Genomic DNA, 227,954 nt, shown 5'->3' with positions numbered 1-227,954 from the left:
GTCGTGCAGCGTCACGAAGCCGAACTCGCGGGTCGACCAGAGGATGACCTCCTCGGCGATCCGGCTGACGTCGACGCCCACCTGCGCGGCGACGTAGGCGAGCTCCGCGACGAAGTCGCGCGACGCCGTGCCGTCGATGGAGTTGGGCGACGAGCCGGCGAAGCCGAGCTCCGACGCCACCAGCTCGGGATCGAGACCCAGGCTCGAGCCCGCCAGCGCTCCCCCGCCGTACGGCGACTCCGCGCCGGTACGGCGACGCCAGTCGGCGAGCCGGTCGACGTCGCGCAGCAGCGCCCAGGCGTGGGCGAGCAGGTGGTGGGACAACAGCACCGGCTGGGCGTGCTGGAGGTGGGTACGGCCGGGCATGACGGTCTCCCGGCCCGGGGCCAGGTGGTCGCGCGCCTGCGTGGTGAGCGCGTCGACCAGGTCGAGCACCCGGCTCGCGACGGTGACCGAGTGGTCGAGCAGGAACGACCGGAACAGCGTGGCGATCTGGTCGTTGCGGCTGCGCCCGGCGCGCAGCCGGCCGCCGATGTCGGCGCCGACCTCCTCGACGAGCAGTCGTTCGAGCGCGCCGTGCACGTCCTCGTCGCCCGGGTCGGGCAGCAAGGTGCCGTCGGTGTAGCGCTGGGCGAGCGCGTCCAGGCCACGGTGCAGCTCGGCCTCGTCCGCCGGGGTCAGGTAGCCCGCGGCGCCGAGCGCCTTGGCATGGGCGTGCGACCCGGCGATGTCGTACAGCGCGAGCCGCCAGTCGAAGTGCGTCGACCGCGAGAGCGCGTCGAGCTCGGGCGAGGGGCCGCCGGCGAAGCGGCCGCCCCACAGCTTGCCGGTGTTCGTGGTGCTCACTGCTGTCCTCTCACCGCGGCGATCGCGCTGGTCATGATGTCAGGGAGGTCCGCCGGGCGGGACAGGACGCCCGCCAGCGACGTCGGCAGCCACCAGCCCGCCCCGAGGACCGTGCCGACCTCCTCGGGCTCGAGCCCGTCGAAGCTGATCTCGACGCCGCGCTCGAGTGGCAGGGCGAAGTAGGTGTGCTCGCCGACGTAGTCGACCCCGTCCCAGGAGTAGGCCTGCCGGTCGCGGAAGACCGGCCCGATCAGCCGGCCCCCGTCGGTGTGGATCCCGGCCTCCTCCCGCAGCTCACGCGCCGCGGCCGTCCGCAGCGACTCGTGGAGATCGGGCGCACCGCCGATGCTCGACCAGTAGCGCTCGCCGGGGCGTGCCGGGTCCCGCTCCTCGAGGAGCAGGACGGCGCCGTCCTGGCTCACCGGGAGCACCCGGGCGGTGGCGCGGTGGACGGGATCCATCAGTCGGTGCCGAACTCCATGGCTGCGTGGTCCAGCGCGGCCTCGTCCGGCTCGGCCTGGACCGCGGGGTTGGCCGCGATCCGGTCCGCTCCCCCGGCCTCGAGCTCGCCGTACAGCGTCCCGTGCTCGACGAGCACCTGGCCCTGGTCGAGCGGCTGGGCGGCGTACTGCTCGAGCTTGGCGCGGGAGTCGGCGATGTCCAGGTTGCGCATGGTCAGCTGGCCGATCCGGTCGAGGGGGCCGAAGGCGGCGTTCTCGGTGCGCTCCATCGAGAGCTTGTCCGGGTGGTAGGAGAACGCCGGGCCGTCGGTGCGCAGGATCGTGTAGTCCTCGCCGCGGCGCAGGCGCAGTGTGACCTCGCCGGTGACGAGCGAGGCGATCCAGCGCTGGATCGACTCCCGCAGCATCAGCGCCTGCGGGTCCAGCCAGCGCCCCTGGTAGAGCAGGACGCCGAGCCGGCGGCCCTCGCCGTGGTAGCTCGCGATGGTGTCCTCGTTGTGGATCGCGTTGAGCAGCCGCTCGAAGGCGATCCACAGCAGCGCCATGCCCGGAGCCTCGTAGATGCCGCGGGACTTGGCCTCGATGATCCGGTTCTCGATTTGGTCGGACATGCCGAGACCGTGCCGGCCGCCGATCGTGTTGGCCTCGTGGACGAGCGCGACCGGGTCGTCGTACGACTGCCCGTTGATCGCCACCGGGCGGCCCTCCCGGAACGCGATCGTGACGTCCTCGGCCGCGATCTCGACACCCGGGTCCCAGAACTTCACGCCCATGATCGGCTCGACGGTCTCGAGCGAGACGTCGAGGTGCTCGAGGGTCTTCGCCTCGTGGGTGGCCCCCCAGATGTTGGCGTCGGTCGAGTACGCCTTCTCCTGCGAGTCGCGGTAGGGCAGGTCGTGCTCGGTCAGCCACTGGCTCATCTCGGCCCGGCCGCCGAGCTCGGTGACGAACTCGGCGTCCAGCCACGGCTTGTAGATGCGCAGGTCGGGGTTCGCCAGCAGGCCGTAGCGGTAGAAGCGCTCGATGTCGTTGCCCTTGAACGTCGAGCCGTCGCCCCAGATGTCGACACCGTCGTCGTGCATCGCCCGGACCAGCATCGTGCCGGTCACCGCACGGCCGAGTGGGGTGGTGTTGAAGTACGCCCGGCCGCCCGAGCGGATGTGGAACGCACCGCACGCCATCGCGGCGAGCCCCTCCTCGACCAGCTGGCGCCGGCAGTCGACGGCGCGGGCGATCTCGGCGCCGTACCGGACGGCGCGGTCGGGTACGCCGGAGATGTCCGGCTCGTCGTACTGCCCTATGTCGGCGGTGTACGTGCACGGGATCGCGCCCTTGGCGCGCATCCACGCGACCGCGACGGAGGTGTCCAGCCCGCCCGAGAAGGCGATGCCGACGCGCTCGCCGGCCGGGAGGGACGTGAGGACCTTGCTCAAGGTTGGGTTTCCTTACTGGCTCTGGGTGTGGGTGTCGGCGAGGGCGAGGAAGCGGCGGGCGAGGTCGTCGCCGCCCTTGGGCTCGCGGCCGATCACGAGGACGGTGTCGTCCCCGGCGATGGTGCCGAGCACCTCGGGGAACTCGGCCTTGTCGAACGCCGAGGCGAGGAACTGGGCGGCGCCCGGCGGCGTGCGCAGCACGACCAGGTTGGCGCTGGCGTCGGCGCTCACCAGGAGCTCACCGCACAGCCTGGCCAGCCGGTTCGCGGCGGCGGCCGTCTCGACGGGCGCCGCGGGCCGGCGGTCACCGCCCTCGGCGGGCACGGCGTAGACGAGGGCGCCCGACGGAGCACGCACCTTGATCGCGTCCAGCTCGACCAGGTCCCGCGAGAGCGTCGCCTGGGTGACCCGGATGCCGCTTTCGGTGAGCAGGTCGGCGAGCTCGCCCTGCGAGCGGACCTCGTGCTGGGTCACGAGCTCGACGATCAGCTGGTGGCGGGCGTTCTTGGTGCCCGGTCGGAGGGCGGTATTCACGTCGCCCCCTGGACCAGGAACGTGAGGATCGCCTTCTGGGCGTGCCGCCGGTTCTCGGCCTCGTCCCAGACCACGCTCTGCGGGCCGTCCAGCACCTCGGCGTCGATCTCCTTGCCGCGGTACGCCGGGAGGCAGTGCATGGCGATCGCGTCGGGCTCGGCGTGCTCGAACAGGGCGGTGGTGAGGGAGTACGGCGCGAACACCTCGGCCCGCGCGGCCGCCTCCTCCTCCTTGCCCATCGAGATCCAGGTGTCGGTGACGACCACGTCGGCGCCGGTGACGGCGGCGAGCGGGTCCGACCCGACGGTGGCCGACCCACCGGTGGTCGTGGCGATCGCTGCCGCGCGCTCGACCATCGCGGCGTCGGGCAGGTAGCCCTCCGGCGAGGCGATCCGCACGTGCATGCCGGCGGTGGTGCCGGCGAGCAGCCAGGAGTTGCCCATGTTGCAGGCGCCGTCGCCGACGAAGGCCACGGTGACGCCCGCGAGCTGCTGCCTGTGCTCGCGCACGGTGAGCAGGTCGGCGAGCAGCTGGCAGGGGTGGAAGTCGTCGGTGAGGGCGTTCACGACCGGGACGCCGGCGTGCTCTGCCATCTCCTCCAGCCGCGCCTGGGCGTAGGTGCGCCAGACGATCATCGACGCCTGGCGGCCGAGCACGCGGGCGACGTCGTGGACGGACTCGCGCACGCCGATGCCCGCGAGCGCGCCGTCGACCAACATCGGGAAGCCACCCAGCTCGGCGATGCCGGCCGCGAAGGACGCCTGGGTGCGCAGCGTCTGCTTGTCGAAGATCATGGCGACGGTGCGCGGGCCCGCGAGCGGCTTCGCGTCGTACGGCGCCTGCTTGAGCTCGAACGCGAGGTCCAGGACCCGCGCCTGCTCCTCGGGCGTGAGGTCGTCGTCGGCGAGGAAGTGTCGGACCGGGTGGGCGCTCATCCCATGGCTCCATCCAGGATGCCCGGCCAGGCGGCCAGGAACGCGTTGACGTCGTCCTCGGTGAGGACGAGCGGTGGCGCGAGCCGGATGCGGCTGGGGGTCGGGTTGTTGACGATGAACCCGGCCGCCAGCGCGGCGGCCGCCACGTCTGCCGACGCGTCGACAGACAGGTCGAGGCCGATCAGCAGCCCCTCCCCCCGCACCTCGGTGACGCGCGGGTCGGCGGCCAGTCCGTCGCGGAGCTTCTGGCCGAGCACGGTGACGTGCTCGAGCAGGTCCTCGTCCTCGATGGTGCGGATGACCGCGAGCGCGGCAGCACACGCGACCGGGTTGCCGCCGAACGTCGTGCCGTGGTTGCCGGGCTCGAGCAGCTCCCCCGCGGCGCCGACACCGATGCAGGCCCCCACCGGGAAGCCGCCGCCGAGGCCCTTGGCGACGGTGACCACGTCGGGGGTGACCCCGATGTGCGCGAACCAGCGGCCGGTGCGCCCCATGCCGGTCTGCACCTCGTCCAGCCAGAGCAGCGCACCGTGGCGGTCGGCGACCGCGCGGGCGGCGGCGAGGTAACCCTCCGGCGGTACGACGACGCCGGCCTCGCCCTGGATCGGCTCCAGCAGCACGGCCGCCGTCTGGTCGGTCACCGCGGCGGCCAGCGCGTCGGCGTCGCCGTACGGGACGAACGTGACGTCGCCGGGCAGCGGCGCGAACGGCGTCCGGTACGCCGCCTTGGCGGTGAGTGCGAGCGCGCCCATGGTGCGGCCGTGGAAGGAGCCCTCGGCGGCGACGACGTGGGTGCGGCCGGTGCGCCGGGTCAGCTTGAAGGCGGCCTCGTTGGCCTCGGTCCCGGAGTTGGTGAGGAACACCTTGCCGCCGCCGGCGCCGACGCCGAGCAGGTCGAGCAACCGCTCCGCGAGCTCGACCTGTGGCGCCGAGGTGAAGAAGTTCGAGATGTGGCCGAGCGTCTGGAGCTGGGTCGTGATCGCCTCCACCAGCGCCGGGTGCCCGTGCCCGAGCGCGTTGACCGCGATGCCGCCGAGCAGGTCGACGTACTCCTTGCCGTCGGTGTCCCACACGTGCGCGCCCTCGCCCCGGGCGAGCACCAGCTTCGGGGGGCCGAAGGTGTTCATCAGGCTGGCGGCGTACCGCTCCTGGTAGCTGGTCACTGGGCGTCCCTCGCCTTCCGGGTCTTGGTCGCGGCGCCCGGCAGCACCTGGGTGCCGACGCCCTCCTTGGTGAAGAGCTCGAGCAGCACGGCGTGCTCCTCGCGCCCGTCCACGACGGTGGCTCGTGGGACGCCGCCCTGGACGGCCTGCAGGCAGGCGCTCATCTTGGGGATCATCCCCGAGGCCAGCGTCGGGATGATCTCCGCGAGCGCCTCCGGGCCGATCTCTCCGATCACGTCGTCGGAGTCCGGCCAGTCCAGGTAGAGGCCCTCGACGTCGGTGAGGACGAGCAGCTTCTCGGCGTCCAGGGCCACGGCGAGCGCGGCAGCGGCCGAGTCGGCGTTCACGTTGTGCACCCGGCCGGCCGCGTCCGGAGCGACGCTGGAGACGACCGGGATCCGGCCGGCCTCGATCAGGTCGAGGACCGACTCGGGGCGGACCTTCGTGACCTCGCCGACCAGGCCGAGGTCGACCTCCTCCCCGTCGACGACGGTGCCGGTGGTGGTGGCCGTGAACAGGCCGGCGTCCTCGCCCGAGCAGCCGACCGCGAGCGGGCCGTGCTCGTTGATCAGGCCGACCAGCTCGCGCTGGACCTGGCCGACCAGCACCATGCGCACCACGTCCATCGCCTCGGGCGTGGTCACCCGCAGGCCGCCCCGGAACTCGGACTCGATGCCGAGCCGGTCGAGCATCTGGGAGATCTGCGGACCGCCGCCGTGCACGACGACCGGCTTGAAGCCGGCGAACCGGAGGAACGCGATGTCCTCGGCGAAGGCCCGCTTCAGGGTGTCGTCGGTCATCGCGTTGCCGCCGTACTTCACCACGACGATCTTGCCGTGGTAACGCTTCAGCCAGGGCAGCGCTGCCGCGAGCGTGCGCGCCTTGGCCGGGTCCGGCTTGCTCGGGTCGTGGGGGGTGTGCGAGATGGTCCTCATGAGGAGTACGCGCTGTTCTCGTGGACGTAGGCGTGCGTGAGGTCGTTGGTCCAGACCGTGGCCCGGTCGGACCCGGCCTTGAGGTCGATGGTGACGCTGACCTCGCGCGGCTTCAGGTCGACGGTCGCGGGGTCGGCGTGCGGGGTCGACCGCCGGCACACCCAGACGCCGTTCATGGCGACGTCGAGGTCGGCCGGGTCGAAGCGGGCACTCGTCGTGCCGATGCTGGCCAGCACACGGCCCCAGTTCGGGTCGTTGCCGAACACCGCGGCCTTGAAGAGGTTCGAGCGTGCGACGCTGCGGCACACCTCGACCGCCTCGTCCTCGCTCGCGGCGTTGACGACGGTGATCGCGATCTCGTGCTCGGCGCCCTCGGCGTCCTCGAGGAGCTGCATGGTGAGGTCGGTGCAGGCCTGGGTGAGCGCGGCGGTGAAGTCGTCGAGGCTCGGGGTGATGCCGCTCGCGCCGCTGGCCAGGACGGTCACGGTGTCGTTGGTGGACATGCAGCCGTCGGAGTCGAGCCGGTCGAAGCTGACCCGGGTCGCCGCGCGCAGCGCGGTGTCGAGGTCGACCGCCGGTACGACGGCGTCGGTGGTGAGCACGACCAGCATCGTGGCGAGCTGCGGCGCCAGCATGCCGGCGCCCTTGGCCATGCCGCCGATCGACCAGCCCGCGCCCTCGACCACGACCTGCTTGCTGACCGAGTCGGTCGTCATGATCGCGTGGGCGGCGTCGTCTCCCCCGTCGGCACTGAGGGCGTCGTACGCCGCCCGGGCGCCGGCGAGGACCTGGCCGCGGTCGTTGGTGAGGCCGATCAGGCCCGTCGAGCAGACGACGACGTCGCCCGCGCCGATGCCGAGGCTGCCGGCGACCGCCTCGGCCACCGCATGGGTGGTCTGGAATCCCTCGGGACCCGTGTAGCAGTTGGCGCCGCCGGAGTTCAGGAACACCGCCCTGACCGTGCCGTCCTTCACGACCTCCTGGCTCCAGAGCACCGGGTTCGCCTTGCAGCGGTTGGTCGTGAAGACGCTGGCCGAGTCGTGGGCCGGGCCGTCGTTCACGACGAGCGCGACGTCCTTGGCGCCCGTCGACTTGAGGCCAGCGGCGACGCCGGCGGCCCGGAATCCCTTGGGCGACGTGATCACGGTGCCACTCCCACGGTCGACAGGCCCAGGCACTCGTCGAGCCCGAGCGCGAGGTTCATGCACTGCACAGCCGCGCCGGCGGTGCCCTTGGCCAGGTTGTCGACGGCGCCGACGGCCACCAGCCGTCGCGCGTCCTGGTCGACCGTCACCTGGAGGTGGACCGCGTTGGAGCCGGTGACCGACTTGGTCTGCGGCCACTGGCCGGCCGGGAGCAGGTGCACGAACGGCTCGTCGGCGTAGGCCTTCGCGTACACGTCGTAGGCCTCGTCCGCGGTCAGGTCACCGGTGAGCGGAGCGCTGCACGTCGCGAGGATCCCGCGCGGCATCGGGACCAGCAGCGGCGTGAAGCTGACCCGCACGGCACCGTCGACGAGCGTGGACAGGTTCTGGGTGATCTCGGGGGTGTGCCGGTGGACCCCGCCGACGCCGTACGCGCCGGCGTTGCCCATCACCTCGCTGCCGAGCAGGTGAGGCTTCGCGGCCTTGCCCGCGCCGCTGGTGCCGGAGGCGGCCACCACGACGACGTCGGGCTCGACGATGCCGGCCGCGACCGCCGGGGCGAGGGTGAGAGTGGACACCGTCGGGTAGCAGCCGGGCACCGCGATCCGGGTGGCCTTGCGGAGCAGGTCGCGCTGGCCCGGCAGCTCCGGGAGTCCGTAGGGCCAGGTGCCGGCGTGCTCGCCGCCGTAGAACCTCTCCCAGGCGGCGGCGTCCGCGAGCCGGAAATCCGCGCCGCAGTCGATGACGACCGTGTCGTCGCCGAGCTGCGCCGCGAGCGCCCCGGACTCTCCGTGCGGGAGCGCGAGGAAGACCACATCGTGGCCGCGGAGGGTTTCGAGCGAGGTCGCGTCGAGCACCCTCTCGGCGAGGGGCACCAGGTGCGGCTGCAGGGCGCCGAGTGGCTGGCCGGCGTTGGAGGCGCCGGTGAGGGCGCCGATCTCGACGCCGGGGTGACCGAGGAGCAGGCGCAGCAGCTCGCCCCCGGCGTACCCACTGGCTCCGGCGACGGCGATCCTGGTCGACATATGCATGACTATACAGATGGGCGCATCTGTATGTATCTCGGGTGCGGCGTGTCGGTCCGCGCCCCTAGGTTCACGACCATGGCGAGACTCTCCGACGACGACTACCTCCACCACATCCGAGCCGAGTCCGCGCGGTTCCGCGCGGTCCTGGCGGACTGCGACCCCGGCGCGCGAGTGCCGAGCTGCCCGGAGTGGGACGCAGGCGACCTGCTCTGGCACCTCGGGGAGGTGCAGCACTTCTGGGGCACCATGCTGCGGCAGCGACCGACCGGGCCCGACGACTACAGCCACGAGCCGAGGCCCGAGACCTACGAGGGCCTCCTCGACTACTTCGACCGCGGCTCCGAGCTCCTGTACGCCGAGCTGGACGGCGTCGACCCGGCCGCCGAGACCTGGACCTGGTCCCAGGACCACACCGCCGGCTTCATCTACCGGCGGCAGGCCCACGAGGCGCTGATCCACCGGCTGGACGCCGAGCTGACCGCCGGCACGGCCACGCCGCTCGACGCGGCGCTCGCCGCCGACGGGGTCGACGAGACCCTGGACGTGATGTTCGGCGGCAAGCCCCCGTGGGGCACGTTCACGCCGTACGACCGGTTCGTGCGTGTCGACGTCACCGACACCGGGGACAGGGTCTGGGTGCAGCTGGGGCACTTCAGCGGCACCGACCCCGAGGGCGCCACCCACGACGCGGAGGACATCGGCGTGGTCGCCGACCCCGGGGTCGAGCCGGGCGCCGTGGTCAGCGGCCCGGCCGGGCCACTCGACGCGTGGCTGTGGCGACGCGGCGACGACAGCGAGGTGACGGTCACCGGCGACCGGGAGGTCTACGACCACTTCCGCGCGTGCGTGAGCCACCCGATCAACTGACGAAAGGCAGTGAAACCCGGGTGAAGGCGGACTGAAACCGGGCGCGTCCATCCTGAGGACATGACACGAGCTCCTGACACCGACCTGGCCGTCGCGGCCGCCGGCCTCGTCAAGACCTTCGGTGACTTCCGCGCGGTCGACGGGATCGACCTCGAGGTACGTCGCGGCGAGGTGTTCGGCGTGCTGGGCCCGAACGGCGCAGGCAAGACCACCACCCTGAAGATGCTGGCCACCCTGCTGCCCATGGACGGCGGGGAGGCCAGCATCTTCGGCGTCGACGTCCGCCGGAACCCCCACATGATCCGGCAGCTCGTCGGCGTCACCGGGCAGTACGCCTCCGTGGACGAGAACCTCACCGGCTACGAGAACCTCTGGCTCTTCGGCCGTCTCCAGGGACTCTCCTCGGCCAGGTCGACGGCCACCGCCGGCGACCTGCTCGAGCGGTTCGGCCTGACCGAGGCACGCGACAAGCAGATCAAGGAGTTCTCGGGCGGGATGCGGCGACGTCTCGACCTCGCCGCGAGCCTGATCTCGCAGCCGCCGCTGATCTTCCTCGACGAGCCGACCACCGGTCTCGACCCGCGCACCCGCGGGCAGATGTGGGACACGATCCGCGACCTGATCCGCGAGGGCAGCACGGTGCTGCTCACGACGCAGTACCTCGACGAGGCCGACCAGCTGGCCGGACGGATCGCGGTCATCGACCGCGGCATCAAGGTCGCCGAGGGAACGCCGGACGAGCTGAAGACCTCGGTCGGCAGCTCGACCCTCCAGCTGCGGATGTCCGAGCCGTCCGACACGGCCGAGGCCGTCGCCGTCGTACGTCGCGTCCTCGGCGAGGAGCCGGTGCTCACGCCCGAGTCGGGCGGCCTGAACGCCGCCCTCACCGACGCCAACCGGGCGGCCGACGTCCTGATCGCGTTGCGGCAGTCCGGCCTCTCGATCGCGTCCGCGACCGTCCAGAAGCCCACTCTCGACGAGGTGTTCATGGCCATCACGGGCCACGGTGCCGACGACGAGGTCAACCCCGAGATGGAGGTCGCCAGATGAGCACCACCCTGCTCCCCGACCACGACACGACCGAGGTGCTGAACCGCACCCTCGTCACCCGCCCGTCGTTGCGCGACACCGTCGACCAGAGCCTCGCGATGGCCTGGCGCGCCCTGAAGAAGATGCGCCGCAACCCCGAGCAGTGGTTCGACGTCACCCTCCAGCCGCTGCTCTTCACGGCGATGTTCGCCTACATCTTCGGCGGCGCGATCTCCGGCAGCGTCGAGGACTACCTGCCGATCGTCATCACCGGCATCCTCGCCCAGACCGCGCTGACCGCCTGCATGGCGACCGGCATCCAGCTCCGCGAGGACATGGACAAGGGCGTGTTCGACCGGTTCAAGGCACTGCCCATCGCCCGGATCGCACCGCTCGTCGGGCCGGCGATGGCCGACCTGATCCGGTACGCCACCGCGGCGACGCTGACGATCCTCACCGGCATCCTGATGGGCTACCGGCCAGGCGGCGGCGTGCCCGGCGTCCTGGCCGGCTGGCTGCTGACGATCGTCGCGGGCTGGTCGCTGGCCTGGATCTTCACCTACTTCGGCACCCGGGCGCGCAGCGCCCAGGCGGTCCAGGGCATCTCGATGATGGTGATGTTCCCGCTCACCTTCCTGTCCAACGCGTTCGTCCCGGCCGACACGCTGCCGGGCTGGCTCGAGGCGTTCGTCAACGTCAACCCGGTGTCGCTGGTGATCTCGGCGCTGCGCGACCTGATGAACGACGGCGTCGTCACCGCGAACGTCGGCTGGGCGCTGCTCGGCTGCGGGATCGTGGTCGCGATCTTCCTGCCGCTCTCGGTCCGGAGCTACAACAAGAAGATGTGATGATCAGCCTTCCGCAGGCCGTCGCGCCCGACGTGGGCTCGGCCGGGTCGAGCAAGCCCCGCGGGTGAGCGGAGCGAGCTCGCGACGGGCGCGTCGAAACCCGGTGAGCCGGGAAGCAGCAACGAGCGGGGCGACCGGGTCTCGATACGCCGTCGCTCGTCCCTCGCGACGGCTACTCGACCACCGAGGGGACCGGGCCTACTCGGCAACCGCGGACAGCTGCGTCACGAGGTCGAGCACCTCGGGGCGGAGCTCGGTCGGCTTGCGGTCGTCGAGCTCGGCGCGGACCCGCGCCTGCTCGCCCGGCAGCACGGCCTCCGCCAGTGCCAGGGCGGGCGCCCAGGCCAGGCTGGGCAGCTGGCGGTTGTAGCCGAACCGGTCGGCGAGGACCAGGAGACGGACCGCGAACGCAGCGCGCTCGGGATCCGGCTCGCCGGCCAGCTCCCAGAGCGCGAGCGCGAACAGCACCGACCCGAACACCGGGTAGTCGAGGAACACGACGGATCCCTCCAGGATCACGGGCGCCTTGCGGATCAGGCCCTCTCGCATGCCCGCCACCTCGGCGCGAGCACCGTGTCGGACGTGCGCGGCCAGCGCCGCCGACTCGGCGTACAGGATCCAGGGCTCGTAGCCGAGCAGCGTCTCCATCCCGGGGAAGCTGCGCGCGGAGAGCTCCCGGACGGCGTCGCGGTAGCCGCGCAGACCGCTCTCGACCTCGCCCGTGGCGAGGTCGACCTCGGGCCGCCCGCAGAGCAGGATGATCGACGCGCCGAAGATGCCGCCGCCGGCGTCCTCGACCTCGATCTCGTCGAAGATCCGGCGGGCCTCCTCGGTCCGGCCGTCCGCCATGGCGCCCAGGGCCAGGACCGCCCGGAGCTGCGCCACGTCCTCCTGGGCGCCCAGGTCGTCGAGGACCGGGATCGCGGCGTGAGCGAATCCGAGGGCCTCCTGGAGGTCGCCGACCTGCATGGTGAGTCCGGCGAGCTGGGCACGGACCAGCGCGGCGGACCACGGGCCGTCGGCGACGTCGTCGGCAAGGGCGAGGGCATCCAGGCCGCTCTGCTTCGCGAGCGCCAGCTCGCCCTGGTTCTCGTGGAGCTGGCAGGACCACTGGAGCGCGACCTGGGCGATCCGGCGGTTCTCGTCGGTCGTGAGTGCCACGAGCGCGTCGAGACGATCCTCGACGATGCTGCGGCGAGCCGCGAGCAGCACCGTCGCGGTGATCTCCGCCCGGGTCCTGCCGGTGCCGGGCCCGAGCTCCTCGAGGCGGTCGAAGGACCGGCCCGCGACCGAGTCGGAGAAGATCAGCGAGTTGAAGGCGATCGCGACCAGCGTGGTGCGCAGCGTGTCCTCGTAGCCCTGGCTCACGCGTCCCTCGACCACCAGGTCCTCGACCTCGGGCGCGATGTTGACGACCTTCAGGTGGCTGCCCTCGATGGTCCAGAAGTCCGAGAGGCAGGCCATCAGGACGACGACCGCGTCCGCGTCCCGCTCGCGCAGTCGGCGCCGGAGGAGGTCGACCAGGTTGCCCTCCTCGCTGCGGATCTCCGTCATGGCCTCCACCTGGTGAGGCCCGAACAGCCGCTCCCCGGTGCGGAGCCCGAAGGCGAGGCCCCAGTCCCGGAACCGCGCCGCGGTGTCGACGTCGTCGCCGGCGTCGACGAGCTGCATCTGCCCGAACTCCCGGACCGTCTCGAGCAGCCGGTAGCGCAGCCCGCCGTTGCCCTCGACGACGGTCACCAGCGACTGGTCGACGAGGCTGGAGAGCGCGGCCAGGGCGTCGTCCCCGACCACGGCGTCGGCGCCGGAGAGCGAGAACCCGTCGCGGAAGATCGCGAGCCGGCGCAGCGCGGTGCGCTGGCTCTCGTCGAGCAGGTTCCAGCTCCAGTCGATGACCGCGAGCAGGGTCTGGTGCCGCTCCGGGGCGTCCCGGCTGCCCCCGCGCAGCAGCGCGAAGCGGTTCTCCAGCCGGCGCGAGATCTCCGCGACCGACATGACCCGCACCTTGGCGGCGGCGAGCTCGACCGCGAGCGGCAGCCCGTCGAGCCGCTCGACGAGGCCGCGCACCTCGGTGGGGTCGAGCCGGGCGCCGGGCCGGGCGGCCGACGCACGCTCGTCGAAGAGCTCGACGGCGTCGTCGAGCCCGAGCTGCGGCAGCGGGTAGACCCGTTCCGCGGCGATGCCCAGCGGCGCCCGGGTGGTGGTGAGCACCCGCAGCGCGGGGGTGCGCACGACCAGCACCGACACCAGGTCGGCGACGGCCTCGACCAGGTGCTCGCAGTTGTCGAGGATCAACAGGGCCGGGGCGCTCCCGACCTGGTCGACGATCCGGCCGAGCAGGTCGGTACGCCGGGCGGCGGAGCTGGTGAGCCGGTCGGTGAGCGACTCGCGCACCCCGAGCACGTCGCCGACCTCCACGGCCACGCCCTCGGGGGAGGTGACACCGGCCAGCTCGACGAAGTGCACGACCGGCTGCTCGGCCAGCCGGCCCATCAGGTGCGCCAGCCGGGTCTTGCCCAGCCCGCCCGCCCCGACGATCGAGGTGACCCGGGAGGTGCGGATCGTCTCGGCGAGCGCGACCACGTCCTCGTCACGACCGATCAGCCGGGAGGCCTCGTAGAGCAGTCCCTCCCGGACCGGATGGTCGCGGGCGAGCAGCTCGGCGTGCAGCGCCTGCAGGACCGGGCTCGGGTCGACGCCGAGCCGGTCGGCCAGCCCGGCCCGGTAGGACTCGAACCGCTCCAGGGCCGCCGGGACACCGCGCACCGCCGCGATCGCACGCAGGAGCGCGGCCACCACGTCGTCGTCGGGCGCGGCGCGCTCCAGCAGCGGCAGCGCGGCGGCGTACTCCCCGGCGGCGGCGAGCCGCAGCCCCTCGGGGCGCAGCGCCCAGGCATCGACCTCGGCGGGCGCCAGGGTGAGGCGGTAGCCGCGGGCGGTCCGCTCGATCACCTCGGGACCGGTCGCGGACCTGGCCCGGGAGACCACGACCTGCAGCGCCCTCCCAGGGTTGGCCGGGACCTCGTCTCCCCAGATCTCCTCGACGAGCGTGGCCTCGGAGAGACCGCGGGACCCCGCCTCGGCGAGGCCCCGCAGCAGCGCGTGCGTGCGCTCACCGGGGACCGGCTGACCGTCCCAGGTGACGTCGTCGAGGACCGAGAGCCGGTGGCCGGCCGGTCGGTCAGCTGCGCTGGACGGCACCGGTCCGCTCGGCGGCGAGGGCCACCGCGGCGTCGCGTGCGGCCGCCGTCTCCTCCTCTGTCAGGGTGCGGTCGGGCGCCCGGAACCGGAGCGCGAACGCGAGCGAGGTGCGTCCCTCCCCCACCTGCTCACCGGTGTAGACGTCGAAGAGCCGGACCGACTCCAGCAGCGGTCCGGCGCCCTCGCGGAGCGCGGCCTCGACGGCTGCGGCGGTGACGCCGTCGGCGACGACCAGCGCCACGTCCTCCTTCGCCAGCGGGTACGTCGAGAACTCCGGCCCCGGCGTGACGTCGCGGGCGTGCCGCATCAGGAGGTCGAGGTCGATCTCGACCGCTGCACTGCGCGCCGGCAGCCCGAACGCCTGGCAGACCTTCGGGTGCAGCTCGCCCGCGTGGCCGAGCTCGACTCCGTTCACCCGGACCTGCGCGCAGCGCCCCGGGTGCCAGGGCGCGCGGGTGGCGGACTCGACCTCGAGCCCGACGCCCAGCTCCGCAGCGAGCCGCCGGACCAGGCCGATGGCGTCGGACCAGCCGGCGTCGCGGCCACTGCCCCACCAGCCCGCCCGCTCCCTCTCACCGGCGAGCACGACGGCCAGGTGCAGCGGCTGCTCGGGAAGCGCCTCGAAGAGCTTCGCGAGCTCGTCGTCGCTGGGCCGCCAGTCGACACCGTAGATCGGCGCCGGGCCGCGGTCGGTGGGGAACGCCACCGTGCCGGTCTCGAACAGCGCGACCCCGGTCGCGCCGCGACCGATGTTGCGCGCGCCGGCCTTGAGCAGGCCGGGCAGCAGGGTCGTCGTGTACGAGGGCTCCTCGCTGGAGAGCGGGTTCGCCAGCCGGACGGTCCGCCGGCGTACGTCGTCGGCCGGGAGCCCGAGCGCGTCGAACGCGGCGTCGCCGACGAACGGGAAGCTGATCACCTCCACGCAGCCGGCACCGGCCAGGGTGCGGCCGACCCGCCGGCGCAGCCGCTGCTCACGGCTCAGTCCCCGGCCGGCGGCCTCGCGCGGCAGCACGGACGGGACGCGGTCGTAGCCCACGATCCGGGCGACCTCCTCGACCAGGTCGAACGGGTCGTTGAGGTCCGGACGCCAGGGCGGCGGGGTGGCGGTGAGGGTGCTGTCGGCCTTGTCGAGCGTGCAGCCGACGGCCTCGAGGTTCGCGACGGTGGCGGCCGCGTCGATGTCGATCCCCGTCACCCGGGCGGGCAGGTCGTAGGAGATCGTGATCTGCGGTGGTGTCGGAGGAGTCCCGACCACCGTGACACCGGGGTCGGCCGTCCCGCCGCCGTACGTCGTCAGCAGCTCGACGACGCGGTCGGCCGCGGCCGGCGTGATGACCGGGTCGACGCCGCGCTCGTTGCGCTTGCCGGCCTCGGAGCCGATCTTGTGCCGCTTGCCGGTGCGGAACATCGAGACCGCGTCCCAGTGGGCCGCCTCGACCAGGATGTTCGTGGTCGAGGCCGACATCTCGGTGGTCTCGCCGCCCATGACGCCGCCGAGGCCGATGATCCCGGAGTCGTCGGTGACGACCAGGTCCTCGGGCGAGAGCGCGCGGTCGACGCCGTCGAGCGTGGTGAGCCGCTCGCCCTCGCGGGCACGGCGCACCCGGATGGGCCCGGTGAGCTTGTCGGCGTCGTACCCGTGGATCGGCCGGCCCGTCTCGAGCATCACGTAGTTGGTGACGTCGACCGCCAGCGAGATCGGGCGCATGCCGGCCTGCTGGAGGCGCAGCGCCATCCAGTCCGGGGTCGGCGCTGCCGGGTCGAACCCGGTCACCTTGCGGGCCACGAAGACCGGGCAGCCGGCCGGGTCGTCGATCTCGACCGGGTGGCCGAGGTCGTTCGGCTCGGGGACGGTGCGCGCCGCGGGGTCGCGGTACGGCGCACCGAACGCCAGGGCCGCCTCGCGGGCGATGCCGCGCAGCGACAGGGCGTAGGCGCGGTCCGGGTTGATCTCGAACTCGATGACCTCCTCGCGGAGGCCCAGCACGTCGAACGCGTCGTCGCCCGGCTGACCGGCGTCGGCGGGCAGCACGATGATCCCGTCGTGGTCCTCGCCGAGGCCGAGCTCGCGGGCCGAGCAGATCATCCCGGCGGACAGGTGCCCGTAGGTCTTGCGCGCGGAGATCTGGAAGTTGCCGGGCAGGACGCCGCCCGGGAGGATCACGACGACCAGGTCGCCGGGCGCGAAGTTGTGGGCGCCGCACACGATGCCCTGGGGCTCGCCGGTGCCGTTGGCGGCGCCGACGTCGACCGAGCACCAGTTGATGGTCTTGCCGTTCTTCTGCGGCTCCGGCTCGACGGTCAGCACGCGGCCGACCACCAGCGGGCCGGTGATGTCGGCGCCGGCGCTGTGGATGCCCTCGAGCTTGAGCCCGAGCGCGGTGAGCCGCGCGGTGAGCTCGTCGGTGGTGACGCCGGCCGGCAGGTCGACGTACTCCCGGATCCAGGAGACAGGGGCCTTCACGCTCTACAGCTCCGTTCCGAAGGCGGTGGTGAAACGGGTGTCGCCCTCGAACAGCGCCCGCAGGTCCTCGATGCCGTGCCGGAACATCAGCGTCCGGTCGATGCCCATGCCGAAGGCGAACCCCGTGTAGCGCTCGGGGTCCACTCCGCAGGCCCTGAGCACCCGCGGGTTGACCACGCCGCAGCCGCCCCACTCGATCCAGCCCTCGCCGCGGCAGGTACGGCACGGCGCGCCGTCCACCTCGCCGGAGCCGCGGCACACGAAGCAGACCAGGTCGACCTCGGCGCTGGGCTCGGTGAACGGGAAGTACGACGGGCGGAAGCGCGTGTTGATCCCGTCGCCGAACATCCGCGCAGCGAAGTGGTCCAGCGTGCCCTTGAGATGGGCCATGGTGATGCCCTCGTCGATCGCCAGGCCCTCGACCTGGTGGAACACCGGGCTGTGCGTGGCGTCGTACTCGTCGGTGCGGAACACGCGGCCCGGGCAGACGACGTAGATCGGCGGCTGGCGCGACAGCATCGTGCGCGCCTGGACGGGCGAGGTGTGGGTGCGCAGCACGAGGTGGTTCTCGGCGGGCTCGGTCCAGAACGTGTCCTGCATGGTCCGGGCCGGGTGGTCCGGCCCGAGGTTGAGCGCGTCGAAGTTGAGCCACTCGGCCTCGATGACCGGGCCCTCGGCGACCTCCCAGCCCATGGCGACGAAGATGTCGGAGATCAGCTCGGCACCGGTCGTCAGCGGGTGGCGGGCACCGGTCGGCACCCGGTCGGTCGGCAGGGTGACGTCGACGGTCTCCTCGACCAGCATCCGCTCCTCGTGCTCGGCCTCCAGCACCTCCTGCCGGGCCGCGAGCGCCTGGTTCACGGCGCCGCGCGCCTGGCCGATGCGCTGCCCGGCCTCCTTGCGCGCCTGCGGCGGCAGCGCCCCGATCTCCCGGTTGGCCAGGGCCAGCGGCGAGCGGTCGCCGGTGTGCTCGATGCGCACCTGCTTGAGCTCGGCGAGGTCGGCAGCGGCCGCGATCGCGGCCAGCGCCGCGTCGCGCGCGGCCTCGACCTCTTCGGGCTTCAAGGGCGTGACCTCCACGGGGTCGTAGTCGGTGTTCGGGCCTGACACGGGGTCGAGTCTAGGAAGCCGGGCACGTGCGACGCGAACCGGTTCACGATCCGTGGTGAACCTGCGACGCGGGGGGCCGGAACCGTCAGGGCACAGGAGGGGCGTCCGTAGCACTCGCTCGCCCGGGCTCGGATGCGGGCAGCGTCACCGTCAGCCGCGCTCCGCCCGGGCCGGCGTCGTCGATCGTGACGGTGCCGCCGTGCGCCTCGACCAGGCCGTGCACCAGGTAGAGGCCCAGCCCCGACCCACCGCTGGCGCCGGACTTCCAGAACTTCGTGAACACCCGGCGGCGGAGATCGGGTGCGATCCCCTCGCCCTCGTCCTCGACCACCAGCTGCAGGCCGGCGCGGACCGGCGACAGCCTGACGGTGACGGTCCCGGACCCGTGGCGGACGGCGTTCTCGAGGAGGTTGGTCACGACCTGCACGAACTTGTCGGGGTCGACCGTGATCTCGGGGACCCCGGGCTCGACGTGCACGACGACCGGACGGCTGGTGCTGGCGCCGACGGAGTCGACCACGCGGCGGACCAGCGCCTCGGCGTCACTCGGCCGGGGGTACAGCTGGAGCCGGCCGGTGTCGATGCGGGCGACGTCGAGCAGCTCGGCGATCAACCGGCTGAGCCGGTCGGCGTCAGCGCTGACGGTGGTCAGCATCAGCTTCTTCTGGTCGTCGTTGAGCTTGTCCCACCGGTTCAGCAGGGCCTGCACGAAGCCCTTGACGCCGGTCAGCGGCGAGCGGAGCTCGTGCGCGACCGTGGCGACCAGGTCCGAGCGCTCACGGTCCAGCCGGGCTCGGCCGCGGCCGGAGCGGATGCTGACCGCGACGCCGTCGACCGGCTCGTGCAGCGCCGCCCGGTGCAGCCGGGCGACCACGAGCACCTCGGTGCCGTCGGGGAGCAGCCAGGACTGCTCCGGGACCGCGGTGCGGGTCGGGAGGCCGTCATAGGGCCGGTTGGTCGAGTACCAGTCGCGGCCGTCCTGGTCCTGGAGGGCCAGCACCTCGGCGAGCGGGCGGCCGACGGGGTCCTCGGCGCCGAGCAGGCGCAGGGCGACGGAGTTGACGGCCGTCACCCGGCCGTCGGGCCCGGCCAGCAGCGCGCCGTCGGCGAGCGCGTCCAGGTCCACGCGGTCACCCTACTGGCGGCGCTGGACCTTGGCGGAGGCGTAGAGGCACAGCGCGGCGGCCGTCGAGAGGTTCAGGCTCTCCGCGCGCCCGTGGATCGGGATCCGGACCCGGTGGTCCGCGAGGTCGGTGAGCACGGCGGGGAGTCCCCAGGCCTCGTTGCCGAACAGCCAGGCGGTCGGCGCCGCCAGCAGGTCGTCGGCGTGGTCGAGGTCGAGCTCACCGGCGCCGTCCGCCGCGAGCACCTGGAGACCGGCGTCCCGGGCGGCACGTACGGCGGCCGCCGGGTCCGGCTCGGTCGCGATCGGGAGGTGGAAGAGGCTGCCGACGCTGGCCCGGACGGTCTTGGGGTTGTACGGGTCGACGGAGTGGCCGGCGAGGACCACGGCGTCGGCGCCGGCGGCGTCCGCGCAGCGGATGACGGTGCCGGCGTTGCCGGGGTCGCGGACGTCGGCGCAGAGCGCGACCAGCCTGGCCTCGTCGACGACGTGGTCGACGGGTCGGTCGAGGAACCGGCACACGGCCACCAGGCCGGCCGGGGTGACGCTGTCGCTCAGCCCGTCCATGGCCCCGTCGTCGACCAGGGTCCACGCGGGGGCGGCGGCCGCGAGGTCGGCGTACTGCGCGGTCGCGGCGGGGGTCGCGAACACCTCGACCACACAGCCTGGCACCTCGAGGGCGCCCTGGACGGCCTTCGGGCCGTCGGCAAGGAAGAGCCGCCGCTCGGAGCGTTCCGAGCGGCGGCTGAGCTTCCGGCTCTCCTTGACGCGGCCGTTCCCCCGGGTCAGGGGGGTGCCCGCGGTCAACGGAGTGTTCAGGCCGAGACCTTGGGCGCGTTGACGTCCTCGGGCAGCGCGGCCTTGGCGGTCTCGACGAGCGCGTTGAACGCGGCGATGTCGTTGACGGCCAGGTCGGCGAGGATCTTGCGGTCGACCTCGACACCGGCCAGGCTCAGGCCCTGGATGAACCGGTTGTAGGTCATGCCCTGGGCGCGGGCCGCGGCGTTGATCCGCTGGATCCAGAGCTTGCGGAAGTTGCCCTTGTTCTTGCGGCGGTCGTTGTAGCTGTAGACGAGGGAGTGGGTGACCTGCTCCTTGGCCTTGCGGTAGAGCCGCGAGCGCTGGCCGCGGTAACCGCTGGCGCGCTCCAGGACGACCCGGCGCTTCTTCTGGGCGTTCACTGCCCGCTTGACGCGTGCCACTGTCTTACTCCTTGTTGCAGAAAATCGGGGTCCGGGGTCGAGACGGGCTCGACGACCGGGTGGTCGGGGCGGGGGGTCAGAGACCCAGCATCTTCTTCGCGCGCGGGACGTCGGCCTTGGCGACCTCGACGGTGCCGGTCATGCGACGGGTCACCTTGGAGGGCTTCTTCTCCAGGTTGTGGCGCTTGCCAGCCTTCTCGCGCAGGATCTTGCCCGACCCCGTCACGCGGAAGCGCTTGCTCGCACCCGAGTGCGTCTTGTTCTTCGGCATCTCACTATCTCTCTTGTCGTCCTGCGGTGGCTCGGGCAGGCGCGTCTCCGGGACGCGCCCCCCGTCCGGTGTGGTCTCAGGCCTCGATCTCAGGATCGAGGTTCTCGGAGCGGCCACGCTCCTTCTTCTGGGCGACCGGTCCGGCGGCGTGGGCTGCGTCGCGCTCGGCGCGCTCCTCCGCCACGACAGCCGCGCGCTCGGCGGCGCGGGACTCCTTGTCGGCTGCCAGGTCGACCTTGGCGTCGGCCTTCTTCTTGTGCGGGCCGAGCACCATGACCATGTTGCGGCCGTCCTGCTTCGGGGACGACTCGACGAAGCCCAGCTCGGTCACGTCCTCGGCGAGGCGCTGCAGCAGCCGGAAGCCCAGCTCGGGCCGGTGCTGCTCGCGACCGCGGAACATGATCGTGATCTTCACCTTGTCGCCGGCGCGGAGGAACCGGACCACGTGACCCTTCTTGGTCTCGTAGTCGTGCGCGTCGATCTTCGGACGAAGCTTCATCTCCTTGATGACGACGTTCGTCTGGTTACGGCGTGCCTCGCGGGCCTTCTGCGCGTTCTCGTACTTGAACTTGCCGTAGTCCATGAGCTTGCAGACGGGCGGCTTGCCCTGAGGTGCGATCTCGACGAGGTCGAGGTCCGCCTCCTGGGCGAGCTTGAGCGCCTGGTCCGTGGGGACGATGCCCACGGTCTCCCCGTTGGGTCCAACGAGACGGACCTCGGGAACCCGGATCCGGTCGTTGATACGAAGCTCGGTGCTGATGTGTCCTCCTGGTGGCAATGTGGCCGGTCGTCCCTGCGCTCCGCCGCCCCCGAGGGCCCTGCGAAATCGACAAAGGCTTCCGCTGTCATCAAGCGGAAGCCAGTCCGATGCCACCCACACGGGGTACACCACCTACGAGGCCGGAGCCTCCAGGACCGGACCCGACGACCTGTGGAGCAGGGCGGTCGATGCGGGTGGGAGGCGATCGTGCGAGCCTCCGCTTGTGGATCCGCTCCGTCACGGGTGTGGCGGAACAGATCGGTCAACGCTTGATGGTAACCGAAGATTCCCCGTCGGGCCGAATCCAGACGACGTGCTCCCCCGCGCGCGCGAGCGCCCAGCCGTCGGCGATCCGCTCGAGGTCCTCGCCCTCGACGACGAAGCGCACCGGCCCGGCGACGTCCACGACCAGCGCGGCGGCCCCGTCCTGCACGGCGGACCGGGCCGCGAGCGTGGTCGCGACCGGCACCGGGCGGCCCTGCGGGTTCCAGGCGGCGAGGGCCTCGGTGCCGGTGAACGCGAGCAGCGCGAGCCGCCCGTCCGCTCCCCGGAGCAGCACCGTCGCCATGTCGCTGCTCTTGTCGTGGGCCAGCCCCGCCTCGTCGTGCTCGACCTCGCCGAGCACGGCCACGACCGGCACCAGGACCCGCTCGGCGGCGAGCGCGGCCAGCGCCTCGGCGTACGATGACCGGCCGGCGGCCCAGGCGGTCAGCGCGGCCGTCAGCGCCGCGGGGGCGGCACCGTCGTCGCCGGCGAACCCGGGGTCCGGGATCACGCGGTGCTGCCCGGGCTCGGTCACGCGGCCATTCTCCCGGTCCTCCGGGCCGTCTCCAACTTCGCCCGTGTGGGATTCTGGACACGTGGACGACGCAGCCTGGGCAGCACTCACGCTCAGCCTCACGGTGCTCGGCGGCATCTGGACCTGGATGGCGTTCCGGCGGCACGGGGCGGTGGCCGCGATGCGCGCGCTCGGCTTCACCCTGCTGCCGCTCGCCGCGTACCTGACCAAGACCCTCCAGATGTTCACGCACATCGCGAACGCGGTGACCGACTGGGTGGCACACCTCGTGCTGAGTCCGGTGGTGTGGTTCGGATTCCTGCTGGGCGGGGCGGGGATCGTGCTGATCGTGGTGTCCGGCATGATGCGCTCGCGCCGGCTCGGGACGGCACAGGACGGCTCGGCGAAGGAGCTGCCCGCGGGACGCGGGCCGCGATCGGCGCCCGTCGTCACCGACACCGACCCCGAGATGGCCGAGATCGAGGCCATCCTGCGCAAGCGAGGCATCAGTTGAGCTCCAGCCCCGTCGACCGCAACCGCCTGTGGTCCCGACTGGACGACGCCGTCGCCAAGCAGGGCGTACCGCTGCCGACACCGGTGTTCGTCGTCGATCTCGATGCGTTCGACCGCAACGCCGACGACCTGGTCCGACGTGCGGGTGGCAAGCCGGTCCGGGTGGCCTCGAAGTCGCTGCGGGTGCCGGTGCTGATCGAGCGGGCGCTCGCCCAGGAGGGCATGCACGGCGTGCTCGGGTACACGCTGCGCGAGGCGCTCTGGCTGCAGCAGCAGGGCATCTGCGACGACATCGTGGTCGCCTACCCGACCGTCGACCGCGGCGCCCTGGCCGAGCTTCTCGCGTCCCCGGCCGCGCTCGCGGCGATCACGCTGATGGTCGACGACCCCGCCCACCTCGACGTGGTCGACTCGGTCCGGATCAGCTCCTCGGAGCAGGTGCGGGTCGCGGTGGACGTGGACGCCGGCCTGCGCGTCGCCCGCCAGCACGTCGGCCCGAAGCGGTCGCCGCTCGGCGACGTCGCCGCGGTGCTGCGGCTCACCCGCGAGATCAGCTCTCGTCCCGGATTCCGGCTCGTGGGCGCGATGACCTACGAGGGCCAGGTCGCGGGCGTCCAGGACGCGGTCCCGACCTCACGTGCCCGGTCGGCGATCGTGCGGCGGGTGAAGTCGCTGTCGATCAACCAGCTCGCCGTACGCCGTCGTGAGGTCGCCGCGGCCCTCGCGGACGTCGCAGACCTGGAGTTCTGGAACGGCGGCGGCTCCGGCTCCGTCGAGGAGACCGCGGCCGACCCGGTCGTGACCGAGATCGCGGCCGGCTCCGGGCTGCTCGTGCCGACGCTGTTCGACCACTACCGCTCGTTCGCGCCGCGCCCGGCGTCGTACTTCGGCCTGCCGGTGACCCGCAAGCCGACCGCCGAGATGGCGACGGTGCACGGTGGTGGGCTGATCGCGTCCGGCCCGATCGGCGCCGACCGGCTGCCGACGCCGTGGGCGCCGGCCGGGCTGGAGCTCACCGGCCTGGAGGGCGCCGGCGAGGTGCAGACCCCGCTGACCGGTCCGTCCGCGGCGCGGCTCGAGATCGGGGACCTGGTGTGGTTCCGTCACGGGAAGTCCGGCGAGGTCTTCGAGCACGCGACGACCGTGCACCTGCTCGCGGGCGACGAGTTCGTCGACTCGGTGCCGAGCTACCGCGGGTGTGGACAGTCCTTCTGAGCGGGTCCTCGACCTCGCCCGGAAGCGACCGGCGACGCTCGGGCCGGCTCGGCTGATCTGCATCGACGGGCCGTCCGGGTCGGGCAAGACGACGCTCGCGCTCTCGCTCGTCGGACCGGGCGTGCGCGTCGTGCACATGGACCACCTGTACGACGGCTGGGGCGGGCTGCCGACCGTCGACTCGCAGCTCGCGTCGCTCCTGGTGCCGCTGGCGTCGCGGAGCGCCGGGACCTACCGGCGCTACGACTGGGACGCGGGCGCGTACGCCGAGACGGTGGTCGTGCCGCCGACCCCCCTCCTCGTGGTCGAGGGCGTGGGGTCCTACTCCCCCGCGTTCGACGAGCTGGTGACCGTGCTGGTGTGGGTGGAGGCCCCCGCGTCCGAGCGGCTGGGGCGAGCGCTCGCGCGCGACGGTGCGGCGCACGAGCCCGAGCTGCGGCAGTGGGCGATCGACGAGCACGAGCACTTCGCCCGCTCCGGCGCGCGGGAGCGGGCCGACCTCGTCGTACGCGCCTAGGGTGAGGCGCATGCTCGCGCCCAGTGGTGACCAGTTCGAGATCAGCGGCGACGGCTATCGCGCCGTCGTCACGGAGAGCGGTGGCGCGCTGCGGGAGCTGTCGTACGACGGGCCGGGCGCTGATCGACGGCTTCGGTGAGGACGAGATGGCGCCGGGTGGCCGCGGCCAGCTGCTGGTGCCATGGCCGAACCGGATCGGCGACGGCGCGTACTCGTTCGGTGGGCGGGACCTCCAGCTCCCGCTGACGGAGCCCTCCCTGCACAACGCCTCGCACGGGTTGGCGCGCTGGGTCGCCTGGTCGCTGGAGGAGCACACCCCCCGGTCGGTCTCGCTGGCGTACCGGCTGATGGCGCAGACCGGCTATCCCTGGACCCTCGACCTCCGCGTGGTCTACGACCTGTCAGCGGACGGGCTGACGGTGACGCAGTCGGCGACCAACATGTCCGCCTCGGCCGCGCCGTACGCGAGCGGGGCGCACCCGTACCTCTCGGTCGGACCGGGTCCGGTCGACGGCTGGGAGCTCACGCTCCCGGCCTCGACGCGGTCCCTGGTCGACGACCGGCTCCTGCCCGTGGGGCGGTCCGACGTGTCCGGCACGGACCACGACTTCCGGGTTGCCCGGCCGATCCGGCACGTGGGGTTCAACGACGCGTTCACCGACCTGTCGCGGGACGGCTCCGGGATCGCGACGGCGGTCGTGCGCGATCCGTCCTCGGGTGCCGGCGTCGCGCTGTGGGTCGACGGGTCGCACCGCTGGCTGCAGGTGTTCAGCGCGGACGACGTGCCGCGGACGGCGCGGCGGTCACTGGCGGTCGAGCCGATGACCGCGCAGGCCGACGCGTTCCGCTCCGGCGAGGACCTCGTCGTGCTGGAGCCGGGCGCCGACTTCTCGGCGTCCTGGGGGATCCGGGCGGTCTGAGCGCCCCTCCCGCCGGTCTCTCAGCGCGCACCCGTCTGCCGCTCGACGACCGCGCGCAGCTCGCGGACGGCGCTACGGGCCCGGTCGCCGTCGGATCCCTGGATGCCCATCGCGGCGACGGTGGTGCCGTCGGCGAGGTCCAGCGTGACCCACGGAGCGCCGGGCGGGAGGCGGACGGCGACGACCTGCGGCCACTCGAACTCGCGCCGGCGGTAGCCGTTCACGACCACCAGCCGCTGCTGCTCGGCGACGACGCGGGAGCGCACGAGCGCGAACCACAGGGCGAACGCGAGCAGCCCGAAGAACGCCAGCGTGCCGCGCTCGAACGCGGTGAACTTCGCCTGGGTCTCCTCGTCGAAGCCGATCCAGGCGAGCGCGCACACGACCACGAGGCCGCCGCCGAGGACGGCGCCGGCGAGGCGGACGCCGAACGGCCGCCAGGTGTGCGGGAGCGCCACCGCGCCCGGTGACTCAGAGCCGGCAGGCATGGATGTCCGTGAGCAGGATGCCGCGGGCGCCGATGTCGAACAGCTCGTCCATCAGCCGCTGGGCGCCGTCGCGCGGGACCATCGCGCGCACCGCCGACCAGCCCTCGCGATGGAGGGGGGCGACGGTGGGGCTCTCGATGCCCGGCGTGAGGCGCACGGCGTCGGCGACCCGGTCGGTCGGGATGTCGTAGTCCATCATCACGTAGCTGCGCGCCACAAGGACGCCCTCGACCCGGCGCCGGAAGACCTCGAAGCCCTCCGGGACCGCGCCGGTGTGCGTGATCAGCACGGCCTCGGAGTCCAGGATCGTCTCGCCGAAGACCTCGAGCCCGGCCTGGCGGAGCGTGCTCCCGGTCTCGACGACATCGGCGATCACGTCGGCGACGCCGAGCTGGACGCTGGTCTCGACGGCGCCGTCCAGCCGCGTCACGGTCGCGTCGATGCCACGCTCCTCGAGGAACGACCGCACGACGCCGACGTACGACGTCGCGATCCGCGCGCCCGCGAGCTGCGCCAGGTCGTCGTACCTCCCGGCGGGTCCGGCGAACCGGAACCGGCTGCGACCGAAGCCCAGGCCCAGCACCTCCTCGGCCTTGGCGCCGGAGTCCCGGAGCAGGTCACGGCCCGTGATGCCGACGTCGAGGGTGCCCTCGCCGACGTACAGGGCGATGTCGCGCGGGCGCAGGTAGAAGAACTCGACGCCGTTCTCGGTGTCGGTGAGCGTCAGCTGCCTGGCGTCGTCGCGCTGCCGGTAGCCGGCCTCGCGCAGGATCTCGGACGCCGACTGGGAGAGCGATCCCTTGTTCGGGACCGCGATGCGGAGCAGTGCCATGAGTGGATCCTCAGAGGTGTGCGTAGACGTCGTCGAGCTCGATGCCGGCGGCCAGCATCAGCACCTGGGCGTGGTAGAGCAGCTGGCTGATCTCCTCGGCGGCACGGTCGCGGCCCTCGTGCTCGGCGGCCATCCAGGACTCCGCGGCCTCCTCGACCAGCTTCTTCCCGCAGGCATGGACGCCGCCGTCGAGCTGGCGGACGGTGCCGGATCCCTCGGGGCGGGACCGCGCCTTCTCGCTCAGCTCGGCCCAGAGCTCGTCGAACGTCTTCACGGTCGACCAGCGTACGGCGTGTGGTTCGCCAGCTCCTTCAGGGTCCGGGCGGTGAGCAGGGCCGCGGCGGTGGCCTCGTAGCCCTTGTCCTCGCGAGACCCTTCGAGCCCCGCTCGGTCCAGCGCCTGCTGCTCGTTGTCGCAGGTGAGGACGCCGAAGCCGACCGCGACCGTGTGGTCCAGCGCCACCCGGGTGAGCCCGTCGGTGGCGGCGTTGCAGACGTAGTCGAAGTGCGGCGTGCCGCCGCGCACGACCACCCCGAGGGCGACGACGGCGTCGTACCCCTCCCGGGCGAGCGCGCTCGCGACGACGGGCAGCTCGAAGGTGCCGGGCACCCGGACGGTCAGCGCGGAGGCGCCGAAGTCCGCCAGTGCCCGCGCCGCGCCGGCGAGCAGCCCGTCCATCACCTCGGTGTGCCAGCTCGCGGCGACCACGGCGACCCGCAGGCCGCCGGCGTCGAAGGTCTCGGCGTCGGGCGCGCCGTGTCCGGCCATGTCAGGCTCCGTCCTGGGTGAGGTCCTGGGTGAGGTTGGGCAGGTCGTGGCCCATCCGGTCCCGCTTGGTCAGCAGGTAGGCGATGTTGTGGTCGTTGGGGTGCGGGGTCAGCGGCACCCGGGCGGCCACGTGGACGCCGAAGTCCTCGAGGTTCTCGACCTTGTCCGGGTTGTTGGTCATCAGCCGCACGCTGGCGACGCCGAGATCCCGCAGCACCTGCGTGGCGGTGCCGTAGTGGCGGGCGTCGGCCGGCAGCCCGAGGTCCAGGTTGGCGTCGACGGTGTCCCGGCCGCCGTCCTGGAGCTGGTAGGCCTGCAGCTTGGCGACCAGGCCGATCCCCCGGCCCTCGTGGCCGCGGAGGTACACGATGACGCCGCGGCCCTCCGCGACGACCCGCTCCAGCGCCTCCTCGAGCTGCGGGCCGCAGTCGCACCGGTCGCTGGCGAAGACGTCCCCGGTCAGGCACTCGGAGTGAACCCGGGTGAGCACCGGGTCGTCGCCCGACACGTCGCCGTACACGAGCGCGATGTGCTCGGAGTCGTCCACGGTGATCCGGTAGCCGTACGCCGTGAACTCACCGTGCCGGGTCGGCAGCCGGGTCTCGGCGACCCGCTCGACGAGGTTCTCGTGCCGGCGCCGGTAGCGGACCAGGTCGTCGATCGAGATCATCGCCAGGCCGTGCTCGTCGGCGAACTCGCGCAGCTGGGGGCCGCGCTTCATGGTGCCGTCGTCGTTCACGACCTCGACCAGCACGCCGGCAGGGGTCAGGCCGGCGAGCGTGGCCAGGTCGACCGCCGCCTCGGTGTGGCCGCGGCGCACCAGCACGCCGCCCTCCCGGTAGCGGAGCGGGAACACGTGCCCCGGCCGGGTGACCTCCCACGGCTCCGTCGCCGAGTCGGCCAGCACGCGCACGGTGTGCGCCCGGTCGGCGGCGGAGATGCCGGTGGTCACGCCGTCGCGGGCGTCGACCGAGATCGTGTACGCCGTGCGCAGTCGGTCCTTGTTGTGCGGCGTCATCAGCGGGATCTCGAGCCGGTCCAGCATGTCGGCCGGCATCGGCACGCAGATCACGCCGCTGCTGTAGCGGATCGTGAACGCCATCAGCTCCGGTGTCGCCTTGCTGGCGGCGAAGATGATGTCGCCCTCGTTCTCGCGGTCCTCGTCGTCGACGACCACGACCGCCTTGCCGGCGGCGATGTCGGCGATCGCCCGCTCGACGGTGTCGAGCTGGATCTTCTCGTGCTGGCTCATGCCGGCACCTCCTCGGGGACGGGTCCGGGCGTGGCCGGCGAGCGGGTGGCGCGCCACCAGGTGACGAACCCGACGACGCACAGGCCGCCGTAGAAGACGTAGAGGATCGCCGACGGGTAGTAGCCGGAGTGCCACAGCAGCGGTACGCCGACGAGGTCGACGGCGATCCAGGCCAGCCAGAAGTCGTTCCACCCGCAGGCCATCGCGTAGGTCGCGAGCATCGAGCCCACGAAGATCCACGCGTCGCACCAGTAGTACCAGCGCGGTGCCGGCCAGCCCGCGCCGACGACGCTGAACACCCATTGGCACACGAGGACGCCGGCCGCCGCGGCGACCAGGTAGGCGACCCGCTCGCGCGCGGTGGCCCAGCGCGGGTCGATCGCCGGCGCGTCTCCCCCGGCACCCAGCTCCTGGTGCAGCCGCTTCTGCTCGTTCCATCGGTACCAGCCGTAGATGCTGGTGATGACGAAGAAGACCTGTCGCCCGGCCTGCCCGAACAACGGCTGCTGCGCCTGGGCGTCGAAGGTCGCGGCGACGAACACCGTGAACAGCAGGACGTTGCCGACGATGCCCACCGGCCACGCCCACACCCGTCGGCGCAGGCCCCCGACGGCGGACGCGAAGCCGAACGCGTTGCCGACGATCTCGCGCCAGGTGATCTGGTGACCCGAGATGGTCAGGTGCGCGTCGTACAGGGTCGAGAGGCTCATCGGCTCTCTCCGCTCGGGACGGACCCGGTGAACGGGAGCAGGCGCTCGACGTACTTGGCGATCACGTCGACCTCGAGGTTGACGCGGTCGCCGGGCTGCCGGGTGCCGAGCGTGGTGCGGGCGAGGGTCTCCGGGATCAGGCTCACGGTGAACCGGTCGTCGCCGGCCTCGACGACCGTGAGGCTGACGCCGTCGACGGTGATCGAGCCCTTGTCGACGAGGTAGCGCGACAGCGCGGCCGGCATGGCGATCTCGACGACCTCCCAGTGCTCGCTGGGCGTCCGGCTCACGACCTCCCCGACCCCGTCGACGTGGCCCTGGACGATGTGGCCGCCGAGGCGCTTGTCGGCGGTGACCGCGCGCTCGAGGTTGACGGTGTCGCCGGGGCGTACGCCGTACAGGCTCGTCTTGTCGAGCGTCTCCTGCATCACGTCGGCGGTCCAGATGTCGCCGTCGACGGTCGTGACCGTCAGGCAGCAGCCGTTGACCGCGATCGAGTCGCCGAGACCGGCGTCCGCGAGCACGGTGGTCGCGCGGATGCTGAGACGGATCGCGTCGCCCTGGTCCTCGACCGCGGCGACGGTGCCGAGCTCCTCGACGATTCCGGTGAACATGTCAGGCTCCTTCTGGTGCGAGCGTGAGGCGCACGTTGGGCGGGTCGCCCTGCAGCACCGTGATGTCGGTGACGCGGGGACGGAACGCATCCGCGATGGTGGTGATTCCGAGGTCGGCGACGGCCGAGCGGCCGGCGCCGAGCAGCATCGGCGCGACGTACGCGACGATCTCGTCGACGAGGCCGTTGCGGAGGAACGCCGCGGCGAGGGTCGGCCCGCCCTCCAGGAAGACGTGCTGGCGGCCGAGGTCGTGCAGCTCGGCGAGCGCGGTCTTCGGGTCGCGGGTGCGCAGGTGCACCGACTCCGCGTCGGCGTTGAACACCCGCCGCCCGGGGTCCAGGTCGCGCTCCCCCATCACCGCACGCAGCGGCTGGTGTGCCAGCGGCCGGTCGTGCTCGTCGCGGACGGTGAGCAGCGGGTCGTCGACCGCGACGGTGTTGGCGCCGACCAGCATCACGTCGCACTGCGCGCGGAGCCGGTGGGTGTCCACCCGCGCGGCGGGCGAGCTCACCCAGCGGCTGGTGCCGTCGGCCGCGGCGCTGCGCCCGTCGAGGGTGGTCGCGAACTTCCAGGTGACGAACGGCCGCCCGTGACGCACGCCGAAGGCCCAGAACCTGTTCAGAAGTCCCGATTCAACCGTCAGAAGTCCCGACTCGACGTCGACGCTGGCCGCGCGCAGCGTGTCGGCGCCGCCGGCGGCGGCCGGGTTGGGGTCGTCCTGCGCGAAGACCACGCGGCGTACGCCGGCCTCGACCAGCGCCTGCGCGCACGGGCCGGTGCGGCCGTGGTGGTTGCAGGGCTCGAGGGTCACGACGGCGGTGGTGCCGCGGGCCCGGTCGCCGGCTCGGGCGAGCGCGTCGACCTCGGCGTGAGGGGTGCCGGCGCCGCGGTGGAAGCCCTCGGCGACGGTCGCGCCGGTGTCGTCGAGCAGCACGCACCCGACGCGCGGGTTCGGCCCGAGCGGGACGCCTGGGGTCGCGGCCAGCTCGAGGGCGCGCCGCATCGCGGCCTGCTCGGCCGGGCTGAACGCCATCTGGTGCCCCTCGTGTCCGGTCGCGGACTCCGGGGCTGACGGGTCCCACGCGTACGACGTACGCGTGACGACACCTGCGTGCGCTTCCCATCCGGACTTTGACCGTCGGTCCAGGAATCCCACCTGGTCAACCGGCCACTGGCTGTGACCGGGTCGCGGACTGTTACCGCCGGCTCGGAATTTCACCGACCCCAGAGCACGCGAGCTGCTAGCTCGTCGGGACGAGTCTGCCACAGCGCGGCGAACCCGGCTCCGTGGGTCGCGTCACAGCCGGGGGTCCACCGGCTCGGACTCCAGGGCCAGGACGCCGAACACCGCCTCGTGCACCCGCCACAGCGGCTCGGCCCCGACGAACCGGCGCAGCGCCTCGATCCCGAGCCCGTGCTCACGCTCCGCGAGGCTCCGCTTGCGGCCGAGGTTGCGGTTGCGGAGCTCCTCGACGGAGTCGAGGTAGTCGGGACCGTAGATGATCCGCAGGTACTCCGGCCCGCGCACCTTGAGGCCGGGCTGGACGCCGCGGCCGACCGGGTGCGCGGGCTTCACGACCATGCCCTCGCCGCCGGTGGACGTGAGCTCGGTCCACCACCGGACGCCGGCCTCCCGCTCGGCCGCGGACGACAGGTCCACCAGGATGCTGCGGGTCGGCGTGAGCAGCGGCGAGGACAGCGCGCCGAGGCGCTCTAGGTGCCACGGGTGGGGCTCGTCGACGGCGAGCAGCCGGCCCTCGGCGGCGAGCACGTGGAAGGGCGCGAGCGTGATGCCGTCGAGCCCGTCGGAGGGGCGCACGTAGGCGGCGTACGCGTCCCGGAACGCCTGCGCGTTGGCGAGCCGTCTCCCGGTACGCCGGGCCAGCGCGTCGACGTCCAGCCCGCGCCGGGACGCGGTGGAGAGCACGTCCGCGAGGGCGGGCAGGGCGTGGAGTGCCGCGGTACCGACGGAGGCGTACTGCTCCTCGATGAGGCCGCGGGCCTTCGCCGACCACGGCAGCAGCTCGCAGTCGAGGACCAGCCAGTCGCTCCCCACCCGGTCGAACAGTGGCTCGACCGCCTCGCGCAGGAGGTCGACGAGAGTGGCCTGGAGCGTCCGGTCGGGGAAGAACGCGCGGCCCGTGCGGGTGTACACGGCACCGGTGGAGCCGTCGGCCACCCCGAACCGCCGCTCGGCGGTGTCGGCGTCGCGGGCGAGGACGGCGATCGCCCGGGAGCCCATGTGCTTCTCCTCGCACACGACGGCGGTGACGCCGGCTTTCGCATAGTCGGCGAAGGCTCGCTCCGGGTGCTCGAGCAGGTCGCCCTCGGTCGCGGTCGGGGCCGGCGCCATGGTCGGCGGGAGGTAGACCAGCCACCGCGGGTCGACGGCGAACCGGCTCATCACCTCCAGCGCGGCCGCGGAGTTCTCGGCCGGGACCTTCACCCGGCCCGCGAGCTCCGTGTCGTGCCAGTGGTCGCCGGCGACGTCGCGGATGTCGAGCGCCGTGGCCTCGCGCTCGGTCGTCGGGGCGACCAGCGGCCGGACCGGCTCGAACCAGGTCCGCTCCGCGGGCACCCGCACCAGCTCGCGGGACGGGTAGCGCAGCGCGGTCAGGTGGCCGCCGAACACCACGCCGGTGTCGAGGCAGATCGTGTTGTTGACCCACTCCGCCGCCGGGACCGGCGTGTGCCCGTAGACGACCATCGCCGTACCGCGGTACTCCTGCGCCCACGGGTAGCGCACCGGCAGCCCGAACTCGTCGGTCTCGCCGGTGGTGTCGCCGTACAGCGCGAACGAGCGGACCCGGGCCGACGAGCGGCCGTGGTAGGCCTCCTTGAGGCCGGCGTGCGCGACGACCAGGCGACCCTCGTCGAGCACGTAGTGGCTGATCAGGCCGTCCATGAACCGCAGCGCCGCCTGCCGGAACTCGTCGGTCTCGCCGGCGAGCTGGTCGAGCGACTCGGCCAGGCCGTGGGTGGTGCGCACGTCGGCGCCCCGCAGCGCGCGCACGAGCTTGGCCTCGTGGTTGCCGGAGACGCAGAGCGCGGTGCCGGCGGCGACCATGCCCATCACCAACCGCAGCACGCCCGGGGTGTCCGGGCCGCGATCGACCAGGTCCCCGACGAACACCGCCGTACGGCCCTCGGGGTGATGGGCACCCCCCGGCTCCACCACCCACCCGAGCTCGCCCAGCAGCGTGCGCAGCTCGGAGGCGCAGCCGTGCACGTCACCGATGACGTCGAATGGTCCGGCGAGGTCGCGACGGTCGTTCCACGACCGCTCGCGGCCGATCGTGACGTCGTCGACCTCGTCCGGCCCGAGCACGTGGACCTTGCGGAAGCCCTCCTTGCGAAGCCCCTTGAGGGACCGCTGCAGGTCGCGCTGCTGGCGGCGCACCACGTGGCCGCCGAAGTCGCGGTCCGGGCGCTCGCGGTTGCGGTCGACCGCGACCGCTTCGGGTACGTCGAGCACGATCGCGTCCACCAGGACGTCGTGGTCCTTCGCGAGCCGCACCAGGGCCGCGCGGGCGTTGCGCTGGACGTTGGTGGCGTCGACGACGGTGAGCAGGCCGCGGCGCAGGCGGGTCCCGACGATGTAGTGCAGGACGTCGAAGGCGTCGGGCGTGGCGTCCTGGTCGTTCTCGTCGTCGGCGACCAGGCCTCGGCAGAAGTCGCTCGAGATCACCTGGGTCGGGCGGAAGTGCCGGGCGGCGAACGTGGACTTGCCACTCCCGGACACCCCGACCAGCAGGACCAGGCCGAGGGCGGGCACGGTGATCTCACGCACGGCGGAACACCCCCAGCTGGGTCGGTGCGCCGCGGTCCGGGTCCACGTCGCCGATCCCCCGGATCTCGACCGTGTAGCCGTGCTCGGCGCAGACCCGCTCGCACCAGGTCGCGAACTCCGCCCGGGACCACTCGAACCGGTGGTCGGGATGGCGGAAGCCGGCGAGGCCGTCGTACCGGTCGTTGTACTCGCTGTTCGGCGTGGTCAGCACGACCGCAGCCGGCCGGGCCTGGCCGAACACGACCCGCTCGATCGCCGGCAGCCGCTCCGGGTCGACGTGCTCGACGACCTCCATCAGCACCGCCGCGTCGTACCCCGCGAAGCGCTCGTCGGTGTAGGTGAGCGCGCCCTGGAACAGCGTGATCCGCTCGGCCTGCCGCTCCGCCATCCGCTCCAGCCCGAGCCGGCGGCCGGCGACCCTCAGCGACGTCGACGAGACGTCGACCCCGGTGATCCGGTCGAGCCCCGGCCGCTCGACGAGACGCTGGAGCAGGCGGCCGCCGCCGCAGCCGAGATCGATGACCGACCGGGCGCCGAGCTCCTCGAGGACGGCGAGGACCGCGTCGTGGCGCTGGACGTTCAGCGCCACGCGGCGCCCGGACGGCTCGGGCTCGAGGGCCTCCTCGACGTCGTCCCCGAGCTCGGCGAGCCGCACGAGCGCGTCGGCGGTGAGGCGGTGGCTGCGGGCGAGGTAGCGCCGGGTGATCAGCTCGCGCTCGGGGTGCTCGAGCAGCCAGGAGCCGCCCGAGCGCAGCAGCTTGTCCACCTCGTCGGCGCCCTGCCAGTAGTGCTTGGACTCGTCGAGCACGGGCAGCAGGACGTGCAGCTGGTTGAGTGCGTCCGCGAGCCGGACGGTGCCGGAGAGCGTGAGCCGGACGTAGCGGGAGTCACCCCAGTCGAGGTCGTCGTCGAGCGGGATCGGTACGGCGTCGACGGTCCAGCCGAGCGGCTCGAAGAGGCGGTGCGCGACGTCGGACCCGCCGCGACATGGCAGCACGGGGATGCCGAGCTCCAGCGGGATCGCTGTGTCGGCGAGGTCCTGGCGGCTCTTGCAGATGCCCGCGCGGGCCGTGCTGAAGACGTCCGCGAGCGCGACGCCGAGCAGAGAGGAGGCGGCGTACGGGCGGTCGTTGACGTACTGCGCGAGGCTGAAGTCGGCCGACTTCGTGCGCGACCGGGCCATCCGGACGGGGTCGACGTCGAGCACCAGGGCCGCCGTGCAGCGCCGGTCGTCGGCCTCGGGGTAGAAGACGGTGGCGGTCCCGAAGGACTGGCGGAACTCCTGGACCCGGTCGGGGTGCTTGTGCAGGAGGTGGCCGAGGTCGGTTGCCGGGACGTGCGTCGTCGTGATGGTCAGGAGCACCGGCTCAGTCTGCCGCGCGGGTGGTCGCGGGTCTCATCGATTTCCGTACGGCAACCCGACCGGGACCAGGAGCGTCACAGCCGCGTGAAGACCACCGCCGGGCTCGCGGCCGCCGCCCTCGCCCTCCTGGCCGGCGGGTGCAGCGACGACCCCCGCGAGCCGGCCGCCCGATCCGGGGCTCCGGCCGTCGTCGCCACGACCTCCGACCGGCCGACGCTGGAGCAAGTGGTCGCCGACCCCGGTGCCACGCTCTCGGACGTCACGGTCCGCCCGGGACCGGACGGCCTGGTCGTCCATGCCTGGTGGGTGCTGCGCCGGCACGGCCACACGTTCGGCGCGATCGTGACCAGCGACGACCGGATGGAGACGGCGTCGTACGCCCCGGGGACGTACCGCGCATGGTCCGCGCACGAGCCGCGCGTCACCAGGCCCTCCCCCGCTCCCGGCACGGGCGGGCTGCTGACCAGCGACATCCTCTCCCTCCAGGACGGCACCCGCGCGCAGCAGGGCGGCCACGACGGCGCGACCCTGGCGCCGTTCGAGCGCCTGGTGCGCTCGGTCGGCGGCGGCCCGTGGGAGCGGTTCGACGTCCCGATGACCCACGGCCAGCAGGCGTACACCGGCGGCCAGGTGGTGCTCCCCGACGGCCGGCTGCTCGCCCTCCTCGACGCCTGGAGCGGCGACCGGCGGGGGCGGGAGAACCCGGTGTGGCACGGTCTCTGGATCAGTGCCGGCGACGACTGGGCGTCGTACCGGCCGTGGCGCCCGGCGTTCACGCCGGCGCTGCCGGCGCCGCAGCGACCCTGGGGGCCGCTCCTGGCGCTCGGCGCGTCCCTCGACCGGAGGCAGACCACGGGCCCGGTCGTCTGGGTGAGCACCCTCGACCGGCTCTACGTCTCCACCGACGGGGCGCAGACCTTCCGGGAGGTCGCGGCCCGGCCGGCCACCGGCTAGCCTCGCGCGGCCTCGGCCCGGGCCCGCAGCTCGGCCACCATCCGGTCGGGGTCGTCGGCGGAGTAGACGGCCGACCCGGCCACGAACACGTCGGCGCCCGCCTCGGCGCAGCGCCCGATCGTGTCGAGCGAGACGCCGCCGTCGACCTGGAGCCAGGTCTCGACGCCGTGCTTGTCCATCAGCTCGCGGGCGCGCCGGATCTTGGGCAGGCACAGGTCCAGGAACTGCTGGCCGCCGAAGCCCGGCTCCACGGTCATCACCAGGACCATGTCGAGCTCGGCGAGCAGGTCCTCGTAGGGGTCGATCGGCGTCGCGGGCTTCAGTGCCATCGCCGCGCGGGCGCCGTGCGCCCGGATCTCGCGGGCCAGCCGGACCGGCGCCTTCGCCGCCTCCACGTGGAACGTGACCGAGCCGCAGCCGGCCTCGACGTACGCCAGCGCGTTGTCGTCGGCGTCCTCGATCATCAGGTGCGCGTCGAGGGGTACATCGGTGCTGCGGGCCAGCGCCTCGACCATCGTCGGACCGAAGGTCAGGTTCGGGACGAAGTGGTTGTCCATCACGTCCACGTGGACCCAGTCGGCGCTGCCGATCCGTCCGACCTCCGCGCCGAGGCGCGCGAAGTCGGCGTTGAGGATGCTCGGCGTGATCTGGATGTGCCCCACGGACGATCAGTCTAGGGCGTGGAGCAGGTCGTCCTCGACGATCTCGAGCGCCAGGGTGCGGTAGCCCACCTCGTCGAACAGCACGGTGAGCCGGTCCTCCTCGACGTCGGTGACCACGCCGGGACCGAATGCCTCGTGCCGCACCCGGTCCTGCACGGAGTACGCCGCGTCGCCGGGCTCGACCGGGTCCGGCGCAGTGCCGGCCCGGCAGCTGTCGCACACCCCGCACCGGCGGGCGAGCCGCTCACCGAAGTAGCCGACGAGGAACTCGGCGCGGCAGCGGTCGGTCTCGGCGTACGCACGCACCATCTCGACGCGGGAGCGCTCCAGCCTCCGGTGGGACTCGGCGAGCTCGATCGCCCGGGCGACCGGGTCCGCGTCGGGGTCGGACTGCCGGGCCAGCTCGAGAAGGTTGAGGATGCGTCCGACCCTGCGGGGACCGGCGCCGGACCGCTCGGCGACCGCGCGCGGCTCGGTGCCGACCTCGGCGGCAGCGGCGGAGACGGCCTCGACGTCCGCGCGCTTCGGCACCCCGGCGCTGAAGAACCGTCCCAGCGCGAGGTCCTCGGGGCGGTAGTGCAGCGTGCAGGTCGCCGGCTCGCCGTCGCGGCCCGCCCGGCCCGCCCCCTGGTAGTAGCTGTCCAGTGACTCGGGTGCCTGCGCGTGCAGGACCCAGCGGATGTCGGGCTTGTCGATGCCCATGCCGAAGGCGGACGTCGCCACCACGACGTCCTGCCCGCCGGCCATGAACGCCTCCTGCGCCTCCGAGCGACGGCGATGGCCGAGACCGGCGTGGTAGGCCGTGGCCCGGCGGCCGCGCTCGACGAGCGCGGCGGCGTACTCCTCCGCTGCGGGGCGGGTGCGGCAGTAGACGATGCCAGGCCCCTCCGCCTCCGCCGCGGCGTCCAGCACGGCCGCACGCTGGTCGTCGGCGTCGACGTGCCGGATCACTGCCAGCGCGAGGTTGTCGCGCTCGAAGCCGGTCACCACGGTCTCGGGGGCGTCGAGGCAGAGCCGCTCCAGCACCTCCTCGCGCACGGGCGGCGCGGCGGTCGCCGTCATCGCCACGACCCGCGGGCGGCCGAGCTCCCTGAGGAGGTCGCCCAGGCGGAAGTAGTCGGGCCGAAAGTCGTGCCCCCAGGCCGAGACGCAGTGCGCCTCGTCGACCGCCACCAGGCTCGGGCGGAGGGCGGCCACGCGCTCACGCACGTCGGAGTTGGCGAGCTGCTCCGGTGCCAGGAACAGGAACTCGAGCGACCCGGCGGCCGCCGCCTCGAGCGCCTCACGGCGGGCCGCCTCGGACTCCGCCGAGCTGATCCGGCCGGCGCGCACCCGCGCGCCCGCCGCCTCGAGCTTGGCGATCTGGTCCTGCTGCAGCGCGAGCAGCGGCGAGATCACGATCGTGGGACCGTCGATGAGCAGGCCGGCGAGCTGGTAGACCAGCGACTTGCCCGAGCCGGTCGGCGCGATCAGCAGCACGTCGTGGCCGTCGAGCAGCGCCGCGGTCGCCTCGGCCTGCCCCGGGAGCAGGGTCTCGTGGCCGAAGGCATCCCGGGCGGTGTCACGGACGGTGCGGAGCAGCTCGGCGCGGGCGGTCACGCGCGTGGGAGTTCCCCTGGGCCGGCATGCTCAGGCTCGCCCGACGGGGTGAGGTCGGGTCGTCCGCCCCAGGGTGGCGTATTCACGCGCCAGAGGCGGACGACCCGTCAGGCCTCGGGGTCGGGCCACTCCAGCAGGGGCGCGATGTCGAAGACGTGGTCGTCGATGTCGGCGTGCAGGTCGCCGATCTCGGCGAACCGTGCAGGCACGGTGAAGATCGTGAGGTCGCGGGGCTCGACGTCGTCGACCTCGTCCCAGCGGATCGGCGTGGAGACCCGCGCGTCGGGGAGGCCGCGGACGGAGTACGCCGCGGCGATGGTGTGGTCGCGGGCGTTCTGGTTGTAGTCCACGAACAGCTGGTGCGGGTCCCGGTCCTTGGTCCACCACGTCGTGGTGACGTCCTCGGGTGCCCGGCGCTCGACCTCCCGGGCGAACGCGAGCGCCGCCCGGCGTACCTCCTTGAAGCCGTGCTCGGGCTTGATCCGGACGTAGACGTGCATGCCCTTGCTGCCGCTCGTCTTCGGGAAGCCGACCGCGCCCAGCTCGTCGAGCACCTCGTGCGCCACGTGCGCGACCCGGCGGACGGTGTCGAAGTCGCAGAGCGGCCCGGGATCGAGGTCGATGCGCCACTCGTCGGGCTTCTCGGTGTCCGCGCGGCGGCTGTTCCACGGGTGGAACTCGACCGTGGACATCTGCACCGCCCAGATCACCGCACCGAGCTCGGTGACGCACAGCTCGTCGGCGGTGCGGTTCCAGCGGGGGAAGTGCAGCTCGACGGTCTCCACCCAGGGCGGGGCACCGGCGGGCAGCCGCTTCTGGTGCACCTTGTCGCCGGCCAGCCCCTTCGGGAACCGGTGCAGCATGCAGGGCCGCTCGAACAGCGCGTTCACGATCCCGGGCCCGACGGCGAGGTAGTACTCGACGAGGTCGAGCTTCGTCGCACCGCTGTCCGGGAAGTACACCCGATCCGGGTTGGAGACCCGGACGACGCGGTCGTCGACCTCGATCTCCACCGACGGCGACTTCGAGGGCATGGCCCCAATCTAGGGGGTGGCTGTGCCTACGGTGCTCGCATGGACTTCGACCAGCCGCCGGTGGTGCGGGCGTGGGTGGACCCGGAGCTGGCCCTGCCGGGCGGGCAGTGGCCGATGACCATCCCGGCGGTCGCCCAGCTCGCGGACGACGGGCTCGAGCTCTCGCCGTTCGTGACCTTCCTGGTCGGCGATAACGGCTCGGGCAAGTCCACGATCGTGGAGGCGGTCGCGAGTGCCTACGGCCTCGGCGCCGAGGGCGGGTCGACCGGCAGCCGGCACGCCACGCGCGCCTCGGAGTCTCCCCTCGGCCGGGCGCTGCGGCTCCAGCGCGGCCTCGGCGCCGGCCGGTGGGGCTTCTTCCTGCGTGCCGAGACGATGCACGGCTACTACTCCTACCTCGAGGACAACCCCGGACCCCAGGACGCTGCCCGGCGCGACCCGGTCTTCCACGAGATGAGCCACGGGGAGTCGTTCCTCGAGGTGCTGCGCACGCGCTTCGACTCCCCCGGCTTCTACTGCCTCGACGAGCCCGAGGCTGCCCTCTCGTTCTCCTCCACCCTCGCGCTGATCGGCGCGCTGGGCCGGATCGTCGAGTCCGGCGGACAGGTCCTCTGCGCCACGCACTCCCCCGTCCTCGCCGCGATGCCGGGCGCCACGATCCTCGAGGTGGGCGACTGGGGCGTCCGGCGTACGACCTGGGAGGAGCTGGAGCTCGTGCAGCACTGGCGCCGCTACCTGGAGGCGCCTGGGCGCTACCTGCGCCACGTCCTCGACTGATCCACCTCCGCCTGCAGCGCGATCGCGGCCCGGGAGTCTGAAGGTGTGACGAGGAACGATGCGGAGGACTTCTCGGACTTCGTGCGGGCGACCCGGCCCCGGCTGCACCGCGCAGCGCTGCTGCTCATCGGTGACCACCACCTTGGTCTGGGTCGACTGACGGGGTGGCCGTCGCTCCGAGCACGAGGACCGGACGCGACGGCGGCGGGCCCCCACAGGTGCCCGCCGCCGTGTTCGGGTCGATCAGTGCGCGATGAGCTGTGACACGTATCCGGCCGCCTTGGGCGAGCCCCAGCCGGTGGTCAGGTCGTACCCCGGTGTGGTCGGCATGCCCGCGACAGGGCCCGGGTGGACCGTGCCGTCCGCGGCGTACTCCCACATCTGGTTGTCATCCAGGACACCGCTGGCCGCGGTGCCGTAGACCCGCGGGACGATGTCGGTGAAGGCCGTGGACTTGGCGAACCCCGACGCGTAGATCACCGAGTTCAGGTCACCGATCCCGGGCTTCCCCAGCGCGGTCCGGCCCTGGTTGGCGATCGCGGTCAGTGCCGCCACCTGCGGCGAGGAGGCCGACGTTCCCCCGAAGACACCCCACAGCGGCGGCCCGGCTGCCTTCGGGAAGTAGCTGTGGAAGACGAGCACGCCGCCGTTGACCGCCGCGTTCCACGCCAGGTCGGGGACGCCGCGGTGGTTGCCCACCACGCCGGCGACGCCGTTCTGGAAGGACGGGCGGGCGTAGACGCTGGAGAGACCGCCGCCGGTGCTGATCGGGCCCCAGGTCTCGTTCCAGACGGCTTCGCTGCTACCGGCCGGGGTCCACGCCCAGTACGCCGGGTTGCGGGACCCGTCGTCGTTGAACGGCTTGTCCGAGGTGGGGTTCCACGTCCAGCCGGACTGGACCTGCGTGCCGCCGACCGACGTCACGTAGGGAGATGAGTTCGGGTAGCTCGTGGAGGGGTGGTCCAGCGTCTGCCCCTGGTGGTGCGCCCGGCCCACACCCAGGGACCCGTCGTCACCGGAGGAGGCGAAGAAGGTGTCGTGGCGGGCCTGGCCGCGCTGGAACGTCGCGTCGAACCTGGCGAAGGCCGACCTGGCCGCGGCGGGAGAGGCGAACGCCTCCTCGCTGGTCCCGAACGACATCGAGAAGACCGTGCCGGCCGGGTAGGCCCCGACGGCCCAGTCCATCGCCTTCATGAGGTTCGGCAGACCCTGCACACCCTGGGTCTCGGCGGGCGGCGTGGCGAGGAGGACGATGTGCGCCTTCGGCGCGATCGCGTACGCCCACTGCACGTCGAGGTTGGCCTCACCGGCCCAGCCGATAGCGGCTGCAGGTCCGGAGGTCCCAGATCCGTTGCCCGGCGGGTCCTTGTAGCCCGGCTTGCCGATCGGGAAGACCGCCTCGAAGTCAGGCGTCGGACCGCTGAAGGTCTCGGCGAAGAAGGCGAGATCCTCGGCCGCGGTCGGGCTGCCGTAGGAGTCCACCAGCACGATGGTCTGGCCCGCACCGTCGTTCGTCGAGGGAGTCAGCGGAGAGAGGCCGTAGAACGCCCGGATCTGGTCGGGCGTGTAGCAGTGGATGGTGGTGGAGACGCGGTTGTCCGGCGCCGGCCGCTGGCAGGCGACCGGGTCGGCGGCAGCCGCGGCGTCGGTGAAGGCCGACTCCGGGGCCTGCGCTGCGAGCGGCACCAGGGGCGCCACCGTCGTGGCGGGCGCTGCCGTGGCGGTGAACGTGGCGAGCAACGCTGCGGACCCCGCAGCGGCCGCCAACGTGAGTTGACGCATGGGATCGTCCCTTCTGAGGGGTCTTTCACGGGACGGGCGGGAGCGGACCCACCCGAGCTGGTCCGTCGTCAACGTATTCCTGGCGATGGCCGGTGGGCGCCCTCGATATGAGGGATGTTGCCGCACCGACACGAGGATCGGACCTCGGCCTGGGCTCTACCCGGTCCGCCGCAGCAGCGCCATGAACATGGCGTCGGTGCCGTGCCGGTGCGGCCACAGCTGGATCGTGCCGGGCACCGGGCCCGCGCAGCGCGGGACCCCGGGCAGCAGCGGGACGGCGTCCTCGAGCCGCACGTCGGGATGCGTCTCCAGCACCGAGCCGACCACGCCGCGCGTCTCGGAGAGGACCGGCGAGCAGGTGGCGTAGAGCACCACGCCGCCCGGCCGGACCAGCCCGATCGCCGCGGAGACCAGGCGCCGCTGCAGCAGCACGAGCCCCAGCAGGTCGTCCGCGCGGCGGCGCCAGCGGGCCTCCGGCCGGCGGCGCAGCGCACCCAGACCGGTGCAGGGGGCGTCGACGAGCACCCGGTCGAAGGAGGCAGCCCGGTACGGCGGCACCGTGCCGTCCGCGGTCACGATCCCGGTCACGCCGTCGGCGCCGCGCAGCGAGCGCCGAACCAGGCCGGCCCGGTGCTCCTGGCGCTCGGAGGCGACCAGCCCGGCGCCGCGCTGGGCGGCGAGCGCGGCCAGCAGCGCCGCCTTGCCACCCGGGCCGGCACACAGGTCGAGCCAGCGCTCGTCGCGGCCCTCGACCGTGGCCGCGGCCATCACGACCGCGACCAGCTGCGATCCCTCGTCCTGCACCCCCGCGCGTCCCCCGGCAACGGCGGCGACCTCGCCCGGGTCTCCGCCCGCGAGCACGCTGCCGAACGGCGAGTACGGCGTCGGCTCGCCGGGCAGCTCGTCGCGGGTGCTCCGGCCGGGACGGGCGACCAGGGTCACCCGGGGCGGCTCGTTGTCGGCGGCGAGCAGGTCGAAGAGCTCCTCGGCCCCCACCGCCGAGCGCAGCTCATCGACCACCCAGCGCGGGTGGCTGTAGGCGATCGAGGCGTAGCGGGTCGGCGCGACGCGCGGGTCGGGCGCGACCTGTCCCAGCCAGGCCGCCAGATCCTGCTGGGCGACCCGGCGGAGGACGGCGTTCGCGAATCCGCCGGCGCCGGAGCTGCCCTTGGCCCGGACCAGGTCCACGGTGGTGCTGATGGCTGCATGGGCGGGCACCCGCATGGACAGCAGCTGGTGGCACCCGAGCCGCATCGCGTCGAGCACCTTCGCCTCGACCTTGCTCACCGGCCGGTCGATGCAGGCGGCCAGGATCGCGTCGTAGGTGCCGCGGCGGCGGATGGTGCCGGAGACGAGCTCCGTCGCGAACGCCGCGTCCCGGCCGGAGAGGCCGAAGTCACGCAGCACCGACGGCAGCACCAGGTTGGTGTAGGCGTCGTCGACGCGCACGGACTTGAGGACCTCGAGGGCGGCGAGCCGGACGGGATCGACGCCCGGGCGGGCCGGCCTGCGGGCCTGGACGTCAGCCATCCGTGGCTGGCTTCCCCGGTTCCCGAGAGTTCGTCCACCCGCTCATGGCGACGACCGTATCGGCGCTGGCGTCAGCTTTCACCGCTGTCCCCCAGACTGGACCCCGTTTCGAGACGGGCGCCACGCGCCCAGTCGGCTGCCGACATCTGCTTGCGGCCGTTGGGCCGGACCTCGCCGAGGCGTACGGCGGAGCTGCCGGTGCCGACCAGCACCTCGTTCTTCGCGACCGCCAGCTCGCCGGCGGGGAGCACCGCCTCGACCGGCCGGACGGGCCCGACCTTGAGCCGCTCACCGGCGTACGTCGTCCAGGCACCGGGCACCGGCGTGCACGCGCGGACCTGACGGTCCACGGCGACCGCGGGCCGCGTCCAGTCGATCCGGGCGTCGTCGACCTCGATCTTCGGGGCGTACGAGACGCCCTCGGCCTGCTGGGGACGAGCCTCGACCGAGCCGTCGGCGATGCCGTCGAGCGTGGCGACCAGGAGGCTCGCCCCGCCCTCGGCCAGCCGGGCGAGGAGGTCACCCGCGGTGTCGGTGGTCCGGATCCGCTCGGTCATCACGCCGTACGTCGGCCCGGCGTCCAGCTCCTTGACGATCCGGAAGGTGGTCGCACCGGTGACCTCGTCGCCGGCCCAGATCGAGTGCTGCACCGGGGCCGCGCCCCGCCAGTGCGGGAGCGCCGAGAAGTGCAGGTTCACCCAGCCGTGGACCGGGATGTCGAGTGCGGACTGCGGCAGCAGCGCGCCGTACGCCACGACCGGGCAGCAGTCCGGGGCCAGCGCGCGCAGGGCCTCCTGGAAGTCCGGTTCGCGCGGGTGGGCCGGCCTGAGGACGGGTACGCCGAGCTGCTCGGCGCGCTGCGCGACGGGGCTCGCGACCAGCGTTCGGCCCCGGCCGGCAGGGGCGTCCGGGCGGGTGACGACACCGACCAGCTCGTGGTCGGAGGCCGCGATGGCGTCGAGCGACGGGAGGGCCACCTCGGGGGTGCCCGCGAAGACGAGCCGCATCGCCTAGAGGCCCAGGCCGTTGGTGGCGTGCGGGGACACCTTCACGGTCGGTCGCTCGAGGCCGAACCACTCCGACTCGCGGATCGCCCGCATCGCGGCCTTGCGGGCGTCGGTGTCGAGGCGGTCGACGAACAGCACCCCGTCGAGGTGGTCGGTCTCGTGCTGGATCGCGCGAGCCAGCAGCTCGGAGCCCTGCACCACCACGGGCTCGCCGTACATGGAGAAGCCGTGCGCGACCACCGACAGCGCGCGCTTGCAGTCGAACGTGAGGTCCGGGATCGAGAGGCAGCCCTCGGGGCCGTCCTGGAGCTCGGTCGAGAGCTCGAGTCGCGGGTTGACGAGGTGGCCGACCTCGCCGTCGACGTGCCAGGTGAACGCGCGCAGGCCGACGCCGATCTGGGGCGCGGCCAGGCCTGCACCGGGGGCGGCGAGCATGGTCTCGGTGAGGTCCTCGACGAGCCGGCGCAGCTCCTTGTCGAAGTCGACGACCTCGACGGCTGGCTTGCGCAGGATCGGGTCCCCGAACAGGCGAATCGGCTGGATGGCCACGGGACCATCCTAGGGACGGCCCGAGACGGTCAGAGGGTCGGTGGGTCGACCTGGATCCGGACCGCGTCCAGCTTGCGGCTCGAGCGGAGCCGCTGGAGCTCGAGCAGCGCGGCGGACAGCTCGGTGCCCTGGGCGCGTGGGACCCGGACTACGACCCGGCTCTGCCCGTCCGCGACGTCGACCGGCCCGAGCACCTCGGCACTGGCGGGCGCGGCGAGCAGGGTCAGCGCATCGTCGACCGCGCCCGGCTCGCCCGTGATCGTCGCCAGCCGGCTGGCCGGCGCCAGGTGCGCCTCGACCCGCTGCGTGGTCTCCCGGTCCGCGAAGCCGGCGGGGTCCCAGCGCACCAGCGCCTGGAGCGCGGGGTGGGCCGGGTCCCCGACCGCAGCGATCCGGCCGCCCGGCCTGGCCAGGGCCGCGGCGTTCGCCCAGCGGCGCAGCGCCTCCTCCTCCGCGCGCAGGTCGATCCGCGAGAGCAGCAGCCAGGTGTCGAGGAGGACGACCGCGGCGTACCCGCCCGCGGCGACCGGCTCCGCCCCGGGCGTGGCGACCACGAGCTGGGGCTCGTCCCCGACCGTGGCGACGACCCGCTCACCCGAGCTGGTCCGGACGGTCGTGCCCGGGAACGCCCGGCCGAGCTCCTCCGCCGTCCGTGCGTCGCCCAGCACCGGGGCCCGCAGCCCGCGGTGACCGCACTCGGGACACGCCCACGGGTCGGCGGCCGTCCCGCACCACCGGCAGGCCGGCGGCGTCGTGGGACCGGTGAGCGCGAGCGGTCCGGTGCAGGCCGGGCAGCGCGCCGGCGTACGACAGCGCTCGCAGGCAAGGGCAGTGACGTAGCCGAGCCGCGGCGTCTGCACGAGCACCGGCCCGCTCTCGAGGGCCTCGCGGACCAGCAGGTGCACCTCGCGCGGCACCCGGCCCCCGCGCGCCCGTGCGTCGCTCTCTCCGACGATCGAGACGGTGACCGCCCGGCGGGCGGCCCGGTCCGCGGCGAGCTCCCGCGCCCAGCCGGTGCGGAGGAGGTACTCGCCCTCGACGGTCCGCACGTAGCCGCCCACCAGCGCCGCCGCGCCCTCCCGCTCGGCGCGCAGCAGCAGCGTCTCGCGGGTGTGGGGGTACGGCGCGCGGGGCTCGGCGTGCAGGTCGTCACCGTCGTCCCACACCGCCACCAGTCCCAGGTCGTGCACGGGCGCGAACGCCGCGGCGCGGGTCCCGACGACGACGCGCCGGGCCCCACGGCTGATGGCGAGGAAGTCGGCGTACCGACGGGCGGGGCCGACGTCCGCGGTGAGGGCGACATGCCGGTCCGGACCCAGCACCGCGGTGAGTGCCGCGTCCAGGCGCGCCACGTCCTTGCCGTCGGGCACGCACACCAGCGCGCCGCGGCCGGACGCCTGCGTCGCCGCGACCGCGTGCGCGACCAGCAGCGTCCAGTCCGTGGCCGGCGCGGCGGTCCACACGGCCCGCGGGCTGCCGCCGTCGGCCAGGTGGCGCAGGTACGCCGTCGCGGGCTCGTGCCCGGCCCAGGCGGACTCGGCTGCCCGGGCGTCGTACGGACGGCCGTCCGGCGCGGCCGGTGTGGGCTGTTTCTCGGTCGTGGCGTGGCGAGGCGGGACGGCGAGGCGCAGCACGTCCGAGCGGGTGCCGGCGTACCGCGTCGCGAGCTCGCCCGCGAGCGCCGCCACGGGGGGTGTGAGCACCGGCTCGGGGCTGACGGCGCGGCGCAGCGGGGCCAGGCGTCCGGCGTGGTCGGAGGCCGCGGCCCGCTCGAGCACGAACCCGTCCGCGTCCTGCCCCGCGAACCGGACCTTGACTCGGGCACCCGGCACGGCCGCGTCGGACATCGCGGCGGGCACGGCGTAGTCGAAGGTGCGGTCCAGGTGCGCCAGCGGCACGTCGACCAGCACCCGCGCGACCGGATCGACCGCCGCCGGTTCGGCCTCGGCGGCCTTGCGCGCCCGGGTCTCCCGCGCCTTCGCCCGGGAGGCCGTCACCTGCGCCCGCACGAGTCCGGGCAGGAGCTCGGGCTGGGCGTCGGTCATGGGCGAAGTTCTACCAGCGTCCGCCGACGCGGCGGGGCGCGTCAGAGGCCGACGGCTGCGCGGAGCTCCTCGGCGCGGTCGGTGCGCTCCCAGGTGAACTCGGGCAGCTCCCGGCCGAAGTGACCGTACGCCGCGGTCTTGGCGTAGATCGGGCGGAGCAGGTCCAGGTCCGCGATGATCGCGGCCGGCCGCAGGTCGAACACGTCGAGGACGGCCTGCTGGATCTGCTCGTCGCTCACCACGCCGGTGCCGAAGGTCTCGATGAAGACGCCGACGGGTTGGGCCTTGCCGATCGCGTAGGCGACCTGCGCCTCGCAACGGGTGGCGAGCCCCGCGGCCACGACGTTCTTGGCCACCCAGCGCATGGCGTACGCGGCCGAGCGGTCGACCTTCGAGGGGTCCTTGCCGGAGAACGCGCCGCCGCCGTGCCGGGCCATGCCGCCGTAGGTGTCGACGATGATCTTGCGGCCGGTGAGGCCGGCGTCGCCCATCGGGCCGCCGACCACGAAGCGCCCGGTGGGGTTCACGAGCAGCCGGTAGCCCTCGGACGGGATGTCGAAGGTGGCGAGCACCGGGTCGATGACGTGCTTCTTGACGTCGGCCTCGAGCGTGTCGAGCTCGGTGTCCTCGTCGTGCTGCGAGGAGAGGACCACGGTGTCCACGCGGACCGGCCGGTTCGCCTCGTCGTACTCGATGGTGACCTGGGTCTTCCCGTCCGGCCGCAGGTAGGGCAGCGTGCCGTCCTTGCGGACCGCGCTGAGCTGCTCGGCGAGCCGTTGCGCGATCACGATCGGCAGCGGCATCAGCACGTCGGTGTCGTCGCAGGCGTAGCCGAACATCAGCCCCTGGTCGCCGGCGCCCTGCTTGTCCATGGCGTCCACGGAGCCGGTGCGGCTCTCGTGGCCGGTGTCGACGCCCTGCGCGATGTCGCCGGACTGGCCGCCGATCGCGACCATCACGCCGCACGAGGCGCCGTCGAAGCCCTTGAGTGACGAGTCGTAGCCGATCGCCAGGATCCGGTCCCGGACCTTCTGCTTGATGTCCACGTAGCCGGTCGTGGTCACCTCGCCCGCGACGACCACCAGGCCGGTGGTGAGCAGCGTCTCCACCGCGACCCGGCTGTACGGGTCCTGCTCGAGCATCGCGTCGAGCACGGAGTCGCTGATCTGGTCGGCGATCTTGTCGGGGTGGCCCTCGGTCACAGACTCTGAGGTGAAGAGACGTCCGGTCATGCGCACACCCTAACGAGAGGCAAGTCGTCGGGTGACTTCGTCCCAGACGACATGGGCAAGGGCTGCCTTCGACCCGCGCGGGACCTCGACGGCCGCGCCGTCGGCAGCCAGGATCACGGCCTCGTTCTCGGGGCTGCCGAACACCGCTCCCCCGCTGACGTCGTTGACGACGAGGAGGTCGCAGCCCTTCCGGGCGAGCTTGGCGCGGGCCAGGTCGAGCACGCTGCCGGTGTCGTCGCCGGTCTCCGCCGCGAACCCGACGATCACCTGGCCGGGACGGGCGCGCTCGGTGCTGAGCTCGTGGAGGATGTCGGGGTTCTGCGTCAGGTCGATCGACGGCGCGGAGCCGTCGGCGGCCTTCTTGATCTTGGTGCCGCTCGGGTCGACCGGCCGGAAGTCGGCCGGCGCCGCGGCCATCACGACGGCATCGGCCGAGGCGGCCGCGCTGACGACCTCGTCCCGCAGCTGGCCGGTGGTCTCCACCCGGACCACCTTCACCCCCGCCGGGTCGGGCAGGGACGTGTTCGCGGCCACCAACGTGACCTCGGCGCCCCGCGCGGCGGCGGCGCGGGCCAGCGCGTAGCCCTGGAGACCCGACGAGCGGTTGCCGAGGAAGCGGACCGGGTCGAGGTACTCGCGGGTGCCGCCGGCCGAGACCACCACCCGGCGACCCGCCAGGTCCGGGGTGGTCGTACCGCGCGCCAGGCGGACCTCGCGACAGGTGTCGAAGATCTCGGGCGGCTCGGGCAGCCGGCCCTTGCCGGTGTCCTTGCCGGTGAGCCGGCCCTCGGCGGGCTCGATCACCAGGCAACCGCGCTCGCGGAGGGTGGCGACGTTGGCGCGGGTCGCGGGGTGCTCCCACATCTCGGTGTGCATCGCCGGGGCGAAGACGACCGGGCAGCGGGCGGTCAGCAGCGTGTTGGTGAGGAGGTCGTCGGCGAGGCCGTGCGCCGCCTTCGCGAGCACGTCGGCGGTCGCCGGCGCGACGACGACCAGGTCGGCCGACTGGCCGATCCGGACGTGCGGCACCTGGTGGACGTTGCTCCAGACGTCGGTCGAGACGGGCTTGCCGGACAGCGCCGACCAAGTGGGCGCGCCGACGAACTCCAGCGCGGCCGCGGTCGGCACGACGGTCACGTCGTGGCCGGACTCGGTGAACAGCCGGAGCAGCTCGCAGGCCTTGTACGCCGCGATGCCGCCGGAGACGCCCAGAACCACCCTCAGAACCGAGCCGGGCCGTGCCCCCGTCGGGGGCACGGCCTCGATGGACGTGGTGGTGGTCAGTGGACCACTCGTCGTCAGTTGCCGGCGTCCGCGGCGGCAGCCGCGGCGGCGGCCTCCTCGGCGGCGAGCTCGGCGGGATCGATGTCCTCGCAGGTCAGGAGGTCGTCGTTGATCTCGCGGAGCGCGATCGAGAGCGGCTTCTCCTGCACGTGGGTGTCGACCAGCGGGCCGACGTACTCCAGCAGGCCCTCGCCGAGCTGGGAGTAGTACGCGTTGATCTGCCGGGCGCGCTTGGCGCTGTAGAGGACCAGCTTGTACTTGCTGTCGGTCTTCGTCAGCAGGTCGTCGATCGAGGGATTGGTGACGCCCTCGGCGGCGATGGTGGGTCCGGACACGCTAAAGCCTCACAGATCAGTCGGGGATGGCTTCATCAAGGCTACCAACTCCTCGGCTGCAGCGTGAATCTCGTGGTTGACGATCGTCACGTCGAACTCGGTCTCGGCGGCCATCTCCTCCCGCGCCGTCTCCAGCCGGCGGGTGCGTTCCTCCGCACTCTCGGTGCCCCGGCCGACCAGCCGGCGTACCAGCTCCTCCCACGAGGGCGGCTTGAGGAACACGAACAGGGCGTCGGGCATGGTGCGGCGCACCTGGCGGGCGCCCTGCAGGTCGATCTCCAGCATCGCGGGGCGCCCGGAGGCCAGCGCGAGGTCGACCGGCTGCCGCGGGGTGCCGTACCGCGCCGCCTTGTGGACGACCGCCCACTCGAGCAGGTCACCGTCGGCGACCATCCGGTCGAACTCGTCGTCGGAGACGAACCAGTAGTGGACGCCGTTCTCCTCCCCCGGCCGGGGCTGACGGGTGGTCGCGGAGACGGAGATCCACACCTCGGGGTGGGTGGCGCGCACCTCGGCGGCGACGGTGCCCTTGCCGACCGCGGTGGGCCCGGCGAGGACGACGAGACGGGAACGACGCGCTGCCGCTGACGGGTCCTGCGCGTCAGTCACGCGCGGCGAACTCCTTCTGGAGCGCGGCGACCTGCTTGGCGCCCAGGCCGCGGACCCGGCGGCTCTCGGCGATGCCGAGCCGCTCCATCAGCTGACGAGCGCGCACCTTGCCCAGCCCGGGCATCGACTGCAGCAGGTCGACGACCCGCATCTTGCCGATCACCTCGTTGCGCTGGCCCTCCTCGAGCACGTCGACGATCGACGCGCCGGAGTTCTTGAGCCGGTTCTTCACCTCGGCCCGCTCCCGCCGGGAGGCGGCGGCCTTCTCCAGGGCCGCTTGGCGCTGTTCAGGGGTGAGCGGGGGCAGAGCCACGGGAGGGTCCTTCGAGAGGTGGGTGGGCCTCGGGCGATCTCGCCCGGTCGGGTGCGAGGTCAATCTAGTCAGAACACTCGTGGGCCAGCAATCGAGGGTTCGTTGTCGGCAGTGCGCCGGTATGGGTGGGGGCGGGTCGGCCGGGTGGTCGCGGGTCGATGCGGGGTCGGCGCGGGTGGGCGGTGCGTGAGCCACCCTTTCGCCCATGCAGAAGGTGGCTGCTCCACCGCCGGCCCGGACCGGAGCTGGTCGGCGCGGGTGGGCGGTGCGTGAGCCACCCTTTCGGCCGCGCAGAAGGTGGCTGGTCCACCGCCGGCCCGGGCTCGTGGGGGCTGGCGCGGGTCAGCGGTGCCCCAGCCACCCTTTCGACCCGGCAAACGGTGGCTGACTCACCGCCGACCCGGATCGGCCCGCGTCGGTCCGCATCGGCGGGCACAGGCCGGCCCGGGCGACCGCCCGCCGCTACAACGTCAACGGCGTCTTGCAGACGTCGCGCGCCTGCTGGTCGAGGTCCTGGAGGGCGCGGAGCGTGGTGCCGCTGCCGAGCGCCTTCGCGGCGGCATCGACGCGCGCCTTGTCGTCGGCGCTCAGACCGGACGGCGGGTGGTCGCGGTCGTACGTCGCCGGGTCGACCCCGGCGTCCTCGAGTGCCTTCTGCAGGCCCTGGATGCTGGTGACGAGCTGCTGCCACTCGTCGGTGATGTCGCCGGGGGCCTTGTCCTGGAGGTCCTCGAAGATGTCCAGCGCGTCGAGGAGCGCGTCCGGGCCGCCGCTGCCGACGAGGTCGCTGAGCTCCTGCTGGTGGTCCTTCACCGCGCTGCAGTAGGTGTCCTGGTCCGAGCCGCACCCGGTCAGCAGCAGCGGGAGCAGCAGCGCGGCCACGAGGAGCCTCCTCATCCGCGCAGCTCGTCGTTGGTCCGCAGCACGGCGTCCCGCATGGCCGAGCGGTCCGGCCCGAGTCGCAGCACCTCGCGCGAGGAGCTCGGGAGGACGGCGTTCGAGCCGAAGATCCGGCGTACGTCGGCGATGGTGCCGCCCTGGGCACCGAACCCGGGCGCGAGGATCGGGCCGTTGAACGCGAGGTTCTCCTCCGTCGACCCGATGGTCGCGCCGACGACCGCACCGAAGGAGCCCAGCGGCCGGGCATCCGCGTTGAGGTGACGCAGGTGGTCGAGCATCCGGCCGGCGACCGTGCCGCCGCCGTCGATCGTGGCGTGCTGCACCTCGGGCCCCTCCTTGTTGGAGGTCAGCGCGAGGACGAAGACCCCGGCGTCGTGGCGCCGGGCGGTGTCGACGAGCGGGTCCAGGGAACCGAACCCGAGGAACGGGCTGACCGTGATCGCGTCGCTGGCGAGCGGCGAGGCGGGATCGAGGTAGGCATCGGCGTACGCCTGGCTCGTGGAGCCGATGTCACCGCGTTTCACGTCGAGCAGCACCAGGGCACCGGCGGCCCGGGAATCCGCGATCACCCGCTCGAGGACGGCGACGCCGCGGCTGCCGAACCGCTCGTAGAACGCCGACTGCGGCTTCACGACCGAGGCGTACGGCGCGACCGCCTCGACGGTCGTGAGCGCGAAGGTCTCGAGCCCGGCCACGTCATCGGCCAGGCCCCAGTCGGTGAGCAGCGCGGCGTGCGGGTCGATGCCGACGCAGAACGGGCCGCGCGCCTCGATGGCGGCGTGCAGTCGAGAACCGAAGGTCATGCGGACACTCCCTCGATGATCCGGCGCGGCCACAGCGGGCCCTCGTAGACGAACGCGGTGTAGCCCTGGAGCAGGGTCGCGCCCGCCTCGAGGCGGTCGCGCGCGTCCTGGACCGTGGTGATGCCGCCGACGCCGACCAGGCAGAGATCCGGCCCCACCCGCGTGCGCAGCAGCCGCATCACCTCCAGCGCGCGTCCGGCGAGCGGCCGACCGGACAACCCGCCCTCACCGACCTCCTCGACCCGGGCCGACGGGGTGCGCAGGCCATCGCGGGAGATCGTGGTGTTGGTGGCGATGATGCCGTCCAGCCCGACGGCGAGCGCGAGGTCGGCGACACCGAGCACGTCCTCGTCGGCCAGGTCGGGGGCGATCTTGACGAGCAGCGGTACGCGCCGGTCGTCGAGCGCCGCGATCCTCTGCACCGACGTGAGGATCGGCTCGAGCTTCTCGACCGCCTGCAGGTTGCGCAGGCCCGGCGTGTTCGGTGAGCTCACGTTGACGACCAGGTAGTCGGCGTACGGCGCCAGGAGCCGCGCGGACTTCTCGTAGTCGCGCACGGCCTCGTCCTCGGGCACGACCTTGCTCTTGCCGATGTTCACGCCGAGCACGGGTCCGGGCCGACGGCCGCGGGCCTTCAGTCGCTGCGCGACCGCCTCGGCGCCGTCGTTGTTGAAGCCCATCCGATTCACGACCGCACGGTCCTCGGGCAGCCGGAACAGCCGCGGCGCCGGGTTGCCCGGCTGCGCCTCGCCGGTGACGGTCCCGACCTCGACGTGGCCGAACCCGAGCGCGCCGAGGCCGTCGACGCCGACGGCGTTCTTGTCGAAGCCGGCGGCCAGGCCGAGCGCGTTGGGGAAGGTCAGCCCCAGCGCGGACACCGGCTCCCCCGGCGTACGACGGAGGCGGGTGACCGGCCGCGCGGCCCGGATCGCCCGGAACGCGCCGTGGTGCGCCCGCTCCGGGTCGGTCCGGGTCAGCACCCGGTCGAAGAAGGCGCGGTACATCAGCGGCGGGCCCAGTCCTGCAGCGACATCACGCCGATCTCGCCGCGCTCGAGCGCCTCGATCCCCTGGACCGCGGCGCCGAGGCCCTGGACCGTGGTGATGCACGGGATGTTCGCCATCACGGCCGCGGTGCGGATCTCGTAGCCGTCGACGCGCGCGGAGCCGCCCGAGCCGGAGCCGTTCGGCGTGTTGACCACGAGCTGGATCTCGCCGTCGAGGATCAGCTGCACGGTGGTCTTCTCGCCGTTCGGCCCCTCGCCCTCCCAGTGCTTGCGCACCACCGTCGTCCGCACGCCGTTGCGGCGCAGCACCTCGGCGGTGCCCTGTGTCGCGAGGATCTCGAAGCCGTGCTCGGCCAGCACCTTGATCGGGAAGATCATGTGCCGCTTGTCGCGGTTGGCCATGCTGACGAACACCTTGCCCGTGGTCGGGAGCGGCCCGAACGCCCCGGCCTGCGCCTTGGCGAACGCCGTGCCGAAGTCGGCGTCGAGGCCCATCACCTCGCCGGTCGACTTCATCTCGGGGCCGAGCACCGTGTCCACCTGCCGGCCGTCGGGAGTGCGGAACCGGTTGAACGGCATCACCGCCTCCTTGACCGCGATCGGCTGGTCCGGGGGCAGCGTGCCGCCGTCGCCCTCCGCGGGGAGGACGCCGTCGGCGCGCAGCGCGGCGATCGACTCCCCCATCATCACGCGGGCGGCGGCCTTGGCCAGCGGGGTCGCGGTCGCCTTGGAGATGAACGGGACGGTCCGGCTGGCGCGCGGGTTGGCCTCCAGCACGTAGAGCACGTCCGAGCCGAGCGCGAACTGGATGTTCAGCAGTCCCCGCACACCCACGCCGCGGGCGATCGCCTCGGTGGCCTGCCGGATCCGGCCGATCTCGGCCTCGCCGAGCGTGATCGGCGGCAGTGCGCACGACGAGTCACCGGAGTGGATGCCGGCCTCCTCGATGTGCTCCATGACGCCACCGAGGAACAGCTCCTCGCCGTCGTACAGCGCGTCCACGTCGATCTCGACCGCGTCGTCGATGAACCGGTCGACCAGCACCGGGTGCTCCGGGCTGATCTCCGTCGCGCGCTCGATGTAGCCCTCGAGGGCCGCGTCGTCGTACACGATCTCCATGCCGCGGCCGCCGAGGACGTACGACGGGCGCACCAGCACCGGGTAGCCGATCTCGGCCGCGATCTCCTGGGCGTCCGCGAAGGACGTCGCCATGCCGTGCTTGGGCGCGGGGAGCCCGGCCTCGTGGAGCACCCGGCCGAAGGCGCCGCGCTCCTCGGCGAGGTGGATCGCCTCGGGCGAGGTGCCGACGATCGTGACGCCGTTGTCCTTGAGCCCCTGGGCCAGCCCGAGCGGCGTCTGGCCACCGAGCTGGCAGATGACGCCCGCGACCGGGCCGGCCTGCTCCTCCGCGTGCACGATCTCGAGCACGTCCTCGAGCGTCAGCGGCTCGAAGTACAGCCGGTCCGAGGTGTCGTAGTCCGTCGAGACCGTCTCGGGATTGCAGTTGACCATCACCGTCTCGTAGCCGGCCTCGCTCAGCGCGAGGCAGGCGTGGACGCACGAGTAGTCGAACTCGATGCCCTGGCCGATCCGGTTCGGACCCGAGCCGAGGATGATCACCGCCGGCTTCTCCCGCGGCGCGACCTCGGACTCCTCGTCGTACGACGAGTAGTGGTACGGCGTGGCCGCCGCGAACTCGGCGGCGCACGTGTCGACGGTCTTGTAGACCGGGCGGATGCCGAGCGCGTGCCGGACACCGCGGACGACGTCCGGGCTCATGCCGCGGATCTTGCCGATCTGCACGTCGGAGAAGCCGTGCCGCTTCGCCTTCCGCAGCAGCGCCGGCGTGAGCTCGGGAGCGGCGGTGACCTCGGCGGCGAGCTCGTTGATCAGCATCAGCTGGTCGACGAACCACGGGTCGATCCCCGTGGCACCGAAGATCTCCTCCGGCGTGGCACCGGCGCGGATCGCGTCCATCACCTTCTTGAGCCGCCCGTCGTGCGGGGTGGCGATCTCGGTGAGCAGGGCGGCCTTGTCGAGGTCGACCCACTCCTGGTGCCAGTCGAACGGCGCGTCCTTGGACTCCAGGGACCGCAGCGCCTTCTGGAGCGCCTCGGTGAAGTTGCGGCCGATCGCCATCGCCTCGCCGACCGACTTCATGTGCGTCGTCAGGGTCGGGTCCGCGCCCGGGAACTTCTCGAACGCGAACCGCGGCACCTTCACCACCACGTAGTCCAGCGACGGCTCGAAGCTCGCGGGCGTCTCCCGGGTGATGTCGTTCGGGATCTCGTCGAGGGTGTAGCCGATCGCGACCTTGGCGGCGATCTTGGCGATCGGGAAGCCGGTCGCCTTGCTCGCCAGGGCGGAGGAGCGGGAGACCCGCGGGTTCATCTCGATGACGATCACCCGGCCGTCCGCCGGGTTCACGGCGTACTGGATGTTGCAGCCGCCGGTGTCGACCCCGACCTCGCGGATGATGCCGATGGCGAGGTCGCGCAGGTGCTGGTACTCGCGGTCGGTCAGCGTCATGGCCGGCGCGACGGTGATCGAGTCGCCGGTGTGCACGCCCATCGGGTCGAGGTTCTCGATCGAGCAGATGATCACGACGTTGTCGGCCTTGTCGCGCATCACCTCCAGCTCGTACTCCTTCCACCCGATGATCGACTCCTCGATCAGCACCTCGGTGGTGGGGCTGGCGGCCAGCCCGGCGCCGGCGATCCGGGCCAGGTCGGTCTCGTCGTAGGCGATGCCGGAGCCGGTGCCGCCCATCGTGAACGACGGCCGCACGACGACCGGGTAGCCGAGCTCGACCACGGCCTTCTCGCAGTCGTCGAGCGAGTGGCACACGAAGCTGCGGGCGACCTCGCCGCCGATCTTCGCGACGATCCCGTTGAACAGCTCGCGGTTCTCACCGCGGTGGATGGCGTCGAAGCTCGCGCCGATCATCTCCACGCCGTACTTCTCCAGCACGCCCCGCTCGTGCAGCGCGATCGCCGCGTTCAGCGCGGTCTGCCCGCCCAGCGTCGGCAGCAGCGCGTCCGGGCGCTCCCTGGCGATCACCTTCTCGACGAACTCCGGCGTGATCGGCTCGACGTACGTCGCGTCCGCGAACTCCGGGTCGGTCATGATCGTGGCGGGGTTGGAGTTCACCAGGATCACCCGCAGGCCCTCGGCCTTGAGCACCCGGCAGGCCTGGGTGCCGGAGTAGTCGAACTCGCAGGCCTGGCCGATGATGATCGGCCCTGAGCCGATCACCAGCACGGACCTGATGTCGTCGCGCTTGGGCATCATCCCTCGCTTTCGGTGGTCGAGTAGCCGGTCGTGAGGGACGAGCGACCGGCGTATCGAGACCCCATGAGGCTGACGAAGCGGTCGAAGAGGTAGGCGGCGTCGTGCGGGCCTGCGGCGGCCTCGGGGTGGTACTGCACCGAGAAGGCCTTGAGCCGCCCGTCGCCGTCGCGGAGCTCGAGTCCCTCGACGACGTCGTCGTTGAGGCAGACGTGGCTCACGCTCGCCTCGCCGTACGGCGTGGTCGTGCTGCCGTCGAGCGGCGCGTCGACCGCGAAGCCGTGGTTGTGGGCGGTCACCTCGACCTTGCCGGTGGTGCGGTCCATCACGGGCTGGTTGATGCCGCGGTGGCCGTACTTGAGCTTGTAGGTGCCGAAGCCGAGCGCACGGCCGAAGAGCTGGTTGCCGAAGCAGATGCCGAAGTAGGGGATCCCCTCGGCGAGCGCACCCTGCAGCACCTCGACCTGGTGGGTGGTCGCGGCCGGGTCGCCGGGGCCGTTGGAGAAGAACAGCCCGTCGGGCGACACCGCCCGGACGTCCTCGAGGCTCGCGGTCGCGGGCAGCACGTGCACCTCGATGCCGCGCTCGGCCATCCGGTGCGGCGTCATGCTCTTGATCCCGAGGTCGAGCGCGGCGACGGTGTGCTTCTTCGGGCCGATCGCCGGCACGACGTACGTCTCCGTCGTCGACACCTCCGAGGCCAGCTCGGCGCCGGTCATCTCGCCGGACGACTTGACCCGCGACAGCAGCGCGGACGGATCGGTCTCGGTCGAGGAGATGCCGACGCGCATCGCACCGCGCTCGCGGAGGTGGCGGGTGAGCGCCCGGGTGTCGATGCCGGAGATGCCGACCACGGCCTGCTCGCGCAGCTCCTCGTCGAGGCTCCGGCGCGACCGCCAGCTGGACGCCCGGCGGGCGGGATCGCGGACGACGTACCCGGCGACCCAGATCCTGCGGCTCTCCTGGTCCTCGTCGTTGATGCCGGTGTTGCCGATGTGCGGCGCGGTCATCACCACGACCTGCCGGTGGTACGACGGGTCCGTGAGCGTCTCCTGGTAGCCGGTCATGCCGGTGTTGAAGACCGCTTCGCCGAACGTCTCGCCCGGGGCGCCGTACGAGTCGCCGTGGAAGGTGCGCCCGTCCTCGAGGACGAGGATCGCGGGGCTGCTGGTGGCATGCAGGGGCACGCCCTACCTCCTTCTCCGCCTCACGGGACGGATCGTTAAAGGATGTCGAAGCTGGGGCGAGCGTATCAGCGGCCGGCGAGCTCGCCGCCCAGCCACCCGAAGGCGTCCACGGTGTGGTCGTTCCAGAAGACCCGGGTGTGCCCGCCGTCGGCGTACGTCACGGCCTCGGGCTCCTCGGGCAGCCGACCGACCACGTCGCGCACGTCGTCGTAGAAGGCGTCGTCGGTGCCGCACCACACCGCCAGGGGAAGTCCCGCCAGCGGCGACAGCTCGGCCAGCGCCGGGTCCGCCGCGGAGACCGCCGGGCTGAACAGCGCGGCGGCGCGGGCCCAGTCCGGCTCCTCGAGGGCGAACCGGAGCGCGCCGTACCCGCCACGGGACCAGCCCCATAGCGCGCGCCGCTCGGCGTCGAAGCCGCGGTCGGCGAGCCAGCCCGGGAGCTCGTCGCGGAGCATCGCGACCGGGTCGGCCCCGGGGGCCGTCACCCAGCCGGACGGGCCGTCGTCGGTGCCGGCCAGCACGAACGGCGGCGCACCCTGCTGCACCGCAGCGGTGAGGAAGCTCCCGAACCCGAAGCCGCGGAAGTCGGCGGCCGAGGCGCTCGAGCCGTGCAGCACCACGACCACGGGCAGCCCGGCTCCGTCGCCGTACCCGGCCGGCACGGCCGTGAAGAGGTCCACGTCTGCACCCATGGCTGCCGACGCCACGGGCTCGAGCTCCACCCGGCCCTCCGGCGCGTCGGGGACGTAGAAGTCGGGCCGGAGGCCGAGCGCGCGACGGACCCGTCCGGAGCCGGCGGCCGCGCCACCGAGCGCGGCCGCCCCGGCGACCGCCGCGCCGCCGCCGACGACGAGGAACCCTCGCCGCGTCAGGCCGGTCACGACACGGTCGCGCCGGTCACCGCCAGCACGACGCGGCCGGCGGTCACCGCCCCTCGCGCGCACCCGTGCCAGTCCCCTCCGGCCTCCATGGACGGAACCTAGGCGACCCAGCAGCCGGCCGGCGGGTCACGGCCGGGACGTCACCAGGATGGGGTAGCGCTCACTGCAGCTTCCCGTCCAGGACGGTGGCCTGGCCACGCAGGAACGTCGCGACGACCCGGCCGGGCAGCTCCATGCCGCGGTACGGCGTGTTGCGGCTGAGGCTCGCGGTCTCGGCGGGGTCCACCGTGCGCCGGGCGGCGGGGTCGTAGAGCACGAGGTTGGCGGGCTCGCCCACCGCGACCGGGCGGCCGTGCCGGTCCGACACCCGGCCGATGCGGGCCGGGGCGTAGGACATCCGCTCCGCGACCCCCGCCCAGTCCAGGAGCCCGGTGTCGACCATCGTCTGCTGGACGACCGACAACGCGGTCTCGAGGCCGAGCATGCCGAACGCCGCGGCGGCCCACTCGCAGTCCTTGTCCTCGTGCGGGTGCGGGGCGTGGTCGGTGGCCACGATGTCGATGGTGCCGTCGGCGAGCCCGGCACGGAGCGCCTCGGCGTCGGCGGCGGTGCGCAGCGGCGGGTTGACCTTGTAGACCGGGTCGTAGGTCGCGGCCAGGTCGTCGGTGAGGAGCAGGTGGTGCGGGCACGCCTCCGCGGTGACGTCCACGCCCTTGCCCTTCGCCCAGCGGATCAGCTCGACCGACCCCGCGGTCGAGACGTGGCAGACGTGCAGGCGGGAGCCGACGTGCTCGGCGAGCAGCACGTCGCGGGCGATGATCGCCTCCTCGGCGACCGCCGGCCAGCCGGCGAGCCCGAGACGGCCGGAGAGCTCGCCCTCGTTCATCTGCGCGTCCTCGGTGAGGCGCGGCTCCTGCGCGTGCTGCGCGACGACGCCGTCGAACGCCTTGACGTACTCTAGCGCCCGGCGCATCAGGACCGCGTCGCTCACGCACCGGCCGTCGTCGGAGAACACCCGGACTCGGGCGGCCGAGTCGGCCATCGCACCGAGCTCGGCGAGCCGCTCCCCGGCGATCCCGACGGTGACCGCGCCGACCGGGAACACGTCGCAGTAGCCGGCCTCGCGGCCCAGTCGCCAGACCTGCTCGACGACGCCGGCCGTGTCGGCGACCGGCTCGGTGTTCGCCATCGCGTGCACGGCGGTGAAGCCACCCATCGCCGCGGCCTGCGTGCCGGTCTCGACGGTCTCGGCGTCCTCCCGGCCCGGCTCGCGCAGATGGGTGTGCAGGTCCACCAGGCCGGGCAGCGCGACCAGACCGGTTGCGTCGACGACCTCGGCGTCGGCGGGTGCGTCCGCCGGGTCGGCGACCACGCCGCCGCTGAGCAGGAGGTCGGTCGGCGTACCGCCGAGGACCGAGACGTTGGTGATCAGGTAGTTGCTCATGCGCGTACTCGCTTCGCTCCGTGCGCGCATGAGGCACATGGCGCACTGTTTCGATGGGTGAGCTCGCTCCGCTCGCTCACTCTTCTCCTCCGACGGCGGGCTCGGAACCGCCCAGCAGCAGGTACAGCACGGCCATCCGCACGGCGACGCCGTTGGTGACCTGCTCGACGATCACGGAGCGGTCGCTGTCCGCGACGTCCGCGGTGATCTCCATGCCGCGGACCATCGGGCCGGGGTGCATGACGATCGTGTGGTCCTGGAGGGTCGCCATCCGCCGGCCGTCCAGGCCGTAGCGGCGGGAGTACTCGCGCGCGGTCGGGAAGAACCCGCCGTTCATGCGCTCCCGCTGGACCCGCAGCATCATCACGGCGTCGGCCTTCGGGAGCACGCCGTCGAGGTCGTACGACGTCTCCACCGGCCAGCTCTCGACGCCGACCGGCAGCAGGGTGGGCGGCGCGACCAGCGTCACCTCCGCGCCCAGGGTGCCGAGCAGCAGTGCGTTGGAGCGCGCCACCCGGCTGTGCAGCACGTCCCCGACGATCACGATCCGGCGGCCGTCGAGGTGGCCCCCGAGATGCCGCGTCATCGTGAACGCGTCGAGCAGCGCCTGGGTCGGGTGCTCGTGGGTGCCGTCGCCGGCGTTGACGACGCTCGAGCGGACCCAGCCGGAGTGCGCGAGCCGGTGCGGGGCGCCGCTGGCGCCGTGCCGGACGACGACCGCGTCCGCGCCCATCGCCTCGAGCGTCAGCGCCGTGTCCTTCAGGCTCTCGCCCTTGGACAGGCTCGAGCCCTTGGCCGCGAAGTTGATGACGTCCGCGGAGAGCCGCTTGGCGGCGGCCTCGAAGGAGATCCGGGTGCGGGTGGAGTCCTCGAAGAACAGGTTCACCACCGTCCGGCCGCGCAGGGCGGGCAGCTTCTTGATCGGCCGGTCCGCGAGCTCGCGCAGCTCGGCGGCGGTCGTGAGGACCAGCTCGGCGTCGTCGCGGCTCAGGTCGGCCGCGCTCAGCAGGTGGCGCTTCATGCTGCTCCTCCTCCGGTGCCGATGCCCTGGATCGTCACGGCGTCGGTCTCGTCGATGCCGGCCAGCGTCACCTTCACGCGCTCCACCAGCGAGGTCGGAAGGTTCTTGCCGACGAAGTCGGCGCGGATGGGCAGCTCCCGGTGCCCGCGGTCCACGAGCACGGCGAGCCGCACGGCCTGCGGGCGGCCGATGTCGTTGAGCGCGTCGAGCGCCGCCCGGATCGTGCGGCCGGAGAACAGCACGTCGTCCACCAGGACCACGGTGCGGCCGTCGATGCCGCCGGGCGGGATCTCGGTCGGGAGCAAGGCCCGGGCCGGCTTCATCCGGAGGTCGTCGCGGTACATCGTGACGTCGAGCGAGCCGACCGGCACGTCGTACCCCTCGACCGAGGCGATCCGCTCCGCAATCCGCTTCGCGAGCGGGACGCCGCGGGTCGGGATGCCGAGGAGCACGAGGTCGCCCGCGCCCTTGTTGCGCTCGAGGATCTCGTGGGAGATGCGGGTCAGCGCCCGGGAGATGTCGCGGTCGTCGAGGACGACGCGCTGCCCGTCGAGCGGGCTGTCGTGAGGGTGCGCAGGCAACTGCCTCGGACCTCCTTCTCCGCCTCACGGGACGGCTCGTTAAAGGATGTCGATCGCAGGAACCATACCTCAGCCGGCCGGGGGCGGCCGCACCTCGTCCACCCACGCCGCGTGCTCGCGGCGCGCCCAGCGGGCCGAGACCCGGCCCGACCACATCCCGCGCAGCGCCTCGCCGTCGCGGAGGGCGAAGACGAGGTGGCCGATCACCAGCAGCCCCAGGGCCAGGGCTACCCAGTCGTGCACGAACGTCGCGCCGGAGCGCCACGCCAGCCGCACCAGCCCGGTGAAGAACATCAGCGTGCCGGTGCCGAGCAGCAGCAGGATCGCACCCGCGGAGAGCGCCGCGTTGAGCTTCTGCCCGGCGTTGAACTTCCCGACCCGGATCCGGCCGCTCCGGCGGTCCTTGCTGCGCAGCCACTGCCAGTCGGCGGGGGTGAAGCGGTTCAGCCGCCGGACGTCGGTGCGGTACGCCGACGACGCGGCGCCGAGCAGCAACGGGACCGGCAGCCCGAAGCCGGACCACACGTGCACGAGCTCGACGGCGTGCCGGTGTCCGACGGCCAGGGCCAGCGAGCCGTTGTAGAGGACGGCCGCGGTGAGGAGGCAGGCGATCATGAGCACCCCGAGTGTCCCGTGCACGACGCGCTCGACCGCTGCGAAGCGGGGCAGCTGGTCGCTCATTCGCCGATGATCCCGTCGAGCGGGTAGCCGCGGTCCTCCCAGTAGCCCGGGATGTCGCGGTCGGTCAGCTCGATCCCCGAGAGCCACTTGGTGCTCTTGTAGCCGTACATCGGTGCCGCGTAGATCCGCACCGGGCCACCGTGCTGGTGGGTCACCGGCTCGCCGTACATGGTCAGGGCCACCAGCACGTCGTCGGCGCGGGCCTGCTCGAGCGTCATGTTCTCGGTGTAGACGCCGTCGAATGACCGGAACCGGATCGCCACCGCGTCGGAGGTCGGCGCGGCGAGGTCGAGCAGGTGCGAGAGCCGGACGCCGGTCCAGGGCACGTCGTCGACGTACCACCCCGTGACGCAGTGGAAGTCGCGCGTGATCGAGACCTGCGGGAGCTGCTGGAGGTCGGCCAGCGTGTAGGTCGCCGGGCGGGCGACGAGGCCGGAGACCGACAGGGAGTACGACGAGGCGTCGCGGCTCTCGACGCTCCCGGTGACCGAGTAGTAGCGGAACGCGCTGCCCAGCGGCACCAGCTGCGACAGCCCGGTGGGGTCGTGCGCCACGAGCCTGCTCAGGGCGTCCTGGACGGCGCTCCCGGTGACGACGCCGACGACACCGAGGCCGAGGAGCCCGAGCACGACCCGGCGGCCGACCGGCGTACCGTCCAGCTCCGAGCGCTCCTGCGGCTCGGACACGGGCTCAGGGCCTCCGACCGCGGACGCCGAGGGCGGCCAGTGCGAGCCCGGCGAGCACCACGACCGGGCCGACGACGGACCACGTCGTCGTGTCGCTCATCGAGCTGCCCTCGATGACGCCGGTGCCCTGCAGGGTCCAGAGGAGGCCGAGGAGCACCAGCACCACGCCGGCCACGACCCACCACGGCTTCGCCACGCCTCCAGCCAACCACGGCAGTGGTCACGCGTCCGGGAGATCGACGAGCACCTTCCCCACCGCGCCGGCCTCGACCGCGTCGTGGGCGGCCGCGGTGTCCTCGAGCGGGAAGTGGTGCAGCGGGAGACCGGCGTCCTCGCCGACCCGCAGCGCGCCGGCGGCCACCGCGGCCGTCACGTCCTCGGTCGCCGCGCGCACCAGGTCGTCGGCGAGCGTGTAGAGGATCAGGAACTGGAAGCGCAGGTTCTTCCCGAACGCCGCGCGCAGCGGCATCCTCAGCTCGTCGCCGCCGTTGTTGGCGTAGATGCTGACCAGCCCGTGCACCCTGACGACGTCGAGGTCGAGGCCGATGTTCTGCGCCGGCGCGACCTCGACGGCGATGTCCACGCCGTCGGGCGCGACCGCCCTGATCCGGTCCGCGGGGTCGCCGGTCCGGTAGTTCACGACGTGGTGGGCACCGGCGCCCGTCGCGAGGACGGCCTTCTCGTCGCTGCTCACCGTCGTGACCACCGTCGCCCCGGACCAGCGGGCCAGCTGGATCGCCGCGTTGCCGACCGCGCCCGCTCCCCCGGCCACCAGCACGACGCGTCCGGCCAGCGTCCCGGGTCCGAGCCTGGTCGGGCCCTCCTCGTGCGCGGTCAGCGCACGGTGGGCGGTCACCGCCGGCACGCCGATGCTCGCGCCGAGGTCGAAGTCCGCGTTGTCGGGCAGCGCGATGACGCGGGCGGCCGGCTGGACGGTGTACTCCGCGGCCGTGCCGTGGGCCCGGCCGTGCTGCGCGAGCACCAGCCACACCCGGTCGCCCACCCGATGCGTCCCGGCACCGGGCCCGACGGCGTCGACCACGCCCGCACCGTCCTGGCCGGGCGTCACCTCGTCGTACCCGCTCATCATCCCGGCGCGGAACTTCCAGTCGGTGGGGTTGACGCCGGAGCGGACGACGCGGACCCGGACCTCGCCGGGGCCCGGCTCGGGGATCTCCCGCTCCACGAACTGCAGGACGGAGGACGGGCCGGGCTCGCGGTAGACGACTGCGCGCATGACCCCGAGGTAACCACGCGGGACAAGACTGACCCGTCGGTTCCGGCCCCCCGAGAGGGGTCAGGAGCGACGGGTCAGCGGTTCAGGGGTCAGCCGGTCACAGCGCCGCGGCCATCCCGGCGCAGGCCTTGAGCCACTGCATCCGGGTGTTCTGCGACAGCTGGGCGTAGGGGACGACCGAGCCGGCGACCAGCGCCGGGTCGTACGGGACCCGGTACACGCCGCGGGTCCGCTGCTGGTAGACGTCGACCAGGTCGTCGGCGAGCTTGCTGTCCACCTGGGCGGACGGGTCGGAGAGCACCGTGACCGCCTTGTACTTGAGGTTCTGGTAACCGGCGTCCTGGAGCGCGTCGAGCATCCACAGGCCGCTGTAGCCGGTGTCCTCGCGGACCGTCGACGTGACGACCAGCAGGTCGGCGGCGCCGGCGGCGGCGAGCCAGTTCTCGGCGCGCATGTTGTTGCCGGTGTCGATCAGGATGACGCGGTAGAACCGCTCGAGGAGCTTGTGGACCGCGTCGAAGTCCTGGGCGCGGATGGTGCCGGTGACGTCGGGGCGCTCGTCGGAGGCGAGCACGTCGAAGTGCGCGTCGCCCTGGGAGCGCACGAACGCGCCCAGGTCGCCGATCCGCGACTGGTAGACGTCGGTGAACCGCTCGAGGTCCTCGAGCAGCTCACGGGTGGTGTTGCGGTGCGTGCTGCGGGTGCCCCGGATGCCGAGCGTGCCCCGGGTCTCGTTGTTGTCCCACGCCACCACGCCGCCGCCGCGGACGGTGCCGAACGTGTAGCCCGCGGCCAGCACCCCGGTGGTCTTGGCGGCGCCGCCCTTGGGGTTGATGAACGCGATCGTGCGCGGGCCGTCGAAGTCGCGCTGGATCGATCGGCGGTCGTCCTCGTGGGCCCGCTCCGCGGCGCCCATCCTCGGGTTGACCAGCCCGCCGCTCCAGCGGCGTACCGCACCTCGCCAGCCCCAGGTCGCCGGGCCGTGGTCCTGCTCGGCGTCGCGACGGTCCAGGAAGTCGGTGGCGGACATGAACCGGCGCACCTCGGCCTCACCGGGCGCCGGCGCCTCCGCGACCGGCTCGGTCGTGACCGGGGGGCGGTACGCCGGGGGCGGCGCGGACGGCGGCGGGGCGGTCGGCATCGGGAACGCGGGCGCGGCCGGCGCCTTGGGCGCGGTCGGCACCACAGGGGTCGCCTCCGGGATCGGGTCGCTCAGCGGGTCGCCGAGCGGGTCCGGGCGACCACCGGGGCCGGCCACCGACCTGGCGTCCCGGCGGGCGGCGTACTCCGCGAGGTCCTCCGGCTTGTACAGCCGGTCGCTGGTGTTGTCCTCCTCGTGTCGCGAGCCGCCCGAGCTCCATGCTTCCTGCGACATCGATGCCTCCTCGAGATGGCAGGTCGGTCCCCGCACTGCGGACGTCCTTCCCCGAAATCCCGCGGGTCACACCCTCGTGCGGCGCATCATGGACCATGCCTCTCCCCACCCGCCGGGCCGTTCTCGGCGCCGGACTGGTCGGTGGCGCCGTCGCCGTGGTCGCGGGCTGCGACGACGACACGCGCGCCCCCACCGCTGCCCCGAGCACGGGCGGCCCGAGCGCGCCCCCAAACGCTGCCCCGAACACGGGCGGCCCGAGCGCGCCGGCCACCGAGCTCGCCGTGCCCGACTTCGACCCGGCCGACTGGGACTCGGTGCGCGCCCAGTTCCCGCTGGACCTCGACCTCGGCCAGTTCGCGGCGTTCGTCCTGTCCCCCCACTCCGCCCAGGTGAACGCCGCGATCGACTACTACCGGGCGCGGCTGGGCTGGGACACCGAGCAGGCGCTGGCCGACGGCCTCCGCCTCGAGCACCGCGCCCGGGCCGCCGCGGCGCGGTTCCACGGCGGGGCGGCCGGGGACTACGCGCTCACCGACAGCACCACGATGGGTCTCGGCATCGTCTACGGCGGCCTCGCGCTCACCCCGCGGGACGACGTGCTCACGACCACGCACGACTTCGCCGCCACCGAGGAGGCGCTCCGGCTGCTGCACCTGCGCACCGGCGCCCGGGTCACCCGAGCCACCTTGTACGACGACCCGGCGTCCGCCACCGTCGACGAGATGGTCACCCGGCTCCTCGCGGCGGTCACTCCGCGCACCCGGGTCGTCGCCATCACCTGGGTGCACTCCGGCACCGGCGTCCGCACCCCGGTGCGGGAGATCGCCGACGCCCTCCCGGACGGCGTGCTGCTGTGCGTCGACGGCGTGCACGGCTTCGCCGCGGTGGACGTCGACCTGCCCGACCTGGGTTGCGACTTCCTGGCGGCGGGCACGCACAAGTGGCTGTTCGGTCCGCGTGGCACCGGCGTCGTCTGGGCCGCGAGCTGGTCGCCCCTCACCGAGATCATCCCGTCGTTCACGCCGGAGACCCCGGCCGGTCGCCTGACGCCGGGCGGGTACCACTCCTTCGAGCACCGCTGGGCCCTGGCGGACGGGTTCGCCTTCCAGCAGCGGATCGGCCGCGCCGCGGTCGTGCAGCGCACCGTCGAGCAGGCGAGCCGGCTGAAGGAGGGCCTGGCGGACACCGCGGTCATGCTGATCACGCCGGCCGACCCGGCAGTGTCCGCGGGGATCGTGTGCGTCGACGTGCCGGGGACGATGCCCGCGAACGCCGTGCTCGCGCTCCGCGAGCAGGGGATCGTCGCCAGCGCCACGCCGTACCGGACGTCGTACCTGCGCCTGGGCCCGAGCATCGTCACGACACCCGACCAGGTGGACGCGGCCGTCGCGGCGGTGGGCGGCCTAGCGACGTAGGTGCCGCGCCCGGGCCAGCGTGAAGAGCCCGAAGCAGGCCAGGCCGAGCCCGATCAGGACGAGCAGCAGCGGACCGTAGGGCTGGTCGAGCACCTCGAGGAGCGCCTGGTCGAGGCCGCCGGACTTCTTCGCGTCGTGGGTGATCGCGGCATAGCCGAACAGCCCTCCCACGATCACGAAGGCCACGCCCCGGGCGACGCAGCCGGCCCTGCCGAACCAGAGGTACGCCGTGCCCGCCGCGCCGCGACGACCCTCTTGGGTGAGCTCCTTGGCGAACTTGTCGCTCCACCCGCGGTAGATCTCGTACAGACCGAACCCGATGATCGCCAGGGCCACGAGACCGACCAGCACCTGGCCGGCCGGCAGGTCCAGCACCTTCGCGGTCCAGGTGTCCGAGCCCTTGCTCGAGGACCCGGCGCCGACCGCGACCCGGATGCCGCTGAAGCCGATCACGGCGTACACGAGCGCCTTGCCGGCGCACGCGAGCCGCTGGCCGGCGCCGTCGTCGCCCAGGACCGCCTCCACCGCCTGCCAGAGCGCGAGCAGGAGCATGCCGATCGACACGACCCAGACGAGCACCTCGCCGAGCGGCTGCTGCGCGAGCTCGCGGAGCGCGCCGGTGCTCGACGGGTTGCCCTGGCGGTCGCCGACCGCGAGCTGGACCGCCAGCCATCCGATGATCAGGTAGACGACGCCGTAGGCGACGAGCCCGACGCGTCCGATCTGCTTCAGGCGGTCCTCACGAGAGGTCCGCGAGAGCGGCCTCGATCGCGCGATGGAACGTGGGGTACGCATAGATCATCGACCTCAGGGTGGGGACGGGGACCTCCGCGTGCACCGCGACGGCCAGGAAGCCGAGGATCTCCCCTCCGGCCGGGCCGACCGCGGTTGCTCCTACGAGGACCCCGCGGTCGGCGTCCTCGACGACCTTGATCAGCCCGTGCCCGCCCGGGCCGTACGTGAAACCACGTGATGAGGCGGCCAGGTCCGTGGACCCGGTGCGCACCCGCAGCCCGGCGTCACGCGCCGCCTGCTCGGTCATGCCGACGCCGCCGACCTCCGGGTCCGTGAACGTCGTGTGCGGCACGGCGTGGTACTGCGCGGGCGCCCCGCCCTCCCCGAGGATGTCGCGCAACGCGATCGCCTGCTGGTACATCGCGACGTGGGTGAACGCGCCGTGGCCGGTCACGTCGCCGATCGCCCAGAGCTTCTCGCCGGCCCGTAGCCGCTCGTCGACCTCGAGGGTCCGCGCCGCGGGGTCGAGCCCGACCGTCTCCAGGCCGAGGTCGTCGAGGTTCGGCACCCGCCCCGCGGCCACCATCACCTTGTCGGCGGTCAGCTGCTCGTCGGTGTCCAGGGTGAGGACGAAGGCGCCGTCGGCGTACGCCGCCCGGACCAGCTCGACGTCGGTCAGCACCCGGATGCCCTCCTCGGCGAACACCTTCTCGACCAGCGCCGAGGCCTCCGGCTCGTCGGCGGCCAGCAGCCGCGACCCGTGCTGGATGACCGTCACGCGCACGCCGAAGCGCGCGAAGACCTGCGCCAGCTCGCAGCCGATCGGGCCGCCGCCCACGATGGCCACCGAGCCCGGCAGCTCGGTGAGGCGGACCGCGTCGCGGTTGGTCCAGTACGGCGTGTCCGCGAGCCCCTCGACCGGCGGGACGGCCGGCCGGGTGCCCGGGTTGACCAGCACCCCGCGGCGGGCGGTGAGCTCGAGCGTCTCCCCCGCGGGGGTCTCGACGACCACCCGGCCGGTCCCGGCCAGCCGGCCGACACCGTGGTGAACGGTGGCGCCGACCTTCTCGAGGCGTTCGACCCCGATGGTGTCGTCCCAGCCGGCCGTGGCCTCCTCGCTGATGCGCCGCGCGACCACCGACCACGCCGGCGTGATCGTGGCCTCGCCGGCGACCTGGGGCACCCGGCGTACCTCGGCGACCGCGTCACTACCGCGCACCATCATCTTGGTGGGGATGCACCCGTAGTACGGGCACTCGCCGCCCACGAGGTGCTTCTCGACGACGACGACGTCGAGCCCTGCCGAGGCTGCCGCGTTGGCGAGAGCCTCGCCGCCGGGTCCGGTGCCGATGACGACCAGGTCCACCTCGTGAGCACTCATGTGCTCAGACTAGGGACTCCTTGTTCCTCACGACCGCCCCGAGCACGCCGTTCACGAACTGTGGGGACTCGTCGGTGGAGAGATCCCGCACCAGGGCCATCGCCTCGGACACGGCGACCGGGTCGGGGACGTCAGCGGCGTACAGCAGCTCCCAGACGCCGAGCCGCAGCACGTTCCGGTCCACCGCGGGCATCCGCGCGAGCGTCCAGCCCTCGGAGTACGACGCCAGCACCTCGTCGATCCGGGCGCGGTGCTCCTCGACGCCGCGCACGAGCACCGCGGTGTAGTCGTTCGTCGGGCCCTCGCCCTCGGCCATCGCGCGCTCGAGGGCGTCGACCGGCGACTCCCCGCGCAGCTCGGACGCGTAGAGGACGTCCAGCGCCCGCTTGCGGGCCTTGGAGCGTGCCGCCACTAGCTCTTCACACGGCCCATGTAGGACGAGTCGCGGGTGTCGACCTTGACCTTCTCGCCCTGGTTGATGAACAGCGGGACCTGGATCTCGTGACCGGTCTCGAGCGTGGCGGGCTTCGTGCGGCCGGTGGCCGAGTCGCCGGCGAGGCCCGGCTCGGTGAACGTGATCTCGAGCTCGACGGACGCCGGGAGCTCGATGAACAGCACGCGGCCGTCGTTGGTGGCGACGACCGCCTCCTGGTTCTCCAGCAGGAAGTTCGCGGCGTTGCCGACGATCTCCGGGCTGATCTCGAGCTGCTCGTAGCTCTGCACGTCCATGAAGACGTACGACGAGCCGTCGTTGTAGAGGTACTGCATGCTGCGGCGGTCGACCGTGGCGGTCTCGACCTTGGTGCCGGCGTTGAAGGTCTTGTCGACGGTCTTGTTGGACTCGACGTTCTTCAGCTTGGTGCGCACGAACGCGGGGCCCTTGCCCGGCTTCACGTGCTGGAACTCCACGACCGCCCAGAGCTGGCCGTCGATGTTGAGAACCATGCCGTTCTTCAGGTCGTTCGTCGTTGCCATGCGCGCGTGTCAGCCTTCGTACGTCGGTGGGTTCGGGAGGTCGCCCGGTCTCCGGGCACCAGCGCACGAGTCTATCGGCAGGACCTGCCCGCGGCAGAATCCCGCTACGCGAGCTCCCACACCATCCGCACGGTCACGGTGGTGCGCTCCTTGCCGGCCCTGATCGGCAGCGGCTGCATCGCTGCGGCGTCGTAGCTCAGCCCGCGCGCCAGCGAGACGCCGTTCGTGGGGCTCGGCAGCGGCTTGACGTGCACCTCGCGCAGCGTCATGACCTCGCCGAGCGTCTGGCCGGACGCCGCGGCGTACTGCTCCGCCTTGGCCTTCGCCTCGGCGACCGCCGCGTCGCGAGCCCTCGCCGTGGCGGCGTCCGGGTCACCGACCAGCAACCGCAGCCCTGAGATCCGCACGTCGTTGCCGCCGGCGGCGACGGCCGCCGCGACCGCCTCGCCGCCGTTCTCGAGGTCCTTGACCAAGACCGCCGCGCGCTGCGTGACGCGGTAGCCCGTGATCGTGGGCGGGTCGTAGGGGTGGTAGTCGTACACCGGCGTCATGGACAGGCCGGTGGTCTGCACGTCGCCCTTCGCGACGTCGTACTTCGCCAGCGAGCCGAGCACCTGCTCCATGGTCGTGCTCGCGGCGTCCAGGGCGGCTCCGAGGTCGGTGCGCGTCAGGGTGACGCCGACGCCGAAGGAGAGCTGGTCGGGCACGGCGGTCGCGTCGCCGCTGCCGGTCATCGTCAGCACCCGTGAGGGTGTGCTGTCCGTCCGGTCCTCGGCCGCCTGGGCCGGCGTTCCGCCCCCGCCGCCGCTGCCCAGCAGGTAGGCGACCACCAGGCCCAGGGCCACGAGGGCCGCGAGAAGGATGCTGCGCACGCTCACCGTCACGTTGCCGTTCATGGCGGATCGGACGGCCCCCTCATCCGTTCGGTTCCCGCGCTGACGGTCGAGTCGGGACTTCGGACGGTTCACTCGGGAGATTCGGACATCGGAGCGACCAGAACCTCCCGACTCGAGTGGTGGAAAGTCCCCGATTCAACGGCGGGCGAGGGCCTCGATGGCGATGCGGTAGCCGTCGGTGCCGTGGCCGGCGACCACCTGGGCGGCGTACGGCGTGACGACGGAGGTGTGCCGGAACTCCTCGGGGCGCTGGTGGGGGTCGGAGATGTGCACCTCCACGAGGGGTGCGGTCAGCTGCGCGCAGGCGTCGAGGATCGCGTACGAGTAGTGCGTCCACGCGGCGGCGTTGAGCACGACGGGGTTCCCGTCGTCGGCGGCGGCGTTCAGCCAGTCCAGCATCTCGCCTTCGTGGTTGGTCTGCCGCACCTCGACGTCGATGCCGAGGTCGCGACCCCACGCCACGCACTGGTGGGCGAGCTCGGCGTGCGTCGTGCGGCCGTAGATCTCCGGCTGCCGCCGGCCGAGCCGGCCCAGGTTCGGGCCGTTCAGGACCAGGACCGGCGTCATCGGGCGCCACCGATCGCGGCGTAGGCGTCGCGGAGGTCGACGACCGACGGCCCGGCCAGCACCGTCGGTACGGCGAGGTCGGCCAGCACCACGAACCGCAGCTGCGAGCCGCGCGCCTTCTTGTCGATGCCCATCGCCTTGTGCAGGTCCTCGAAGGACGCCTTGGAGTACGTCGTGGGCAGCCCGACGCGTGCGAACGCCTCGTGGTGCCGGTCGACGACGTCGGCGGCGAGCGTGCCGGCCCGCGCGGCCAGCTCGGCGACATACACGCACCCGATCGAGACCGCCTCGCCGTGCCGGATCCGGTAGTTCTCGGTGCGCTCGATCGCGTGGGCCATGGTGTGGCCGTAGTTGAGCACCTCGCGACCCGGGTGACCACCGGAGCCGCCGGTCTCCCTGAGGTCCGCGGTCACCACGTCGACCTTCACCCGGACGGCGCGCTCGACGAGCTCGCGGAGGACCGCGGAGTCGGCGGTGATCGTCCCGGCGTCGTGGTCCTCGACGAGGTCCAGGATCGCCGGGTCGGCGATGAAGCCGCACTTCACGACCTCGCCCAGGCCGGCGACCAGCTCGGCGCGCGGCAGGGAGCGCAGCAGGCTCAGGTCGCAGAGCACGCCGGCCGGCTCGTGGAACGCACCGACGAGGTTCTTGCCGCTGCGGGTGTTGATCCCGGTCTTGCCCCCGACCGCCGCGTCGACCATGCCGAGCAGTGTGGTCGGCACGTGCACGACCCGCACCCCCCGCAGCCAGGTCGCGGCCACGAAGCCGCCCAGGTCGGTCGTCGCCCCGCCACCGAACGTCACGATCGCGTCGGAGCGGGTGAAGCCGGCGTCGCCGAGCGCCTCCCAGCACGAGACGGCGACGGCGGCCTTCTTGGCGCGCTCCCCGTCCGGGATCGGCAGCACCATCACGTCGTACGCCGCCGCCAGCGAGTCGAGCACCGGCCGGACCAGCTCCGCGAGCACGTCGGAGAACACGACCGCGACGCGCTGCACGCCGACCCCGAGCATCTGCGGCAGCCGCTCGGCCAGGTCGTGGCCGACCACGACGTCGTACGGCGACGCGCCGGCGACCCGCACCACGGTCTCCCGCACCTTCCTCGGCGTCACGACGGTTCCTCTCCTGCCAGCGCTGCGACGATCTCCTCGGCGACATCCTCCGGGCTCCGCCCGTCGGTGTCCACGACCAGGGTGGCGACCGACTCGTAGACCGGGGTGCGCTCGTCCAGCAGGGTCTTGATCCGGCTGCGGACGTTGCCGAGCAGCATCGGGCGCGAGGTGCCGAGACCGACCCGCTTGACCGCGTCGGCGAGCCCGACTCGCAGGAACACCACGTGGTGACCGGCGAGCAGGTCACGGGTGCCGGGGTCCATCACCGCTCCCCCGCCGAGCGCGAGCACGCCGTCGTGCTCGGCCAGTGCCGCGGCGACCGCCTCCCGCTCCAGCGCGCGGAAGGTCTCCTCGCCGTCGTCGACGAAGATGTCGGCGATGGTCCGGCCGGTCGTCGCCTCCACGTCGTGGTCGGTGTCGCGGACGGAGGAGCCGAGGCGCGCGGCGACGAGGCCGCCGACCGTCGTCTTGCCGGCGCCCATCGGGCCGATCAGCACGATCATCGGTAGCGGAGCGAGTCGAGGTACGCCCGGGCGTTGCGCTGGGTCTCGGTCACCGAGTCGCCCCCGAACTTCTCGAGCACCGCGTCGGCGAGCACCAGCGCCACCATCGCCTCCGCGACGATGCCGGCGGCGGGTACGGCGCACACGTCCGAGCGCTGGTGGTGCGCCACCGCCTCCTCGCCGGTGCTGACGTCCACGGTCCGCAGGGCCCGGGGCACGGTGGCGATCGGCTTCATCGCGGCGCGGACCCGGAGCACCTCGCCGGTGCTCATGCCGCCCTCGGTGCCGCCGGAGCGGCCGCTGACCCGGCGCAGGCCCTCGTCGGTCGGCACGATCTCGTCGTGCGCCTGCGAACCGGGGGTGGCCGCCAGCTCGAAGCCGTCCCCGACCTCGACGCCCTTGATCGCCTGGATGCCCATCAGCGCACCGGCCAGCCGGGCGTCGAGCCGGCGGTCCCAGTGCACGTGCGAGCCCAGGCCCGGCGGCAGCCCGTGCACCACGACCTCGACGACGCCGCCGAGGGTGTCGCCGTCCTTGTGCGCCTGGTCGATCGCGGCGACCATCTGCTCGCTGGTGCCCGGGTCCAGGCAGCGGACCTCGTCCTCGTCGAGGCGCGCGACGTCGTCCGGCTCCGGCCACAGGCCGGAGGGCGCGCGGACGCCGCCGAGCTCGATGACGTGGGAGACGACGCGGGCACCGACGGACTGCTCCAGGAAGTTGGACGCCACCCGGCCCAGCGCGACCCGCGCGGCCGTCTCGCGGGCGGACGCGCGCTCGAGGATCGGGCGCGCCTCCTCGAAGTCGTACTTCTGCATGCCGACCAGGTCCGCGTGGCCGGGCCGGGGCCGGGTCAGGGGCGCGTTGCGCGCGAGTGCGTCCAGCTCGGCCCGGTCGACCGGGTCGGCGGACATCACCTTCTCCCACTTGGGCCACTCCGTGTTGCCGACCTCGATCGCGACCGGACCGCCGATCGTCTCGCCGTGCCGGACGCCGCCGACCAGCGTGACCTGGTCCTGCTCGAACTTCATCCGGGCGCCGCGGCCATAGCCCAGCCGCCGCCGGGCCAGGGAGTCCGCGACGTCGGCGGAGGTGATGCGGACATGGGCGGGCAACCCCTCGAGGATCGCGACCAGGGAGGGGCCGTGGGACTCACCCGCGGTCAGCCAGCGCAGCATGCCGCCAGTCTTTCACGACCGGTCCGGTGCGGATTCACCCTCACCCGGAGACGAGACCGGTCCAGAGCGGGTCGGCGAGCACCACGCCGGCGAGGGCACCGGCCAGCAGGAACGGGCCGAAGGGGTACGCCGCCTTCAGCACACCCCGGTCGCGCCGGAGGACCGCGAGGAGCAGACCCGGCACGGCGAACGCCAGGAAGGCGCTGTAGACGCCGACCAGCACCTCCGCCCAGCCCAGGTACGCCAGCGCGAACCCGAGCACCGCCGAGAGCCGGACGTCGCCGAAGCCCATGCCGGGCGGGTGGATCCACCAGAGCGCGTAGAAGAACGCGAACACGGCAGCGGCTCCGGCACCGGCCCGCACCAGCGCGTCGGCGTCGCCCTCCAGCCAGGCGCTCAGGCAACCGAGCACCGTGACCGCGGCGAACGTCGGCCACACGACGACCGTCGGCAGCAGCCGCGTCCGCAGGTCGATGACCGCGAGCGCGACGCCGACCGGCACCAGCGGGAGCAGGAAGACCAGCGGCCACGCGAGCCCGACCCCGAGACCGACCAGCCCCCCGGACACCAGGCAGCAGCCGACGGCGACGGCCGGCAGGGTGCGCTCGGCCGCGATGGCGGCGTACGGCGTCTTCGGGTGCTCGGGGTCCGGAGCCGGCTCGGGGACCCGCCGGATCAGCACCGGCACCAGCAACCCGGCGGCGCTGCAGGCGACGGCCCCGATCGCGACCGCGGCCGGGTCGACGCTCACCCCGGGGCCTGTCGGGACGCGAGCTGCCGCTCGCCCGCCTCCCGCATCGCGTCGAGCGGTGCGGGCTGCCCGGTGAAGAGCTCGAACTGGAGCACGGCTTGGTGGACCAGCAGGTCGAGGCCACCGACCAGCACGCGGTCCCCGCCGACGGCTGCCGCCAGCGGCGTCGGCCACGGGTCGTAGACGACGTCGAACACCACCGGCGTCGACGCCGACCGAGCGACCAGCCCGGCGTCCTGCGCGGCGGCCGGCACGGTCGAGACCACGACCTCGCCGACGACCTCGCCCCCGGCCAGCGGGAGCACCTCGACGTGGGGGCCGGAGGGGTGCGCGGCGATCGCGGCCGCGGTGTCCGCGGCGCGCCCGGGCGTCCGCGCGAGCAGCCGGACCGCCGTGGCGCCCAGCTCGCAGAGCGCCAGGCCCGTCGACGCCGCGGTCGCTCCGCCGCCGAGCACGGTGCCCGTGGTCACCGGCCCGCCGTAGCGCTCGCGGACGGCCGCGACCGCGCCCGGCAGGTCGGTGTTGTCGGCCAGCACCACCGCGCCGTCCTCGACGACCAGGGTGTTCACCGCCCCGGCGAGGTGGGCCCGCTCGCTAACGGCCGTCGCCAGTGCCAGCGCGCGCCGTTTGAGCGGCATCGTGAGCGACAGCCCACGCCAGGACCCGTCGAGCCTGTCGAGGAACGGCCCGAGCCCCTCCTCCGCCACGCGGACGGCGTCGTACTCCCAGTCGAGCCCGAGCGCGGCGTACCCGGCCCGGTGCAGGGTCGGTGACAGCGAGTGGGCGATCGGGTCACCGAGGACGGCACACCTCAGCAGGCACCGCCCGACTCGGTGTCGCAGTAGTGCTGGAGCTCCGCCTTGTACTGGAGGAACTCGTCGTAGGTCTCGGCGAACTTCGTCTCGCCGGTCTTCAGGTTGACCGTCACGTAGTAGTACCAGTCACCGTCCGCGGGGTTGGCCGCCGCCTGGATCGCGTCGTCGCCCGGCGCCTCGATCGGCGTCGGCGGCAGGCCGGTGTTCGTGTAGGTGTTGTACGGCGAGTCGATCTGGAGATCCGCCGTCGTCGGAACCGCACCCAGCTGGTTGCCCGCCGCGTAGTTCACCGTCGCGTCGATCTGGAGCAGGCCGTTGGTCTCGTCGCCCTCGAGCCGGTTGTAGATGACCCGGGCGATCTTCGGCATGTCGTCGCCGCGGCCCTCGGACTGCACCAGGCTGGCGACCGTCATCAGCTCGGCGGGCGTGTAGCCCAGCTCCGCGGCCCTCCCCTCGAGGTCCGCGTCGTCGGCCGCCTGCTTCCAGCGGGTCACCATGTCGGTCAGCATCGACTTCGGCGTGGCGTCCGGGCCCCAGTCGTAGGTAGCCGGGAAGAGGTACCCCTCCGGGTTGCCGTTCGCGTAGTCCGGCAGCCCGAGCTGCTCGGGATGGTCGAGGACCTTCTCGAAGTCCTTCTTGGAGAAGTCGGTCTCCTTGGCCAGCACGGCGACCGTGTCGACCGTCCGCAGCCCCTCGCGGACCGTGACGGTGCTCTTCACCATGTTCGACGGGTCGACGAGGATGGTGACGACGTCGTCGGCCGCCATCTCCTTCTTCAGGGGGAAGTAGCCCGCCTGCAGGTTCGACCAGTCGGGGTTGCCGTTGGCCGCGTCGATGAACGCGTCGACGGACTCCACGACGCCCGCGGCCTTGAGCCGCCGGCCGATGGCGCCGGCCGAGTCGCCGCTCTTGACCTCGAAGGTGACCTTGCCGTGGCCGGGCCCGGGATAGTCGGCTGCCGAGGAGAACTGGTCGCCGATCTTGTCGACGCCCCACGTCACGACGAAGTAGAGGCCACCGACGATCACGGCGAGCGCGACCAGCACCGCCAGGCAGCCCGGCACGCTGCGACTCTTCCGGCTGCGACGCCGGCCCGGCTCGTACGGCGTGTCGTCGCCGATCAGCGGCGGCTCCTCGCCGAGAGTCACGTCGTGCTCGTCGGTCATCAGGTCTCCTCGACGATCTCGCCGGGCGGGTGCCCGGTGGCGCGTTCCGTGTCGAGCGCGTGCTGGAGGATGAGCACCGCTGCAGCCTGGTCGACCACGGCGCGCCGCTTTCCCCCCTTGCGGCCCTGGTCGCGCAGCATAGCCTCCGCGGACACCGTGGTCATGCGCTCGTCGACCAGACGCACCGGCACGGGCGCGAGCCGCCGGGCCACCGCGGCGGCGAACTCGCGCGCCTTGGCCGCCGCCGGACCCTCCCCGCCGGACAGCGAGCGCGGCAGCCCGACCACCACCTCCAGCACCGGGGAGCCGCTCTCCTCCTCGGCCGCGATCGCCGCGATCCGGGCCAGGTCCCCCTTGCCGCGGCGCACGGTCTCGACCGGGGTCGCGAGGAACCCGGTCGGGTCGCTGCGCGCCACCCCGATCCGGGCGTCCCCGGGGTCGATGCCGAGACGTACGCCGTGGCGCAAGCTCAGCCCCCGACCCGGCCGACCTCGGCGGTGACCAGCGCCAGCGCCTCGTCGATCCGGGTGCTGTCGGTGCCGCCGCCCTGCGCGACGTCGTCCTTGCCGCCGCCCTTGCCGCCGACCAGGGGGCCGACCGCGCGGACCAGGTCGTTCGCGCTCAGGCCACGGGCCCGCGCCTCGTCGTTCAGGGCCGCGACGACCGACACCTTGCCGTCCGCCGCGCCGATGACGACGACCACACCGGGCTCACCCCGGGGCAGGCGGCCGCGCACGTCGAGCGCGAGCGTGCGCACGTCACCGCCGCCAGCGCCGTCGGCCCGGTGCGCGACCACGTTGACCGGGCCGACCTTCGCCGCTCCGGCGGCCACCTCAGCACCGGCGGCGAGCAGCTGCTGGACGCGGACCTTCTCGATCTCCTTCTCGGCGACGCGCAGCTTCTCGACGATGTCGTGGACGCGCTCGGGGAGCTGCTCCGGGCGCACCTTGAGCGTCTCGGACAGCTGGTTGACCAAGAGGTGCTCGCGGGCGAGGAACCGGTAGGCGTCGCTGCCGACGAGCGCCTCGACCCGCCGCACCCCGGACCCGATCGACGACTCGCCGAGCAGCTTGATCACGCCCAGCTTGCCGGAGCTGCCGGCGTGCGTGCCGCCGCACAGCTCCCGCGCCCAGTCGCCCACGCTGACGACCCGGACCCGGTCGCCGTACTTCTCGCCGAACAGCGCCATGGCGCCGGAGGCGACCGCCTCCTTCTGCGTCATGATCTCGGCGTGCACGGCGAGGTCGTCGAGCACCACGTCGTTGACCCGCGCCTCGACGTCGACCATCACCGACTCCGGGACGGCGCCGGTCGCGGAGAAGTCGAACCGGAACCGGCCCGGCGAGTTCTCCGAGCCCGCCTGCGTCGCGGTCTCCCCGAGCGCCTCGCGGAACGCCTTGTGCACCATGTGGGTGGCCGTGTGGGAGCGCGAGATGGACCGCCGCCGCTCGATGTCGACCAGTGACTGCGCGGACAACCCGGCGGTGACCTCGCCCTCGAGAACGCGCACGTGGTGCGCGACCACGCCGGTGACCGGCGACTGGACGTCGAGCACCTCCAGGCGCGCGCCGTTCTCGAGCTCGATCACGCCCTGGTCGGCGAGCTGGCCGCCGCCCTCGGCGTAGAACGGGGTGCGGTCGAGGACGATCTCGACCAGCTCGCCCGGGCCCGCCGAGCGCACCACCCCGCCGGCCGCGACGATGCCGCGCACCGAGCCCTCGTCGACGACGGTGTCGTAGCCGGTGAACTCGACCGGGCGGCCCATCGCGTCGGCTACCTCGCGGTACGCCGAGGCGTCGCGGTGCTGGCCCTTCTTCGCCTTCGCGTCGTCCTTCGCGCGCTGCCGCTGCTCGTTCATGAGCCGGCGGAACTCCGCCTCGTCGACGGACAGGCCCTGCTCGGTCGCCATCTCGAGGGTCAGGTCGATCGGGAACCCGTAGGTGTCGTGCAGCGCGAACGCCTTGTCGCCCGACAGCTGGGTGCCGCCGGCCTGCTTCAGCTGATCGGTAGCCTGGTCGAAGATCGTGGTCCCGGCCCGCAGCGTCTGGCGGAACGCGTGCTCCTCCGCGAACGCGACCGTCGAGATCCGCTCCCAGTCCTGGTGCAGCCGGGAGTAGGTCTCGCCCATCTTGTCGCGGCTGACCGGGAAGAGCTCCGGCAGCGCCGGGTCGTCGTACCCGAGCAGCCGCATCGAGCGGACCGCTCGCCGCAGCAGCCGGCGGAGCACGTAGCCCCGCGCCTCGTTGCCGGGCGTGACGCCGTCCGCGATCAGCATCATCGAGCTGCGGATGTGGTCGGCGACGACGCGGAACCGGACGTCGTCCTCGTGGTCGGCGCCGTACCGGCGCCCGGTGAGCTCCTCGGCCTTCGAGATGACGGGGAACATCACGTCGATCTCGTACATGTTCGCCTTGTCCTGGAGCAGGAGCGCGACCCGCTCGAGGCCCATGCCGGTGTCGATGTTCTTCTTCGGCAGCGCGCCCGCGATGTCGAAGTCCTCCTTGGAGCGCACGGCGGACAGCTCGTCCTGCATGAAGACCAGGTTCCAGACCTCCAGCAGCCGGTCCTCGAGCTCGAACGGCATGTCCGGACCCAGCGCGGCCGGGTCGAAGTCGGGGCCGTACGCCGGCCCGCGGTCGTAGAGGATCTCCGAGCACGGTCCGCCGGGACCGGGCACGCCCATCGACCAGTAGTTCTCCTTGCGGCCGAGCCGCAGGATCCGCTCGTCGGGCAGTCCGGTGATCCGCCTCCAGAGCCCGAGCGCCTCGTCGTCGCCGTCGAGGATCGAGGGGTAGAGCCGGCTCTCCTCCAGCCCGAAGCCGCCATCGGCAACCGGCTTGGTGACCAGCTCCCAGGCGAGCTCGATCGCGCCCTCCTTGAAGTAGTCGCCGAAGGAGAAGTTGCCGCACATCTCGAAGAACGTGCCGTGGCGCGTGGTCTTGCCGACGTCCTCGATGTCAGGGGTGCGCACGCACTTCTGCACGCTGGTCGCGCGCGGGTACGGCGCGGGCTCCTCCCCGAGGAAGTACGGCTTGAACGGCACCATCCCGGCGTTGACGAACAGCAGGTTCGGGTCGTCCAGCAGCAACGAGGCCGACGGCACCGGGGTGTGTCCGTGCGACTCGAAGTGAGCCACGAACCTCCGGCGGATCTCGGCGGTGTCCATCAGGTGCTGCCTTCCTCGGTGGGCCGGATCGCCTTGTGGCGACCCTCGGTGAGCTCAGGTGTTCCATGAGGCACGAGGCCGAGCTTCTCGCGCAACTCCGATTCCTTCTCGGCCTGCCCCTGGGCCACCTCGTCGCGGAACATCCGGGCGCCCACCTGCAGCGCGCCGAGCCGGTCCTTGAGCCCGTCGACGGTGAACACCTCGGCCGCACGCCGGCCCCGCACCATCACGTAGACGGCGGTACCGGCCCCGGCAGCGAACCAGAGCCCGCGCCTCATGCCGCGGAGTCCCTCGGGTCCCGGCGGAGCGAGTCGCGCTCGCGCGCCTCCCACTCACGGCGCGCCTGGCGGGTGTCGGTGCGACGCTGCTTGCGCGAGCGCTTCACCTCGCGCCTCATCTCGAACCGGATCCGGTTGCGGCTCTCGGGATCGAGCGCCCGGCGGACGCCGTGGGCCAGGGACGCGGCCTTCACCACGGTCTCGCGGAGTACGACGTCGGTGAACAGCGCCGCGCCGACCTGCGGCGCCGGCTGCTCCGGGTCCTCGGTCCGGGGACGTCCGAGGTCGGTGATCACGAACTCGGTGTCCGCCGGTCGTGGCCCGGGCCGCGCCAGCCGGCGCTCCAGCTCGTCGAGCTGGGCACGCAGCGCGGCGGTCTCGGCGCGGGTGGCGGCGAGCTCGCGCTCGGTCCCGGACCGCGCGCGCAGCAACGCGGCAGCGAGCCCCAGCGCGAGCAGCGCCAGCACCACGGCCGCGGCGGGCACGATCCAGTCCTGCATGGTTCCCGACCCTATCGCGGGTCCCGCGGCCCGGCGCGTGGTGGTTTCACTCGCCACGGATGAGGCGGCGCACCCGCTCCCAGCGCTCCCTGATCGCGGCCTCGGCGCCCAGCTGCGTGGGCTGGTAGTACTCGCGGTCCAGCACCACGTCGGGCGCGTACTGCTGCTCGGCGACGCCGAAGGGCTCGTCGTGGCTGTACTTGTACGCCGCTCCGTGCCCGAGCGTCTTCGCCCCGGAGTAGTGCGCGTCGCGCAGGTGCGGGGGGACCTGTCCGATCTTGCCCGCGCGGACGTCCGCGAGCGCGGCCCCGATCGCGGTGGTGACGGCGTTCGACTTGGGCGCGACCGCGAGTGCGATCGTGGCGTGGGCCAGTGTCAGCTGGGCCTCGGGCATGCCGATCAGCTGCACGGTCTGGGCGGCGGCCACGGCCGTGGTGAGCGCGGTCGGGTCCGCGAGCCCGATGTCCTCCGAGGCCAGGATCATCAGACGGCGGGCGATGAACCGCGGGTCCTCGCCGGCCTCGATCATCCGCGCCAGGTAGTGCAGCGCCGCGTCCGCGTCCGAGCCGCGCACGGACTTGATGAACGCGCTGACGACGTCGTAGTGCTGGTCGCCCTGCCGGTCGTAGCGGACGGCGGCCCGGTCGACCGCCGTCTCGGCGGTGCCGAGGTCGACGGTGTGGAGGCCCTGGGAGGTCGCCGCGCCGGCGGCGGCCTCCAGGTAGGTCAGCGAACGGCGGGCGTCCCCGCCGGCCAGCCGGACCAAGTGGTCGAGGGCGTCCTCGTCGACCTTCACGGTCCCGGCGAGCCCGCGCTCGTCGGTCAGGGCCTGGTCGAGCACGGCACGGACGTCGTCGTCCGAGAGCGACTCGAGCCGGAGCAACAGGCTCCGGCTGAGCAGCGGCGAGATCACGCTGAAGAACGGGTTCTCGGTCGTGGCCGCGATCAGCGTGACCCACCTGTTCTCGACACCGGGCAGCAGCGCGTCCTGCTGGGCCTTGCTGAACCGGTGCACCTCGTCGACGAACAGCACCGTCTCCCTGCCACCGGAGACCAGGTCGGCGCGGGCGGCGTCGATCGCGGCGCGCACCTCCTTCACACCGGCGGAGACCGCGGACACCTCGACGAAGCGCCGGTCCGTCTGCTGGCTGACGATCGAGGCGATCGTGGTCTTGCCGGTCCCCGGCGGCCCCCACAGCAGCAGCGACATCGACTGGTCGCCCTCGACCAGCCGGCGCAGCGGCGAGCCCGGGGCGCGCAGCTGCTCCTGACCGACCAGCTCGTCGAGCGTCCGCGGCCGCATGCGGACGGCCAGGGGCGCAGACGCGTGCGTGTTCGCGTTCAACGCACCGCCCCCGGTGCGCGCAGCGGAGCCGGGGGCGTCGAAGAGTCCGTCGTCCATGGCGTCCCCGTTGGTCGAGTAGCGGCGTCAGCGAGCGTATCCGGACCCGGTGACAGGGTCACCGCCGGGCGACGAGGTCACCGGTCCCGGGACGCCGGTCGGCTACGCGACCCGGCTCACGCGGTGGCCATGGTCTTGCGCTCCAGGTCGAACCAGGTGTCGGAGAAGCCGGGCTCGTTGCCGACCTCGGCGCTCGGGGTCGCACCGGGGTTCGGCGTGCCACTGTCGTCCACGCCGAGCAGGGACGCCGTCACCGGGCGGTCCGGGTGGTGGCCCAGCTCGCCGGCGAAGTGGCAGGCGACCTTGTGGCGCTTGCCGACCTGGAGCAGCGGCGGCTCGACCCGGGCGCAGATCTCCTGTGCCAGCGGGCAGCGGGTGCGGAACCGGCAGCCGGAGGGCGGGTTGATCGGGCTCGGGACGTCGCCCTGCAGCCGGATCCGCTCGCGACGACCGCCGACGGAGGCCTGCTTGATGTCCGGGACCGCGGAGAGCAGCGCCTGGGTGTACGGGTGGTTCGGCCGGTTGTAGAGCGTCTCCCGGTCGGCGATCTCGACGATCTTGCCGAGATACATGACCGCGACCTCGGGGCAGAAGTGCCGGACCACCGCGAGGTCGTGCGCGACGAACAGGAACGAGATGCCGAACTCGTTCTGGACGTCCTGGAGCAGGTTGATGACCTGCGCCTGGATCGAGACGTCGAGCGCCGAGACCGGCTCGTCCGCGACCAGCACCTTCGGCTGGAGCGTGAGCGCGCGGGCGATGCCGATGCGCTGGCGCTGGCCACCGGAGAACTCGTGCGGGTACCGGTTGTAGTGCTCCGGGTTCAGGCCCACGATCTCGAGCAGCTCCTGCACGCGCGGCAGGATCTTGTTCTTCGGCACCACGTGGTGGATCGCCAGCGGGGCGCCGACGATCGAGCCGACCGTGTGCCGCGGGTTCAGCGACGTGTACGGGTCCTGGAAGATCATCTGGATCTCCCGGCGCAGCGGCTTGAGCCCGCGTGCTGAGGTCTTCGTGATGTCCTTGCCGTCGAACACGATCGAGCCGCCCGTGGGCTCGTACAGGCGGGTGATCAGCCGGCCCGTGGTCGACTTGCCGCACCCGGACTCACCGACCAGGCCGAGCGAGCCTCCCGCGGGGAGCTGGAAGGACACGCCGTCGACGGCCTGCACGTGACCGATCGTGCGGCGGACGATGCCGGCCGACTTCACCGGGAAGTACATCCGCAGGTCGCGGACCTCGAGGATGGTCTCGGCGTCGGGCCTGAAGACGGACGCCGCGTGCGCCCGCTCCGGCTCGATGAAGGACGCGGCGTCGTCCGCCGGGTCCGTCCCCACGCCGAACGCGTCCTCGTTCGGCATCCCGCCGGTCACCGGCAACTGGTTGTCGTTCGGCATCCCGAAGCCGTCCGGGCGCTGGTTGCTCATCGCTCCTCCACCAGGTCCGGCGCAATCTCGGGCAGGACCTCTCGCTCGTACACTGCATCGGGGTCGGTCAGGTGGCACCGCTTGAGGTGGCCCTCGGTGCGGGTACCGGGCAAGAGGTCCGGGAGGACCGTTCTGCACAGGTCTCCCGGCACCTTGTCGCTGTGCGTGCACCGCGGGTGGAACATACAGCCGGGCGGCGGGCTCAGCAGGCTCGGCGGGTTGCCGGGGATCGGCACCAGCTGGGCACTCGTGTCGCCGAGCACGTCCGGGACGCTCGAGAGCAGGCCCCACGTGTAGGGCATCTCCGGGTGCGTGAGGATCTCCTTGGTGGTGCCGTACTCCACGCAGCGGCCGGCGTACATCACCAGGACATCGTCGGCCATCTCGGCCACCACACCCAGGTCGTGGGTGATGATGATGACGGCGGACTCGAACTCGCGCTGCAGGTCCTGGAGCAGGTCCAGGATCTGCGCCTGCACCGTCACGTCGAGGGCCGTCGTCGGCTCGTCGGCGATCAGCAGGCTCGGGTTGTTGATGAGGCCCATCGCGATCATGGCGCGCTGCCGCATGCCGCCCGAGAACTGGTGCGGGTAGTCATCGACCCGGCGGTCCGGCTGCGGGATGCCGACCCGGTCGAGCATCTCCACCGCGCGGGCCCGCGCCGCCTTCTTGCTGACGTCGTGGTGGACCCGGTACGCCTCGCCGATCTGGTTGCCCACCGTGTAGTACGGGTGCATCGCCGACAGCGGGTCCTGGAAGATCATCGCGACCTCCTTGCCCCGGCGGCGGCGCATGTCCTCGTCGCTGATCTTCAGCAGGTCGGTGCCCTCGAGGAGGATCTCGCCGCTCACCTCGGCGCTCGTCTTGCGGTGCAGCCCCAGGATCGCGGAGCTCGACACGGACTTGCCGGAGCCCGACTCACCGACGATGCCGAGCGTCTCGCCCCGCTCCAGGTCGAACGACAGACCGTCCGTCGCCTTGACGATGCCGTCGACTGTCGGGAAGTGGACCTTCAGGTCGCGGACGGAAAGAAAGCTGGACAAGTTCCCCCCTCAGCCCACGCGGACGCGCGGGTCGATGACGGCGTACAGGACGTCGACGATGATGTTGGCGATGATCACGAACGTGCCCAGCAGGAGCACCAGCCCGATGATCGTCGGCAGGTCGTAGGTCTGGTTCGCCTCGACCGCCAGCTTGCCGAGTCCATTGTAGTTGAACACTGTCTCGGTGATGATCGCGCCACCCATCAGGCCGGCGAAGTCGAGGCCGACGAGGGTGACCAGCGGGGTGAGTGCCGCCCGCATGCTGTGCTTGACGAGCACCCGGCGGCTCTTGAGCCCCTTGGCCCTGGCGGTCCGGATGTAGTCCTCGGTCATCGACTCGAGCACGAAGGCCCGCGTCATCCGCACGTAGCCGGCCATGTAGAGGAGCGCCAGCGTCAGGCCGGGCAGCAGCAGGCCCTGGAGCCAGAGGCCGATACCGCCCTCCGCGATCGGGGTGTAGGTCGGTGGCGGGACGAGCTCCCACTTGATGGCCACGAACTTGAGCAGGAAGATGCCGATGAAGAACGCGGGGAATGCGTAGAAGACGAGCGACAGCGCGACGATGCCGCGGTCGATGATCGTGCCTTTTCGGACCGCGGCGATGACGCCGAAGAGCACGCCGCCGGACACCCACATCAGCAGCGCGGCCAGCGCCAGCGAGAGCGAGATGGGGAACGCCTCCTTGATCTCCGCGTTGACGGTGGAGGTGTTCACGACCGAGTAGCCCAGGCACGGGGCGGGGCACTCGGTGACGAGCTGGGGAGCCGCTGCGCGCAGCGCGGGGTCGTCGGGGTATTCGCGGCCGACGACGACGCCCCGGAGGAAGTCGGTCCACTGCTCGATGACCGGCTTGTCGTAGCCGAGCGCCTTGTTGGTCTGCTTGATCTGGGCGGGCGAGCAGTTCTTGCCGCATGCGTAGCGCCCGGGGTCGACGGGCGAGGCGAAGAACAGCACGAACGTCACCAAGCTCATCACCAGCAGCAGGATCGCGCCGATGAACAGGCGGCGGATGACGTAGGCGAACATGGGTGGGACCACCTCGGGGAGGGATTCAGTTTCGGGTTGCGAGCCGGTTCAGCAGGTTGTGCTGGCACCAGCATGCACCCTGGACGGAGGTGAGGGTGAGGACCCCTCGACGAGGTCCTCACCCCCGGGCGTCGGGCGGCCGCCTGCGGCGACCGCCCGACACTGTGTTACCGGTGTATCAGGTGCTGAGCGATCAGCTCTCCACGCCGATGGCGCCGAGGTCCGGGTAACCGTTCGACGACGGGGTCGTCGTGTAGTTGGTGACCTTGGAGCCGTACACCATGTAGAACTTCGTGATGCTCAGCGGGATGTAGGCGTAGTCCTGGCCGAGCTGCTCGTCGGCCTGCTGGAGCGCGGCGGTCTGCGCGTCGAGGTCGGACGCGTTCTGCGCCTCGTCGACCAGCTTGTTGAACTCGTCGCTGTCGTAGGCGCCGTAGTCCTGGCCGTCGGAGGCCGCGGTCAGGTTCGGGCGGCTGTCGAACAGCGGAGCCGTCACGGTGATGGCGGACGGCCAGTCGGCACCCCAGCCACCCCACATGACGTCGGAGTCCTTGTCCGGCTTCTGGATGACGGTGTAGTAGGTGTCACCGAGGCCGTCGAGGGTCACGTCGAAGCCGGCCTTGTCCCAGGTCTCCTTCAGAGCGGCCGCCCACTTGTCGGCGGTGTCCGAGGTCGGGTAGGTGAACTTCACCGGGACCGGCATCGAGACGCCGGCGTCCTCCAGGATCTGCTTGGCAGCGTCCGGGTCACCCGAGTTGGAGCCCGAGAACGCGTCGTTGGCCTTGTAGCCGACCACGGCCGGGCTGACGATCGACTCGGCCGGCGCACCAGCCTTGTCGCCACCGAGCGCGACGTTGTACGCGTCGGAGTTCGTCGCGACCGCGAGCGCCTTCCGGACAGCCGGGTCCTTCATGACCGGGCTGCGGAAGTTCGGGACCAGGTAGTAGACGTACGGCGAGTCCACCAGGACCGAGCGGTCAGCGACCGGGCCCTCGATCTGGCTGTAGTACGCCGGCGGCACGGAGGTGCCGGTGATCGCGTTCGGGTCGGTGTCGGCCACGAGGCGGTCGTACTGGTTCTCCGGGGTCAGACCGATCTGGAACTCGATCGAGTCCGGCAGGGCCTTGCGCAGGTCCGCCGAGTCCGTGGACGCGTCGTAGTTGTCGTTGCGGACCAGCGTGCCACCCTTGTTCTTGTTCCACGTGCCGTCCAGCTTGTACGGGCCGTTGGAGAAGATCTGGTAGTTGGACTTGTCGCCCTGGTCCTTGTCCTTGCGGTACGGGTCCATCATGTGCAGACCCGCGATCGCCAGCGGGAAGTCCGGCCACGGCTTGTTGAAGTGGTACGTGATGGTGTTGCCGTCACACGTGACAGCCTTGTCGAAGTACTGCGAGCCCTTGTTGGTGTAGGGGCCGGTGTACGCCGGGAGGCCCGTCGACTTGTCGGTCGGGATGTCCAGGTAGCTGAGGATGTAGTTCGGGCCACCGGTGATGACGTCGGTCGCGAACGCGCGCGACGCGCCGTACTTGAAGTCCTCACAGGTGACGGGCTGGCCGTCCTCCCACTTGACGCCGTCCTTGACGGTGAACGACCAGACCTTGCCGCCCTCGGTGGAGGTGCCGGTGTCGGTCGCGAGGTCCGCGACCGGGGTGTTGGCGGTGTCGGGGTCGTTGGAGATCGGGAACGACACCAGCGTCCGGTAGACCGTCCGGCTCAGGTTGGTGATGTCACGACCGACGTACACGCGCTGCGGGTCGAGGTGCTCGATCGGCGTGTAGAGGTAGTAGAGAAGGTCGCCGCCCTTGGCGTCGGAGGTGGGCTCGCTGTTGCCAGGGTTGCTGCTGCCGTCGCTGCTGCCGCCACAGGCGGCCAGACCGGCGGCGAGCGCGACCGCAGCCGTAGCCGCGAACACCCGCTTTCGATACTTGAACATTACTTCTCCTTGAGTGTGTGACGCGCCTGGAGCGGCGGCACATTCGACGACGCTGTGTCGCCGAAGTCTGGTGCATTCAACTGGTGGTCAGCGCGCGGCCTTGGGGTCGAGCGCGTCACGGATCCCGTCACCCAGCAGGTTGAAGCTGACCACGATGATCATGATCAGGAAGGCCGGGGCGAAGAAGAACAGGAAGTCGGCGCTGGAGTAGTTGATCGAGCTCCGCAGCACGTTGCCCAGCGTCGGCGTCGGCGGGTGGATGCCGACGCCCAGGTAGCTCAGCGCGGCCTCCGCGGAGACGTAGACCGGCATGGTCAGCGTGAAGGTGACCAGCAGCGGGGCCCACAGGTTCGGCAGGATCTCCTTGAAGTAGATCCGGCGCCGGGGCGCACCGAGCAGCACCGCGGCGTCGACGAACTCCCGCTCCCGGACCGAGAGCACCTGCCCTCGGATGATGCGGGCGATGCCGGGCCACCCGAACATGCCGAGCACGAGGATGACGTAGACACCGTTGGGTATGTCGTCGGAGGCGGTTCCCGGCAGGTAGGTGGCGAGGAAGGCCACGCCGAGGCTCGAGAGGGCCAGCAGCATCAGCGTCTGCGGGAACGACAGCGTCAGGTCGATCGAGCGGCCGATGATCGCGTCGATCCAGCCGCCGGTGAAGCCGGCGATGATGCCGAGCACGGTGCCGAGGCCGATCGCGATGATCGTGGCCGAGATCGCGATCGCCAGCGAGAACGTGATGCCGTACCAGACGCGCGACAGCACGTCGCGGCCGGTGCCGGGCTCGACGCCGAGCGGGTGGTCCCAGCTGACGCCGCCGAGCCTGCCGATCGGCAGGCCGCCCGTGTTGCCGTCGATCAGGTCGGGGTTGAAGCTCGTCGGGTCCAGCACGCCGGCCTTCACGAGGAACGGCGCGGCGACCGCGGCCGCGAAGTAGAGGACGACGACGACGAACGCGATCATCGACAGCTTGTCGCGGCGGAAGCGGCCCACCGCGAGACGAGTCGGCGACTGGCCGGCGATCTTGCTGAGATCTCCCCCGGGTCCCGCGGTGGGGTCCGGAAGCTGCTCACTCTCCAGGTTCGAAGCCTGAACTGACATGGCACCTCTGTCGTGTCGGATGTGCGTCGTCGTCGGTTCCGGGCGTCCGGATCACGGACACCTGGGGGCCGGCGACCGGTGCGACTCTATGTGACGCCGCCGCATCATCGGGTCATCTGCTTGTAACGATCTGGTCTCGACGCTGACTTGTTACACGTCCGCCGGATCAGGCCTCGGACCGGACTTCCTGCACGGCCGGGGCGTCGACACCGGCCTCCTTCCGTTGCGCTGCGGTGATCGGCGCAGGAGCTGCGGTGAGGGGGTCGAAACCCCCGCCGGACTTGGGGAATGCGATCACGTCTCGGATCGACTCGCTGCCGGCGAGGAGCGCGACGATCCGGTCCCAGCCGAACGCGATGCCGCCGTGCGGCGGCGCGCCGTACTTGAACGCCTCGAGGAGGAAGCCGAACTTCTCCTCGGCCTCGGCCTCGTCGATGCCCATGATCGCGAACACCCGCTTCTGGATGTCCTCGCGGTGGATACGGATGGAGCCGCCGCCGATCTCGTTGCCGTTGCAGACGATGTCGTAGGCCCAGGCCAGCGCGTTGCCGGGATCGGTGTCGAAGCTGTCGAGCTCCTGCGGCGAGGTGAAGGCATGGTGGACCGCCGTCCACGCGCCGCTCCCGACCGCGACGTCACCGGCAGCCGTCGCCTCGTCGGCGGGCTCGAACAGCGGTGCGTCCACGATCCAGGTGAAGGCCCACGCGGACTCGTCGATGAGGCCGGCGCGGCGGCCGATCTCGAGGCGTGCGGCGCCCAGCAGCGCCCGGCTGCTCTTGACCGGACCGGCCGCGAAGAAGATGCAGTCGCCCGGCTGGGCGCCGACGTGCGCGGCCAGGCCGGCCTTCTCCTCGTCGGTGATGTTCTTCGCGACGGGGCCGCCGAGCTCGCCGTCCTCCTGCACCAGGACGTACGCCAGGCCGCGGGCGCCGCGCTGCTTGGCCCACTCCTGCCAGGCGTCCAGCTGCTTGCGGGGCTGGCTCGCTCCCCCGGGCATCACGACGGCACCGACGTACGCCGCCTGGAAGACCCGGAACGGCGTCTCCCGGAAGTAGTCGGTGCACTCGACGAGCTCCAGGCCCATCCGCAGGTCTGGCTTGTCGGAGCCGAACCGGGCCATCGCCTCGGCGTAGGTCATCCGCGGCAGCGGGGTCGGCACGTCGTGGCCGATCAGCTTCCACAGCGCGACCAGGATCTCCTCGGCGACGGCGATGACGTCGTCCTGCTCCACGAAGCTCATCTCGATGTCGAGCTGGGTGAACTCCGGCTGCCGGTCCGCGCGGAAGTCCTCATCGCGGTAGCAGCGGGCGATCTGGAAGTAGCGCTCCATGCCCGCGACCATGAGCAGCTGCTTGAACAGCTGCGGGCTCTGCGGCAGCGCGTACCAGCTGCCGGGCTGGAGTCGCGCCGGCACCAGGAAGTCCCGAGCGCCCTCGGGCGTCGAGCGGGTCAGGGTCGGGGTCTCGATCTCGACGAACCCCTGGGCGTCGAGGACGTCGCGCGCGGCCTTGTTCACCTTGCTGCGCAGGCGGATCGCGTGGTTCGGCGCCGGCCTGCGGAGGTCGAGGTACCGGTGCTTGAGGCGGGCCTCCTCGCCGACCTCGACGTGCTCGCTGATGGGGAACGGCAGCGGCGCCGCTGCGCTGAGCACCTCGACGGCGCTGGCGACCACCTCGATCTCGCCGGTCGCGAGGTTCGGGTTCTCGTTGCCCTCCTTGCGGAGGGCGACCTCACCGGTGACCTTGAGGCAGTACTCCGCGCGCAGGTGGTGGGCGACGGCCTCGTCCCGGATCACGACCTGGACGACGCCGCTCGCCTCGCGCAGGTCGATGAACGCGACCCCGCCGTGGTCGCGCCGGTTGGCCACCCATCCCGCGAGGGTGACGGTCTGGCCGGCGTGCTCGGCGCGGAGTGCGCCGGCGTCCTGGGTGCGGATCACTGCTTCTTCTCCTCGTTGCTGACGACGACCTGCGGTCGCAGGTCCTCCTCGGGCGGGCTCCACGCGGCGGGGTCGGCCGCCACCTGCTCCCCCGACCGGATGTCCTTGACCTGGTCGCCCCCGGGTCCGGCGGGGTCGCCCGGGAACCACACGAACGGGATCCCGCGGCGCTCGGCGTACCGGATCTGCTTGCCGAACTTCTGCGCGCTCGCCGCCACCTCGCACGCGATGCCGCGCCGGCGCAGCGCGTCCGCGACGGCGGTGCTCGCCGGACGGGTCTCCTCGTCGGTCACCGCCACCAGCACCGCGCTCGGCACCGGCCGGCTGCCGGCGACCACCCCGTCGGCGAGCAACGGGATCAGCGTGCGGGAGACGCCGAACGACACCCCCACGCCGGGGTACGTCGAGCGCCCGTCGGACGCGAGCGCGTCGTACCGCCCGCCGCCGCCGACCGACTTCAGGCGCTCGTAGCCGGCCATGAAGATCTCGACCACGGTGCCCGTGTAGTAGTCGAGCCCGCGCGCGATGCGCAGGTTGGCCTCCACGGTGACGTGCTCGTGACCACCCGCCGCACAGCCCTCGACGACCGCGGCGAGCTCGGCGAGACCCTCGTCGAGGAGCGGGTCGTCGACGCCCAGGGCGCGCACCCGGTCGACGAACGAGGTGTCGGCGACGCGGATCGTCGCCAGCTCGAGGCAGCGCTGCGCCTGCTCGGGTGTCGCGCCCGCGTCGCTGACGAGCAGCTCGGCGACCGTCCCGGCGGGCAGCTTGTCGAGCTTGTCGATGGTGCGGATCGCGACCGTGACGTCCTGCAGCCCGAGACCGCGGTAGAAGCCCTGGATCAGCTTGCGGTTGTTGAACTGGAAGCTCACCGGCGGGATCGGCAGCGCGTCGAGCGCGTCGACCATCACGCGCATCACCTCGACGTCGTGGTGGAACGGCAGCACGTCCCGGCCGACGATGTCGACGTCGGCCTGGGTGAACTGGCGGTAGCGGCCCTCCTGCGGACGCTCGCCGCGCCACGCGGGCTGGATCTGGAATCGCCGGAACGGGAACTCCAGGTGCCCCGCGTGCTCGAGCACGTAGCGCGCGAAGGGCACGGTCAGGTCGAAGTGCAGGCCGAGCCCGGAGTCGCCGTCCTCGTCCCCGGCCTGGAGGCGGCGGAGGACGTAGATCTCCTTGTCGATCTCGCCGCCCTTCGCCAGCCGGTCGAGGGGCTCGACCACCCTGGTCTCGATGTTGGTGAAGCCGTGCAGCTCGAAGGTGCGCGACAACGACGCCACCACCTCACGCTCGACGACGCGTGCCGCAGGAAGCAGCTCGGGGAACCCGCTGAGCGGGGTCGGCTTGGCGCTCACGGGATCACAGGCCTCGGGTGACGCGGGCGGAGTCGCCGCTGGACTGCAGCTCGAGGAGGAACGGGTTGGTCGCCCGCTCGCGGCCGATCGACGTCTGCTCGCCGTGGCCGGGCAGCACCACGACGTCGTCGGGCAGGGTGAGCACCTTCTCCGCGAGGCTGCGCAGCATGGTCGGGTGGTCCCCGCCGGGCAGGTCGGTGCGCCCGATCGATCCGGCGAAGAGCAGGTCGCCGGAGAACATCACTTCCGAGATGTCGTCACGCTGGTACGGCGAGCGGAACGCGACCGAGCCCTCCGTGTGGCCGGGCGCGTGGTCGACCACGAAGCGCAGCCCGGCCAGCTCGAGCTCCTGGAGGTCCGCCAGCTCACGGACGTCGTCCGGCTCCGCGAACTCGTAGTTCCCGCCGAGCAGCATCTGCGTGGTCTCCGCGGACATCCCCGCCATCGGGTCCGCGAGCAGGTGCCGGTCGGCGGGGTGGATCCACGCGGTCGCGTCGTAGGTTCCCGCGACCGGCGCGACGCACCACATGTGGTCGACGTGACCGTGGGTGACCAGGACGGCGACCGGCTTGAGCCGGTGCTCCCGGACCACCTCGGCGACGCCCTCGGCGGCGTCCTTCCCGGGATCGATGACCACGCACTCCGAGCCCGGACCGGTCGCTGCCACGTAGCAGTTCGTGCCCCACGGGCCCGCGGGGAATCCGGCGATCAACACCCCGGCAGCCTAGCGAGGGCGGAGGAGCGGCGCCGCACCCGGTGCGGGAGGGCGACGCACCGCAATCGTCCCGGCGGGCCGGCCGGCTCCTTAACTAGCATGGGCGTGCCACGACCAGCAGCGAGCGGAGCGAAGCAGTGACGAGCCACGATTGGGGCCGTGTCGATGACGACGGCACCGTCTACGTGAAGACAGCGGACGGGGAACGCCCCGTCGGCCAGTACCCCGAGGGCACGCCCGAGGAGGCACTGAAGTTCTTCACCGAGCGGTACGACGCGCTCGCTTTCGAGGTCGACCTCCTCGACCAGCGGATCAGGTCCGGGGTGATGGCGCCGGACGAGGCGGCCACGTCGGTGCGCACGGTTCGCGAGCAGGTCGGGAGTGCGAACGCCGTGGGTGACCTGGCCTCGCTGCTGGCCAGGCTCGATGCGCTCAGCCCCCTCCTGGACGAGCAGCGCGAGGCCCGCAAGGCCGAGCGGGCGCAGCGCACCGCCGAGTCGCGTGCGGGCAAGGAGCGGATCGTGGCCGAGGCCGAGCGGCTCGCCGAGGGCAGCGACTGGCGCAACGGCGCCAACCGCATGCGTGAGCTGCTCGACGAGTGGAAGGCGCTCCCCCGGATCGACCGCGCCTCGGACGACTCCCTGTGGCGACGGTTCTCGACCGCGCGCACGGCGTACACGCGCCGCCGGAAGGCGCACTTCGCCGAGCAGCACGAGAAGCGGGACCAGGCCCGGTCCGTCAAGGAGCGCCTCGCGAAGGAGGCGGAGGAGCTGGCGACCTCGACGGACTGGGGTCCGACCGCCGGCCGCTACCGCGAGCTGATGCGGCAGTGGAAGGCCGCCGGACCGGCACCGCGCGAGGTCGACGACGCGCTGTGGAAGCGCTTCCGCGGCGCCCAGGACACGTTCTTCGGCGCCCGCGACGCGGCGGCCGCCGAGCAGGACCAGGAGTTCGCCGCGAACGCCGTGGTCAAGGAGCAGCTGCTGGTCGAGGCCGAGGCGCTGCTGCCGGTGACCGACCTGGACGCCGCCAAGCGGGCGTTCCGTGAGATCGCCGACCGCTGGGACGCCGCGGGCAAGGTCCCGCGAGAGCGGATGCGTGACCTCGAGGGCCGAATCCGCCGCGTCGAGCAGGAGATCCGGGGCGTCGAGGACGAGCACTGGCGCACGTCGGACCCCGAGAAGTCGGCCCGCGCCGACGACATGGTCTCCAAGCTCGAGGCGGCGATCGCCCAGGTCGAGTCCGATCTCGACAAGGCACGCGCCGCGGGCAACGACAGGAAGGTCGCGGAGCTCGAGGAGAACCTCGCCTCCCGGCAGTCCTTCCTGGAGATGGCGAAGCGCGCCAGCGCCGACTTCTCGGGCTGACGCGCTCCGTCGCTCTCCGCCCTCAGGTGAGCGGGGCGGCTACTGGGTGACCCGGTAGGCGTCGAAGACGCCGGGCACCGAGCGGACGGCCTTGAGCACGGTGTCGAGGTGCTTGGCCTCGGCCATCTCGAAGGTGAACCGGCTCTTCGCGACCCGGTCCCGGGAGGTCGAGAGGTTGGCGCTGAGGATGTCCACGTGCGCATCCGACAGCGCCATCGTGATGTCGGAGAGCAGCCGCGCCCGGTCGAGCGCCTCGACCTGGATGTTGACGAGGAAGCTGGACTGCCCGGTCGGCGCCCACTCGACGTCGAGCAGCCGCTCCGGCTGGGACTGCAGGCTCTTGGCGTTGGTGCAGGTCTGCCGGTGCACCGACACTCCCCCGCCCTTGGTGACGAAGCCGAGGATCGGGTCCGGGGGCACCGGGGTGCAGCACTTGGCGAGCTTCACCCACACGTCCGGGGCACCCTTGACGATCACACCGGCGTCGCCACCCGCCTGGACCTTGGCGCGGCCGCGCCGGCCGGTGATCGTCACGCCCTCGGACAGGTCCTCCGCAGCGCCCTCGTCGCCGCCGTGCAGGTCGATCACGCGGCGTACGACGGCCTGCGCGCTGATGTTGCCCTCGCCGACCGCGGCGTAGAGAGCGGAGACGTCCGCGAGCTTGAAGTGGACCGCGGCCAGCATCAGCGACTCGTGGGACATCAGCCGCTTCAGCGGCAGTCCCTCCTTGCGCATCAGCTTCGCGATCTGCTCCTTGCCGCGGTCGATCGCCTCCTCGCGCCGCTCCTTGGTGAACCACTGGCGGATCTTGGAGCGGGCCCGCGGTGACTTCACGAAGCCGAGCCAGTCGCGGGACGGGCCCGCGGTCGGCGACTTGGACGTGAAGACCTCGACCACGTCGCCGTTCTCGAGCGCGGACTCCAGGGGGACCAGGCGGCCGTTGACCCGGGCGCCGATCGTGTGGTGCCCGACCTCGGTGTGCACGGCGTACGCGAAGTCGACCGGGGTCGCACCGGTCGGCAGCGCGATGACGTCCCCGCGCGGCGTGAAGACGTAGACCTCGGCGCGGTTGATCTCGAAGCGGAGCGACTCCAGGAACTCGCCCGGGTCCTCGACCTCGTTCTGCCAGTCCAGGAGCTGGCGCACCCAGGTCATGTCGTCGAGGTCGGCGGCACGGTCGGTGTCCACACCGGCGCGGCCGTTCTCCTTGTACTTCCAGTGCGCGGCGACGCCGTACTCGGCCCGGCGGTGCTGCGCGAACGTGCGGATCTGCAGCTCGACCGGCTTGCCCTGCGGGCCGATGACCGTCGTGTGCAGCGACTGGTACATGTTGAACTTCGGCATCGCGACGTAGTCCTTGAACCGGCCGAGGACCGGGTTCCAGCGCGCGTGCAGGATGCCGAGGACCGTGTAGCAGTCGCGGTCGTTCTCGACGAGCACGCGGATGCCGACCAGGTCGTAGATGTCTGAGAAGTCGCGGCCTCCGACGATCATCTTCTGGTAGATCGAGTAGTAGTGCTTCGGGCGGCCGGTGACGGTCGCCTTCACCTTGGCCTCGCGCAGGTCTGCCTCGACCTGGGCGATCACCTCGGCGAGGAACTGGTCGCGGGACGGCGCCCGCTCGGCGACCATCCGCACGATCTCGTCGTAGATCTTCGGGTGCAGCGTCGCGAAGGCGAGGTCCTCGAGCTCCCACTTGATGGTGTTCATGCCGAGCCGGTGTGCCAGCGGGGCGTAGATGTCGAGCGTCTCGCGGGCCACCCGCTCCTGCGTCTCCTGCCGCACGTAGCGCAGCGTGCGCATGTTGTGCAGCCGGTCGGCGAGCTTGATGACGAGGACCCGGATGTCGCGCGACATCGCGACGATCATCTTGCGGATGGTCTCGGCCTGCGCGGAGTCGCCGTACTTGACCTTGTCGAGCTTCGTCACGCCGTCGACGAGCTGGGCGACCTCCTCGCCGAAGTCCTGCCGCACCTGCTCGAGCGTGTACGGCGTGTCCTCGACGGTGTCGTGCAGCAGGGCCGCTGCCAGGGTCGACTCGGTCATCCCGATGTCGGCGAGGATCGACGTCACGGCCAGCGGGTGGGTGATGTACGGGTCGCCGCTCTTGCGGGTCTGGGTGCCGTGCATCTTCTCGGCGGTGAGGTACGCACGCTCGAGCAGCGCCAGGTCGGCCTTGGGGTGGTTCGCCCGCACGGAGCGGAACAGCGGCTCGAGGACCGGGTTGGCCGACTGGTTGCGGGTGCCCATCCGCGCCAGCCGGGCGCGCATGCTCCGGGTCGAGGACGCCGTCTCCGGCGCGCGCCGCTCCCGCTCGGCAGCGGGGGCGGTGCTCTCCTCGGTCACGTCGTCAGTCTAGGTCGCCGTCACACGATGAGGAGCGTCGTCAGGGGTACATCGCCGAGCGTCTCGCGCCCCGGGAGGAAGGCGAGCTCCATCAGCATGGCCACGCCGTGCACCGACGCGCCGCACTTCTGGACCAGGTCCAGGGTCGCCCGGGCGGTCCCGCCGGTGGCGAGCACGTCGTCGACCAGCAGGACCCGGTCCCCCGGCGCCAGGGCGTCGCGGTGGATCTCGAGGGTGGCCTCGCCGTACTCGAGGGCGTAGGACACGGCGTACGTCTCGCGGGGCAGCTTCCCGGCCTTGCGGACCGGCACGAAGCCCACTCCCAGGGTGAGTGCGACCGGGGCCCCGAGGATGAATCCGCGCGACTCCATGCCGAGCACCTTGTCGACGACCGGCCTCCCGCCGTCGTCGCGGCCGGCGTCCGCCAGTGCCTCGATGACCGTCGTGAAGGCCGTGTGGTCGTCGAGCAGCGGGGTGATGTCCTTGAAGAGGATCCCGGGCTCGGGGAAGTCCGGTACGTCCGCGATCAGCGCGAGCGCGCGGGCCAGCCCCGGGCCGGCGTCAGCCATCGGCGTGGATCACTTCTTGCCGCGCTTGGACTTCGTCTGGCGGGTCGGCTGCTGGCGGCCGGAGGACGCGCTCTTCTGGACCGGTCGTGCCTGCTGTGGCACGTTCCGCCCACGACCCATCGCCTCGGGCGAGCGCGGCTCGCGAGCCAGGGCACTGCCCCCGGAGACCGGCGCATCCTCCCTGAACTCGTCGTCGAGGCCGGGCTCGTCGCCGGCCGGCATGTCCTCGGCGAACGTCGGGACCGCGGCGTACCGGTCGGCCTCGAGGGCCCGGCGCCGCTGGACCGCCCGGCGCTCGGCCTGCTGGACCGCGGTCTCGTTGGCCTTCATCTGGACCAGGAGCGGCGTCGCGATGAAGATCGAGGAGTACGCGCCGGCCGCCATGCCGACGAACAGCGCGAGCGCGAGGTCCTTCAGCGTGCTGGCACCCAGCTGGACCGCGCCGACGTACAGGATCGCGCCGACCGGGATCAGCGCCACGATCGAGGTGTTGATCGACCGGACCAGGGTCTGGTTGACGGCGAGGTTCGCGGCCTCGGCGTACGACATCCGGCTCTCGCGGAGGTTCTTCGTGTTCTCGCGCACCTTGTCGAACACCACGACGGTGTCGTACAGCGAGAAGCCGAGGATGGTCAGGATGCCGGTGACCGTGGCCGGCGTGACCTCGAAGCCCGAGATCGCGTAGACGCCGATGGTGATGATGATGTCGTGGATCAGCGCCACGATGCCGGCTATCGACATCTTCCACTCGCGGAAGTACGCCCAGATGAAGAGGACGACGAGCACGAGGAATACCACCAGGCCGATGGCAGACCGCTTGGCGATCTCCTTGCCCCAGCTCGGGCCGATCTCTGTCGTCTGGATGTCGGCCTGGGTGGCGCCGGTGCTGTCGGTGATGACGGCGAGGATCTGCTTGCTCTCGGCGTTCGAGACCGGCTTGACCTGCACGATGATCGAGTTCGAGGAGCCGCTGCCGCTGGTGGTGACCACCGGCTGCTTCGCCGCGTCGATCCCCGTGGCGGCGACGTCGTCGCGCAGCTGGTCGGCGAGGTCCTGGGTCGCGTCGCCGGACGCGAGCTTGACCTTGTACTCGGCGCCGCCGACGAACTCGATGCCCATGTCCAGGCCGCGCACCGAGAGGCCGAGGATCGCGGCGAGCACGATCACGCCCGAGATGGCGTACCAGAGCCACTTGCGGCCGACGAAGTCGATGGAGCGTCGACCCGAGTAGAGGTCGTTGCCCAGTCGCGAGAACTTGCCCATCAGGCCGTCCCTCCCGCCGTGTGGATGCGGTCGACGCCGAGCGTCTCCGCGCTCAGGCCCGAGAGCCGGTGACCGTGGTTGAAGAACCGGTACTTCCCGAGCAGGGTCACCATCGGGTGGGTGAACCAGAAGAAGATCGCCAGGTCGATCAGCGTGGAGAGGCCGAGCGCGAACGCGAAGCCCTTCACGACACCGGCCGCGAAGATGTAGAGCACGACGGCGGCCAGCAGCGACACGGTGTCGGCCGCCAGGCAGGTGTTCCGCGCGCGCTTCCAGCCGGCCTGCACCGCGACCCGCATCGACTTCCCGTCACGCATCTCGTCCCGGATGCGTTCGAAGTACACGATGAAGGAGTCTGCGGTGATGCCGACCGCGACGATCAGGCCCGCGATGCCGGGCAGCGTCAGCGTGAAGCCCGCCGTCTTGCCGAGCAGCAGCACCATCGCGTAGGTCACGGCGGCCGCCACGATGAGCGAGGCGATCACCACGAGGCCGAGGCCGCGGTAGTAGATCAGGCAGTAGATCATCACCAGCAGCAGCCCGATCAGGCCCGCCGTGATGCCCGCCGTGAGCTGGTCGCCGGCCAGCGAGGCGCCGATCTGCTCGACCGAGATGCCGTCCTTCTTGAAGGTGATCGGCAGCGAGCCGTACTTGAGGCTGGTCGCCAGGCTCTTCGCGGACGTCTCCGTGAAGTCGCCGGTGATCGTCGAGTCGCCGTTGGTGATCACGCCGGTGAACTGCGGCGCGGAGATGACCTGGCCGTCGAGGACGATCGCGAACTGCTGGTTGGTGTTCACCATGTTCTGGGAGAGGTCGGCGAAGACCTGCTTGCCCTGGCCGCCGATGGAGATGTCGACCTGCCACTGCACGCCGGACTGGCCGGGCACGCCCGCCTGTGCGCTGGTGAGGTCGGTGCCTTCGACGACCGTCGGCGAGAGGAGGTACTTCGTCGCCGCGTCGTCGCCGGTGCCGCAGGTGACGAGGAACGTGTCCGAGTCGTCCACGACCGGCTTGGTCGACGGGCACGTGTACTTGTTGAAGGCGTCGATGGCGTCCTGACCCGGGTCGGTCATGAACGCCAGGCCCATCTTGGCCGGGTCGTGGTCGTCGGTCGTCGTCGCGCTCGGGGACGCCGACGGCGAGCCCGACGGCGACGCGGACTCGGACGCACTCGGGCTGTCGCTCGGCTTCGGGGTCCTGCTCGGTGCGGCGAAGGCCGGGCGGTTCTTGGGGCTGGCACTCTGCGATGCCGTGGCCGACGGCTTGCCGGAGGGCTTGCTGGACGGCTCGCTCGACGGGAGCGACAGCGACGGGCTCGCACTCGGGAGCTGCGTCGGCGCGGCGCCGCTGCCGCAGGGGCCGGGGTTCTGGCTGCTGCACGCGACGGTGCGGAACCGCAGCTGTGCCGTCCGGGTCGCGGTGTCGACCAGGGAGCTCGACGTGTCGCCGGGAACCTCGACCACGATGATCTGGCTGCCCTGGGTGGTGACCTCCGCCTCGGAGACGCCGGAGCCGTTGACGCGCTCGTCGATGATGCTCGCGGCCTCGTTGAGGTTGTCCTTCGACGGGCTGCCGTCCGCGATCATCGTGATCCGGGTGCCTCCCTTGAGGTCCAGCCCGAGCGCCGGCTTCCAGGTCCCCGCGATGGCGACCAGTCCGTAGGCGATCGCGACCGTCAGGAAGAACACCACGAGGGTGCGTCCCGGACGCGCGGACTTGCGTGCCATGTCAGTTCTCCTCGGGTCCGGCCACCGTGCCGGTCTCGTCGTTCTCCACCGGCTCGTCGGCCGGCTCGTCCGCCCGGGTGGCGATCGTGCCGATGGCCCCCCGCGCGACCTCGATGACCACGCCGTCGGCGACCTCCACCTCGACCCGGTCGTCGTGCAGCTCACGCACGGTGCCGAAGATGCCCGACGTCAGGACGACCTCGTCACCCACGTCCAACGACGACTGCATACGGCCGAGTTCCTTCTGCCGCCGACTGGCTGGCCGGATGATGAACAGCCAGAAGAGCAGGGCGATGCCGACAAGCGGCAGCAACTCCAGCACGAAACAACCTCTCGAGCGTGTCAAAGGGGCGGTGTGGCCCAGACCGGGCCGACCGACGCGCAAGTCTAACCGTGGGGGTGGCGTACGCCACGAATCCGGGTGCGGTCAGTCCTCGAAGAGGGTGGCGTCGCCGTCGGTCACGGCCGGCATCGGCGGCGGCTTCAGGCCCAGGTGCTCCCAGGCGGCGGGAGTCGCGACCCGGCCGCGCGGCGTACGGGCCAGGAAGCCGTTGCGCACGAGGAACGGCTCGGCGACCTCCTCCACCGTCTCGCGCTCCTCGCCGACGGCCACCGCCAGCGTCGAGACGCCGACCGGCCCTCCGCCGAAGCGGCGGCAGAGCGCGTCGATCACGGCCCGGTCGAGGCGGTCCAGTCCGAGCTCGTCCACCTCGTAGAGGTCCAGTGCGGCGCGGGCGACCGGCAGCGTGACCACGCCGTCCGCGCGCACCTGGGCATAGTCGCGGACCCGGCGCAGCAGCCGGTTGGCGATGCGGGGCGTGCCGCGGGACCGGGAGGCGATCTCGGCGGCGCCGTCGACCTCCAGGTCGACGCCGAGCAGGCCCGCAGACCGGTGGATGATCGTGTCGAGCTCGTGCGGCTCGTAGAACTCGAGGTGGGCGGTGAAGCCGAAGCGGTCCCGCAGCGGCCCCGGCAGCAGCCCGGCCCGGGTGGTCGCACCGACCAGCGTGAACGGCGGGATGTCGAGCGGGATCGCGGTCGCGCCCGGCCCCTTGCCGATGACGACGTCGACCCGGAAGTCCTCCATCGCCATGTACAGCATCTCCTCGGCCGGCCGCGCCATCCGGTGGATCTCGTCGACGAAGAGGACGTCGCCCTCGTTCATCCCCGACAGGATCGCCGCCAGGTCGCCGGCGTGCGTGATGGCCGGCCCGCTGGTGAGGCGGAGCGGGGACGTCATCTCGCTGGCGATGATCATGGCCAGCGTCGTCTTGCCGAGTCCGGGCGGCCCGGAGAGCAGCACGTGGTCCGGTGCCCGGCTACGCCGTCGGGCCGCCTCGAGCACCAGCCCGAGCTGATCGCGGACCCGGACCTGGCCGACCACCTCGTCGAGGGTCCGGGGGCGCAGGGCCGCCTCGATGGTGCGCTCGTCGCCGTCCGCCTCGGCAGCGGTCAGCGACGAGAGGTGGACCGCCTCCGCCGCAGCCAGGTCGTCCTCGTGCACGTCAGGCCTTGCTCAGCGTGCGCAGGGCGGCGCGCAGCAGCGCCCCCACATCGGGACTGGGCCCGGCCTCCGGAGCGACCGCGTCCACCGCCTTCTCGGCGTCGCGGGTCGTCCAGCCGAGGCCCATCAGGCCCTGGTGGACCTGCTCGCGCCACGACTCGGCCGAGGCCGCCGCCACCGGACGGCCCCCCATCGGGGCGCCGATCCGGTCCTTGAGCTCGAGGATGATCCGCTGGGCCCCCTTCTGGCCGATGCCGGGCACGCGCGTCAGGGTCTTCACGTCGTCGGCGGCGATCGCGCGGCGCAGGTCGTCGGGTGCCAGCACCGCGGTGATCGCCTGGGCGACCTTGGGGCCGACCCCCGAGGCCGTCTGCACCAGCTCGAAGACCTGCTTCTCGTCCTCGTCGGCGAAGCCGAACAGGGTCAGGGAGTCCTCGCGCACGACCATGCTCGTCGGCAGGGTTGCCGTGTGTCCGGGGCGCAGGGTCGCCAGCGTCCCCGGTGTGCACATCAGCTCGAGCCCGACTCCCCCGACCTCGAGCACCGCGCTGGACAGGGTCACCGCGGCCACCTGGCCGCGCACGAACGCGATCACTGCTTCCTCCCGGCTGCGGCCAGCGCCGCGTCGATCCTGGCCTGGGCGCCGCCGCGCCAGATGTGGGTGATGGCCAACGCCAGGGCGTCGGCCGCGTCGGCCGGCTTGGGCATCGCGTCGAGCCGGAGGATCCGGGTCACCATCGCGCCGACCTGCGCCTTGTCCGCGCGCCCGTTGCCGGACACCGCGGCCTTGACCTCACTCGGGGTGTGCAGGGCGATCGGCAACCCGCGCCGGGCCGCGCAGACCATCGCGATGCCGCTCGCCTGCGCCGTACCCATGACCGTGCTGACGTCCGAGCGCGCGAACACGCGCTCGACCGCGACGGCGTCGGGGGCGTACTCGTCGAGCCAGGCGTCGATGCCCTTCTCGATCGTCACCAGGCGCTGCGGGACCGGCAGGTCGGACGACGTGCGCAGGACGTTCACGTCGACCAGGCTCAGCGGCCGGCCCACGTCGCCCTCGACCACGCCCATGCCGCAGCGGGTCAACCCGGGGTCGATCCCGAGCACGCGCATGGTCAGCCCTTCCGTCGAACACCTGTTCGGTGTCCACGCTAACCGCTGGCTCTCGCCTCACCGGGTCCCGACACGCCGATCGCCGCTTCGCGGGCTCAGCCGCGCGGCTCGCTCGACCACCATCAGCGAGTCCGCTGACGCGTCCGCGCTAGGCGTCGATCGAGTCCAGGACGTCGTCGGGGATGTCGGCGTTGCTGTAGACGTTCTGCACGTCGTCGAGGTCGTCGACGGCGTCGACGAGGCGGAAGACCTTCCCCGCCACGTCCACCTCGGCCACCGGGATGTCCATGGTGGCCACGAACTGGACCTCGGCGGAGTCGTAGTCGATGCCGGCCGCCTGGAGCGCCGTACGGACCGCGACGACGTCGCCGGACTCGGACTGGATCTCGAAGGAGTCACCGAGGTCGCTGACGTCCTCGGCCCCGGCGTCCAGGGTGGCCTCGAGGACGTCGTCCTCGGTGACCTCCCACGGCTTGCCGCCGCGCTCCTGGCTCTTCTCGACCACGACGACGCCCTTGCGGGTGAAGAGCCGGGAGACCGAGCCGGGGTCGGCCATGGTGCCGCCGTTGCGGGTGACCGCGGTGCGGACCTCCATCGCGGCACGGTTGCGGTTGTCGGTCAGGCACTCGACGAGCAGCGCCACGCCGGACGGCCCGTAGACCTCGTACATGATCGTCTCGTAGTCCACGCCGCCGCCGTCGAGGCCGCCGCCGCGCTTGACCGCCGAGTCGATGTTCTTGTTCGGCACCGACTGCTTCTTGGCCTTCTGGATGGCGTCGTAGAGCGTCGGGTTGCCGGCCGGGTCGGGGCCGCCCATCTTGGCCGCGATCTCGATGTTCTTGATCAGCTTGGCGAACAGCTTGCCGCGCTTGGCGTCGATCGCGGCCTTCTTGTGCTTGGTGGTCGCCCACTTGGAGTGGCCAGACATCCGTCCCTCTTCTACTCAGCGTTGGTGACCAGGTCCACGAACACGCGGTGGACCCGGGAGTCGCCACCCACCTCGGGGTGGAACGACGTCGCCATCAGCGGACCCTGACGGACCGCGACGATCCTACCCGCGGCCTCGCCCCGATCCACCCGGGCGAGCACCTCGACCGACTCGCCGACCGCCTCGACCCACGGTGCCCGGATGAAGATCGCGTGCACGGGTGCGTCCAGGCCGGCGAAGTCCAGGTCGCCCTCGAACGAGTCGACCTGCCGCCCGAACGCGTTGCGTCGCACCGTGATGTCCAGCCCGCCGAGGGTCTCCTGGTCGTGTGCTCCGTCCTCGATCCGGTCGGCGAGCAGGATCATGCCGGCACAGGTGCCGAAGGCCGGCAGGCCCTCCTTGATCCGCGTGCGGATCGGCTCGAACAGGTCGAAGGTGCGTGCGAGCTTGGCCATCGTGGTGGACTCGCCACCCGGGATCACGAGCCCGTCGACCGCGTCGAGCTCCGAGGTGCGGCGTACCGCGGTGGCCGTGACGCCGAGGTCGGTGAGCGTGCGGAGGTGTTCCCTGACGTCGCCCTGGACCGCGAGCACGCCGATGTGCGGCCCGGCTGAGGACCCGGTCACCACCCGCGCTCGGCGAGGCGGTGCGGCTGCGGGATGTCCTCGACGTTGATGCCGACCATCGCCTCCCCCAGCCCGCGGGAGACCTTCGCGATGACGTCGGGGTCGTCGAAGAACGTCGTGGCCTTGACGATCGCCTCCGCGCGCTGCGCGGGGTTGCCGGACTTGAAGATGCCCGAGCCGACGAACACGCCCTCGGCGCCCAGCTGCATCATCATCGCGGCGTCCGCCGGGGTGGCGATGCCGCCGGCGGTGAACAGCACGACCGGCAGCTTGCCGTTCTCGGCGACCTCCCGCACCAGCTCGTAGGGCGCCTGCAGCTCCTTCGCGGCGACGTAGAGCTCGTCCTCGGCCAGCGCGCCGAGGCGGCGGATCTCGCGGCGGATGGTGCGCATGTGGGTCACGGCGTTCGAGACGTCACCGGTGCCGGCCTCGCCCTTGGAGCGGATCATCGCCGCACCCTCGGTGATCCTGCGCAGCGCCTCGCCCAGGTTGGTCGCACCGCACACGAACGGGACCGTGAACGCCCACTTGTCGATGTGGTTGGCGTAGTCGGCCGGGGTCAGCACCTCGGACTCGTCGACGTAGTCGACGCCGAGCGACTGCAGGACCTGGGCCTCGCTGAAGTGCCCGATCCGGGCCTTGGCCATCACCGGGATCGAGACCGCCTCGATGATCGAGTCGATCATGTCGGGGTCGCTCATCCGCGACACGCCGCCCTGGGCGCGGATGTCGGCAGGCACCCGCTCCAGCGCCATCACCGCGACCGCGCCCGCGTCCTCGGCGATCTTCGCCTGCTCGGCGGTCACCACGTCCATGATCACCCCACCCTTGAGCATCTCGGCCATCCCGCGCTTCACGCGGGTCGTGCCGGTGGTAGGACCGTCTTCGAGGGGGGCTGAGGCGTTGCTGTCGATCATGGTTCAGATGTTAGTGCCGGCCTCGGCGAGAGCTTGCTTCCGGACCACCCACACCCGCTGCACCACCGTGACGGTGGACGCGATCGCGAGCGCCCAGAGGGCGATGTAGAGCAGCACCGGCAGGTCGAAGATCGCGCTCAGCCCGGTCATCACCAGGATGGCCACGAGCCGGTCGGCCCGCTCGGCGATGCCCACCTTGACCGAGAAGCCGAGGGTCTCGCCGCGGGACCGCGCGTACGACGTGACGCCGCCCATCAGCAGGCAGACCAGGCAGAGCACCAAGTAGAGCCTGCTCGGCTCCTCCCAGGCGAAGTACAGCGCGAGGCCGATGAAGATCGCACCGTCGCCGACCCGGTCGAGCGTGGAGTCCCAGAACGCGCCGAACTTGCTGACACGCCCGGTCGTGCGGGCCATGTGGCCGTCGATCAGGTCGCTGAAGACGAAGGCCGTGATCACGAGCACGCCGGTCAGGAGCATCCCCTGCGGGAAGAACACCAGGGCGCCGGCGCACACACCGAGGGTGCCGACCAGGGTCACGGCGTCGGGGCTCACCCCCAGCCGGATCAGGAGGTTGGCGATCGGCGAGAGGACCTTGGTCCAGAAGGCGCGGAAACGTTCGAGCATGGCGGGCAGCAGGTTACCGGTCGGTGCGGCTCAGACCGCGTGCGGCACGGCCTGCGGATGGTCGAGCACCGGCGCGAACGCCAGCTCCGCGGCGCCGATCAGTGGCGAGTCGTCGTGCAGTGCCGCGGCGCGGATCACGACGTCCTCGCGTGGGGACATCATCGTGCTGCGGCTGAGGGCGTCGTTGACCCGGTCCTCCGCCGCCCGCCAGATCTCGGGCCAGGCTGCCGCCCAGGACCACGACCTCGGGGTTGAACAGGTTGACGATCACCCGGATCCCGATGCCGCACCACTCCGCGACCTCGGCGACCGCCTCCGCGGCACGGACCTCGCCGCCCTGCGCGGCGGCGATCACCTCGGCCACCGCCGGCGGCCCGCCTCCGGCCAGCCGGCCGGCCCGCCGGAGCAGCACGTTCTCACCGATCTTGGTCTCCCAGCAGCCGAAGGCTCCGCAGCGGCAGACCGGCCCGCCGCTGTCGACCTGCATGTGGCCGACCTCGCCGGCGTACCCGCTCGAGCCGGTCAGTGGGCGGCCGCCCATCAGGAAGCCACCACCGATACCGACGCTCGCGCTGAGGTAGACGACGTCGGAGTACCCGACCGCGGCGCCCCGGACGTGCTCGGCGAGCGCGCCCAGGTTCGCATCGTTGCCGGTCGACACCGGCTTGCCGAGGCGCTTCGAGAGGAGGTCCGTGAACGGCGCGTCGACCCAGCCCAGGTTGGGCGCGAACCGCACCAGGCCGTCACCCGCCCGGACCGCGCCCGGTACGGCGACCCCGACGCCCAGGCAGCGCCGGCCGGGGGCGCCACCGAGCACGTCCCCGATCATCTGCGCGACGGAGTCGACCACGTGGTCGACGTCGTGCTCGCCGCGCTGGTGGGGACGGTGACGGCGCTCGAAGACCTCGCCGCCGAGCCCCACCAGGGCCACGGAGATCCGGTCCACGCCGACGTCGACCGCCACCACCACGTTGTCCTCGCGGGGGACGACGAGGTGGGACGGGCGCCCGGAACGCCCGCCCACCGCCGCTGTCTCCTCGGACACCAGCGCCAGGCTCTGCAGCTCGACCGTGAGCGCACCGATGGTGCTCCGGTTCAGGCCGAGTTGCTTCGTGAGCGCGGCGCGCGTGGTCGGGCCGTGCGTGTGCACCGTCTGGAGGATGGCGCGCAGGTTCGCACGCCGCAGCTCCTCCGTGCCGACGCCGGTCGGGGTGGGCATGGCCGTCTCTCCTCGCCCGCCCCGGTCAGGCCCGGCCTGAGGCGGCTGCGCGCCTGCGGCTGATGGCGTCGACGCTCGCGGCGACCAGGAGCACGAGCCCGGTCACGATGTACACGACGCCGGGCTCCTGGTTGAGCAGGCCCATGCCGTTCGCAATGACGGCCACCACCGTGCCACCGATGACCGCGTCCACCACGCGGCCCTTGCCGCCGAAGAGGCTGGTGCCACCGATGACGGCAGCGCCCACGGCGTACAGCAGGGTCTCGTTGCCACCGGTCTGCGGCGACACGGAGTGGTTGCGAGCCGCCAGCAGAAGGCCGCCGATCGCGGCCACCGACGAGCAGAGGATGAAGCAGCTGAGCTTCACCCACATCACGTTGATGCCGGCTCGGCGGGCGGCCTCGGCGTTGCCACCGACCGCGTACACGTGCCGGCCCCAGGCGCTGCGTCCGAGCAGGAACGACAGGACCAGCAGCAGCCCGAGGATCACCACCATCGAGTTCGGCACGCCCTTGAGCGACTTGAACGCGGGGTTGAGGCTGCGCTCGCGCGAGAGGTACCCGACGAACAGCACGGCGATCACGGCCAGCGAACCCGTCTTGATGGCCCACAGGAGAGTCGGCTCGTGCTGCAGTCCGGCCCTGCGTCGCCGAGCGTTGCGCAGGTAGGTCACGGCGGCGTACCCGAGCACGAGCGCCGCGGCAAGCGTCCAGCCCAGCCAGACGGGCAGGTTCTTGTCGGTGATCGCCCGGATCGACTCGTTCTCGAACGGGATGGTGCCGCCCTCGCCGATGATCTCGAGCATCACGCCCTGGAGGCCCAGGTAGGCGGCCAGCGTGACCACGAACGACGGGATGCCGAGCCGGGCGACCAGGAGGCCGATGCACGTGCCGATGACGACGCCGGTGGCGATGCACGCAAGGACCGAGATGAACCAGCCCTGGTCGTGGTTGGTCATCACCACGCCCATCACCGCTGCAGCGGTACCGCCGGTGAAGCCGGCCGAGAGGTCGATCTCGCCGAGCAGGAGCACGAAGACCAGGCCCATCGCGATCACCGTGACGGCGGCCGACTGGTTGATCAGGTTCGCGAAGTTGAGCTCGGAGGTGAAGGTGTCCGGTCGCAGGATCGAGAACACGATGACCAGGACCAGCAGGCCGAGGACGGCCGGCAGGGCGCCGACGTCACCGCCCCGGACCTTGGCGACGTAGGAGCGCCAGATGCCGCCGAGGTTCTGGGCCTGCCACGGCTCCGGTGCGACGGCCGGGGACTCCGGTTCCTTCGTGGCGGTCATGCCGATGCTCCTTCCGCGCCGGTCGAACCGGTGGTGATCAGCTGGACCACCTGGTTCGAGGTCACGTCGTCCTTGCGGACCTGGGCGACCATCTGTCCGAGGTACAGGACGGCGATGTCGTCGGCGACCTGGAAGACGTCGTTGAGGTTGTGGCTGATCAGGATCACGCCGAGTCCGCTGTCAGCCAGTCGGCGGACGAGGAGCAGCACCTGCTCGGTCTGCGCCACGCCCAGGGCGGCGGTCGGCTCGTCGAGGATGACGAGACGCGAGTTCCACAGCACCGACCGGGCAATGGCCACGGTCTGCCGCTGTCCACCGGACAGGGAGGCGACCTTGGTCCGTACCGACTGGAGCGTGCGCACGGACAGGCCGTTGAGGGTCTCGCGAGCGCGCTTCTCCATCGCGTCCTCGTCGAGCAGCCCGCGGTGGCGCAGCTCGCGCCCGAGGAACATGTTGTGGACGACGTCCAGGTTGTCGCACAGGGCGAGGTCCTGGTACACGACCTCGATGCCGAGGCCGCTCGCGTCCTTGGGGTTGTGCACGGTCACGGGCCTGCCGTCGAAGACGTACTCGCCCTCGTCGAAGCTGTGGATGCCGGCGATGCCCTTGATCAGGGTGCTCTTGCCGGCACCGTTGTCACCGACGAGCGCCGTGACCTCGCCGGCCTTCACGTCGAGGTCGATGCCGCGCAGCACGTGCACGGCGCCGAAGCTCTTCTGGATGCCGCGCAGGCGCAGCAGCGGCTCACCGGAACTGGGAGCGGCGGCGCGCTCCGAAGCGGTCGCAGTCACTGATCCTCCTGGGTGTGTGTGGTCGTGGCCGGGCAGGCCCGAGCCTCGGGTCACCATGGCAGAGGCGGGGGCGACTCGTGCCGCCCCCGCCTCCGTCGTCTGGTGCTGTTGTTCAGGCGATCAGCTGATGCCCGCCTTGGTGCAGGCAGCGGCCACCTTGCCGGTGCAGACGTCGGCCGCCTTGGCGAAACCGTCGTCGAACGGCTGCTTGATGTTGTCCATCGTGATCCAGACCGGCGTGGCCAGCGAGGACGGGACGTCCTTGCCGGTCTTGGTGTCCGGAACGGTGCCGTTGACCAGGCTGCTGGTGTCGTCACCCTTGATCAGCGCGATCGCCAGGTCGGACGCGGCCTTGGCCTCGAGGTCGGTGTTCTTGTAGACCGAACCGCACTGGTTGCCGAGGAGGATGTTCTGCAGGCCGCCGACCGAGGCGTCCTGACCCGTGATCGGGATCTCGCCCGCCACGCCCTGGGCCTCCATACGGGCAATGATGCCGCCGGCCATGGTGTCGTTGGCCGAGACCACACCGTCGATCTTGCCCTTGTTCTGGGTGTACAGCTGCTCGAACGCCGTACCCGCCTTGGTCGCGTCCCAGAAGCCGCTCTGGTCGCCGACCAGGGTGTAGTCGCCCGAGTCGATCTTCGGCTTGAGCGCCTCCTCGTAACCCTGCTTGAAGAGCGCGGCGTTGTTGTCGTTCGGGTCGCCGTCGATGTAGATGATGTTGGCCTTGGTCTTGCCCTTGTCGTCCAGGCAGGTCTGCAGGCCCTGACCCATCAGCTTGCCCACGCCGACGTTGTCGAACGAGACGTAGAACGACGCGCCGCCACCCAGGGTCAGGCGGTCGTAGTCGATGCTCTGAACGCCGGCGTCGGCGGCCTTCTTCAGGCACGCGGCTCCGGAGTCCGAGTCCAGGTTGACGATCATCAGGACCTTGACGCCCTCGGTGATCATGTTGTCGCAGATCGTGCCGAACTTGTCGACGTCACCGCCGGCGTTCTGGATGTCCGACTCGACGCCGGCAGAGTCGAACGCTGCCTGCAGGCTGGGGCGGTCGTTGGCCTCCCAGCGCGGCGAAGTGGTGGTGTCCGGAAGGATCACGCCCACCTTCCCGACACTGCTGCTGCCGTCGCCGCTGCCGTCGCTGCTGCCGCCGCTGTCGCTGCTGCCGCACGCGGCCAGCGCTCCGAACGCCAGCACGCTCGCTGCTACCAGGGACGCATAGCGCGCACCCTTGTTCCTGACCATTCCTCGACCTCCATGGCTCGGACCGGTGTGACCACTGTCGTGTGACCGTCGTCACCGGGTATGTTGTCGGCGACAACATACTCAGCGCAAGCCCAGCGCGGCAAGCGGATCTGAGAGCGTGTTTTGTTGCACGTTCCAACTAAGCGTCCCTGCCGCGTGAGCGTGACCGAATCGTGATGGAGATCGAGGAACCCGATGAGCGCCGACGACCGCTACTCCCCCACCCGTGACGACCGCTTCTCCTTCGGCCTGTGGACCGTCGGCTGGCAGGGCGTCGATGTCTTCGGCGGTGCGATCCGCCCCGCGCTGGACCCGGCCGAGGCCATCCACCGGCTCAGCGACCTCGGGGCGTACGGCGTCACCTTCCACGACAACGACGTGTTCCCGTTCGACGCCGACGCGGCGACCAGGGAGAAGCACCTCGCGCCGTTCCGCAAGGCGCTCGAGGAGACCGGGCTCATCGTCCCGATGGTGACCACGAACCTCTTCTCCCACCCGGTCTTCCGCGACGGCGGCTTCACCAACAACGACCGGGACGTCCGCCGGTTCGCGATCCGCAAGGCCGCCGACCAGATCGACCTCGCCGCCGAGCTCGGCGCGAAGGTCTTCGTGGCGTGGGGTGGTCGCGAGGGAGCGGAGTCGGGTGCCGCCAAGGACGTGAAGACCGCGCTCGCGCGCTACAAGGAGGCGTTCGACGTCCTCGGCTCCTACTCCGTGGAGCAGGGCTACGACCTGCGCTTCGCGATCGAGCCGAAGCCGAACGAGCCGCGCGGCGACATCCTGCTCCCCACGATCGGCCACGCGTTGGCGTTCATCAACGAGCTCGAGCACTCCGAGCTGGTCGGCCTCAACCCCGAGGTCGGCCACGAGGAGATGGCCTCGCTCAACTACGCGCACGGGCTCGCCCAGGCGCTCTGGCACGGCAAGCTCTTCCACATCGACCTCAACGGCCAGACCGGGCCCCGCTACGACCAGGACCTCCGGTTCGGCGCCGGCAACGCACGAGGCGCGTTCTGGACCGTCGACATCGTCGAGAACGGTGGCTACGACGGGCCGCGGCACTTCGACTACAAGCCGCCGCGCACCGAGGACATGGAGGGCGTCTGGGAGTCCGCCCGCGCGTGCATGCGCAACTACCTGATCCTGCGGGACAAGGTCCGGGCGTTCCGCGCCGACCCCGACGTCCAGCAGGCGCTGCGCGACGCCCGGGTCGACCAGCTCGGCGTCTCGACGCTGGCCGCCGGCGAGTCGCTCGCCGACCTGCGGTCCGAGTCGTTCGACCCCGACGCCGCCGCCCAGCGCGGCATGGGCTTCGAGAAGCTCGACCAGCTCGCCCTGGAGCACCTGTACGGCGTGCGCTGAGGCGGTAGTCCCTGACGGAAATGCTCTCGACAGCGCGTGCGGACGACATTTTCGCCAGGGACTATCCCAGCAGGGCGGCGGCGATGTCGGCGACGGCGGTCGGGGCGCCCGCGGCGTACCAGGTGACGCCGCCGGCCTCGATCCGCTGAGCCGCACCCGCGGCACCGAGGATCAGCGCGGCGCCGGGGAGCTCGTCCCAGGGCGGCAGCGAGTGCTGGCACCGGACGTGGAGCGCCCCCGTCGCGACCGCCGTCGCGTCCATCGACGCGGAGCCCAGCATGCGCAGGGTCGCGACGCCGCCGACCATCCGGGTGAACGCCACGCCCACCTCGTCGTCGTACGACGGCGGATGGAGGTACGTCGTCAGGCACGACTCGGCCAGCGGCCGGTCCGTCAGTGGGCCGACGGGCCGGCCGTCGAGCGTGGTCGGCAGGCCCGGACCACCGACGAACGTGCGGCCGGTGGCCGGGTGGTGCACGGCGCCCAGCACGAGCTCGTCCCCGTCGGTGAGGGCGATCGCCGAGCACCACCACTCCAGCCCCGCCACGAAGTTGTAGGTGCCGTCGACCGGGTCGATCACCCAGGTGCGACCGCTGGTGCCGGCGTGGGCGGCACCCTCCTCGCCGAGCACGCCGTCGTCCGGCCGCCGCTCGGCGAGGGCCTCGACGACCAGCCTCTCGGCAGCGTGGTCGGCCTCCGTCACGACGTCCGAGATCGACGTCTTCGTGTCGTGCGCGATGCCGCCGCCTCGCATCCGGTGCGCGAGGGTGCCGGCCTCGCGCACCACCCACGCCGCGAGCGCGGCGTCATCGGCGAGGCTCACGACCAGGCCTCGGCGAGCAGCGCGCGGGTGTCGGACAGCAGCTGCGGCAGGGTCTTGGTGCCGCCGAGGACGGTGATGAAGTTCGCGTCGCCGGACCAGCGCGGTACGACGTGCTGGTGCAGGTGCTCCGACAGCGAGCCGCCGGCGACGCCGCCCAGGTTGATCCCGACGTTGAAGGCGTGCGGTCCGCTGACCGTCCGCAGCACCCGGACCGCCTGCTGGGTCGTCGCCATCAGCTCGGCGGTCTCCGTGTCGGTGAGGTCCTCGAGCTCGGCGACGTGCCGGTGCGGCAGGACCATCAGGTGGCCGGGGTTGTACGGGTGCAGGTTGAGGACCGCGAAGCAGGTCTCGCCGCGGTGGATGACCAGGCTCTCCTCGACGGGCAGCTCGGCCATGGCGCAGAACGGGCAGCCGGCGTCGCCGGAGGGCCGGGCCGGGGCGACGTACGCCATCCGGTGCGGTGTCCAGAGCCGGTCGAACCCCTCGAACCCGTCGCGCACGTGTCCCGCGGGATCGCTCATGGGTCAACCCTAGGGTGAGGGTGTGATGCTCCGACCAGCCGTCCCGGACGACATGGCGACCGTCGCCGACATCTGGCATCGGGCCTGGCACGTCTCGCACCCGGGGCACGTCCCCGACGGGCTGACCGCCGGGCGCACGCTCGCGGCGTTCCACGAGCGGACGCCGTCCCGGACGGCCGACACGACGGTCGCGGAGGTCGTCGGTCGCGTCGTCGGCTTCGCGATGGTGTCCGGCGACGAGCTCGAGCAGATCTTCGTCGACCCCGACCTGCACGGCTCCGGCGTCGCCGCGCCGCTGCTCGCGGACGGCGAGCGCCGGATCGCGGAGGCGGGGTACGACGTCGCGTGGCTCGCCGTCGTCGTCGGCAACGACCGGGCGCGCCGGTTCTACGAGAAGCACGGCTGGTACGACGCGGGCGACCTGCCGTACCACGTCACGGCGCAGGGCGAGCAGTTCATCTCCCCGTGCCGTCGCTACGAGAAGCGCGTACGTCCGTGATCCGTCGCGCGACGGACGCGGACGCGGCGACGCTCGCGCGGATCTGGCACGACGCCTGGCACGACGCCCACGACGGGCACGTCCCACCCGGCCTGGTGGCGGCACGGACGCGCGCGACGTTCGACGAGCGGGTCGGGGCCCTGCTCCCCCGCGCCATGGTCGCCGAGGTGGACGGCCGGGTCGCGGGCTTCGTCACCGTCGACGAGGACGAGCTCGAGCTGATGTTCGTCGACGCGGGGCGCCGCGGCACCGGCGTCGCTGCCGAGCTGGTGGCCGCCGCCGAGGAGCGCGGCGCGACCTGGCTCAGCGTGGTGACCGGGAACGCGCGGGCCCGCCGCTTCTACGAGCGGCAGGGGTACGCCGACACCGGGGCCGACCAGGAGACCGTGACGGTCGCGGGGACGGCGTACCGGATCGACGGCCGCAGGTACGTCAGGTCTGCGCGAACCACCGGGCCAGCGCCGCGGAGGTCCCCGGGCAGGTGAGGTCCTGGTCGCGGTCGTCGGCCACCCACTGCGCGAGCACCGCGGGACCACCCTGGATCGACCAGTCGTCCCCGCAGCGCTCGCGCGCCTCGGCCGCCGAGGTCTCGCCCGCGGCCCGCCACTCGGGGACGCCGAGCGCGAGGTCGCCGACCACGCCGCGCCACAGCGCCGGCGTCGAGTAGACGCCGACGCGGTACCCGGCGTACCGGTAGCCGCGCACCGCGCCCTCGACCACCGCGGCGTTGCGGGTCGGGTCGGCGCTCCACTCGAAGTCCGGCACCGGCTCGACGTCGACCCAAACGACCGGCGAGGCGAGCCCGGCCCGGCGCATGGTCACGACGTTCGCCAGCGCCTGCTGGTAGCCGGTGTTCGCGAGCGCGCCGAGGGCCGTCGAGCCGTCGTACGGGCCGTCGGTCCGGTGCTCGGCGACCGCGGTGTCGTCCGGCAGGCTCACAACGGCGTACGCCGCGGTGAGCAGGTGCCGCTCGCGGGCCCAGCGGACCTGGTCCGCCAGGCACGGGTTGACCGTGAAGCCCGGCCCGTTCGTGAGGCCCAGCACGACGTACGCCGCGTCCGGCAGCGGCATCGGCCGGCCGAGCGTCCGGCGTTCGGGGATGCCCATGCCGCGGGGGCACTGCGGCCAGCTGACGTCCGCGCCGAGCACCTCGCCGGTCCGCGGTTGCGGCGCACGGCGGGTCGAGGGCAGCGCCGCGGCGGCGGCCTCGGCGAGCCGGGCGAGCGCCTGGAGCCGGGCCGCCTGCGGGTCCTGCGTCGGCCTGACGACGGAGCTCGGCCGCGGTGTGGCCGGCGCGGGGACCGGGTCGACGCTGCTGGACGAGCACGCGGGCACGCCGAGGGCGAGGACCAGGAGGGCCCGCGCCGCCCGGCGCACCGCTCAGACCTGGGTGCGCGCGGCGACCGCCTCGACCACGCGCTGGATCGCCTCGTCGACCGGGACGCCGTTGTCCTGGTGGCCGTCGCGGTAGCGGAACGAGACAGCACCGGCTGCCAGGTCGTCGTCACCGGCGATCATCATGAACGGCACCTTCTGCAGCTGCGCGTTGCGGATCTTCTTCTGCATCCGGTCGTCGGAGTCGTCGACCTCGACCCGCAGCCCCTGCCCGCGCATCCGCTTCGCGACGTCGTACAGGTAGTCGTTGTGCCGCTCGGCGATCGGGATCGCCTGGACCTGCACGGGCGCGAGCCACGGCGGGAACGCGCCGGCGTAGTGCTCGACCAGCACACCGAAGAACCGCTCGAGGGAGCCGAACTTCGCGGAGTGGATCATCACCGGCTGCTGGCGGGAGCCGTCCGCGGCCTGGTACTCCAGCTCGAAGCCCCGCGGCTGGTTGAAGTCGTACTGGATGGTCGACATCTGCCAGGTGCGCCCGATGGCGTCGCGTGCCTGCACCGAGATCTTCGGGCCGTAGAACGCCGCGCCGCCCGGGTCCGGGACGAGCTCGAGGCCGGAGGACACGGCGACGTCCTCGAGCACCTTGGTGGCGGTCGCCCAGTCCTCGTCGGAGCCGACGAACTTGTCCGGCTTCGAGTCGTCGCGGGTGGACAGCTCCAGGTAGAAGTCGTCGATGCCGAAGTCCCGCAGCAGTCCGAGCACGAAGTTCAGCAGGTGCTCGATCTCGGCCGGCGCCTGCTCGGGGGTGACGTAGGAGTGCGAGTCGTCCTGGGTCATGCCGCGCACGCGGGTGAGGCCGTGCACGACGCCGGACTTCTCGTAGCGGTAGACCGACCCGAACTCGAAGAGCCGCAGCGGGAGCTCGCGGTAGGACCGCCCGCGCGACTTGAAGATCAGGTTGTGCATCGGGCAGTTCATGGCCTTGAGGTAGTAGTTCGCGCCCTCGAACTCCATCGGCGGGAACATGGTGTCGGCGTAGTACGGCAGGTGCCCGGAGGTGTGGAACAGGCCCTCCTTGCTGATGTGGGGGGTGCCGACGTACTGGAAGCCCTCCTCGATGTGGCGCTGGCGGACGTAGTCCTCCATCTCGCGCTTGACCACCCCGCCCTTGGGGTGGAACACGACGAGGCCGGAGCCGATCTCGTCGGGGAAGCTGAACAGGTCGAGGTCGCGGCCGAGCTTGCGGTGGTCGCGGCGCTCCGCCTCCTCGAGCCGGTGCAGGTGCTCGTCGAGTGCTTCCTTCGACTCCCACGCGGTGCCGTAGATGCGCTGGAGCTGCTTGTTCTTCTCGTCGCCGCGCCAGTACGCCGCCGCGGTGCGCATCAGCTTGAACGCCGGGATCCGCTTGGTGGTCGGCAGGTGCGGGCCGCGGCACAGGTCGCTCCACGCGACCTCGCCGTTGCGTCGTACGTTGTCGTAGATGGTGAGGTCGCCGGAGCCGACCTCGACGTTCGCACCCTCGGCCGCGTCGTCGGACTTGCCGGCGCCCTTGAGGCCGATCAGCTCGATCTTGTACGGCTCGTCGGCGAGCTCGTGGATCGCGTCGTGGTCGGTGGTGACCCGGCGCTCGAAGCGCTGGCCCTCCTTGATGATCTTCCGCATCGCGGTCTCGATCTTCGCGAGGTCCTCGGGCACGAACGGGGTCTCGACGTCGAAGTCGTAGTAGAAGCCGTTCTCCACCGGCGGGCCGATGCCCAGCTTCGCCTCGGGGAACAGCTGCTGCACGGCCTGCGCCATCACATGCGCCGTCGAGTGCCGCAGGATGTCGTGGCCGTCCTTGCTGTCGATCGCGACGCCCTCGAGCAGGTCGCCGTCGGCGAGCTCGTAGGAGAGGTCCTTGAGGTCGCCGTTCACCCGGGCAGCGATGACCTTGTCGTCGTCGCGGTACAGCTCCCAGGCCCTGGTGCCCGTCGTGACCGTCCGCTCCTCACGCACGTCGGCGTGGACGAGGGCGATCTTCAGGTCGGACACAGTGGTCTCCTCGGGGTGTGGGACTGGCCTCTGGATCGTATCGAGCGGGTCGGCCGGCACGCGCGGCGGTTTCCGGGACGCGCCCCCGGTCCGACCCCGTCGGAGCCACAAATGAGCGAGAGCCGCACGCTCGGCGTACGGCTCCCTGCGGTGGGCGATACTGGGTTCGAACCAGTGACCTCTTCGGTGTGAACGAAGCGCGCTACCACTGCGCCAATCGCCCGCTGTGTGCGGTCGCAGACTTTAGCCTACCGATCCGCGAGGTTCACATTCACCGTACTTCGGCGTCATGGAGGCCGGGGTCCGCCGTCTCCTCCGTGTGAACCCGCAGCCCATCTCCGGAGCCCTGTCGCAGGAGCTCACCCTGCAGATCCTCGACGCCTGGGGGCGCACCGTCGACCTCGCGGCCTCGTTCGAGTACGACGCCGGCGACCCGTGGGCGGTGTGGATCACCTTCCGCGGCACAGCGGACTCCGTGCGCTGGGCCGTCGGCCGGGAGCTGCTGCTGAGCGGGCTCACCGACCCGGCCGGCGAGGGCGACGTCCAGCTGTTCCCGAGCGTCGACGAGAACGGCCGAGCCGCCGTGATCATGGAGCTCTGCTCCCCCGACGGTCGCCTGGTCACCCAGATGCGGACCAGCGATCTGTACGGCTTCCTCTCCCGCACCCTGGCGGTCGTGCCGCTCGGTGCGGAGACCATCGACCTCGACCTCCTGGTCGAGTCGCTGGTCGGCCAGTCAGAGCCCCAGTAGCTCGGGCTCCCGCTTCCGCCACAGCTCGCGCACCTCGGTCGTCACCGGCCCGGGCGTGGGCAGCTCCCGATCGTCCCAGCGCGAGACGGGCTGCGCGTCCCGCGTGGTCGACGCCAGGAACACCTCACTGGCGTCCCGGACGGTCTCGATCGGCTCGTCCACCTCGCGGCCGCCGTACCACTCGAGGATCAGGCCGCGGGTGACGCCGGCCAGACATCCGCTGGCCAGCGTGGGCGTGCGCAGCTCCCCGTCCACCACGTAGAAGACGTTGGTGCCGGTGCCCTCGCAGAGGTGGCCGGCGAGGTTCGCGAACACCGCCTCGCTCGCGCCCTTCTGCTTCGCCGCCGCCAGGGCGACGACGTTCTCGGCGTACGACGTGGTCTTCAGGCCGGCCAGCGCACCGCGCTCGTTGCGCGGCCAGGGCACGGTGGCGACGGCCGTCGAGTCCGGCCAGGGCGTCATCGCGTCGGCGACCACGATCACCGTCGGCGCCGCATCGCCACGCCCCGAGCCCAGCGGCGCCGGACCGCCGGTGACCGTGATCCGGAGCCGGCCGAGCGGCAGGTCCGGACCCTCGAGAACGGCGACGATCCCCCGACGTACGGCGGCCTCGTCGAGGGCGGGCAGGCCCAGGCCGGCGGCCGATCGGTGCAGGCGGTCGAGGTGCAGGTCGAGCGCGAACGGCAGACCGTCGACGACCTTGATCGCCTCGAACACACCGTCCCCGACCGTGAGGCCGTGGTCGCTCACGAGCACCGCCGGAACGGCCGCATCGGGGAGCACCTGACCGTTGATCCACGCACGCATACGCTCACCCTAGGGGCGCCGGAAACCCGCCGACGTGGGACCAACGCGCCGCCATCAGCCCGATTTTGCATGGTCTGGGGCATCGGCTACTGTTCTCACGCACGCCGACCGGGAGACCGGTCGGAGCGCAGGCGGACGTAGCTCAGTTGGTAGAGCGCAACCTTGCCAAGGTTGAGGTCGCGAGTTCGAGCCTCGTCGTCCGCTCGGAGAGGTCTCTCCCTGGTTTGGCCTCCATGGTGGGTTGGCCGAGAGGCGAGGCAACGGACTGCAAATCCGTGTACACGGGTTCAAATCCCGTACCCACCTCCGCGCAGTTCCTCCACAAACTCAAGACCCGGGCGATTGGCGCAGCGGTAGCGCGCTTCCTTGACACGGAAGAGGTCACTGGTTCAAACCCAGTATCGCCCACCAGCAACAACAGGCCCCTGAGCAGGCACAGCGCCTCTCAGGGGTCTTTTCCGTTCCCGGCGCTGCGCCGGAGCTCAAGCGGGTGGAGCCTGCTTCGCAGGATCAGTGGGCTGACGCAGCTTCACCATGGTCTCCAGGGAAGCCGGCACTTCCCACGGTGTGCGGGCCATGGAAAGTGCAGGTTCGGCACGACCCCATGGTGAAACCGCGACCTCCGGCCGCGCAGCGACTTGCTGGCGAGTCCGCAACAGCGAGTGTGGTTCGCCTCAACCGACGATCCGGCGGATAAACAGGTAAGAAATAGCGGCTGACGCCGCCATCAGGAGCAGCATGATGTCGAAGCCCATCCAGCTGCCGCCCCCTGGTAGCGCGGTGTTGGCCCCATAGAGGCCGGCGACGAAGGTCGGCACCAGGATGAGCCCGGTGACCTTGCCGAGGTAACCCTGCAAGCGCTCGGAGGACTCCTGTTGCCGGGCTTGGCTGTGGATCATCAGCAGGTCCATGTCAGCGCGGATCTCATCCGAGAGCTGGGCCAGCTTGCGCGCCGCCGCCTCCACGGAGGACGCCAGGGCTTGCGCCTGCTCGGTGTGGACGCGCCTCCCGAGCTCGTCAACGGGCTGGCCGGTGGGCGTGGTGAACCAGGTCTTGTTCGGCATCTCCTCTCCCGCCAGCTGGAAGGCGTTGACGCTCCTCGAGAAGACACCGACCACGGACAGGAAGTTGCTGATCTCAGCGGCGGCGTCCTTCAGCGCGCGTCGTTGGTCCCGGCCTTTGAGCTCCTTGTGATCGTCCGGGCTGCCCAGGGTCTGGTAGAACTCCACCTCCCAGGTCGATACCCAGCGCTGGAGCATCCGAAGGGACGCTCCGTAGGTGGCAACCAATGACCGGGCGAGGTACGTCGCTAGGTCGCTGGCCTCCTTGACTGCCTCGGTTCTGGAGGGATCGATCGGGTCGTGAGCCCAGCGGTGCGCGACGTGAGCAAGAAAGGGTTCGCGCAGCAGCGCCGGACTGTCGCTGACCCGGCCTCCGCCCGTGAGGACCTTGCAGGGATGCCAACAGGTGATCATCCACCCGGGACCCACGACGAGCTCGACCATCTGCGACAGCAGCTGCTCGTCGACGCCGTCGAACTCGTCGTCCTCGTCGGGAACCTCCCGCGCGATGAGGGCGGCCACCGACACCGTTCGGGCACCGGTTCGCTCGTCGCCGTACGTCTCGCTCTTCGGTTGCACGTCGGGCGTGAGCAGATCCCTGACCATGATCTCCTTCAAGCCGGGACAGTGCGGCTCCAGGCGCCTGCTCAGCTGGTGGACCACGTCCGGTTCGGGGTCGGCGCCTTGCGGATCGACGTCGAACCAGACCACGTCGCCCACACCGCGGTCGGGCACTGGCGTTCCGTCCTGGAGCACCCGCCAGCCCTCCAGCTCCCGGCGAGAGCACCGCATGAAGCGCAGAGGCACCCTGCGAGAGGGGTCGTCAGCGAGGGAAATGTCGGCTCCGGCGAGTTTCAGCTCGACGACCTCGCGACGGGAGATGTCCTCGCGAGGCGAACACATCGTGACGCCGTGGCCGCTCAGAGCCCGTTCGATGTCTCCCACATCGCTGTGGACGTCGAGACTGGAGAAGGTGTGGAGAAGGGACGAGACCTTGGCCAAGCGCTCCCTTCCGGGGTCGAGCATCAGCTCGTCGGCCACTCGTAGCGCAGCCAGGGTCCGCCACTGGTCCGAGACATCAGTGTCAATCGCCATGAGGCCATGGTGACCAGCACCATGGTGATTTGTCCCCGACATGCGCGACTTCGCGGCATCCGGGTCCCGGCACGGAGTGTTCACACGCGTCATCGGCCTCCCCGCGACAGTTCTCATCCCGCTCAGGCGACCCCGCGCGCCCGACACGCCGACACACTCACGGTCGTGGAGAGCGTGCGGACTCGGAGGGTGGCCGCATTGACGGTGTGCGACGTGGTGCTGCTCGGCGCCGGGAGCGATGACGGCAATACGCCGTCGACCGCACGCAGGCGCAGGTCGATGCGAAGAAGCGCGCTCGAGGAGGCGCAGGACGAGGTGCTCTCCCGCAGGCGAGGACTCGGTCGCGCCTCGACGACGTGATGATCGCCGAGCAGGAGCTCGCCGAGGCGACGACCGCGCTCCCCGAGCCCGAGGCGGCGGAGGAACCGGGAGCTTGAGCCGTCGGCGTCCGCGTCCTGGCCGACGTCAGGTCAGGATGCCGACGAGGATCGCGATCGCGACGCCGCACAGGAACACCATGTTCCAGGTCATTCATCACCTCCGGGGGACTGCGATTGCTACCGCCCGGGACGACCGTTGGCCGTAGTAGAACGCCGCAGCCGCGGCCGATCAAGGACGGCGCGCCGTGGTCTGGTCCGGTGAGCCAGGCACCCGGCGTCGTACCTCTTGGTGTTCGCGCGGCGCTCCGCCGACTCCGCATCATTCGAACAGGTGTTCTAACCTGAGCGGGTGAGGAGGACACCGGGGACGCCGGGACACGTGTGGGTGAACGTCACCGGCGACCCTCGGTGGGCGCGGCCCGGACTCCTCCTGACACCGCGTGAGGTCGGTGCCCGCACGGAGGCCTGGGTCGTCACCGCGGCCGTGGAGCGGCCGAGCGGCACGCTGCGGGTCCGTGAGGGCTGGACCCGGTCCGAGCACCTCTCCGACTCCGGCCCTCCCCCGGCGCCACGAGCGCCGCGGCACGTGATGGTCCGCCTGGGCCCGGACTCCCTCGACGTGCACCCCGGCCTGTTGCTGTTCTGGTGGGGCCTGCCCGCGGTCGGCGGCGCCCAGTGGCTGGCGTGGGTCGTCTGGGCCTCCGGCGGCGGTCACCACGAGGTCGAGGCGCACCAGGGCTGGTTGCCGGCCGGACAGGTCCGGCCGGTGGTCACGGGCGTCGGAGCGCGAGGCGGCGGCCGCTGACCACGGTCGGGACCAGCCGGACCACGTCGTACTTGAGGGTGCGCAGCCAGGAGGATGCGACGACGTCGTCGAGCTCGTCGGTGGCGTCCTCGGGAAGGTGCTCCAGCCGGCCGCGGGCGAGCACCGACCAGGCCTCCTCCCCCGTCAGGTCGTCGATCTCCAGGGCCGCCTCGGCCTGCAGCTCGGCCGCGAGCAGCTTGTTGCCCTCGCCGGTCGCGACCAGCAGGCTCTCGTCACGCACTGCGTAGTTCACGGGGACGACGTGCACCTCGTCGACCAGCCGGTACGCCAGCCGGCCGACCCGCTCCTGCGCGAGGAGCGCCCAGCACTCCTCCCGACTCAGGACGGTCATCGTGCTCATCCCCTCGGGGCCGGCGCGACGATGCGGACCGGGCCGTGCGCGGAGCGCAGCACGGCGCGGGCGGTGCCGCCCAGATGGGTCGCGGCCGGTACGCCGCGGGTCCGGCGGGCGATGACGACGACGTTCGACGGGGTGGATCGGATGGTCATGGCGGCCTCCTTCGCTCACCTCCATGCTCGACCGAGGGACCCGGCACCGTCAGGGCCGCCCGCCTGCGCCGTCCGGGACCTTGGTCACTGGCCGCCGGGACGGACCGATCTGTCCCGGCACACGCAAGCGGGACCACGCTGGGGCCAGGAGCACCGAGAGGCACCGCCAGTCCGGTGCGGGTGCCTGACCGAAGGAGACCGCCATGCTCGTCCGGGACCTGATGACCCCTGATCCCGTCACCGCCACCGCGGAGACGGGCATCAAGCAGGCGCTGACCAGGCTCGCCGACCTCGGCATCACCTCGATGCCCGTCGTCGACGACCGGGGACGGCTGTGCGGCATCGTGAGCGAGGCCGACCTGATCCGGGAGGTCGTGCCGCGCGACCCGCGCGCGCAGGAGCGCCCGGTGGTCGTCGAGCCGTTGTACCCGCCGGGGACCGTGGGAGAGGTGTGCACCCGCTCGGCGGCATCGGTGCGGATCGACGACGACGTCGCGAGCGCCGTCGAGCTGATGACCGCACTCTCCGCGAAGAGCGTGCCGGTGCTCGACGACGGCGGCCGGCTGGTCGGCATCCTCAGCCGCAGCGACGTGGTCCAGGCGCTCGCCCGCTCCGACGACGTCATCGCGGCCGACATCGACGACCTGCTCGGCTCCCTCGGGCACACCGACTGGCTGGTCGAGGTCGAGGACGGCGTCGTCACCGTCGGCGGGCCCTCCGGGTCTCCGGAGCGGTCACTCGCCGTCGTCGTCGCCCGGACGGTCCCCGGCGTCGTCGAGGTCCACGTCGACTGAGGCGGCCAGCGCTGCGATGTCGGCCGGCCCGGTGCCGCAGCACCCGCCGACGTACTCCACGCCGGCCTCGCGCCACAGCGGCAGGAGGCCGAGGTCGACCGGCTCGCCGTACACCCAGCGCCGGGTGGCCGCGTCCCAGGTTCCGCCCCGGTTCGGGTACGCGACGGCCGGCGCTCGGGTGGCTGCGACCGCGGCCCGCACGGCTACGAGGACGTCGGCCTGGTCGGAGCAGTTCACACCGGCGGCGCGCAGCCACGGCCGGTCGGCCAGCACGGCGTACGCATCGGGCAGCGGCTGACCGGCGCAGGTCGTCCCGTCCCGGACCGAGTAGCTGAACCAGGCGGGTACGCCGAGGTCGTCGAGCAGCTCCGCCAGCACGACCGCCTCGTCGGCGTCGGGCACGGTCTCGACCGCGAGCAGGTCGGGACCCGCGGCGGCCAGCAGCTCCAGGCGCGGCCCATGGAAGTCGCGGAGCCGCGAGACCGGGACGCCGTACCGGCCCCGGTACTCCGAGCCGTCGGCGAGGAACGCGCCGTACGGGCCGACCGACGCCGCGACGAGGAGGCCGGGCGCGTCCATCGAGTCGCGGACCTCCCGGGCGATCGTCACGCTGCGGGTGACGAGCCGCGCGGCGTCGTCGTACCCGGCGGCGGCGAAGCCCTCGATGCTGGCCTGGTAGCTCGCGGTCGTCGCGACCTGCGCGCCGGCCCGGTAGTACGCCCGGTGGGCGGCGGCGATCCGCTCCGGCTCCTCCGCGAGCAGGCGCGCGGTCCAGAGGGCACCGGACAGGTCCGCGCCCTGCTCCTCGAGCGCGGTGGAGAGCCCGCCGTCCAGCACCAGCACGGTGCCATCCTGCACCGCCGCGTCACGCGATGGTCGACAACCCCGAAGCCACGGGCACGGCGAGGGGTTGCTCGCGCGACGCGGTCAGCAGGACCGGGCAGGCGGCACCCCGGGCCACTCCCCGGGCCACCGGCCCCACCCGGGCGTGCCGGCCGAGCACCACGAGATCGGCGTGCCGCGACGCCTCGACGAGCGCGTCGACGAAGTGCCGGCGGTGGGTCGTGACGACCACGAGGCGCGCGTGCCACAGCCGGGCGGTCGCGGCGGCGACGGCGAGCAGCTCGGGGCAGGCCGCCGGGTCGCCGATCCCGGCGACGACCGTGCGCGGGCCGAGCCGGGGCCGCCAGTCGTCGGGCACGCAGACGAGGGGGGCCCCGAGGTGCGCGGCGAGCTCGGGGAAGCGTCCGGCCACGACGAGGTCCGCTGCACCGGCCGCCTCCGACATCGTGCGGACGTCGCGGGCCTGCACCATCGACAGCTCGGCCCGGCGCCGTCCCGCCTCAGCGACGGCGTGGTCGAGAGCCGCGCTCGAGCCGTACCTGCCGACCGCGACAACGACCCGCGCTGCCGTCTGCATGGCTCCAACCTCCCTCCCGGACCACCGGCCGGGACAGGGACCATCGGCCCGGATCCGGGGGCCGGGCGGCCTCGCACTCCCGGCGGCGCGGGTGCAGGCTCTGACCATGAGCAGGTACGTCTACGACTTCGCGCAGGGCAACAAGGACCAGAAGGACCTCCTCGGGGGCAAGGGCGCCGGGCTGGCCGAGATGACCAACCTCGGGCTGCCGGTGCCGCCCGGCTTCACGATCTCGACCGAGGCCTGCCGCGCCTACCTCGCCGAGGGTGCCGAGCCCGACGTCCTGGAAGCCGAGGTCGACGAGCACCTGCGCGCCCTCGAGGAGCGGATGGGCCGGCGGCTCGGTGACCCGCACGACCCGCTGCTGGTGTCCGTGCGGTCGGGCGCGAAGTTCTCGATGCCCGGGATGATGGAGACCGTCCTCGACGTCGGCCTCAACGACGAGTCGGTCGTGGGGTTGGCGCAGCAGAGCGGCGACGAGCGGTTCGCGGCGGACTCCTACCGGCGGCTGCTGCAGATGTTCGGCACGACGGTGCTCGGCATCGACGGTGCGGCGTTCTCCGACCGGATGGACGCCGGCGACCTGCTCGACGCCGAGCAGCTCCGCGCGGTCGTCGAGGACTTCAAGGCGGTGGTCCGCCAGCACACCGGTCGCGACTTCGCGCAGGACCCGCGCGAGCAGCTGCGGCTCGCGATCCGCGCGGTCTTCGCCTCGTGGAACACGCCCCGCGCGGCGCTCTACCGCCGGCAGGAGCAGATCCCGGACGACCTCGGCACGGCGGTCAACGTGCAGGCGATGGTGTTCGGCAACCGCGGCGGTTCCTCCGGCTCAGGTGTGGCGTTCACCCGGGACCCGGCCACCGGTGACCAGGGCGTGTACGGCGACTACCTGAGCGACGCCCAGGGAGAGGACGTGGTGTCCGGCGTCCGGAACACGGTCTCGATCGCGGACCTGGCCGAGCTGGACCGCACGTCGTACGACGAGCTGCTGCGGATCATGGAGGTCCTGGAGAAGCACTACCGGGACATGTGCGACCTCGAGTTCACCATCGAGGACGGTCGCCTGTGGATGCTCCAGACCCGCGTCGGGAAGCGTACGGCGGAGGCCGCGGTGCGGATCGCGGTCGACATGGTCGACGAGGGGCTGATCGACGAGGACGAGGCCCTGCGCCGGGTCACCGGCGAGCAGGTCGGGGCGCTCCTGTTCCCACGGTTCGCTCCCGACCCGGGGCGGCAGCCGGTGGCGACCGGGATGAGCGCCTCCCCCGGCGCGGCCGTCGGGAGGGTGGTGCTCGACTCGGCGACCGCGGTCGAGTGGGCCGCCCGCGGCGAGCACGTGATCCTGGTCCGCAAGGAGACCAGCCCCGAGGACCTGCCCGGGATGGTCGCGGCGAACGGCATCCTCACCAGCCGCGGCGGCAAGACGTCGCACGCCGCCGTCGTGGCCCGCGGGATGGGCCGCACCTGTGTCTGTGGCGCCGAGTCGATCGTGATCGACCTGCCGAACCGGCGGCTCACGGTGCGCGGCGGGCCGACGGTGGCCGAGGGGGACGTGATCTCGATCGACGGCAGCACCGGCGAGGTCTTCCTGGGCGAGGTGGCGGTGAGCGACCCCGCGGTCGTCCGGCGGCTCGAGGGCCAGGACGTCGACGACCCGGTCGCGGACGCGGTCGTGCGGCTGCTCGGCCGGGCCGACGCCGTACGCCGGCTGGCCGTCCGGGCGAACGCCGACACGCCCGAGGATGCGGCCCGGGCGCGCCGGTTCGGGGCCTGCGGCATCGGCCTCTGCCGGACCGAGCACATGTTCCTCGGTGAGCGTCGCGCCCTGGTGGAGGACCTGATCGTGGCGGAGGACGCCGCCGGCCAGAAGTCGGCGCTGACCGGACTGGGACCGCTGCAGCGCCAGGACTTCACCGAGATCCTGGCCGCGATGGACGGGCTGCCCGTGACGGTGCGGCTGATCGACCCGCCCCTGCACGAGTTCCTGCCCGACCTGACCGACCTCTCGGTGCGGGTCGCGCTCGAGGACGAGCGGCACGTCGAGGACGAGCACGACCACCGGATGCTGGCCGCGGTCCGGCGGCTGCACGAGCAGAACCCGATGCTCGGGCTGCGGGGTGTCCGGCTCGGCATCGTGATCCCCGGCCTGTTCGACATGCAGGCCCGGGCGATCGCCGAGGCGGCCGCGGACCGGATCGCCGCGGGCGGCGACCCGCGTCCGGAGATCATGGTGCCGCTGGTCGCCAGCGAGCGGGAGCTGGCGATGGTCCGCGCCCAGCTCGAGGAGGTCGTGGCCGCGGTCGCCGAGGAGCGTGGCATCACCCTGGACATCCCGATCGGCACCATGATCGAGCTGCCGCGCGCCGCGGTGACCGCCGACCGGATCGCCACCGTGGCCGACTTCTTCTCGTTCGGCACCAACGACCTGACCCAGACGACGTGGGGCTTCTCCCGCGACGACGTCGAGGCGGCGTTCTTCCCGGCGTACCGCGACCACGGGGTGTTCCCGGTCTCGCCGTTCGAGACCTTGGACGTCGAAGGCGTCGGCGAGCTGGTGCGGACGGCGGTCCGGCTCGGCCGGCAGACCCGACCCGACCTGCACCTGGGCGTGTGCGGCGAGCACGGCGGCGACCCCGCGTCCATCCACTTCTTCGACGAGGTGGGGCTCGACTACGTGTCCTGCTCTCCGTACCGGGTGCCGGTCGCCCGCTGGGAGGCGGCGCGTGCCGCGCTCGGCTGAAAGGCCCGTCGGGGGCTGACCTTCGACTCTGCCGGCGGCCGCTCGGCCCCACGAGGCTGGAGCTGAGCCGAAGGAGGTACGCCGATGCTGGTCCGGGACGTGATGACCTCGCCGGTCGTGACCGTGCACGTCGACGACGGGCTGGACCTCGCAGCGCGGCTGCTGCGCGAGCACGGCGTCCGGGCACTCCCGGTCGTCGACGGTGACGGTCACGTGCTGGGCATGGTGACCGAGACCGACGTGGTCAGGGACGCGGTCCCCCGCGACCCGTGGGCCCGCGACCTCCACCCGTCCGCGAGCGGCCCGCACCCCGCGAGCGTCCGCGATGTCATGAGCTTCCACCCGGTGGCCCTGCTGCCGGACGTGGAGCTCCCCGTGGCCGCCGACCTCCTGGTCAGCGGCCACCTCACCAGCCTGCCCGTCGTCGAAGACGGTGTGGTCGTCGGCATCCTGACCCGCCGCGACCTGGTCGCCGTCCTCGCACCCCCTACCGAGGAACAGCCATGAAGGCAGCAGTCGTCACCAGCTTCACCGAGCCCCTGGAGATCCAGGAGCTCCCCGTCCCCGAGCCCGGACCCGGCCAGGTCCTGGTCCACGTGGAGGCCAGCGGCCTGTGCCACACCGACATCCACGCCGCGCACGGCGACTGGCCGATCAAGCCGACCCCGCCGTTCGTGCCGGGTCACGAAGGGGTCGGCGTGATCGAGGCGGTCGGACCCGGCGTCACCCACCGTGCGATCGGTGACCGCGTCGCGGTGCCGTGGCTCGGCCACGCGTGCGGTCACTGCGACCACTGCGTCGCCGGCTGGGAGACGCTGTGCGAGGAGCAGCAGAACACCGGCTACTCGATCGACGGCGGCTTCGCCGAGTACCTCGTGGCCGACGCGACGTACGTCGTCCCGGTCCCCGACGGGGTGTCGTCGTACGACGCCGCGCCGCTGACCTGCGCGGGCGTGACCACGTACAAGGCGATCAAGGTCGCCGGCGTCCGGCCGTCCGAACGGGTCGCGGTGTTCGGCGTCGGCGGCCTCGGCCACCTGGCGGTGCAGTACGCCCGCCTGGTCGGCGGCACCGTGATCGCCGTGGACGTCGAGGAGGAGAAGCTGGAGCTCGCCACCGAGCTCGGCGCCGACCACGTCGTCAACGCGAGCAGGACCGACCCGGTCGCGGCCATCGAGGCCCTCGGCGGGGCGGACGTCGCGGTCGTGCTGGCGGTCATCCCGTCGGTGTTCGAGCAGGCGTTCGCGAGCCTGCGCCGCGGCGGGCGGCTGATCTGTGTCGGGCTGCCGCCCGAGAGCGACGGGCCGATGAGCCTGCCGATCTTCCCGACCGTCCTCAAGGGCGTCTCGGTGATCGGCTCGATCGTCGGCACCCGTCAGGACCTCGCGGAGGTCTTCGCGCTGCACGCAATGGGCCGGACCCGCGTGATCGCGGAGAGCCGCAAGCTCGACGACGTGAACGCGGCGATCGACGAGGTGCTCGCCGGCCGCGCGCCGGCGCGCCTGGTGTTCGAGTTCTGACCGACTCCCCGGGCAGCGGCCGGGAGCCGGCCGAGGACAGGGAGGGCCCGAGGGCAGCGACGACCTCGGGCCACCTCCCTGTCGACGATGCGTCCCGGGGATCCGACCCCGGGCGGCGGACCGCGCCGACGTCTCGGGTCACCGGCGCGGGCCGTAGGGAAGAGAGTAGGCAGAACCGCGTCGGGCGCGGGCCGTGTTGAGGGAATCTGGAGGAAGTTCTCACCTGCAGGGATGCGCCCGGAAGGGTGTGGGCGGGTCTCGCGGATTCGCCTAGGGTCGAAGCAGCCGAGAGTCTCTGTGACTCGCCAGCAAGGGCGTTCCATTCCCGGTTGCACACATTCGACCGGAGACGACCATGGACTTCTCGATCGCCATCACGATCGATCCGCCGACCGCCACGCTCACCGCCCACGGCGAGCTCGACATCTTCACCGCCCACGAGGTCGCCCGCCAGCTCTCGGAGGCCGTCGGGTCCGGCTGCCGCCGGGTGCTCGTCGACGTGGGTGGCGTGACGTTCGTCGACGCCTCGGCCCTCGGCGTGCTCGCGTGGGCCCGGCACAACCTCGTGGTCCGGCAGGGTGACTTCGGGTTCGTGGCGACCAGTCCGCCGTTCCGCCGCCTCTGCGCGATGACCGGCCTGGACCGGGAGTTCGCGCTCAACTGAATCCGGCCGGCTCGCCCGGGGAGGCAGCGGTCCGCCCGCACACCCCGATCCCCCGTGGAGGGGTGTGAGCGGGCGGCCCACTGGCTTGCAAGGATCGGCGAGCGGCGTGCGCGGCGGTTCACCCCTGGGGGTGGAGCTACCCGTCGTACGCCGGCAGCGTGAGCTCGAAGACCGAGCCCGGCCCGTCCGGGTTCGCGAGGGCGGTGATGGTGCCGTCGTGCCGGTTGATGATCCGCCGGACGATCGAGAGGCCGAGCCCGCTGCCCTCGTAGTCGCGGTAGTGCGCCCGGTGGAACTCGTCGAAGATCTGCTCGCGCTCCCCTTCCGGGATGCCGATGCCGTTGTCGATGACCCGGATCGTCACGAAGCCCAGCTTCCCGCTGCACCCGTGCACGGCGATCCGTGGCTCGACGCCCGGGGCGACGTACTTCAGGGCGTTCCCGATCAGGTTGTCCAGCACCTGGCGGACCAGGACCCGATCGGCCAGCACCGGTGGGACCGGGCCGCAGGTCACGTTCTTCTCCGCGTGCCGTCCGGAGGCGACCTCGGCGACGAGCGAGCCGACGTCGACGCAGCTCACCTCGAGGTCGCGGGCACTGCTGGTCGCGTGCGTCAACAGGTCGCGGATCAGCTCGCGCATCCGGCGTGACGACGACCGCACCCGCGAGACGAACTCCCGGGCCAGCTCGGCGTCCAGGCCGCCGGTGTCCAGCTCGTCCGCGATCATCTCGGTCCACCCGTCGATCGCCGCGAGCGGGTTGCGGAGGTCGTGGGCGACGACGCCGGCGAACGCGGCGAGCTCCTCGCGCCGGGCGTGCTCGATCGTGGTGTCCCGGAACAGCACCAGCGCCCGGGCCCGGGCGCGCAGCTCGTCGCGGGGCAGCGGCATGGCGGAGACCGCGACCACGCGGTCCGGCTGGTCGCCGTTGCGCACCAGGATCTCGGCGTCGCGCACGGTCTCCCCCAGGAGCGCCCGGCTGGAGGGCCGGTCGCCGTCGACCATCGGCGTCCCGTCGGCCCACCGGTCGGAGCGCGCGGCCAGCAGCTCGCAGGTCAGCTCCTGCTCGGCGAGCCCGAAGATCTCGGCGGCCGCGGCGTTGTGCAGCAGCAGGGCGCCGGCGGCGTCCAGGACGAACAGGCCCTCGTTCATCGACCCGATCACGGCCTGGCGCACACTCCCCTGGTAGTCGGCCTCCTCCTTGGTACGCCGCAGCTCGGCCGCGAGCGCCTCGCGCTCGTCGCGGCCGGTCGAGAGGCCCAGGCCCGTGACGACGAGGGTCGCGATGTAGAACTCCGCCAGCAGGTAGCCGATCTCGACCCGGTCCACCGCCGCGAACGGCCCGATGCCCGTCATCGTCAGGAAGATCGTCGCGACTCCCGCGAGGAAGGAGTGCGTGGCACTGAGCAACGTCGAGAAGCGGAGCCCGATCCACACGGTCGCGGCCAGCAGCGGGAACGCCAGCGGCAGCGTCTCGAAGGAGAAGGCCAGGCCGTACATGCCCACGGTGAACAGCACGGCCGCGGCCAGCTCGGCCCAGGTCGCCTCGCTGAGCAGCCGCGGCCGCGGGCGGCGGGACGTGATCCGCTGCCCGAGCAGCAGTCCGAACGTCACCACGATGAAGGCGCTGCAGGCGTTCCGGCCGAACCACAGCACGCCACCGAGGTCGAGGTCCCCGTCGCCGAGCAGGGTCCACGAGGCCGTGGCCAGGGCCGCACCGGCCGCGGTGCCGACCACCATCGCGGCACCGAACCGAGCGAGCACCCGGGGCCGGTCGAGCGGGCGCTGGCCGCCGCAGCCCCAGAGGTCCGGGCACCAGAGGCGCAGCAGCAGGACCCCGAGGACGGTCTGCACGAGGACGGCACCGGCGAGGGCGACCGCGAGCTCGGGCTTCGAGCCGAGCACCAGGTTCGCACCCACCCCGACCACCAGCAGCAGCGCGCCGTCCCAGCTGAGCACCCGGGCGCCGCGCAGCAGCAGCCAGAGCATGGCGATGCCGCCGACCGGCAGCCCGGTCGCGAACCCCGGCGCCTCGTAGTCGCTCGCCCTGGTGCCGAGCGCGAGCACCATCAGGCACCCGGCGAAGACAAACCCTCCACCGGGACCGATGATCGCGCGCGCCATCTTCCGGTCGCCCGGCATTCCCCACTCCCACCTCAGGCCCCCACCCGTGCCCAGCAGGCTAGCCCTCCGGGCGGCCCCGCGTGGGGAACCGGGCCGGAACGGCGACTACGCGTCGTCGACGGCGAGGTCCTCGTCGTGGGTGCCCGGGCGGGGCGCCCACGGCAGCTCCTTCGCCGGGCGTACGACGATCAGCCGGTCGCCCCGGGCCAGCAGGGTGACCACCGGGTCGAAGTAGCGGTACACCTTCTCGTCGCGCACGACGGCGATCACCTGGTCGGGCAGCGACTGGGGCTGCCGGCCGACCTCGGAGACGAGCAGGTCGCGCTCGGCGACCTCGAGGCCCTCGCCGTACGTGAGGAGGTCCTCCATCACCGAGCCGAGCGTGGGCGACAGCGAGGACAGGCCCAGCAGTCGGCCGACCGCGTCGGAGGAGGTGATCACGGAGTTGGCACCGGACTGGCGCATCAGGGCGACGTTCTCCTGCTCCCGGACCGCCGCGACGATCCAGACGTCCGGGTTGAGCTGGCGGACGGTGAGCGTGGCCAGCACGTTGGAGTCGTCGCGGTTGGTCGTGATGATCACCTGGTTGGCGTCCTTGACGCCGGCGCGGCGGAGCACGTCCTGACGGGTGGCGTCGCCGGTCACGACGGCGAGGCCGTCAGCGTGGGCCTCCTGGAGCGCGGCGGCGCCGGGGTCGACGACCACGATCGACTCGCGGTCGATGCCGTTGTTGACGAGGGTGTCGACCGCGGCCCGTCCCTTGGTGCCGTAACCGATCACGACGACGTGGGCAGCCATGTGCTTCCTCCAGCGGGCGACTCGGAACATCTCGCGACCCTGCGAGGCGAGCACCTCGAGGGTGGTCCCGATCAGCAGCACCAGGAAGGCGATGCGGAGCGGGGTGACGACGAACGCGTTGATCATCCGGGCGTGCGGCGCGACCGGCGCGATGTCGCCGTACCCGGTCGTGCTCAGCGTGACGGTCGAGTAGTAGATGGAGTCGACCAGGTCCACGTGGCCCGTCGGGTCGTTGGCGTCGTGGTAGGCGTCCCGGTCGAGGTAGACGAGCAGGACGGTGCCGACCAGGATGACCACCGCCAGCAGCAGCCGGCGGCTGAGCTCCCACCACGGCGACCGGCCGCGGTCGGGAAGGGAGAGCTTCCCGCGGGCGCGGCCCTGCGTGATGTCGCTGGAGTCGTCCGGCACGGCCGCAATCTATCCGGTCTCGTCGCGGGAGCCGAGGCGGCGCAGCCGCTGCACGAGCTCGAGTCGCGCCCGGGTGGTCGCCTTCTGCGGGAACACCTCGTCGAACGCCGCGTTCACCGCTGCGCCGATCAGCACCGCGATCGAGACCAGATAGAGCCACAGGAGGACGGCGATGGGCGCGGCGAGCGGGCCGTAGATCGACTTCGAGTCGGCAGCGGTGGCGGTGAGGAACCAGCGCAGCAGGTACGACCCGACGATCCAGCAGAACAGCGCGAACGTCGCGCCCGGGAGGTTGAAGCTCCAGTTGGTCCGCACCGGGACGGACACGTGGTACAGGGTGGCGAGGAAGCAGATGCAGACCAGGATGACGACCGGCCAGTAGAAGGCGACCAGGAAGTCCCCGCTCTCGGGGAGCCAGTCCTCCACCAGGCTCGGCCCGGCGACGACCAGCGGGATCGAGACGACGCCGGTGACGATCGCGAGCAGGTACAGCGCGAAGGACAGCGCGCGGGTCTTGACGATCCCGCGGTGCCCGCCCAGCCCGTGCATGATCGTGATGGTGTCGACGAACACGTGCAGCGCCCGGGAGCCCGACCAGAGGGCGAGCACGAAGCCGAGGGAGATCACGTCGAGCCGGCCGCCCTGCAGCACGTCGTCGATGGTCGGCGTGATGATCCGGTTCACGGCGTTCTCGGTCAGGGCCCGCTCGGACAGCTGGACCACGGCGTCGCGCACGTCGGCGACCTGCGCGGCGCTGAACTGGTCGGACACGAAGCCGATCGCGCCCGCGAGCGCGAAGATCAACGGCGGCACCGAGAGGACCGCGAAGAACGCCGCCTCGGCGGCCAGCCCGGTGACGCGGTACTTCATGCAGGAGCCGAACGTGGTCACGACCAGGCGCCAGACCACTTCCCGGACCTGCACGAAGCGCGCCGCGACGGCACGCTCCACGCTCCCGGCCCCGGACATGGAACTAACGTAGTCACATGCGTTCGGAGATCCGGGTAGCCACGAACCAGGCACCGCCCCTGGTCGGTCACAACATCATCACGGGCGACGCCTCGCTCGTCGAGGCGATCACGCGGCACGCGTCGGCCGACCTGGTCGACGACCTCGCCGTGGTGGGTGCGGAGGCCGGCACGCCCGAGGCGCGGGAGCACGGGATGCTCGCCAACGAGCACCACCCGGAGCTGGTCCCCTACGACCGGTACGGGCACCGGATCGACGAGGTGGCGTTCCACCCGTCCTGGCACTGGCTGATGCAGCGGGCGATCGGCCACGGTCTGGCGGCGACGGCCTGGGAGCAGCAGGAGGCCGGATCGCCGTACGCGCACGTACGGCGGGCCGCGGGCTTCATGGCCTGGTCGCACACCGAGCCCGGCCACGGCTGCCCGGTCTCGATGACGTACGCCGCCGTCCCGGCGCTGCGCGCCGACGAGGCGATCGCGAAGGAGTGGACGCCGCTGCTGGCCTCCACGGCGTACGACCCCGGCGTACGGCTGGCATCGGCGAAGCGGGGCGCGCTGGCCGGCATGGGCATGACCGAGAAGCAGGGCGGCTCCGACGTCCGCGCCAACGTCACCGTGGCGCGGCCGACCTCGGTGGACGGCGCGTACACCCTGCACGGGCACAAGTGGTTCACGTCGGCGCCGATGAACGACGTGTTCCTGGTCCTGGCGCAGGCCGAGGGTGGCGTCAGCTGCTTCCTGGTGCCGCGGGTGCTGCCGGACGGCTCCCGCAACCAGCTCGACGTCGTGCGCCTCAAGGACAAGCTCGGCAACCGCTCGAACGCCTCCTCGGAGCTGGAGTTCGACGGGACCGTCGCCCAGCGGCTGGGCGATGAAGGACGCGGCGTGCGCACGATCATCGAGATGGTCGCCGCGACCCGGCTCGACTGCGTGCTGGGCTCGACCTCGCTGATGCGGCGGGCGGTCAACGAGGCGTCCTGGCACGCCGCGCACCGGTCGGCGTTCGGCTCGCTGCTCGCGGAGAAGCCGCTGATGCAGAACGTGCTCGCCGACCTCGCGGTCGAGACGGAGGCGGCGACCGCGCTGGCGATGCGGCTCGCGGCCGCGGTGGACGCCGTGGACGACCCGCACGAGGCCGCGCTGCGCCGGATCGCGCTCCCGCTGGCGAAGTTCTGGGTGTGCAAGCGGACGCCGTACCTCGTGGCCGAGGCGCTGGAGTGCCTCGGTGGGAACGGTTACGTCGAGGAGTCCGGGATGCCGCTGCTCTACCGCGAGGCACCGCTGAACTCGGTGTGGGAGGGCTCGGGCAACGTGAATGCGCTCGACGTGCTCCGCGCGCTGGGACGCGAGCCGGAGGTGCTCGACGCCTGGATCACCGAGGTCGGCCGCGCGCGCGGCGGGGACCCGCGGCTGGACCGGGCGATCGAGGACACCCTGGCGCTGCTCGGCTCGCTGATGGGTGAGCCGGACCGGCTCGAGCTGAACGCCCGCCGGCTGGCGGGCCGGATGGCCGCGGTGCTGCAGGGCTCCCTGCTGGTGCGGTTCGCGCCGCCGGAGGTCGCCGACGTGTTCTGCGCCAGCCGGCTGGGCTCGGCGTACGACGGCACGTTCGGCGCGCTCGAGGGCGGGGACCTGCGCGCGATCGTGGCGCGCGCGACGCCCGTCGTCGGGTGAGCGCCCGGATCAGGTCGGTCAACGCCGGTGACCCGGAGCCGAACCGGGCCAACCGGGTGCGGGTCACCGGGTTCGGCAAGCGCCCCTTGGACCACGCCGAGCTCCGCCCGCCCGGACCGAAGCGCGGCGGCCTCGGCAGCGGCCTGGTCGGCGACTTCATCGGGAACACGGGGCACCACGGCGGCGACCGACAGGCGGTCTACGCGTTCGCCCGGGAGGAGCTCGACGCCTGGGAGCGCCGGCTGGACCGGGCCCTGCCCGACGGCGCGTTCGCCGAGAACCTCACGACCGAGGGCCTGGACGTCGATGCCGCACGGCCGGGCGACCAGTGGGCCGTGGGCGACCAGGTGGTGCTCGAGGTGACCGGGCCGCGCATCCCGTGCCGGACGTTCTCCCACCGGATGGGCGTACGCGGCTGGATGCGGACGTTCTCGGAGGTCGGCCGCACCGGCGCCTACCTCGCCGTGGTGGCCGGCGGCACGGTCCGTCCCGCCGACGCGATCCGGGTCGTGGCCGAGGCGAGCCATGACGTCGGGCTGCCCGAGACCTTCCGGGCCTTCATGGGCGACCCCGCCGCCGTACGCCGGGTGCTCGAGGCCGGGTTCCTCCCGCCCGACGAGGCGGAGTGGCTGCACAGGCGGGTCGCGCCGTCGGGCTGACCCCGGGGCTCACCACGCGCATCACGGACAGGTGGCACCCGCGCACGTGCGGTACGCCGTCACCTGGTTGTGGAGGCTCGTGATGAGAGAGGACGGGGGGTCGTTGCTCGTGACGGCGTCCTTGAGCAGGTTGGTGAGCTGCCCCGGGTCGGTGTCGAGGTTGTAGTACTCCTGGAACGCGAGAGCCCCGGTGTCGCTGTAGGTCTCGATGTAGGCGAAGTGCGCGTCGTGCACCTGTGCCCACGTCGGGACATTGCCGTTCGCCGTGTCGAGCCAGTACTCGTTGAACTCGACCGAGCGGGTGACGCCTGGGAGGAGCGAGCGACCGTCGAGGACCACACCTGCGCCCGGGGAGACGCCCGTCGCCTGGTAGATCGTCGGCGCGATGTCGACGTTGGACACCAGCTCGGGGCTGGTTCCGGCGGTGACGTGCCCGTCCCATCGCACCCACATCGGGACGTTGATCGCCGGTGAGTAGGGCAGGAACTTCGAGACCCGGTTGTGCTCACCCCACAGCGTGCCGTTGTCGCTCCAGAACACGACCATCGTGTTGGCGAGCTGACCGCTGGACTGCAGGTAGCTCAGCAGGCGGTCGATCTGGTCGTCGACGCTCATCAGCACGCGCATCTGCCCCTGGCAGGTCGTCTGCACGGTCGCGTCGGTGACCTTGACCCACTTCGCGTAGGGCGGCTTGTCCGAGAGGTCCGACTCCCCGGGCTGCTTGAGCCCGCAGGCGGGCACAGCCGCGGATGCGTACTTGGGCTCGGCCCCGTAGGTCGCCAGAGCACCGGAACCCTCCGGGTGGGGGGCGTGGATCGCGACGTACTCGTACCAGGGGCGCCCCTGGGGGTCGGCCGCCATCGTCTTGAGGTAGTCGAGGGCGTAGTTCCCGGCGAGCGTCGTGGCGTAGCCGACGACCTTCGCGACCTTCCCCTGGACGTTGATGCGAGGGTCGTTGTAGGCGGAGGACTGCCACATCGCGTAGCGGTCGAAGTCAGGCGGTGCCGTGGTGAGCGGCCACTCGTGCAGGTACTTCCCGACCAGGGCGGTCTGGTACCCGGACTGGCGCAGGAAGTGCTGCACCGCGTCCGCCGGCCTGAAGTTGGCGACGTCGTGCTGGTGCATCATCAGGTTGTTGTGGTCGTACTGACCGGTCATGCCGGCGGCGCGCGCCGGGCAGCACGAGGGCGTCGAGACGTCGGCGTTGGAGTAGAACTTCCCGCTCGACAACCACTGGACGGTCTTCGGCATGTACGCCGCGATCTGGGCCGGCGACTGGTCGCGCATGTCGTCGAGCACGATGTTCAACACGTTCGGCCTGGTGTCCACCGCTGCGGCGCCGGCCGTGCTGCTCGTCGCCGTCACCAGTGCGCAGCTGGCGAGCAGCAGTGCGGCAACGAGGCCGATGAGTCCGTGTTCGCGCTTCGTCATGTGTCCCTCCGGGACCGACACGCCGGCTCCGCACGGCTACCCGATCACCGGGGGCGCTTGGTGACGTTGCTGAAGATCCGACTCCACGACAAGCTAGCCGTCGGCCGGTGGCGGGCGCATGACCGAATGTGGTGATCCACGCGCGAGTGGGGGTCAGGACAGGTCGATCCCGGGGTAGAGCGGGTGCTTGTCGAGCATCTCGGCCGACGCGTCGCGGACCTTGTCGGCCACGCCGTCGCCCACGGAGTACGACGCCTTGGACGGCTTGCCGTCCTTCGTCGTGCCGGGCTGGGTGTTCTGCAGGACGTGCACGATCAGCTCCGCGACCCGGTCGAACTCGTCGTGGCCGAAGCCGCGGGTCGTCAGCGCGGGGGTGCCGAGCCGGACGCCGGACGTGTACCAGGCGCCGTTCGGGTCCCGTGGGACGGAGTTGCGGTTCGTCACGACCCCGGCGTCCAGCAGCGCCGACTCCGCCTGCCGGCCGGTGAGGCCGAACGAGGACACGTCGAGCAGGACGAGGTGGTTGTCGGTGCCGCCGGTGACGAGGTTGGCGCCGCGGGACAGGAAGCCGTCGGCGAGCGACTTGGCGTTGTCGGCGATCCGCTGGGCGTAGGTCTGGAACTCCGGGCGGCGCGCCTCGGCGAGCGCGACGGCCTTGGCGGCCATCACGTGCGACAGCGGGCCGCCGAGCACCATCGGGCAGCCCCGGTCCACGTCGGCGGCGTACTCCTCCTGGGCGAGCACCAGGCCGCCGCGGGGGCCGCGCAGCGACTTGTGCGTGGTCGTCGTCGTCACGTGGGCGAACGGCACCGGGTCCTCGTCGCCGGTGAACACCTTGCCGGCGACCAGCCCGGCGAAGTGCGCCATGTCGACCATCAGGGTCGCGCCCACCTCGTCGGCGATCTCGCGCATCTTCGCGAAGTTCACTCGACGCGGGTACGCCGAGTAGCCGGCCACGAGCACCAGCGGCTTGAACTCGCGGGCCTTCGCGGCCACGGCGTCGTAGTCGAGCAGCCCCGTCTGCGGGTCCGTGCCGTACTGCTGCTGGTGGAACATCTTCCCGGAGATGTTCGGGCGGAACCCGTGGGTCAGGTGGCCGCCCGCGTCGAGCGACATGCCCAGCAGCCGCTGGTTGCCGAGCTCGTGGCGCAGCGACTCCCAGTCCTCCTCGGTGAGCTCGTTGACGTTCTTCGCGCCCAGCCGCTCGAGGGCGGGCGTCTCGACCCGGTGCGCGAGGATCGACCAGAACGCCACGAGGTTCGCGTCGATGCCCGAGTGCGGCTGCGCATAGGCGTACGGCGCGCCGAACAGCTCGCGGGCGTGCTCCGCGGCGACCGACTCGACGGTGTCGACGTTCTGGCAGCCGGCGTAGAAGCGGTGCCCGACCGTGCCCTCGGCGTACTTGTCGCTGAACCAGGTGCCCATCGTGAGCAGCACGGCAGGCGAGGCGTAGTTCTCGCTCGCGATCAGCTTGAGCGAGCCGCGCTGGTCGACCAGCTCCTGGCGGGTGGCGTCCGCGATCCGCGGCTCGACCGAGGCGATCACCTCGAGGGCCTGGCGGTACGCGCTGCTGGTGAGGGAGTCGATGCGCTCGTCGGTCATGCCACGAAGAGTAGTGGGCCCGCGAGTGTGACGTGGACCGCACTCCGCCCGGTCGGCGGCGGGCCGACGGATGCGGTGGTCTCACATGACGGACGTCCGTCTCACCCCATGGGATTTCGTCTTGTGGTGGACGCGTCCGGCCCCTGAGACTCCTTGACATGATCTCCGCTGCGACCCAGACGTTCCTCGTGGCCCGACGCCACGTGGACCTCGGACGCACGCGCAGCATGATGTGTTGGCATTCCTGACCAGCCGCCCCTCCCCGGCCGCTGAGCTCCCGGCAACGTCGCCGGTGGAGCCTCGCGAGCCGCACCGTCCAGGAACGCCGAGGAACCGACACCCATGTCCGATCTCCGCTACACCGCCCAGCGTCCCGAGCACACCGAGATCCCCCGCACGAAGCGCGGCGAGGGCCAGTGGGCGCTCGGGTACACCGAGCCGCTGAACAAGAACGAGCAGTCCAAGAAGGACGACAACCCGCTCAACGTCCGCGACCGGATCCTGAACATCTACTCCAAGCGGGGCTTCGACTCGATCGACCCGGCCGACCTGCGTGGCCGGTTCCGCTGGATGGGCCTCTACACCCAGCGCAAGCCGGGCATCGACGGCGGCAAGACCGCGATCCTCGACGAGGAGGAGCTCGACGACCGCTACTTCATGCTGCGGGTGCGCTCGGACGGCAAGCTCCTGTCCCCCGCGGCGGTCCGCGCGCTGGGCACCATCGGCGTCGACTACGCCCGGGACACCGCGGACATCACCGACCGCGAGAACATCCAGTACCACTGGATCCGGGTGGAGGACGTTCCCGCCATCTGGGACCGCCTCGACGGCGCCGGCCTGCACAGCACCGAGGCGTGCGGCGACTCGCCCCGCCCGTTCCTGGGCTCACCGGTCGCGGGCGTCGCGGTGGACGAGATCATCGACGGCAGCTCCGCGCTCGCCGAGATCGAGCGCCGCTACATCGGCAACCCGGACTTCTCGAACTTCCCCCGGAAGTTCAAGACCGCGCTCACCGGCCACCCCTCGCACGACGTGGCACCGGAGATCAACGACGTCGCGTTCGTCGGCACCGTGCACCCCGAGCACGGCCCGGGCTTCGACCTCTGGGTCGGCGGCGGCCTGTCGACCAACCCGATGCTCGCGCAGAAGCTGGGCGTCTGGATCCCGCTCGACGAGGTGCCGGACGCGTGGGAGGCGGTGGCGTCGATCTTCCGTGACTACGGCTACCGCCGGCTCCGGTCCCGGGCCCGCCTGAAGTTCCTGGTCCAGGACTGGGGCGTGGAGAAGTTCCGCGAGGTGATGGAGAACGAGTACCTCGGCCGTGCTCTCGTCTCGAACCCCTCCCCCGCCTCCCCGGTGGGACACCGCGACCACATCGGCGTGCACGACCAGAAGGACGGCCGGAAGTACGTCGGCATCGCGCCGACCGCCGGCCGCGTCTCGGGCAGCCTGCTGGTCCAGCTCGCCGACCTGATGGAGGAGTACGCCGTGCAGGGCGCCCGCCTGACGCCGTACCAGAAGATCGTGCTCATCGGCGTGGAGCCCGCGGTCGTCGACGAGCTCCTGGACCGGCTCGACCTGATCGGTCTGTCCGCGCGGCCCTCGAACTGGCGGCGCAACACGATGGCCTGCACGGGCATCGAGTTCTGCAAGCTGGCGATCGTCGACACCAAGGACCGCGCCCGAGACCTGGTCGCCGAGCTGGAGCGGCGCTTCCCCGACGTGGACACCCCGATCACCGTGAACGTCAACGGGTGCCCGAACGCCTGCGCCCGGACGCAGGTGGCCGACATCGGACTCAAGGGCCAGCTGGTCATGCACGAGGGCGAGCAGGTCGAGGGCTTCCAGGTGCACCTCGGCGGCGCCACCGGACTGCAGGCGAACTTCGGCCGCAAGCTGCGGGCCCACAAGGTCACCAGCGCCGGCCTCGACGACTACGTCAGCTCGCTGGTCACCAACTACCTCGCTGACCGCGAGGACGGGGAGACGTTCACGACGTGGGTGCTGCGCGCCGACGAGGACCTGGTCCGCGGCGAGAAGACGCTCGAGCCCGCCCTGGTGGGTGGTTCCTCGTGAGCGAGCGCGCCGTGCCCTTCCACTGCCCGTACTGCGGCGGGGAGGAGCTGCGTCCGCACGAGGTCGTGTCCGAGTCCGGCGAGGTCTCCTCTCCCCACGGGAGCTGGGACTGCCGCGGGTGCCAGCGCGCGTTCTCGCTGAAGCTGATCGGCCTGCTGCGGCCCAGCGGAGGTGCCGCATGACCGCCGCCACGACCATCAACGCGCGGAACAACCGGGGCACGCAGACCGCGGGCCGGTCGCCCGAGGAGCTGCGCGAGCTGGTCTCGCACTGGGGCGCGGAGCTCGAGCTGGCACCCGCCGAGGACATCATCGAGTGGGCGGTCGCGACGTTCGGCGCGCGGTTCTGCGTGACCTCCTCGATGGGCGACGCCGTGCTCGCCGACATCGCCTCGAAGGTCGCCCCCCAGATCGACGTGGTGTTCCTCGACACCGGCTACCACTTCGTCGAGACGATCGGCACCCGCGACGCCGTGCAGGCGACGATGCCGGTCAACCTGGTCACGATCACGCCGGTGCAGTCGGTGGCCGAGCAGGACGCGACGTACGGCAAGGACCTCTACCGGACCGACCCCGACCTGTGCTGCAAGCTGCGCAAGGTCCAGCCGCTGGCCGACTCCCTCGACGGGTACGACGCCTGGGCCACCGGCCTGCGTCGCGCGGAGACGCACAACCGGGTCATCGCCCCGGTGATCGGCTGGGACGCCAAGAAGGGCAAGGTCAAGGTATCCCCGCTCGCCCGCTGGTCCGACGAGCAGGTCGACAGCTACATCGCCGAGCACGGCATCCTGGTGAACCCGCTCGTGTACGACGGCTACCCGTCGATCGGGTGCTGGCCGTGCACGCGCCGCGTGGCTCCCGGCGAGGACCCGCGCAGCGGGCGCTGGGCCGGCACGAACAAGACCGAGTGCGGGATCCACTCATGACCCGCCCCCACCAGCCCGGCAGCGTGGCCGAGCTCAACTCAACCGTCACAGCACGCACCGCGAAGGAGGCAGTGAGATGACTGCTCCCGCTCTGGTGGCCCTGGCTCACGGCAGTCGTGACCCCCGGTCCGCCGCGACCATCAAGGCACTCGTCAGCGAGGTCAAGGCGATGCGCCCCGACCTCAAGGTCGAGGCCGCGTTCCTCGAGCTGTCGAAGCCGTCGTTCCAGACGGTCGTCGACCGCCTGGTCCGGGCCGGGCACGACGAGGTCGTCGTCGTCCCGCTGCTGCTGACGGACGCCTACCACGCGAAGGTGGACGTCCCGTCGGCCGTGGCCGAGGCGCAGGCGCGGCACGAGGGGCTGCAGGTCCGCGCCACCCGGATCCTCGGCCTGGAGACGCAGTTCCTCGAGGTCCTGGACGTGCGGATGCGCGAGGCGCTCCGGTCGGCGCGGGTCCGCGAGCTCGACGCGCTGGTGCTGGCGGCAGCCGGCTCCAGCGACCCGCTCGCCAACCAGGCCGTGGCCCGGCTGGCCCGGGTGTGGGGCTCGCGGCACAGGCTGCCCGTGACCGCGGCGTTCGCCTCCTCGTCGCCGCCGGCGACCGGGGAGGCCGTGCGCGCCTTCCGCGCGGAGGGCCGCCGCCACATCGCGGTCGCGTCCCTGTTCCTCGCGCCCGGATTCCTGCCGGACCGCGCCGCCGAGCTCGCCGTCGAGGCCGGCGCCATCGCGGTGTCCGAGCCGCTCGGCGCCCACCCCGAGCTCGCGCGCGCCGTGCTGGCCCGGTACGCCGTCGGCGCGGTCGAGCTGGTCCCGGTCTGACGCCGAGTCGGCGCAGTCTCAGCTGAGACTGCGCCGACTCGGCACTTGGAGACAGGACCCCGGCACCTGAGGCGGAGGCGCAGCAGCCGCCCGCATTCCTAGCGTTGCGGGCATGACTCTCCTGCTGTCCAACACGCTCGGCTCAGTGTCGCCCGTCGAGGTGGCGCCCCACGTGCGCGCGGCGGTGGCCGCGTGATCGGCGTCGCGGCCGCGGACCGTGGCCGGAGCCCCGGCGCCCCGCGCCTCGACATCGACCTCGCGGCGGTGGCCGAGAACACCCGGGTGCTCGCGTCCCGGGCCAGCGGGGAGCTGATGGCGGTCGTGAAGGCGGACGGCTTCGGGCACGGCGCCCTCGACCTCGCCCGCACCGCGCTGGCCCACGGCGCGACCCGCCTCGGGGTCACGAGCCTCGACGAGGCCTGGCCGCTCCTCGACCTCGGCGTACCGGTGCTGAGCTGGCTGAACCCGGTCGACGCGGACTTCGCGACCGCCACGTTCCGAGGCGTCGAGGTGGCGGTCCCCTCGCTGCAGCACCTGGCGGCGGTCGCCGCCGCCCCCGGCCGGACCCGGGTGCACCTGCACGTCGACGCCGGGATGGCGCGCGACGGTGCCGACCCGGCCGGCTGGGCGCACCTGTGCCGTACGGCGCGGCGGGCCGAGCGGCGCGGCGAGGTCGAGGTGGTCGGCGTGATGGGGCACCTCGGCTGCGCCGACGTGCCGGACGACGAGTGCAACGCGCTGGCCCGCACCCGCTTCGTCTGGGCGCTCGAGCACGCGCGCGCCGCGGGGCTCCGGCCGCGCGACCGGCATCTCGCGGCCACGGCCGCGACCCTCACCGACCCGCGCACCCACCACACGATGAGCCGGGTCGGCGCCGGCCTGGTCGGGATCGACCCGTCCCGGACCACGCCCCTGCGGGCGGCGATGACCCTCACGGCGCCGGTGATCTCCGTCCGCCGGGTGCGGGCGGGCACCCCGATCGGCTACGGGCACGCGCACCGCACCAGCGCCCCGACGAACCTCGCCCTCGTGCCGCTGGGGTACGCCGACGGCTTGCCGCGCGCCGCGTCGGGCCGCGCGCAGGTGCTGGTGCGGGGCGTGCGGCGGCCGGTCGTCGGCACCCTCTCGATGGACCAGCTCGTGGTCGACCTCGGCCAGCGGGGCGTCGACCTCGGCGAGACGGTGACCGTGTTCGGTCCCGGCGACGCCGGCGAGCCCACCGTCGCCGAGTGGGCCGCCTGGGCGGGCACCATCGAGCACGAGATCGTCACCGGCATCGGCTCCCGCGTGGCGCGGCGGGTCCGCTCGGTGCCACACCTGCGGAGCCTCCCGTGAGGACCCGGGTCGCCGTGATCGGTGGCGGCCAGAGCGCCGAGCACGACGTCTCCCTCGCCTCGGCCGCCTCGGTCGCCGCCGCGCTGGACCCGTCGTCGTACGAGGCGGTCCCCCTCACCATCGGTCGCGACGGGACGTGGCGGGACCGGCGCCTGCGGCCGATCGGGTTCAGCGGGGCGGCCCAGGTGCTGCGCAGCTGCGACGTCGTGTTCCCGGTCGTGCACGGACCGAGGGGCGAGGACGGCGCCCTGGCGGCGCTGTGCGAGCTCGCCGGCCTCCCGTACGTCGGCTCGGGCGTCCGGTCCGGCGCCCTCGCCATGGACAAGTGGGCGACCAAGCTCGTCGCGGGCGCGATCGGGATCGCGACGGCGCCCGGAGTGCTCGTCACGGCAGCGACGGCCGACCACCTCGGCTGGAGCGGCCCGGTCGTCGTGAAGCCGGTAGCGGCGGGCTCCAGCCACGGGGTCGCGCTCGTCGACTCCGCGGAGGGACTGCGCCCGGCGCTCGACGCCGCGCTGGCGCTCGACGACCGGGTGCTGGTCGAGGACGTCGTGAGCGGGCGCGAGATAGACGTGGGCGTGCTGCGCTGCGCCGACGGCACGGTGGTCGCCGCCCCGGCGCTCGAGATCGTCGTCGACGGGCTCTTCGACCACGACACCAAGTACGGCGGGCACGCCGACCTGCGGGTCCCTGCGGCGCTCGAGGAGGTCGACGCGAAGGCGCTCGGGGCGGCGGCGCTCGCGGCGTACGACGCCCTCGGCTGCTCCGGCGTCGCCCGGGTGGACTTCTTCCTGACCGAGGACGGACCGGTGCTGAACGAGGTGAACACGGTGCCCGGGATGACCGAGCACTCGCAGGTGCCGCGGATGTTCGCGGCGGCGGGACTGTCCTACCCGGAGCTGCTCGACGAGCTGGTCCGCGGCGCACACCGGTGAGCCGCGCATCTGGTGTGATGTCCGCGTGAGGAGCTGGCAGCGCTGGACCCCCGACGCCATCGTCGGCGTCGTCGTACTGCTGGCCGGCCTGGCGCAGATCCGCGGGAACGTCTTCTACTTCGGCCTCAACGCCGCCCCGATCGCCGTCGTCGTCGGCATCGCCGCCGCGGCCGGCCTCTTCCGTGCCGCGCCCGGGGTGGCGCTGGCGATCGCCTGGTGCGTGGGCGCGGTCCAGGTGACGACCGGCACCTACATGATGCTGGTCGAGGGGGCGTTCGCGCTGGTCGCCTTCGGCTGCGCGCGCTGGGGCAGTGCCGCCACCGTCTGGCTGAGCGGCCTCTCGATCCCGGCCAGCACGGCGATCGCGCTCTGGTGGCTCGACTCCGACGTGCTGCTCTACACCCTGGACCAGGTGCGGCTGCAGTCTCTGGTCGACCTCGCCCGCCGGACCGACAGCTGGCGGCCGACCGTCGGGTTCCTGCTGTTCGCGCTGCTCCTCGCGCCCTGGCTGCTCGGCCTGGTGCTGCGCTTCTTCGCCCGGTCGGAGGACTCGCGTCGGTCGCAGGCGGCCGCCGAGGCCGAGCGCGACCAGGCCGAGGAGATCGCCCGGCTCCGCGAGCAGCAGGCCCAGCTCGCCCGCGACGTGCACGACGTGGTGGGCCACTCGCTCGCGGTGATCCTCGCCCAGGCCGAATCGGCGCAGTATCTCGACGAGGTCGATACGCAGGGGCTCAAGCGCACGATGGCGAACATCGCGACCTCGGCCCGCACTTCGCTCGACGACGTGCGCCAGGTGCTGACGACGACGTCCGGCGACACCGCGCAGCGCGCCCGGCACGCCGACCTCGACAGCCTGGTCGAGGGTGTGCGCGCGAGCGGCCACGAGGTGCTCTCGCACGAGGTCGGGGTGTCGCACCCGCTGCCGCCGGAGCTGGAGGTGGTGGCGTTCCGCGTGCTCCAGGAGATGCTCACCAACGCGATCAAGCACGGCCGCCGCGACCAGCCGATCCGGGTGGAGCGGCACTGGGAGGGTGACCTGCGCATCGAGGTCGAGAACGCCGTCGATGACGCCCCCGAGGAGACCCAGCCCCTCCAGCTGCAGAGCCAGGTCGCACCGGGCGGGCAGGGCATCGACGGCATGCAGCGCCGGCTCCAGGCCGTGGGCGGGCGGCTCGACGTACGGCGCCGCCTCGAGCCGCCGACGTTCACCGCGACTGCGTGGGTGCCGCTGAGGGCGCAGGCATGAGCGACGACATCGGCGTGCTGCTCGTCGACGACCAGGACCTGTTCCGCGAGGGCGTCCGGGTGATCGTCGACGCCCAGGAGGGGATGACGGTCGTCGGCGCGGCCGGCGACGGTCTCGAGGCCGTGCAGCTGGTCGACGAGCTCGAGCCGGACGTGGTGCTGATGGACATCCGGATGCCGGAGCTGGACGGCGTCGAGGCGACCCGCCAGATCTTCCAGCCGGACCGGGCGGCCCGGCGGTCGAAGCCGGTGCGCGTCGTCGTGCTCACGACCTTCAACCTGGACGACCGCGCCGCCACCGCGATCAGGTACGGCGCCAGCGGCTTCCTGCTCAAGGGCACCACCCCGGTGATGCTGGCCGACGCGATCCGCACCGTGCACGCCGGCAACGCCGTGCTCGCGCCGAGCGACCTGTCGACGCTGCTCGACGGCCAGTTCCGCAGCCGGACCCCCACGCCGGCGGCGTACCAGGGCCTCACCGAGAAGGAGCGCGAGGTCTTCGCCGCGGTGGCGCGGGGCCTGTCGAACACCGAGATCGGCGAGCAGATCTTCGCCAGCGAGTCGACCGTGAAGACCCATGTCGGCGCGATCCTGCGCAAGCTCGGCCTGCGCGACCGGGTGCAGATCGTGGTGTTCGCCCACGAGCACGGCCTCGTCTGACGCCGAGTCGGCGCCATCTCAGCTGAGACCGCGCCGAGTCGGCGCCATCTCAGCTGAGTCTGCGCCGACTCGGCGGGGGGATCAGCCGACGAGCCGCTCCATCAGGTGCTCGAGCTGGCGCGCCGGGTCGTCGGTGACGCCTCCGTGCACCGGGCCGGGCTGGAGCACGGTGCTGCGCGGCGCCTTGAGGAACCCGAAGCGCTGCCCGATCGGCTTGTCCGAGGCCGCACCACCTCGTCCGTCGCCGGCGCACACACCCTCGATGAAGCCGAGCGCCTCGCAGACCTGGTCCAGGTCGAGCCGCGGGTCGAAGGCCCGGAGCCGCTCCCGGTCGACGCGCCACGCGACGTCCAGGAAGTCGGTCGCCTGGCAGTAGAGCACGACGCCGACGTTCACGAACTCCTCGCGGTCCACACGCGGCACGCAGCGGAGCACGACGTACTGGTACGCGAGCTTGGTCATCGGGCGGCCGCCTGTGCCGGATCCTGGGGCAGCCACTGGCTGGTCCCCAGGCGGGCCGTCAGGAACCTGACGTAGGCGGCGCGCACCGCGTCCGGCGTCTCCGCGCCGGGGACCGGCTCGAGCCAGGCGTCCGGGACGAGCGCGAGGATCTCGCTGAACGCGCGCTCGTCGAGCAGGCCGCGGATCTCCGCGTCCGCCTTTGGGAGGTCATGGGCGTAGGAAAGCAGCACGTGGTCGTCCGGGCTCCAGGGCTGGTTCGCGAACCGGGCGGGGTCGGTGATCCCTCCGGGCCAGGCATGGTGGAAGTAGAGCGCGGCGCCATGGTCGATCACCCAGAGGTCGCCGTGCCAGAACAACAGGTTCGGGTTGCGCCAGGAGCGGTCGACGTTCGCCGTGAACGCGTCCAGCCACAGCACCTTCGACGCCACGCCCTCCCCCGTGGGCAGCTCACCGTCGAAGCCGAACGCCCCCGGCAGGAAGTCCACGCCCAGGTTGAGGCCCGGGCTGGCGTTCAGCAGGTCCTGGACCTCCTCGTCGGCCTCGTAGCGGGCGATCTCGGGGTCCAGGTCGAGCGCGACGAGGGTCGGCGTGCGCAGGCCGATCCGGCGCGCCAGCTCACCCACGACCACTTCGGCGATCAGGACGCGCACGCCCTGGCCGGCGCCGCGGAACTTGCAGACGTAGGTGCCGAGGTCGTCGCCCTCGACGATGCCGGGCAGACTGCCGCCCTCGCGCAGCGGGGTGACGTAGCGGGTGACGGCGACGGTCGGGATCACGAGACCCGATCCTCGTGCAGGAGCCGATCGCGCTCGGCGTCGACGTCGAAGTCGGCCGCGGGCCACTGCGGATCCATGCCGCGCAGGGCGCGGAGCAGCAGGCGGCCGACCGCCAGGTTGCGGAACCACTTCCGGTCGCTGGGCACCACGTGCCACGGCGCGTGCGCGGTGCTGGTGCGCTCGAGGACCGCGACGTACGCCGCCTGGTAGGCGTCCCACTTCGCCCGCGCGCTGAGGTCGGCGGGGTTGTACTTCCAGTGCTTGTCGGGCCGGTCCAGCCGGCGCAGCAGCCGCTCCCGCTGGGTGTCCTTGGAGATGTGCAGCATGCACTTGAGCACGACCGTGCCCTCCTCGACCAGCTCGCGCTCGAACGTGTTGATCTCGTCGTACCGCTGCTCGATCTGCTCCGGCTCCGCCAGCCCGTCGACCCGGCCGACCAGCACGTCCTCGTAGTGGGACCGGTCGAAGACCCCGAGGTAACCGGGCCCGGGCACCGCGCGCCGGATCCGCCAGAGGAAGTCGTGCTCGAGCTCCTCGTCGGTCGGCTTCTTGAACGACGTGATCCGCACGCCCTGCGGGTCGACCAGGCCGACGGTGTGCTTGAGAATGCCGCCCTTGCCCGAGGTGTCCATGCCCTGGAGCACCAGCAGCACCCGGCGGTGGCTGTCGCCCGAGACCCCCTCCGCGAACAGCCGCTCCTGGAGGTCGGCGAGCTCGTCGCCCATCGCGAACAGCGCGGCCTTGCCCTCGCGCTTGCCGCCGCCGAAACCGGGGGTCGCGTCGGTCGGGATCGCGGCGAGGTCAACCGGACCGGGCGGGAGGCGGAGCGCGTGGTCGGCGTGGTCGGCGTGGTCGGCGTGGTCGGTCACCGCGACATCATCCCAGCACCCGGCGGACGTCGAGGCTGCAGCCGACCACGGTGTCGACGGTGCCGTCGTCCTGGGGCTCGTCGAACCACAGGCCCTCGGTGAACCCGGCCTTGGCGAGCATCCGCAGCGACGCGCTGTTGCGGTGGTCGGGCGCCGCGAAGAACCGGGTGGCCTCCGGGAAGCGGTGCCGCGCGCGGACCATCCAGGACCAGAGCACCCGGGCGCCCAGCCCGCGGCCGCTCCACTCCTCGACGAGCGCGTAGTCGACGCCGATCGCGTCCGGGTCCGGCCCCAGCACGGCGTACTCCGGGTAGTCCCCGATCCGGTAGTCCTGCAGGAACCCGATCGAACGGCCGTTGACCTCCGCGATCCACATCCGGGTCGGGGTCATGCCGTCGATGCTCGGGCCGTACTGCGCCGCGACCCGGTCCGGGCTCGGCTCGCCGTCCGAGGACCACCAGCGGTGCAGGTGCTCGGACTGTCGCCACCGGGTCACGTCGGTGAGGTCGCCGCGGGTCATCGCGCGGATCGTGAACCGGTTGTCGTGGTCGACGAGGAAGTGCTTGACCTCCCCCGAGAGGTCGACCGGCGAGGGCTCCACGTGCAGGCTCGCGACCGTACGGCGGGCGGCGGCGGCCCACGACTCCCCCTCGTGCACGACTCCGGCCAGGTCGCGGCCGCGGTCGTGCACGAGGACGCGCACCGTCACCGCGGGGTCACCGCCCGCCGCGGTCGACCAGGGGCGGGTCGGCCGACCACGGGAAGTCGATCCAGCGCTCGGTACGCCGCCACACGTAGTCCGCGTGCACCACGGTCTGCGGCTTCTCGTAGATCACCGCGATCCGGGCCTCCGCGACGTGGTCGGCGCAGAACGCCCGGACGATCTCCAGGGTCTTGCCCGTGTCGGCGACGTCGTCGGCGATCAGGATCCGGAGACCGGCCAGGTCCACGACGTCCGGAGTCGGCGGCAGCATCATCGGCACGTCCAGCCGCTCGTCGACGCCGGTGTAGAACTCGACGTTGACCGCGGACAGGTTCTTGACGTCCAGCGCGTAGCCGAGGCCCATGCCGAGCCCGAGACCGCCGCGGGCGATCGACAGCACCAGGTCGGGCTCGTAGCCGCTGTCGACCACCTGTTGCGCGATCTCCCGCACGGCCGTGCCGAACATCTCGTAGGTCAGGATCTCCCGCTCCGCAGCCACGGGAGCATTCTGGCGTGCCGGACGTCCTACTCGTCCAGCGTTTCCCGGCCCGCGTTCGCCAGCTCGTCCTTCACGACGGCGAACGACATCCCGGAGCCGTAGCCCTTGCGGGCCAGCATCCCCACCAGCCGCCGGGTCGCGGTCGTGTCGTCGACGCGGCTCAGGGTGCGCAGCTTCTTGCGCACCAGGACGCGGGCCGCGGCCTCCTCGTCGGCGGGGTCGATCTCGTCGAGGGCCTCGCGCGCGACCTCCTCATCGACCCCCTTGCGGCGCAGCTCCTGGGCCAGGGCCCGCCTGGCGAGGCCCTTCCCGGGCTGCCGCGAGGCGACCCAGGAGCGGGCGAACGCCTCGTCGTCGACCAGCCCGACCTCCTCGAACCGGTCGAGGAGGCGGGTGGCCACGTCGGCCGGCACGTTCTTGGCTGCCAGCTTGTCGCTGAGCTCCTTGCGGCTGCGGGCCTGACCGGTGAGCTGGTCGAGCAGGATCTTGCGCGCGACCGACTCCGGATCGGCCTCCGGCACCTGGACGGCGGTGTCCTCGGGCGGCGGTGGCGTGGGCGCCGGCGCGCGGCGGGTCCACGCGTCGACCCCGGTCGAGACGTCACCCAGCCAGTCAGGGGCCGGGCGGTCCTCGTCGAGAGTCATGTGCGCTCCGTTCGACCGTGGTCTCGATACGCTCGCTGGCGCTCGCTACTCGACCACCGAGAGACGTCGCTCACGCGACGGTGGTCTCGATATGTCCACCGACAGCCGACGCTCACGCGACCGCCGTCAGAACGCGTCGACGCCGACCGGCTCGGCAGGCAGCGCGGCGACCTCGTTGTCGACGGTCGGGCCGACACCGAGCTTCTCGAGGATCTTCTTCTCGAGCTCGTTGGCGAGGTCGGGGTTGTCGCGGAGGAACGCGCGGGCGTTCTCCTTGCCCTGGCCGAGCTGGTCGCCCTCGTAGGTGTACCAGGCGCCGGCCTTGCGGACGAGCCCCGCCTCCACGCCGACGTCGATCAGGCCGCCCTCGCGGCTGATGCCCTTGCCGTACATGATGTCGAACTCCGCCTGCTTGAACGGCGGGGCGACCTTGTTCTTCACGACCTTGACGCGGGTCCGGTTGCCGACCATGTCCTGGCCGTCCTTGAGCGTCTCGATCCGGCGCACGTCGAGGCGCACCGAGGAGTAGAACTTCAGCGCCTTGCCACCGGTCGTGGTCTCGGGCGAGCCGAACATCACGCCGATCTTCTCGCGCAGCTGGTTGATGAAGATCATCGTGGTCTTGGAGTTGTTCAGGGCGCCGGTCATCTTGCGCAGCGCCTGGCTCATCAGGCGGGCCTGGAGGCCGACGTGGCTGTCGCCCATCTCGCCCTCGATCTCGGCGCGCGGCACGAGGGCGGCCACCGAGTCGATGACGATCAGGGTGAGCGCCCCGGAGCGGATCAGCATGTCCGCGATCTCCAGCGCCTGCTCGCCCGAGTCGGGCTGGGAGACCAGCAGCGCGTCGGTGTCGACGCCCAGCGCCTTGGCGTAGTCGGGGTCGAGCGCGTGCTCGGCGTCGATGAACGCCACGATGCCGCCGGCCCGCTGGGCGTTGGCCACGGCGTGCAGGGCGACGGTCGTCTTGCCGGAGGACTCCGGACCGTAGATCTCCACGACGCGACCGCGGGGGAACCCGCCGAGGCCGAGCGCGACGTCGAGCGCGATCGAGCCGCTCGGGATGATCTCCAAGGGTGCCCGCACGTCGTCGCCGAGGCGCATCACGGAGCCCTTGCCGAACTGCTTCTCGATGTTGGCGAGTGCGGCGTCCAGGGCCTTCTCGCGGTCTCCACCAGCCATGGTGTTCTTCCTTGTCTCTCGTCGTGGTCCAGGCACGTCGACGACGCTAGAGCGAGCCACCGACAGCGCCTGGTCAGCGCCGCCGACTGCTGTGGACGACCTCGTCCAGCGTCATGCCTGTGGACAGAAACTAGCCCACGGTCGAACAGATGTTCGGGAGGTGGTCCGGGCGTGTCGGCCCCGGGTCATGACGGGATCAGCACCCGGAACCGGCGACTCATCCGGGGATCACGTAGGTCAGGTCGAGACCGTCGGCCCACGTGTCGCAGCTGCACCCGTCGGGATCGGGCAGCACTGCGACGACGGCGGTGCCGAGCAGCCCGGAGAGCCGGTCGAGGTTGGCCCGGAACAGCGCGAAGACCTCCTCCTGGCCGACGCCCGCGCCGGACTCGGCGCCCGCGTCCATGTCGGTCACGAGCGCGATCGAGGCGTAGCACATCCGCAGCTCGCGGGCGAGCGCCGCCTCGGGCGCACCGGTCATGTTGATCAGCGTGCCGCCGGCCGCGGCGTGCTGCTGCGACTCCGCGCGCGTGGAGAACCGCGGCCCCTCGATCACCACCATCGCTCCCCCGGCGCGCACGTCGGGCGCGGCGGCGACGAGCGCCTTCGACACGCGGGGGCAGTACGGGTCCGCGAACGGCAGGTGCACCGCCCCGGTCTCGACGTACGACGGGACGCGGCGGTAGGTGCGGTCGACCAGCTGGTCGGGCACGACCAGGTCGCCCGGCGCGACGTCGTGGCGCAGTCCGCCGACGGCGCACGGCGCGAGCACCTGGCGGACGCCGAGGGCGCGGAGCGCCCAGAGGTTCGCGCGGTACGGGATCGCGTGCGGGGGGTACTCGTGGTGCCGCCCGTGCCGCGGCAGGAACGCCACCCGCCGGCCGGCGACGGTGCCGACGGCGACCGGCGCCGAGGGAGCGCCGTACGGCGTCTCGACGGCCAGCTCCTCGGCGTCGTCGAGGAACGTGTAGAAGCCGGTGCCGCCGACGACGGCGACGTCCGCAGTGGTCATGGTGGTCAGCCTGCCAGCCGTGTCGTCGCCCGGGCGCCGAACCCGGCGACCGCGACCAGCGCGACCAGGCCGATCGAGCAGACCGCCAGCTCGGGATAGCCCCAGGCCCCGACCACCACGCCCGCCAGGCCACCAGCACCCGCGGCGGTCAGGCCCATCACCAGGTCGGCCGCGCCCTGGACGTCGGTGCGTGCCTCGAGAGGCGCGTGCTGGGCGATCAGCGTCGACGCGGCGACGGTCGCGAACGACCACCCGAGCCCGAGCAGGAACAGTCCGGCGAAGATCTGCCACGAGGTGCCCTCGGGCGCCCGGGCGCACAGCACCAGCGAGACCAGCAGCAGCACGGCGCCCTCGACCAGGACCGCGGGGCGGCCCGTGCGGTCCGCGAGCAGGCCGACCAGCGGCGAGAACCCGAACATCCCGAGCACGTGCAGGCTGATCACCAGCCCGATCACCCGCAGCTCGGCGTGGCCGTGCTCCATGTGCAGCGGGGTCATCACCATGATCGCGACCATCGCGGCGTGCGCGCAGGCCATGCCGAGCACGGCGAACCCGAGGACGGGACGCTCCCGGGCGGCCGCGACCGCGCGGGCCCACGCCGTACCCGACGGAGCGGTGGTGGGTACGCCGGCCGCCTCGCGGGCGAGCAGCAACGGGTCGGGACGCAGCAGGAGGCCGATGACGGCGGCGGCGCCGAGCATGCCGACGCTGCCGAGGGCGAACGGCCCGGTGAGCTCCGGGATGCCCAGCCACTCCGCGAGCGCCCCGGCGGGCCCGGTGAGGTTGGGCCCGGCGACCGCGCCGATCGTCGAGGCCCACACGACGGTCGAGAGCGCCCGGCCCTTGTGGGCGTCCTCGGCGAGGTCGGTGGCGGCGTACCGGGCGCCGGAGTTCGCGGCGGTCGTCGAGCCGAGCAGCACCGCGCCGACCAGCAGCACGACCATCGAGTCCAGGACCCCCGCGAGCACCGCGAGGAGCGCGCCGGAGGCGCCGAGGAGGTACCCGGTCAGCAGGCCGACCCGGCGTCCGCGGCGCGACATCAGCCGGGCGAGCAGGTACGCCGCGACCGCGGCGCCGAGCACCTGGAACGTCTGGGCGAGGCCGGCCAGGCTCTCCGAGCCGGAGATGTCGCGGGCGAGCAGCGAGGCGGTCGCGATGCCGATGGTGATGCCGGTGGCGCCGATCGCCTGCGCGATGACGAGCGTGCGGATCGTGCGGCGCTGGACGGCCGCCAGCTCCGCTACCGCTTGTTCGGTGGAAGCTCGAGGACTCGCCATACCGCCGCCCAGACCTCCTTCGGCGGGACGCCCGCGGCCAGCGCCTGCGAGGCGGTGCGGCCGCCGAGCTCGCCGATCACGAACATGTCGGCCCAGGACCGTGCGTACGCCGGCCCGAGCGCGTCGTCCATCCGGGCCCAGAACTCCGTGTGCCTCATGCCTTCCTCGCCCGGACGTCGAGCCAGGCCTGCTCGCCCTGGCTCCCGAGGTACCGCTCGAGGGACTCGACCTCCCAGCCGGAGGCCCGGACCGCCGCGGCGAGCGGCTCGGCGCGCCAGAACGTGAACCGTCGCCCGGCTGCGACGTGCCCGTGCGTCGACCACCGCTCGCCGTCGCCCTCCTTGACGGTGAAGCGCAGCAGCCCGCCCGGGGCGGTGGCGTCCGCGAGCCGGCGCAGCACGACCGGCAGGTCGGTGCGGTCGACGTGCAGCAGGCAGGCGTTCGCCCACACCCCGTCGTACGGCGTGCCCGGACGTCCGGGGTCGTCGAGGTCGTCGGTGAGCGGGTCGAGCAGGTCGGCGGCGAGGCCCTCCTCGCGCATGAGCTCCACGAACCCCGGCGCCACGTCGGTCGGCCGCACGCTCAGCCCGCCCGCCTCGAGCGCGCGGGCGTCGCGGCCGCCGGCACTGCCGATCTCGAGCACGCGTGCCCCGACACCCAGCTGCGCGGCGAACTCGGCGACGGCCTCGATCGGGACCCCGCTCGTGCCGTCGCGGTACGCCCCCGCCGACGCGTCGTACGCCTCGACGGTCGCGCGGGCGACAGCGGCGCGGACGTCCCAGGCGTGGTGGAGCACGTCGTGCAGGTGGTACAGCCCGAGGCTCTCGACGCTGAACTCGCTGCCGTTGCTGCGGAACCCGCGCCGGCTCCACGCGCCCGGGGGCACCCACTCGTAGCGCTCCGCGACCGTCTCGGCGGCGTCCAGCAGCTCGACGGAGACGGTGGCCGGGTCCTGCTCGGCGTACCGCTCGGCGATCGCGGTCTCGTCCTGGTCCCAGTTCGCGAACGTCGGCTCGTCCTCCTCGACCATGAGCCGGATCCGCACCTCGAAGATCCGGTGCACGTCCCGGACGTGGCAGGCGTACTCGAGCGGCGACCAAGTGCCGGGCGCCGGCCGTGCCGCGGCGTCCTCGAGCGTCAGCACGGCCTCCCAGGTGGTCGCGTTGTCGCGGATGACCTCAGGGATCCGGTCGACGGTGACCGCGGACACGTCGTAGCCGCACTCGGGGCAGGGCTCGTCGAGCACCCAGGTCCAGTCCTTGGTGTCGGGCACGACGCTCTCGCTCATGGCGGACATCCTTCCAGCCGGTCCGCGGGCCGCGCGCCCGAGTTCCCGCCAGGCTTCGTGGAGATGGCGCCACTCCCTGCTGGGTCGGTGGGGCCGTGCGCCACCCGGCTCAGGTGAGCAGCAGCTTGTCGAGCCGACGGCGCACGATCATCAGCCCGACCACGCCCATCGCGACCAGGTACACGACGCTGAACGCCGAGCCCCACGAGAGCGCGCCGGTGGTGAGCTCGCGGCAGAGCACGACACCGCGGTACAGCGGGGTGAACTCGACGATCCACCGGATCGCGGCCGGGTAGGCCCCCACCGGGAAGAACGTGGCCGAGAACAGGAACATCGGGATCACCGCGAGGTTGACCCACTCGAAGTCCTGCCACGACCGCATCCACGTCGTCAGTGCCATGCAGATGCCGCCGAACGCGAGGCCGATGAGGAGCGCGGCGGGTACGACGAGCACCGCCCACCACGAGGACACCAGGTCCATCGCGACCATGACGAGCAGGAACGCGGCCGAGTAGATGCCGCCGCGCAGGAGGGACCAGCTCAGCTCGCCGCGGGCGATGTCCATCGTGGTCAGCGGTGTGGCCAGCATCTGGTCGAACAGCTTGTTGTACTTGAGCTTGAAGAAGAAGTTGAACGTGCTGTCCAGCAGCGAGCCGTTCATGGCCGAGGCGGCGAGCATGCCGGGCGCCACGAACTCGGCGTACGGGATGTCCTGGCCGTTGAACTCGAACCCGGTGATCAGCTGGCCGACGCCCACGCCGATCGAGAACAGGTAGAACACCGGCTCGAGGAAGCCGCTCACGAAGATGTACCAGGCCCGCCGGTAGGCGAGGTAGCTGCGGTAGACGATCAGGCCGGCGGCCTCGCCGGCGGCGAGGGGCCGCGCCTGGGCGCGGGCGAGGGCGGTCGACGCGAGCGACATCAGAAGGACATCCGCTTCGTGAGGCGGCGGACGGCCCACACCCAGCCCAAGGCGGCCAGCACCGCGAGGTAGACGACGTGCACGAGCGCCGTACCGGCGTCGACCGTGTCGAGCGTGAGCATCCTGGTGAGGTCGACCCCGTGCCAGAGCGGGGTGACGCGGGCGACGGCCTCCAGCCAGGGATCGAGGTTCTGGATCGGGAAGAACGCGCCGGAGAACAGGAACAACGGGATCATGCCGAGCCGGAAGACTAGGGCGAAGGCGCTCTCGTCCTTGAGTCCGGCGGTGAACGCGTAGATCGGCGTCGCGAACGCCAACCCGACCAGCAGCTGGACGAGGAACGCCAGGACCGCGCCCCAGACGGTCGCGAAGACACCGAAGGGCGCCATCACGACGACGAACACGCCGCAGGTGAGCGCCACCCGGAACATCACGAACCCGAGGTGGCCGAGGATCACCTCTCGCACCGACAGCGGGGACGCGGTCATGCCGAAGTAGGTGCGCTGCCACTTGATCATGCCCATGACCGGGTAGGTCACCTCGCCGAAGACGGTCTGCATCGCCTGCGCGGCCAGCAGGCCCGGGGCGATGAACGCGAGGTACGACGTGGCGCCGTCGAGCTGGTCGGGGTCGCCGGCGATGTAGTCGCCGAGCAGGACACCCATCGCGAGCACGTACAGCAGCGGGTTGACGAACGACGAGATCGCCGAACCCTTCCAGGTGCGCTTGTAGACGATCGTCCAGTAGTCGAGGAGCCGGCCGGCGCCGGCCACGGTGCTCGTGGGTGCCGTGGAGTCGGTCATCAGTCCACCAGCGTCCGGCCGGTCAGGCGGAGGAACACGTCCTCGAGGGTGGAGCGGCGTACCAGCGTGGCGGCCGGCTGGAGGCCGCGCTCGTGGACCTTGGTCACCGTCTCCTCGCCGTCCGCGGTGTAGAGGAGCAGGCGGTCCGGCAGCACCTCGACGCGGTCCGCGAGGTCCTGGACCTTCTCGGCGAGCGCCTCGTGCTCGCCGACGCCGAACCGGAGCTCGGCGACCTCGCGGGTGGAGTGCTCGGCGATCAGGGTCAGCGGCGAGCCTTCCGCGACGATGACGCCCTTGTCCATCACGACGAGGCGGTCCGAGAGCTGCTCGGCCTCGTCCATGTAGTGCGTGGTGAGCACGATCGTGACGCCCTGCTGCTTGAGCCGGAACAGCCGGTCCCACACGACGTGCCGGGCCTGGGGATCCAGGCCGGTGGTCGGCTCGTCGAGCAGCAGCACCTCGGGCCGGTTGATCAGGCTGCGCGCGATCGTGAGCCGCCGCTTCATGCCGCCGGACAGGTCCTCCACCATGGACCTGGCCTTCTCGGTCAGCTGCACGAACTCCAGCAGCTCCTCGACCCGCTCCCGGACCTCCTTGCGCGGCAGCCCGAAGTAGCGGCCGTAGACGAAGAGGTTGTCGCTCACGGTCAGCTCGTTGTCGAGGGTGTCCTCCTGCGGGCAGACGCCGATCCGGGCCCGGATCTCCGGACCGTCGGTCGCCGGGTCGAGCCCGAGGATGCGCAGCGTCCCGCCGGTGACCGGCGAGACGGCGGCGACCATCCGCATCGTGCTCGACTTCCCGGCGCCGTTCGGCCCGAGGAACCCGAACGCCTCACCCCGGCGTACGTCGACGTCGATGCCGCGGACGGCCTCGAAACTCCCGAACGACTTCCGGAGGCCCGAGGCGAAGATCATGGAGTCAGGGTCCGTCACGTCACACCACCCTAGGACGCCCCACCCACAGCCGCCTCCGGTTATCGGTCGTCACAGGCGTCACGTGCGTGCTGTCGGGTCCGCGGTTGGTGACCAAACCGCAGACGAATCGGGCCCCGATCTGCGGTTGGTGACCAATCCGCGCACCGGACGACCGCGCGGGCCGACCCAGGCGACCGCTATGCGAACGACGTCCGGACACCCACGATTGGTCACCAACCGCAGGTGGGAGCGCTCCAGATCTGCGGTTGGTGACCAATCCGCGTGCCCTACAGTCGCCGACGTGGATCGCCAGCACGCAAGGTCGGGATCACCCTTCGAGGCCAGCATCGGGTTCAGCCGGGCCGTCCGCATCGGCAGCACCATCGCCGTGAGCGGGACAGCACCGGTGTGGCCGGACGGCAGCGTGGACCCGGACCCCGCCGTCCAGGCCCGCCGCTGCTGGGAGATCGCCCTGACCGCGCTCGAGCAGCTGGGCGGTACGGCGGCCGACGTGATCCGGACCCGGCAGTTCGTCGTCGACCCGGCGGACGGCGAGGCGGTCGGCGCCGTGCACGGCGAGTTCTTCCGGGAGGTGCAGCCCGCGAGCACGATGGTGGTGGTCAGGGCGCTGCTCGACCCGCGGTGGAAGGTCGAGGTCGAGCTGGACGCCGTCCTCTCCTGAGCAGGCGCAGGCGGGGTGTGAGTCGCCCGGAGCACAGTTTCTGCGGGTGACCCGCTGGGCACCGTCAGCGTCGTGTCCTTCGAACAGTCCAGCACCCGGCGCTACGCGGCGATCGCCCGACTCCTGGTCCGGCACGGGCGGTCGGACCTGGTGTCCGGTGCCAGCCTCGACGAGTACGCCGTGGACCCGGTCGGCGACGATCCGGTCTCGGACAAGGCGGAGGCGTTCGCGGCCGACCTGGAGTCGATGGGCCCGACGTTCATCAAGCTCGGCCAGCTGCTCTCGACCCGGTTCGACCTCCTGCCGGCGTCCTACACGACCGCGCTGAGCCGGTTGCAGGACGAGGTGGAGCCGTTCGACTTCGAGATCGTGCGTACGACGATCGCCGAGGACCTCGGCGCCGACGTCCGTCACCTCTTCGCCGAGCTGGACCCCGAGCCCGTGGCCGCCGCCTCCCTGGGTCAGGTGCACCGGGCCGTCCTGCGCAGCGGCCGCGAGGTGGCGGTCAAGGTGCAGCGGCCCGGCGTGCGCGACGAGGTCCGCGCCGACCTGGCGACCCTCGCCCGGATCGCCACGGTCGCGGACAAGGGCAGCGACCTGGGCCGCACCTACGGCTTCGCCGGGCTGCTGCGCGAGTTCGAGAGGTCCCTGCGGCTGGAGCTGGACTACCGGCGCGAGGCTCGCAACCTGATGCGCTTCGCGGACCTGACCAGCCGGTACGACCTCCTGGTCGTGCCCGACCCGGTCCTGGACCTGACGTCGGGCCGGGTCCTGACGATGGACTTCGTGGAGGGCCGCAAGGTCACCGATGTCGGTCCGCTCGGGCTGCTCGACCTCGACACGGCGGCGATCGTCGACCAGCTGTTCTCGGCGTACCTGAAGTGCATCCTCGAGGACGGCTTCCTGCACGCCGACCCGCACCCCGGCAACGTGCTGGTCACCACCGACGGCCGACTCGGGATCCTCGACCTGGGCATGGTCACCACGATCCCGCCGCGGCTCCAGGAGAAGGTGGTCCGCCTCCTGGTCGCCATCGGCGACGACAACGGCGAGCAGGCGGCGCGGGTGCTGGCCGACATGGGCCAGCCCCTGGAGCACTACGACGCGGAGGCCTTCCGCGACGACGTCACCCACCTGGTCGCGGAGGCGGTCGCCACCGGCCCGGACCTGCAGGCCGGACGGGTGCTGGTCGAGCTGAGCCGCGTCTCCGGCGCGCACGGCCTGCGCCCGCCGCCGGAGATGTCGATGGTCGGCAAGGCGCTGCTGAACCTCGACCAGACCACGCTGCACCTCGAGCCCGACTTCGTGCCCGCGGAGGCGATCCGCCAGAACCTGCCGCACATCCTCCGCGGCGGGCTGCGTACGTCGCCCGGCGACCTGGTGACCGCCGCGCTGGACGCCAAGGAGTTCACCTCGCAGCTCCCGCGGCGGGCCAACCAGATCCTCGACAGCCTCGCGGACGGCCGGTTCCGGCTGCGCGTCGACGCCGTGGACGAGGAGCGGCTGCACACCGTGCTCCAGCGCCTGGCGAACCGGGTCACGCTGGGACTGGTCATCGCCGCCACGATCCTCGGCGCGTCGCTGCTGATGCAGGTGCCGACCGACACCGAGATCCTCGGCTACCCGGCGATCGCGATCGTCCTGTTCACCGTGGCCATCCTCGGCGGGGCCGCGCTCGCGGCCTGGATCGTGGTGACCGACCGCAAGGTCGCCCGGACCGAGCTGCGCGCCCAGAAGGACGCCCCACGCCTCTGACCCCAGGCCCTGTCGGTGCCGTGCGCAAGGATGGAACGGTGCCCGGTCCCCTGGAGAGGTTCAGCGAGGCGACGCGCACCTGGTTCGGTGCCGCGTTCGCCGAGCCGACCCCTGCCCAGGAGGGCGCCTGGCAGGCGATCGGCGCCGGCCGGCACGCGCTGGTGGTCGCGCCGACCGGCTCCGGCAAGACGCTCAGCGCGTTCCTCTGGAGCATCGACCGGCTGCTGACCGAGGAGCGCCCGGAGGACAAGCAACGGCGGTGCCGGGTCCTCTACATCTCCCCGCTCAAGGCCCTCGGGGTCGACGTCGAGCGCAACCTGCGCGCCCCGCTCACCGGCATCCGCCACACCGCCGAGCGGCTCGGGGTGCAGGTCCCGGACGTGACCGTCGGCGTCCGGTCGGGCGACACCCCCGCCGCCGACCGCCGCAAGCTCACGACCTCGCCGCCGGACATCCTGATCACGACCCCCGAGTCGCTGTTCCTGATGCTGACCAGCCAGGCACGCGAGTCCCTCCGCGGTGTCGAGACCGTGATCCTCGACGAGGTGCACGCCGTCGCCGGCACGAAGCGCGGCGCCCACCTGGCGGTCAGCCTGGAGCGCCTCGACGCGCTGCTGGACAGCCCGGCCCAGCGGATCGGGCTGTCGGCCACGGTCCGCCCGCTCGAAGAGGTGGCCCGCTTCCTCGGCGGCAGCGCCCCGGTCGAGATCGTCGCGCCGCCGTCCGCGAAGGAGTGGGACCTCCGGGTCGTCGTCCCGGTCGAGGACATGACCGCTCCGGAGGAGTACGACGAGGAGGACGGCGACCCGCAGCGATCCCAGAGCATCTGGCCGCACGTCGAGGAGCGGGTCGTCGACCTGATCGAGCAGCACCGCTCGACGATCGTCTTCGCCAACTCCCGCCGGCTGGCCGAGCGCCTCACCGCGCGCTTCAACGAGATCGCGACCGACCGCGCGGGCGCCGCGCTCGAGGGCCCGGCGAGCAGCCCTGCCCAGGTGATGGCCCAGTCCGGGCAGAGCCACGGCGCCGAGCAGGTGATCGCGAAGGCCCACCACGGCTCGGTGTCCAAGGAGCAGCGCGCACTCATCGAGGACGACCTCAAGCGCGGCCGGCTGCCCTGCGTGGTCGCCACCAGCAGCCTCGAGCTCGGCATCGACATGGGCGCGGTCGACCTGGTCGTCCAGATCGAGTCGCCCCCGTCCGTCGCCAGCGCGCTCCAGCGGGTCGGCCGCGCCGGCCACCAGGTCGGCGAGGTGTCGCGCGGCGTGCTGTTCCCGAAGCACCGCGGCGACCTGGCCCAGACCGCGGTCGCGGTCGGCCGGATGCGCACCGGCGCGATCGAGTCGCTCCGCGTCCCGGCCAACCCGCTGGACGTGCTGGCCCAGCAGGTGGTCGCCGCCACCGCCCTTGACGCGTGGGCCGCCGACGACCTCTACGAGCTCGTGAAGCGCAGCGCGCCGTTCACGAACCTCCCCCGCAGCGCCTACGACGCCACCCTCGACCTGCTCAGCGGCCGCTACCCCTCCGACGAGTTCGCCGAGCTCCGCCCGCGCATCGTCTGGGACCGCGTCACCGGCCTCCTCACCGGCCGACCCGGCGCGCAGCGCCTCGCGGTCACCAGCGGCGGGACCATCCCCGACCGCGGCCTGTTCGGCGTGTTCCTCGTCGGGGGCGAGGGGCCGGGGCGCCGGGTCGGCGAGCTCGACGAGGAGATGGTCTACGAGTCCCGGGTCGGCGACATCTTCGCGCTCGGCGCGACCAGCTGGCGGATCGAGGACATCACCCACGACCGGGTGCTGGTCACGCCCGCGCCGGGCATCCCCGGCCGGCTGCCGTTCTGGAAGGGCGACACCCTGGGCAGGCCCGCCGAGCTCGGTGCCGCGATCGGCGCCTTCACCCGTGAGCTCGGGGCCCTGCCGCGCGACCGCGCCGTCCAGCGGGTCCGCGAGGACGGCCTCGACGAGTACGCCGCCGGCAACCTCGTCACCTACCTCCACGAGCAGCTCGAGGCGACGAACCTCCTGCCGACCGACCAGACCCTCCTCGTCGAGCGGTTCCGCGACGAGCTCGGCGACTGGCGGCTGGTGGTGCACTCGCCGTACGGCGTCCCGGTCCACGCTCCCTGGGCCCTGGCGATCAACGCCCGCCTGCGCGAGCGGTACGGCGTGGACGGCCAGGCCGTCGCGTCCGACGACGGCATCGTCATCCGGATCCCCGACACCGACGCGGAGCCGCCCGGCGGCGACGTGATCGTGTTCGAGCCCGACGAGATCGAGGCGATCGTCACCGACGAGGTCGGCGGCTCGGCGCTCTTCGCCAGCCGGTTCCGCGAGTGCGCCGCCCGCGCGCTGCTGCTCCCCCGCCGCGACCCCGGGCGCCGGTCGCCGCTGTGGCAGCAGCGCCAGCGGTCGGCCGCGCTCCTCGAGGTGGCCTCGAAGTACCCCTCCTTCCCGATCGTCCTCGAGGCCGTCCGCGAGTGCCTCCAGGACGTCTACGACCTGCCCAACCTGGTCGCGCTGATGCGCGGGGTCGACCGCCGCGAGGTCCAGGTCGTCGACGTGCCCACCCACCAGCCCTCCCCGTTCGCGCGCAGCCTGCTGTTCGGCTACGTCGCCCAGTTCATGTACGAGGGCGACTCCCCCATCGCCGAGCGGCGGGCGGCGGCGCTCTCCCTCGACCAGGGGCTGCTGGCGGAGCTGCTCGGGCGCGCCGAGCTCCGCGAGCTGCTCGACCCCGAGGTGCTCGCCGAGGTCGAGGCCGAGCTCCAGCGCACCGCCCCGGACCGGCGCGCGCGTGACGCCGAGGGCGTCGCCGACCTGCTCCGGATGCTCGGCCCGCTGTCCAAGGCCGAGGTCGCCGAGCGCTCCGTCGAGGGCGCCGACGTCGGCCCGTGGCTCCAGGCCCTCGCCGACCGCCGCCGGGCGGTCGAGGTGCGGATGGCCGGCGAGGAGCGCTGGACCGCGGTCGAGGACGTCGGCCGGCTCCGGGACGGGCTGGGCGTGCCCGTGCCGCCCGGCACCCCCGACGCGTTCACCGATCCCGTGGACGACCCGCTCGGCGACCTCGTGGCCCGCTACGCCCGCACCCACGGGCCCTTCACCACCGACCAGGTGGCGGCACGGCTCGGGCTCGGCGCCGCGGTCGTCCGGCACACCCTCCAGCGGCTGGCCGCGCAGGGTCGGGTGCTCGACGGCGAGTTCCGGCCCTCGGGCAGCGGCACCGAGTGGTGCGACGCCGAGGTGCTGCGCCGGCTCCGCCGCCGGTCCCTGGCCCGGCTCCGGCAGGAGGTCGAGCCGGTCGAGCCGGAGACGCTCGGCCGGTTCCTGTCCGCGTGGCAGCACGTCGGCGGCCGGCACCGCGGCATCGACGGCGTCCTCACCGTGGTCGACCAGCTGGCCGGCTGCGCTGTCCCCGCCTCGGCGCTCGAGCCGCTGGTGCTCGCCGCCCGGGTCCGCGACTACGAGCCGTCGTACCTCGACGAGCTCACCGCCTCCGGCGAGGTGGTGTGGGCGGGCCACGCCGCACTGCCCGGATCCGACGGCTGGGTCTCGCTCCACCTCGCCGACCAGGCGCCGCTGACGCTGCCCGAGCCCGCCCCCTTCGAGCACAGCGAGCTCCACCAGGCGGTCCTCGATGCGCTCGCGCCGGGCGGGGCCTGGTTCTTCCGTCAGCTCTCCGACCAGGTCGGCTCGACGAACGACGCCGCGCTCTCGGCGGCGCTCTGGGAGCTGGTCTGGGCCGGCCGGGTCAGCAACGACACCCTCGCCCCGCTCCGGGCGCTGACCCGCAGCGGCACGCCCAGCCACCGCAGCCGGCGACCCCCGCCGCGCCTCGGCCGCCGACCGGGCGGCCCGGTCCGCACGGGCCCGCCGGAGACCGCGGGCCGCTGGGCGCTGCTGCCGGCCCTCGACACCGACCCGACCCGCCGCGCCCATGCCGTCGCCGAGCGGCTCCTGGACCGGCACGGCGTGGTCATCCGGGGCGCGGTGGTGAGCGAGCGGGTGCCGGGCGGCTTCGCGGCGGTCTACAAGGTGCTGTCGGCGTTCGAGGACTCCGGTCGCTGCCGCCGCGGCTACTTCGTGGCCGGCCTCGGTGCCGCCCAGTTCGGCACCGCCGGCGCCGTGGACCGGCTGCGCACGTTCAGCGAGGTCCCGCACGACGCCAAGCCGAGCGCCGTCGCGCTCGCGGCGACCGACCCGGCCAACCCGTACGGCGCCGCGCTGCCGTGGCCCGAGACCAGCGGTCACCGGCCCGGCCGCAAGGCTGGGGCGATCGTGGTGCTCGTCGACGGTGTGCTGACGCTGTACGTCGAGCGCGGCGGCCGCACCTTGCTGACCTGGTCCGAGGACCCCGACCTGCTCGGCCCGGCGACCGCCTCGCTGGCCGACGCCGCGCAACGCGGCTCCCTGGGCCGGATCACCGTCGAGAAGGCGGACGGCGAGCAGCTGCTGGGCTCCGGCTCGACGCCGCTGCGCGAGGCGCTCCAGGCGGCCGGCTTCGTGGCGACGCCGAAGGGGCTCCGGCTGAGGTCGCCCCATGGCTGAGAAGAACCGTGCCTGAGGGCGACGCCGTCCGCCGTACCGCCCGGCGGCTCGCGAGGTCCCTGGACGGCCGGCAGCTCACCCGCACGGACTTCCGGGTGCCGCGGCACGCCACCGCCGACCTGTCCGGCGGGACGGTGCTCGAGACGGTCTCGCGGGGCAAGCACCTGCTCACCCGGGTCGACGCCCCGGCGGGGCGGATCACGCTGCACACCCACCTGAAGATGGAGGGCAGCTGGCGCACCTACGACGCCGGCCGCCGCTGGAACTCCCGCGCCCCCGAGATCCGGGTGGTGCTGGAGACGGCCGCGGTGACGGCGGTGGGCTACACGCTCGGGATCGTCGAGCTGATCCCCACCGAGCGCGAGGAGGACTCGGTCGGGCACCTGGGGCCGGACCTGCTCGGCCCGGACTGGGACGAGGAGGAGGCGCTGCGGCGCCTGCGGGAGCACCCGGAGCGGCCGGTCTTCGAGGCGCTCCGCGACCAGAGCCTGCTCGCCGGGGTCGGCACGATCTACGCCGCCGAGGTGCTGTTCGTGACGGGTGTCGCGCCGGAGACGCCGGTCGGGGCCGTGCCCGACCTGCCCCGGATGGTGCGGCGGGTCCGCCAGATGCTCGACCAGGAGTGGTCACGCACCGGGCGCGCGTGGGTCTACCGCCAGAAGCTGTGCCGCCGCTGCGGCACCCAGGTGCGCGTCGACCAGCTCGGCCCGGCAGGCCAGGAGCGCTCGGCGTACTGGTGCCCGAGCTGCCAGCGGCTCACGCAGCAGACGTGACGACGTCGCCCGCGCGGGCGGCGACGGGGATGCGGGACAGGCCCGCCGCGGCCTCCTCGAGGGCGACCAGGTCGGAGACGTCGCGCAGCACGTCCGAGAGCGGCACCTCCAGGGCCCCGCACAGGGACGCGAGGAGCTCCGAGGAGGCTTCCTTCTGACCGCGCTCGATCTCCGAGATGTAGCCCAGGCTCACCCGGGCCTCGGCGGAGACCTCGCGGAGCGTCAGGCCCCGCTGCATGCGCACGTCGCGGAGCACGTCGCCGAGCAGCCGACGGAACAGCACCATGCGCGTCTCCCTTCGAGTACGTGGGCCCAACGCTACCCGAGAGGTGTTTCTTCCCGGCGCAGGACGGACTCGAACGCGGCGAGCGCCTCCTTCACGGTCCGGTCCTGGATCTGGTGCCGCTTCCCGGACAGCTCCAGCGCGACCGCCTCGACCAGGCCCGGTCCCGCGATGCCGACGAACACCGTGCCCGGCGGCTTGCCCTCCTGCTCGGTCGGCCCGGCCACGCCGGTGGTGGAGAGCCCGAACGTCGCGCCGGTCAGGGCTCGCACGCCGGAGGCCATCGCCTTCGCGCACTCCGGCGACACCACCCCGTGCTCCTCGATGATCCGCTGGTCGACCTCGAGGAGGGACGCCTTGAGCTCCGTCGCATAGGTGACCACCCCACCGAGGTAAGTCTCCGAGGCGCCCGGCGTGTCGGTCAGCGCCACCGCGAGCCGCCCACCGGTCAGCGACTCCGCGGTCGACACCGTGCTGCCGCCGGCCCGGAGCAGCAGGTGCACGCGCTTCAACAGGTCCGTCACGCGCGCAACGGTAACCTCAGGCGCCCGCCGCTAACCTCACCCCATGGCGCTGCCCATCGCGGACTACGCACTGATCGGTGACCGCCGTACCGGTGCGCTGGTCGGCGCCAACGGCTCGATCGACTGGCTCTGCCTGCCCCGCTTCGACTCGGCCGCCTGCTTCGCGGCCCTGCTCGGCACCGAGGAGCACGGCCACTGGCAGCTCTGCCCGATCGGTGAGTACGACGTCTCCCGGCGCTACCTCGGCGACTCGACCGTCCTGGAGACGACCTTCACCACCGCCGACGGTGTCGTCCGGCTGACCGACCTGATGCCGCGCGAGGACGTCCGCTCCGACGTCGTGCGCCGTCTCGAGGGCCTCCGCGGCACGGTCCGGATGCGGCACGTCTGGCGGGTGCGCTTCGACTACGGCGCGATCATCCCGTGGGTCCGCCGGCGCACCGTGGGCGGAGAGGCGGTGATCAGCGCGATCGCCGGGCCCGACCAGCTCGTGCTCCGCGGTCCCCGGCTGCCCAGTGCGGACGACCACCGGCACGTCGACGAGTTCGACGTCGACGCGGGGGCGGTCCTCACGTTCTCGGCCACGTGGCTGCCCTCCTACGCGCCGCTCGCGCAGATCGGCGAGCCGGCCGACGACATCGAGACGTCGGTGCGGGAGGGGCAGGAGTGGGCCGACAACTGCCGCGTGGGCCTGCCGCAGGACGCCCTGGTCCGGCGCTCGCTGATCACGCTGCGCCTGCTCACCGACGAGCAGACCGGCGGCATCGTCGCGGCGCCCACGACCTCGCTCCCCGAGGATCCGGGCGGCGAACGCAACTGGGACTACCGGTACTGCTGGCTCCGCGACGCCGCCCTCACCCTCGACTCCCTGATCTCCGCGGGCTACACGGACGAGGCACAGCTCTGGCGTCGGTGGCTGCTACGCACGGCGGCCGGCGACCCGCAGGACCTGCAGATCGTCTACGCCACCGACGGGCACCGCCGGCTGACCGAGCTCACCCTCGACCACCTGCCGGGGTACGCCGACTCGCGGCCGGTCCGGATCGGGAACGGCGCCGCCCTCCAGCGCCAGCTCGACGTGGTCGGCGAGGTGATGATGGCGCTCGAGCACACCCGGCAGGTCACCGGCCACGCCGACCGCGACGCCTGGTCCCTCCAGCGCGCGCTCGTCGACGAGCTCGCCGGGAGCTGGCGCAAGAAGGACCACGGCCTGTGGGAGATCCGCGGGCCGCAGCGCCACTTCACCCACTCCCAGGCGATGGTCTGGGCGGCGTTCGACCGCGCCGTACGCGCCGTCGAGGACTTCGACCTCCCCGGGCCGGTCGACCGGTGGCGCTCGATCCGCGACGCCGCCCACGCCGAGGTGCTCGAGAAGGGGTACGACGAGGCGCGGGGCACGTTCGTGCAGCACTACGACACGACCGAGGTCGACGCCTCCCTCCTGGTGCTGCCGGCGATCGGCTTCATCGCCGGCGACGACCCGCGGATGCTCGGCACCATCGCGGCGGTCGAGGAGGACCTGATCCGCGACGGGCTCGTGCTGCGCTACCGCACCCAGACCGGCGTGGACGGGCTGGCCGGGGACGAGCACCCCTTCCTCGCCTGCTCCTTCTGGCTGGTGTCCGCCTACGCGCGGGCCGGCCGCGTCGACGAGGCGGAGGCGCTCTTCGGTCGGCTCTGCGGGCTGACGAACGACGTCGGGCTGCTCTCCGAGGAGTACGACCCGAGGACGGGCCGGATGGTCGGCAACTTCCCGCAGGCCTTCAGCCACCTGGCACTGGTCCGGGCGGCCTTCGACCTCGCCGACGCCGGCGCCCGGCAGGTCTCTGCGCGAGGGGCTCGTGGGGGTTAGGTTACGGCCCTCGGAACCCATCTCTAGGAGACGACACATGCAACCGAACCGTCGTACCGCTCGGGCCATCCCGGTCGCGGCTGCACTGACATCCCTGGCGCTCGCCGGGCTCGCGGCCACGACCGCGTCCGCCGCCCCGGAGCGGAGCACTGCCCAGCCCGCCAGGGTCAGCACGTCCGGCCAGTCCGCCGAGACGTCGTACCACAGGCTCGCGGACCGGAAGGGCAGCAAGGACCTCGTCAAGCTCGACCTGCTGGCGTTCAACGACTTCCACGGCAACCTCGAGCCGCCCAGCGGGTCGGGCGGCCGCGTGAACAACACCAACGCCGGTGGCGCGGCCTACCTCGGCCGCCTGCTCTCCGACGAGCGGAAGAAGTCGCGGGCGGCCGGAGCCGTCCCGATCACGGTCGCGCCCGGCGACATCGTCGGGGCCTCGCCCCTGCTGTCCGCGGCGTTCCACGACGAGCCCACGATCAAGGCCATGAACGCGCTCGGGCTCCAGGTCGCGTCGGTCGGCAACCACGAGTTCGACGAGGGGTGGCGGGAGCTGCGCCGGCTGCAGACCGGCGGCTGCCTCGACGACGGCGCCGACGGCGCCAACGGGCAGAACTCCTGCCCCGGCGACCAGCGCTTCGCCGGCGCCGACTTCCAGTTCCTCGCCGCCAACGTCGGGTGGACGGACCCGGACGCCCACAAGAGGAAGACCCTCTTCCCGGCCACCAAGGTCATCAAGGTCAAGGGCCAGAAGGTCGGGTTCATCGGCATGACGCTGGAGGGCACGCCCGACATCGTCACCGCGGCCGGTGTCCAGGGCCTGACCTTCGCCGACGAGGTCGAGACCGCCAACGCGCTGGTCCCGAAGCTGAGGAAGCAGGGCGTGAAGTCGATCATCGTGCTGCTGCACGAGGGCGCCACGCCCACCGACCCGACGGCGTACAACTCCTGCTCCGGCGTCAGCGGCGCAGGCCTGACGATCGCGCAGGACCTCAGCCCGGCGATCGACGCCGTCGTCTCCGGCCACACGCACCAGCCGTACAACTGCGTGGTCCGGGACCCGAGCGGCCAGCCGCGCCTGTTCACCAGTGCCTACTCGTTCGGCCGGATGGTCACCAAGCTGCACCTGCTGATCGACCCGAGGACCCACGACATCGTCCGTCCCGCCGCGTTCGCCGAGAACCTGATCGCCACGAACGACGCGTCGGTCTCTCCGCTGGCCAGCGTGCAGTCCATCATCGACACCTACAACGCGCTGGTGTCCGGGATCGCCGACAAGGTGATCGGCCACATCGCCGACGGAACGCTGGTCTCGAAGACTCAGGAGGCCGACGGCGAGTCGCCGCTCGGTGACCTGATCGCCGACGGACAGGTCGCCGATCCCACCACGATCGAGGCTGGGGCCAGCGGATCGACGGGGAACACCCCGGTGATCGCCCTCATGAACCCGGGCGGCATCCGGGCGGACCTGGTCGAGAACGCGGCGGGCGACGTCACCTACGGTGCCGCGTTCGCCGTGCAGCCGTTCAACAACTTCATGGTCTCGATGGATCTCACCGGAGCCCAGATCAAGGCGATCCTCAACCAGCAGTGGAACGGCGCCAACGAGTCGACCCGCAAGATCCTGCAGGTCTCCGGCCTGACCTACACCTGGGACGCCTCGGACGCCGCCCTGCCCGACACCGACGCCCTCGTGCCGGGAACGATCATGGTGGACGCCGACGCCGACCCGGCCACCGCCATGGTGCCGCTGGAGGACGGGACGACGTACCGCGTCGTCTCCAACAACTTCGTCTCCGACGGCGGCGACGGCTTCACCGTGTTCCGGGACGGGACCAACAAGTACTTCGGCGGGCTCGACATCGACTCGCTGCGGATGTACCTGGAGGCCCACGACCCGGTGACCACCCCGGTGACCGACCGGATCACCCGCCAGGACTGAAGCCGGACCCACTCACATCGACCCGCTCGGCGCGTGCCGGGCGGGTCGATGTCGGGAGCGCTGCGCCCCGGGGCGGCCCGGTCCCCCACGGTCGGGTCAGCCGCTGCGGAGCGCCGCCCGCTGCTTCCACACGTCGCGGTAGAACTCCCACCCCGACCACATGGTCAACGCCACGGCCACCGCGAGGCAGACCTGCGCGGCGTAGAAGAGCACCTCGCCGGGGACCTCCATCCAGCCCGGCAGGTCCGGGTCGCGCAGCGGCAGGCACAGGAACCCGAGCGCGATCGCCTGGAACGTGGTCTTGATCTTGCCCAGGTCGGCCGCTGCGATCACGACCCTGCTCAGCACCGACAGCCGGAGCAGCGTCACGCTCCACTCGCGGACCAGGACCACGATCGTGACCCACCACCAGACGTCGCCGACGATCGAGAGGCCGATGAAGGCCATCCCGGTGATCGCCTTGTCCGCGATCGGGTCCGCGATCTTGCCGAAGTTCGTGACCAGGTCGTGCTTGCGGGCCAGGTCGCCGTCGACCTTGTCGGTGATCATCGCGACCACGAAGATCGCCCAGGCCACGCAGCGCCAGGTGATGTCGTCGCCGCCGTCGACGAGCAGTGCCCAGGCGAAGAACGGGACCAGGACGATCCGGAGCGTCGTGAGGACGTTCGGGACGTTCCAGTTGCTGGGCTGGGTCTTCGCGACGTCGGCCATCACAGTTCCCGAGCGTAGAGGTCGACGCCTTCGGAGCCCACGACCTGCGCGCGCACGAGGTCGCCGACGCGGGCGTCGCTGTCCACGAGGTACGTCGAGCCGTCGACCTCGGGACCCTGGTGGGCGGCGCGTCCCTCGACGCTCCCGTCGGCGACCAGCTCGACCAGCACCTCGACGGCCTCGCCGACCCGGTCGGCGGCGCGCTGGGAGGTGAGCTCCTCGACCAGCGCGCCCACGTGCTCGGCTCGGGCCCGCACCTCGTCCTCGTCGAGCTTGCCGTCGTACGTCGCGGCCTCGGTGCCGTCCTCGTCGGAGTAGCCGAACACGCCGGTGACGTCCATCCTGGCCGCGACCAGGAACTCGCAGAGCGTCTCGAGGTCGTCCTCCGTCTCGCCGGGGAAGCCGACGATCACGTTGCAGCGCACGCCAGCCTCGGGCGCCAGCGAGCGCACCTGCTCCAGCAGGCCGAGGAAGCTCTCCGGGTCGCCGAAGCGACGCATCCGGCGCAGCACGCTCGCGCTCGCGTGCTGGAAGGACAGGTCGAAGTACGGCGTGACGCCGGGCGTGGTCGCGATCGCCTCGACCAGCCCCGGCCGGGTCTCGGCGGGCTGGAGGTACGACACCCGGACCCGGTCCACGCCGTCGACCGCGGCGAGCTCGGGCAGCAGCGTCTCGAGGAGGCGGAGGTCGCCGAGATCCTTGCCGTACGACGTCGAGTTCTCGCTCACGAGGAACAGCTCGCGGGCGCCCTGCTCGCCGAGCCAGCGCGCCTCCTGGAGCACGTCGCTGGGGCGCCGGCTGACGAACGAGCCGCGGAAGGCCGGGATCGCGCAGAAGGAGCAGCGCCGGTCACAGCCGCTGGCGAGCTTGAGCGCCGCGGTCGGGCCGGGGTCCAGGCGCCGGCGTACCGACGCCGGACCGGAGGCGTGCCCGGGCACCGGCGTGGTGGACAGCGCCCGCTCGACGGGCGTGATCGGCAGCAGCAGCCGGCGGTCCTGCGGGGTGTGGGCCTGGTGGGTCTCCCCCGCGACGATCGACCGGAGCCGGTCTGCGATGTCGGGGTAGTCGTCGAAGCCGAGGACAGCGTCCGCCTCGGGCAGCGAGTCGGCGAGCTCCTTGCCGTACCGCTCGGCCATGCAGCCGACGGCGACGACGGCCTGCGTGCGGCCGGTGGCCTTGAGGTCGGCCGCCTCGAGCAGGGTGTCGACCGAGTCCTTCTTGGCGGACTCGACGAAGCCGCAGGTGTTGACCACGACGGTGTCCGCGTCGGCCGGGTCCTCGACGAGCAGGAACCCGCCCGCCTCGAGCCGGCCGGCCAGCTCCTCGGAGTCGACCTCGTTGCGGGCGCACCCGAGGGTCACCATCGCCACCGAGAGCAGGTCGCGCGTGTCAGTCGTCATGATCGACCGAGTATCTCAACCCGGTCCGCGCTGGGCCTATTCGGCGGCGGCGAAGGTGTTCTGCGCGGGCTGCCCGTCCGCCCCGAGCGGACCCCGGTCCTGGCCGTCCACCGTCACCTGCAGCGCGCCGTCCGAGGACTGCACCCGCACCGGCGGGGCGGCCTTGACCGTGCGGCTGTCGCCGAACGCCAGGTCGCCGTTGAAGACGACGTCGCCGGCGCCGTCGCGGACCACGACGTGCGCGCCGCCCGCGGAGGCGTCGAGCAGGACGGGTACGGCGGGGCCGAGCTTGGTCGAGCTGGACGGGGACCCGTTCAGCACCGGCTTGGAGTGCAGCTCGACCGGGCTGTCCATGATCAGCCGGGCGATCGACCAGGCGAGCACGATCGCCATCACGGCGGCGACGAGGACCGACCAGTTCGGGCCGCCGCGGGTGCTGCGGATCGGGCCGCCCTGGCTGGTGGCGAGCTCCGCCTCGAACACGCGGCGCGCGTCGATGGGCGCGTCGGCGTACCGCTCGTCGTACGACGTCAGCAGGGGCGCGGCGTCGATGCCGAGCACCCGGGCCAGCGTGCGCAGGTGCCCGCGGGCGTAGAAGTCGCCACCGCACGGCGCGAAGTCGTCGACCTCGATGGACTCGATCACGTGCGGGCGGATCCGGGTGCGGTCGGCCAGCTGGTCGACGCTCAGCGCGAGCCGCGTACGGGCCGCGGCGATCTCGGGACCGACGACCGGGTCGGGCGCCGGGGCCGGGTCGTCGACGACCAGCGCGTCGAACCGGTGCTGCAGCTCACCGACCTCCGGGAGGTCGAGCTGGGTCGCGTCGGCGTCGTCCAGCGGGTCGATCCGGAGCGCCGCGGCGCCCTCGAAGCGGACCTCGGCACGTACGCCGGTCACCGCGTCCCGCAGCGGGAGCGGGGTCGCGCTCGCCACCATCGGCGGCAGGGACACGGTCGGCTCGGGCTCGACGCCGCCGTCGATGAGGTCGTCAGTGGGCCGGTGCAGCGGCAGGCGGTCGGCGAGGAAGCCGATGCCCCGGGCGATCGCCGGCCGCGGGTCGTGGAGCACCGGCGGGTGCGGGTCGTCCTCGACGTCCTCGACGTCCTCGACGTATTCGACGTCCTCGACCGGAGCGTCGACCTCGTCGACCTCGTCGACCTCGTCGACCTCGTCGACCTCGTCGACCTCGTCGGGGACGATCTCGACCACCTGCCCGGGATCCGCGGCGAGCAGCTCGAGCGCCCCGGTCAGGTCACCGTGGGCGCCGACCACGCGCGTCGACAGCGACAGCGTCACCGACTGCTCGCCGGCGTCCGCGTCGCGCGGGACCAGCACCAGCCGGCCGTCGTGGAACAGCCCGTGCCGCGGTTCGTGCTCGACGTACTCGATCTCGTCCCACGGCAGGCCGCGCCAGGTGCGGCCGCGGCGGAACCGGACGCCGTGCTGGTCCACGACCAGCAGCGGCACGCGGGCGTCCAGGAGGGACTGCAGGTGGACGACCGCGATGGCGCCGGTGACGAGCACCAGCGCCCAGTCCAGCCAGCCGGCGCCACTGACCACGCGGGTCAGGTAGGCGATCGACACGGCGGCCGCGACCGCGCCGACGGCGCCGGTGACGCGGGCATCGGTGCGGACCTCGACGGGTCCTTCGACAACGGGTTCGGTGACGGGCTCTGCCATCAGGTTGCTCACATCTCCCCCTGGAGGGTCGCGATCACGGCATCGATCTCGTCGGGCTTGACCAGCACGTCGCGCGCCTTGGACCCCTCGCTGGGTCCGACCACGCCACGGCTCTCGAGGATGTCCATCAGCCGGCCCGCCTTCGCGAAGCCGACGCGGAGCTTGCGCTGCAGCATCGAGGTGGACCCGAACTGGGTGGAGACGACCAGCTCGATCGCCTGGATCACCAGGTCCATGTCGTCGCCGATGTCGTCGTCGAGCTCGCGCTTGCTGGCTGCGGGGGCGGTGACGTCCTCGCGGTAGGTGGGCTGTAGCTGGGTCTTGCAGTGCTGGACGACCTGGTGGATCTCGGCCTCGGTGACCCAGGAGCCCTGGATCCGTGCGGCCTTCGAGGCACCCATCGGCAGGAACAGGCCGTCACCCTGGCCGACCAGCTTCTCCGCGCCCGGCTGGTCGAGGATGACCCGGCTGTCGGCGAGGCTGGAGGTGGCGAACGCCAGTCGCGACGGCACGTTCGCCTTGATCAGGCCGGTCACGACGTCGACGGACGGACGCTGGGTCGCGAGCACCAGGTGGATGCCGGCGGCGCGCGCCAGCTGGGTGATCCGGACGATCGCGTCCTCGACGTCGCGCGGGGCGACCATCATCAGGTCCGCGAGCTCGTCGACGATCACCAGCAGGTACGGGTACGGCGTGAGCTCGCGCTCGCTGCCCGGCGGCACCGTCACCTTGCCGGCCCGGACCGCCTTGTTGAAGTCGTCGATGTGGCGGAAGCCGAAGTTCGCAAGGTCGTCGTACCGCAGGTCCATCTCGCGGACGACCCACGCCAGCGCCTCGGCGGCCTTCTTCGGGTTCGTGATGATCGGCGTGATCAGGTGCGGGACGCCCTCGTAGGCGTTCAGCTCGACCCGCTTCGGGTCGACCATGATCATCCGCACCTCGTCCGGGGTGGAGCGCATCAGGATCGAGGTGATCATCGAGTTGATGAACGACGACTTGCCCGAGCCGGTGGCGCCGGCGACCAGGAGGTGCGGCATCTTCGCGAGGTTCGCGACGACGAACCCGCCCTCCACGTCCTTGCCGAGCCCGGCGACCATCGGGTGGTGGTCGCTGCGCGCGGTGGTCGAGCGGAGCACGTCGCCGAGGGAGACGATCTCCTTGTCCAGGTTGGGGATCTCGACGCCGACCGCGGACTTCCCCGGGATCGGGCTCAGGATCCGCACGTCGGCCGAGGCGACGGCGTACGCGATGTTCTTCTGGATGTTCGTGATCTTCTCGACCTTCACGCCCGGACCGAGCTCGACCTCGTAGCGGGTCACGGTCGGGCCGCGCGTGTAGCCGGTGACCTGGGCGTCGATCGCGAACTCCTCGATCACCTGGGTCAGCCGGTCCACCACCGCGTCGCTGGCCTTGGAGCGTGCCTTGTGCGGCGAGCCCGGCTTCAGCACGTCGTTGGCGGGCAGCGAGTAGGCGACGTCGCCGGACAGCGCGAGCTGCTCGACGCGCGGCGGCAGCGGCGTGTGGAATGGTGCAGGGAGCTCGGTGTTGTCGCCATCTGTGGTTACGACCGTAGGTACGTCACCGTCCGTCGGCGCGAAGATGTCCAGCCCCTCGTCGGTGGTCTCGAGGTTCTTCTTCCGCTTGCGGAGCTCGCGGTCGGTGAGGACCGGGCTGTCGTACGCCGGGTCGCCGAGGTCCGGGTCGATCTCGTCGACCTCGGCGGGCTTGCGCCGGCGGGAGCGGGTCGCCGGGATCGCCTGGGTGGCGTCCGGGTCCTCGGCGTGGGCATGCTCGCGGCCGAGCAGCCGGTCGCGGGTCTCCGCGAGCCTGGTCGGGACCTGGTAGAGCGGCGTCGCGGTGATGATGAGGACGCCGAAGAAGGCCAGCATCGCGAGCAGCGGCACGACGACGAGCTCCGAGCGGAGCAGGTCGAGCAGCAGGCTGGACACGACGTACCCGATCGCGCCGCCGGCGCTGCGCAGGTCGGAGGTGTCACCCATCTCGGGCTGGGGGTTGCCCCCGGCGATCTGGACGATCCCGAGCAGGCCGAAGGCGAACGCCGACCAGCCGACCACCTGGCGCCCGACCGGTCCGTTGTGCTCGGGGTCGCGCATGGTGCGCCAGCCGACGTGGAGCAGCGCGAGCGGGACGAGGAAGCCGACCTTGCCGACCGAGCCCTCGACGACCGTGCGCGCGGCATCCATGATCGAGCCGGGCAGCTGCCACCAGACCGCGGCGGCGACGACGACCGCGCCGGCGAACAGGAACAGGCCCACGCCGTCGCGCCGGTGCTCGGGCTCGAGGTCGCGGGCGGTGTGCCCGATGCTCCGGGCGATCGCGCCGATGCCGTGCGCGACGGCCAGCCAGACGGCGGCGACCCCTCGGAAGACCACGGTGAACACCCGGGCGACCGGTCCCGGACCGCTGCGGACGGCACGCGGTGCCGGGCGGCGGGCCGCGGGCTTCCGGGCAGCCGGCTTCCGCTTCGGGGCAGGCTTGCGCTTCGGGCTGGTACTCCGGGTTCGGGTGCTCGAGCCGCTCCGCGAGGAGGACGTGCTCTTGCTCCGCGACCCCGGCGGGGAAGACGTACGGGTCGCCATGGTTGACACCCTACGCAGGGGTCACTCCAGTCACATGGATCACAGGAGTGCGTGTCTCCGGCCGGTCCACCGGTGTCTCGATACGCACCCACCCGCCTTCGCGGGTTCAGGAGTGGTGATACTCGACCCCTTTGGCCGACGCCGAGACCTCGTCCCTCGGCTCACCGGTGTCTCGATACGCACCCACCCGCCTTCGCAGGCTCAGGCGGGGGTGCTACTCGACCCCTTCGGCCGACGCCGAGACCTCGTTCCTCGGTCTCGGCTGGCCTCAGGCCTCGATGACGACGGGGATGATCATCGGCCGGCGCCGGTGGGTGTTGCTGACCCACCGTCCGACGACGCGGCGCACGGTCTGCTGGAGTTGGTAGGAGTCGGTGTTGCCCTCGCGGATCTGGGCGTCCAGCGCATCGATGATCGGCTGCTTGACGTCGTCGAAGGTCGCGTCGTCCTCGGCGAAGCCGCGGGCGTGGATCTCGGGGCCGGCGGAGACCTTCCCGCTGACCGAGTCGACCACGACGATCACCGAGATGAAGCCCTCCTCGCCGAGGATCCGGCGGTCCTTGAGGTCGGACTCGGTGATGTCGCCGACCGACGAGCCGTCCACGAAGACGTACCCGCAGTCGACCTTGCCCGCGACCGAGGCGACGCCGTCGACCAGGTCGACGACCACGCCGTCCTCGGCGATGACGACGTTCTCGATGCCGGTCGCCCGGGCCAGCGCGGCGTTGGCCAGCATGTGCCGGATCTCGCCGTGCACGGGCAGCACGTTGCGCGGCCTGACGATGTTGTAGCAGTAGAGGAGCTCGCCGGCACTGGCGTGGCCGGACACGTGGACGAGCGCGTTGCCCTTGTGCACGACCCGGGCGCCCCAGCGGGCCAGGCCGTTGATGACCCGGTAGACGGCGTTCTCGTTGCCGGGGATCAGGCTGGAGGCGAGCAGGACGGTGTCGCCCTCCTCGATGTGCACGAAGTTGTGGTTGCGCTGGGCGATCCGGCTCAGCGCGCTCATCGGCTCGCCCTGCGAGCCGGTGGAGATCAGCACCTGGCGCTCCGGGGGCAGGTCGGCGAGGTCCTTGGCGTCGACGAGCACGTCCGGCGGGACGTGCAGGTAGCCGAGGTCGCGGGCGATCGCCATGTTGCGGACCATCGAGCGGCCGACGTACGCGATCTTGCGGTCGTGGGCGACGGCTGCGTCGATGACCTGCTGGACACGATGGACGTGCGAGGCGAAGCAGGCGACGATGACCCGCTGCGCCGAGTCGCGGAAGACCTGGTCGATGACCGGGGTGATCGACTTCTCGGCCGGCGTGAAGCCGGGGGTCTCGGCGTTCGTGGAGTCGGTGAGGAAGAGGTCGACACCCTCCTCCCCCAGCCGGGCGAACGAGCGCAGGTCGGTGATCCGGCCGTCCAGCGGGAGCTGGTCCATCTTGAAGTCGCCGGTGTGCAGCACCATGCCGGCGCCGGTCCGGATCGCGACCGCGAGCGCGTCGGGGATCGAGTGGTTGACCGCGACGAACTCGAGGTCGAAGGGGCCGATCGTGAGCCGGTCGCCCTCGCGGACCTTGTGGTGCACGGTCTCGCGGAGCCGGTGCTCGCGGAGCTTGGAGTCCAGCAGCGCCAGGGTCAGCTCCGAGCCGACGAGCGGGATGTCCCGCCGTTCGCGCAGCAGGTACGGCGTCGCGCCGATGTGGTCCTCGTGCCCGTGGGTGAGGACCAGCGCCTCGACCGCGTCGAGCCGGTCCCGGATCGAGGACCAGTCCGGGAGGATCAGGTCGACGCCCGGCTGGTGGTCCTCGGGGAAGAGCACGCCGCAGTCGACGATCAGCAGGCGGCCGTCGTACTCGAAGACGGTCATGTTGCGGCCGACCTCGCCGAGGCCGCCCATGGGGATGACCCGCAGGCCCCCCTTCGGCAGTGCGGCCGGTTCGGAGAGCTCGGGATGCGGGTGACTCAATGTGTGTCCTTTAGAGGAGGCCGGAGGCTTCGAGCCCCACGCGGAGCGCGGCGACCTCGTCGTCGTCGAGCGGCACCAGGGGGCCGCGCACGTTGCGGTTGTCGAGGACGCCGAGCAGCTGGAGGCTTGCCTTGGCGGTGGTCGCTCCGTAGTTGGGGACGCCCATGATGGCGTCGATCGCGGGGAGCAGCCGCGTGAAGATCTGGAGGGCCTCGGCGTGGTCGCCGGCCCAGAACGCCTCGGCCATCGCCTTCGTCTCGTCGCCGGCGGCGTGGCCGACGACCGAGACGAAGCCGACCGCGCCGTGCGCGAGCCAGCCGACGTTGCTCGCGTCGTCGCCGGAGTACGACGGCGTACCCGAGCTCGGTGAGCCTGACCCCGCGCACGAAGTCGTTGACGGCGTCCTTGACCGCAACGACGTTCTGCATACGGATCGCCTGCTCGTAGGTCTCGAGGGCGATCTGGGTGCCGGTGCGGCCGGGGACGTCGTAGAGCATCACGGGCAGGTCGGTGGCCTCGGCGACCGAGCGGAAGTGGTGGAGCACACCGGCCTGGCCGGGCTTGTTGTAGTACGGCGTCACCAGCAGCACGCCGTCCGCGCCGACCTTGGCGGCCTGCTCGGCCAGCTCGATCGAGTGCGCCGTGGAGTTGGTCCCGACGCCCGCGACGACGCGCGCGCGGGCGCCGACGGCGTCCTTGACCGCGGCGAGGATGGCGCCGTCCTCCTCGGTGGTGGTCGTGGGCGACTCGCCCGTCGTGCCCGACACCACGACACCGTCGTGACCGTGGTCGACGAGGTGGGCGGCGATCCGGGCGGTGCCCTCGAGGTCGACCGAGCCGTCGCCGTGGAACGCGGTGGCCATCGCCGTCAGGACGTGGCCGAACGGTGCAGCGGGCGCGGACGTCATGTGCTCAAGGCTATCGTCCCGGCCACCGCTCACACGTGCGGCATGACGTCGCGTGCCACGAGTCGCAGGTGGTCGAGGTCGGAGAGGTCCAGGAACTGCAGGTAGATCCGCTGCGCGCCGAGGTCGGCGTACCGGCGGATCGTGTCGGCCGCCTCCTCGGGCGCACCGGCGACGCCGTTCTCCCGCAGCTCGTCCTTGTCGCGGCCGATCGCCGCGGCGCGGCGCTCGACCTCGGCCTCGTCGGCGCCGACGCAGACGACCAGTGCGTTGGACCAGGTCAGCCCGTCCGGGTCGCGGTCGTGCCGCTCGCAGGCCTCGCGGACCCGTGCGAACTGGGTGCGCGTGTCGTCCTCGCCCGCGAACGGGACGTTGAACTCGTCGGCGTACCGAGCCGCCAGGTCCGGCGTACGCCGCGCGCCGTGGCCGCCGATCAGCACCGGCAGCTTCGCCTGCGCCGGCTTGGGCAGCGCCGGGCTGTCGGTCACCCGGTAGTGCGTGCCCTCGCGGGTGAACCGCTCCCCCGCCGGGGTCGCCCACAGCCCGGTGATGATCGCCAGCTGCTCCTCGAACCGGTCGAACCGCTCGCCGGTGCCGGGGAACGGGATGCCGTACGCCTCGTGCTCCTGCGCGAACCAGCCGGCGCCGATCCCGAGCTCGACCCGCCCGCCGCTCATCTGGTCGACGGTCGCCACGCTGATCGCCAGCGGTCCGGGCAGCCGGAAGGTCGCGCTCGTCATCAGCGTCCCGAGCCGGATCGTGCTGGTCTCGCGGGCGATCCCGGCCAGCGTGATCCACGCGTCGCTCGGCCCGGGAAGCCCCTCGGTTCCCATCCCGAGGTAGTGGTCGGAGCGGAAGAACGCCCCGAACCCGAGCGCCTCCGCCTCCTTGGCCACCGCCACCAGGTCGTCGTACGTCGCCCCCTGCTGAGGCTCGGTGAACACGCGCAGCTCCATGCCGTCACCCTGTCAGGCCGCGCAAGCTCGCAGGTGGCGCGTCACATCCGCTCGCGCCGCAGCCAGGTGACCCGCTCGTACCCCTCGCGCGGCTCCCGCTCGACGACCTCCCAGGCGGCAGGGTCGATCTCGGGGTAGAAGGCGTCTCCGGGCGGCGAGACCGGCACCTCGCTGATGATCTGCTCGCTCGCGACCGGCATCGCCTCGGCGTACACCTGCGCCCCGCCTGCGACGACCACCTCGCCGGGCAGGAGCGCAGCCCGGGACAGCGCGTCGAAGAACGAGTGGGCGACCAGGACGCCGTCGGCGGACCAGGTCGGCGAGTGGGTGAGCACGATCGTGGTCCGGCCCGGGAGCGGCCGGCCGATGGACTCGTAGGTCGTCCGGCCCATCACCAGCGTGTGGCCCGTCGTCAGCCGCTTGAATTCGGCCTGTTCGCCGGGGATCTTCCACGGGATGTCGGGCCCGTTGCCGATCACCCGGTTGCGGGCCACGGCCGCCACCATCACGATGCGCTTGCTCATACGGCGATGGGCGCCTTGATCCCGGGATGCGGGTCGTAGCCCTCCACGCTGATGTGCTCGAGGTCGAACGCGTCCAGCTCGGAGACCGCCGGGTCCAGCACGAGCCGCGGGAGCGGGCGCGGCGAGCGGGTCAGCTGGAGCCGGGCCTGCTCGAGGTGGTTGAGGTAGAGGTGCGCGTCGCCGAGCGTGTGCACGAAGTCGCCGACCTCGAGACCGGTCACCTGGGCGACCATGTGGGTGAGCAGGGCGTACGACGCGATGTTGAACGGGACGCCGAGGAAGGCGTCGGCCGAGCGCTGGTAGAGCTGGCAGGAGAGCCGGCCGTCGGCCACGTAGAACTGGAACATCGTGTGGCAGGGCGCGAGCGCCATGTCGGGGATGTCGGCGACGTTCCACGCCGAGACGATGTGGCGTCGCGAGTCCGGGTTGTCCCGGATCTGCGACACCACGGCCGCGATCTGGTCGACGTGGCCGCCGTCCGGTGTGGGCCAGGACCGCCACTGGTAGCCGTAGACCGGCCCGAGGTCGCCGTTCTCGTCGGCCCACTCGTCCCAGATCGTGATGCCGCGGTCCTGGAGCCACTTCACGTTGGTGTCGCCCCGCAGGAACCACAGCAGCTCGCCGAACACCGAGCGGGTGTGGATCTTCTTGGTGGTGACCAGGGGGAAGCCGGCACGGAGGTCGAAGCGCATCTGGTGGCCGAAGACCGAGCGGGTGCCGGTGCCGGTGCGGTCGCCCTTCTCGACGCCCTCGTCGAGGACCCGCTGGAGGAGATCGAGGTACTGCTGCACGGTCCCGACACTAGTCGAGCGACACGGCTCCGGTGACCGTCGTTCGCGTGTCGCCACCGACCCAGACCTGGCCGTCGACGGTCTCCACGTGCACCCGGCCGGCCCGGCCGAGCGCGGTGCCCTGAGAGGCGACGTACGACGACGGCAGCCGGGTGCCGGCGAGCCACTGCCCGACGCCCGCGTTGAGCGAGCCGGTCACCGGGTCCTCCGGCATCCCGTAGCCGGGGCAGAACGCGCGCAGCTCGGCGGCGAGCGGGCCGTCGGCGTACGGCCCGACGACGCCGATCTTCAGGTCGCCGAACGCCGTCCAGTCCGGCTCGACGGCGAGCACCGCGGCGGCGTCCTCCAGCAAGACGCCCACCCAGCCCGGACCGTTGTCGATCCAGGCCGTCTCGAGGATCGCCGACTCCGGCAGCCGCAGCGCCCGGCAGATCCCTGCCAGGTCGGCGGCGTCCACGGGGCCGGAGCGCATCAGCGGCGGCGCGGCGAACGACAGCCGATCGGCGCGCCGGATCCGCACCAGCCCCGCACCGCACTCCTGGACGACGGAGTCCGGGGAGCCGTCGCCCGCGGGCACCCCGCCGGCCTCGAGCCACGCGTGCGCGCTCCCGAGCGTCGGGTGGCCGGCGAACGGCAGCTCGCCTCCGGGCGTCCAGATCCGCAGCCGGTAGTCGGCGGCCGGGTCCGTCGGCGGCAGCAGGAACGTCGTCTCCGACAGGTTCGTCCACCGGGCGAACGCCGCCATCTGGTCGTCGGTGACGCCCTCGGCGTCGTGCACGACCGCGACCGGGTTGCCGAGCAGCGGCTGGGCGGAGAACACGTCGACCTGGCTGAATCGCATGCGGTCCAAAATAACGGCAGGCTAGGGAGCGAACATCGCCCGATCCGCGGCGGAGCGCACCGGCACCACGTCGCTGCAGGTGCTCCTCTCCAGCGCGCAGGTCCGGAGCACGAAGAGCCGCGACCGGGCGCCGTCCAGGTCGACGCCCTCGAGGTCGCTCACGTTCGCGACCAGGTAGTTGATCTCGTGGTTGTTGCCGAACGCCGCGTCCACCACCCGCTCGTCGGGTGCCACCCCCGACGGCAGCAGGTCGCCGGTGCGGGCGTCGTAGACCAGGGGTGTGAACGGCGATCCGGGCACCCACGGCCCCGGGATGCGACTGAGCACGAAGGTCCCACCGGGCGACACGGCCGCCCCCTCGCCGCGCCGGGTGAACGTGACGTCGTAGAACGGCTGCACCACCGTGATGGCCCGGTGCCGCTGGTAGACCCGCGTCGAGGAGCCGACGTCGAGGAGCCCCGGCTCGTCGAGCCGGACCGGCCTGCCGTGCGCCGGCCGCCACTCGAACGTGCCGGAGTCGCCGGTGGCGTAGACCCGGTCCTGGTCGATAGCGACCAGCCCGGTCCCGGGAGCGACCACGAGGCTGTCGACCTCCTCGTGGTTGCCAACGGACCAGACCACGATCCGGCTGGCGGGGTCGCCGGGCTCCACCCAGGCGGCCCAGCCGTTCTCGGCGGAGCCGAGCACCCGCGACCCCGGCGCCGACCGGCCGACCAGGGCGACCTCGCCGGCCGGCTGCACGACACCGACCGCGCCGTCGGCGTCGATGAAGGCCGCGCTCTCGCCGACCCCGGCCACCGACGTCAGGCCCGGGAGGTCCACCGCGACCCGGCGCAGGTGCAGGCGCCCGTCGTACCAGGAGATGTCGACCGGGTTCGGGGACGCCACCACGCGCGTCGTCTCCGGCTCGGCCGGCTTCTCGGGCCGCGTCGTCAGCCAGGTCGTGCCGCCGGCGACGACCAGAATGGCCGCGGCGGCCCCAGCGACGATGCGCCACCGCCTGCGCCGCTGCTCGCGGGCCCGGGCCACGACACCGTCGTACGGCGCGGTCGGCACCTCGATCGAGCCGGCCGCCGTGCGGAACGCCTCCTCGGCCCGCAGCGCGGGCGGCTCGATGCGCGCCAGGCCCTGCGCGACGCGGCTGCCCACGGTCGCGACCGGGACGTCCAGGGTGTCGGCTACCTGTACCTCGTCGAGGCCGCCCACGAAGCGCAGCACGACGGCCTCGCGCTCCTCCGGCGCAAGCCGGGTGAGCTGCTGCTCGAGCTCCTGTCGCAGCAGCTCCGCCTCGGACGGGTCGTCGAGCGGCGCGCCCGGACGCGACGGCGGCGCGTGCGGACGCGCCTCGAGGACGGTGCCGAACACCTCCGCGTCGACGTCGTCGACCTCGCGCATCCGCCCCCAGGCGCTGCGGCAGCGCGCGAGCCCGGTGAGCGCGATGTCCTCGGCCTCGACCGGGGACCAGCCGATCAGGACCAGCGAGCGGACGAGGAACGGCCAGCGCGCCGCCAGGTAGGCAGCGAAGTCGGCGTCGTTCCCGGCCATCTGGTCATCCCGCTAGGCATGCAGTGACATGGGGCCGTACACCTGCCGGTCGTGCTCGAACAGCGTGACCGCGTCGACGCCCTCGGCCGCGAGGTCCGACCAGATCTCGCCGACCCAGGACTCGGCGTCGGCCTGCGAGGCGAACCGCTGGCCGGCGAGGTCGCCGGTCAGCGTGACCTCGCCACCCGCGCTGTCCTCGAGCCGCCACCACCACGGCCGGTCGGCTGCCGGTGGCTGGCGGAACGTCGGCGGGTGCTCGGGCAGGTTCATGTCAGGTCTCCCGGACGGACGGGTCGAGGAACGGCGGCTTGGTGAGCTGGAAGATCTCTCGACGCCCGCGGACGTCAACGCCGACCTCGGCGTCCGGGTTCACGAACGACGGCAGCAGCGCCAGCCCGATGCCCTTGCGCAGGGTCGGCGAGAACGTGCCGGAGGTGACCTCGCCGAGCAGCACGTCCGGGGTGAGGCTCACCGTCATGTGCGGGCGCGGGATGCCGCGACCGGTCGCGACCAGGCCGCGCAGCACCCGCTTCGGGCCCTCGGCCCGCTCGGCGGTCAGCACGTCCCGGCCCCAGAAGGCGTCCTTCTGCCAGCCGACCGCCCAACCCAGCCGCGCCTCGTTCGGGGTGACGTCGAGGGAGATGTCCTGGCCGTGCAGCGGGTAGCCCATCTCGGTCCGCAGCGTGTCCCGGGCGCCGAGGCCGCACGCGAGGACGCCGTACTGCTCCCCCGCCGCCATCACCGCGTCCCAGAGCGCCCCGGCGACGGCGTTCGGTGCGACCAGCTCGTAGCCGCGCTCGCCCGTGTAGCCGGTGCGGCAGACCACGACGGTCTCGCCCTCGTACGGCGCCTCCGCGAACGACATGTAGTCGTGCCCGACCGGGAGCCCCACCGCCGCGAGGACCTCGTCGGACTTCGTCCCCTGGACCGCGAGCACCGCGAAGTCGCGGTGCCGGTCGGTGACGGTGACGCCCTCGGGCGCCTCCGCGGCGAGCCGCCGGACGACCTCGGCGGTGTTGGCGGCGTTCGGGATGAGGAAGACCCGGTCGTCGGCGTAGAGGTAGGCGATGAGGTCGTCGACCACGCCGCCGGTGGCGTCGTCGCAGCACAGCGTGTACTGCGCCCGGCCCGGACCGATCCGGCCGAGGTCGTTGGTGAGCGTGCGGTTCACGAACTCGGCGGCGCCCGGCCCCTCGACGACGGCCTTGCCGAGGTGGCTGACGTCGAAGACCCCGACCGACTCCCGGACGGCGGTGTGCTCCTTGACGACGCCGGCGGGGTACTCCAGCGGCATCGACCAGCCACCGAACTCCGCGAACTTCGCGCCGAGGGCCTCGTGCCGGTCGTTCAAGGGGGAGAGCAGGAGGTCCGCCATGGCGGCGAACCTACCGCAGGGGCGTGCTCGCCCCGACGTCTATCCTGCCCCGGTGACGTCGTACACCCTGCGCAGCGCCAGCCCCGCCAAGACCCGATGCGACGCCGTCGTCGTGGGGGTGGTCCAGGGCGCGAAGGGCCCGGAGCTGGCCGACGCGGCCGGCGACGTCGCCTCGGCGTACGGCCGCAAGCTGCGCCCGCTCATGTCCGGCCTCGGCGTGACCGGCAAGTCCGGCGAGGTCGTGAAGGTGCCGACCGCCGGGGCCATCCCTTCCCCCCTGCTCGTGCTCGTCGGCCTGGGGCGCAACCAGGACGCGACGGCGGTACGCCGGGCCGCGGGTGTTGCCGCCCGCGCGGTCACCAATGCGGCGTCGGTCGCCGTGGCGCTGCCGGCGGACTCCGCGGAGCTCGTGCGCGCGGTCACCGAGGGATGGGAGCTCGGCGGGTACGCGTTCACGGCGTACAAGAAGGACGAGAAGAAGGACGGCCCCGGGGAGGTGGTGGTGCTCAGCGCCGCCGCGCGCCGCAAGGAGGTCATCACTGCGTTCGAGGAGAGCCGGGTCGTGACCCGCGCGGTCGCCGCGACCCGCGACTGGGTGAACACCCCGCCGGGCGACCTGACGCCGCCGAAGTTCGCCGACGCCGTCGTGGCGGCGACCAAGGAGGTCACGAGGGGCCGAGGTGCCCCGAAGATCGGCATCCGGGTGCTGGACGAGGAGGAGCTGGCGGAGCTCGGCTGCGGCGGCATCCTCGGCGTCGGCATGGGCTCGTCGGCGGCGCCGCGGCTGGTCGAGCTGACCTACGCCCCGAAGGGCGCCCGGCACCACCTCGCGCTCGTCGGCAAGGGCATCACCTTCGACTCCGGCGGCCTCACGATCAAGCCCGCGGCGAGCATGAACGACATGAAGTCGGACATGGCGGGTGCCGCGGCGATCGTCCAGGCGACGTACGCGATCGCGACCCTCGGGCTGCCGGTGCGGATCTCCGCGTTCGCGCCGATGGCGGAGAACATGGTCTCCGGGTCGTCCATGCGGCCCGGTGACGTGCTGGCGATGTACGGCGGCACCACGGTCGAGGTGCTCAACACCGACGCCGAGGGCCGGCTGATCCTGGCCGACGCGCTCATGCGCGCGACCGAGCAGCAGCCCGACGTGATCCTGGACGTGGCCACGCTCACTGGCCACATGGTGGTGGCCCTCGGCGACCGGATCTCCGGCGTGATGGGGTCCGACGACGTCGTCGCGGACGTCCTCGTCGCCGCGGCGACCGCCGGCGAGGAGATGTGGCCGATGCCGATCCCCGAGGCGATGTCGGAGCGGATCACCAGCAGCAAGGTCGCCGACCTGTCGCAGCACGACTGGATCCGGTGGGGCGGTGGCCTGTTCGCGGCCGCGTTCCTGCGCGAGTTCACGGCCGGGCTGCCGTGGGCGCACCTCGACATCGCCGGGCCGTCGTTCAACTCCGGCAGCGCGTGGGGGCACCAGACCCCGGGCGGCACCGGCGTCGCCGTGGCGACGCTGGTCGACTTCGCGCGGGCGCTCGCTACTCGCCCATGAGCTTCTTGCGGCGGTTGTAGTCGCGCATCCGCTGGGGGATGCCGACGACGGCGGCGTCGTACGACGGGATCTGGTTGCGGTTGCAGAAGTCGTGCGCCCACTTCACCGAGGGCACCCGGCGCCGGGTCCACTCCCCGTCGTGCGCGACGAGCAGCAGCGTCACGTCGCTGACCGCCGTGCGCGGCTCGACGAAGCCCTCGACGCCGCGGCGCTCCGCGGTCCAGGCCTGCAGGTGGTCGAGGTCCATGCCGTCGGCGGCGCGCACCCGCGTCGAGCCGGTGCGTTGAGCGTCGCGTGCCGGCCGGCTCATCTTCGTCGAGCCGCGGCGGAAGCGGTCCATCCATGACATGCGCCCAAGTGTGCCCTGACGGGCTACCGGAGCGTAGGAACCTCGGTGTGGACACGTTGCACGGAAGTGCAAGGATGGCCCCGTGGCCGATCCCGACTTCGACGTTCTCATCCTCGGCGCCGGCTCCGGTGGCTACGCGTGTGCCCTCCGGGCCGCGCAGCTGGGCCTCTCGGTGGGCCTGGTCGAGAAGGGCAACCTCGGGGGCACCTGCCTCCACGTCGGCTGCATCCCGACCAAGGCGCTGCTGCACGCCGCCGAGGTCGCCGACCAGGCCCGCGAGTCCGAGCAGTTCGGCGTGCGGGCGACCCTCGAGGGCATCGACATGCCGGGCGTGAACGCCTACAAGGACGGCGTCGTCTCCCGGCTCTACAAGGGCCTCGCGGGCCTGATCAAGAGCCGCGGCATCACCGTCATCGAGGGCGCCGGCCGGCTCACCGGCCCGCGCGAGGTCACCGTCGACGGGACGGCGTACACCGGCAGGAACGTCGTGCTCGCCTCCGGCTCCTACGCCCGCACCCTGCCCGGCCTGGACGTCGACGGGGAGCGGGTGATCACCTCCGAGCACGCGCTGCGGCTCGAGAGCGTGCCGGCCTCCGTGGTCGTGCTCGGTGGCGGCGTGATCGGCTGCGAGTTCGCGAGCGTGTGGCGCTCCTTCGGCGCCGAGGTCACCATCGTCGAGGCGCTCCCCCGGCTGGTCGCCGCCGAGGACGAGGCGTCCTCGAAGGCCCTGGAGCGGGCGTTCCGCAAGCGCGGCATCGCGTTCCGCACCGGCACGCCGTTCCAGAGCGTCAAGCACACCGACACCGGAGTCGCGGTCACCGTCGAGGGCGGCGACGTGATCGAGGCCGACCTGCTGCTGGTCGCGGTCGGCCGCGGGCCGGTCACCGAGGGCCTCGGGTACGACGAGCAGGGCGTCTCGATGGACCGCGGCTTCGTGCTGGCCGACGACCGCTGCCGCACGAACCTCGAGGGCGTGTACGCCGTGGGCGACATCGTCCCGGGACTTCAGCTCGCGCACCGCGGGTTCCAGCAGGGGGTCTTCGTCGCCGAGGACATCGCCGGGCTCGACCCGCGGCCGGTCGACGAGGCAGGCATCCCGCGGGTGACGTACTCCCACCCGGAGGTCGCGTCCGTCGGCCTCGACGAGGCGAAGGCCGCGTCGACGTACGGCGCGGACGGCATCGAGACCTTCACCTTCGACCTCGGCGGCAACGGCAAGAGCCAGATCCTCAAGACGCAGGGCTTCGTGAAGCTGGTGCGCCGCAAGGACGGGCCGGTCATCGGCGTGCACCTGGTCGGCGACCGGGTCGGCGAGCTCATCGGCGAGGCGCAGCTCATCTACAACTGGGAGGGGTACCCCGAGGACGTGGCCCCCCTGGTCCACGCGCACCCCACGCAGAACGAAGCGCTCGGCGAGGCGCACATGGCCCTCGCCGGCAAGCCGTTCCACGCACACTCCTGACAGACGAGAACCGAAGCGAAGGAAGTCCATGGCCACCGAAGTCAACCTGCCGGCACTCGGCGAGTCCGTCACCGAAGGCACCGTCACCCGCTGGCTCAAGCAGGTCGGTGACTCGGTGGCGGTGGACGAGCCGTTGCTCGAGGTCTCGACCGACAAGGTCGACACCGAGATCCCTTCGCCGATCGCCGGCACGCTGCTGGAGATCAAGGCGAACGAGGACGACACGGTCGAGGTCGGCGCCGTCCTCGCGGTGATCGGCGACGAGGGTGAGTCGTCCGGCTCGTCGGACTCGTCCGGGCAGGAGTCCCAGCCCGAGCCGGAGCCCGAGCCCGAGCCGGAGCCGGAGCAGGAGAAGGCCCAGGAGCCCGAGGCCGCCGAGGAGCCCGCCCCCGCGGGCGAGGAGGTCGAGAAGCCCGCCGCGCAGGCCAAGCCGTCCGGCGGCGGCGGTACGACGGTGTCGCTGCCCGCGCTGGGTGAGTCGGTCACCGAGGGCACCGTGACGCGCTGGCTGAAGCAGGTCGGCGACGACGTGGCGGTCGACGAGCCGCTGCTCGAGGTCTCCACCGACAAGGTCGACACCGAGATCCCCTCACCGGTCGCCGGCACGCTGCTGGAGATCAAGGTCCAGGAGGACGAGACCGTCGAGGTCGGCGCCGAGCTGGCCGTGATCGGTGACGCGGACGCCGCTCCCGCGAAGCAGGAGGAGAAGGCCGAGGAGAGGCAGCCGGAACCCGAGCCCGAGCCCGAGCCCGAGCCCGAGCCCGAGCCCGAGCCCGAGCCCGAGCCGGAGCCCGAGCCGGAGCCGGAGCCCGAGCCCGCGCCCCAGGAGACGAAGCAGCCCGAGCCCGCGCGGGCGGCCGAGCCCGAGCCCGCCCCGGCGGCCGGAACGGCCGAGGCGTCCGGTGAGGGCCCCGGCTACGTGACGCCGCTGGTCCGCAAGATGGCCGCGCAGCACAACGTGGACCTCGCCTCGATCGCCGGCACCGGCGTCGGCGGCCGGATCCGCAAGCAGGACGTCCTGGACGCCGCCGCCAAGGCCCAGCAGCCGGCCGCAGCGGCCCCGGCTCCCGCCGCCTCGGCGCCCGCGCCGGCGACGACCCCGTCCCCGTCCCCGTTGCGCGGCCAGACCGAGAAGCTGTCGCGACTGCGCAAGATCATCGCGTCCCGGATGGTCGAGTCGCTGCAGCACTCGGCCCAGCTGACCCAGGTCATGGAGGTCGACGTCACGAACGTCGCGCGGTTGCGCGAGGCGGCCAAGGAGGACTTCCTGGCGCGCGAGGGCGTGAAGCTGACGTACCTGCCGTTCTTCGCGAAGGCCGCGATCGACGCGCTCAAGGTGCACCCCGCCCTCAACGCGACGATCGACACCGAGGCGGGCGAGGTCACCTACTTCGACCGCGAGCACCTGGCCATCGCGGTCGACACCGAGAAGGGCTTGCTCACCCCGGTGATCAAGGACGCTGGCGACCTGTCGGTGGCGGGGCTCGCGAAGAAGATCGCCGACGTGGCGGGCCGGACCCGGTCCAACAAGATCGGCCCGGACGAGCTGTCCGGCGGCACGTTCACGATCACGAACCTCGGCAGCTTCGGAGCCCTGTTCGACACCCCGATCATCAACAAGCCGCAGGTCGCGATCCTCGGCCCCGGCGCGGTCGTCAAGCGCCCGGTGGTCATCGACGACCCGAACCTCGGCGAGACGATCGCGGTGCGGCACATGGTCTACCTGTCGCTCACCTACGACCACCAGCTGGTCGACGGCGCCGACGCAGGCCGGTTCCTCCGGGACGTCAAGCAGCGGCTCGAGGCCGGCCAGTTCGAGATCTGACGGCTCGGTGTCACCATGAGACCGGGACTTGCGGCCACATGACAGGCTGACCGCATGCCGAAGTCCGTCGTGATCGCCGGGGCATCGGGGTTCCTCGGCACCCACCTCGCCGAGGGGCTCACCGGCCGCGGCCACTCCGTGGTGGCGCTGGTGCGGCGGCCCGCGTCGGGACCCGGCGAGTCGACCTGGGACCCGTACGCCGGTGAGCTCGACCGCGACGTCATCGAGGCCGCCGACGTGGTGGTCAACCTTGCCGGCGCCCCGACCGTCGGCAACCCGCACTCCAGGACCTGGGCCCGCGAGCTCCGGGAGAGCCGGATCACGACCACGACCGTGCTCGCGGAAGCGGTGGCGGCGAGCGCCGGCAAGCCGGCGTTCCTGGCCGGCAACGCGGTCGCCTGGTACGGCGACCACGGCGACGAGGTCGTCACCGAGGAGTCCGACAGCCGCGGGGACGGCTTCCTCACCCGGGTCACCCGCGAGTGGCAGGACGTCGCGGCCCCGGCCGCCGAGGCCGGCGCCCGGGTCTGCTTCCTCCGCACCGCGCCGGTCATCGACCGGGAGAGCGCACCGCTGAAACAGCTGCGGATCCTGACCAGGCTCGGCCTCGGCGCCCGGCTCGGCAGTGGCCGGCAGCACATGGCGATGATCAGCCTGCGCGACTGGGTCGGCGGCGTCACGCACCTCGTCGAGCACGACGACGTCAGCGGACCGGTCAACCTCTGCAGCCCGGAGACGCCGACGAACCGGGAGTTCACCGACGCGCTCGCGCGGGCGCTCGGCCGCCGGGCGCGGGTGGGAGTCCCGACCTTCGCGATCGAGCGGGGGGCCGGTCGGCTGGCACCGGAGGCGCTGGGGTCGCTGAACCTGCGGCCGGCGGTCCTCGAGGCTGCGGGCTACGGGTTCCGGGACCGCACCGTCCACGAGGTCATCCGGACCGGGCTGGGCTGAGGACCGAGCAGACCCGCCACTCCCCCTCGAGCTGCCGGAGCGTCACGACGTGCCGGGTCGGGAGGTCCCGGGGCAGCGCCAGCAGGCCGGGTACGGCGATCCCGCCGGCCACCCGGTCGGTCACCTCGAGCACCAGCGCGGCCGGCGTACGCGCCCGGACGTGCACGCGGAGCAGCTGCATCCGCAGCCCGCTCACCCGCATCCCCCGCGCCGACCAGGCCCGCAGCATCGTCGCGTCGCGGCGGCCGGCGACCGACCCCGGCGCGTACAGCGACCGCAGGCCGGCCACGTCGCCCCTCGCCCAGGCGGCCGCCCGCCGCTCGTCCCACGCGTGCAGGACGTCGGCGGGCGCCGGCCCGAGAGCGAGCACGGTCGGCAGCAGCAGGGCGGGGAGCACGGGGACCACCTACCCGTTCCGCGGGTCGTGCCCGGGGTCCTCCACAGGGAGTGCCACACTCGACCCGTGCTGAGCCGTCGCACGCTCCTGCTCGGGGGCACCACTGCCGGGGCCGTCCTCGTGGCCGGTGCCGCCGCCGGCGTCGAGCAGGGCGTCCTGCCGGGGAGACCGTGGCTGCAGTCCACCCTGCACCTCAACGGCGCCGCCGGGACGATCCCGGACGTCGAGCCGGGGCAGGTCGAGCACGGCACGTTCGTCTCCAGCGCTCGCCTCGGGGCCGAGACCGGCTGGGTCCTGATCCATCCCCCGGGCCACCACGAGCACGTCCCGCTGGTGGTCGCGCTGCACGGCCTCGGCGAGGACTCCGGCTCGCTGACCGGGCCGTCCTTCGGGCTGCCCCAGTACCTCGCCGCGGCCGTGGCGGACGGCGTCCCGCCGTTCGCGATCGCGGCGGCGGACGGCGGCGCGTCGTACTGGCACCTGCGTCCCGACGGGGAGGACGCGTCCGCGATGGTCACCGACGAGCTGCTGCCGCTGCTGCGGCGCGGGCACGGCGTGCGCACCGACCGGATCGGCCTGATCGGCTGGTCGATGGGCGGGTACGGCGCCCTGCGCTTGGCCGGCGACCTCGGCAAGCAGCGCGTCGCCGCGGTCGTCGCGGCCAGTCCCGCGATCTGGAGCGACGCGGGCAGCGCGTCGAAGTCCGGCTTCGTCGATGCCGAGGAGTACGACAAGTACTCGGTGGTGGGCCACCAGGAGGACCTGGACGGCATCCCGGTGCGCATCGACGTCGGCACCGGTGACCCGTTCTACCGCGACGTCCAGGACTACGTGCACGCCTTCCCCGACGACGCCGACGTGACGAGCAGCTTCCAGCCCGGCGCCCACGACCCGGCGTACTGGCGGCGGATGCTGCCCGCCGAGCTGGCCTTCCTCGGGTCCGCAGTAGGCTCGAGGGCGTGAAGTTCGAGGACGTCGGGACCGTCGACTACCTCGCCGCCTGGGAGCTCCAGCGCGAGGTCCACGCCCGGGTCGCCGACGGCGCGCAGGACGACACCGTGCTGCTGCTCGAGCACCCGCCGGTGTTCACCGCCGGCAAGCGCACCGAGCCGCACGAACGCCCGCCCGACCCCGGGGGTGCGCCGATCATCGACGTCGACCGCGGCGGCAAGATCACCTTCCACGGCCCCGGCCAGCTGGTCGGCTACCCCATCGTCACGCTCCCCGACCACGTCAAGGTCGTCGACTACGTCCGCCGGGTCGAGGAGGCGCTGATCCGGGTCTGCGCCGACCTGGGCGTGGTGACCGCCCGGGTGCCCGGCCGCAGCGGCGTCTGGCTCCGGGCGGACGAGCGCGGCCCGGAGCGCAAGGTCGCCGCCCTCGGCATCCGGGTCAGCCGCGGCGTGACCATGCACGGCTTCGCGCTCAACTGCGACGTCGACCTGGGCTGGTACGACCGGTTCGTGCCGTGCGGCATCGCCGACGCCGGCGTCACCTCGCTGAGCCGCGAGCTGGGGCGCGACGTGACGGTCGCCGCGGTCACGCCGTACGTCGAACGGCACCTGCGCGAGTACCTCTCCTGGGCGCCGTACGACGCGACCCCGGACTACGAGGCGCGGCCCGACCCCGCGCGCCAGCTCCGGATCGAGCTGATCACGCCGTAGCCTCTCGCCGGTGACTGACCTCGTCATCGAGACCTCCGGACTGCGCAAGGAGTTCGCCGGCCGCCGCGGCCGCCGCGTCGCGGTCGACCGGCTCGACCTGGCCGTGCCGGCCGGGGGCGTGCACGGCTTCCTCGGGCCCAACGGGTCCGGCAAGACCACCACGATCCGGATGCTGCTCGGGCTGGCCCGGGCCACGGCGGGCGAGATGCGGCTGTTCGGCCAGCCGGTGCCGTCCGGGCTCCCTCGCGTCATCGGCCGGATCGGCGCCGTCGTCGAGAGCCCCAAGTTCTCCCCGAACCTCACCGGCCGCCAGAACCTCCTCCTCCTGGCCCGGTCGATCGGCGCCCCTGCGACGATGGTGGACACGGCGGTCGAGACGGTCGGGCTCACCGGCCGCGAGCGGGACCGCTACAAGGCCTACTCGCTCGGCATGAAGCAGCGGCTGGCGATCGCGGCGACCCTGCTCAAGCAGCCGGACCTGCTCATCCTCGACGAGCCCACGAACGGCCTCGACCCGGCCGGCATCCGCGAGATCCGCGAGACGATCCGCGGGCTGGGCGAGTCCGGCGTCACCGTCCTGCTCAGCTCGCACATCCTCGCCGAAGTGCAGCAGGTGTGCACCTCGGCCACGATCATCGGCCAGGGCCGGCTGCTCGCGTCGGGCCGGGTCGACGAGCTCGTCGGCGCGAGCACGGCGTACCGGGTCGGCGCGCCCGATCCCGGGGCGGCCGCCCTGGCGCTGCGGGACGCGGGCTTCACGGTGTCCGACGACCTCGTCGTCGAGACCGACCGGCCCGCCGAGCTCACGCGGACCCTCGGGGCCGCCGGGATCTGGCTGACCGAGCTCACGCCGGTACGCCGCGACCTGGAGTCGGTGTTCCTGGAGCTCACCGCCGGCACCGAGCTGGGGGCCGGACAGTGATCCGGCTGGTCGGCGTGGAGCTGACCCGGCTGCGCTGGCGGCGCGCGGTGCTCGTGCTGCTCCTGCTCGCCGTCGTGATCCCCGCGCTCATCGCCGCCGCCCGGGTCTGGTCCACCCGTCCGGTGTCCGAGGACGAGATCGCCTCCGTCGTGCACGGCAACGCCGGCCAGATCTCCATGTGCGCGGAGCACCCGCGCCGCTTCGGGCTGCCCCCGAGCGCCGACGAGCAGGCGTGCACCGACCTGATCGTCGAGTGGAACACGGGCCGCGAGAAGCTGAGCCTGGCCCGCGAGCGCACCGGCGGCTCCGGCATGGGCGTGGTCGCCGTCCTCACCACCCTGGTGCTGCTGGCCGCGACGACGTTCGTCGGTCACGACTGGAACAGCGGCTCGATGAGCAACCAGCTGCTCTTCGAGCCACGCCGGACCCGGATCTGGACGGCCAAGGCGATCGCGGTGACCCTGGTCGCGCTCGTCGCCTCGGCGCTGGTGAGCACGGCGTACTGGCTGACGATCTGGGCCACGGTGAAGGCGCGCGACCTGCCCGTCGTCGACGGAGCGCTCCGGGACTCGATGGCCTACGGCTGGCGGGGCGCGGCGTACGCGACCGCCGCGGCGCTCGGCGGCTACGCGTTGACGATGCTGTTCCGGAGCACGGTGGCGACCATCGGCGTCCTGTTCGGGGTCGCGGTCGCCGGCGGGATCGTGATCGCCACCCTCGGGATCGGCGAGCAGTGGCAGCCCCAGAAGAACGTCTCCGCGATCGTGAAGAACGGGACGACGTACTGGGTGGAGGTGCCCCAGTCCTGCTACCAGAGCCGGCCCGGCCAGGACACGGCCGCCGACGGGTGCGACCCCACCCGGCACCTCTCGCTGGCCCGGGGCGCCGGCTACTACGGGACGGCGCTGGTGCTCACCATCGGCGCGTCGGTGGTGTCGTTCCGGCGGCGCGACGTGCCGTAGGGGCCGTTCGGGCCGCCGCGTACAGTTGGTCCACGTGACGCAAGCTCCCTCATCCGAAGGACGCAAGCTGCTTCGACTCGAAGTGCGCAACGCGGAGACCCCGATCGAGCGCAAGCCGGAGTGGATCAAGACCCGGGCCAGGATGGGCCCCGAGTACCAGCACCTGCAGAGCCTGGTGAAGTCCGAAGGGCTGCACACGGTCTGCCAGGAGGCGGGCTGCCCCAACATCTTCGAGTGCTGGGAGGACCGCGAGGCGACGTTCCTCATCGGTGGCGACCAGTGCACGCGGCGCTGCGACTTCTGCCAGATCGACACCGGCAGGCCGCAGCCCCTCGACCGCGACGAGCCCCGTCGGGTCGCGGAGTCGGTGCAGACGATGGGCCTGAAGTACGCCACGATCACCGGCGTCGCCCGCGACGACCTCGAGGACGGCGGGGCGTGGCTGTACGCCGAGACCGTGCGGGTCATCCACGAGCTCAACCCCGGCACCGGCGTCGAGAACCTGATCCCCGACTTCAACGGCAAGCCCGACCTGCTCCGCGAGGTCTTCGAGTCGCGCCCCGAGGTGCTCGCGCACAACGTCGAGACCGTGCCGCGGATCTTCAAGCGGATCCGCCCGGCGTTCCGCTACGAGCGCTCCCTCGACGTGATCACCCAGGCCCGCGACTTCGGGCTGGTCACCAAGTCCAACCTGATCCTCGGCATGGGCGAGACCCGCGAGGAGGTCTCACAGGCGCTGCGCGACCTGCACGCCGCGGGCTGCGAGCTGATCACGATCACCCAGTACCTCCGCCCCTCGGTGCGGCACCACCCGGTCGAGCGCTGGGTGAAGCCCGAGGAGTTCGTCGAGCTCAAGGACGAGGCCGACCAGATCGGCTTCTCCGGCGTGATGTCCGGGCCGCTCGTGCGTTCGTCGTACCGCGCCGGTCGGCTGTACCGTCAGGCCATGGACGCCCGCGCGGGCGTCGCCACCGCCTGACCGCCCATTCCTGACCCAGAACGAGGCACCACACACGATGGCCAAGGACCCGAAGCCCGTCGACCCGGAGAAGATGAGCCGGCGAGCCCAGTTCGTCGAGACCTACCGGATGGCCCGGCGCTCCGACCCGCGCCTCGGCGTGTGGCTGATCGGCTCGTTCCTGGTCGGCGCCGCGGTCGGCTTCGCGGTGTTCTGGTTCCTGCCCGGCGAGGGCGTGCTCGGCACCATCCTCTCGGTCGTCTGTGCGCTGCTCCTCGGCTCGCTGCTGGCGATGATCGTGTTCGGCCGGCGCGCCCAGCGCGCGGCGTACGCCCAGATGGAGGGCCAGCCCGGCGCCGCCGCGGCCGCGCTCCGGACCCTGCGCCGGGGCTGGAAGTCCGAGCCGGTGATCGCGTTCAACAAGCAGCAGGACGTCGTGCACCGGGTGGTGGGCCCTCCGGGCATCGTCCTGGTCGGCGAGGGCAACCCGCACCGGCTGCGCGGCCTGATGACCGCCGAGCGCCGCAAGCACGAGCGGGTCGCCACCGACACCCCGATCCACGAGGTCGTGTGCGGGAACGGCGAGGGCGAGGTGCCGCTGCCGAAGCTGGTGAAGCACCTCCAGAAGCTCGGGCGTCAGGTCAAGCCGGCCGAGATGACCGACATCCTGAACCGGCTCAAGGCGCTGGACGCCAACCGGTCGAACATCCCGCTGCCGAAGGGCCCGGTGCCGACCAGCATGAAGGGCATGCGCCAGAACATGCGGGGCCGGTAGGTCTCGATACCCTCGCTGGCGCTCGCTACTCGACCCGCGAGTGGTCTCGGTATCGAGACCCGTCAGGCGTTGCCCGACCCGCTGGTCAGGCCCTGCATCATCGAGCCGAGGTCGGGCATCTTGATGACCTGGTCGGCCGGCGGGGCCTGGATGTCGACGGCCTTGCCCCAGTCGGAGACGGTCATCTCCATGGAGGCGTCACTGCCGCCCATCGGCAGGTTGTCCATGCTCATCTTCGTGAACCGGTTCTGGTCGTCGAGCCACAGGTCGTAGGTCACGGAGTCCGGCAGCTGGGACTGCGCGGCCTCGGGGAGGTCCGCGCCCATCGACGCCATCATCTTCTTCATGTCGATGGTGAGCGCGTAGTGGTCGAGGCCGTCCTCGGCGCCGACGTACGTGACCTTCGAGATGCCGCCCTTCATCAGCTCGAGCGCCTTGCCCGGGTCCATCTGGTCCATCATCTTGTCCATGCCCATCGCGGCCAGCGGGCCGTTCGGGTCGGACGGGTCGATCTTCCAGAACTTGCCCTGCGTGAGCTGGCCGATCGACAGGTACATCACGCCGTCGACCATCCGGATGTCCATGTCGCCGGCCGCGGCCGCGGCCGCGGGCAGCGTCATCGTCATCGCCATGCTCGGCGGGGTCGAGGTGTAGTCCACGTCGCCCTCGGCGGTGATCTTCCCGGCTGCGCCGGCGGAGATGTCCATCGTCATGTGGGCGGTGGTGCTGGCCTTGACCCCGTCCTCGACGGTCTGCACGAACTCCGCAGGGTCGACGGTGTCGCCCTCGGAGAGGCTGCTCGCCAGCGCCGCCCCGGTCGAGGAGTCCGAGGCGGACGGGTCGGTGGCGGTCGTCTTGTCGTCGCTGTTGCAGGCCGCGAGCCCTCCGAGGGCGAGAACGGCGATCGTCGCGGCTGCCGTACGGCGTACGGCTCGAGCTCCTGTGGTCCGGCGCATGTCACTCAGGGTAGACGGCCACCCCCAGCACCGGACGTGGCCCGTTCGGGCTATCCGGCTGCCCTCATGACCTGGAGGGTGACCGTCGCGGAGCCGGCCGCGATGTCGTGCAGGCCCCGGCGGTCCGGGCGGAACACCAGCGGCGGGATGACGAGCGCCACCAGGATCTCGCGAGCCAGCGAGCGCAACGGGTCCAGCCGCCCGCCGGTCTCGACGTTGATCACGCGCAGCCGGGTGGCGAGCTTGCCGAACGAGCCGCCCGCGGTGCAGGTCAGCGCCGCCGACTCGAGCACGAAGACGATGAGCACGTAGACGCTGCCGGGGCCGCCGGTCCTGGAGTAGTCCGACCAGCCCATGAACAGCACGACCACGAACGTGCTGGCGATCCAGTCGACGATCAGCGCCAGCGCCCGGCGGCCCCAGGACGCGGTCTCGTAGGGCAGTGTCTGAGGGCTCGGCACGCCGGCCAGCGTAGGACGCTCCCCCGCGGGTCCGGTCACCGACCACCTGTTACATGCCGGAAACAAACCGGATACGGTCGAGAAACTGCCCGTGCATACGGTGCGGACACCGGTTGGTGCAGTGCCGCACCGGCCGCTGGTTCGCAGAGGCTTTTTTCACGGCTGGACCGCCGCGTCCAGCCAAGGAGGACGAATGTTCCAGAACAGCGACGAGCTGCTCAAGTTCATCAAGGACGAGGGCGTCGAGATGGTCGACGTGCGCTTCGTCGACCTGCCCGGGATCGAGCAGCACTTCACCGTCCCGGTCTCGTCGTTCGGCCAGGACGTCTTCGACAACGGCCTCGCGTTCGACGGCTCCTCGATCCGGGGCTTCCAGGCGATCAACGAGTCCGACATGGCGCTGTTCCCGGACCCGTCCACGGCGTACGTCGACCCGTTCCGTACCGCCAAGACGCTGAACCTGAGCTTCTTCATCCACGACCCGATCACCGGCGAGGCGTACTCGCGCGACCCGCGCAACATCGCGCGCAAGGCGCTGGCGTACCTGAACACCACCGGCATCGCGGACACGGCCTTCTTCGCTCCCGAGGCGGAGTTCTACATCTTCGACAACGTCCGCTACTCCACCACCGCCAACGAGGGCTACTACCACATCGACTCCGTCGAGGGCTGGTGGAACTCCGGCAAGGAGGGCGACAACCGGGGCTACAAGACCCGCTTCAAGGGCGGCTACTTCCCGGTCTCGCCGTACGACCACTACGGCGACCTGCGCGACGAGATGGTCAAGAACCTCGAGGCCTGCGGCCTGCTCGTCGAGCGGGCCCACCACGAGGTCGGCACCGCCGGCCAGGCCGAGATCAACTACCGCTTCGACACGCTGCTCAAGGCCGCCGACGACGTGATGAAGTTCAAGTACCTCATCAAGAACACCGCCTGGGAGGCCGGCAAGACGGTCACCTTCATGCCGAAGCCGATCTTCGGCGACAACGGCTCGGGCATGCACGTCCACCAGTCGCTCTGGAAGGACGGCGACCCGCTGTTCTACGACGAGACCGGGTACGGCGGCCTCTCGGACGTCGCGCGCTGGTACATCGGCGGCATCCTCAAGCACGCGCCGTCGCTGCTGGCGTTCACCAACCCGACCGTGAACTCCTATCACCGCCTGGTGCCGGGCTTCGAGGCACCGATCTCGCTGGTGTACTCCTCGCGGAACCGCTCCGCGTCGGTGCGCATCCCGATCACCGGCTCGAACCCGAAGGCCAAGCGCATCGAGACACGGTTCCCCGACCCGTCGGCGAACCCCTACCTCGCGTTCTCCGCGCTGATGCTCGCTGGTGTCGACGGCATCAAGAACAAGATCGAGCCGGCCGCCCCGATCGACAAGGACATCTACGAGCTCCCGCCGGACGAGATGGCCGAGATCGACCAGGTCCCGACCTCGCTCGGTGCGGTCCTCGACGCCCTCGAGGCCGACCACGAGTTCCTGACCGTCGGCAACGTGTTCACGCCCGACCTGATCGAGACGTGGATCGACTACAAGCGCACCCACGAGATCGCGCCCGTCCAGCTGCGTCCGCACCCGCACGAGTTCGAGCTCTACTACGACATCTGAGCAAGAGGGGCCTCACCGCCCCTGACCTGCACAAACGCGAATCCCTCGCCCGGATTTCCCCCGAGTTCCCCCGGAACTGCGGGATCCGCCGGGCGGGGGATTCCGCGTTCCCCGGCCGGGCGGCGGCTGGCCGGCCGGCGGGGCGGCCGCGATGACGGCCCGTCGACGGCCCGAGCCGGTCACCTGGATTGGCCGCGTCGCGATCTTCGCCCCGGCCCGCGCGGGCGCCTACTGGCGGCTGCGCTGGACCGGGCTGGACGGCGCCCGCGCCGACACCTCGGGGGGCCGCGACCGGCCGACCGCCGAGGCGAAGGCGCGCGGCATCGACGCGCGGCTGGCCCGCGCCGCCGGCCAGCAGTCCACATCGACTCTCGGTGAGCTGTTCGACCTGTACCTGAGCGAGGGGCGCAGCCCCTCCACCGGTCGGACCTGGCAGCACTCGACCCGCAACCAGATCGAGGACAACCTGGGCCGGGCGCTGCGCGGGCACCGGCATCGAGCCGCGATGGACGTCACCCGGGAGCTGCTGGACCAGATGCGGGCGCAGGCCGGGACGCCGCAGATGGTGCGGATCAACACCACCGCGCTGCGGGCGTTCCTGCTCTGGGGCTACCACCACTCCCCCAGCTTCTTCACCAGCGGCCAGGCCGAGCTGCTCCCGCCGCGGGTCGTGATGCCCGCACCGGCGCTGAAGGGGACACCGGCCCCGACGCGCCGGGGCAGGGCCCGGCGGGTCGGGCAGTCCGAGACCTACGTCCACGAAGAAGACGCGCCCTCGGCCGCCATGGCGCAGGACGTGTTCACCACGACCCCTGCCGACGGCCACGATCTGGCCGTCGGCCCGACCTGAGCGCCCGATGCTGGCGCACCGATCGTGAGAGTCGCCGACCGGACGACGTCGTCCCGGCTACGCCCGTCCCATCGGGCCTCTACACTGCCGCCAGCCGACGATCACGCCGCGGACAGCCTCGCGGTAGCACCTTCGGAGGCGGCCGGTATTCGAGCCGGGATCGGGCGACGTAGGGTCGCTCCGCAATGTTGGAGGGGGACCACATGCGCTTGACCGAACCCGTGCGCGCCGCGCTGCTGCTGATCAACGAGGGCTTCACAGCCTCGACAAACTACAACTCGAAGAACTCCACGGAATCCCGCGTCTACACGATCGTTGAAGGCCACCTCCAGGTCCGCGCCCGCGGCAAGGGAGCGTGGGCCGACAGCCGCTACGACAACACCTTCATCGCCGATAAGGAAGCCACGCACACCTTTCTACGCAAGCACCTTCCCGAGCTAAGCACCGACGGCCTCGACGACGCCCTCGCCCAGGTGGCCGCCGAACGTGCGAGCCAACCACCGACCCCCAGCCCCAGCTCCGCCGCCGTCTCCGACGGAGCGGCCACCGCGACGAGCCCGGCCGCTGCGCCGGTCCGTCACCTGAACGTCGACAAGGCCGTCGCCGCGCTCGTCGGCGCCGGAATCCTCGCGGTCGCCGCCGCACCACACGTGGGCCGGCTGTGGCATGAGCACCTCCAGCCGCGCGTGGAACGTCTCAGTGGTCGATTCGCCAAGACGCCGCATGCCGACGCGCCCGAGCCCGAAACTGACGAGGCCGCAGGCCCGAACGCGGCCGATGGGCAGGACCCGACGCCGCAGAGCCCCCAGTAGGAGCTGGGCGAGCCCGGCGTCGATCAGCGAGCGTCGGAGCACTTACGGCGCCCGTTGCGACGCTGACTTGCACGAACGCGCAGCGCCTGGCCGGTTTTCCCGGGAGCCTCCGCGGCGGCCCGTCAGGTGCAGTCGTCGTTCGATGACCCTTCCGGTGTCGTCCGCCCCCGCCGTCGGGCGGCCGCCTCGTTCGAATGCCGACGAGGCACGACGTGCCCGTCCGCACGGGTCGCATCAGCCCGTAGGGCTTCGGCCGGACAGTGCCCGGTCGTCGGCAGTCTCGCGACCACGCCCGCGGTCGTCGCCAGCGATCCGCAGACGCGACGCGCCGGCCTCTGGTACACCTCTGTCCGTCGCGATCGAGACACTGGGACCATGCACGAGGGCGGGGGCAAGAGCGTGGACGAGAGCGGCGGCTCGAGCGGTGAGGTGAACCGGGACGCCTCGGTTGTACCGGAGGGCTACGAGCTCGTCTCCCGGTTCTCTCCCGACGCTGAGGACGCCGCGGCCGCGTGGCAGCAGCAGTCACCCGCGACCCGCCGCGTCGTCCGTGAACCCAGCACGGGGCACTGGGCGTTGTGGACGCGCAGCGCTGCATCGCGCCGGGGCAGGGCCGCTGCTTCGGGTGGCGCGGCAGCGAACCTCGGGGCCTTCGCCGCGTGGGGCATCGTGCTGTTGGCGATCGCCGCCGGCGTGGCCCTGGTGGTGCTGGTGGCGGCCACGGGTGTAGTGCAGCGGCTGTTCACCGACGACTGCGAGAAGGCCTACGGATCGGGGTGGATGACGGCGTACCCGTCCGACGACAGCGGCCCCTGGTGCACCCAGCCCGCGACCGGCGATCAGGCTCCCTATCCGGGGTAGCGAGCACGGCCCCCGCCTGCCGCGCCGCGGCTGGTGATCGCAACCCCGCGACCGGTGTCCCGGGACTCGCCTACGGTGACCCCATGAGCGTCGGCCAACCGTCACCATCCCCGGGACTCGCCGACGTCGTCTGCACCCACGTGCTCCGCGTACGTGAACCGCAGACGCGGCCCCGCGTGTTCGCCCCGACGGCGTTCGACCTGGAGGCGCTCGAGGTCGCCGACGCGGCCATCGCCGCCCGCACGCCGCTGGCCCTGGTCGTCCCGTCGGCCTGCCCCGATGCGCCGGTGCTACTGGCCGCGGCGGCCGTCGTCGGCGCCGTCCGGGCCCGCCGGTCCGCTCAGGTCGAAGTCGCGGTCGCCGCACCGAACCTGGGTGCGGCCGTGCTGTACGAGCAGCTGCTGCTGCGCGATGTCCGGCTGGGCGACCTGGTGCCCCGCGACCGGGTTGCGGTCGACGGGACCGTCCGCGGGTCCCGACGCACCCGATCCAGCGGGGCCACGGCGGGCCGGCTGCATCTGACGGCCGCGGTGGACCGGGTCGGGGACATGGTCGCCGGCCTGGACGCGCTCGTGGTGGCCGCCGCGGCCACCAGCCCGGCCGCCCTCGGCGCGACCCTGGCCACCGCCCGGACCGCCGGGACCAGCCCGGTCCCGGTCGTGTACGTGACCACCAGCCCGGTCGACCCGGCCCTGGAGGTGGTGCGCGCCGCGGGCGGCGTGGTCTGGGGCTGGGATGCCGAGTCGCTGGCCGTGCTGGCTGCCGCACCGGTGGACGTCCCACACGTGGAGGCCGGCCATCGGGCGCCGGGACCGGCAGCAGGGGAACGGCCGCTGCTGGCCAGTTTGGATCGGCTCGTCGCGGCCGGGTCGTCTACGGTCACCGTGGTTGCGCCCGCGGGCGGCGACCTCGATGCCGCGCTCGCTGGGCTGTGGCAGGCGCTGGGAGCGCTGAGCGGCGCCTACCGGGGTCACCCCGACCGGGGCGGCGCGATGGCGTCCCGCTGGGCGTGGAGCCTGTACCACGTGGCGGCCACCCTGCCAGTCAGCGCGACCCGGTACGACGAGTTCGTCACCCCCGCCTTCCACTTGGCTGCCAGCAAGTTCGGCGACGCTGCGGCGGTTGCCCGGGCCTATGCCCGCACGGTCGGCGGAGTGCCCGGCGAGGCCTGGTACCGGGTCGCGGACGCGTTCGAGGAGTTCATCGCGGCCTCGGCGCGTCCGGACAAGCTCAACCCGATCATCGACTGGGTCCGTGCCCAGCACGCTGTCGGCGGGGACGCCGTGCTGCTGGTCCGCGACCAGGCGGCGGTCGCTGCCGTGTCGGCGGAGCTGGCTGCGTCACCACGGACCCCCGACGGCTGGGACCAGACGATCCGGGTCGCGCGGATCCGGGACGTGGACCAGGTGGTCGCTGCCGGGCCGGTCCACGCACTGTGCGTGCCCGGCACCCTGCCCCGCAACGCCGCCGGTCTGCTGGCCGCCCCACCGGCCGCCGACCTGACCCTGATTGCCGCCGGACCCAGGGAGGCGCGCCGCGCCTTCCACGCTGCCCGCAGCGCCCGACTGGCCGCCCGCGAGGTCCGCTGGGAGTCGGTCACCCTGACCGCGCCGACGCTGCCGGTCACGCCGCGCGCGACTCTTCCGACGCCGGCGTCGGCCGTGCCGGTCGTGTGGGCCGACGCGGACGCCGGACCCGATGACGGCGACGCGGAGAACCCGTGGGAGCCGTTCGCGGTCGACCTGCTCGCCGAGCTCGCTGCCGTCTCCGGCGACGACGGGCCGGCCCCGCCTCCGGCGAGGGTGGACGCCGGTGGTGTCGAGACGACGAGCGACGCCGTGGTCATCCACGTCCGCGACCACACCGGCGGCGGTCCGGACCGGGTGCTGCTGGCGGCACCGAACGATCTGTTGACCCGGCGGCGCGCGGGCCGCGTCGAGCGGTCGGCAGCCAAGGCGACGCAGGCCGGTGACGTGCTGCTGCTGGTCGACCACGGCGCTCGACGCGACCTGATGAGCACCGTGATCGGCAAGCTGGCCGAGGCGTCGACGTACGCCACGCTCGCGCTGCTGATCGACTTCTGGCACCGGCGGGCGGCCCAGGTCCGGGATGGCGCCCTGACCTACGCCGACGTGCTGGGTCGGATGGCCGGCACCGCGATCAGCTCCGAGACCACCGTCGGCTCCTGGGTGCGCGGTGACGTCGACGGACCCCTGGACAAGGCGGACGTGGCCCGGTTCGCCGGCGCGGTCGGTGACCGGGACCTGGCCGGGCAGGCGTCCCAGGTCGGCTGGGCGCTCGACACGTTGCACCGGGTGCATCGCAAGCTCGGCTTCTGGCTCTCCGCCCAGATCGGCGGGGCAATGGTCGCCGAGTCCGACGTCACCGTGGACGCCGCCCTCGACATCCACGTTGCCGACCTGCTCGACGCGGTCTCGTTGCACACCGTCGTCGCGGTCGAGGAGGCCCGCCGGCAGGTGCCGGTCACGTGGCTGGGAACGCTGCTCGACGCCGACGACCTGCCCGGCTGAGCTCCACCCCGCCGGGCGCGGGTCCGGGGCGTCGGCTCCCGGTTCGAGGCGGTGCGCGACGAAAGCCGAGACGAGTGTCCTCGCCTCCACCTACGATCCAAGAGCACCTGCACCACCGCTCCCCCATGACCAACAGCAGGGCGCGCGAGGAACTCGTTCCGGACGCGTCTCCCGCCCCTTTCCGGGCGACCTCGACCACGCCTTTCAGGAGCACCCATGACCAACGCCGCAGTCGCGCCTACCCGCCCCTTGCCCGCGCCGGGCGCAGGCGAGTACTTCGCCCTCCTGCAGGGCCTGAGCCGCCGGATCGTCGACGACGCCACCGGTCGTTCTCTCCCGCCGGGCACCCGGGTCCGCGACGTCGTACGGGACCGGCTGTGGCTCGGCATGCTGTCCTCGGAGACGCAGCTGGCCGCGGACGCCGCCGCTGGCCGCCTCAACACCGGACGGGTCCCGCCGGCGCAGGGGTTCTCCTTCCGGGTCCCGACCCTCCCGGTCCAGTTTGACCTGACCGTCGAGGCGTGCGCGTACCTGCCCCTGCATCCCACCGTCGCCGAGCAGCGAGAGGCGGTGACCGGCACGGCAATCGACGGCACGGATGGTCCGGCCGGTGGAACGGGTCCCGCGGCAGCGGGGCCGGGTGGGGCAGGCGGCACCGCTGGTGGCGGCACGGCTGCGGGTGGTGCGGCGGGCGGCGGCACTGGCCAGGGGCTGCCGCTGACGCCGACGTGGGCCAAGGTCTCCATGGCCCCGGTGACCGTCCGGGTGTCCGTGGACGAGACGTCCCCGCCGGTGGTCCGCACTGGGGAGGACGAGCTCGCACACGCCCTGCGGGCCGCGCTGCGACCCCCGTCTGGCGCCACCTCGTTCCGGCCGCGACGTCTCGACAGCCCCGTCGGACAGCTGCCCCGCGACCACGACCTGCTCGACGAGGTCACCTGGGACCGGTACGCCGCGACGAACCTGGTCGACCTCGACGACCTGGTGCTGCCCGAGCTCCGCGCCGCGGTGCGCCTGGAGATCATCCGCAACCCCGACCACGTCGAGATCCTCGCGACCGTCGTGAACACCAGCCCCGCACTGGAGGACCAGGTCTTCGACGGCCGGCACCCCTACCCTCCCCGCACGGTCGACCTGCAGCTGTACGAGGTCGTCCTGACCGCCGACCTGACCGGCCCGCTGCTCCCCTACGAGCTCGAGCAGGTCGCCCAGTCCTACCGGTACCAGCGCACCGTGCCCGCCTTTGGGCACGCGTGCCCGGTGCAGATCACGACGTTGCCGGCCGGGGCGAACGGCCAGCCGGGCGGCACCCGACTCCAGACCCTGTTCGCCGCCGAGCAGAGAACCGACCGGGTCCGGCCCCGCACCCTCCTCGAGCTGCCCGGCACCGGACCGGTCCCCCTGGACACCTCATTCGCCAGCCTGAGCTCCGACCCGGTCGGCACCGTCGTCGCCCTGGTTGACGCGCACGCCGCCTGGGTCGACCACCACTGGTCGACCAGCGAGCTCGACCGGCTCGAGGCCACCCTCGGCTGGGACGCGGCCGCCCGCGCCGAAGCCGACGTCGACGCGGTCGCAGCCCGCGCCGAGGTCGACTGGGTCCGCGCCGGCCTCGACCTGCTCCGCACCGACCCGCGGATCCGGGAGGCGTTCGTCCTGGCGAACCGGGCCGTCGGCGCGGCCGCGGCCTCCTCGACCGCGCCGTACACCGCCTGGCACCCGTTCCAGGTCGCGTGGATCGTCGGCTGTCTGCCCGGCCTGGCCGACCCCGGCGCCCACCTCGACGTCGACATCGTCTGGTTCTCCACCGGCGGCGGGAAGTCCGAGGCGTACCTGGGGCTGATGGCCGCCACCTTGTTCTACGGGCGGCTCACCGGCGTGACCGCCGGCGCCCAGGTGTGGGCCCGGTTCCCGCTGCGGCTGCTCGCTCTGCAGCAGACCGAACGGTTCGCCTCCATCGTGTTCCACGCCGAGATCTTGCGCCGCGACCACCCCGACCTGCGCGGCGGTGACCCGTTCGGTGTCGGATACTTCGTCGGCGGCGGGAACACCCCGAACAAGCTGTACCCGCTCGACAACCGGTTCAGCCGGGGCCTGGACCCGGCGGCGGCCACCACCGCGGAGGCCTGCCGGGTCCTGCAGACTTGCCCGGTCTGCCACGGTCCGGTCCAGATCCACTTCGACGAGCCCAGCTGGACGATGCGGCACGTGTGCGGCACCGCCGGCTGCCCGATGGTCGGCGTCCTGCCGGTGTGGGGCATCGACGACGAGATCTACCGGCACGCGCCGGCCGTCCTGGTCGGCACCGTCGACAAGCTCGCCCAGCTCGGGCAGTCGACCCAGTTCCAGACGCTGCTCGGCCGGGCCCACTCCCGCTGCCCGCGGCACGGGTACTCCGGGAACCCGCAGTGGTGTGCGGTGTTCGGTTGCCAGGAGCCCCGGCAACCGGTCCCCGGACGGTTCGGCAGCGTCCGCCTGGAGATCGCCGACGAGCTCCACCTGCTCGAGGAGAGCCTGGGTGCTCTCGACGGCATGTACGAGACCCTGCTGCAGGCGATCAGCGACGGGCTGGGGAACGACCCGATCCGGGTCGTGGGCGCCACCGCGACCATCGAGGGGTACCAGAACCAGGTCGCGCACCTCTACCACCGCACCGGCCGCCGGTTCCCGGTCAACGGGCCGGTGGCCGGGGAGACGTTCTGGGCCACGACCGTGGCCGGTGACCCGCTGCGCAGCTACCTAGGGGTGCGGCCCCGAACGATCACCATGGTCACCGCGACCCGCGAGGTCGCCCTCACCCACGCGCGCTGGCTGGCCGACCTGCGCACCAACCCCGACAGCGTCCTGACCAACGCCGGCCTGGACCCGACCGACCCCACCGCGGCCGACGCGGCGCGGCGGGCCTGGTCGGACCTGTACGAGGTCCTGGTCGCCTACTGCCTGCGCAACGAGGACCTGACCAGCTTCACCCGCGACCCCGAGATCCAGGACCTGCTGGGCAGCATGGCCAACCTCGCGGTCATCAACGGCGACACCGAACCGGCTACGATCCGCGCGTCGGTGCAACGGCTGGTCGACCCGCCGACTGCCGACGCGGAGCGGGTCAAGATCGTCGCGGCGACCAAGTCGATCGGGCACGGGTTCGACGTCGCCCGACTCGGCGTGATGGTCGCGATGGGCACCCCGACACAGGCGGCCGAGGTCATCCAGGCCTCGGCGCGCGTCGGCCGCCGACACCCGGGCCTGGTCGTGCACGTAGTGAACCCGACCCGGGACCGGGACGCCAGCGTGTACCGGTACTACGCCGACTGGATCAGGTTCCTGGACCGGCTCGTGCACAAGGTCCCGGTCAACCGGGAGTCGCTGCCGGTGCTGCGCCGCGTCCTGTCCGGCGGCCTGATGGCGTGGCTGCTGCAGGTCCACGACCGCGGCTGGATCACCGGCGCCCGGCGCCGCAAGACGCTGGGAAACTCCGCCGCGTTCGCCGCCGCGGTCGACGCCGGCTACCTGACCCGGGACCTGCTCGTCGACAACCTCACCGCCGCGTTCGGGATCGACCCGACCAGCGTCTACCACCAGATGCACCGCGACACCGTCGCCGCCTGGGTCGAGCAGCAGCTGGTGACGCTGCCGATGAGCGCGGCCGCCGACAAGCGGCTCCCCGAACTGCTGCACCCGCCGGTCCCGATGTCGCTGCGCGACATCGAGGAGCCGATCACCCTATACGGGAACCTGTGAGCGAAGGAGCGTCACGATGACCACCAAGGAACTGCGCCGCTCCAACGTCCAGGCGCTGTGGCGGCACCTGCCCGACCAGCCGTACAACTGGGGCACCGAGGCGTCGGTGCTGGGCCGCTCGCCCCGGCACACCACCCAGCTCGACATCCCCGAGGGCTGGGTCGCCGGGCAGCTGCGCCGCCTCGTCGAACCGTTCGCGTCCGCGGTCTCCGGGATCCCCGGCGCCGGCCGCGAGCTCGACCTGATCGACGCCGGCGCGTTCCAGCTCGTCCAGGCCGAGGACCTGCAGGCCGAACGGTTCCCGAACACGTTCCTGTGTCAGCGCTGCAGCCGCTTCCGGGGCGTGCAGGTCGGCGACAGCGCCCCCACGTGCCCCGAGCACGGCACCATGCGGCAGCACTCGTTCGCCGAGGTCCACCAGTGCGGCCACCTCGCCGAGCTCCGCGCGCCGCGGTGCGGCAGCGGGTGCAACGCGCCGATGCGGCTGATGAACACCGCCGCGTTCAACACGTGGCGCTGGTACTGGCAGTGCTCACGCTGCCAGGCGCGGGCGAGCGCACCGATCACCCGCTGGTGCCCGACGTGCGCACGCGGGACCGTGCGGATCAGCCGGGTCCCGCAGACGTCGGCCTACTACCCCCAGCAGGTCACGGTGCTGAACCCGCCGACCCGGGACACCTACGCTGCCCTGGCCCACGAGAACGTGCACCCGGCCGCGGTCGCCCAGGCCCTCGGCGTACTGTCGGCGGGGCTGGACGCGCTGCGACGGGCCGGGCAGCCCGACGCGGCCGACGCGATCGCGCAGGTAGAGGCGACCGCTGCGCTGCTCGGGTGGAAGCCGGGTGACGCCCTGTACGACCAGGCGATGGCCGATGCGCGCGCCAAGGCGGGCTCCGCGCCGGCGTGGCGCGCCGAGGTCGACGCGCTGGGCCTGACCCCCGAACGGCTCGACGCGCTCGGCGAGGAGTGCCGGCAGCTGTCGCTGATCGCCGACGCTGCCTCGCTGTCGGTCGACGACCTGGCCGCTGCCGCGGCCGGCACCAGCCTCGAGCCGCTCTACGACGAGTACCGTCCCCTGTTCGACACCTACGGGCTCGCCGACGTCACCCTGCTCCGCCAGCTGCCAGTCGCGTTCGTCGTTGCCGGGTACACCCGCGAGTCCAGCGCCGCCTGGGCCACCGACCGGCGCGGCGTGCAGACCCCGACCCAGTTCCGGTTCTTCCCGCCGAACTCCACGGGCCGGTTCCCGATGTACGGCGTCCGCACCGAGACCGAGGGGCTGCTGGTCCAGCTCGACCCGCTGCGGGTCGTGACCTGGCTGGTCGACTCCGGTGTCGTGGCCGACCCGGGCGTGTCCACGGCCGCCGCGGCCCGCCGATGGCTGTTCACGGCCATGGACCCGGTCACCAGCATCTTCGAGGCGCCGGCGAACCCGGTCAGCGCCGCCGTGCTCGGCCTGACGCACTCGGTTTCGCACCGGATGATGAAGGCGCTCGCGGCCCGGTGCGGCCTGAACGTCGACTCGCTCGCGGAGTACCTGCTGCCGTCGAACGCGGCGGTGCTGATCTACGCGAACACCCGCAGCGAGTTCATCCTCGGCGGCCTCGAGCACGTGTTCCGCTACGACCTGCCCGACGCGCTCACCGAGCTCGACGCGGAGTCGCGGTGCGTGTTCGACCCGCCGTGCCGGCACGCGTTCGGCGGGGCCTGCGCCGCGTGCCTGCACGTCTCGGAGGTCGCCTGCTGCCGGTTCAACACGGTCCTGGACCGCAACCTGCTGTTCGGGTCGCTGCCTGACCCGGCCGCCGGCGGACCGAGCGGCGTCGGGGGTGGGATCACGTGGCGCCCGTTCTGGACGCCCTGAGGCCACTGGTCTCCCTGCTCGGCCAGGCCCCCGACCCCGGGCAGCTCGCCGACCGGCTGCACCAGCTGGCGGACGGTGGGACGACCGGGCAGGAACTGGTGGCCGAGCTCACGGCCGCGGTGACCGACGCCCGGCTGGCGGCACCGACATTGCGGTTCGCCGGCGTCCTCGACGACTCCGGCGCCGTGACCGAGGCGGCGCCGGTCCGTCTCGCGCAGGCGCAGGTCCTCATCGAGGCGGCCGACCGGGTGTGGGCGCCGGGCTGGGAGCTGGTGTTGACGGTGCCCGGGTTCCTGCGCGGCGCGTTCGGCCAGCTGCAGACGGACCTGAGCGGTGGCCGCGGCCCGCGGGAGACGTCGGTGGCGCTGGCGGAGGTCGCGGCCGCTGCGCAGCAACGGCTGGTCGTCGCGGCCCCGTTCCTGCACACGGGGTTCGTGGCCAGGCTGGTCCCGGCGGTCGAGCGGGTGCTCTCCGGCGGCGGCCAGGTAGTCGTGATCACGCGGGCGCTGTCGGTGACCGGTCCGGTCCGGTCGAGCGCGAACGAGGCGGCAGTCGCGGTGCTGCGCGCGGCCGGACACCGGGCCGGTCACCCGGTCGTGGTCCGGTCGTGGGAGGAAGGCGCGCTGGGCATCCACTTCAAGGTGGTCGTCGCCGATGACACGGTCGCCTACCTGGGGTCGGCGAACCTGACCCCGGCCGGAGCCGGCGCGCACGCCGAGGTCGGTGCGCTGGTCCGCGGCGACCAGGTCGGAGTGTTGGGCGCGTGGCTAGATCTGGTCGCCGACGAGCTCGGCCGACGCCGACTGCCGGCATCCACGTGACCCCTCCCCGCCCGCCATCGCCCGGCGGGTCGGGGACCCGGGCGTGAGCAAGCCGTACGCCAAGCCCGGTTCGAAGTGTTCCGTACGCCTTGCCGTCAGCGGCCCGGCTGCCAGACCGTTCCCGGGTTGACCATCCGCTGACCGCGCTTGAGCATCCGGCCGGCGAGCTGCTGCCGGGCGGCGACCTCGCCGTGCACGAGCATCAGCTGGTGGGCCCGGGCCTCACTGGCCATGGTGACCAACTCGTTGGCGTTCGCGTGCGCGCCGAGGTGGAACTGCTCGACCCGCGCGAGGACGTCGACCTCTTCCGACCCGGTGTCACGCACCGGCAGCGTGAACTTGCCGCCACCGCGCTCGGCGACCCGCAGTAGCGACTTCCCGGGCGACTCGGAGTCCTGGTAGCCGACCAGGAGCACCGAGGAGTCCCGGTCAGGAAGGACGCGGCGGGCCCACTCGACGGCCGGCCCCTGGTTGAGCATCCCCGAGGTCGCGATCACCACGCCGCTGCGCAGCCGCAGCTTCTCGTCGATGGTCCGGCCGCGCTCGATCCGACGCACGTTGCCGCCGAAGACCGACAGCGGCTCACCGTTGGGGCCGCGATGCTTCTCGTAGATGTCGGACACGTCGCGGGCCAGGCCGTCGACGAGCACGTCGACGTCGGGCAGGTACTCCGCGCAGATCAGCGCGATCTCCTGGGCGCGGCCCAGCGCGAACGACGGGACGAGCGCGACCCCGCCCCGCTCGACGGTCAGCTGCACCTCCTTGACGAACTCGCCGATGATCTTGCTGCGCGACTCGGTCGGCTTGCGGTCGTCGCCGTAGGTCGACTCCAGCAGCATCAGGTCCGCGGCCCGGCCGCTGTCGGGCAGGACGAACCCGCCGACGCTCTTCTGTCCGGGCCGGGACACGTCGCCGCTGACCACGACCCGCTGTTCGCCGGCCGTCACGATCGCGCCGGCGGCACCGACGATGTGGCCGGCCGGGAACAGCTCGACAGTCAACGCGCCGACGGCGACGGTGCGGCCCAGGGTGACGTCACGCAGCTGCCGGACGGCGACGTCGACGTCGGCATCGGAGTACGGCGGGAGCGGCTTGCCCCGCCATCTGGGGCCCTCGGTGCGCCGCTTGAGGACGCGCGCGGAGTCGTTCCACATGGTGGCGGCCAGGTCGCATGTCGCGAGGGTCGCGATGACCGGGACGTCGGGCTGGCGGGCCACCACGGCCGGCACCCAGCCGATGTGGTCGTTGTGGGCGTGGGTCAGCACGATCGCGTCAAGTCGCCCCTCCAGGGCGCGAGCGATGTGCGGCGGCGCCATCGTGGTCTCGTCGTCACCGGAGGGACGGGCCCCGCAGTCGACGAGGATGCGGGTCCCGCCGCCGGTGATGAGCACGCAGGAGCCGCCGACCTCGTCGCCGCCACCGAGCACGTCGACGGTCAGGGTCAGGTCGGTGGCCGACTGCAGCCGGGTCGGGTGGGCGATCTCCTCGAGCAGTGCCGGGAGCCAGCTGATGACCTGGGCGCGCAGGTCGGCGTCCATGACGTCGGCGAGGGCGGCCTCGGCGGCCCGGCGCAGCGTCGCCTCCTGGGGGCTGGCGGCGTCCACGGCCGGCGTGTCGGAGGTGGGGCGGATGACCTGTCGGCCGATGACAGCCGGCGCGGCATCGACCGGTGCGGGACGCAGCGCGTCCCGGAACCGGTCGGCGGCGCGGGGCAGGTCGGTCAGCGACAGGCGAAGCGCCGCGAGCTGCTGCTCGGTAGCGGCGAGCTGCCCTTGGACGTCCTCGAGGTCGTCGGCAGCGCTCTGGACCTGGTCACGGGCGACGCTCAGGTGCTTTGCGGTCTCGTCGCGTTGGGCGCGGGCGCGGTCCCGTTCGCGGCGGGCGTCGTCGAGGAGCTCCCGCTCGCGCGCCTGCCGCTTCTCCTCGCTGCTCGGCCCGGCCGAGCGTCGCGCCTGCCGTCGTTCGCGCTTGCGCTCCACGCGGGCCTCGTCGAGCATGACCCGGACCCGGTCCGTGGCCTGCCGGGCGGCATCCGGATCCCGGCCGGTCAGGGCGGCGGCGACTGACGCCGCAGGGCCGTCAGCTCCACCGGCTCCGTCGTTGCGGGCGCACTGCGCGGCGGTGACCTGCCGAAGCGCCGGGTAGTCGGCCAGGGCGGTCAGGACGGTGCGGGCGGCGGTCGTGGTCACCACGTCACCGAGGTCGGCACCAGGGCGCGACCCGAGTACCCGGAATGCGGTGTGCAGCACGTGCGCGACCGGCGCGGGCAGCACGGCGGCGACAGGGGTGTCTGCCCAGTCGTCGGCCACGGCGGGCGCCGGAGGCGGGGGCGCGTTCATCGGACACCCACCGCGGCGACGGCATCCGTGACGGCGCGGGCCAGGACCGGCTCGGCCGACACCTGGGCGTTCTCCGGGTCCGAGACGAGCATGCCGCACAGCTGCAGGACCGTCAGCACGTCGGCCATCCCCGTGAACCCGACCGCCGCGGCCCGCGCCGCCAGCCCGCCGTCCTCGCCGATCGTGTCGGCGAGCTCGCCCAGGTCCGCACCGGACCCGCTGGTCCATTCGGCAACGGCGGCGAACGCGTCGGCGAGCACCGCCGCGACGTCGGGCTGGTCGTTCGAACGAAGACCGCAGGCAGTGAGGAAGGCGCGCGCGCCGGCCGGCGAGGACAGGTAGTCGGTCAGGTCCGTCAGGCACCGTTCGCTGGACGCGGGGCCGGAGCTCTCGAGGGCTCGTTCGACCAGCAGTGGCCAGCCGGCGGTCGTCTCCGCGAGCGCCTGCAGCTCCTCGGGGGTGTGGAACGGCGCGTCGGCCTCGCCGGCCCACATTCCCAGCCCGGGCGCATCGATCCGGGTCAGCGCGACCAGGTCGTCGGTGCGGGTGACCCAGGCGGGCGCGGACCCGGTGTCGGCGACCACCACGATCGTCAGCGGCGCGGTGGCGGCCGCGTGCGCCTTGGGGCAGGCGGTGAGGACGTCGTCGATCTGGTGCGCGCTGACGTGACGCAGGTCGAGCAGCAGCAGGGTCGCCTTGGTGAGGCGGCCGGCCTGCCCGATCAGGCTGGCACCGGTCGGCGACTTGAGCCGCCGGATGTCGAGGCCCGCGGCCCGTCCTTCCTCGGCGACCTGCTCCAGGCAGTGCGCGGCCCGCTGCACGGCGAGGGCCTCGGTGCCGGCGACCACACGGGTCTGGCCGGGCGCGTCGAGGAGCTTCCCGACCTGCCGGGCGGTCAGCGGCGCCCGGTGGTGACTGTTGCGCATCCGGGCCCGGTACGAGCCGGCGTTGGAGGAGGACGGCAGGGTGAGCCGCTTGTCGGCGTTGAACAGGACCTCGGCGACCTCCTCGGCGGTGCCGAGCAGGCGCAGCACGTACGGGGTCCGCATCCGGTAGCTGCCGTTGTCGAGGGTGAGCAGGCCGAGGTCGCAGCACTCGGTGACCAGGCCGCGCAGATAGTCGATGGGCAGGTCGACGAACCCGGCCGGCCAGTACTGGCGGCACAGGTCGGCGAGCTCGTTGAGACGCAGGCCGAGGTCGACGCCGTTCTCGTAGGCGGCGAGCGCGACCGCGTGCACGATGACCTGGTACCGGTGGTCGAGGTTCAGGGTGAGGATGTACTTCTCCCGGAACTCCGCGGCGAGCTCGGGGTCGTCGAGCACCGTGGCGATGTCGGCGTCGGTGATCTCCTGCGGTGGACCGTCCCCGACCTCACGGCTGGTCAGGTGGGCGATCATGGCCCGTCCGAACAGCTGCAGCAGCGACGGAACGCTGTTGGTGGCCGCCAGGATGCGGGCGGTCTGCACGGTCGGATCGGCGAAGGTGAACCCCATGGCTGCCATCGGCCGGGCGATCAGGTCCTGGGCTGCCTGCGGGCGCAGCGGGCCGACCACGATCGGCTTGCCCATGTGGGCCAGCGGCTGGTTCGACAGCGACTCGAACCGGGAAGTGCGGTGCAGGCCGGTGAACACGAACTTCACCCGGCGGCTCTCGGAGTCCATCAGCCGCTTGCAGGCGCCGACGTTGGCGAACTTGCTGTCCACGGCGTCGGCGGACAGGAAGTGGTCGGCCTCGTCGATGAGCAACAGCAGGGCCCGTTCGGGGTCGGCGTGCAGCCAGGTGTGGATGTCGTGGCTGACCGACGCCGCGGTCGGGCCACCGGCGGTGTCCGGCGGGGTCTCGATGATCCCGGCGCGGCGCAGCTCGGCGTCGAGCACCGGCCACAGCTCCTCGGGTCGGCCGTCGGCGCCGACCTGGGTCACGTCGAGCCACAGTGCCCGCTGGGACCGGATCTTGTTGAACTCGCGTTCGGCGGAGCGGAGCAGGGCCGACTTGCCGAGCTGGCGGCCACCGGAGATGAACGAGGGTCCGTTCAGGTCGATGACCTTCTGCCGCTCCCCCACCCGCCCGTAGAACATCTCCTCGGGGGTGTTGCCGGGCCGGTCGGCGTAGGGGCTGTCGGCCGTGAACGGCAGCGTGGTGAACGCCAGCGTGGTCCGCGAGGGTTCGGCCTGGCAGGCCAGGTAGGCCATCAGCGCGGCATCGACGACGATGGCCGGCGGGCGGGACTGGCCGCGGGCGGCGGTGGCGAGCGCGCGGCGCTGGTCGGCGGTGAGCGCGCCGGGCAGGTACAGCACGAGGACGGATCGGTCCGGCGGTACCTCGCGGAGCCAGTCGATGAGGGTGGTCGGGGTGGTGTCCTTGCCCCAGACCAGCAGGACGCGCAGCGTGTTCGGGCTCGGTCCGCCCATGTCGGAGCCGAGGACGGGCGACATCGCCTTGGCCGGTCCGCCGACACCCCGCAGGGTCGCGAACCGGCGGCCGGCGGGCCGCTCCCGGTCGAGCTCGGCGCCGCCGCTGAACTCCAGGCCCATCACTGCCAGGATCGGCTTGAGGACGGTGCCGAGGTCGACGTCGCTCTTGGGACGCTCGGCGAGCTGGGTCCACGCGCCGAGCGCTCTGCTGCCGACGGATCGGGCGGCGGTGGCCGAGTCGGCGTGCGCCTGGTCGAACAGGTCGGCCACGGCCGTGGTGGGCTCCTGCCCGTTCAGAGTGGCGTGCAGCTCGCGCAGCAGGTCGGGGTGCGCGGCGGCGAGGTCGGGGACTGCGGGGAAGAAGCGGCGCAGGTGCACGTCGTCGTGGCGGCTCTCGGGCAGGGGCGTGCCGGAGGTCAGCTGCTCGAGGAACTCGTACGCCCCTGAGACGTCGCCACGGCTGATGATGTCCAGGAGCGTGTCGCGGTTCTTCGCGACCAGCGGGTCCTCGGTCGCCTTCTGCTCGATGCGGGTGCGGGCCTGCTCGACGAGCACCAGCTTGTTCTCCTCGACGACTGCCTCGACGTGGGCGAGTGCGCGGCGGATGGCGGCGAAGTCACGGCGGTGCGGGTTCCGCAGGCTCTCGACGTCTGCCAGGAGCGCGGACCAGACCGGTTCGGTCAGGGTCTCGTCGCGGCGGCGGCTGTTGACCTGGTCGGTGACCCGGGCGATCTCGGCGGCGACCGCGGGCAGGGTGGCAGCCACGTCTGCGTCGCGGTGGGCGCGGAGCAGGGGCGCGGTCCGGTCAGGGTCGACCTGGGCGAGGTTGGTCACGAGCGCCTCGGTGAGGTCGTGCTCGCCGCGGCCGGCGCGGCGCTCGTACATGGCTTCGTACGTCGGGGCCGGGCTGGCGGCCAGGGCGAGGACGGCAGCCGTCACCTCGTCGCCGGCCTGGTCCGCGCGATCGGTCTCGGGCCCGGTCTTGTCGCCAATCGCTGTCGGGGCGAGTGTGGTGGGGTCCAGGGTGAGGTCGGTGGCCAGCAGTTCTGCGGAGACCGCCCAGGCGGGCGTGGGTTCGCCGCCGCGCGGCGGGTTCCCGGTCGCGGTGGCGAAGGTGGCCACGACCATGCTGGTGACGGCTTCGGCGGCCGCGGCGTCGAGTCGGCCGGCTGCGGTTCCCTTGGCGGCGCCGGCCCGCATCCGGCCGAGCTCGTTGCGGGCCTGGCCGCGCAGGGACTCCAGGGTGCTGCGCAGCTTGTCGAGCGGGCGGCTCGCGCTGGCCGCGCCGTGCAGCCGGGCCTTGTGCTCGCGGATGGCGGTTGCGGCCTCGGCCCAGGTGCTGGCCAGGTCGAGAGCTTCCTCGATGCGCTGGGTCAGCCGCTGCCGGGCGCCGGCCTCGATGCGGCGGTACTTCGAGGACTTGTTGTTGACCTCGGCGAACGTGTCGTCGATGAGTCGGTCGCCGGTGCGGCGAAGGTCGACGATCCGGTCGCGTACCTCCTCGGCACGGGCGGGGTCGTTGGCCACGACGGTGGCGAGGAGGTCGCCGAGGGTGCCGTCGGGGGCCATGAGGTGCTGGTAGACCCAGTTCGCCGGGGCGTACTTCAGCGCGCGGCGCGGCGCGGTTTCCAGCAGGGTGCGGGCTTCGGTGGCCTGGCTGATGGCCGCGGCGGTGGCGTCGGTGACGGCGGAGAGGTCGTCGGAGTGCTCAGGCAGCGCGATCGCTCCGCTGAGGGAGGCCTCGGCGAGCGCCTCGCCGATCTTGCCGAGCGTCGGGTACTGGGCCATGCACGGGGCGAGGTCCCGCAGGACGGCTGCGGCGCCGGTGGCCGGGGCGACGATGGCGACCCGGGCGGCGGCGGCCCAGGCCAGTCGCTGGCCGGCGCGGTCCTCGGCAAGCTCTTCGCGGCCGACGAGGGCCTGGTCGGCGGAGAACGCGGTGGCGAGCGTGCCGGTGGCTGAGGTGATGTGCGCCTGGTAGGCGGCCAGTCGGCGGGCGGCAGCGGCCGACGGGTCGGCGTGGAGGTGGCTGGCGAGGCCGAACCTGCCTTCGGCCAGCAGACGGGCCTCGAGGTCGATGAGCTGGTCATGGTCGATGGCCGGAGTGTCTGGGTGCTCGTCTCGGCCGGTTCCGGTGCCGGTGGTCGAGTCGGCGTCCAGGTCCGCGTTGTCGTGGCCTGCGGGTGCGGGGGTGGGCTCGGCGGGTGTCGGGTCGGGGGCATGGTCGCGGATGCGAAGCGTGCCGGCGTCGGCAGAGCGTAGGAAGTCGTCGATCTCGCTGAGGTCGAGCTCCGTGGGGTCCTCGGCCGTCGTGGGTTCGTCGGCGTCCGTGGGGTCCTCGGCGTCCGTGGGTTCGTCGGCGTCATCGGCGTCCGCGGGGTCCTCGGCGTCCGTGGGTTCGTCGGCGTCATCGGCGTCCGCGGGGTCCTCGGGTGCCTGAGGAATGTTCGGCTGGTCCGCGGCTGTGGGATCCGGGTCGGCCGCGACCCGACCCGAAGCCTCCGGGGTGTCGTCGGCTGCGCCGTCCGTGGGTGCGGAGGTGGAGTGTCCGGCGGTCGGGGCGTCCTCGTCGGTGTCCTCGCCCGCGGAGGTGTCGGAGCCGAGGGCATCGTCGGCCTCGGCCGTGGACTCCTCTACGTCGTCCACGGGCACATCGTCGACGGCCAACGGCTGCTCATCGGGGATCGCGAGTGCGCCGAGCAGCGCGGCGGTCAGTGCGGGCAGCGCTGCGGGTGGGAGCGCGGCACGGGCGGACGACTCGAACGCGGTGATCTGGGTGTAGTCGGGCGCACGACCGGTCCGGGCGGCCGCCGTGGCGCGAGCGATCCGGCCCAGGGCGGTCAGCGCGTCCACGCGCTCGGGGTCCGCGGCTGTGGCGAGCGCCTCCGTGGCGGTGTCCCGGACCGCCGCGACGGCCTCGGCGAGATCGGCAGGGCCGGTGGCCGCGGTCAGCGCCGCCAGGAGCTCGTCGGTCTCGGCGTCCCGGCGCAGGTCCAGGACCGCGGAGTCGATGTCGACCACGGTGGCGGCGACCTGGCGGCGCGACTGAGCGGCCAGCGAGGCCGCGGCCTGGTGGGCGCGCTCGGTGAAGTCGAGCAGCCGACCGACCCTGGGCAGGGTCGGGGCGACCCCGGCGTGCAGGTCCGCGGCGACGTCCGCGGCGAGGGCCGCCGCCTGCTCCCAGTCGAGACTGTCGACGAGGTCGAGGATGGCCTCCACGTCGACGACGGGATCCGATGCTGCGACCGGCGCGGCACCGCTGGTGGCGGTCACCGGTGCGGAGTGGTCCGCGTCGACGACCCCCGTCTCGGGCTGCTGGGCACCCTCGGCGTCAGGAACCGCGGCGTCAGGAACTGCGGCGGCGGGCTCCGGGGCCGGGAGGTCAGGCTCCGGGGCGATTGCGACGTCGTGAGGGGTCTTGGCCGGGGAGCACGGGCCGTCGAGGACGGCGCTGGGCAGGCGGTCCTCGAAGCGGCGTGCCGCGGCCGGCGGGAGTTCGGGGTGGTCGTGGCGCAGCTCCTCGTAGAGGCTCGCGGCAGTCTCCGAGTACCGGGTCAGGAAAGCGAACGCCGGGACGTGGGTCACGCAGTCGACCGCTGCGACGGCCAGGCCGAGGCGCAGCAGTGCGACGGGAACAACCCGCTCGCAGGACTCGGTGTGCCCGAGCAATGCCGGCGACTCCTCGTACAGGTCTTCGAGTTCGGCGTCGTCCGCGCTCAGGAACGTCACCCACTGGTCCGCGTCCAGATGGGCGTGCTCGAACGTCATCAGCAGCGGGGTGAACATGAACGCGAGCAGGTCTTGCGAGGGCCGCGCCTTCAGGCTGGCCAGCAGCGCGCTCGCCATCCCGCGGTTGACTCGAGCTGCCTTGCGCAGCCCCAGAGCCTGCATCACGTGCGTCATCGTCCGTGGCGGCATCTTCTTCAGCAGCTCGAGCAGCGGCTCGACGGTGACCGCGGCGAGCGCATCCCGCATCTCAGCGGCCAGCTTCTCGGGGACCAGGTCCTGCAGGTCCGGCCACTCGTTGGCCGCCTCATGCTCATGCTCGGCGGGGTGCTCGGGGTGGGCGTGGTGCCCGTTCTCGGCCGAGGTGTCCCTCGCCTGGTCCGGTCCGGTTGCGGGCTGGGCGTCGCCCTCGCCGTCGTCTGGCCCGTCAAGCCCTGCCGCGCGTCCGCTGTTCTTGCTCATCTGACCCCCAAGTCGGTGACCGCCGTGCCCCGCAGACTGTAGGCCGCACCTCGGACAGTTGCGAGTGGTTCCCGGCGATCGAGCAGGACGCACTGGGAGTCGCCGGCGACCTGCGCAACCTCCGGCAGCCCGCAGCTGACGATGACCTCGACACGTACGTCGTGACTTCAGCGAGCAAGCGATCCGTGTACCGAAGAGCTGGCCGTCGGACACACGCACATACTCGGAACATCGCCGTCGGCCACACCCGGTGGGGATGCGTTTCCGGCGAGCACGAGTGAGACTCATCGAAGCTCGGCGATAGCGATGCGCTTCCCAGCTTCTAGCGCGACGACATCGAGGATTCCGCTGATCCGCTGACTCTCGAGCGCCGGCATACGAGGGAACGGCAGCCCGGCCCCTCACATGTTCTTGACAACCGTTCGTCGCTTCTCGACGTGCACCGCCCGGGCAAGCACCTCGTCACCAAGACCCTGAAGCACGTCGTGGGCGATTTTCGGAGATCCGGGTGCTGACGACCCCGATCACCTGGTGAGTCGGCCTGGAACTGTTTCCCCGAGTTTCCCCCGAAACGACCGCTCGGAGTTGCTGTTCAGATCGATGTCCCAGCGAGCATTCGCAGGCATAATGTGGGTCTGACCTGCGAAGACGCTGCTGATCCAGCAATCACAAGGAACGGGTTTCGGTGCTACTACGACATCTGACCCCGGCGGCTCAACTGCCGCTGATCTGCATGGACGCGCGGCCCCGCTGAGGACTCCCCCAGGTCTCCCCAGCGGGGCCGGGCCGTCACCGGCCAAGGACTCGGGGCGCGGCTGGGAGGAGGAGCCGCATCGTGGCGCCGCGGTCGGCGGCGATGAGGTCGAGGTGGCCGCCGTTGCGCTCCGCGAGGCCGCGAGCGATGGCAAGGCCGAGTCCGCTTCCGCCGTTGCGGGTGCGTGACGTCTCGGCGCGGTAGAACCGGTCGAAGATGCGGTCCCGGGAGTCGGCCGGCACGCCGGGTCCGTCATCGGCGACCAGCAACCACGCCCAGCGGGTGCACGTGGGCTCCTCGGGAGTTCCGGCCGCCGGACGACGAGCTCGAGGAGGAGGAGCGGGGTCCGCGCCGTCCTCGTGGTCGTCCTCGCAAGCGTCGACGGCGATCACGACTGTGGACCTTGCGTGCGCCACGGCGTTGTCCAGCAGGTTGCGGACCGCCCGGCGGACGTCATCGGCGTTCGCGTACGCCGGCGCGGCCGACACCGCGGAGGTGTCGACCTCTACCCGTCCGTTGACCCGGGCGCGCGCGGCCTCCTCGAGAACGAGGCTGTCGAGATCGATCATGGCGGGCGCCGGGGGTCCGTTGGCGTCCATCGACGCGATCACCAGCAGGTCGCCGACGAGGTGCTCCATGTCCGTCGTGGCGCCGAGCACATCGGCACGGAGCCGACCTGCGTCGATCTCGTTCGGTCCCGCCAGCGCCACCTCGAGTGCGACCCGCTGGGCGGCCAGTGGGCTCTGGAGGTCGTGGGAGACGTCCGCCACGAAGTCCCGCTGCCGCTGGGCCGCGGCGTCGAGCCGTTCCAGCATCGCATTCATCGTCGCGGCCAGTCGTCCGACCTCGTCGTCGACACCATCGCCAGCGACCCGTGTGTGCAGGTTCTCCTCGGAGATCCGATCGACCTCGGCCCGGATCCGGTCCAGCCGTCCGATGACCCGGCCCAGCAGCAGCCAGATGACGACACCGAGGAGAACGACGACCACAGGGATCCCCAGCCAGAGCGACCGCCTCAGCGCTGCGGACGCCTCGGAGACCGTCTCCAGGCTGTCTCCGACATAGACGGTGACGGTGCCCTCCGGGCTGGCGCCGGAGGCGTACCAGAAGCGGTACGTCTCGGTCTCGCTGTCGTCGGGCGCCCGGAACGTGGCGGTCTGGAGAGACGCACCCGGCCGGAGATCGGCTACGGCCGGTCGCCCTTTGATGTTCGGCGACGCTGCCAGCACATGACCGTCGGCGTCGACCACCTGGGCGACGCCGTTGCCGTCGACGTTCCGGAGCGCCCTAGGCAGGTCCCCCGTCGACGCGAGGGTCAGCAGGTCGTTGACTCGCGATCGGGACAGCTGGTCGGAGGCATCGGTCAGCCGGCCCTCCAACGTCGCGACCAACAGCGCAGACCCGAGCGCCAGGAGTGCCGCGAAGGCGAGGGCGCCGAACAAGGTGGCTCGTGCTCGCAGGCTCAGCCGACGCCTCATGCGCTGAGCTCCCCTGGCTCGGCCCGCTCCGGCTTCGCCGGCCCTCGAGGTGCCCGGTCGTCAGTGACCCGGTAGCCGACCAGCCGGACCGTCTGGAGCGAGGTCCGCCCGAACGGTTCGTCGATGCGCTGGCGCAGCTGGCGCACGTACACCTCGACGATGTTCGGGTGCCCGTCGTAGGCGAAGTCCCACACGTGCTCCAGGATCGTCGCCTTCGACTGGACCTGGTCCGGGTGCCGCATCAAGAACTCCAGCAGGGAGAACTGTCGCGGGGTGAGGTCGATGCCGGCCGTACCGCGCCAGACACGGTGGATCGCTGGATCCAGTCGCAGATCGCCGACCTCGAGCACGGTCGGCCGTTCGCGGCTGCCGCGTCGTACCAGCGCCCGCAGCCGCGCGGTGAGCACCATGAACGAGAACGGCTTCGACAAGAAGTCGTCGGCCCCCGCGTCGAGGGCCTTTGCTTCCTGCTCGGGCCCGCTCCTCGCGGTCAGCATCAGGATCGGCGTCCAGTCTCCGGAGTCGCGACGCCGCGCGCACAAGATGTCGCCCGGGACACCGGGCAGCATCAGGTCGACGACCATGGCGTCGTAGGCGTTCTCGGCGGCGAACCACTCGCCATCGGTGCCGGTCGAAGCGACATCGACCGCATACCCTTCGCCCTCCAGACCACGACGCAGCGCCGCCGCGAGCTGCTTGTCGTCCTCGACCACCAAGATCCGCACGCGATCACGATCGCACCCTGCACCTGAACGCGCGCTGACGAGCCGCTGACCGAGCCGGGACCGAGCCGGGTCCACGCCACCGGTTCCCACTCGCCGCGCACGGGCGATTCAGGGTGGCTTCAGCAGCTACGTCGCAGGCTGGAGCCAGGCCGGTGAAGACCCGGGAGGAGTCGGGAAAGGACAGTCATGCGCAAGCGGGTGGTCATCGCCGCCGCAGGAGCTGGGGCGGCACTGGCCGTCACCGCCGGAGGCGTCGCCGTCGCGACGAGCGGGGACGACGGATCCTCCAGCCACCAGTACACCCAGGAGCAGGCGGACGCTGCGACGAGAGCCGCGCTCGAGGCGACCGGCGGAGGGACCGCGAACAGCGTCGAGACCGACAACGAGAACGGCGCGACCTACGAGGTCGAGGTCACCGAGCCCGACGGCACCACCGTCGACGTGCGTCTCGACGAGGAATACAAGGTCGTGGTCATCGAGGGTGACGGCCAACCCCCCGGCAGCTGACTCAACGGCGTGGACGGCGGGCCGCAGAGGACGTTCTACGTCCCTGCTCCTCCCGCGCCGAACCGCCGCGCTCGGCCTCCGGTCGTCCCCGCAGGTCATTCGAGGCAGGCCGCGAACCAGGTTACGAGGCAAGGAGCAGACCCATGAGGACCAGAGTCGCAATCTCGGCGGCAGCCGTGCTGGCCGCCGCAGCGGCGGGAACCGTGGCGACGGTCGCCACCTCCGCCGACGCATCCCACGGCACCCTCGCCGGGTCCACCGCCCGAGCGATGGAGCCGGCGAACTTCCGGCACCCGGCACCGAACAGCTACTTCCCGCTCCGTCCGGGCACGGTGTTCCGCTACCGCGGCCGTGACGGCAGGCAGCACCTCACCGAGAGGGTCGGGGTCACTCACCGTACGAGGATCATCCAGGGCGTTCGCACTCGGGTGCTTTCTGACGTGCTCCGACGCTCCGATGGCAGCGTCGCGGAGAAGACCTCGGACTGGTACGCCGCGGACGACCGTGGCAACGTCTGGTACTTCGGCGAGCGGACCGCGACCTACGACCGGCACGGAGACGTGCAGAGCCGTGAGGGCTCCTGGCAGGCCGGCGTCGCGGGCGCGGTGGCTGGGACGATCATGCCCCGCAGCCCCCGGCCCACCGACGCGTACCGCCAGGAGTTCGAGCGCGGGTCCGCCGAGGACCAAGCCTGGATCGTGCAGCGCGGCTTCGCAGCCGAGGTCGCCTATGGCACCGTGCACCACGTTGTCCGATCCCTGGAATGGAGCCGGCTCGAACCGGGCGTCGTCTCGGTCAAGCTCTACGGCCCCCACCTCGGCGTCATCCGGGAGTCCGACATGGCCGGCGGCGAGGAGAGGTTCCAACTCGTCTCGGTCCGCCGTCCCTGACGCCGGGCCGACCTCGCGGGCGCTGCTGTCATTGCCTTCCTGCAGCCGGGGCCGAAGGGCTACGGATCTGACGCCTCCCGACCTTCACGAGCACGGATGACGGCCCGGGCGAGGTCGACCGCGTCGACCCCGGCGCGTTGGGCAGCGTCTCGGAGGTGGGCTTCCGCGGCATCGATGCCGAGGCCGAGCTCAGCGGCGAGGATGCCGGTTGCAACATCGATCAGGATGTGTTCGCGGAGTCGGCCAGGGCTTGCTTGCGCTTCGCGACGCGTGGCGAAGGAGAGATCCGCATTGGTGACAGCGCCGGCGGCCCACGCGCCGAACACGTCCGCCAGCTGTTCGTGGTGACCCACGAACGCGCGCCGCGATGCGGCGTAGAGGTTGACCGTGCCCACTGCCCGACTGGCCGTGATGATCGGCAGGGTCAGGGTGCTGCGCACCGTGTGCGCCGCGGTCGCTTGGGCAAAGAGCTGCCACCGCTCCTCGCTGAGGAGGTCATCGTCCCTGAACTCCCGAACCTGGGTGTTCAGGGCGCCGTCCACACATGGCCCGTCAGCGGCGTACTGGATGGCATCGAGAACCGCTATCTCCTTGGAGGTGGCCACCAGGGTGAAGGTGACGTCCTCGTCAAGGCGAGCGATGCTCACTCCCACCAGGTCGGGGACGATGTCCTGCGCCTGGTTCGCCAACCCGCGCAGCCGGGCCAGCAGGGCGCCGTCATCTGCTGACGGGTCGAGCTCATTCACTGCCTCGACCGTCTCCGGTGTCGGCTCCAGGGGCGTCATCGCTGCCCACTCTCCACGACGCGGAGGTTCGCTAGGCTCTCGTCGGCTGCACCTTCGATCATGATGTTCCGTTCACGGCGGCGATCGACGTCCACGAGTCCTCCAAGGTCGGTCCGGTATGGCGGGCATCGGCCCGCCGGTACCCTCCGGCGCGCCGAGCAACCCGTACGTCGTCCTCCGCCCGACGGCAGCTCACCGGTGCCCAGCGGGATGCTCAGCCGAGGCGCGGTGTCCGGGGCGGTGGCGTGCGGCGGGTGCGCGTGGCTTCGAAGGCGCTCGCGAGCCGAAGGAGCAGGTCGTCGCTGTAACTCCGTCCGGCGAAGGTCAGGCCCACTGGCATGCCGATGTCGCTCATGGTGCCCATGGGGACGGTGACAGTGGGGATCCCGAGGTGTCGGATGACCAGGTTGCCGTTCGCGACCCACACACCGTTGCGCCACCCGAGGTCGGCCGCGTACGGGTCGCGGTCCATGTCCGCAGGTCCCACGTCGGCGACCGCTGGGAAGACGATGGCGTCCAGGCCGTGGGTCGCCATCCAGTCCTCGAGGTCGATCCGGCGGGTCTCCTCGAGTCCCCGCAAGCCGTCCTCCATGGTCGGGATCCGGGACCACGGGGTGATGCCGCGCTCGGCGATGTCCACGCTGTCGGCCAGATCGGCGCCCAGGTCGTCGCCCTCCCGCCCGGGAAGCGTGCCCGGCTCGTCCGGTTGGATGAGCGACGGGTCGACGTCCACCAGGCGGTGCAGCCGTGGGTCGCCGTTGGACCGCAGGAAGTCGTCGAGGGCCCATGCCGTGAGCTCGGTGTCCTCGTGCTCGCGGTAGGCGGACGGGACCAGACCGCGCGTGTCGATCATCGCACCGCCCGGACGATCGCTTTCGTAGTTGGCAACCACGGGGAAGTCGACGTCAGCGACGACGGCACCGGCCGCCTCGAGGTCGCGGCGTGCCTCGCGCCACAGGTC

The 227,954-nt window shown here is 72.2% G+C and carries 208 protein-coding genes, 4 tRNA genes, 1 pseudogene and 1 riboswitch (2 of these 214 running past the window's edge); of the genes and pseudogenes, 61 read left to right on the top strand and 152 right to left on the bottom strand.

Features of this window, described 5'->3' with window-relative positions:
* The 9 genes in view from argH to argC are tightly spaced (at most 12 nt apart) and all read right to left on the bottom strand, a layout consistent with a single transcriptional unit that may run on beyond the window.
* Positions 1–846, bottom strand: partial view of an argininosuccinate lyase gene (gene argH / locus ACVW2K_RS14325; RefSeq protein ID WP_457202952.1) — the 5' portion only. It extends 582 nt beyond the left edge of the window; the window shows 846 of its 1,428 coding nt (coding positions 1–846); the start codon lies at positions 844–846; the stop codon falls past the left edge of the window.
* Positions 843–1,307: an NUDIX domain-containing protein gene (locus tag ACVW2K_RS14320; protein WP_457202951.1), complete on the bottom strand. Its 465-nt coding sequence runs from the start codon at positions 1,305–1,307 to the stop codon at positions 843–845. The genes argH and ACVW2K_RS14320 overlap by 4 nt, the downstream gene beginning before the upstream one ends.
* Positions 1,307–2,740, bottom strand: a complete 1,434-nt coding sequence (argG, locus tag ACVW2K_RS14315; protein WP_457202950.1) for an argininosuccinate synthase — start codon at positions 2,738–2,740, stop codon at positions 1,307–1,309. The genes ACVW2K_RS14320 and argG overlap by 1 nt, the downstream gene beginning before the upstream one ends.
* A gap of 12 nt (positions 2,741–2,752) precedes the next feature.
* On the bottom strand, positions 2,753–3,274 hold the full coding sequence (locus ACVW2K_RS14310) for an arginine repressor (protein ID WP_457202949.1): 522 nt from the start codon (positions 3,272–3,274) through the stop codon (positions 2,753–2,755).
* Positions 3,271–4,209, bottom strand: coding sequence for an ornithine carbamoyltransferase (gene argF / locus ACVW2K_RS14305; RefSeq protein ID WP_457202948.1), 939 nt, complete (start codon positions 4,207–4,209; stop codon positions 3,271–3,273). The genes ACVW2K_RS14310 and argF overlap by 4 nt, the downstream gene beginning before the upstream one ends.
* Entirely contained in the window at positions 4,206–5,372 is a 1,167-nt protein-coding gene (locus ACVW2K_RS14300; RefSeq protein WP_457202947.1) for an acetylornithine transaminase, read from the bottom strand. Before ACVW2K_RS14300 ends, argF begins: the two co-directional genes overlap by 4 nt.
* Positions 5,369–6,307 carry an acetylglutamate kinase gene (argB, locus tag ACVW2K_RS14295; RefSeq protein WP_457202946.1) on the bottom strand — a complete coding sequence of 313 codons (939 nt, stop codon included), beginning with the start codon at positions 6,305–6,307 and terminating at the stop codon, positions 5,369–5,371. The genes ACVW2K_RS14300 and argB overlap by 4 nt, the downstream gene beginning before the upstream one ends.
* Positions 6,304–7,452: a bifunctional glutamate N-acetyltransferase/amino-acid acetyltransferase ArgJ gene (argJ, locus tag ACVW2K_RS14290; protein WP_457202945.1), complete on the bottom strand. Its 1,149-nt coding sequence runs from the start codon at positions 7,450–7,452 to the stop codon at positions 6,304–6,306. The genes argB and argJ overlap by 4 nt, the downstream gene beginning before the upstream one ends.
* A complete protein-coding gene (gene argC / locus ACVW2K_RS14285) occupies positions 7,449–8,477 on the bottom strand; it encodes an N-acetyl-gamma-glutamyl-phosphate reductase (RefSeq protein ID WP_457202944.1) in 1,029 nt (342 codons plus the stop codon). Before argC ends, argJ begins: the two co-directional genes overlap by 4 nt.
* Before the next feature lie 78 nt (positions 8,478–8,555).
* Here argC and ACVW2K_RS14280 point away from each other — a divergent pair, with 78 nt between their 5' ends.
* Genes ACVW2K_RS14280 through ACVW2K_RS14270 form a run of 3 tightly spaced genes read left to right on the top strand, consistent with a single transcriptional unit; the run spans position 8,556 to position 11,224 of the window.
* Complete coding sequence (locus ACVW2K_RS14280) at positions 8,556–9,347, top strand: maleylpyruvate isomerase family mycothiol-dependent enzyme (RefSeq protein WP_028636704.1); 792 nt, start codon at positions 8,556–8,558, stop codon at positions 9,345–9,347.
* Positions 9,348–9,407: 60 nt separating this feature from the next.
* Positions 9,408–10,397, top strand: a complete 990-nt coding sequence (locus ACVW2K_RS14275) for an ATP-binding cassette domain-containing protein (RefSeq protein ID WP_457202943.1) — start codon at positions 9,408–9,410, stop codon at positions 10,395–10,397.
* Complete coding sequence (locus ACVW2K_RS14270) at positions 10,394–11,224, top strand: ABC transporter permease (RefSeq protein ID WP_457202942.1); 831 nt, start codon at positions 10,394–10,396, stop codon at positions 11,222–11,224. The genes ACVW2K_RS14275 and ACVW2K_RS14270 overlap by 4 nt, the downstream gene beginning before the upstream one ends.
* Positions 11,225–11,422: 198 nt before the next feature.
* Here ACVW2K_RS14270 and ACVW2K_RS14265 read toward each other — a convergent pair whose 3' ends face one another.
* From ACVW2K_RS14265 to ACVW2K_RS14225, 9 genes are all read right to left on the bottom strand, one after another.
* Positions 11,423–14,425 carry an ATP-binding protein gene (locus tag ACVW2K_RS14265; RefSeq protein WP_457202941.1) on the bottom strand — a complete coding sequence of 1,001 codons (3,003 nt, stop codon included), beginning with the start codon at positions 14,423–14,425 and terminating at the stop codon, positions 11,423–11,425.
* A complete protein-coding gene (gene pheT / locus ACVW2K_RS14260) occupies positions 14,406–16,889 on the bottom strand; it encodes a phenylalanine--tRNA ligase subunit beta (protein WP_457202940.1) in 2,484 nt (827 codons plus the stop codon). The genes ACVW2K_RS14265 and pheT overlap by 20 nt, the downstream gene beginning before the upstream one ends.
* Before the next feature lie 3 nt (positions 16,890–16,892).
* Positions 16,893–17,999 carry a phenylalanine--tRNA ligase subunit alpha gene (gene pheS / locus ACVW2K_RS14255; RefSeq protein ID WP_028636708.1) on the bottom strand — a complete coding sequence of 369 codons (1,107 nt, stop codon included), beginning with the start codon at positions 17,997–17,999 and terminating at the stop codon, positions 16,893–16,895.
* Between the two features lie 85 nt (positions 18,000–18,084).
* Positions 18,085–19,125, bottom strand: a complete 1,041-nt coding sequence (locus ACVW2K_RS14250) for a sensor histidine kinase (protein WP_457202939.1) — start codon at positions 19,123–19,125, stop codon at positions 18,085–18,087.
* Positions 19,126–19,134: 9 nt separating this feature from the next.
* Positions 19,135–19,929 (bottom strand): TrmH family RNA methyltransferase, encoded by a 795-nt coding sequence (locus ACVW2K_RS14245; protein ID WP_028636709.1) that lies wholly within the window; start codon positions 19,927–19,929, stop codon positions 19,135–19,137.
* Between the two features lie 8 nt (positions 19,930–19,937).
* Complete coding sequence (rplT, locus tag ACVW2K_RS14240; protein ID WP_028636710.1) at positions 19,938–20,324, bottom strand: 50S ribosomal protein L20; 387 nt, start codon at positions 20,322–20,324, stop codon at positions 19,938–19,940.
* 76 nt (positions 20,325–20,400) lie between these two features.
* Complete coding sequence (rpmI, locus tag ACVW2K_RS14235; protein ID WP_028636711.1) at positions 20,401–20,595, bottom strand: 50S ribosomal protein L35; 195 nt, start codon at positions 20,593–20,595, stop codon at positions 20,401–20,403.
* 76 nt (positions 20,596–20,671) lie between these two features.
* Positions 20,672–21,373: a translation initiation factor IF-3 gene (infC, locus tag ACVW2K_RS14230; RefSeq protein ID WP_457202938.1), complete on the bottom strand. Its 702-nt coding sequence runs from the start codon at positions 21,371–21,373 to the stop codon at positions 20,672–20,674.
* Positions 21,374–21,617: 244 nt separating this feature from the next.
* The gene (locus tag ACVW2K_RS14225; RefSeq protein WP_457202937.1) at positions 21,618–22,154 is read right to left on the bottom strand and encodes an SseB family protein; all 537 of its coding nucleotides are present in this window, start codon (positions 22,152–22,154) and stop codon (positions 21,618–21,620) included.
* Between the two features lie 61 nt (positions 22,155–22,215).
* On the opposite strand from ACVW2K_RS14225, the gene ACVW2K_RS14220 reads away from it, so the two are divergent.
* Genes ACVW2K_RS14220 through ACVW2K_RS14200 form a run of 5 tightly spaced genes read left to right on the top strand, consistent with a single transcriptional unit; the run spans position 22,216 to position 25,298 of the window.
* Positions 22,216–22,647 (top strand): hypothetical protein, encoded by a 432-nt coding sequence (locus ACVW2K_RS14220; protein WP_028636714.1) that lies wholly within the window; start codon positions 22,216–22,218, stop codon positions 22,645–22,647.
* Positions 22,644–23,861, top strand: a complete 1,218-nt coding sequence (locus ACVW2K_RS14215; RefSeq protein WP_028636715.1) for an amino acid deaminase/aldolase — start codon at positions 22,644–22,646, stop codon at positions 23,859–23,861. The genes ACVW2K_RS14220 and ACVW2K_RS14215 overlap by 4 nt, the downstream gene beginning before the upstream one ends.
* Entirely contained in the window at positions 23,845–24,378 is a 534-nt protein-coding gene (locus tag ACVW2K_RS14210) for a uridine kinase family protein (protein ID WP_457202936.1), read from the top strand. The genes ACVW2K_RS14215 and ACVW2K_RS14210 overlap by 17 nt, the downstream gene beginning before the upstream one ends.
* Positions 24,379–24,388: 10 nt before the next feature.
* The gene (locus ACVW2K_RS14205) at positions 24,389–24,517 is read left to right on the top strand and encodes a hypothetical protein (RefSeq protein ID WP_457202935.1); all 129 of its coding nucleotides are present in this window, start codon (positions 24,389–24,391) and stop codon (positions 24,515–24,517) included.
* 7 nt (positions 24,518–24,524) lie between these two features.
* The gene (locus tag ACVW2K_RS14200; protein ID WP_457202934.1) at positions 24,525–25,298 is read left to right on the top strand and encodes an aldose 1-epimerase family protein; all 774 of its coding nucleotides are present in this window, start codon (positions 24,525–24,527) and stop codon (positions 25,296–25,298) included.
* 20 nt (positions 25,299–25,318) lie between these two features.
* On the opposite strand, the gene ACVW2K_RS14195 is transcribed toward ACVW2K_RS14200, so the two are convergent.
* From ACVW2K_RS14195 to ACVW2K_RS14150, 10 genes are all read right to left on the bottom strand, one after another.
* Positions 25,319–25,786 (bottom strand): PH domain-containing protein, encoded by a 468-nt coding sequence (locus ACVW2K_RS14195; protein ID WP_028636718.1) that lies wholly within the window; start codon positions 25,784–25,786, stop codon positions 25,319–25,321.
* Complete coding sequence (hisG, locus tag ACVW2K_RS14190) at positions 25,770–26,618, bottom strand: ATP phosphoribosyltransferase (RefSeq protein ID WP_457202933.1); 849 nt, start codon at positions 26,616–26,618, stop codon at positions 25,770–25,772. The genes ACVW2K_RS14195 and hisG overlap by 17 nt, the downstream gene beginning before the upstream one ends.
* A 10-nt stretch (positions 26,619–26,628) precedes the next feature.
* Positions 26,629–26,892: a phosphoribosyl-ATP diphosphatase gene (locus ACVW2K_RS14185; RefSeq protein WP_028636720.1), complete on the bottom strand. Its 264-nt coding sequence runs from the start codon at positions 26,890–26,892 to the stop codon at positions 26,629–26,631.
* Entirely contained in the window at positions 26,889–27,386 is a 498-nt protein-coding gene (ribH, locus tag ACVW2K_RS14180) for a 6,7-dimethyl-8-ribityllumazine synthase (protein ID WP_028636721.1), read from the bottom strand. Before ribH ends, ACVW2K_RS14185 begins: the two co-directional genes overlap by 4 nt.
* Position 27,387: 1 nt before the next feature.
* Positions 27,388–28,638 carry a bifunctional 3,4-dihydroxy-2-butanone-4-phosphate synthase/GTP cyclohydrolase II gene (locus tag ACVW2K_RS14175; RefSeq protein WP_457202932.1) on the bottom strand — a complete coding sequence of 417 codons (1,251 nt, stop codon included), beginning with the start codon at positions 28,636–28,638 and terminating at the stop codon, positions 27,388–27,390.
* A complete protein-coding gene (locus ACVW2K_RS14170) occupies positions 28,635–29,348 on the bottom strand; it encodes a nicotinamide mononucleotide transporter family protein (protein WP_457202931.1) in 714 nt (237 codons plus the stop codon). Before ACVW2K_RS14170 ends, ACVW2K_RS14175 begins: the two co-directional genes overlap by 4 nt.
* On the bottom strand, positions 29,345–29,962 hold the full coding sequence (locus tag ACVW2K_RS14165) for a riboflavin synthase (protein ID WP_457202930.1): 618 nt from the start codon (positions 29,960–29,962) through the stop codon (positions 29,345–29,347). The genes ACVW2K_RS14170 and ACVW2K_RS14165 overlap by 4 nt, the downstream gene beginning before the upstream one ends.
* Position 29,963: 1 nt before the next feature.
* Positions 29,964–30,995 carry a bifunctional diaminohydroxyphosphoribosylaminopyrimidine deaminase/5-amino-6-(5-phosphoribosylamino)uracil reductase RibD gene (gene ribD, locus ACVW2K_RS14160; protein WP_457202929.1) on the bottom strand — a complete coding sequence of 344 codons (1,032 nt, stop codon included), beginning with the start codon at positions 30,993–30,995 and terminating at the stop codon, positions 29,964–29,966.
* A gap of 74 nt (positions 30,996–31,069) precedes the next feature.
* A riboswitch (FMN riboswitch) is annotated at positions 31,070–31,199 on the bottom strand.
* Between the two features lie 60 nt (positions 31,200–31,259).
* The gene (locus ACVW2K_RS14155; protein ID WP_457202928.1) at positions 31,260–33,752 is read right to left on the bottom strand and encodes a polynucleotide kinase-phosphatase; all 2,493 of its coding nucleotides are present in this window, start codon (positions 33,750–33,752) and stop codon (positions 31,260–31,262) included.
* Complete coding sequence (locus ACVW2K_RS14150) at positions 33,745–35,115, bottom strand: 3' terminal RNA ribose 2'-O-methyltransferase Hen1 (RefSeq protein WP_457202927.1); 1,371 nt, start codon at positions 35,113–35,115, stop codon at positions 33,745–33,747. The genes ACVW2K_RS14155 and ACVW2K_RS14150 overlap by 8 nt, the downstream gene beginning before the upstream one ends.
* A gap of 84 nt (positions 35,116–35,199) precedes the next feature.
* On the opposite strand from ACVW2K_RS14150, the gene ACVW2K_RS14145 reads away from it, so the two are divergent.
* A complete protein-coding gene (locus ACVW2K_RS14145; RefSeq protein WP_457202926.1) occupies positions 35,200–36,069 on the top strand; it encodes a hypothetical protein in 870 nt (289 codons plus the stop codon).
* Here the strand turns inward: ACVW2K_RS14145 and rpe are convergent.
* The 3 genes from rpe to ligD form a co-directional block, all read right to left on the bottom strand.
* On the bottom strand, positions 36,066–36,731 hold the full coding sequence (gene rpe / locus ACVW2K_RS14140) for a ribulose-phosphate 3-epimerase (RefSeq protein WP_028636728.1): 666 nt from the start codon (positions 36,729–36,731) through the stop codon (positions 36,066–36,068). The two genes, ACVW2K_RS14145 and rpe, sit on opposite strands and share 4 nt — an antisense overlap.
* Positions 36,732–36,737: 6 nt before the next feature.
* Positions 36,738–38,330, bottom strand: coding sequence for a RecQ family ATP-dependent DNA helicase (locus tag ACVW2K_RS14135; protein ID WP_457202925.1), 1,593 nt, complete (start codon positions 38,328–38,330; stop codon positions 36,738–36,740).
* Positions 38,331–38,437: 107 nt separating this feature from the next.
* Entirely contained in the window at positions 38,438–39,364 is a 927-nt protein-coding gene (gene ligD / locus ACVW2K_RS14130; protein ID WP_457202924.1) for a non-homologous end-joining DNA ligase, read from the bottom strand.
* A gap of 39 nt (positions 39,365–39,403) precedes the next feature.
* On the opposite strand from ligD, the gene ACVW2K_RS14125 reads away from it, so the two are divergent.
* Entirely contained in the window at positions 39,404–40,141 is a 738-nt protein-coding gene (locus tag ACVW2K_RS14125; RefSeq protein ID WP_457202923.1) for an AAA family ATPase, read from the top strand.
* 243 nt (positions 40,142–40,384) lie between these two features.
* Here the strand turns inward: ACVW2K_RS14125 and ACVW2K_RS14120 are convergent, their stop codons facing one another.
* From ACVW2K_RS14120 to ACVW2K_RS14005, 24 genes are all read right to left on the bottom strand, one after another.
* Positions 40,385–41,923 carry a S53 family peptidase gene (locus ACVW2K_RS14120; RefSeq protein WP_457202922.1) on the bottom strand — a complete coding sequence of 513 codons (1,539 nt, stop codon included), beginning with the start codon at positions 41,921–41,923 and terminating at the stop codon, positions 40,385–40,387.
* Positions 41,924–42,079: 156 nt separating this feature from the next.
* Complete coding sequence (locus ACVW2K_RS14115) at positions 42,080–43,453, bottom strand: RsmB/NOP family class I SAM-dependent RNA methyltransferase (protein ID WP_028636733.1); 1,374 nt, start codon at positions 43,451–43,453, stop codon at positions 42,080–42,082.
* 71 nt (positions 43,454–43,524) lie between these two features.
* Positions 43,525–44,460, bottom strand: coding sequence for a methionyl-tRNA formyltransferase (gene fmt / locus ACVW2K_RS14110; protein ID WP_457202921.1), 936 nt, complete (start codon positions 44,458–44,460; stop codon positions 43,525–43,527).
* A 3-nt stretch (positions 44,461–44,463) separates the two neighbouring features.
* Complete coding sequence (gene def / locus ACVW2K_RS14105) at positions 44,464–45,009, bottom strand: peptide deformylase (RefSeq protein WP_457202920.1); 546 nt, start codon at positions 45,007–45,009, stop codon at positions 44,464–44,466.
* A gap of 29 nt (positions 45,010–45,038) precedes the next feature.
* Entirely contained in the window at positions 45,039–47,054 is a 2,016-nt protein-coding gene (locus ACVW2K_RS14100) for a primosomal protein N' (RefSeq protein ID WP_457202919.1), read from the bottom strand.
* Positions 47,055–47,095: 41 nt separating this feature from the next.
* The gene (gene metK / locus ACVW2K_RS14095) at positions 47,096–48,286 is read right to left on the bottom strand and encodes a methionine adenosyltransferase (protein WP_028636737.1); all 1,191 of its coding nucleotides are present in this window, start codon (positions 48,284–48,286) and stop codon (positions 47,096–47,098) included.
* 9 nt (positions 48,287–48,295) lie between these two features.
* Positions 48,296–49,504, bottom strand: coding sequence for a bifunctional phosphopantothenoylcysteine decarboxylase/phosphopantothenate--cysteine ligase CoaBC (gene coaBC / locus ACVW2K_RS14090; RefSeq protein WP_457202918.1), 1,209 nt, complete (start codon positions 49,502–49,504; stop codon positions 48,296–48,298).
* An 80-nt stretch (positions 49,505–49,584) separates the two neighbouring features.
* Complete coding sequence (gene rpoZ / locus ACVW2K_RS14085; protein WP_028636739.1) at positions 49,585–49,905, bottom strand: DNA-directed RNA polymerase subunit omega; 321 nt, start codon at positions 49,903–49,905, stop codon at positions 49,585–49,587.
* A gap of 9 nt (positions 49,906–49,914) precedes the next feature.
* Complete coding sequence (gmk, locus tag ACVW2K_RS14080; RefSeq protein ID WP_457202917.1) at positions 49,915–50,514, bottom strand: guanylate kinase; 600 nt, start codon at positions 50,512–50,514, stop codon at positions 49,915–49,917.
* The gene (gene mihF, locus ACVW2K_RS14075) at positions 50,507–50,827 is read right to left on the bottom strand and encodes an integration host factor, actinobacterial type (protein ID WP_028636740.1); all 321 of its coding nucleotides are present in this window, start codon (positions 50,825–50,827) and stop codon (positions 50,507–50,509) included. Before mihF ends, gmk begins: the two co-directional genes overlap by 8 nt.
* 462 nt (positions 50,828–51,289) lie before the next feature.
* The gene (locus ACVW2K_RS14070; protein ID WP_457202916.1) at positions 51,290–51,724 is read right to left on the bottom strand and encodes a hypothetical protein; all 435 of its coding nucleotides are present in this window, start codon (positions 51,722–51,724) and stop codon (positions 51,290–51,292) included.
* Positions 51,721–52,530 (bottom strand): orotidine-5'-phosphate decarboxylase, encoded by an 810-nt coding sequence (gene pyrF / locus ACVW2K_RS14065; RefSeq protein WP_028636742.1) that lies wholly within the window; start codon positions 52,528–52,530, stop codon positions 51,721–51,723. The genes ACVW2K_RS14070 and pyrF overlap by 4 nt, the downstream gene beginning before the upstream one ends.
* Positions 52,527–53,534 carry a quinone-dependent dihydroorotate dehydrogenase gene (locus tag ACVW2K_RS14060; RefSeq protein ID WP_457202915.1) on the bottom strand — a complete coding sequence of 336 codons (1,008 nt, stop codon included), beginning with the start codon at positions 53,532–53,534 and terminating at the stop codon, positions 52,527–52,529. Before ACVW2K_RS14060 ends, pyrF begins: the two co-directional genes overlap by 4 nt.
* Positions 53,534–56,824: a carbamoyl-phosphate synthase large subunit gene (gene carB / locus ACVW2K_RS14055; protein WP_457202914.1), complete on the bottom strand. Its 3,291-nt coding sequence runs from the start codon at positions 56,822–56,824 to the stop codon at positions 53,534–53,536. The genes ACVW2K_RS14060 and carB overlap by 1 nt, the downstream gene beginning before the upstream one ends.
* On the bottom strand, positions 56,824–58,011 hold the full coding sequence (gene carA, locus ACVW2K_RS14050) for a glutamine-hydrolyzing carbamoyl-phosphate synthase small subunit (RefSeq protein ID WP_457202913.1): 1,188 nt from the start codon (positions 58,009–58,011) through the stop codon (positions 56,824–56,826). The genes carB and carA overlap by 1 nt, the downstream gene beginning before the upstream one ends.
* A 65-nt stretch (positions 58,012–58,076) precedes the next feature.
* The gene (locus tag ACVW2K_RS14045) at positions 58,077–58,892 is read right to left on the bottom strand and encodes an alpha/beta hydrolase (protein WP_457202912.1); all 816 of its coding nucleotides are present in this window, start codon (positions 58,890–58,892) and stop codon (positions 58,077–58,079) included.
* Positions 58,893–59,052: 160 nt separating this feature from the next.
* Complete coding sequence (locus ACVW2K_RS14040) at positions 59,053–60,336, bottom strand: dihydroorotase (protein ID WP_457202911.1); 1,284 nt, start codon at positions 60,334–60,336, stop codon at positions 59,053–59,055.
* Between the two features lie 76 nt (positions 60,337–60,412).
* Complete coding sequence (locus ACVW2K_RS14035) at positions 60,413–61,357, bottom strand: aspartate carbamoyltransferase catalytic subunit (RefSeq protein WP_457202910.1); 945 nt, start codon at positions 61,355–61,357, stop codon at positions 60,413–60,415.
* The gene (gene pyrR, locus ACVW2K_RS14030; protein WP_457202909.1) at positions 61,354–61,938 is read right to left on the bottom strand and encodes a bifunctional pyr operon transcriptional regulator/uracil phosphoribosyltransferase PyrR; all 585 of its coding nucleotides are present in this window, start codon (positions 61,936–61,938) and stop codon (positions 61,354–61,356) included. Before pyrR ends, ACVW2K_RS14035 begins: the two co-directional genes overlap by 4 nt.
* A gap of 69 nt (positions 61,939–62,007) precedes the next feature.
* Positions 62,008–62,619, bottom strand: coding sequence for a cytochrome b/b6 domain-containing protein (locus ACVW2K_RS14025; protein ID WP_457202908.1), 612 nt, complete (start codon positions 62,617–62,619; stop codon positions 62,008–62,010).
* A complete protein-coding gene (locus tag ACVW2K_RS14020; RefSeq protein ID WP_028636750.1) occupies positions 62,616–63,305 on the bottom strand; it encodes a molybdopterin-dependent oxidoreductase in 690 nt (229 codons plus the stop codon). Before ACVW2K_RS14020 ends, ACVW2K_RS14025 begins: the two co-directional genes overlap by 4 nt.
* Positions 63,306–63,309: 4 nt before the next feature.
* Complete coding sequence (locus ACVW2K_RS14015) at positions 63,310–63,501, bottom strand: hypothetical protein (protein ID WP_028636751.1); 192 nt, start codon at positions 63,499–63,501, stop codon at positions 63,310–63,312.
* A 24-nt stretch (positions 63,502–63,525) separates the two neighbouring features.
* Positions 63,526–64,542 (bottom strand): NADPH:quinone reductase, encoded by a 1,017-nt coding sequence (locus tag ACVW2K_RS14010; RefSeq protein ID WP_457202907.1) that lies wholly within the window; start codon positions 64,540–64,542, stop codon positions 63,526–63,528.
* A gap of 97 nt (positions 64,543–64,639) precedes the next feature.
* Complete coding sequence (locus tag ACVW2K_RS14005) at positions 64,640–65,917, bottom strand: MinD/ParA family ATP-binding protein (RefSeq protein WP_457202906.1); 1,278 nt, start codon at positions 65,915–65,917, stop codon at positions 64,640–64,642.
* 95 nt (positions 65,918–66,012) lie between these two features.
* Between ACVW2K_RS14005 and ACVW2K_RS14000 the strand changes: the two genes are divergently transcribed.
* The gene (locus ACVW2K_RS14000) at positions 66,013–67,332 is read left to right on the top strand and encodes an aminotransferase class V-fold PLP-dependent enzyme (protein WP_457202905.1); all 1,320 of its coding nucleotides are present in this window, start codon (positions 66,013–66,015) and stop codon (positions 67,330–67,332) included.
* On the opposite strand, the gene ACVW2K_RS13995 is transcribed toward ACVW2K_RS14000, so the two are convergent.
* The 25 genes from ACVW2K_RS13995 to ACVW2K_RS13875 form a co-directional block, all read right to left on the bottom strand.
* The gene (locus ACVW2K_RS13995) at positions 67,321–68,127 is read right to left on the bottom strand and encodes a DUF1206 domain-containing protein (protein ID WP_457202904.1); all 807 of its coding nucleotides are present in this window, start codon (positions 68,125–68,127) and stop codon (positions 67,321–67,323) included. The two genes, ACVW2K_RS14000 and ACVW2K_RS13995, sit on opposite strands and share 12 nt — an antisense overlap.
* The gene (locus ACVW2K_RS13990) at positions 68,072–69,448 is read right to left on the bottom strand and encodes a dihydrolipoyl dehydrogenase family protein (protein ID WP_457202903.1); all 1,377 of its coding nucleotides are present in this window, start codon (positions 69,446–69,448) and stop codon (positions 68,072–68,074) included. The genes ACVW2K_RS13995 and ACVW2K_RS13990 overlap by 56 nt, the downstream gene beginning before the upstream one ends.
* A 4-nt stretch (positions 69,449–69,452) precedes the next feature.
* Positions 69,453–69,860, bottom strand: coding sequence for a transcription antitermination factor NusB (gene nusB / locus ACVW2K_RS13985; RefSeq protein WP_028636756.1), 408 nt, complete (start codon positions 69,858–69,860; stop codon positions 69,453–69,455).
* Entirely contained in the window at positions 69,860–70,423 is a 564-nt protein-coding gene (gene efp, locus ACVW2K_RS13980) for an elongation factor P (RefSeq protein ID WP_028636757.1), read from the bottom strand. The genes nusB and efp overlap by 1 nt, the downstream gene beginning before the upstream one ends.
* Positions 70,424–70,527: 104 nt before the next feature.
* Positions 70,528–71,319 carry an SIMPL domain-containing protein gene (locus tag ACVW2K_RS13975; RefSeq protein WP_457202902.1) on the bottom strand — a complete coding sequence of 264 codons (792 nt, stop codon included), beginning with the start codon at positions 71,317–71,319 and terminating at the stop codon, positions 70,528–70,530.
* Positions 71,320–71,454: 135 nt separating this feature from the next.
* Positions 71,455–71,886, bottom strand: a complete 432-nt coding sequence (locus ACVW2K_RS13970) for a type II 3-dehydroquinate dehydratase (RefSeq protein WP_457202901.1) — start codon at positions 71,884–71,886, stop codon at positions 71,455–71,457.
* Positions 71,883–72,980 (bottom strand): 3-dehydroquinate synthase, encoded by a 1,098-nt coding sequence (aroB, locus tag ACVW2K_RS13965; RefSeq protein ID WP_457204069.1) that lies wholly within the window; start codon positions 72,978–72,980, stop codon positions 71,883–71,885. The genes ACVW2K_RS13970 and aroB overlap by 4 nt, the downstream gene beginning before the upstream one ends.
* An 11-nt stretch (positions 72,981–72,991) precedes the next feature.
* Positions 72,992–73,498 carry a shikimate kinase gene (locus ACVW2K_RS13960; RefSeq protein ID WP_457202900.1) on the bottom strand — a complete coding sequence of 169 codons (507 nt, stop codon included), beginning with the start codon at positions 73,496–73,498 and terminating at the stop codon, positions 72,992–72,994.
* Complete coding sequence (aroC, locus tag ACVW2K_RS13955) at positions 73,495–74,673, bottom strand: chorismate synthase (RefSeq protein WP_028636761.1); 1,179 nt, start codon at positions 74,671–74,673, stop codon at positions 73,495–73,497. The genes ACVW2K_RS13960 and aroC overlap by 4 nt, the downstream gene beginning before the upstream one ends.
* Before the next feature lie 40 nt (positions 74,674–74,713).
* Positions 74,714–75,424, bottom strand: a complete 711-nt coding sequence (locus ACVW2K_RS13950) for a prepilin peptidase (RefSeq protein WP_457202899.1) — start codon at positions 75,422–75,424, stop codon at positions 74,714–74,716.
* Positions 75,421–76,239 (bottom strand): shikimate dehydrogenase, encoded by an 819-nt coding sequence (locus ACVW2K_RS13945; protein ID WP_457204068.1) that lies wholly within the window; start codon positions 76,237–76,239, stop codon positions 75,421–75,423. Before ACVW2K_RS13945 ends, ACVW2K_RS13950 begins: the two co-directional genes overlap by 4 nt.
* Positions 76,236–77,405: an endolytic transglycosylase MltG gene (mltG, locus tag ACVW2K_RS13940; RefSeq protein ID WP_028636763.1), complete on the bottom strand. Its 1,170-nt coding sequence runs from the start codon at positions 77,403–77,405 to the stop codon at positions 76,236–76,238. The genes ACVW2K_RS13945 and mltG overlap by 4 nt, the downstream gene beginning before the upstream one ends.
* Positions 77,405–77,872 (bottom strand): Holliday junction resolvase RuvX, encoded by a 468-nt coding sequence (gene ruvX, locus ACVW2K_RS13935; RefSeq protein ID WP_028636764.1) that lies wholly within the window; start codon positions 77,870–77,872, stop codon positions 77,405–77,407. The genes mltG and ruvX overlap by 1 nt, the downstream gene beginning before the upstream one ends.
* Before the next feature lie 2 nt (positions 77,873–77,874).
* Positions 77,875–80,571: an alanine--tRNA ligase gene (gene alaS / locus ACVW2K_RS13930; protein WP_457202898.1), complete on the bottom strand. Its 2,697-nt coding sequence runs from the start codon at positions 80,569–80,571 to the stop codon at positions 77,875–77,877.
* The gene (locus ACVW2K_RS13925; protein WP_051548928.1) at positions 80,571–80,849 is read right to left on the bottom strand and encodes a DUF6167 family protein; all 279 of its coding nucleotides are present in this window, start codon (positions 80,847–80,849) and stop codon (positions 80,571–80,573) included. Before ACVW2K_RS13925 ends, alaS begins: the two co-directional genes overlap by 1 nt.
* Complete coding sequence (locus ACVW2K_RS13920; protein ID WP_457202897.1) at positions 80,846–81,349, bottom strand: hypothetical protein; 504 nt, start codon at positions 81,347–81,349, stop codon at positions 80,846–80,848. The genes ACVW2K_RS13925 and ACVW2K_RS13920 overlap by 4 nt, the downstream gene beginning before the upstream one ends.
* 46 nt (positions 81,350–81,395) lie before the next feature.
* The gene (locus tag ACVW2K_RS13915; protein WP_457202896.1) at positions 81,396–82,751 is read right to left on the bottom strand and encodes a replication-associated recombination protein A; all 1,356 of its coding nucleotides are present in this window, start codon (positions 82,749–82,751) and stop codon (positions 81,396–81,398) included.
* A gap of 116 nt (positions 82,752–82,867) precedes the next feature.
* Positions 82,868–84,178, bottom strand: coding sequence for an ABC transporter ATP-binding protein (locus ACVW2K_RS13910; protein ID WP_457202895.1), 1,311 nt, complete (start codon positions 84,176–84,178; stop codon positions 82,868–82,870).
* Positions 84,175–85,221 carry an ABC transporter ATP-binding protein gene (locus ACVW2K_RS13905; RefSeq protein ID WP_457202894.1) on the bottom strand — a complete coding sequence of 349 codons (1,047 nt, stop codon included), beginning with the start codon at positions 85,219–85,221 and terminating at the stop codon, positions 84,175–84,177. The genes ACVW2K_RS13910 and ACVW2K_RS13905 overlap by 4 nt, the downstream gene beginning before the upstream one ends.
* 9 nt (positions 85,222–85,230) lie before the next feature.
* A complete protein-coding gene (locus tag ACVW2K_RS13900; protein ID WP_457202893.1) occupies positions 85,231–86,247 on the bottom strand; it encodes an ABC transporter permease in 1,017 nt (338 codons plus the stop codon).
* Positions 86,248–86,440: 193 nt separating this feature from the next.
* A complete protein-coding gene (locus ACVW2K_RS13895) occupies positions 86,441–88,180 on the bottom strand; it encodes an ABC transporter substrate-binding protein (protein ID WP_457202892.1) in 1,740 nt (579 codons plus the stop codon).
* An 87-nt stretch (positions 88,181–88,267) separates the two neighbouring features.
* Positions 88,268–89,284 carry an ABC transporter permease gene (locus ACVW2K_RS13890; protein WP_028636772.1) on the bottom strand — a complete coding sequence of 339 codons (1,017 nt, stop codon included), beginning with the start codon at positions 89,282–89,284 and terminating at the stop codon, positions 88,268–88,270.
* Positions 89,285–89,450: 166 nt separating this feature from the next.
* Positions 89,451–91,223 (bottom strand): aspartate--tRNA ligase, encoded by a 1,773-nt coding sequence (gene aspS / locus ACVW2K_RS13885; RefSeq protein ID WP_457202891.1) that lies wholly within the window; start codon positions 91,221–91,223, stop codon positions 89,451–89,453.
* On the bottom strand, positions 91,220–92,581 hold the full coding sequence (gene hisS, locus ACVW2K_RS13880) for a histidine--tRNA ligase (protein WP_457202890.1): 1,362 nt from the start codon (positions 92,579–92,581) through the stop codon (positions 91,220–91,222). Before hisS ends, aspS begins: the two co-directional genes overlap by 4 nt.
* A gap of 4 nt (positions 92,582–92,585) precedes the next feature.
* Positions 92,586–93,296, bottom strand: a complete 711-nt coding sequence (locus ACVW2K_RS13875) for an MBL fold metallo-hydrolase (protein ID WP_457202889.1) — start codon at positions 93,294–93,296, stop codon at positions 92,586–92,588.
* Between the two features lie 137 nt (positions 93,297–93,433).
* Here ACVW2K_RS13875 and ACVW2K_RS13870 point away from each other — a divergent pair, with 137 nt between their 5' ends.
* Positions 93,434–94,663, top strand: a complete 1,230-nt coding sequence (locus ACVW2K_RS13870; RefSeq protein ID WP_457202888.1) for a DUF349 domain-containing protein — start codon at positions 93,434–93,436, stop codon at positions 94,661–94,663.
* A gap of 39 nt (positions 94,664–94,702) precedes the next feature.
* Here ACVW2K_RS13870 and ACVW2K_RS13865 read toward each other — a convergent pair whose 3' ends face one another.
* The 16 genes from ACVW2K_RS13865 to ACVW2K_RS13790 form a co-directional block, all read right to left on the bottom strand.
* Positions 94,703–96,934, bottom strand: coding sequence for a RelA/SpoT family protein (locus ACVW2K_RS13865; protein ID WP_028636777.1), 2,232 nt, complete (start codon positions 96,932–96,934; stop codon positions 94,703–94,705).
* 95 nt (positions 96,935–97,029) lie between these two features.
* Positions 97,030–97,578 carry an adenine phosphoribosyltransferase gene (locus tag ACVW2K_RS13860; protein WP_457202887.1) on the bottom strand — a complete coding sequence of 183 codons (549 nt, stop codon included), beginning with the start codon at positions 97,576–97,578 and terminating at the stop codon, positions 97,030–97,032.
* Positions 97,579–97,587: 9 nt separating this feature from the next.
* On the bottom strand, positions 97,588–98,841 hold the full coding sequence (gene secF, locus ACVW2K_RS13855) for a protein translocase subunit SecF (protein ID WP_457202886.1): 1,254 nt from the start codon (positions 98,839–98,841) through the stop codon (positions 97,588–97,590).
* Positions 98,841–100,568 (bottom strand): protein translocase subunit SecD, encoded by a 1,728-nt coding sequence (secD, locus tag ACVW2K_RS13850; protein WP_457202885.1) that lies wholly within the window; start codon positions 100,566–100,568, stop codon positions 98,841–98,843. Before secD ends, secF begins: the two co-directional genes overlap by 1 nt.
* A gap of 1 nt (position 100,569) precedes the next feature.
* Positions 100,570–100,890: a preprotein translocase subunit YajC gene (gene yajC / locus ACVW2K_RS13845; protein WP_028636781.1), complete on the bottom strand. Its 321-nt coding sequence runs from the start codon at positions 100,888–100,890 to the stop codon at positions 100,570–100,572.
* 105 nt (positions 100,891–100,995) lie between these two features.
* On the bottom strand, positions 100,996–102,072 hold the full coding sequence (ruvB, locus tag ACVW2K_RS13840) for a Holliday junction branch migration DNA helicase RuvB (RefSeq protein WP_457202884.1): 1,077 nt from the start codon (positions 102,070–102,072) through the stop codon (positions 100,996–100,998).
* 1 nt (position 102,073) lies between these two features.
* Positions 102,074–102,667 (bottom strand): Holliday junction branch migration protein RuvA, encoded by a 594-nt coding sequence (gene ruvA, locus ACVW2K_RS13835; RefSeq protein ID WP_457202883.1) that lies wholly within the window; start codon positions 102,665–102,667, stop codon positions 102,074–102,076.
* Positions 102,664–103,185, bottom strand: coding sequence for a crossover junction endodeoxyribonuclease RuvC (gene ruvC, locus ACVW2K_RS13830; protein WP_457202882.1), 522 nt, complete (start codon positions 103,183–103,185; stop codon positions 102,664–102,666). The genes ruvA and ruvC overlap by 4 nt, the downstream gene beginning before the upstream one ends.
* 148 nt (positions 103,186–103,333) lie before the next feature.
* Positions 103,334–104,113, bottom strand: coding sequence for a YebC/PmpR family DNA-binding transcriptional regulator (locus ACVW2K_RS13825; RefSeq protein WP_028636785.1), 780 nt, complete (start codon positions 104,111–104,113; stop codon positions 103,334–103,336).
* Between the two features lie 11 nt (positions 104,114–104,124).
* Entirely contained in the window at positions 104,125–104,742 is a 618-nt protein-coding gene (pdxT, locus tag ACVW2K_RS13820) for a pyridoxal 5'-phosphate synthase glutaminase subunit PdxT (RefSeq protein WP_457202881.1), read from the bottom strand.
* Entirely contained in the window at positions 104,736–105,656 is a 921-nt protein-coding gene (gene pdxS, locus ACVW2K_RS13815; RefSeq protein WP_457202880.1) for a pyridoxal 5'-phosphate synthase lyase subunit PdxS, read from the bottom strand. Before pdxS ends, pdxT begins: the two co-directional genes overlap by 7 nt.
* Before the next feature lie 3 nt (positions 105,657–105,659).
* Positions 105,660–106,280, bottom strand: coding sequence for a phosphatidylinositol phosphate synthase (pgsA, locus tag ACVW2K_RS13810; protein ID WP_028636788.1), 621 nt, complete (start codon positions 106,278–106,280; stop codon positions 105,660–105,662).
* Between the two features lie 13 nt (positions 106,281–106,293).
* Entirely contained in the window at positions 106,294–107,499 is a 1,206-nt protein-coding gene (locus ACVW2K_RS13805) for an ROK family protein (protein ID WP_457202879.1), read from the bottom strand.
* A gap of 25 nt (positions 107,500–107,524) precedes the next feature.
* Positions 107,525–108,793, bottom strand: coding sequence for a sugar ABC transporter permease (locus ACVW2K_RS13800; RefSeq protein WP_457202878.1), 1,269 nt, complete (start codon positions 108,791–108,793; stop codon positions 107,525–107,527).
* Positions 108,790–109,584 (bottom strand): ATP-binding cassette domain-containing protein, encoded by a 795-nt coding sequence (locus tag ACVW2K_RS13795; protein ID WP_051548934.1) that lies wholly within the window; start codon positions 109,582–109,584, stop codon positions 108,790–108,792. Before ACVW2K_RS13795 ends, ACVW2K_RS13800 begins: the two co-directional genes overlap by 4 nt.
* Positions 109,585–109,704: 120 nt before the next feature.
* Positions 109,705–110,781 carry a sugar ABC transporter substrate-binding protein gene (locus tag ACVW2K_RS13790; protein WP_457202877.1) on the bottom strand — a complete coding sequence of 359 codons (1,077 nt, stop codon included), beginning with the start codon at positions 110,779–110,781 and terminating at the stop codon, positions 109,705–109,707.
* A 243-nt stretch (positions 110,782–111,024) separates the two neighbouring features.
* Here ACVW2K_RS13790 and xylA point away from each other — a divergent pair, with 243 nt between their 5' ends.
* The gene (gene xylA / locus ACVW2K_RS13785) at positions 111,025–112,191 is read left to right on the top strand and encodes a xylose isomerase (RefSeq protein WP_028636793.1); all 1,167 of its coding nucleotides are present in this window, start codon (positions 111,025–111,027) and stop codon (positions 112,189–112,191) included.
* Between the two features lie 61 nt (positions 112,192–112,252).
* Here xylA and ACVW2K_RS13780 read toward each other — a convergent pair whose 3' ends face one another.
* Positions 112,253–113,014, bottom strand: coding sequence for an inositol monophosphatase family protein (locus ACVW2K_RS13780; RefSeq protein WP_457202876.1), 762 nt, complete (start codon positions 113,012–113,014; stop codon positions 112,253–112,255).
* Complete coding sequence (locus ACVW2K_RS13775) at positions 113,011–113,535, bottom strand: HIT family protein (protein ID WP_028636795.1); 525 nt, start codon at positions 113,533–113,535, stop codon at positions 113,011–113,013. The genes ACVW2K_RS13780 and ACVW2K_RS13775 overlap by 4 nt, the downstream gene beginning before the upstream one ends.
* A 25-nt stretch (positions 113,536–113,560) precedes the next feature.
* Between ACVW2K_RS13775 and ACVW2K_RS13770 the strand changes: the two genes are divergently transcribed.
* Both ACVW2K_RS13770 and ACVW2K_RS13765 read left to right on the top strand, forming a co-directional pair.
* A complete protein-coding gene (locus tag ACVW2K_RS13770) occupies positions 113,561–114,034 on the top strand; it encodes an N-acetyltransferase family protein (protein WP_457202875.1) in 474 nt (157 codons plus the stop codon).
* Positions 114,031–114,519, top strand: a complete 489-nt coding sequence (locus tag ACVW2K_RS13765; RefSeq protein WP_457202874.1) for a GNAT family N-acetyltransferase — start codon at positions 114,031–114,033, stop codon at positions 114,517–114,519. Before ACVW2K_RS13770 ends, ACVW2K_RS13765 begins: the two co-directional genes overlap by 4 nt.
* On the opposite strand, the gene ACVW2K_RS13760 is transcribed toward ACVW2K_RS13765, so the two are convergent.
* From ACVW2K_RS13760 to ACVW2K_RS13750, 3 genes are all read right to left on the bottom strand, one after another.
* Positions 114,467–115,411: a hypothetical protein gene (locus ACVW2K_RS13760; protein WP_457202873.1), complete on the bottom strand. Its 945-nt coding sequence runs from the start codon at positions 115,409–115,411 to the stop codon at positions 114,467–114,469. The genes ACVW2K_RS13765 and ACVW2K_RS13760 overlap by 53 nt on opposite strands.
* A 3-nt stretch (positions 115,412–115,414) precedes the next feature.
* Complete coding sequence (gene thrS / locus ACVW2K_RS13755; protein ID WP_028636797.1) at positions 115,415–117,403, bottom strand: threonine--tRNA ligase; 1,989 nt, start codon at positions 117,401–117,403, stop codon at positions 115,415–115,417.
* A gap of 151 nt (positions 117,404–117,554) precedes the next feature.
* A tRNA-Val gene (locus ACVW2K_RS13750) sits at positions 117,555–117,626 on the bottom strand.
* A 96-nt stretch (positions 117,627–117,722) separates the two neighbouring features.
* Between ACVW2K_RS13750 and ACVW2K_RS13745 the strand changes: the two genes are divergently transcribed.
* Positions 117,723–118,154, top strand: coding sequence for an SsgA family sporulation/cell division regulator (locus ACVW2K_RS13745; protein WP_028636798.1), 432 nt, complete (start codon positions 117,723–117,725; stop codon positions 118,152–118,154).
* On the opposite strand, the gene ACVW2K_RS13740 is transcribed toward ACVW2K_RS13745, so the two are convergent.
* Positions 118,140–118,961: an aminotransferase class IV gene (locus tag ACVW2K_RS13740; protein WP_028636799.1), complete on the bottom strand. Its 822-nt coding sequence runs from the start codon at positions 118,959–118,961 to the stop codon at positions 118,140–118,142. The genes ACVW2K_RS13745 and ACVW2K_RS13740 overlap by 15 nt on opposite strands.
* Positions 118,962–119,092: 131 nt before the next feature.
* Here ACVW2K_RS13740 and ACVW2K_RS13735 point away from each other — a divergent pair.
* The 3 genes from ACVW2K_RS13735 (at position 119,093) to ACVW2K_RS13725 (ending at position 119,372) form a co-directional block, all read left to right on the top strand.
* Positions 119,093–119,165 (top strand) — tRNA-Gly (locus ACVW2K_RS13735).
* A 31-nt stretch (positions 119,166–119,196) separates the two neighbouring features.
* A tRNA-Cys gene (locus ACVW2K_RS13730) sits at positions 119,197–119,267 on the top strand.
* A gap of 30 nt (positions 119,268–119,297) precedes the next feature.
* Positions 119,298–119,372, top strand: a tRNA-Val gene (locus ACVW2K_RS13725).
* Between the two features lie 263 nt (positions 119,373–119,635).
* Here ACVW2K_RS13725 and ACVW2K_RS13720 read toward each other — a convergent pair.
* Positions 119,636–121,117 (bottom strand): CorA family divalent cation transporter, encoded by a 1,482-nt coding sequence (locus tag ACVW2K_RS13720; protein ID WP_457202872.1) that lies wholly within the window; start codon positions 121,115–121,117, stop codon positions 119,636–119,638.
* A gap of 729 nt (positions 121,118–121,846) precedes the next feature.
* Here ACVW2K_RS13720 and ACVW2K_RS13715 point away from each other — a divergent pair.
* Positions 121,847–122,302 carry a hypothetical protein gene (locus ACVW2K_RS13715; RefSeq protein ID WP_457202871.1) on the top strand — a complete coding sequence of 152 codons (456 nt, stop codon included), beginning with the start codon at positions 121,847–121,849 and terminating at the stop codon, positions 122,300–122,302.
* Here the strand turns inward: ACVW2K_RS13715 and ACVW2K_RS13710 are convergent.
* On the bottom strand, positions 122,268–122,654 hold the full coding sequence (locus ACVW2K_RS13710) for a pyridoxamine 5'-phosphate oxidase family protein (RefSeq protein ID WP_197025264.1): 387 nt from the start codon (positions 122,652–122,654) through the stop codon (positions 122,268–122,270). The genes ACVW2K_RS13715 and ACVW2K_RS13710 overlap by 35 nt on opposite strands.
* Before the next feature lie 5 nt (positions 122,655–122,659).
* The gene (locus ACVW2K_RS13705; protein WP_457202870.1) at positions 122,660–122,812 is read right to left on the bottom strand and encodes a hypothetical protein; all 153 of its coding nucleotides are present in this window, start codon (positions 122,810–122,812) and stop codon (positions 122,660–122,662) included.
* A 203-nt stretch (positions 122,813–123,015) separates the two neighbouring features.
* Here ACVW2K_RS13705 and ACVW2K_RS13700 point away from each other — a divergent pair, with 203 nt between their 5' ends.
* Positions 123,016–123,606: a CBS domain-containing protein gene (locus tag ACVW2K_RS13700; RefSeq protein ID WP_457202869.1), complete on the top strand. Its 591-nt coding sequence runs from the start codon at positions 123,016–123,018 to the stop codon at positions 123,604–123,606.
* On the opposite strand, the gene mmuM is transcribed toward ACVW2K_RS13700, so the two are convergent.
* Both mmuM and ACVW2K_RS13690 read right to left on the bottom strand, forming a co-directional pair.
* A complete protein-coding gene (mmuM, locus tag ACVW2K_RS13695) occupies positions 123,547–124,449 on the bottom strand; it encodes a homocysteine S-methyltransferase (RefSeq protein WP_028636803.1) in 903 nt (300 codons plus the stop codon). The two genes, ACVW2K_RS13700 and mmuM, sit on opposite strands and share 60 nt — an antisense overlap.
* A 22-nt stretch (positions 124,450–124,471) precedes the next feature.
* Positions 124,472–125,026, bottom strand: a complete 555-nt coding sequence (locus ACVW2K_RS13690) for a hypothetical protein (protein WP_457202868.1) — start codon at positions 125,024–125,026, stop codon at positions 124,472–124,474.
* Positions 125,027–125,132: 106 nt separating this feature from the next.
* Between ACVW2K_RS13690 and ppdK the strand changes: the two genes are divergently transcribed.
* The 4 genes from ppdK to ACVW2K_RS13670 all read left to right on the top strand — a co-directional run bounded on the left by ppdK (position 125,133) and on the right by ACVW2K_RS13670 (position 129,950).
* Complete coding sequence (gene ppdK / locus ACVW2K_RS13685; protein ID WP_457202867.1) at positions 125,133–127,766, top strand: pyruvate, phosphate dikinase; 2,634 nt, start codon at positions 125,133–125,135, stop codon at positions 127,764–127,766.
* Positions 127,767–127,850: 84 nt separating this feature from the next.
* On the top strand, positions 127,851–128,273 hold the full coding sequence (locus ACVW2K_RS13680; protein WP_051548941.1) for a CBS domain-containing protein: 423 nt from the start codon (positions 127,851–127,853) through the stop codon (positions 128,271–128,273).
* Positions 128,270–129,286 (top strand): alcohol dehydrogenase AdhP, encoded by a 1,017-nt coding sequence (gene adhP / locus ACVW2K_RS13675; RefSeq protein ID WP_457202866.1) that lies wholly within the window; start codon positions 128,270–128,272, stop codon positions 129,284–129,286. The genes ACVW2K_RS13680 and adhP overlap by 4 nt, the downstream gene beginning before the upstream one ends.
* A gap of 355 nt (positions 129,287–129,641) precedes the next feature.
* On the top strand, positions 129,642–129,950 hold the full coding sequence (locus ACVW2K_RS13670) for an STAS domain-containing protein (protein ID WP_457202865.1): 309 nt from the start codon (positions 129,642–129,644) through the stop codon (positions 129,948–129,950).
* A 136-nt stretch (positions 129,951–130,086) separates the two neighbouring features.
* On the opposite strand, the gene ACVW2K_RS13665 is transcribed toward ACVW2K_RS13670, so the two are convergent.
* The 3 genes from ACVW2K_RS13665 to ACVW2K_RS13655 form a co-directional block, all read right to left on the bottom strand.
* Entirely contained in the window at positions 130,087–132,090 is a 2,004-nt protein-coding gene (locus tag ACVW2K_RS13665; protein ID WP_457202864.1) for an ATP-binding protein, read from the bottom strand.
* Between the two features lie 87 nt (positions 132,091–132,177).
* Complete coding sequence (locus ACVW2K_RS13660; RefSeq protein ID WP_457202863.1) at positions 132,178–133,278, bottom strand: potassium channel family protein; 1,101 nt, start codon at positions 133,276–133,278, stop codon at positions 132,178–132,180.
* A 9-nt stretch (positions 133,279–133,287) separates the two neighbouring features.
* Positions 133,288–134,247, bottom strand: a complete 960-nt coding sequence (locus tag ACVW2K_RS13655; protein ID WP_036569791.1) for a YihY/virulence factor BrkB family protein — start codon at positions 134,245–134,247, stop codon at positions 133,288–133,290.
* Between the two features lie 17 nt (positions 134,248–134,264).
* Here ACVW2K_RS13655 and ACVW2K_RS13650 point away from each other — a divergent pair, with 17 nt between their 5' ends.
* Together ACVW2K_RS13650 and ACVW2K_RS13645 are read left to right on the top strand one after the other, a co-directional pair.
* Positions 134,265–135,920, top strand: a complete 1,656-nt coding sequence (locus ACVW2K_RS13650) for an acyl-CoA dehydrogenase family protein (RefSeq protein ID WP_457202862.1) — start codon at positions 134,265–134,267, stop codon at positions 135,918–135,920.
* On the top strand, positions 135,917–136,579 hold the full coding sequence (locus ACVW2K_RS13645; protein WP_457202861.1) for an MOSC domain-containing protein: 663 nt from the start codon (positions 135,917–135,919) through the stop codon (positions 136,577–136,579). Before ACVW2K_RS13650 ends, ACVW2K_RS13645 begins: the two co-directional genes overlap by 4 nt.
* 21 nt (positions 136,580–136,600) lie before the next feature.
* Here ACVW2K_RS13645 and ACVW2K_RS13640 read toward each other — a convergent pair whose 3' ends face one another.
* Together ACVW2K_RS13640 and ACVW2K_RS13635 are read right to left on the bottom strand one after the other, a co-directional pair.
* A complete protein-coding gene (locus ACVW2K_RS13640; protein WP_028636811.1) occupies positions 136,601–138,010 on the bottom strand; it encodes a sulfatase-like hydrolase/transferase in 1,410 nt (469 codons plus the stop codon).
* Between the two features lie 153 nt (positions 138,011–138,163).
* On the bottom strand, positions 138,164–139,612 hold the full coding sequence (locus tag ACVW2K_RS13635; protein WP_028636812.1) for a glycine hydroxymethyltransferase: 1,449 nt from the start codon (positions 139,610–139,612) through the stop codon (positions 138,164–138,166).
* Positions 139,613–139,954: 342 nt separating this feature from the next.
* Between ACVW2K_RS13635 and ACVW2K_RS13630 the strand changes: the two genes are divergently transcribed.
* From ACVW2K_RS13630 to ACVW2K_RS13595, 8 genes are all read left to right on the top strand, one after another.
* Positions 139,955–141,688, top strand: coding sequence for a nitrite/sulfite reductase (locus ACVW2K_RS13630; RefSeq protein WP_457202860.1), 1,734 nt, complete (start codon positions 139,955–139,957; stop codon positions 141,686–141,688).
* On the top strand, positions 141,685–141,870 hold the full coding sequence (locus ACVW2K_RS13625; protein ID WP_457202859.1) for a hypothetical protein: 186 nt from the start codon (positions 141,685–141,687) through the stop codon (positions 141,868–141,870). Before ACVW2K_RS13630 ends, ACVW2K_RS13625 begins: the two co-directional genes overlap by 4 nt.
* Positions 141,867–142,613: a phosphoadenylyl-sulfate reductase gene (locus ACVW2K_RS13620; RefSeq protein WP_457202858.1), complete on the top strand. Its 747-nt coding sequence runs from the start codon at positions 141,867–141,869 to the stop codon at positions 142,611–142,613. The genes ACVW2K_RS13625 and ACVW2K_RS13620 overlap by 4 nt, the downstream gene beginning before the upstream one ends.
* A gap of 76 nt (positions 142,614–142,689) precedes the next feature.
* The gene (locus ACVW2K_RS13615; RefSeq protein WP_457202857.1) at positions 142,690–143,433 is read left to right on the top strand and encodes a sirohydrochlorin chelatase; all 744 of its coding nucleotides are present in this window, start codon (positions 142,690–142,692) and stop codon (positions 143,431–143,433) included.
* A 192-nt stretch (positions 143,434–143,625) separates the two neighbouring features.
* Positions 143,626–144,768, top strand: coding sequence for an alanine racemase (alr, locus tag ACVW2K_RS13610; protein WP_457202856.1), 1,143 nt, complete (start codon positions 143,626–143,628; stop codon positions 144,766–144,768).
* On the top strand, positions 144,765–145,703 hold the full coding sequence (locus ACVW2K_RS13605; RefSeq protein ID WP_028636817.1) for a D-alanine--D-alanine ligase family protein: 939 nt from the start codon (positions 144,765–144,767) through the stop codon (positions 145,701–145,703). Before alr ends, ACVW2K_RS13605 begins: the two co-directional genes overlap by 4 nt.
* A 25-nt stretch (positions 145,704–145,728) precedes the next feature.
* The gene (locus ACVW2K_RS13600) at positions 145,729–146,949 is read left to right on the top strand and encodes a sensor histidine kinase (protein ID WP_457202855.1); all 1,221 of its coding nucleotides are present in this window, start codon (positions 145,729–145,731) and stop codon (positions 146,947–146,949) included.
* Positions 146,946–147,608 carry a response regulator gene (locus ACVW2K_RS13595; RefSeq protein ID WP_028636818.1) on the top strand — a complete coding sequence of 221 codons (663 nt, stop codon included), beginning with the start codon at positions 146,946–146,948 and terminating at the stop codon, positions 147,606–147,608. The genes ACVW2K_RS13600 and ACVW2K_RS13595 overlap by 4 nt, the downstream gene beginning before the upstream one ends.
* Positions 147,609–147,689: 81 nt before the next feature.
* On the opposite strand, the gene ACVW2K_RS13590 is transcribed toward ACVW2K_RS13595, so the two are convergent.
* The 14 genes from ACVW2K_RS13590 to ACVW2K_RS13525 form a co-directional block, all read right to left on the bottom strand.
* Positions 147,690–148,070, bottom strand: a complete 381-nt coding sequence (locus tag ACVW2K_RS13590; protein ID WP_457202854.1) for a DUF3037 domain-containing protein — start codon at positions 148,068–148,070, stop codon at positions 147,690–147,692.
* Positions 148,067–148,846 carry a HipA family kinase gene (locus ACVW2K_RS13585; protein ID WP_457202853.1) on the bottom strand — a complete coding sequence of 260 codons (780 nt, stop codon included), beginning with the start codon at positions 148,844–148,846 and terminating at the stop codon, positions 148,067–148,069. The genes ACVW2K_RS13590 and ACVW2K_RS13585 overlap by 4 nt, the downstream gene beginning before the upstream one ends.
* Complete coding sequence (locus ACVW2K_RS13580; RefSeq protein ID WP_457202852.1) at positions 148,843–149,715, bottom strand: PPK2 family polyphosphate kinase; 873 nt, start codon at positions 149,713–149,715, stop codon at positions 148,843–148,845. Before ACVW2K_RS13580 ends, ACVW2K_RS13585 begins: the two co-directional genes overlap by 4 nt.
* Positions 149,716–149,722: 7 nt before the next feature.
* The gene (locus tag ACVW2K_RS13575) at positions 149,723–150,424 is read right to left on the bottom strand and encodes a GNAT family N-acetyltransferase (protein ID WP_457202851.1); all 702 of its coding nucleotides are present in this window, start codon (positions 150,422–150,424) and stop codon (positions 149,723–149,725) included.
* Between the two features lie 7 nt (positions 150,425–150,431).
* Positions 150,432–150,917 carry a phosphoribosyltransferase gene (locus ACVW2K_RS13570; RefSeq protein WP_457202850.1) on the bottom strand — a complete coding sequence of 162 codons (486 nt, stop codon included), beginning with the start codon at positions 150,915–150,917 and terminating at the stop codon, positions 150,432–150,434.
* A gap of 26 nt (positions 150,918–150,943) precedes the next feature.
* A complete protein-coding gene (locus ACVW2K_RS13565) occupies positions 150,944–151,561 on the bottom strand; it encodes a regulatory protein RecX (RefSeq protein ID WP_457202849.1) in 618 nt (205 codons plus the stop codon).
* Between the two features lie 126 nt (positions 151,562–151,687).
* Complete coding sequence (recA, locus tag ACVW2K_RS13560) at positions 151,688–152,740, bottom strand: recombinase RecA (protein ID WP_457202848.1); 1,053 nt, start codon at positions 152,738–152,740, stop codon at positions 151,688–151,690.
* A gap of 217 nt (positions 152,741–152,957) precedes the next feature.
* The gene (locus ACVW2K_RS13555) at positions 152,958–153,752 is read right to left on the bottom strand and encodes an S-methyl-5'-thioadenosine phosphorylase (RefSeq protein ID WP_457202847.1); all 795 of its coding nucleotides are present in this window, start codon (positions 153,750–153,752) and stop codon (positions 152,958–152,960) included.
* Positions 153,753–153,757: 5 nt separating this feature from the next.
* Positions 153,758–155,029 carry an MFS transporter gene (locus tag ACVW2K_RS13550; protein WP_036569797.1) on the bottom strand — a complete coding sequence of 424 codons (1,272 nt, stop codon included), beginning with the start codon at positions 155,027–155,029 and terminating at the stop codon, positions 153,758–153,760.
* Positions 154,993–155,187: a DUF3046 domain-containing protein gene (locus tag ACVW2K_RS13545; RefSeq protein WP_028636826.1), complete on the bottom strand. Its 195-nt coding sequence runs from the start codon at positions 155,185–155,187 to the stop codon at positions 154,993–154,995. Before ACVW2K_RS13545 ends, ACVW2K_RS13550 begins: the two co-directional genes overlap by 37 nt.
* Complete coding sequence (locus ACVW2K_RS13540; RefSeq protein ID WP_231496160.1) at positions 155,184–156,317, bottom strand: methyltransferase domain-containing protein; 1,134 nt, start codon at positions 156,315–156,317, stop codon at positions 155,184–155,186. Before ACVW2K_RS13540 ends, ACVW2K_RS13545 begins: the two co-directional genes overlap by 4 nt.
* 109 nt (positions 156,318–156,426) lie before the next feature.
* The gene (locus ACVW2K_RS13535; protein ID WP_028636827.1) at positions 156,427–157,239 is read right to left on the bottom strand and encodes an ABC transporter permease; all 813 of its coding nucleotides are present in this window, start codon (positions 157,237–157,239) and stop codon (positions 156,427–156,429) included.
* Entirely contained in the window at positions 157,239–158,042 is an 804-nt protein-coding gene (locus ACVW2K_RS13530; protein ID WP_457202846.1) for an ABC transporter permease, read from the bottom strand. The genes ACVW2K_RS13535 and ACVW2K_RS13530 overlap by 1 nt, the downstream gene beginning before the upstream one ends.
* Positions 158,042–158,974: an ATP-binding cassette domain-containing protein gene (locus ACVW2K_RS13525; RefSeq protein ID WP_028636828.1), complete on the bottom strand. Its 933-nt coding sequence runs from the start codon at positions 158,972–158,974 to the stop codon at positions 158,042–158,044. The genes ACVW2K_RS13530 and ACVW2K_RS13525 overlap by 1 nt, the downstream gene beginning before the upstream one ends.
* Positions 158,975–159,257: 283 nt before the next feature.
* On the opposite strand from ACVW2K_RS13525, the gene ACVW2K_RS13520 reads away from it, so the two are divergent.
* The 4 genes from ACVW2K_RS13520 to ACVW2K_RS13505 all read left to right on the top strand — a co-directional run bounded on the left by ACVW2K_RS13520 (position 159,258) and on the right by ACVW2K_RS13505 (position 166,710).
* Complete coding sequence (locus ACVW2K_RS13520; protein ID WP_457202845.1) at positions 159,258–159,638, top strand: RidA family protein; 381 nt, start codon at positions 159,258–159,260, stop codon at positions 159,636–159,638.
* Positions 159,639–159,710: 72 nt separating this feature from the next.
* On the top strand, positions 159,711–161,393 hold the full coding sequence (locus ACVW2K_RS13515) for an ABC1 kinase family protein (protein ID WP_457202844.1): 1,683 nt from the start codon (positions 159,711–159,713) through the stop codon (positions 161,391–161,393).
* Between the two features lie 38 nt (positions 161,394–161,431).
* Complete coding sequence (locus tag ACVW2K_RS13510) at positions 161,432–165,937, top strand: ATP-dependent helicase (RefSeq protein ID WP_457202843.1); 4,506 nt, start codon at positions 161,432–161,434, stop codon at positions 165,935–165,937.
* A gap of 8 nt (positions 165,938–165,945) precedes the next feature.
* Positions 165,946–166,710: a DNA-formamidopyrimidine glycosylase family protein gene (locus ACVW2K_RS13505; RefSeq protein ID WP_457202842.1), complete on the top strand. Its 765-nt coding sequence runs from the start codon at positions 165,946–165,948 to the stop codon at positions 166,708–166,710.
* Here the strand turns inward: ACVW2K_RS13505 and ACVW2K_RS13500 are convergent.
* Positions 166,694–166,996 (bottom strand): helix-turn-helix domain-containing protein, encoded by a 303-nt coding sequence (locus ACVW2K_RS13500; protein ID WP_036569813.1) that lies wholly within the window; start codon positions 166,994–166,996, stop codon positions 166,694–166,696. The two genes, ACVW2K_RS13505 and ACVW2K_RS13500, sit on opposite strands and share 17 nt — an antisense overlap.
* A gap of 32 nt (positions 166,997–167,028) precedes the next feature.
* Positions 167,029–167,517, bottom strand: coding sequence for a CinA family protein (locus ACVW2K_RS13495; protein ID WP_028636832.1), 489 nt, complete (start codon positions 167,515–167,517; stop codon positions 167,029–167,031).
* A 43-nt stretch (positions 167,518–167,560) separates the two neighbouring features.
* Between ACVW2K_RS13495 and ACVW2K_RS13490 the strand changes: the two genes are divergently transcribed.
* Positions 167,561–169,369 carry a glycoside hydrolase family 15 protein gene (locus ACVW2K_RS13490; RefSeq protein WP_457202841.1) on the top strand — a complete coding sequence of 603 codons (1,809 nt, stop codon included), beginning with the start codon at positions 167,561–167,563 and terminating at the stop codon, positions 169,367–169,369.
* A gap of 37 nt (positions 169,370–169,406) precedes the next feature.
* Positions 169,407–171,305: a bifunctional metallophosphatase/5'-nucleotidase gene (locus ACVW2K_RS13485; protein ID WP_457202840.1), complete on the top strand. Its 1,899-nt coding sequence runs from the start codon at positions 169,407–169,409 to the stop codon at positions 171,303–171,305.
* A 96-nt stretch (positions 171,306–171,401) separates the two neighbouring features.
* Here the strand turns inward: ACVW2K_RS13485 and pgsA (ACVW2K_RS13480) are convergent, their stop codons facing one another.
* The 14 genes and pseudogenes from pgsA (ACVW2K_RS13480) to gcvT all read right to left on the bottom strand — a co-directional run bounded on the left by pgsA (ACVW2K_RS13480) (position 171,402) and on the right by gcvT (position 186,587).
* A complete protein-coding gene (pgsA, locus tag ACVW2K_RS13480) occupies positions 171,402–172,016 on the bottom strand; it encodes a CDP-diacylglycerol--glycerol-3-phosphate 3-phosphatidyltransferase (protein WP_028636834.1) in 615 nt (204 codons plus the stop codon).
* Positions 172,016–173,416 (bottom strand): 30S ribosomal protein S12 methylthiotransferase RimO, encoded by a 1,401-nt coding sequence (rimO, locus tag ACVW2K_RS13475; RefSeq protein WP_028636835.1) that lies wholly within the window; start codon positions 173,414–173,416, stop codon positions 172,016–172,018. Before rimO ends, pgsA (ACVW2K_RS13480) begins: the two co-directional genes overlap by 1 nt.
* A 36-nt stretch (positions 173,417–173,452) precedes the next feature.
* Entirely contained in the window at positions 173,453–175,096 is a 1,644-nt protein-coding gene (locus tag ACVW2K_RS13470; protein WP_457202839.1) for a helix-turn-helix domain-containing protein, read from the bottom strand.
* Between the two features lie 8 nt (positions 175,097–175,104).
* Complete coding sequence (locus ACVW2K_RS13465; RefSeq protein ID WP_457202838.1) at positions 175,105–177,696, bottom strand: DNA translocase FtsK; 2,592 nt, start codon at positions 177,694–177,696, stop codon at positions 175,105–175,107.
* Between the two features lie 268 nt (positions 177,697–177,964).
* The gene (locus ACVW2K_RS13460; protein ID WP_457202837.1) at positions 177,965–179,650 is read right to left on the bottom strand and encodes a ribonuclease J; all 1,686 of its coding nucleotides are present in this window, start codon (positions 179,648–179,650) and stop codon (positions 177,965–177,967) included.
* 10 nt (positions 179,651–179,660) lie between these two features.
* Positions 179,661–180,065, bottom strand: coding sequence for a dihydrodipicolinate synthase family protein (locus ACVW2K_RS13455; RefSeq protein WP_457202836.1), 405 nt, complete (start codon positions 180,063–180,065; stop codon positions 179,661–179,663).
* Between the two features lie 16 nt (positions 180,066–180,081).
* Positions 180,082–180,513: pseudogene (locus ACVW2K_RS13450) on the bottom strand (dihydrodipicolinate synthase family protein); the annotation flags it as partial.
* A gap of 74 nt (positions 180,514–180,587) precedes the next feature.
* Entirely contained in the window at positions 180,588–181,511 is a 924-nt protein-coding gene (locus ACVW2K_RS13445; protein ID WP_457202835.1) for an LLM class F420-dependent oxidoreductase, read from the bottom strand.
* A 41-nt stretch (positions 181,512–181,552) separates the two neighbouring features.
* Complete coding sequence (locus ACVW2K_RS13440) at positions 181,553–182,035, bottom strand: dihydrofolate reductase (RefSeq protein WP_457202834.1); 483 nt, start codon at positions 182,033–182,035, stop codon at positions 181,553–181,555.
* Positions 182,032–182,826 carry a thymidylate synthase gene (locus tag ACVW2K_RS13435; RefSeq protein WP_457202833.1) on the bottom strand — a complete coding sequence of 265 codons (795 nt, stop codon included), beginning with the start codon at positions 182,824–182,826 and terminating at the stop codon, positions 182,032–182,034. Before ACVW2K_RS13435 ends, ACVW2K_RS13440 begins: the two co-directional genes overlap by 4 nt.
* A 10-nt stretch (positions 182,827–182,836) precedes the next feature.
* On the bottom strand, positions 182,837–183,667 hold the full coding sequence (locus tag ACVW2K_RS13430) for a PhzF family phenazine biosynthesis protein (RefSeq protein WP_457202832.1): 831 nt from the start codon (positions 183,665–183,667) through the stop codon (positions 182,837–182,839).
* Positions 183,668–183,688: 21 nt separating this feature from the next.
* Positions 183,689–185,212, bottom strand: a complete 1,524-nt coding sequence (locus ACVW2K_RS13425; protein ID WP_457202831.1) for a sigma factor-like helix-turn-helix DNA-binding protein — start codon at positions 185,210–185,212, stop codon at positions 183,689–183,691.
* Positions 185,213–185,224: 12 nt separating this feature from the next.
* Positions 185,225–185,482 carry a hypothetical protein gene (locus tag ACVW2K_RS13420; RefSeq protein WP_051548951.1) on the bottom strand — a complete coding sequence of 86 codons (258 nt, stop codon included), beginning with the start codon at positions 185,480–185,482 and terminating at the stop codon, positions 185,225–185,227.
* A gap of 1 nt (position 185,483) precedes the next feature.
* Positions 185,484–186,587, bottom strand: a complete 1,104-nt coding sequence (gcvT, locus tag ACVW2K_RS13415) for a glycine cleavage system aminomethyltransferase GcvT (protein WP_457202830.1) — start codon at positions 186,585–186,587, stop codon at positions 185,484–185,486.
* Positions 186,588–186,639: 52 nt separating this feature from the next.
* Here gcvT and ACVW2K_RS13410 point away from each other — a divergent pair, with 52 nt between their 5' ends.
* Positions 186,640–188,142 carry a leucyl aminopeptidase gene (locus ACVW2K_RS13410; protein ID WP_457202829.1) on the top strand — a complete coding sequence of 501 codons (1,503 nt, stop codon included), beginning with the start codon at positions 186,640–186,642 and terminating at the stop codon, positions 188,140–188,142.
* Here ACVW2K_RS13410 and ACVW2K_RS13405 read toward each other — a convergent pair.
* A complete protein-coding gene (locus ACVW2K_RS13405; RefSeq protein ID WP_457202828.1) occupies positions 188,129–188,491 on the bottom strand; it encodes a hypothetical protein in 363 nt (120 codons plus the stop codon). The two genes, ACVW2K_RS13410 and ACVW2K_RS13405, sit on opposite strands and share 14 nt — an antisense overlap.
* Positions 188,492–188,573: 82 nt before the next feature.
* Here ACVW2K_RS13405 and lpdA point away from each other — a divergent pair, with 82 nt between their 5' ends.
* Genes lpdA through ACVW2K_RS13390 form a run of 3 tightly spaced genes read left to right on the top strand, consistent with a single transcriptional unit; the run spans position 188,574 to position 192,729 of the window.
* Positions 188,574–189,953, top strand: a complete 1,380-nt coding sequence (gene lpdA, locus ACVW2K_RS13400; protein WP_457202827.1) for a dihydrolipoyl dehydrogenase — start codon at positions 188,574–188,576, stop codon at positions 189,951–189,953.
* 28 nt (positions 189,954–189,981) lie between these two features.
* A complete protein-coding gene (gene sucB / locus ACVW2K_RS13395; RefSeq protein ID WP_457202826.1) occupies positions 189,982–191,778 on the top strand; it encodes a 2-oxoglutarate dehydrogenase, E2 component, dihydrolipoamide succinyltransferase in 1,797 nt (598 codons plus the stop codon).
* Between the two features lie 54 nt (positions 191,779–191,832).
* On the top strand, positions 191,833–192,729 hold the full coding sequence (locus ACVW2K_RS13390) for a TIGR01777 family oxidoreductase (protein ID WP_457202825.1): 897 nt from the start codon (positions 191,833–191,835) through the stop codon (positions 192,727–192,729).
* Here the strand turns inward: ACVW2K_RS13390 and ACVW2K_RS13385 are convergent.
* The gene (locus tag ACVW2K_RS13385) at positions 192,707–193,126 is read right to left on the bottom strand and encodes a hypothetical protein (RefSeq protein WP_457202824.1); all 420 of its coding nucleotides are present in this window, start codon (positions 193,124–193,126) and stop codon (positions 192,707–192,709) included. The two genes, ACVW2K_RS13390 and ACVW2K_RS13385, sit on opposite strands and share 23 nt — an antisense overlap.
* A gap of 66 nt (positions 193,127–193,192) precedes the next feature.
* Between ACVW2K_RS13385 and ACVW2K_RS13380 the strand changes: the two genes are divergently transcribed.
* Genes ACVW2K_RS13380 through ACVW2K_RS13355 form a run of 6 tightly spaced genes read left to right on the top strand, consistent with a single transcriptional unit; the run spans position 193,193 to position 198,407 of the window.
* Positions 193,193–194,089 (top strand): alpha/beta hydrolase, encoded by an 897-nt coding sequence (locus ACVW2K_RS13380; protein WP_457202823.1) that lies wholly within the window; start codon positions 193,193–193,195, stop codon positions 194,087–194,089.
* Entirely contained in the window at positions 194,086–194,790 is a 705-nt protein-coding gene (gene lipB, locus ACVW2K_RS13375; protein ID WP_457202822.1) for a lipoyl(octanoyl) transferase LipB, read from the top strand. The genes ACVW2K_RS13380 and lipB overlap by 4 nt, the downstream gene beginning before the upstream one ends.
* 10 nt (positions 194,791–194,800) lie before the next feature.
* Positions 194,801–195,712, top strand: coding sequence for an ABC transporter ATP-binding protein (locus ACVW2K_RS13370; protein WP_457202821.1), 912 nt, complete (start codon positions 194,801–194,803; stop codon positions 195,710–195,712).
* Positions 195,709–196,674: a hypothetical protein gene (locus ACVW2K_RS13365; RefSeq protein WP_457202820.1), complete on the top strand. Its 966-nt coding sequence runs from the start codon at positions 195,709–195,711 to the stop codon at positions 196,672–196,674. The genes ACVW2K_RS13370 and ACVW2K_RS13365 overlap by 4 nt, the downstream gene beginning before the upstream one ends.
* Positions 196,675–196,708: 34 nt before the next feature.
* Complete coding sequence (lipA, locus tag ACVW2K_RS13360) at positions 196,709–197,653, top strand: lipoyl synthase (protein ID WP_457202819.1); 945 nt, start codon at positions 196,709–196,711, stop codon at positions 197,651–197,653.
* 37 nt (positions 197,654–197,690) lie between these two features.
* Entirely contained in the window at positions 197,691–198,407 is a 717-nt protein-coding gene (locus tag ACVW2K_RS13355; RefSeq protein WP_457202818.1) for a DUF4191 domain-containing protein, read from the top strand.
* A 62-nt stretch (positions 198,408–198,469) separates the two neighbouring features.
* On the opposite strand, the gene ACVW2K_RS13350 is transcribed toward ACVW2K_RS13355, so the two are convergent.
* Both ACVW2K_RS13350 and ACVW2K_RS13345 read right to left on the bottom strand, forming a co-directional pair.
* The gene (locus ACVW2K_RS13350) at positions 198,470–199,363 is read right to left on the bottom strand and encodes an LppX_LprAFG lipoprotein (protein WP_457202817.1); all 894 of its coding nucleotides are present in this window, start codon (positions 199,361–199,363) and stop codon (positions 198,470–198,472) included.
* A gap of 50 nt (positions 199,364–199,413) precedes the next feature.
* A complete protein-coding gene (locus ACVW2K_RS13345; RefSeq protein WP_231496162.1) occupies positions 199,414–199,824 on the bottom strand; it encodes an RDD family protein in 411 nt (136 codons plus the stop codon).
* A gap of 193 nt (positions 199,825–200,017) precedes the next feature.
* Here ACVW2K_RS13345 and glnA point away from each other — a divergent pair, with 193 nt between their 5' ends.
* From glnA to ACVW2K_RS13305, 8 genes are all read left to right on the top strand, one after another.
* On the top strand, positions 200,018–201,436 hold the full coding sequence (gene glnA / locus ACVW2K_RS13340) for a type I glutamate--ammonia ligase (protein WP_028636859.1): 1,419 nt from the start codon (positions 200,018–200,020) through the stop codon (positions 201,434–201,436).
* Between the two features lie 151 nt (positions 201,437–201,587).
* Complete coding sequence (locus ACVW2K_RS13335; RefSeq protein WP_457202816.1) at positions 201,588–202,286, top strand: hypothetical protein; 699 nt, start codon at positions 201,588–201,590, stop codon at positions 202,284–202,286.
* Between the two features lie 203 nt (positions 202,287–202,489).
* Positions 202,490–203,098, top strand: a complete 609-nt coding sequence (locus ACVW2K_RS13330; protein WP_457202815.1) for a hypothetical protein — start codon at positions 202,490–202,492, stop codon at positions 203,096–203,098.
* A 375-nt stretch (positions 203,099–203,473) separates the two neighbouring features.
* On the top strand, positions 203,474–203,959 hold the full coding sequence (locus tag ACVW2K_RS13325; RefSeq protein ID WP_457202814.1) for a hypothetical protein: 486 nt from the start codon (positions 203,474–203,476) through the stop codon (positions 203,957–203,959).
* A gap of 83 nt (positions 203,960–204,042) precedes the next feature.
* Entirely contained in the window at positions 204,043–206,490 is a 2,448-nt protein-coding gene (locus ACVW2K_RS13320) for a DISARM anti-phage system protein DrmE domain-containing protein (protein WP_457202813.1), read from the top strand.
* A gap of 216 nt (positions 206,491–206,706) precedes the next feature.
* Positions 206,707–210,228: a hypothetical protein gene (locus ACVW2K_RS13315; RefSeq protein ID WP_457202812.1), complete on the top strand. Its 3,522-nt coding sequence runs from the start codon at positions 206,707–206,709 to the stop codon at positions 210,226–210,228.
* Between the two features lie 16 nt (positions 210,229–210,244).
* Positions 210,245–212,092 carry a hypothetical protein gene (locus ACVW2K_RS13310; protein ID WP_457202811.1) on the top strand — a complete coding sequence of 616 codons (1,848 nt, stop codon included), beginning with the start codon at positions 210,245–210,247 and terminating at the stop codon, positions 212,090–212,092.
* Positions 212,068–212,913 (top strand): phospholipase D-like domain-containing protein, encoded by an 846-nt coding sequence (locus tag ACVW2K_RS13305; protein ID WP_457202810.1) that lies wholly within the window; start codon positions 212,068–212,070, stop codon positions 212,911–212,913. Before ACVW2K_RS13310 ends, ACVW2K_RS13305 begins: the two co-directional genes overlap by 25 nt.
* A gap of 95 nt (positions 212,914–213,008) precedes the next feature.
* Here ACVW2K_RS13305 and ACVW2K_RS13300 read toward each other — a convergent pair whose 3' ends face one another.
* The 4 genes from ACVW2K_RS13300 to ACVW2K_RS13285 form a co-directional block, all read right to left on the bottom strand.
* The gene (locus ACVW2K_RS13300) at positions 213,009–215,252 is read right to left on the bottom strand and encodes an MBL fold metallo-hydrolase (RefSeq protein ID WP_457202809.1); all 2,244 of its coding nucleotides are present in this window, start codon (positions 215,250–215,252) and stop codon (positions 213,009–213,011) included.
* Complete coding sequence (locus ACVW2K_RS13295; RefSeq protein WP_457202808.1) at positions 215,249–221,854, bottom strand: hypothetical protein; 6,606 nt, start codon at positions 221,852–221,854, stop codon at positions 215,249–215,251. Before ACVW2K_RS13295 ends, ACVW2K_RS13300 begins: the two co-directional genes overlap by 4 nt.
* A gap of 789 nt (positions 221,855–222,643) precedes the next feature.
* A complete protein-coding gene (locus tag ACVW2K_RS13290) occupies positions 222,644–224,086 on the bottom strand; it encodes an ATP-binding protein (RefSeq protein WP_457202807.1) in 1,443 nt (480 codons plus the stop codon).
* Positions 224,083–224,811: a response regulator transcription factor gene (locus tag ACVW2K_RS13285; RefSeq protein WP_457202806.1), complete on the bottom strand. Its 729-nt coding sequence runs from the start codon at positions 224,809–224,811 to the stop codon at positions 224,083–224,085. The genes ACVW2K_RS13290 and ACVW2K_RS13285 overlap by 4 nt, the downstream gene beginning before the upstream one ends.
* Before the next feature lie 186 nt (positions 224,812–224,997).
* Here ACVW2K_RS13285 and ACVW2K_RS13280 point away from each other — a divergent pair, with 186 nt between their 5' ends.
* Complete coding sequence (locus ACVW2K_RS13280; protein ID WP_051548962.1) at positions 224,998–225,318, top strand: PepSY domain-containing protein; 321 nt, start codon at positions 224,998–225,000, stop codon at positions 225,316–225,318.
* 143 nt (positions 225,319–225,461) lie between these two features.
* Positions 225,462–226,208, top strand: a complete 747-nt coding sequence (locus ACVW2K_RS13275) for a hypothetical protein (protein ID WP_155992001.1) — start codon at positions 225,462–225,464, stop codon at positions 226,206–226,208.
* A 59-nt stretch (positions 226,209–226,267) separates the two neighbouring features.
* Here ACVW2K_RS13275 and ACVW2K_RS13270 read toward each other — a convergent pair whose 3' ends face one another.
* Positions 226,268–226,993 carry an ANTAR domain-containing protein gene (locus ACVW2K_RS13270; RefSeq protein WP_028636862.1) on the bottom strand — a complete coding sequence of 242 codons (726 nt, stop codon included), beginning with the start codon at positions 226,991–226,993 and terminating at the stop codon, positions 226,268–226,270.
* A 214-nt stretch (positions 226,994–227,207) separates the two neighbouring features.
* Positions 227,208–227,954: the 3' portion of an amidase gene (locus ACVW2K_RS13265; RefSeq protein ID WP_457202805.1), read on the bottom strand. It continues 960 nt past the right edge of the window; the window shows 747 of its 1,707 coding nt (coding positions 961–1,707); the start codon falls outside the window, past its right edge; its stop codon occupies positions 227,208–227,210.

Source organism: Nocardioides sp. HB32 (assembly GCF_054058995.1).
The sequence above is the reverse complement of the archived record's forward strand: the minus strand, read 5'-3'. Positions and strand labels throughout refer to the sequence as shown.

Bases quoted from the DNA above. Each gene is read 5' to 3' on its own strand.
- ACVW2K_RS14320 (WP_457202951.1), bottom strand. From the start codon at position 1,307: ATGGATCCCGTCCACCGCGCCACCGCCCGGGTGCTCCCGGTGAGCCAG.
- argF (WP_457202948.1), bottom strand. From the start codon at position 4,209: ATGAGCGCCCACCCGGTCCGACACTTCCTCGCCGACGACGACCTCACG.
- argB (WP_457202946.1), bottom strand. From the start codon at position 6,307: ATGAGGACCATCTCGCACACCCCCCACGACCCGAGCAAGCCGGACCCG.
- argC (WP_457202944.1), bottom strand. From the start codon at position 8,477: ATGTCGACCAGGATCGCCGTCGCCGGAGCCAGTGGGTACGCCGGGGGC.
- ACVW2K_RS14280 (WP_028636704.1), top strand. From the start codon at position 8,556: ATGGCGAGACTCTCCGACGACGACTACCTCCACCACATCCGAGCCGAG.
- ACVW2K_RS14275 (WP_457202943.1), top strand. From the start codon at position 9,408: ATGACACGAGCTCCTGACACCGACCTGGCCGTCGCGGCCGCCGGCCTC.
- ACVW2K_RS14270 (WP_457202942.1), top strand. From the start codon at position 10,394: ATGAGCACCACCCTGCTCCCCGACCACGACACGACCGAGGTGCTGAAC.
- rpmI (WP_028636711.1), bottom strand. From the start codon at position 20,595: ATGCCGAAGAACAAGACGCACTCGGGTGCGAGCAAGCGCTTCCGCGTG.
- ACVW2K_RS14205 (WP_457202935.1), top strand. From the start codon at position 24,389: ATGCTCGCGCCCAGTGGTGACCAGTTCGAGATCAGCGGCGACGGCTAT.
- ACVW2K_RS14200 (WP_457202934.1), top strand. From the start codon at position 24,525: ATGGCGCCGGGTGGCCGCGGCCAGCTGCTGGTGCCATGGCCGAACCGG.
- ACVW2K_RS14195 (WP_028636718.1), bottom strand. From the start codon at position 25,786: ATGCCTGCCGGCTCTGAGTCACCGGGCGCGGTGGCGCTCCCGCACACC.
- hisG (WP_457202933.1), bottom strand. From the start codon at position 26,618: ATGGCACTGCTCCGCATCGCGGTCCCGAACAAGGGATCGCTCTCCCAG.
- ribH (WP_028636721.1), bottom strand. From the start codon at position 27,386: ATGGCCGGACACGGCGCGCCCGACGCCGAGACCTTCGACGCCGGCGGC.
- ACVW2K_RS14175 (WP_457202932.1), bottom strand. From the start codon at position 28,638: ATGAGCCAGCACGAGAAGATCCAGCTCGACACCGTCGAGCGGGCGATC.
- ACVW2K_RS14170 (WP_457202931.1), bottom strand. From the start codon at position 29,348: ATGAGCCTCTCGACCCTGTACGACGCGCACCTGACCATCTCGGGTCAC.
- ACVW2K_RS14165 (WP_457202930.1), bottom strand. From the start codon at position 29,962: ATGTTCACCGGAATCGTCGAGGAGCTCGGCACCGTCGCCGCGGTCGAG.
- ribD (WP_457202929.1), bottom strand. From the start codon at position 30,995: ATGGCGTTCAGCCCGGCCGAGCAGGCCGCGATGCGGCGCGCCCTCGAG.
- ligD (WP_457202924.1), bottom strand. From the start codon at position 39,364: ATGCCCTCGAAGTCGCCGTCGGTGGAGATCGAGGTCGACGACCGCGTC.
- ACVW2K_RS14125 (WP_457202923.1), top strand. From the start codon at position 39,404: ATGGACTTCGACCAGCCGCCGGTGGTGCGGGCGTGGGTGGACCCGGAG.
- ACVW2K_RS14120 (WP_457202922.1), bottom strand. From the start codon at position 41,923: ATGCGTCAACTCACGTTGGCGGCCGCTGCGGGGTCCGCAGCGTTGCTC.
- ACVW2K_RS14115 (WP_028636733.1), bottom strand. From the start codon at position 43,453: ATGGCTGACGTCCAGGCCCGCAGGCCGGCCCGCCCGGGCGTCGATCCC.
- fmt (WP_457202921.1), bottom strand. From the start codon at position 44,460: ATGCGGCTCGTCTTCGCGGGCACCCCCGAGGTGGCCCTCCCGTCGCTC.
- ACVW2K_RS14100 (WP_457202919.1), bottom strand. From the start codon at position 47,054: ATGACCGACGCCCAGCCCGAGCTCCTGCCCGGACTCGTGCGGGCGCAG.
- metK (WP_028636737.1), bottom strand. From the start codon at position 48,286: ATGACCGGACGTCTCTTCACCTCAGAGTCTGTGACCGAGGGCCACCCC.
- ACVW2K_RS14070 (WP_457202916.1), bottom strand. From the start codon at position 51,724: ATGAGGAGGCTCCTCGTGGCCGCGCTGCTGCTCCCGCTGCTGCTGACC.
- pyrF (WP_028636742.1), bottom strand. From the start codon at position 52,530: ATGACCTTCGGTTCTCGACTGCACGCCGCCATCGAGGCGCGCGGCCCG.
- ACVW2K_RS14060 (WP_457202915.1), bottom strand. From the start codon at position 53,534: ATGTACCGCGCCTTCTTCGACCGGGTGCTGACCCGGACCGACCCGGAG.
- carB (WP_457202914.1), bottom strand. From the start codon at position 56,824: ATGCCCAAGCGCGACGACATCAGGTCCGTGCTGGTGATCGGCTCAGGG.
- ACVW2K_RS14040 (WP_457202911.1), bottom strand. From the start codon at position 60,336: ATGAGCAACTACCTGATCACCAACGTCTCGGTCCTCGGCGGTACGCCG.
- ACVW2K_RS14035 (WP_457202910.1), bottom strand. From the start codon at position 61,357: ATGAAGCGCCACCTGCTGAGCGCGGCCGACCTGAGCCGCGACGACGCC.
- ACVW2K_RS14025 (WP_457202908.1), bottom strand. From the start codon at position 62,619: ATGAGCGACCAGCTGCCCCGCTTCGCAGCGGTCGAGCGCGTCGTGCAC.
- ACVW2K_RS14010 (WP_457202907.1), bottom strand. From the start codon at position 64,542: ATGCGCGCAGTCGTCTACCGCGAGCCCGGCCCGTCCTCCGTCCTGCAG.
- ACVW2K_RS14005 (WP_457202906.1), bottom strand. From the start codon at position 65,917: ATGTCGCAGGAAGCATGGAGCTCGGGCGGCTCGCGACACGAGGAGGAC.
- ACVW2K_RS14000 (WP_457202905.1), top strand. From the start codon at position 66,013: ATGCCTCTCCCCACCCGCCGGGCCGTTCTCGGCGCCGGACTGGTCGGT.
- ACVW2K_RS13995 (WP_457202904.1), bottom strand. From the start codon at position 68,127: ATGCGTACCCCACGTTCCATCGCGCGATCGAGGCCGCTCTCGCGGACC.
- ACVW2K_RS13990 (WP_457202903.1), bottom strand. From the start codon at position 69,448: ATGAGTGCTCACGAGGTGGACCTGGTCGTCATCGGCACCGGACCCGGC.
- efp (WP_028636757.1), bottom strand. From the start codon at position 70,423: ATGGCAACGACGAACGACCTGAAGAACGGCATGGTTCTCAACATCGAC.
- ACVW2K_RS13975 (WP_457202902.1), bottom strand. From the start codon at position 71,319: ATGAACGGCAACGTGACGGTGAGCGTGCGCAGCATCCTTCTCGCGGCC.
- ACVW2K_RS13970 (WP_457202901.1), bottom strand. From the start codon at position 71,886: ATGACGCCGGTCCTGGTCCTGAACGGCCCGAACCTGGGCCGGCTCGGC.
- ACVW2K_RS13960 (WP_457202900.1), bottom strand. From the start codon at position 73,498: ATGATCGTGCTGATCGGCCCGATGGGCGCCGGCAAGACGACGGTCGGC.
- aroC (WP_028636761.1), bottom strand. From the start codon at position 74,673: ATGCTGCGCTGGCTGACCGCGGGTGAGTCCCACGGCCCCTCCCTGGTC.
- mltG (WP_028636763.1), bottom strand. From the start codon at position 77,405: ATGACCGACGAGCACGACGTGACTCTCGGCGAGGAGCCGCCGCTGATC.
- alaS (WP_457202898.1), bottom strand. From the start codon at position 80,571: ATGGACACCGCCGAGATCCGCCGGAGGTTCGTGGCTCACTTCGAGTCG.
- ACVW2K_RS13925 (WP_051548928.1), bottom strand. From the start codon at position 80,849: ATGAGGCGCGGGCTCTGGTTCGCTGCCGGGGCCGGTACCGCCGTCTAC.
- ACVW2K_RS13920 (WP_457202897.1), bottom strand. From the start codon at position 81,349: ATGCAGGACTGGATCGTGCCCGCCGCGGCCGTGGTGCTGGCGCTGCTC.
- ACVW2K_RS13915 (WP_457202896.1), bottom strand. From the start codon at position 82,751: ATGGACGACGGACTCTTCGACGCCCCCGGCTCCGCTGCGCGCACCGGG.
- ACVW2K_RS13910 (WP_457202895.1), bottom strand. From the start codon at position 84,178: ATGAGCAACCAGCGCCCGGACGGCTTCGGGATGCCGAACGACAACCAG.
- ACVW2K_RS13900 (WP_457202893.1), bottom strand. From the start codon at position 86,247: ATGTTCGCCTACGTCATCCGCCGCCTGTTCATCGGCGCGATCCTGCTG.
- ACVW2K_RS13895 (WP_457202892.1), bottom strand. From the start codon at position 88,180: ATGTTCAAGTATCGAAAGCGGGTGTTCGCGGCTACGGCTGCGGTCGCG.
- ACVW2K_RS13890 (WP_028636772.1), bottom strand. From the start codon at position 89,284: ATGTCAGTTCAGGCTTCGAACCTGGAGAGTGAGCAGCTTCCGGACCCC.
- ACVW2K_RS13865 (WP_028636777.1), bottom strand. From the start codon at position 96,934: ATGCGCGCCCGGCTGGCGCGGATGGGCACCCGCAACCAGTCGGCCAAC.
- ACVW2K_RS13860 (WP_457202887.1), bottom strand. From the start codon at position 97,578: ATGGCTGACGCCGGCCCGGGGCTGGCCCGCGCGCTCGCGCTGATCGCG.
- secF (WP_457202886.1), bottom strand. From the start codon at position 98,841: ATGGGCAAGTTCTCGCGACTGGGCAACGACCTCTACTCGGGTCGACGC.
- secD (WP_457202885.1), bottom strand. From the start codon at position 100,568: ATGGCACGCAAGTCCGCGCGTCCGGGACGCACCCTCGTGGTGTTCTTC.
- ruvC (WP_457202882.1), bottom strand. From the start codon at position 103,185: ATGCGCGTGCTCGGGATCGACCCCGGGTTGACCCGCTGCGGCATGGGC.
- ACVW2K_RS13825 (WP_028636785.1), bottom strand. From the start codon at position 104,113: ATGTCTGGCCACTCCAAGTGGGCGACCACCAAGCACAAGAAGGCCGCG.
- pdxS (WP_457202880.1), bottom strand. From the start codon at position 105,656: ATGATCGACAGCAACGCCTCAGCCCCCCTCGAAGACGGTCCTACCACC.
- pgsA (WP_028636788.1), bottom strand. From the start codon at position 106,280: ATGCTCGAACGTTTCCGCGCCTTCTGGACCAAGGTCCTCTCGCCGATC.
- ACVW2K_RS13805 (WP_457202879.1), bottom strand. From the start codon at position 107,499: ATGCCCACCCCGACCGGCGTCGGCACGGAGGAGCTGCGGCGTGCGAAC.
- ACVW2K_RS13800 (WP_457202878.1), bottom strand. From the start codon at position 108,793: ATGACCGCCACGAAGGAACCGGAGTCCCCGGCCGTCGCACCGGAGCCG.
- xylA (WP_028636793.1), top strand. From the start codon at position 111,025: ATGAGCGCCGACGACCGCTACTCCCCCACCCGTGACGACCGCTTCTCC.
- ACVW2K_RS13775 (WP_028636795.1), bottom strand. From the start codon at position 113,535: ATGAGCGATCCCGCGGGACACGTGCGCGACGGGTTCGAGGGGTTCGAC.
- ACVW2K_RS13770 (WP_457202875.1), top strand. From the start codon at position 113,561: ATGCTCCGACCAGCCGTCCCGGACGACATGGCGACCGTCGCCGACATC.
- ACVW2K_RS13740 (WP_028636799.1), bottom strand. From the start codon at position 118,961: ATGCGTGCGTGGATCAACGGTCAGGTGCTCCCCGATGCGGCCGTTCCG.
- ACVW2K_RS13720 (WP_457202872.1), bottom strand. From the start codon at position 121,117: ATGGCGATTGACACTGATGTCTCGGACCAGTGGCGGACCCTGGCTGCG.
- ACVW2K_RS13710 (WP_197025264.1), bottom strand. From the start codon at position 122,654: ATGACCGTCCTGAGTCGGGAGGAGTGCTGGGCGCTCCTCGCGCAGGAG.
- ACVW2K_RS13705 (WP_457202870.1), bottom strand. From the start codon at position 122,812: ATGACCATCCGATCCACCCCGTCGAACGTCGTCGTCATCGCCCGCCGG.
- ACVW2K_RS13700 (WP_457202869.1), top strand. From the start codon at position 123,016: ATGCTCGTCCGGGACCTGATGACCCCTGATCCCGTCACCGCCACCGCG.
- ACVW2K_RS13690 (WP_457202868.1), bottom strand. From the start codon at position 125,026: ATGCAGACGGCAGCGCGGGTCGTTGTCGCGGTCGGCAGGTACGGCTCG.
- ppdK (WP_457202867.1), top strand. From the start codon at position 125,133: ATGAGCAGGTACGTCTACGACTTCGCGCAGGGCAACAAGGACCAGAAG.
- ACVW2K_RS13680 (WP_051548941.1), top strand. From the start codon at position 127,851: ATGCTGGTCCGGGACGTGATGACCTCGCCGGTCGTGACCGTGCACGTC.
- adhP (WP_457202866.1), top strand. From the start codon at position 128,270: ATGAAGGCAGCAGTCGTCACCAGCTTCACCGAGCCCCTGGAGATCCAG.
- ACVW2K_RS13670 (WP_457202865.1), top strand. From the start codon at position 129,642: ATGGACTTCTCGATCGCCATCACGATCGATCCGCCGACCGCCACGCTC.
- ACVW2K_RS13665 (WP_457202864.1), bottom strand. From the start codon at position 132,090: ATGCCGGGCGACCGGAAGATGGCGCGCGCGATCATCGGTCCCGGTGGA.
- ACVW2K_RS13655 (WP_036569791.1), bottom strand. From the start codon at position 134,247: ATGTCCGGGGCCGGGAGCGTGGAGCGTGCCGTCGCGGCGCGCTTCGTG.
- ACVW2K_RS13650 (WP_457202862.1), top strand. From the start codon at position 134,265: ATGCGTTCGGAGATCCGGGTAGCCACGAACCAGGCACCGCCCCTGGTC.
- ACVW2K_RS13640 (WP_028636811.1), bottom strand. From the start codon at position 138,010: ATGACGAAGCGCGAACACGGACTCATCGGCCTCGTTGCCGCACTGCTG.
- ACVW2K_RS13635 (WP_028636812.1), bottom strand. From the start codon at position 139,612: ATGACCGACGAGCGCATCGACTCCCTCACCAGCAGCGCGTACCGCCAG.
- ACVW2K_RS13630 (WP_457202860.1), top strand. From the start codon at position 139,955: ATGTCCGATCTCCGCTACACCGCCCAGCGTCCCGAGCACACCGAGATC.
- ACVW2K_RS13620 (WP_457202858.1), top strand. From the start codon at position 141,867: ATGACCGCCGCCACGACCATCAACGCGCGGAACAACCGGGGCACGCAG.
- ACVW2K_RS13615 (WP_457202857.1), top strand. From the start codon at position 142,690: ATGACTGCTCCCGCTCTGGTGGCCCTGGCTCACGGCAGTCGTGACCCC.
- ACVW2K_RS13595 (WP_028636818.1), top strand. From the start codon at position 146,946: ATGAGCGACGACATCGGCGTGCTGCTCGTCGACGACCAGGACCTGTTC.
- ACVW2K_RS13590 (WP_457202854.1), bottom strand. From the start codon at position 148,070: ATGACCAAGCTCGCGTACCAGTACGTCGTGCTCCGCTGCGTGCCGCGT.
- ACVW2K_RS13565 (WP_457202849.1), bottom strand. From the start codon at position 151,561: ATGACTCTCGACGAGGACCGCCCGGCCCCTGACTGGCTGGGTGACGTC.
- recA (WP_457202848.1), bottom strand. From the start codon at position 152,740: ATGGCTGGTGGAGACCGCGAGAAGGCCCTGGACGCCGCACTCGCCAAC.
- ACVW2K_RS13555 (WP_457202847.1), bottom strand. From the start codon at position 153,752: ATGACCACTGCGGACGTCGCCGTCGTCGGCGGCACCGGCTTCTACACG.
- ACVW2K_RS13550 (WP_036569797.1), bottom strand. From the start codon at position 155,029: ATGGCGAGTCCTCGAGCTTCCACCGAACAAGCGGTAGCGGAGCTGGCG.
- ACVW2K_RS13545 (WP_028636826.1), bottom strand. From the start codon at position 155,187: ATGAGGCACACGGAGTTCTGGGCCCGGATGGACGACGCGCTCGGGCCG.
- ACVW2K_RS13540 (WP_231496160.1), bottom strand. From the start codon at position 156,317: ATGAGCGAGAGCGTCGTGCCCGACACCAAGGACTGGACCTGGGTGCTC.
- ACVW2K_RS13535 (WP_028636827.1), bottom strand. From the start codon at position 157,239: ATGTCGCTCGCGTCGACCGCCCTCGCCCGCGCCCAGGCGCGGCCCCTC.
- ACVW2K_RS13530 (WP_457202846.1), bottom strand. From the start codon at position 158,042: ATGACCGACTCCACGGCACCCACGAGCACCGTGGCCGGCGCCGGCCGG.
- ACVW2K_RS13500 (WP_036569813.1), bottom strand. From the start codon at position 166,996: ATGGTGCTGTTCCGTCGGCTGCTCGGCGACGTGCTCCGCGACGTGCGC.
- ACVW2K_RS13490 (WP_457202841.1), top strand. From the start codon at position 167,561: ATGGCGCTGCCCATCGCGGACTACGCACTGATCGGTGACCGCCGTACC.
- ACVW2K_RS13485 (WP_457202840.1), top strand. From the start codon at position 169,407: ATGCAACCGAACCGTCGTACCGCTCGGGCCATCCCGGTCGCGGCTGCA.
- pgsA (WP_028636834.1), bottom strand. From the start codon at position 172,016: ATGGCCGACGTCGCGAAGACCCAGCCCAGCAACTGGAACGTCCCGAAC.
- rimO (WP_028636835.1), bottom strand. From the start codon at position 173,416: ATGACGACTGACACGCGCGACCTGCTCTCGGTGGCGATGGTGACCCTC.
- ACVW2K_RS13470 (WP_457202839.1), bottom strand. From the start codon at position 175,096: ATGGCAGAGCCCGTCACCGAACCCGTTGTCGAAGGACCCGTCGAGGTC.
- ACVW2K_RS13465 (WP_457202838.1), bottom strand. From the start codon at position 177,696: ATGGCGACCCGTACGTCTTCCCCGCCGGGGTCGCGGAGCAAGAGCACG.
- ACVW2K_RS13445 (WP_457202835.1), bottom strand. From the start codon at position 181,511: ATGGAGCTGCGCGTGTTCACCGAGCCTCAGCAGGGGGCGACGTACGAC.
- ACVW2K_RS13440 (WP_457202834.1), bottom strand. From the start codon at position 182,035: ATGAGCAAGCGCATCGTGATGGTGGCGGCCGTGGCCCGCAACCGGGTG.
- ACVW2K_RS13430 (WP_457202832.1), bottom strand. From the start codon at position 183,667: ATGCGATTCAGCCAGGTCGACGTGTTCTCCGCCCAGCCGCTGCTCGGC.
- ACVW2K_RS13425 (WP_457202831.1), bottom strand. From the start codon at position 185,212: ATGGCCGGGAACGACGCCGACTTCGCTGCCTACCTGGCGGCGCGCTGG.
- ACVW2K_RS13420 (WP_051548951.1), bottom strand. From the start codon at position 185,482: ATGAACCTGCCCGAGCACCCGCCGACGTTCCGCCAGCCACCGGCAGCC.
- gcvT (WP_457202830.1), bottom strand. From the start codon at position 186,587: ATGGCGGACCTCCTGCTCTCCCCCTTGAACGACCGGCACGAGGCCCTC.
- ACVW2K_RS13405 (WP_457202828.1), bottom strand. From the start codon at position 188,491: ATGTCATGGATGGACCGCTTCCGCCGCGGCTCGACGAAGATGAGCCGG.
- sucB (WP_457202826.1), top strand. From the start codon at position 189,982: ATGGCCACCGAAGTCAACCTGCCGGCACTCGGCGAGTCCGTCACCGAA.
- ACVW2K_RS13390 (WP_457202825.1), top strand. From the start codon at position 191,833: ATGCCGAAGTCCGTCGTGATCGCCGGGGCATCGGGGTTCCTCGGCACC.
- ACVW2K_RS13355 (WP_457202818.1), top strand. From the start codon at position 197,691: ATGGCCAAGGACCCGAAGCCCGTCGACCCGGAGAAGATGAGCCGGCGA.
- ACVW2K_RS13350 (WP_457202817.1), bottom strand. From the start codon at position 199,363: ATGCGCCGGACCACAGGAGCTCGAGCCGTACGCCGTACGGCAGCCGCG.
- glnA (WP_028636859.1), top strand. From the start codon at position 200,018: ATGTTCCAGAACAGCGACGAGCTGCTCAAGTTCATCAAGGACGAGGGC.
- ACVW2K_RS13335 (WP_457202816.1), top strand. From the start codon at position 201,588: ATGACGGCCCGTCGACGGCCCGAGCCGGTCACCTGGATTGGCCGCGTC.
- ACVW2K_RS13330 (WP_457202815.1), top strand. From the start codon at position 202,490: ATGCGCTTGACCGAACCCGTGCGCGCCGCGCTGCTGCTGATCAACGAG.
- ACVW2K_RS13325 (WP_457202814.1), top strand. From the start codon at position 203,474: ATGCACGAGGGCGGGGGCAAGAGCGTGGACGAGAGCGGCGGCTCGAGC.
- ACVW2K_RS13320 (WP_457202813.1), top strand. From the start codon at position 204,043: ATGAGCGTCGGCCAACCGTCACCATCCCCGGGACTCGCCGACGTCGTC.
- ACVW2K_RS13315 (WP_457202812.1), top strand. From the start codon at position 206,707: ATGACCAACGCCGCAGTCGCGCCTACCCGCCCCTTGCCCGCGCCGGGC.
- ACVW2K_RS13310 (WP_457202811.1), top strand. From the start codon at position 210,245: ATGACCACCAAGGAACTGCGCCGCTCCAACGTCCAGGCGCTGTGGCGG.
- ACVW2K_RS13300 (WP_457202809.1), bottom strand. From the start codon at position 215,252: ATGAACGCGCCCCCGCCTCCGGCGCCCGCCGTGGCCGACGACTGGGCA.
- ACVW2K_RS13295 (WP_457202808.1), bottom strand. From the start codon at position 221,854: ATGAGCAAGAACAGCGGACGCGCGGCAGGGCTTGACGGGCCAGACGAC.
- ACVW2K_RS13290 (WP_457202807.1), bottom strand. From the start codon at position 224,086: ATGAGGCGTCGGCTGAGCCTGCGAGCACGAGCCACCTTGTTCGGCGCC.
- ACVW2K_RS13280 (WP_051548962.1), top strand. From the start codon at position 224,998: ATGCGCAAGCGGGTGGTCATCGCCGCCGCAGGAGCTGGGGCGGCACTG.
- ACVW2K_RS13275 (WP_155992001.1), top strand. From the start codon at position 225,462: ATGAGGACCAGAGTCGCAATCTCGGCGGCAGCCGTGCTGGCCGCCGCA.
- ACVW2K_RS13270 (WP_028636862.1), bottom strand. From the start codon at position 226,993: ATGACGCCCCTGGAGCCGACACCGGAGACGGTCGAGGCAGTGAATGAG.